This is a genomic window from Delftia sp. RIT313 (assembly GCF_000632165.1).
Lineage (GTDB): Bacteria > Pseudomonadota > Gammaproteobacteria > Burkholderiales > Burkholderiaceae_C > Comamonas > Comamonas acidovorans.
The window spans coordinates 1-225,873 of the sequence record NZ_JFYT01000057.1; the positions used below are offsets into that span (position 1 = coordinate 1).

Below are 225,873 nucleotides of genomic sequence, written 5' to 3' on the forward strand. Positions count from 1 at the left end.
AAGCAATCGAAAGCCGAGACACCGAACTGCCCACCCCCCCCACCTACTACGGCTGGGACGCCGACCGCCTCATCCACACCGAACGCCAGCAGCATGGCGACGACACCCGCCACATAGAACACACCATCTACGAACCGGGCAGCTTCACCCCCCTGGTGCGCCTGAGCACCACGGCCAGCGGCGACCCCCAAGACCAGCCCCACCTGCTGGTGCAAGCCATCACCGCAGGCCTGCCCGACCAGGACGACCCCAACCACACGCCGGCCCTGGCCCTCATGCAAACCATGCTCAGTGCCATGCCGCGCGACATGCAGCAAGACGCTGCCCGCCACCTGCGCCACACCCTGGACCACGGCCTGCCGCCAAGTGCCCAGGCCATGCTGGGCGAACAGGCCGAAAGCACCGCGCGCCTGCTCACCGGCATGCAGACCCAACTGCAGCAACAGGAAAAAGAGCGGCAACAGCGCATCGCGATTCACCACTACCACTGCGACCACCTGGGCACGCCCATGGCGCTGACGGACCAGACCGGCCAGGTGGCCTGGGCCGCCAAGCTGGACCCCTGGGGCAATGTGCTGCAGGAGTACAACCCGCAGGGCATCCACCAGGCGATCCGGCTGCCGGGGCAGCACCATGACAGGGAAACGGGGCTGTATTACAACCGGCATCGGTATTACGATCCGGTGCTGGGGAGTTATATCAATCAGGACCCGATTGGTTTGATGGGTGGATGGAACTTATCTGGATATTCAGAAGGTTCTCCCTTGAATTATTTCGATCCAGTCGGACTCGCCACAAAGGAGCAAGTTGATACAGCGGTTAACGTGCTGAAGGGGCAATTCCCCGAAATACTAAAAACACCGAAATCAGTTACTGGCGTTGTAGGTTTATCTGGAACGCTTGGGCAAGTTCTTGCCGGCAGAACAGATCTTAGTGGGAATATTCAATACAACGCAGATATTTATGGCGAAGACGGCGTTTCCATGTGTGATAGTAAATTAGATGATTTTCTTCAAACAATGGCGCATGAAATGCAGCATTTAAACGAGAGTGTTTTTGATAGAATTGGATTAAGTACGGGTCAGCTACTGAACAGGATTTCGCCAAAATTTTCTAGCATCGAAGATATTATTGACCATAATGCAGATATTATGTATCAATCCACCATAAATAAATACAAAAGCATTATAAATGGTGAAAAATAAATTGATTATTAGAGTAATAATATATATAGCTCTAGCATTGTGTATATTATTATTATTGATACTTGGAGATTTTAGCCGTGGAATATAAATAAACTTCGTGATCAATGATATTGCAGATGGAACAAAATAAATTACGTTTTCCTATAAAAATAGGGCATGCCTACTGGAAAAATTTGCATTTCCCCTAGGACATAGAAATGAATATACAAAAAAAAGGGGCAAGCAATTTTACTTCAGGCTTTGTTGGATGAAATAAGAGGCAGTGGCATTATTTACATCAACAGCAAAGACAAGTCAGTTAGAAGAAAAATTTCCGAGGATTTGAAAAATATCCAGATTCATCTGCTACTGAGTAAAAAGCCCTTTACTCCAGGAGCGAGCAGGGGAAAGATGTTCTTTTTTCGAACATGCCCACGCATGGCAGGATGACCATGCAAACTCCGGATGAATCGCAGTCATACAGTTGCTTTGAGAAAATTTATTATCAGAATAATGCTCAATAAATTTCCCAAATAATCTCATTGCAGCGTTATTATAAAGATTTTTTATGGATTTCAACATTTACTATTTAATGATGAACTTTTATTGAAAGGAGTTTTCTGGAAATAATCAAATATATTTGTCAATTTATTCTGGCAATTCTGAATAACACATTCCATTTCCAAGAGGGACACATGACCGCAAAAACCACCCAAACCCTGATCCGCATCCTGCTCGCCACCCTGTCTCTCTCCGCAGCCACTGCCACCTACGCCGCGCAGTGCCCGCTGATTCCCGATGGCAATGCCACTCTGGAAGAGTCCGAGAGAGCTGCACTGCTCAGCGAGTTCAAGTTCGAGGCGCTGGACAAGGAGCTGGCCCGCAAGCACAAGAAGAATCTTTCTTCCTCGGGCGGGGACTTGTTGACCATGCGGGAGCTGCTGGGACTGCAGCAACTGAGCCTGCAGGAAGAGAACGTGATGCGCATGTGGGCGGATCAGCAGCCCAAGTCGTTCTTTGCCCAGCTCAATGCGGGCCTCTATTACGGCAACAAGGCATTTGGCGCCCGCGGCAACGCGCCGGCTTCCAGTGTGACGGGCAGCCAGTGGAACAGTGTCAAGCAGCTCAGCGCGAAGGCCCAGCCGTATCTGCAAAAGGCCATGGCGCTGGATGCCCGCTCGGCCTTGCCGCAGACGATGCTGATTGGATTGGCCGCGATGGAAAACCAGGTGGGAGGGCGTACTGCGGCGCAGTGGCTGCAGGCGGCCGATCAGGCCGATCCCAAGAACCTGGCGGCCCGCGTCAATGCCCTCAATTACCTGAGCCCGCGCTGGGGCGGGTCCTTGGAGGGCCTGGACCAAATGGTGACACAGGCCGTGAAGTCGCTGCCATCGACCAGCGCCGGCTATCTCCAATACAACCTGGTGCTTGCCAAGGCCAGCCATTACGAAGTCGTCGAGAAGGACAAGAGCAAGGCCCAGGCCCTCTACAAACAGGCCAAGGACATGTGCGACAACTCGGAGGCCGCACGGGCGGGCATGGTCAGGACGTACCAGTAATCAGGAAAAAAGGCAGGCCCAAAGGCCTGCCTTTTTTTCTCGCCCACAGCCTGCGGGCACACACACCCTCAAAACGTCGCCGAAGGCAGATCCTGCCGACTGAACACCAGCGACACCTTGGCTTCTTCCGGAATGGGCGGCAGTGAAGCATCCCATTGCTGCCAGGCCTGGCGCAGTTCAGCCAGGCGCTGGAGCTCGCGGTCGCGCAGGTTGGCGCGTTCGCGCGGGTCCTGGGCCACGTTGAAGAGGTATTCCACGCCTTCGATCTGCAGGTATTTCCAGTCGCCGCGCACCAGGGCGCGCTGGGCGCGGTGCTTCATGCGCCAGCACAGGTCGCGCTCGGGGTTCCAGGCGCCATCGTCCATCAGGGGCAGCAGGCTGATGCCGTCCAGCGGGTAGTCGGCGTGGCCGTGCACGCCGGCGGCGGCCAGGAAGGTGGCCGACCAGTCCATGGTCAGGTTGGGGGTGTCGCTGACGGCGCCTGCCGGCATGCGGTCAGGCCAGCGCGCCACCAGGGGCACGCGGATGCCGCCTTCGAGCAGGTCCATCTTCTGGCCGATGAAGGGCCAGTTGTTGGAGAAGCGTTCGCCGCCGTTGTCGCTGGTGAAGACGATGAGCGTGTTCTCGGCCATGCCCTTTTTCTCGAGCGCGTCCAGCACCCAGCCAATGCCTTCGTCCATGTGGTGGATCATGCGCTGGTAGGTCTCGATGGTGCCGCCGTCGGTGTGCTTGCCGAAGCCGCCGATGCGCCGCGATTCCTCCAGGTCGTCGCGCGTGAGCCAGGGCCAGTGCGGGGCGCTGTAGTGCAGGGACAGGTAGAAGGGCTTGTCGGCCGTCTGGCGCTCGACGAAGTCCACGGCGCGGCGGCTCAGCAGGTCGGTGAGGTAGCCCTCTTCCTCGTGCGGCTCCTCGTTGATCCAGAAATCGGGGCGGCCGCGCGGGTCGCAGTGGGCGAAGTAGTCGGCGCCGCCTGCGTGAAAGCCGTAGAACTCCTCGTAGCCCGACATGCGCGGGCCGAAATGCGGCGGGTAGCCCAAGTGCCATTTGCCGACCAGGGCGGTGGCGTAGCCGGCGTCGCGCAGCAGCGAGGCCACGGTGGGGTGGTCGGGCGGCAGGCCCAGCACCTTGTCGCCGTGGACGCTGGCGATCGGCTCCTCGGCCGCACCGCGCAGGCGGTACTGCCAGCGGCCCGTGGCCAGCGCAAAGCGCGTGGGCGAGCACACGGCCGAGTTGGAATAGCCACGCGTGAAGCGCATGCCCTGCGCGGCCATGGCGTCCAGGCGGGGCGAGACATCGGTGGCGCGGCTGTGCGCATCGCGCGCGCCCGTGCAGCCGAGGTCGGCGTAGCCGAGGTCATCGGCCAGGATGAAGATCAGATTGGGGCGCTGGGTTGCCATGGGAGCCAGAAGACAGTGGATGCGTTGGGAAAGGGAGTATCGCCAAAACGGCGGTGCCTCAGGGCCACAGGCCCTAGTGGCGGCTTCAGTCGTTGGTCAGGTGGATGCGCTTGACCAGGGCGGCCCACTGCGCGGACTGTCCCTTGGCGCGCGCCTGGGCCTCGGCCACGGTGGAGCCGACCATCTCGATGTCCAGGGCCTTGGCGCGTTCCTTTTGCTCCGGCGCGCGGATGGCCTCGTTCATGGCATCGACAAAGCGCTTTTGCACAGCGGGCGGCACGCCCTTGGGTGCGGCCAGCAGGATCCAGAAGGTGCCGTCGAACTCGGGAAAGCCCGATTCGGCGATGGTCGGCAGCTCGGGCGCCAGCGCCGAGCGCGTCTTGCCCGAGGTGGCCAGGGCGATCAGCTTGCCGCCCTGGACCTGGGGGAATACCGTGGGGCCGGCCAGGAAGCCGCAGTCCACCTGGCCGCCCAGCAGGTCCTGCATGGCCGGCGCCGGTCCCTTGTAGGGTACGTGGACCATCTTGGCGCCCGAGGTGGCCAGCAGCGATTCCATGACCAGGTGGCCCGGCGAGCCCGCGCCGCCCGAGGCATAGGTCAGCTCGCGCGTCTTGCTGGCGGCCACCATGTCCTTGACGGACTTGAAGCCCGTGCCCGGGCCGCACACAAGGGTCTGCGAGAAGCGCGCGGCCACGACCAGGGTTTCCAGCGCATCGGCCTTGTAGCCCATGTTCTTGTAGACATGGGGGTTGACGGTGAGCACGGGGTCCATGGCCCACAGCCAGGTGTAGCCATCGGGCGCGGAGCGCGCGACCTCGGCCGCGCCGATGTTGCCATTGGCGCCGGGCTTGTTGTCCACCACCACGGCCTGGCCCAGCGCGGCCTGCATGGCGGCGGCCACGGGGCGCAGCGAGATGTCGGACGGGCCGGCCGGCGGATTGGGCACGACGATGCGTATGGGCCTGGCCTTGGGCCATTCCTGGGCCAGGGCGGGCGCCGCGCACAGCACGGCGGCGGTCAGGGCCACGGCGGCACGCGCCAGGGCTGCGAGGGGGCTGGGCATACTTGTCTCCTTGTCGTTGTCTTGCGGCCAATGTACGCAGGCCGCAGACAATGCATCTAATCCATCATCCCTAGCGTAAACCCGAAACCGGCCCGCGAGCCCATGACCGACCTCCACCGCTGGCGCCACCCCGCCGTGCTCGACGACATGTTCCTCTACCACCTGGCGCGGCTGCAGGCGGCGGCCGGGAGCCGTGTGGTGCGCCTGTGCGAGGGCCGCTACGGCATTACGCGGCGCGAGTGGCGCATGCTCTGCCTGCTGGCCGAGGCCGGGCAGCTGCAGCCCTCGCAGCTGGCCGAGCAGGCGCAGCTGGACCGCACGCGCACCTCGCGCGCGGTCACGGCGCTGCTGGCCAAGGGGCTGTTGTGGAAAGAGAGCCAGGTGGGCGATGCGCGCCGCGCGCTGCTGCGCCTGAGCGACACGGGCCGCGCCCTGCATGCCGAGCTGTTCCCGCAGGTGCAGGCCATCAACCGCGAGCTCATGGACGCCGTGCCCGAGCCCGAGCTGCAGGCCATGGCCAGTGCCTTTGCCCGCATCCGTACCCGGGCGCGGGAACTGGAGGCAAGCAGCCCGCCGCCCAAGGCGCCGCGCAACCGCAAGCGCACGGCTTCGACCTGACAGGGCCGACAGACAAGCATGCTCCAATGGCACGCAGATCAACTCTGCGGCCTTTCCCATGAAAGCTCTACTCCTCGGCCTGGCGGCCGCCATCTGCGCAAGTACCACCATGGCCGCAGCGGCCACGACCGTCCTTGGCGAAAAGCCGCTGCAGGCAACGGGGCCACTTGACCCACTGCGGGGAGTTCTGCTGACGCCGAGCCAAAGCGCGCCGCCGGTCGTACTGATCGTCCCCGGCTCAGGCCCCACCGACCGCAACGGCAACAGCCCGTTCGGCCTCAAAGCCTCGACCTACCAACTGCTCGCACAGGAACTGGCCACCCAGGGCATTGCCACCGTACGCATCGACAAACGTGGCATGTTCGAAAGCTACAAGGCCGTGGAGGACCCCAATGCCGTGACCATCCAGGCCTATGCCGAAGATGTGCACCACTGGGTGGACGCCATCCGCAGCGAGACCGGTGCCCAATGCGTCTGGGTGCTGGGACACAGTGAAGGTGGACTGGTCGCTCTGGAGGCTGGCCAGGGCCGCTCTGATATCTGCGGACTGATATTGGTAGCAGCTCCTGGTCGCCCAATGGGGCAGACGCTTCGGGAACAGCTCAAGGAAGACCCCGCCAATGCACCGATCCTGGACCAGGCGTTACCGGTCATCGATGCTCTGGAAGCAGGCAGGCGCGTGGATACCCGCCAGATGGACAGGCCGCTCAACACCATGTTCCATGCCAGCGTACAAGGCTTTCTCATCAACACCTTCGCGCTGGACCCCGCTCGCCTGATAGCGGGCTATTCCAAACCCGTGCTCATCATTCAAGGTGAGCGCGACCTGCAGATCAAGCCAAAGGATGCTCAGCGTCTGGCCAAGGCTGCACCGAACGCCAAGCTTGTGCTGTTGCCCGCCACCAACCATGTGCTCAAGAAGGTGGAGACCAACGATCGCGCTGCCAATCTTGCAACCTATGACAAGGAGGGGCTGCCGCTAGTGCCCGGGGTTTCCAGCACCATTGCCCGGTTCATAACGTCAGCCACCGTGAAGCGATAGGCGAACCGTTGGCTCAACCCTGCAGGTACACCACATGCGTGTGCGTGTACTCGTACAGGCCGTGCTTGCCATCAGCCCCGCCCACGCCGGACTTGCGCACGCCCGCATGGAAGCCCTGCATGGCCTCGAAGTTCTCGCGGTTGATGTAGGTCTCGCCGAAGTCGATCTCGCGCATGGCCTGCATGGCCTTGGACAGGTCACGCGTGTACAGCGACGAGGTCAGGCCGTACTCGCAATCATTGGCCAGGGCGATGGCCTCGTCCAGGTCCTCCACCACCTGGATGGGCAGCACGGGGCCGAAGATTTCCTTGCGCATGATCTCCATGCCGGCATGGCAGCCGGCCAGCACCGTGGGCTGGAAGTGAAAGCCCGCGCCCAGGTCTGCGGCCTGCCCGCCCGTGACCAGTTGCGCGCCGTCGGCGATGGCCTGGCGCACCTTGGCCTGCACGCTGTCCAGGCCCTTTTGGTTGATCAGCGGGCCCATTTCCACGTCGGGCCGCGCAATCGGGTCGCCATAGCGCGTGGCGGCCATGGCCTGGGCGATGCGGGCCGTGAACTCGTCGGCCACCTGGCGCTGCACATAGACGCGTTCGGCGCAGTTGCAGACCTGGCCGGTGTTGATGATGCGCGAGTCGCGGATGGCGCGCACGGCCAGGTCCAGGTCGGCATCGGCCAGCACGATGGCCGGGGCCTTGCCGCCCAGCTCCAGGTTGAGCTTGGTGATGTGGGGCGCGGCGGCAGCGGCGATGCGCTCGCCCGTGGCCACGCTGCCCGTGAAGCTGACCATGTCCACGCCCGCATGGCCGGCCAGCGCAGCGCCCGTGCCGCCCTGGCCATAGACCACGTTGAACACGCCCGCCGGCAGCTCACACTGGGCCAGCAGCTCGGTGAAGGCATGGCAGTTGATGGGCGTTTCCTCGCTGGGCTTGATGACGATGGTGTTGCCCGTGAGCAGGGCCGGCGCCATCTTGCGGGCGATCAGGAAGAAGGGAAAGTTCCAGGGCAGGATGCCCGCGACCACGCCCAGCGGCTTGCGCAGCAAAAAGATCTGCTCGTTGGCCCGGTCGCTGGTGATGACCTCGCCCTCGATGCGGCGTGCCCATTCGGCCATGTAGTCCAGATAGTCGGCGGTGAAGTTCACCTCGACCTCGGCCAGGCCCAGGACCTTGCCCTGCTCCTCGGTGATGGTGCGCGCAATGCGCGCGGCGTTGTCGCGGATGCGGGCCGCCACGCGGCGCAGGTACTGCGCGCGCTCCACGGCCGGGCGGCGCGCCCAGGCTTTGTGGGCGCCGCGCGCAGCGGCGATGGCGCGGTCCACATCGGCCTGGCAGGACAGGGGCGAGCGCGCCAGCACCGCGCCCGTGGCGGGGTTGGTCACCTCATGCAGTTCGGCGCTGTCGGTGAAGCTGCCGGCGATGAAATTGCGCAGCACGGTAGGGGATGCCATGGAGTTCTCCTTGGGTTCAGTAGGTGCGGGATGCAGGGGCCGCCTGATCCGTGGCTTGCGTGGCGCGATAGCGCCCCAGATTGGCCAGCGCGGCCTGGCGCAGCAGGCTGATGTCGATGCCCACGGCGATGAAGCGGCAGCCCCAGTCCGCATAGCGGCGTGCATCCTCCTCGCGCGGCGCGAGGATGCCGCAGGCCTTGCCGGCGGCCAGCGTGGCCTGGACGGTGCGGCGTATGGCGTCCTGCACCTCGCCCTGGCTGGCGTCGCCCGCATGGCCCATGCCCGTGGACAGGTCGGCGGGGCCGATGAAGACGGCGTCCACACCCTCGACGGCCGCAATCTCGGCGGCGTTGGCCACGCCCCGGGGCGATTCGATCTGCACGATCAGGCACAGCTGTTCATGCGCCGTGCGGATGTAGTCGGACACGGCATCCCAGCGCGTGGCCCGCGTCAGGCCGCCGCCCACGCCGCGCACGCCATGGGGCGGGTAGCGCATGGCGCGCACCAGTTCGCGCGCCTGTTCGGCCGTCTCCACCATGGGCACCATCAGCGTCTGCACGCCCACGTCCAGCAGTTGCTTGATGAGCACGGCGTCGCCCTGCACGGCACGCACCACCGGGTGCGTGGCGTAGGGCGCCACGGCCTGCAACTGGCCCAGCAGCGTGGGCACGGTGTTGGGGGCATGCTCGCCATCGACCAGCATCCAGTCGTAGCCCGTGGTGGCGATGATCTCGGCCGCATAGGGCGTGGCAAGGCCGGCCCAGATGCCGTACAGCGGCTCGGCGCGCCGCAGCGCGGCCTTGAAGGGGTTGGCAGGCAGTTGCATGGCAGGCTCCTTCAGTGCGTGTACGGGCGGTGCAAGGCGCACTCGGGATTGAGCTCCACGCCGAAGCCAGGCTTGTCCAGCGCTGACAGGCGCATGCGGCCATTGACGGGCACGGGCTCGCCCAGCAGTTGCGGATGGAACATGGGCACGACCTCGTCGGCCTTGGGGGCCATCATCAGGAACTCGGCAAACGGGCTGTTGTGGCGCGTGGCCACGAAGTGGTAGCTGTAGACGCTGGAGCCATGCGGAATGACCAGGGCCTGGTGGGCATCGGCCAGGGCCGAGATCTTGAGCAGTTCGGTGATGCCGCCGCACCAGCCCACGTCGGGCTGGATGATGTCGCAGCAGCCCATCTCCAGCAGCTGGCGAAAGCCCCAGCGCGTGGCCTCGTGCTCGCCCGTGGTCACCAGCATGCCGGTGGGCACGTTCTTGCGCAGGGCCGCGTAGCCCCAGTAGTCGTCGGGCGGCAGGGCCTCCTCGATCCACTTGAGGCCATGGGCCTGCGCACCCTGGGCCAGGCGCGTGGCGTAGTTCACGTCCAGGCTCATCCAGCAGTCCAGCATGAGCCAGAAGTCCGGGCCCACGCGCTCACGCATGGTGGCCAGTTCCTGCAGATTGCGGCGCAGGCCCTCCTCCCCTTCGGCCGGGCCGTGGTGCAGCGGCATCTTGCCGCCGATGAAGCCCATCTTCTGCGCCAAGTCGGGCCGCGCGCCCGTGGCGTAGAACTGCAGCTCGTCGCGCACGGCGCCGCCCAGCAGCTGGTGCACGGGCTCGCCGCGCACCTTGCCCAGCAGGTCCCACAGCGCCAGGTCCACGCCCGAGATGGTGTTGATGACGATGCCCTTGCGGCCGTAGTACAGCGTGGACAGGTACATCTGGTCCCAGATGCGTTCGATGTCGGTGACCCGGGCGCCTTCGAGGAAACGCGCCAGGTGCTTTTCGACGATGTAGGCCGCAGGCTCGCCGCCCGTGGTCACGGCAAAGCCCACGCGTCCGGCGCTGTCCTCGATCTCCACCACCAGCGTGCCCAGCACGTTGATGCCGAAGCTGCGGCGGCTTTGCCGGTACTCGGGGTACTTGGCCATGGGCGTGGCGATGTGGTCGTCGATCCAGTGGCCGTCGGACTGGTCGTGGTAGTCGGCGCCGCCGCCCTTGAGCGTGAAGGCGCGCACCTGCTTGATGGTGGGGATCTGTGTCATGGGATGGTTCTGCTCCGTGTGCAAGGGGTTCAGGCGGCCGCCGGTGCGGCCAGGGCCGGCGCCAGGCGTGCGCGCACGCCCAGCACCAGGGCCGCAGCCAGCAGCGTGGTGCCGGCCAGCAGGTACAGGCCGGCCGCCGGGGAGTGGAAAAAGCCCTCGGCCCAGTTCTTGACGATGGGGGCGATGAAGCCGCCCACGGCGCCGAGGGAGTTGATGAAGGCGATGCCGCCAGCGGCCGCAGCGCCGGCCAGCGTGTTGGCGGGAAAGGTCCAGAACACGGGCTGCACGGCGATGAAGCCGGCCGCCGCCAGGCACAGCGCGGCCACACCCAGCAGCGGGCTGGAGAAACTCACCGATGCAGCCATGCCCACGGCAGCCATCACCAGCGTCAGGCTGGCGATGCCGCGCGGCTGGCCTGTTCGCTCGGCATGGCCCGGAATCCACCAGGCGGCCAGCAGCGCGCACAGCCAGGGAATGGCCGAGACCACGCCCACCAGCAGGCCCACCTTGGTGCCCAGCAGGCCCGCCACCTGGCTGGGCAGGTAGAACACCACGCCATAGACGCTGGCCTGGATCAGCAGGTAGATCAGCGCCAGGTAGAGCACGCGCGGCTGGCACAGCGCGGCCAGCAGGCTGTGGCCGTGGCTGCCCTTGGCGCGCTCTTCGCTGTCGAGAATGTCCTGCAGCAGCGCCTTGTCCTCGCGGCTGAGCCAGGTGGCGTCGGCGGGGCGGTTGTCCAGGTGGAAATACGCCCAGATGCCCACGGCCACGGCCATCAGCCCCTCCACCGCGAACAGCCACTGCCAGCCGTGCCAGCCGCCCATGCCGTCCAGCTCCAGCAGCAGGCCCGACAGCGGGCTGCCGAAGATGAAGGCCAGCGGCGCGCCGAAGTAGAAAAATCCCATGGCCTGAGCGCGGTGCGCTGCCGGGAACCAGTAGGTCAGGTACAGGATGACGCCGGGGAAGAACCCCGCCTCGGCCACGCCCAGCAAAAAGCGCAGCACGTAGAACGTGGTCTGGTCGTGGGCGAACATCATGGCCGCCGACACCAGGCCCCAGGTGACCATGATCCGGCACATCCACATGCGGGCGCCCACGCGGTGCATGATCAGGTTGCTGGGCACTTCCAGCAGCGCATAGCCTGCGAAAAACACGCCCGCGCCAAAGGCGAAGGCGGCATCGCTGATGCCGGTATCGGCCTGGAAGGCCACCTTGGCAAAGCCCACGTTGGCCCGGTCCAGGAAGGCCATGATGTACATGAGCAGCAAAAAGGGCAGCAGGCGCCAGGAGATCCTGGCGAGCAGGGGAGCGGGGAGTTTTTTCATGACGGTCCTGAAGGCGATGGAGAGCCATCACGCCCACAAAAATGGGGGCGCTGAAGGCGTGCTTTTTCGGAAGGCGAGAGGCGGCTGCGGCTTGGTGCCGGTCGCATCAGCGCGTCATGAAACAGGCGATGGGCTGTGCATGTCTTGTCTCCTGGATTGGGTCTGTTTTTTCTTGTCGCAGGGCCAATGTACGGCGCATGATCGATGCTCAACAAATCGAATTTCGGTCACATCCGATACCTTGCGCTTATGCCTGCGAACACGCCCGAATCCGCCCCGCCCGTGCTGCACCGCAGCCTGCTCAACCGCCTGCGCTACAAGCACCTGCACATGCTGGTGGCGCTGGGATCGAGCCTGAACCTGCACCGCGCATCGCTGAGCCTGGCCATGTCCCAGCCTGCGGCCACGCGCATGCTGCGCGAGATCGAGGACATGTTCGGCTGCCAGCTGTTCGAGCGCCTGCCGCGCGGCATGCGGCCCACGGCGCTGGGCGCGCAGCTGGTGCGGTTTGCCGAGGCTTCGCTCAACAGCCTGGACCGCTGCGCCGAGGACCTGGCCGCGCGCCGCCAGGGCGGCTACGGCTACCTGTCCATCGGCACCATCATGGGCGCCGCACCCGACCTGGTGATGACGGCCGTGGCGCGCATGAAGGCGCAAAGCCCGCAGCTGCGGTTGCGCATCATGGGCGACACCAGCGACCAGGTGCTGCGCCTGCTGGACCAGCGGCGCATCGACATGGCCATTGCGCGGCGCAGCCCTGCGGCCCACAGCAGCAGCTACAGCTTCGAGGAACTGGGCAACGAGCGGCTGCTGGTCGTCGTGCGCAGCGGCCATCCGCTGACACGCCGGCGCAAGCTGGGCTGGCAAGAGCTTGTCGGCGACTGGCCCTGGATACTGCAGCCGACCACCAGCCCCGCACGCATCGCGATCGACCAGCTGCTGCAGCGCCTGGAGCTGCCCGCGCCCGCCGACATCATCGAATGCAGCTCGGTGTACTCCATGCAGCAACTGGTGCAGCTGACCGACGCCGTGATGCTGCTGTCCGAATCCGCGCTCAAGGACTATCTGCGCATGGGCCTGGTCAGGGCGCTGCCGGTCTGCATCGACGTGCCCATGGCGCCCTTCGGCATCCTCACCCGCACCGACGACGCGCCCACGCAGGAGCAGCAGCGCTTCATCGCGCTGCTGCGTGCGCAGGCCCGGGGGCTGGCTCAGGCGGGTTGAGCCAGCACCTGCCCCATCGCGGCCTGGAACCTCGGATCCAGCATGGCGCTGACGTTGCACCGCGACCAGCGCGAGACAGCCGAGGGATCGACATGGAAGACACGGCCCGGCGCCATGCTGAGCTTGCGCGGCACCAGCTGCTCGGCCAGGCGCAGCGAGTCCAGCACACCGGGGAAGGCCACCCACAGGTACAGGCTTTGCGGGCTGCGCGCAAAGACTTCGCAGCCGTGGGCATCCAGCCAGCCCAGCGCCTGGGCCGTGGCCTGGCCCAGCTTGTGGCGCAGGCGCACCAGGTGGCGCTCGTAGTGGCCTTCGCGCAGCATCACGTCCACCATGCGCTCGCAGTACTCGGAGCCGCTGACGTGGATCAGCGCCTTGAGGTCGGCCAGGTCGCTGGCCAGCGCATCGTTGCAGGCGATGAAACCCACGCGCAGCGCGGCCGAGAAGGACTTGGAGAAGCTGCCGATGTAGATGGTGCGCTCCAGCTGGTCCAGCGTGGACAGGCGCACGGCCGAGGTGGGCTTGAAGTCGGCCAGCGGATCGTCCTCGACGATGAGCAGGTTGTGACGCTCGGCCAGCTGCAGCACCTTGTAGGCCTTGGCGGCCGAGATGTCCGAGCCCGTGGGATTGTGGGCCAGCGACTGCGTGAAGAACAGGCGCGGCCGATGCTGGGCCAGCAGTGATTCGAGCGCGGCCACGTCGGGCCCGTCGGCCAGGCGCGGCACGCCGACCACATGGGCGCCAGCCAGCCTGAGCTTGCCGAACAGCGGGTAGTAGCCGGGCTCGTCCACGAGCACGGTGGCCCCCGGCGGCACGAAGTAGCGGATGACCAGGTCCATGGCCTCGTTGGCGCCGTGGGTCAGCACCAGCTGGCCCGGCGTGGCCTGCAGGCCGAAGTCACCCAGCTTGCGCACCAGGCTGTCGCGCAGCGGCGCATAGCCGTAGCGGCTGCCGTAGCGGAACAGCGATCCCAGCCCCGTGCGCACCACCTTCTGGTGGTAGCGGTCCAGCCGCATGTCGGCCAGCCATTCCACGGGCGGAAAGCCGTCGCCCACGCCCACGCAGTCGGGCTGGGTCTTGAGCTGCTCGCGCATCAGCCAGACGATGTCCATGGCCCGACCCAGCTGGCCCGCGTCCTCATCGGTGCGCTGGGCACCGCGCCCCGTGCCCAGCACGTAAAAGCCCGAGCCCCGGCGCGGCTCCACGATGCCGCGCGAGACCAGCAGGTCGAAGGCCGAGACCACGGTGTTCTTGGCATAGCGGTGCAGTTGCGCCAGCTCGCGCAGCGAGGGCAGCTTGTCGCCGGGGCGGTACACGCCGTCGGCGATCTGCTGGCCGATCAGGTCGGCCAGCTTCTCGGCAATGGGGGCCGAGCGCCCTCTGGTGTCTGCCATGCGCCCTCCGTTCATGTTGCAGTGCGATGGTACTGTTCCCCGAAACTGTACCTTTTGAAAGCGGTACAGTTTTCCTACAGTCCGGCGACCAGAGTTTTGATTCGAGGAGATGTCTTCCATGGTTGCCGATTCGCGCCTGCCCAATTTCCGTGCCCTCACACCGGCCCAGCGCCGGGATTTCCTGGCCGATGCCTGCAGCCTGTCCGATGCCGAGCGCGCCCTGCTCGCCGCCCCCGGCGCCCTGCCCCTGGCGCTGGCCGACGGCATGATCGAGAACGTGTTCGGCAGCTTCGAGCTGCCGCTGGGCGTGGCCGGCAATTTCCGCGTCAACGGCCGCGACGTGCTGGTGCCCATGGCGGTGGAGGAGCCCTCGGTGGTGGCCGCCGCCTCGTACATGGCCAAGCTGGCGCGCGAGGACGGGGGCTTTCAGACCTCGAGCACGCTGCCGCTGATGCGCGCCCAGGTCCAGGTGCTGGGCGTGACCGATCCGCACGGCGCACGCCTGGCCGTGCTGCAGGCGCGTGCGCAGATCATCGAGCGCGCCAACAGCCGCGACAAGGTGCTGATCGGCCTGGGCGGCGGCTGCAAGGACATCGAGGTCCACGTCTTCCCCGACACGCCGCGCGGCCCCATGCTGGTGGTCCACCTGATCGTGGACGTGCGCGACGCCATGGGCGCCAACACCGTCAACACCATGGCCGAATCGGTGGCACCCCTGGTCGAGCAGATCACGGGCGGCAGCGTGCGGCTGCGCATCCTGTCCAACCTGGCCGACCTGCGGCTGGCCCGCGCCCGCGTGCGGCTCACGCCGCAGACCCTGGCCACGCAGGAGCGCAGCGGCGAGGAGATCATCGAAGGCGTGCTGGACGCCTATACCTTCGCGGCCATCGACCCCTACCGCGCGGCCACGCACAACAAGGGAATCATGAACGGCATCGACCCCGTCATCGTGGCCACGGGCAACGACTGGCGCGCGGTCGAGGCCGGCGCCCATGCCTATGCCAGCCGCAGCGGCAGCTACACCTCGCTCACGCGCTGGGAAAAGGACAGCAGCGGCGCCCTGGTCGGCAGCATCGAGCTGCCCATGCCCGTGGGCCTTGTCGGCGGCGCCACCAAGACCCATCCGCTGGCACGCCTGGCGCTGAAGATCATGGACCTGCAGTCCGCCCAGCAGCTGGGCGAGATCGCCGCCGCCGTGGGCCTGGCGCAGAACCTGGGCGCCCTGCGCGCCCTGGCCACCGAAGGCATTCAGCGCGGCCACATGGCCCTGCATGCCCGCAACATCGCCCTGGTGGCCGGCGCCACGGGCGACGAGGTCGATGCCGTGGCGCGCCAGCTGGCCGCCGAGCACGACGTGCGCACCGACCGCGCGCTGGAAGTGCTGGCCGCGCTGCGCGCCAGGGCCTGACCAGCGCGCGGCCCCACAAACAAAAACCCAAGGAGACACACATGACAAGCAAGGATCCCGCCGACTGGCGGCTGGCCGAGGTCTGGGGCGACACCGTGGACCTGCGCCACCTGGCCTGGGCGATTGCCATCGGCACCGGCATCAGCGTGCTGGGCTTCTACCTGGCCAGCCGCTGGCTGGCCACGGTGGTCGAGTCGCGCCAGCTGGCCCACGCCTACGCCATGCTCGCGGGCCTGGCAGGCTGCGTGATCGCCGGCGTGATCTGCGCACGCGCCTTTCCGCCCAAGCGGGAAGTGACCGAGCTGGACACCTCGAACGACCCCGAATGGCGCCGCGAAGTGCTGGAGGAACTGGCGCGCCAGCCCGGAGGCCTGGGCACGGTGCAGGACCTGCCGCCCGCCGTGGTGCAGGAACTCAAGGAGCTCAAGCTCTACGAGCTGTTCGCCGACAAGGCCGGGAGGGCATGAGATGGAAACCCTGCTGACCAATGACATCGCCGTCGCGGCCGCGATGGGACTGATAGGCGCCGTGGTGTTCGCCGCCATCGGCCTGGTCTCCGGCACGGACGAGACCACCACGCTGGCCCCGCTCACCCTGCTGGTGGTGCTGCTGGGCGTGCCCCACATCGCGCTGCGCAAGATGGTCTCGGGCGGCATCGTCGCGGCCTTTGTCGCCGTGCCGCTGGCCGTGCTGTTCGCGGTGATGCTGGCGCCTTTCGGCAGCATGATCACCAAGACGGCGCCCTGGATCTTCCTGGCCGCCGCCCTCCTCATCGCCTACTTCTCGGCGGGGCGCTGGGCCTCGGTGATGCTGCTGATTCCGTTCGTGGTCGTCATCATTGCGCTGCAAAGCCTCACCGCCAAATACGAGGTCAAGCTCAGCATCAGCTACTTCCTGGGCATTGCCATCGGACCGCTGATTGCCGACCTGTTCACCGTGATCTCGCCGGCCGGCCGCCAGCGCATGCTGCGCGACAAGGTGCGCCAGTTCAACCTGGCGCCCGACGTGAAGGGCTGGTCGGGCTACTTCCCCAACCCGCTCAAGGTGCTGGACCGCGTGCAGACGCGCTGGACCCTGGCCACGGCCACCATCTCCAGCGCCACCTTCGTCTTCAGCCCCGTGGCCATGACCGTGGTGCTGGGCGAGCTGGTGGGCTCGCGCATCAAGCATGCCTACCACCGCCTGACCACGGTGCTGAGCGCGCGCAACGGCGTGACCGAGGCCACCTACATCGCCGAGGCGCTGATCCCGCTGATCGCCTTCGGCCTGCCGCTGAGCCCCGTGGCCGCCGGCCCCGCCGCGCCGCTGTTCAACGCGCCGCCGCGCTTCACCGTCGATGCCGCCACGGGCCAGGTGAACAACCTGCACAACCTGCTCAGCCACTGGGAGTTCCTGGGCTACGGCATGCTGGCCGTGCTGCTGGCGGCCCTCGTGTCCTACCCCTTCGCCATGAACTTCGCGCGCAGCGCGGCGCTGTTCGTCTCGCGCCGGGTCAGCCACGAGGCCATCATCGCCACCTTCGTGGGCCTGATCATCGTCATCAGCGTCTGGGAAGGCCAGTTGCTGGGCCTGCTCGTGATCCTGACCATGGGCCTGCTCGGCGGCCTGCTGTCGCGCGGCTTCGGCTTCAACACCGGCGTGCAGTTCATGGGCTACTACACGGCCGTGCTGAGCGTTCCGGCGCTGGTGAAGCTGTTCTGATTTTTGCGCCGCAAGGGTCAGAACATTCTGAGATTTGGGGGCAGCGCCGCACCCGCCGCCCACAAGGCCCAAGGCCGTTGCCATACTGGGTCACAGAGGCCGCCGCACCGCTGGCGGCCTCTTCCTTTGTGTCTGGCTTTGTGTCTGTCGTTCCTGCGAGGTGCCCATGGGTCTGGCCCTGGTTCAAAGTCGTGCGCTGCTGGGGCTGGCCGCCCCGCGTGTCACCGTGGAAGTGCATCTGGCCAACGGCCTGCCGTCGTTCACGCTGGTGGGTCTGGCCGATGTCGAGGTCAAGGAAGCGCGTGAACGCGTGCGCTCGGCGCTGCTGAACTCCGGGCTGGAGTTCCCGAGCAACAAACGCATCATCGTCAACCTGGCACCCGCCGACCTGCCCAAGGATTCGGGGCGCTTCGACCTGCCCATTGCGCTGGGCATTCTCGCGGCCAGCGGCCAGATCAATGGCGATGCGCTGGCCGACTACGAATTCGCGGGCGAGCTGTCGCTGTCGGGCGCCCTGCGGCCCGTGCGCGGCGCGCTGGCCACAGCCCTGGCCCTGCACCGCCAGCAGGACGGCGCCCGCCTGGTGCTGCCGCCGGGCAGCGCGCAGGAGGCGGCCTTCGTGCCATCGGCCCAGGTGTTCTGCGCGCACCACCTGCTGGACGTGGTGCGCCGCTTCATCACACGCTCGGCCAATGCCCTGGTGCAGATGGAGCAGGACACGGACAGTGCCTGCTGCAGCGACGAAAGCGAGGACACCGGCGAGACCGACGAAACCGACGAAACCGACGCCTTGCCGGCAGCAGGCGACACCCAGACATGCTCCGGCCCGGGCTGGCATGCGGTGCAACCGCAGCCCGCCGCCCCAGTGCGCAGCAGCCTGGACCTGGCCGAGGTGCGTGGCCAGGCGCAGGCGCGGCGCGCGCTGGAAATTGCGGCGGCCGGAGGCCACGGCCTGCTGCTGGTGGGGCCGCCGGGCTCGGGCAAATCCATGCTGGCCCAGCGCTTTGCCGACCTGCTTCCGCCCATGAGCGATGACGAGGCACTGGAGGCCGCCGCCATCGCCAGCCTGGCCGGCCGCTTCACGCCCGAGCGCTGGCGCCAGCGTCCCACGGCCAGTCCGCATCACACGGCCAGTGCCGTGGCCCTGGTCGGAGGAGGCTCGCCACCGCGTCCTGGCGAGATTTCACAGTCCCACCACGGCGTGCTCTTCCTCGATGAATTCCCCGAGTTCGCGCGCAGTGCGCTGGAGGCGCTGCGCGAGCCGCTGGAGACCGGCCAGATCACCATCGCCAGAGCCGCCCAGCGCTGCGAATTCCCCGCGCGCTTCCAGCTCGTCGCGGCCATGAATCCCTGCCCATGCGGCCATTGGGGGTCGACGGTGCAGCGCTGCCGCTGCACACCTGACAAGGTGGCGCGCTACCAGGCGCGCATCAGCGGCCCGCTGCTGGATCGCATCGACCTGCATGTGGAAGTCGGCGCCCTGCCCCCGCAGGAGCTGCTGGCCGCGCGCTCGGGCGAAACCAGCGAGGCCGTGCGCAAGCGCGTGGTCCAGGCCCGCGCGCTGGCCGTGCAGCGCCAGGGCAGCGCCAACCACCAGCTCCAGGGCCAGGCCCTGGACGACCACCTGGGCCTGTCGCCCGAGGCCCTGACCTTCGCCCACAAGGCCGCCGCACGCCTGGGCTGGTCGGCCCGCAGCACCCACCGCGCGCTCAAGGTGGCGCGCACCATTGCCGACTTGGCCGGCAGCGCGGCAGTGGAGACCGGGCATGTGGCGGAGGCCATGCAGTATCGGAGGGTGTTGCGGTTGCCGTCATGAGCCGGCAGGCACCAGGCCTTGCGCATCGACAGCCGCAACCTCCTGGTCGATCCCCAACACCTCCACGCACGCATGCAGCGCAGGCGACCAGCCCTGGCGCGCGGGCACGACGAACCAGGTTTCCACGCGGGCGACTTCCTGAGCGAGCGCGCCGGGCAGGGCCGTGATGTGCACGCCGAAGCGGTGCTGCTGGGCCTGGACCACGCTGCGCGGCAGCAGGCCGTAGCCCATGCCGGCAGCCACGCAGCCGAGGATGGCGTCCAGCGACCCCATTTCCATGATGCGTGCCGCCACGCCACGCGCGGCCAGCAGCAGTTCGATGCGCTGGCGGTAGCTGCAGCCCTGGCGGAAGGCCAGGAAGGGCACGGCGCTGAGCTGGGCGGCATCGGGAAAGCGCGGCAGCGCGAAGGCGGTGACCAGCACCAGTTCTTCCTCGAAGACGCGCCAGCCCTGCAGGCGGGACTGGGGCGGCATGCCCGAGACGAAGGCGCAGTCCAGCCGCCCGGCAAGCAGATCGGCCAGCAGCTCGGCCGTGGTGGCCGTGCGCAGCTCCAGGTCCAGGCCGGGCTGGGCCTGGTGCAGGCGCGCCAGCAGCGGCGGCAGGCGCAGCGCGGCCGTGGTTTCCATGGAGCCTATGCGCAGCGCGCCTGCGGCCCGGGCGCTGCCCTGCAGCAGCGCCAGCGCCTCGTCATGGTCGGCCAGCATGCGCCGCGCGTATTGCTCCAGCAGGCGGCCGGCAGGCGTGGCGTGCACGGGTGCGCTGCGTTCCAGCAGTTGCACGCCGGCCTCGTCCTCGAGCTTTTTCACATGGGCCGTCACGTTGGACTGCACGGTGTGCAGTTGCTGCGCGGCGGCGCCGAAGCTGCCGCTGTCGCAGACGGCCAGGAACATGCGCAGGGACTTCAGTTGCATCGCGGCTCCAGTGACATCCATCTTCAATCGAGATCGACGCCATCATTTTGAATCATTGGACATGATGGGCGGCAGCGCCTAATGTATGACCATCCTCCCCGCATGGCGCCCACTCCCGTGATCCAACGCAACGAAACTTCCCTGCTGCTGACCGGCTTCATGGCCACGCTCAGCGGCGTCGGCCTGGCGCGCTTTGCCTACACGGCGCTGATGCCGCAGATGGTGCATGCCGGCTGGTTCAGCGGCGAGCAGGTGGCCTACCTGGGCGCGGCCAACCTGCTGGGCTATCTGATCGGCGCGCTGGCCGCCGCGCCGCTGGCCGAACGCCTGGGCGCGCTGCGCGTGCTGCTGTGGTGCTGGGTGGCCCTGGCGCTGAGCTTTGCGGCCTGCGCCTGGCCGCTGCCCATGCCCTGGTTCTTTGCCTGGCGCTGCATCTCGGGCATTGGCGGCGCCATCCTGATGGTGCTGGGCCCCTCGGTGGCCCTGGCGGCCACGCCCCTGCTGCGGCGTGCGGCCCTGGGACCGCTGATGTTCTGCGGCATAGGTGCCGGCGCCCTGCTGTCGGCCACGCTGATACCGCTGCTGGCGCGCCAGAGCCTGGGAGCCGTCTGGTGGGCGCTGGCGGCGGTCTGCGCCTGGGCCGGCTGGCTGGGCTGGCGCCATGTGCGGCGGCTGCCGGTGCCTGCGCCCATTGCCATCACGCCCCATGCCCAGCCCGCGCGTGCCGCGCCCCTGTGGACGCTGCCCGTGGTGCTGGTGATGCTGGCCTATATGACGGACGCCTTCGGCTTTGTGCCGCACACGGTGTTCTGGGTGGACTACCTGGCGCGCGAGCTGCAATTGGGCGATGCCTATGCCTCCACGCAGTGGGCCGTGTTCGGCCTGGGCGCCATTGCCGGGCCGCTGGTGGCCTCGCTGTGCGCCACGCGCTTTGGCTGGTGGGGCACGACCACGGGCGCCTATGCGGTCAAGACCCTGGCCATTGCCATGCCGCTGTTCTGGGTGGGATTTGCGGGGCATGCGACCTCGTCCTTCCTGGTGGGCGCGCTGTCGCCGGGCATGGCGGCCATCACCTCAGGCTATCTGATGCAGCTGATCGGCCCCGTGCAGCACAAGCGCATGTGGGGCTATGCCACGGCGGCCTTTGCGCTGATGCAGGCCGTGTCGGGGTATTTCATGGCCTGGAGCTATGCGGGCCTGGGCTCGTACCAGCGCCTGTTCGTCATCGGCAGCGTGTCGCTGCTGCTGGGCACGCTCATGATCGCCGCCAGCCGCGCCAGCGCGCGCCGACAGGCCGCCGCATGAGTGCGCGGATTCGAGACAGGAAACAAGGAGTCGTATGAGCACCGCAAAGACCGCGTGGATGGCCCGACTGGGCATGCGCCATCCCATCATCCAGGCCCCCATGGCCGGCACGTCCACGCCCGCGCTGGCGGCCGCCGTCACCGATGCGGGCGGCCTGGGCTCGCTGGGCATTGGCGCCAGCGGCACGGAGCAGGCGCGCCAGCAGCTCGTGCAGACGCGCGCGCTGACATCGGGCGCCTTCAACGTCAACCTGTTCTGCCACCGGCCGGCCCGGGCCGATGCGCAGCGCGAGGCCGCCTGGCTGGCCCATCTGGCGCCCGAGTTCGCGCGCTTCGGCGCCAAGCCGCCGGCCGGCCTGAACGAGATCTACGCCACCGCCGTCGGCAACGCGGCGCTGCAGGCCATGCTGCTGCAGGAGCGGCCCGCCGTGGTGAGCTTTCATTTCGGGCTGCCTGAGCAAGGCTTCATCGACGCGCTGCGCGCGGCCGGCGTCGTGACCCTGGCCAGCGCCACGTCGCTGGACGAGGCGCGCCAGGTGGAGCAGGCCGGTGTCGATGCCATCGTCGCCCAGGGCGTGGAGGCCGGAGGGCACCGCGGCACGTTCGATCCCGCGCAGGACCGCATGATGGGCACCTTCGCCCTGGTGCGCGTGCTGGCCCGCAACACGGCCCTGCCGGTGATCGCGGCGGGCGGCATCATGGATGGCGAAGGCATTGCGGCCGCGCTGGGCCTGGGCGCCTGTGCGGCGCAGCTGGGCACGGCCTTCATCCTCTGCCCTGAATCGTCCGCCAGCCCGGCCTACCGTGCCGAGCTGCGCAGCGAACGCGCCCACCACACAGGCATCACCGCCGCCATCTCGGGCCGGCCGGCGCGCGGCATGGTCAACCGGCTGCATGCGCTGGGCGCCAGCCATGGCCAGTCCCTGCCCGACTACCCGCGCGTCTACGACGCGGGCAAGGCGCTGCACCAGGCGGCGTCCGCCCAAGGCAGCTCCGACTACGCAGCCCACTGGGCCGGCCAGGGTGCGCCGTTGGCGCGCGAGATGCCGGCCGCCGCGCTGGTGCAGACGCTGGTCGGCGAATTGGCGAGTGCTCAGGCAGGCCGCTAGCGCGTGTTATCCACTAAAGTGCCGCCAGCCCCTGCTCCAGGTCGGCGATGAGGTCGCGCGGCGACTCCAGGCCGATGTGCAGGCGCACCACGGGCCCGCGCGCACTCCAGTCGGTGACGCTGCGCGCCTGCGCCATGTGCGCGGCCGTCGCCAGGCTTTCGTAGCCGCCCCAGGAAGCGCCGATGCCGAAGAGGCGCAGGCCGTCGATGAAGCGGTCCACGGCGGCCTCGGCGGTGCCGGGCTGCAGCTCCAGCGACACCAGGCCGTTCGTGCCCTGGCAGTCGCGCAGCCACAGCGCATGGCCGGGATGCGTGGGCAGCGCGGGGCAGAACACAGTGGCCACGGCCGGGTGCTGCTGCAGCCAGTGAGCCACCTCCAGCGCATGCGCCTCATGCATCTGCAGCCGTGCGGCCAGCGAGCGCATGCCGCGCAGCACCAGCCAGGCATCGTCGGGGCTGACCGCCATGCCGAAGGCATCGCAGCGCGCGGCCAGCGGCTCCCAGGCGGCCTCGGTGGTGGCCACGGTGCCCATCATCACGTCGGAGTGGCCCGACAGGTACTTGGTGGCTGCCATCACCGAGACATCGGCCCCCAGCGCCAGCGGCCGGTACTGGCAGCCCGATCCCCAGGTGTTGTCGGCCACGACCAGGGCGCCGCGCGCATGGGCCATGGCCGCCAGCGCGGGCAGGTCGCACATCTCGTAGACCAGCGATCCCGGGCATTCGGCATAGACCATGCGGGTGTTGGGGCGCATGCGCGCCTGGGCGTCGCTGCCATCGGCCGCGAAGAAGTCGTACTCGATGCCGTAGGGCCGCAGCCATTGCCCGGCCAGGTGGCGCACGGGCTGGTAGGCGCTGTCGGTCAGCAGCACATGGTCGCCGGGGCGCAGGTAGCTGAGCAGGGCCATGGCGATGGCCGCCAGGCCGGTGGGCAGCAGCCGCGTGCGGTGGGCGCCTTCCAGCTCGCTGACGGCGTCTTCCAGCGCAAAGCCGGTGGGTGTTCCGCGCGCGCCGTAGCTGAAGATGCGCTCGCCGGCGCGGCGCTCGCGCATCTCGCGCTGCTGTGCCGTGCTCTCGAACAGCACGGTGCTGGCGCGCACCAGGGGCGGGTTGACGGCCGTGCCGCCCGCATAGGCCGGGCGCTTGCCCGCATGCAGCAGCCGGGTCTGCAGGTCCAGCGCGGGGGCGTCAGGGGCGGATGCGCCAGGCACGGGGGCGTGTTCGGCAGCCATCAGTCGATCTTCGCGCCCGAGAGCTTGACCACGCGCGACCAGCGCTCCATGTCCTGGCGCAGCTGGGCGGCAAAGGCCTCGGGCGTGCTGGCCACGACTTCGCTGCCGCCATCGACGACGAGCTTGGTCACTTCCGGCAGTTGCAGGGTGCGCACGATGGCGTCGTGCAGATAGGCCACGCGCTCGGGCGGCGTGCCGGCGGGAGCAAAGAAGCCGTACCAGTCCTCGAAGCGCGCATTGCGCAGGCCCAGCTCCTCCAGCGTGGGCACCTTGCCGAACACGCCGATGCGGCGCGGGCTGGTGACGGCCAGCGCGCGCACCTGGCCCGCCTGGATCATGCCGGCCACGGACGAGGTGGAGGTGATCAGCACGTCGACCTGCTGGCCCAGCAGATCGTTGATGGCCGGCCCCGCGCCCTTGTAGGGCACATGGGTCATGGGCACGCCGTTTTCCTTGGACAGCACCACGCCCACCAGGTGCGACAGCGTGCCGTTGCCGGGCGTGGCATAGGTGACGCGGCCCGGCTCGCCCTTGCTGCGCGCCACCAGGTCGGCAAAGCTCTTGAGGGGCGAGGCCGAAGCGACCACGATGGCCAGCGGCGCCGCGTTGATCTGCGTGATGGGCACGAAGTTCTTGAGCGGATCGAAGCCCGGCGCGCTGTAGAGCGCGGGGTTCACCGCCATCAGCGAGACCTGGCCTGTGAGCACGGTGTAGCCATCGGGCTTGGCCTCGGCCACGGCCTTGGCGCCGATGTTGCCGCCTGCACCGCCCCGGTTTTCCACCACGGAGGGCTGGCCCGTGGCCTCGGTCAGCCGCGTGGTGACCCAGCGTGTGCTGGCGTCGTTGCCGCCGCCCGGCGGGAAGGGCGAGATGAAGCGGATCGGCTGGGCCGGATAGCCGTTGCGCGCAGCCAGCGGCTCGGCCGTGGCCTGCGAGAGCATGGCCAGGGCCGCGAGGCTGGCGGCCAGCATCCTGGCCAGGTTGAGGATTGCGAACATGTCTTGTCTCCTGTCGTTATGTGATCTGATTTATGTCGCTCTACGGCAAGTCAGCGATATATGGCGCTGCCTTTGCAACTGACGTGACTTTGGCCAGGGGCACCAAGCAAGGGCCGCCCCCGCAGCGAGGGTGCCGTCCCCCTCCCGCGCAGCGAGAGAGGGGGAAGCGGCGAAGCCGCTCAGGGGGAGCTTCATGCACTCGGCAGGCGGAAGGCGGCCAGTTCCTGGGCATCGAGCTGCGGCACCAGGCCCGTCTCCCAGGCCAGGTAGCGGCGTGCCGCTTCCTTGTTGCCGTCGTGGCGGTCGTGCACGAAGAACAGGTAGTCGATGCACTCGGCGTCGGTGGGGCTGTCGGGGGTGGCCTCGACGGGCAGGCCGGCCTGCTGCCATGCGGCCAGGCCGCCTTCGAGCAGCAGCGGCGCGGCACCCTGCAGTTCCAGCGCGGCCCATTGCGCCATGCCGGGCTCGTCGGCCACCAGCACGATCTGGCGCGTCTCGCCGGCCAGATCGCTGGCAAGGCACGGGCGGATGGACCAGCGGGCCCCGGCGATGTGGCCTGCGCGGTACTTCATGCCCGCGCGCAGATCGACCACGGCCACCTCGCCCTGGCGCATGCGCTCGTGCAGGGCCTGCGCCGTGATGCCTGCCAGTGCGGGGACCTGGGGCGGCTGGGCCGGTGCCAGGTCCAGGCCGCTTTGCAGGCCGCCCCGCAGCACGCAGGCGTCATGGCCAAGCTGGCGCAGCCAGCTGGCCACCACGGGGGCGCGCACGCCATCGCTGTCGAACAGCACCAGGCGCGCACCGCGCACGCCCACGTACTGGTCGCCGGCCTGCATGAGCTGGCCGCCGGGCGTGTGCTGGGCACCGGGCAGCGAACCGGCCTTGAATTCCTCGGGCGTGCGCACATCGCACAGGAACAGCGTGCGCGCAGCATCCTGGCTCCAGGCGCGCACGGTGTCGGCATCGACCTCGGGCACGTCGAAGCGTTCGGCCAGGGCGCGGGCCTGGGCTTGCAGCGCGCTGCTGGCCGAGTCGTCGCCATAGCGCTGCGTTCCGCCGTGCTCCAGCGGCAGGTCGGCCAGGTACCAGCCCTGGGTGCCGTTTTCCAGCGCGTAGACGGGGTTGGGAATGCCCAGGTTGATCAAGGTCTGCGCGCCGATGATGGAGCGCGTGCGGCCCGCGCAATTGACCACGATGGGCGTGGCCGCATCGGGCACCAGGCGGCTCACGCGCAGCGCCAGCTCGCCATTGGGGCAGCAGATGGCGCCGGGGATGTTCATCTTGTGGAACTCGGAGACGGGCCGGCCATCCAGCACCACCAGGGGCAGGCCCGCCGCCTGGCGCGCCGCCAGCTGCTGTGCCGTGATGCGCGGCGTGCCGTAGGCGTGTTCGGCCAGTTCGCCAAAGGTCTTGGAGGGCAGGTTCACGCCGGCGAACAGCGTGTAGCCCGCAGCGCTCCAGGCCTTGGCACCGCCTTCGAGCACGGCGACCTGGGTATAGCCCAGTGCTTCGAGGCGGCGCGCGGCACGCTCGGCCACGCCCGCGCTGGCATCGCCCTCGCCACCGTCGTAGGCGACGACGCGCACCTGACGGCGCGGCACCAGGCGGGGCACATCCAGCTCCAGCCGGCTGTAGGGCAGGGGCGTGGCGTAGAACAGGTGCGACTCGCCGTACTGGCCGTGCTCGCGCACGTCGAGCAGCGCGATCTCCTGGCCGTCGTGCAGCCAGGATTTGAGGGTGTGGGCGTCAATGGATGCGGTCATTGCATGCAGTCCGGGAAAAAGATCGGCAAGGAATTTCGGGCAAAGCCCTGCCACGCGCGCCCCGTGGGGCGCGCTGCGGCATGGACAGTGAAAAGGCAGGAAGCGGGAGGTAGCGGCCGGAAGGCCGGGGCTCAGCGGCGCGTCTGCACGCCGATGGCCATGGTCTGGCAGGTGCCGGTGGCCAGGTCGTAGCTGGTGCGCTCGTTGAGCGTCTCCAGCGCGCGGCCGTACATGTGCAGGTGGCGGATGACCTGCTCGCCCTGGATCTCCACGGAGTGGATGTCCTCGGGCATGAGGGCGATGCCCTGGCCTGGTGCGACCACCACGAGTTCCGTCTCGCGCAGCGTGCCCTTGCCGGGGACGGAGCCATCGTCGGTGCGCTCGTAGACGCGGTTGTGCTCCGTGCCTTCCACGGCGGCAATGCAGGCCCAGGTCGTGTGGTTGTGCGGCACGATGCGCTTGCCCGGGCGCATGACGTTGAGGTACAGCGCATAGCTCTGGTCGGCGTCCTCGGCAATCAGGTAGCGCGCCTGGTGCTCGCCCTGCTCGGGTGCAGCGTAGTCGGCCTGCTGCCAGAAGTCGCGGCGCGCGGCCAGGCCCAGCAGTTGCTGGAGCACGGCGTCCAGGCTGGCGCGCGTGGCCGCGTCCTCGCCAATGGCCTGCTTCATGTGGTCGATGGCCGCTGTCACGGCGGCGCTGCGCTGTTCGGTGATGGTGTTGTTGTTGGTGGTGGTGGTGTTCAAAGGGGGCTCCTTGTCGTCGTTGAAGCCCACTGTAGTGAGGCGCCCCGCCCGCAACAATCCACGCATGCCCAATAAATACTTCAATAAAATTGAAGTATGGAGACGCTTGACCTGGACCTGCTGCGCACCCTGGCCGCCATTGCCAGCCACGACAGCTTTGCCGCCGCCGCCGTGCAGATGGGGCGCACGCAATCGGCTATCACCCAGCAGATGCAGCGGCTGGAGGAGAAGATCGGCCACGCGCTGTTCGAGAAGCAGGGCCGGCAAAAACGCCTCACCGACCACGGCCAGCGCCTGCTGGGCTATGCGCGCCACATGCTGGCCATCCACGACGAGGCGCTGCGCAACCTGCAGCACCGCCAGGTGCAGGGCCTGGTGCGCATTGGCGCGCCCCACGACGCGGCCGACAACATGCTGCCGCCCGTGCTGCAGGAGATCGCGCTGAACTTTCCGGGCATGCAGATCGACATCCATGTGGGGCGCAGCCCGTTCCTGATGGAGTCGCTCAAGCAGGGCGAGCTGGACCTGGCCATCTCCAACCGGGAGGATGAAGGCTTCGAGGGCTTTGCCCTGCGCTCCACACCCACCGTGTGGCTGTGCGGCGCGGGCTATGCCCATGACCCGGGCAAGCCCGTGCCCCTGGTCATGGCCGACGGGCCCAGCATCTTCCGGCGCCTGGGCTGCGATGCGCTGGATGCGGCCGGCATTGCCTGGACGCCGCGCCACACCTGCACCAGCCTGGTCGGCATACGCGCGGCGCTGCGCGCGGGCCTGGGCGTGACGGCGCGCGGCGTGGAGCAGCTCGACCCGGGCCTGCGCGTGCTGGGCGCGGGCGACGGCATGCCGCCGCTGCCGGACCTGGCCTACCGCCTGTACATCCGCAGCCATGTGATCAGCCCCGTGACACGCCAGATCTTCGAGAACCTGCAGGCCCGCATGCGCCAGCCGGCGGGCTGAGCGCCGGGGCGCTTGGCGCGCAGCAGTGCTGGATGTGGCGGCGCACTTGACTGCACCGCTTGTAATGGGACTTATTCTCAAATAACATCCGCGCCACCGCCGCCCCCTCCGGCCGGCGTTTTTCGAGCCTTTCCAGGCCCCGTGCCATGCCATCTCCCACTCTTGCCCGCACCCATGACTGGTTCCGTGACTGGTTCCGTGACTACGGGCCGCTGATCTCCCGCATCCTCGCCGCGCTGTTTGGCGGCTACGCCGTGGCGGCGCTGGCCAGCGTGGCCGTGCTGGCCCTGCCCGCAGACCGCACGCAGGCGGCGATCTCGGGCACCTTGCTGAGCTTTGCCGTCTACGCGGGAGCGGTGATCTGGGTGTTTGCCGTGCGCAGCGCCACGCGCGCCTGGGCCGGCCTGCTGGTCGCCGCCCTGGTGCTGGCGCCTGCCGCGTGGTGGACCTGGGGCAAGGGGCTGGGCGCATGAGCACGAACACCACGAACACGGCCGGCAAGCCCGCCAAGCCCGCGAAAGCCGCCAAGGCGCCCGGCATCCGCCAGACCATGTCCGACCTGCACACCTGGGTCGGCCTGCTGCTGGGCTGGTTCCTCTACGCCATGTTCCTCACGGGCACGGTGAGCTATTTCAGGAACGAGATCACGCAGTGGATGCAGCCCGAGCAGCCGCACCAGAGCCAGGCGAGCGAGCCCGCGCTGGTGGCCCAGCGTGTGGGAGACGCCATGGCGCGCCTGGCGCCGCAAAGCCCGCAATGGCTGATCAACCTGCCCGATGAACGCAGCACGGTGGCCACGGTGTTCTGGAGCCCGCCGCAGACCGAAAAGGGCGCCAGGCGCCGCTTCGAGAACGGCCGCTTCGACCCGGCCACCGGCACGCGCCTCGAAGGCCCGGTGCGCGAGACGCGCGGCGGCGAGTTCTTCTACCGCTTCCACTTCCAGTTCCACTACATGCCCGTGCTCTGGGGCCGCTATCTGGCGGGGCTGTGCGCCATGTTCATGCTGGTGGCCATCGTCAGCGGGGTGATCACGCACAAGAAGATCTTTGCCGACTTCTTCACCTTCCGCTGGGGCAAGGGGCAGCGCTCCTGGCTGGACGCGCACAACGCGCTGTCCGTGCTGGGCCTGCCCTTTCACCTGATGATCACGTACACCGGCCTGGTGACCCTGGCCCTGATGTACATGCCCTGGGCCAATCTGGCCACCACCATGACGCCCGAGCAGCGCGTGGTGGCCGGCCAGCAGCTCAGTGCCTTTGTTCCCGCAGGCAAGCCCTCGGGCCAGGCCGCGCCCCTGGCACCGCTGGCCGACATGGTCCGCCAGGCCGAGCAGCGCTGGGGCGCGGGCCAGGTGGAACGCCTGAACGTCAACCTGCCCGGCGATGCCAATGCGCGCGTGACCGCCATCCGCGGCGAGAACGGCCGCGTCTCCATCAGCCCGCAGTTCATGATGTTCGACGGCGTCAGCGGCCAGCTGCTGCAGGCACAGGACAGCGTGGGCGCCGCCGCCGAGACGCGCGGCGTGCTCTATGCGCTGCACATGGGCCGCTTCGGCGACCTGCCCACGCGCTGGCTGTACTTCATCGTCAGCCTTGCGGGCACGGCCATGGTGGGAACGGGACTGGTGCTGTGGAACGTGAAGCGGCGCAGCAAGCTGCCCGACCCGGAAAGGCCGCATTTCGGCTTCCGGCTCGTGGAACGGCTGAACATCGCCACCATCGCCGGCCTGTCCATCGGCATGGCCGGCATGCTCTGGGCCAATCGCCTGCTGCCGGTGGAGATGGCGCAGCGCGCCGAGTGGGAGGTGCACGCCATGTTCATCGCCTGGGGTGCCACCCTGTTCTGGGCGCTGGGTCGACCCGCCAAGCGGGCCTGGATCGAGTTGCTGTGGGCCGGCGCCGCCGCCCTGGCCCTGCTGCCCATGGTCAACGCGCTGACCACGGATCGCGGCCTCTTGGCCAGCCTGCGCGCGGGCGACTGGGTGTTTGCTGGCATGGACCTCATGCTGCTGGCCCTGGCCGCACTGCATGCCCATCTGGCCCTGCGCACCCAGCGCCACCAGCCCAAGGCCAAACCGGTGCGCGCCGCCCGGCCCGCGCCCAAGGCAGCCGCCACAGCAGCGGCCGCCGCAGCGGAGACCAGCGCATGAGCATGGCCCATCTGTTCTGTCAGCTGCTGGCCCTGGGCGCCTTCGCCTGCCTGGCCCTGGCCATGGACCGCCACCAGAGCGACCTGTTCGGCAAGGAACTGCCACCCGCCCGCACCCGGCGCCTGCGCGCGGCCGGCTGGGTGCTGCTGGCGCTGTCGCTGTGGGCGGCGCTGCAGGTGGAGCCCTGGTCGCTGGGGCTGGTGGCCTGGTTCGGCCACATCGCCGCAGCAGCCGCCATCGTGCTGCTGTCCATGGTGGCGCGCGAGCGCCTGCGCTGACGGCCCTCCCGGCGCCTTCAGAGAAACATGCCGCCCGAGGCCTCGATGCGCTGGCCCTGCACCCAGCCCATGCCGGGTTGCAGCAGGGCGGCCATCACGGGGCCGATGTCGTCGGGCTGGCCCACGCGGCCCAGCGCAGTCTGGCTGGCCAGGGCCGCGCCGACCTGTGCATCGTCGCGCACACGGCCACCGCCAAAATCCGTGGCAATCGCCCCCGGCGCCACCGTGTTGACGCGAATGCCGCGCGCCCCCAGCTCGCGCGCCAGGTAGCGCGTCAGCACCTCCACCCCGCCCTTCATGGATGCATAGGCCGCATAGCCCGGCTGGGTGAAGCGCGTGAGCCCGCTGGACAGGTGGATGATGCTGCCGCCATCGCGCAGCAGGGGCAGCAGGTGCTGGCTCAGGAAGAACGGCGCCTTCAAGTGGATGGCGACCAGCTCGTCGAACTGCGCCTCGGTGGTAGCCGCGAAGGGTGCATTGATGCCGATGCCGGCGTTGTGCACCAGCGCATCAAGGCGGTCGGCCTGCCAGGTATCGGCCAGCGCCTGGCGCACGCGGGCCGCAAAGTCCGCAAAGCCCGCGCTGCGCGCCACGTCCAGCTGCAGGGCGGCGGCCCGCCCGCCCAGCGCCTCGATGGCGGCCACGGCGGCCTGGGCCTCGTCGGCACGCTCACGGTAGGTCAGCACCACGTCCAAGCCCTGGCGCGCCAGGTGCTCGGCCGTATTGCGGCCCAGGCCGCGGCTGCCGCCCGTGACGAGGACGATGCGGCGGGCGGCAGGGGAAGAAGCGGTCGAAGGAGAAGCTGTCATGGCGGACCTCGTTAGGTGGTTTGCAATGACAGCGACTGTATTGAAGGTCGATTTTTGGATAAATTGGCTGTTTCTGATTTATTTGTTCGCCCCATGCAAACAATCAAGCTTCTGGAGCAGATGCAGATCTTCAGCCGCGTGGCCGAGATGGCCAGCTTCACGCGTGCGGCCGACAGCATGGGTTTGCCCAAGGCCAGCGTCTCCCAGGCCGTGCAGCAACTGGAGGCGCGGCTGGGCACGCGGCTGCTGCACCGGACCACGCGGCGCGTGCAGCTCACCCAGGACGGCCAGGCCTGCTACGAGCGCTGCCAGGACCTGCTGGCCGACGTGGACGAGTTCCAGGGCCAGTTCCAGCAGGCCGGCGACGCGCCGCTGCAGGGCAAGGTCCGGCTGGACATGACCACCGGCCTGGCGCGCCACGTCGTCATGCCCTTGCTGCCGCAACTGCTGCAAAGCCATCCGGCGCTGGAGCTGGAGCTGAGCTGCACCGAGCGCCGCGTGGACCTGGTGCGCGAAGGCTTTGATTGCGTGCTGCGCCTGGGCCCCGTGGACGAGCCCGGCCTGGTGGCACGCCCGCTGGGCCTGGTGGCGCTGGCCACCTGCGCCAGCCCCGGCTATGTCCAGGCCCACGGGCTGCCCGCCACGCTGCAGGATCTGGGCGGTCACCGGCTGGTGCACTACCAGCGCACGCTGGGCGCGCGGCCGCTGGGCTTCGAGTACGAGGAGGATGGCCAGCCCCGGTACCTGCCGATGGCGGGCGCGCTCACCGTGAACAATGCCGAGGCCTATCTCGCGGCCTGCCAGGCCGGCCTGGGGCTGATCCAGGTTCCGCGCCTGGCCGTGCAGCCGCTGCTGGACGCAGGGGAACTGGTCGAGGTGCTGCCCCGCCACCCGCCGCCGCCCATGCCGCTGTACCTGATCTACGCCCAGCGCCGCCAATTGCCGCGCCGCGTGCGCGTGCTCATGGATTGGCTGGCCGAAGCGGTCCTGCCCTGGACGCTTGGCGCTGGCCCGGCCGCAAAGCCCTAGCGAGCGCTGCAGCGATTCAGCCAGCGTCATTTTGCTTATCACTAATCCGTATCAAGACAAAGGTTCGCGCCTGCCCCTTGTGACGCCATTTACCGGACAATAGCGACCTTGCCCCGGTCACCGGCCGCCACGAAGCAGCGGCAACGCGCACACCGCGCCTGCCCCCTGTGCTTCCCGCCACCGCGTGCCTGAATGGCACTGACCTCTCATTGCAACGTCCCGGCGGGCACTGCCTGCCCCGAATTCACCGTATTGCCAACATGAGTGCTTTTCTTGAAGAACGCGTGCTGTCCGTCCACCACTGGACCGACCGCCTTTTCTCCTTCACCACCACCCGTGACACCGCGCTGCGCTTTTCCAACGGCCATTTCACGATGATCGGGCTGAAGGTCGACGGCAAGAACCTGCTGCGTGCCTACTCCATCGCCAGCCCCAACTACGAGGAGCACCTCGAGTTCCTGTCGATCAAGGTGCCCGACGGTCCGCTGACCTCGCGCCTGCAGAACATCCAGGTCGGCGACACCATCCTCGTCGGCAAGAAGCCCACGGGCACGCTGCTGATCGACTACCTGCTGCCCGGCAAGAACCTGTACCTGATCGGCACCGGCACGGGCCTGGCCCCCTGGCTGGCCGTGGCCCGCGACCCCGAGACCTACGAGCGCTACGAGAAGGTCGTCGTCGTGCACGGCGTGCGCCACGCCAGCGAGCTGGCCTACCAGGAGCTGTTCGAGAAGGAACTGCCCGAGCATGAATTCCTCGGCGAAATCGTCAAGGACAAGCTGGTCTACTACCCCACCGTGACGCGCGAGCCCTTCCGCAACCAGGGCCGCATCTCCAACCAGATCACGGCAGGCACCTTCCCGCAGAACATCGGCCTGCCCGAGCTCAACCCCGAGACCGACCGCGTCATGCTGTGCGGCAGCCCCGCCATGCTGAACGAACTCAAGGAGCTGCTGGAGCACCGCGGCTTCAAGGAAGGCAACACCACCACGCCCGGCGACTTCGTGGTCGAGCGCGCCTTCGTCGAGAAGTAAAGCCCACGACACCCCGTGGCGGGGCGGCTGCCGATAATCGGCGCATGCCGCCCTCCCGCACCCCGCCGCCCCAGCCCGGCGACGATGACCGCAACTTCATCGTCGCCCTGGCGCGCGGCCTTGATGTCCTGTCCTGCTTTCGCTCCGGCGAAAAGCTGCTGGGCAACCAGGACATCGCCAGGCGCTGCGGACTGCCCAGGTCCACGGTTTCGCGCCTCACGCACACGCTGACCACGCTGGGCTACCTCATCCATGTGCCCGAAGAGGGCAAATACCGCCTGGGCACAGCCACGCTGGCCCTGGGCAGCGCCATGCTCTCGCGCCTGGACGTGCGCCAGATCGCGCGCCCGCTGATGCAAAAGCTGGCCGCCACCACCGATGCCGAGGTGGCCCTGGCCGCACGCGACCGGCACAACATGGTCTACATCGAGCACTGCCCCAGCGCGCGCTTCACGCACCGCGACCTGGACATGGGCTCGCGCATCCCCCTGGCCACCACGGCCGTGGGCCGCGCCTGGCTGGCCGCCAGCCCCGCATCCGAGCGCCAGCGCGCGCTGGACTACCTGCAATCGCACGCCCCCGAGCAATGGGCCGCCGCCCAGGCCCAGCTGCCGCTGTGGCCCGGTGCCAGCACCCATCCGCAACCCTGGCTGTCGTGCTCGTTCGGCGACTGGCAGCCCGAGGTCAACGCCATCGCCCTGGCCTTCTCGCCGGGGCGTGGCCTGCCGCTGATGGCCGTCAGCCTGGGCGGGCCCTCGCGCTTTGTCACGGCCGATGCGCTGCGCCAGGACGGCGTGCCTGCGCTGCAGCGCATGGTGCGGCGGCTGCAGCAGGACATAGACCGCGCCTGACCGCAGACCGGGCCTGGCCGGCTGTCCCGCAGGCGCCCGCACAGTAGCCGCGCATTACCCGCACAGTAGCCAAGACGACAGCGCGCGCCGCCCTGGCGCCCTAGCATGGAGGGCGTTGCTCAACCATCAGGAAACCAAGGCAGGAGACACCCAGCATGAGCGTGAAAGCACTGTTCAACCTCACCGGCAAGACCGCCCTCATCACCGGAGGCTCGCGCGGCCTGGGCCTGCAGATGGCCGAGGCGCTGGGCGAGATGGGCGCCCGCCTCGCCATCACGGCGCGCAAGTCCGATGAACTGGCCGAGGCCAAGGCCCACCTGCAAGGCCTGGGCTACCAGGTCGAGACCTTCACCAACGATCTGCAGAAGTTCGACACCATCCCCGCCCTGGTCGATGACGTGCTGACGCGCTGCGGCGACATCGACATCCTCGTCAACAACGCCGGCGCCACCTGGGGCGCCAAGGCCGAGGAATACCCGGACGAGGCCTGGAACAAGGTCATGAACCTCAACGTCTCGGCGCCCTTCTTCCTCACCCGCGAAGTGGCCAGGCGCGTGATGATCCCCAAGGGCCAGGGCAACGTGATCATCACCGCCTCGGTCGCGGCCTTCAAGGGCACGCCGCCCGGCATGAACACCGTGGCCTACAACACCTCCAAGGCGGCAGCCGTGCACCTGGCGCGCACCCTGGCCTCGGAATGGGGCCACTACGGCATCCGCGTCAACTCCATCTGCCCGGGCTTCTTCCCCAGCAAGCTGGCCAACGGCCTCATCGACAAGCTCGGCGACCAGCTCATCGCCCGCGCCCCGCTGCGCCGCATCGGCGGCGAGGAGGACCTCAAGGGCGCCGTGGTCTACCTGGCGTCCGATGCGTCTCGGCACATGACGGGGCAGGCGTTGGTGCTGGATGGTGGAGCGAGCTTGTTGTAAGGCGCATCGCACTAATCACAGAGGAGCGCCGCGGCGCTCCTTTTTGTTTCAATAAAAGCCCTTGTCGGATGATTTTCTGTGGATACGATAAATTCATGTTCACCGTCATCGAAACCCCGACATTCCAGAAGCAGGCCGCCAGCCTGTGGACGGAGACAGAGCGCCTGGACTTCATTTCCTGGATCTCTGCCAACCCTGGCTCAGGTGACGTGATACCCGGCACAGACGGCGCCCGCAAGATCCGCTGGACAGTGAAAGGCCGGGGCAAACGAGCAGGCGTCAGAGTGATTTATTTCAACTTCAGCGCCGAAGAAATCGTGCTGTTGGCAACCATGTATGCCAAGGCCGAGCAAACAAACATCCTACCCAAGGACATCCGAAGGAGTTGACCATGGTGAAGTCCCTGAAGGCCCTGCAGGCCATGGACACGGAAAAGCTGGCCCAGGCCATCGAGGCCGACGCGGGCGAGGCGGTTCCCGGCCTGCGTCAGGCGCTGCAAGAGGCCAAGGCAGGCCAGTTTGCCGCCGTGCACACGCCCGAGCAGATTGCCGCGCGCAAACGGGGCCGCCCGCAAGGCTCGGTCAAGGCAGATGCCAAGATCGCCACCAACATTCGCTTCGACCCCGACGTACTGCAAGCGCTCAAGGCCACCGGCCAGGGCTGGCAAACACGCGTCAACGAACTGCTGCGCGCGGACATCGAATCCGGGCGCCTCAAGCGCAGCCTCTGAGGCGCGGCCGGACACGAAGGCACGGCCGCGCTCAATAGCTTTACCTGCTCCCCACCGTCATCACCGCCTCAATCTTGCCGTCGCGCACAGCGGCGCCGCGTTCCGTGGTCAACGTGCCGCCGCGCTCATCCACGCCCTTGACGCCGCCGGGGTTCACGTCGGGGCGCAGGGATTTGTAGGCCTCGTCCAGCTTGGCGTGGATGGCCTTGGTGTCCGAGGCCGAGCCGGCCAGCTGCATGGCCTTGACGGTGGCGTGCACGGCCGTGTAGTTCCACTGCGCCTCCGAGCCCGGGATGCGGCCCGGGTAGACCTTGCCGAAGCGTTCGACGAAGGCCTTGTTCTCGGGCTTGGTGTCCTCGGAGACGGGCATGACGCCGATGGCGCCTTCCAGCGGCGCATAGCCGCCGACCACGCGGGCCATTTCGTCGAGCTTGGCCTGGTCCATGACCACGAAGCCGCCCTTGAAGCCCAGCTCGCGCGCCTGTTTGACGACCAGGGCCGTGGGCTCGGAGGCGCCGCCCACGAAGAGCACGTCGGGCTTTTCGGCCAGGGCCTTGCTCACGCCGCTGTAGAAATCGGTGGCGCGGTTGTAGCTCATGGCGTTCTCGGCCACCACGGTGCCGCCCAGCTTTTCCCAGCCGGGCTTGAAGGCGGCGACCCAGGCCTTGGCGTAGTCGTGGTCGGCGCCCACCAGGGCCACCTTCTTGCCGAAGCGGCCCATCACGTACTTGGAGAACGGGTCGATGTACGAGGTGAACTCGGGCGGGATGCGCAGGGTCAGCTTGTTGCCCCGGTTGGTGATCTGCGGCACCGAGCTGTAGGCCAGCACGATGAAGTTGCTGCGCTCGTTGGTGGTCTGCAGCGCGAAGATGCCGCCCGAATGCGGCACCAGGATGGCCGCCGTCTTGTGCTGCTGCACCAGGCGCTGGGCGTTGATCGCGGTCTCGGACGGGTTGTACTTGTCGTCCAGCGGCACGATCTCGATCTTGACCTTTTTGCCACCGATCTCGGGCGCTGCGGCATTGATCTCGGAGACGGCCATCTGCATGCCGTCGAGCACGTTCTTGCCGTACTGGGCAGCGCCGCCCGACAGCGGGCCCGAGTAGCCGATCTTGACCACCTCCTGCGCCAATGCAGGGCCGGCGGCGGCCACGGCGGCGCAGGCCAGGGCCAGCGTGCCCACCCTGCGGCGGGTCAATGGTGCGAATGCTGTCATGTCTGTCTCCTTGGATCGTTGGTGGTGGTGGCTTGGGTAGAGGCAAGAGGCGGCGTCATGCGCCGATGTACGCCTTGCGGATGGAGTCGTCGGCCAGCAATTCGGCCGGCTTGCCCTCGCGCACGATGCGGCCGCTTTCCATCACATAGGCGCGGTGCGCGATCTTCAGCGCCGCATAGGCGTTCTGCTCGGCCAGCAGCACGGTGGTGCCAGCGGCGTTGATGCGCTGTATGGCCTCGAACATCTGCTTGATGACCAGGGGCGCCAGGCCCAGCGAGGGCTCGTCCAGCAGCAGGGCCTGGGGCCGGCCCATCATGGCGCGGCCGATGGCCACCATCTGCTGCTGGCCGCCCGACAGCGAGCCAGCCGGGTCGTGCTGCTTCTCGCGCAGGATGGGAAACAGCTCCATCACCTCCTGCAGCGTCTTCTGGCTGGGGCCGGGATCGCGGCGGTGCACGTAGGCGCCCAGCTGCAGGTTGCGCAGCACCGACATCTGGGGGAACAGCTTGCGTCCCTCGGGGCACTGCACCACGCCGGACTGCACGATGGCCGATGGCTTGCTGCCAGCCAGCTCCTTGCCATTCCACACGATGGAGCCGCCAGCGGCCTTGTGGATGCCGCTGGCCGTGAGGAACAGCGAACTCTTGCCCGCGCCGTTGGCGCCCAGCAGCACCACCAGCTCGCCCCGGTCGGCATGCAGGCTGACACCGTCCAGCGCCAGGAAGCTGCCGTAGCGCAGCGACACGTTCTCAAACTTCAGCATGCTCGCTCCCCAGGTAGGCATCGATGACGGCGGGGTTGCGGCGTATTTCCTCGGGCGTGCCCTCGGCGATCTTCTCGCCGTAGCTGAGCACCAGGATCTTGTCGGCCAGGCTCATGATCATGCCCATCTTGTGCTCGATCAGCGCCACCGTGATGCCGTGGCGCACCAGCTTGCGGATCAGCTCGGCCAGGCCCTCGGTCTCCTCGGGGTTGACGCCGCCGGCAGGCTCGTCGAGCAGCATCAGCTTGGGGTCGGTGGCCAGGGCCAGCGCGAAGGCCACGCGCTTGCGCTCTTCCTGCGTGATGTCGCCCGCGATGCGGCCGGCCACATGCGACAGGCCCACGAAGTCCAGCGCGTCGCGCGCCTTTTCTCGGCACACGCGCTCTTCCTCGCGCAGGCGGCTGGAGCCGCGCAGCACGTCCCACAGGCCTGAGCGCGTGCGCAGCCGGTGGCCTACGATGAGGTTGTCCAGCACCGTGGCGCGGTCGAACAGCGCCGTGGTCTGGAAGGTGCGCGCCACGCCCAGTTTCGCCACCTGGTCCGTGCGCAGCGAGGTCACGTCCTGGCCGTTGAAGGTGATGGTGCCCGAGGTGGGCTTGTGCACGCAGCTGATCAGGTTGAAGAACGTGGTCTTGCCCGCGCCGTTGGGGCCGATGATGGCGTTGATGCGGCCTTCCTCGATCACGGTGCTGACATCGCTCACGGCGGCCAGCCCGCCGAAGGTCTTGGTCAGGTGGTCAATCTTGAGCATGCGGCTTGCCCTCCTTGGCATTGCGGCGCGCGCGCCATGCGGTGAAGCTGCCCACCACGCCGTAGGGCATGAAGATCACCAGCATCACGAGAATCGGGCCGAAGACGATGAAGCGGTACTCCTGCAGGAACTGCAGGTACTGCGTGATCCAGGGCATGCCGATGGCGCCCAGCAGCGGCCCCAGCACCGTGCCCATGCCGCCGACCATGGCGAAGATCATCATGTCGAAGGTGTGGTGCACGCCGGCCATGTCGGGACCGATGAAGCGCACGAAGCCGGCGTACAGGCCGCCCGCCACGCCCGCGTAGACCACGCTCAACATGAAGGCCAGCACCTTGTTGCGCATGAGGTTGATGCCCAGCGCCTCGGCCAGCTCGTCGCTGTTGCGGATGGCCATGAAGGTGCGGCCCAGCAGCGACCGGACGATGCGCCGCATCACCCAGACCGAGGCCACGAGGAAGGCCAGCACCAGGTAGTACAGCGCCAGCGGCGACTCGAAGCTCAGCGCGCCCAGGGCCTCGGGCGCGGGGATGCCCATGATGCCTACCGTGCCGTGGGTCAGGCCCTCCCACTTCTCGATCACGAGGAACATGATGTAGCCCACGCACAGCGTGAAGATCGAGAAGTAGTGCCCCTTCAGGCGCAGCGAGACGATGCCGATCAGGTAGCCCAGCACCGCGCACACCACGCCCGACATCACCAGCCCGCCCCAGAACGGCCAGCCATGATCCACCGTGAGGATGCCCACGGTATAGGCGCCCGCGGCCATGAAGCCCGCATGCGCGAGGTTGAGCTGGCCCGTGTAGCCCGTGATCAGGTTCAGGCCCAGCGTGGCGATGGCGAAGATGTAGGCCGTGCTCATCACCGTGAGGTGGTAGTCGTTGCCCGCCAGCCAGGGAAAGGCGATGCCGGCGGCCAGCAGCAGGCCCCAGGCGACGCGGGAGTCGATGAATCCGTTCATTCAATGACTCCTCTTGGCGAACAGGCCCTGCGGGCGCAGCGACAGGATCACCACCAGCAGCACGAAGGCGATGATGTCCTTGTAGTCGGTGGAGATGTAGTAGGCGCCGAAGCTCTCGGCAAAGCCGATGATCAGCCCGCCCAGCACGGCGCCCGGGATGCTGCCCATGCCGCCCAGGATGATGATCACGAAGGCCTTGGTGATGACCAGGTGGCCCATGGCCGGATAGACCAGGTTGATGGGCGCATACAGCGTGGCCGCCACGGCCGCGAGCACGCCCGAGATGGCAAAGGTCAGCATGGACACGCGGTTGGCGTCGATGCCCACCATGGATGCGCCTTCGCGGTTCTGCGCCATGGCGATGATGGTCGCGCCCGTGATGGTGCGCGTCAGGAACAGGTGCAGGGCCACCATCAGCGCAAAGGCCGCGCCGATGATCAGCAGGCGCTGCGCGGGCGCCGTGATGCCGCCCATCTCCACGATGGAGGTGTAGGGCGTGGGCATGCGCTGGAAGTCCGCGCCCCACAGCGCCTGGGCACCCGCCTCCAGGAACAGCAGCAGCCCGATGGAGGCGATCTTGGGATGCAGGGGCGAGGCCTTGCGCAGCGGATGGAAGATCAGCCGCTCGCTGACGATGCCCAGCACCGCCACCGCGATGGCTGCGGTCAGCATGGCCGCCCAGTAGCCCCAGCTCCAGGCCACCATGGCCTGGAAGGCCACGAAGGCGCCGATCATGTAGAAGCCGCCGTGCGCGAAATTGGGCACGTGCAGGATGCCGTAGACCAGGGTCAGGCCCAGGGCCACCAGGCCGTAGATGCCGCCCAGGGTCAGGCCGTTGAGCACTTGCTGCAGAAAAACGTCCATTCAACGCCTCCTGCGGAAAGGCGCGGCTCGGCGCCCGGCCAGGGTCTGTGCTTGCATTGTCTTGTCTCCTTTGCATGGCCGGCCGGCGCGGCGCGACAACGCATGCGGCAGACAGGCAAGGCCAGCTTAGGAGGGGGGCGGCGCCACGATCAACCCGAAGATTCCGCACAGCGGAATTCACCTGGGAAACCCCGAGACCCTCAGGGCCCCGCCAGTAACCTAGATGACAGCCGCGCTCAGATGGACAGGGCCGGCAAGTTGGCGGGCAGGCCCTGCATGGAGCGCTGCGTGTGCTCGGCCACGAAGTCCAGGAAGCTGCGCACGCGCGCCGGCATGAACTTGCGCGTGGGCAAGGTGGCGTAGAGGGTGAAATGGCCCGTGGTCCATTCGGGCAGCACATGACGCAGGCGGCCCGAACGCAGGTGGCGCGCAATCAGGTCCAGCGGCTGGGTGCTGATGCCCGCGCCGTCCAGCGTGGCACGCAGCAGCGTGCCGGTGTGGTTGGCCACCAGCACGGGCTGCACGGCCACTTCGGCCTCGCCCGCGTTGCCATCGAGCCGGCGCAGGCGCAGCACGTCGGAGCGGCCCTGGGCGCGGCGGCGCAGCAGGCACTGGTGGCCCGCCAGATCCTCGGGCACGGCGGGCACGCCATGGGCATCCAGGTACTCGGGCGAGGCGCAGGCCAGGCCGCAGGTGGTGACGATGGGCCGCGCCACCACGTTGCCGTCATAGCCCTCCTCGGCGTTGAGGAAGGTGATGTCGTACTCGCCCACGGCGGCCTCGCTGGCCGACTCCACGAAGACCTCGATGCAGATGCGCGGATGCAGGCGGTGAAAGTCCGCCACCAGCGGCGCCAGCACATGCTCGGCAAACACGGGCGGCGTGAGCACGCGCACGGCGCCCGACAGCTCCAGCGTGTGCGCCTGCGCCAGGCTGAAGGCATCCTCCACATCGGCCAGGATGCCGCGCACGCGCTCCAGATAGGCCTCGCCGGCCTCGGTCAGCGACACGCTGCGCGTGGTGCGCTGCAGCAGCCGCGTGCCCAGGTGCTGCTCCAGGTCGGCCACCAGGCGCGTGACCGTGGGCACGGACATGTCCAGGCGACGCGCCGCCGCCGAAAACCCGGCCTCGTCGGCCACGGTCTGAAACACCCGCATGGTCTGCAATCGGTCCATGTTGTCCTTGGCCCCGGGCCTCGGTGCCCGGGGACTTTCGCTGCATTGTTCCACTCCCAAACGCCCTGCGCCGCGGCTTTGCGGGCCGCGGCGCAGGCGTTCATCTTCGTCGAAATGCAGCCGCTCAGCCCTTGCCGTCCGAAGTGTCCCTGGCCTGCGATGGACCGGCGGGCGGCGCCCAGCGGATGGGGTGGGTGAAGCGCACCTCGGCGTCGCTGAAGGCCTTGGCCGTGGCGGCCGACAGCAGCAGGATGGCCGACGAGAAATAGATCCACATCAACAGCACCACCAGCGAACCCGCCGCGCCATAGGCCGAGACCACGGCCGCCGTGGACAGATACCAGGCCAGGGCCTGCTTGCCCAGCGTGAACAGCAGGGCGCCGACGATGGCGCCAAAGATGAGATAGCGCAGCCGGGGCTTGGGGCCGCTGCCGATGCGCATCAGCCCCACGAAGAGCAGCACGGCAATGCCGAAGGACACGCATTCGTTGATCAGGCTGATCAGCGGCCCCAGCGGCTGCATCTGCAGCTTGGTGCCGGCCCAGTTGGTGATCAGCTGGATGGCCGTGGACAGGGCCATGGACACCAGCAGCAAGAAGCCCAGCGCCAGCACATAGGTCAGGCCGCGCAGCCGCAGCGCGGCCATGCGCCACCACACGGCCTTGGGCGGCGGTGGCTCGCCGTTCGAGGTCCAGAGCTTTTCCAGCGCGGACTGCAGCTCCACGAACACACCCGTGGCGCCCGACATCAGCAGGATGAAGCCGAACAGCGAGGCCAGCCGCCCCTCGTCGGGCCGCTGGGCGCTTTCCAGCGCGCCGCGCACCACCTGGGCACCGCGCTCGCCGATCACGTCCTGCACCTGGTCGATCAACTGGTGTTCCACATAGCTGCGGTCCACCCACCAGCCCAGCAGGCCGACCAGCAGCAGCAGCAGCGGCGCCAGGCTCAGGATGCCGTAGAAGGACATGGCCGCGCTCATGCGCAGGCCATCGGCGTCCAGCCACAGCTGAACGGCATTCCACATGGCGCGCAGCGGGTTCAGCTCCATCAGGCGCTGCAGGCGTGCGGACCAGGACGAGGCGGGGGGAGTTTCCGGGGTATCTGAGGGCATGGCCCCCATTGTGCTCAGCGGCGCACCAGCGCCCTGTCAGCCTGTGCCGACAGGGGCCTGTGCGCGCGGCTCAGGTCACGGGCGCTGGATTGAACAGCACCAGGGCGTTGTGCAGCTTCCACTGCTCCGCCCAGGTCTTCCTGCGGCCGCTGGCCACGTCCAGCATCAGGCGGAACATCTCCCAGCCCACGTCCTCGATGCTGGCCTGGCCTTCGGCGATGCGGCCCGCGTTCACGTCCATCAGGTCATGCCAGCGCCGCGCCAGGTCGCTGCGCGTGGCCACCTTGATCACGGGCACCTGGGCCAGGCCGTAGGGCGTGCCCCGGCCCGTGGTGAACACATGCAGGTTCATGCCGGCGGCCAGTTGCAGCGTGCCGCAGATGAAGTCGCTGGCCGGCGTGGCCGCATAGACCAGACCGCTTTGGATGCCCCGGTCGGCCAGCCGCTGGCCCGGCGACAGCACGCCGGTGATGGGCGCCGTGCCGCTCTTGATGATGGAGCCCATGGCCTTCTCGACGATGTTGGACAGGCCGCCCTTCTTGTTGCCCGGCGTGGTGTTGGCGCTGCGGTCCACGCGGCCCTTGTCCAGGTAGGCGTCGTACCAGGCCATCTCCTCGATCATGGCTTCGGCCACCTCGGGGCTGGAGGCGCGCGAGGTCAGCTGGTCGATGCCGTCGCGCACCTCGGTCACCTCGCTGAACATCACGGTGGCGCCTGCGCGCACCAGCAAATCGGTGCAAAAGCCCACGGCCGGATTGGCCGTGACGCCGCTGAACGCATCGCTGCCGCCGCACTGCACGCCCACCACCAGGGCGCTGGCCGGCACGGTCTCGCGCCGGCGCGCGTTCAGCCGCTCCAGATGCACCCTGGCGCTGCCCATGATGGAGTCCACCATGGACATGAAGCCCACATGCGCCTCGTCCTGCAGGCAGACCACGTCCAGCGCGGGCTCGCGCTCATCGACGATGGGGAAGGACCCCGGCGGCAGCAGCCGCTCGGGCTGCAGCTTCTCGCAGCCCAGGCTCACCACCATCACCTCGCCGCCGAAATTCGGGTTGTGGCTGATGTTGCGCAGCGTGCGCTGCGGAATCTCGGCGCCCACGGCATCGATGGCCACGCCGCAGCCATAGCTGTGCTCCAGGCCCACCACATCGTCCACATTCGGATAGCGCGGCAGCAGCTCGGCCTTGATACGGCCCACCGCGAAATCCAGCACCCCGGCCACGCACTGCACCGTGGTGGTGATGGCCAGGATATTGCGCGTGCCCACCGTGCCATCAGCATTGCGGTAGCCCTCGAAGGTGTAGCCCGTCAGCGGCGGCAGCTCGGGCGGCTGCACCGTGGCGATCGGCAACCCCTCAAGAGACAGCGCCCCCGGCATGCGCAGCAGCCGCTCATGCACCCAGCTGCCCGCGGCAATGGCCTGCAGCGCATAGCCGATCACCACGTTGTAGCGGCGCACCTCGCCGCCCTCGGCAATGTCCACCAGCGCCACCTTGTGCGCCTGCGGCACCTTGTCGACCAGCACCAGCCCCCCGGGCATCACCGTGCCCGCAGGCAACCCCCCGTCATTGGCCACGATGGCCACGTTGTCGGCCGGATGCATGCTGATGGAAAGAGGAAGTGGGGTACTCATGGCAATGTCTTTTCAGTTTCTTGTCGCTGTCCGCTGGGCACAGCCCGCCCAAGCAAGCGGCACAGCCCACGCAACCGGCGCGGCCCAAAGCGAGGGACACCAAGCAAGGGCCGCCCCGCAGCGAGGGTGTCGTCCCCCTCCCTTGCGAAGCAAGTAGAGAGGGGGAAGCGGCGCAAGCCGCTCAGGGGGTGCTTTATTTACTCTGCCTTTATTCCAGCAGCCTTGATCACCTTCCCCCACTTGACCACCTCGGCCTTCTGGTACTCGCCCAGCTCGGCCGGCGACATCTGCGAGGGCAGCATGCCGAAGTTCTTCAGGCGCGCCTGCACCTCGGGCGTGGCGACGATCTTCATGATCTCCGCATGCAGCCGGTCCACGATGGGCTTGGGCGTGCCAGCGGGCGCGAACACGGCCTGCCACGATCCCATGTCGAAGCCCTTCTCTCCGGCCTCGGCGATGGTGGGCACATCGGGCAGGGACTCCAGGCGCCGCGAGCTGGTCACGGCAATGGGGCGCAGCTTGCCGGCCTGCACATGGGGGCCGACGACCAGGGCGGTGTCGAACATCATGTCCACCTGGCCGCCGATCACGTCCTGCACGGCCGGGCCGCTGCCCTTGTAGGGCACGTGGGTGAACTTCACGCCCGTCTGGTAGCCCAGCAGCTCCAGCGCCATGTGGTTGGAGGTGCCGCTGCCCGGCGAGGCCGAGGTCAGTCCGCCCGCCGCCGCCTTGGCCTTGCTGGCGGCCAGCACGTCGGCCAGCGTCTTGTAGGGACTGGAGGCCGGCACCACCAGCACCAGCGGGCCCGAGCCCAGCATGGCCACCGGCGTGAAGGACTTGACCGGGTCGTAGTCCAGCTTGGCGTACAGGCTCACATTGATGGCGTGCGAGCTGATGGTGCCGCCCAGGATGGTGTAGCCATCGGCCGGTGCGCGCGCCGCAATGGCCGAGCCCACGCTGCCGCCCGCGCCGCCCTTGTTCTCGATCACCACGGGCGTGCCCAGGGCCTTGCTCAGCGGCTGGGCGATCACGCGCGCCAGCGTATCGGTATTGCCGCCAGGCGGGAACGGCACCAGGTAGGTGATGGGCTTGCCCGTGGGCCAGTTGCCCTGCGCGGCGGCGGGCATGGCGGCCAGGGCCGTGCCCAGCAGCAGGGCGCTGGCGAGGGAATGTTGGATGAGTGTGCGGCGTTGCATGGTGCTTGTCTCCGGGAAGGGCTTGTCGTTGGAATGGTGTGAAAGCGGGTTCAGAAGCGCGGCTGGTGGCCGGTGAACGCGGGGTCGTACTTGCGCATCTGCCCCAGGTCGTCGCGGTTGCGGATGCCGCAGTGCAGGTAGTTGTCGTGCAGGCGGGCCAGGGCCTCGCGGTCCAGCCGCACACCCAGGCCGGGCGCCGTGGGCACGCGCAGGCTGCCCTGCTCGAACTGCAGCCGGCCGCCCTCGACGACTTCCTCGTCCTGCCAGGGGTAGTGCGTGTCGCAGGCATAGGTCAGCAGGGGCACGCTGGCGCACAGGTGCGTCATGGCCACAAGGCTCACGCCCAGGTGCGAGTTGCTGTGCATGGACAGGCCCAGGTCGAAGGTGCGGCACAGCGTGGACAGGCGCTGCGTGGCGCGCAGCCCGCCCCAGTAATGGTGGTCGCTGAGCACGATCTTCACGGGGCAGCCCATCTCGGCATTGCGGCGGAACTCGGCAAAGTCCGTCACCACCATGTTGGTGGCCAGCGGCACATCGCACTCGCGTGCCACGGCGGCCATGCCGTCCAGGCCGGGCGCCGGGTCCTCGTAGTACTCGAGCACGCCCTGCAGCTGCTGCACGATCTTCAGGCTGGTCTCCACCGTCCAGTTGCCATTGGGATCGATGCGCAGCGGCGTGCCTGGAAAGGCCTCGGCCAGCGCCAGGATGCCGGCCGCCTCCTGCTCGGGCGGCAGCGCGCCGGCCTTGAGCTTGATGCTCTGGAAACCGTACTGCGCAATCATGCGCCGCGCCTGCTCCACCAGCTGCTGCGGCGCCAGGGCCTCGCCCCAGGCGTCGGGCGAAGAATCTGGTCCATAGGGCCTGTCGATGTGCTCGGCGTACTTGTAGAACAGGTAGGCCGAGAACGGCACGCTGTCGCGCGCGGCGCCGCCCAGCAGGTCCACGATGGGGGCGCCCGCCATCTGGCCCTGCAGGTCCAGCATGGCGACCTCGAAGGCGCTGACCACCTTGGCCACCGTCTTGGACACATGCGTGCCCGGCGCCAGCGACACCTGCTGGCCCAGGAATTCGGAAGCCGTCAGCGCTGGCGGCGCCACCAGGGCCGCGACGCGGACCTCCATCTCGTTGAGCGCCCAGGGCGACAGCCCCACCAGCGCGGGCGCGGCCTTGGCCAGCGCATCGAGCATGGGCTGGTCCCCGTAGCTTTCGTTGATGCCGACCAGGCCCGAGGCCGTCTCGATCTCGATGATGGAGCGCAGCGCCCAGGGCTCGTGGATGCCGGCCGCATTGAGCAGCGGCGGATCGCGGAAGGCAATGGGCGTGATGCGTATGTGGCGGATCGCGTGGATCGCGTGGGTGGTGCTCATCTGGAATGCGGGTTCAGGAGGATCAAAAAAACTCGATGGCGCGGACGTCTTGTGATACGTTGTCGTACAACTTGGAGCGATTATGATCAGCACCATGGAAAGTTCGGCAAAGGGATTTCCCGCATCACCCCCAACGATCGAGCTTCCCCTGCGAGGAAAGTCCGGTCGCAGCGGCCGCAATCTGGCCGCCCTGCTGTTCGACGAGTTCGCGAGCAAGATCCGCAACGGCCTGCTGGCCGAAGGCGAGAAGCTGCCCACGGAGTCGTCGCTGGTGCAGACCTACGAAGTCAGCCGCACCGTGGTGCGCGAGGCGCTGTCGCGCCTGCAGGCCTCGGGCCTGGTGGAGACGCGCCACGGCATAGGCACCTTCGTGCGCGCCGCCCAGCCCGCATCCACGCTGATGCTCAATGCCGACGAGCTGACGGCCGCCGTGGACGTGATGGCCGTGCTGGAGCTGCGCATCAGCCTGGAGACCGAAAGCGCCGGCCTGGCCGCGCTGCGCCGCAGCCCCGAGCAGCTGCAGGGCATACGCATGGCGCTGCAGGCCTTCGAGATCGCCTTTGCGCGCGGCGAGGACACGGTGGCCCATGACCTGGCCTTCCACACCCAGATCGCCGAGGCCACGGGCAACCGCTACTTCGGCGACATCCTGCGGCACTTCGGCGCCCAGCTGATTCCGCGCACGCGCATCGCCTCCATCCACCAGCCCCAGCGCGACCCCGATTACCTGCGCCGCGTCAACCGCGAGCATGAGGAAATCCTCGCCGCCATCGAGCGCCAGGACGCCGACTCGGCCCGCGCGGCCATGCGCATCCACCTGACCAACAGCCGCGAACGCCTGCGCCTGGCGCAAAAGACCAGCGCCGCCTGAGTGCCCCCATGGGCCTTTCGGGGCCAATGGCTTTGCCACGGGAATTCAGACAACCAAGGGAAAACCCTTTATCACTGCTTGCGGATCTCGGTTAAAAATCGGCATCAGTTGTACGACAACTGACAACATAAAACCCGGAGACAAGAGCATGACCCTGAGCCGAAAGCAGTTCCTGCGCGCCGCTGGCGCCACCGCCCTCGTAGCTACCGGCGCCGGTGCGCTGGCCCAGAGCAACTGGCCCACGCGGCCGCTGCGCCTGGTGGTGCCCTACCCGCCGGGCGGCAGCTCGGACATCATTGCGCGCGCCATCGGCCCGCTGCTGTCGGCAGAACTCAAGCAGCCCGTGGTCATCGAGAACAAGCCCGGCGCCAACGGCAACCTGGGTGCCGACATGGTGGCCAAGGCCCAGCCCGACGGCCACACGCTGATGCTGTGCGACCTGGGTGCGCTGGCCATCTCGCCCTCGCTCTACACCAAGCTGTCCTTCGACCTGTCCCGGGACCTGCGCGGCACGGCCATGCTGGCCTACTCGCCCCACCTGCTGGTGGTCCATCCCTCGGTGCCGGCCAACAACCTGCAGGAGCTGGTGGCCCTGTCCAAGAAGGAAGACCTGAGCTTCGCCGTCACCGCCACGGGCAGCGCCCCGCACCTGGCCGGCGTGGAACTGGCGCGCGCCACGGGCGCCCGCTGGGAATACGTGCCCTACAAGGGCGGCGTGCAGTCCATCCAGGACACGGTGGCAGGCCAGACCCAGGTGCTGATGAACGGCATGCTGGCCACCTACCCCCATGTGCAAAGCGGCAAGCTCAAGCTGCTGGGCCTGTCCAAGGGCACGCGCATGCCGCTGGCCGCCAACGTGCCCACCATCGCCGAGCAGGGCGTGCCCGGCTTCGAGACCGGCACCTGGCAAGGCGTGGTCGTTCCGGCCAAGACGCCCGAGGCCGTGGTCCAGCGCCTGCATGAGGCCCTGATCACCGCCATCCGCTCGCCCGAGGTGCGCGCCCGCCTCACGGGCCAGGGCGCCGAGGTCGTGACCATGAACCCCGCCGAGACCGCGCGCTTCCTGACCACCGAGCGCCAGCGCTGGCAAAAAGTGGTTCAGACAGCCGGTTTGAAGCTCGACTGATTCCACCCTTTTTTTCTTTCTTCCCCACCCTTATTCCCGAGAGCACCATGACCCCCCAAGACCTCAAAGACGTGATGAGTTCCGGCCTGCTGTCCTTCCCCGTGACGGACTTCGACAGCAACGGCAACTTCAATGCCAAGGGCTATGCGGCCCGCCTCGAATGGCTGGCTCCCTACGGCGCCAGCGCACTGTTCGCGGCAGGCGGCACGGGCGAGTACTTCTCGCTGTACGGCGAGGAATACGGCCAGATCATCAAGACCGCCGTGGACACCTGCCGCGGCAAGGTGCCCATCATCGCGGGCGCCGGTGGTCCCACGCGCACCGCGATCGCCCACGCCCAGGAAGCGGAGCGCCTGGGCGCCCACGGCGTCCTGCTGCTGCCCCACTACCTGACCGAAGCCGGCCAGGAAGGCCTGATCGCCCATGTGGAGCAGGTCTGCAAGAGCGTGAAATTCGGCGTCATCGTCTACAACCGCGACCGCACCCGCTTCACGCCCGAATCGCTGGCCATCCTGGCCGAGCGCTGCCCCAACCTGGTGGGCTTCAAGGACGGCATGGGCAACATCGAGACCATGTCCGCCATCTTCATGAAGATGGGCGACCGCTTCGCCTACCTGGGCGGCCTGCCCACGGCCGAGGTCTATGCGGCCGCCTACAAGGCCCTGGGCACGCCGGTGTACTCCTCGGCCGTCTTCAACTTCATCCCCAAGACGGCGATGGCGTTCTACGAAGCCGTGCGCACCGACGACATGGCCACGCAGCACAAGCTGCTCAAGGAATTCTTCATGCCCTACCTGAAGATCCGCAACCGCGTCGAAGGCTACGGCGTGAGCATCATCAAGGCCGGCGCCAAGCTGGTCGGCCACGACGCAGGCCCCGTGCGCGCCCCGCTGACGGACCTAAAGCCCTCCGAGCTGGAAGAGCTCAAGGCCCTGATCGACAAGCTCGGCCCGCAATAAGCCACAAGACCGGACGCAGGGGCCAGTCCGGCCCTTGCGCCCCCCAGGAGACAAGAACATGAAGAAGATTCTGATCACGCTGGGTGCCGCACTGGCCCTCACGGCGCAAGCGGCCGGCAGCTTTCCGGACAAGGCCGTCAACATCATCGTGCCCTTCCCGGCCGGCGGCTCCACCGACACCGTGGCGCGCGCCATGGCCCTGAGCATGGGCGAACAGCTGGGCAAGCCCTTCGTGGTGGAAAACCGCCCGGGCGCCACGGGCACCATCGGCGCGGGCGCCGTCAAGCGCGCACCGGCCGATGGCTACACGCTGCTGGTGGCCTCGCTGGGCCCCTTCGTGGTCACGCCGCACCTGGTCAAGAACGTGCCCTATGACGCAGGCAAGGACTTCGACTACATCACCATCCCCGTGCAGGCACCCAACGTGCTCGTGGCCAGCCCCGCGCAGAAGGCCCGCACCGTGGCCGAGGTCATCGCCGCGCTCAAGGCCAACCCCGGCAAGATCAGTTTCGCGAGTTCGGGCAACGGCTCCTCGGACCATCTGTCGGCCGAGCTGTTCTGGCAGCAAAGCGGCACCGAAGGCATGCACGTGCCCTACAAGGGCGGCGCCCCGGCCATCACCGACCTGATCGGCGGCCAGGTGGACTTCTCGTTCCAGAACGTCAACGCCGTGCTGCCCCATCTGCGCAGCGGCAAGCTGCATGCGATCGCCGTGACCGGCAGCCAGCGCTCGCCCGTGCTGCCCGATGTGCCCACCCTGGCCGAGGCGGGTGTCAAGGGCGCCGAGGTCTACTCCTGGCAAGGCCTGGCCGCGCCCAAGGGACTGCCCGCCGATGTGAAGGCCAAGCTTGCCAAGGCCGCCATCGCCTCCGTGCAGCAGCCCGACATCCGCAAGCGCTTCGTGGAGCAGGGCCTGGAGATCGTGGGCAACACGCCCGAGGAATTCACGCGCTACCAGGCCCAGGAGTCGGAGCGCTGGAAGCAACTGATCCAGACCCGAAAAATCACTGCTGATTGAGCTAGAAACAACGGGCCGGCCCCAGGGCCGTTCCCGCTGGCCTGCGCACCGCAGGCCCTTTTCACCGGGGCTTCCAGCCCCCGCAAGTTCCAAGGATTCCAAGGCATGGCGACCTCCCGTCCACGCGTTCTCCAGTTCGGCAAGATGCCGCTGCCCCAGCTCGATGCCGAGCTGGCCCAGGCCTATGAGGTGACGCTGCTGTCCGAGCAGCCCGACCGCGAGCGCTTCCTCGCCGAGCACGGCGCGCAGTTCGAATACCTGGTCACCTCGGCCGCCATGGGCGTGCCCGCGAGCGTGGTGCAGGCCCTGCCCAGGCTGCGCTTCGTGAGCAGCTTCGGCGTGGGCTTCGACGCGCTGGACCGCGAGTCCCTGCTGCGCCAGGGCGCCCGCGTGGGCTACACGCCCGGCGTGCTGGACGACTGCGTGGCCGACATGGCCTTCGCCCTGCTGCTGGATGCGGCGCGTGGCCTGAGCGAGTCCGACCGCTTCGTGCGCCGGGGCGACTGGAGCCGAGGCCGCTTCGGCATCCGCACGCGCGCCAGCGGCAAGCGCCTGGGCATCTTCGGCATGGGCCGCATCGGCTCCACCGTGGCGCGCCGCGCGGCCGGTTTCGACATGGAGGTGGCCTATCACAACCGCCGCCCGGTCGAAGGATCGCCCCACCTCTACCAGCCCTCGCTGCTCGAACTCGCACGCTGGAGCGACTTCCTCGTCATCACGGCCGCAGGCGGCGACGGCACGCAGCACCTGGTCAACGCCGAGGTGCTGGACGCGCTGGGCCCGCAGGGCTTTCTGATCAACGTGGCGCGCGGCAGCGTGGTCGCCGAGGCCGCCCTGGTCCAGGCCCTGCAGCAGGGCCGCATCGCGGGCGCGGGCCTGGATGTGTTCGAGGACGAGCCACGCCCCCATGCCGAGCTGCTGTCGCAGGACAACGTGGTGCTTGCGCCCCACATCGCCAGCGGCACGCATGAAACCCGCCGCGCCATGGCCGACCTCGTGCTGCGCAACCTGGCGCAGTTCATCGCCACGGGCCGGCCCGAGGCCGAGGTGCCGTGGTCCGCCGCGCAGCAGGCGGCCACCGCCGCCGCATAGCCGTTTTTTCCCAGAGACCGATCCAAACGATCCAAGAGCACGCCATGTCCTCCACCCCGACCATCACCGAGATCGAAGTCATTCCCGTCGCCGGCCGCGACGGCATGCTCATGAACCTCAGCGGCGCGCATGCGCCCTACTTCACGCGCAACATCGTGCTCGTGCACGACAGCGCGGGCCACACCGGTGTGGGCGAGGTGCCTGGCGGCGAAGGCATACGCCAGGCGCTGGAGGACAGCAAGGCGCTGCTCATCGGCCAGTCCGTGGGCAACCACCTCAAGCTGCTGCAGAACCTGCAGCAGGCCCTGGCCGGCCGCGACACGGGCGGGCGCGGCCTGCAGACCTTCGATCTGCGCATTGCCGTGCATGCCGTCACCGCCGTGGAATCGGCTCTGCTGGACCTGCTGGGCCAGCACCTGGGCGTGCCCGTGGCAGCCCTGCTGGGCGAAGGCCAGCAACGCGACCGCGTGGAGATGCTGGGCTACCTGTTCTTCACCGGCCCCACCGACAGGACCGACCTGCCCTACGTCCAGCCCGGCGAAGACCAAAGCGGCAGCGACGACTGGACGCAGGTGCGCCACATGACCGCCATGGACCCGGCCGCCATCGTGCGCCAGGCCGAGGCGGCGCACGCGCGCTACGGCTTCAACGACTTCAAGCTCAAGGGCGGCGTGCTGGCCGGCGAGCAGGAAGTGGAGGCCGTCACCGCGCTGGCCAGGCGCTTCCCGCAGGCGCGCGTCACGCTGGACCCCAACGGCGGCTGGCTGCTCAAGGACGCCATCCGCCTCATGCGCGACATGCACGGCGTGCTCGCCTATGCCGAAGACCCCTGCGGCGCCGAGAACGGCTTCTCGGGCCGCGAAGTCATGGCCGAATTCCGCCGCGCCACCGGCCTGCCCACGGCCACCAACATGATCGCCACCGACTGGCGCCAGATGGTGCATGCGCTGTCGCTGCAGTCCGTGGACATCCCCCTGGCCGACCCGCATTTCTGGACCATGGCCGGCTCCGTGCGCGTGGGCCAGACCTGCCGCGACTGGGGCCTGACCTGGGGATCGCACTCCAACAACCACTTCGACATCTCGCTGGCCATGTTCACCCACGTGGCCGCCGCCGTGCCCGGCAAGGTCACGGCCATCGACACGCACTGGATCTGGCAGGACGGCCAGTACCTCACCCAGAACCCGCTGCAGATCCGGGGCGGCTTCGTCGAGGTACCCAAGACCCCGGGCCTGGGCGTCACCGTGGACCGCGCCGCGCTGCAGCGCGCCAACGCCCTGTACCTGGAGCACGGCCTGGGCGCGCGCAATGACGCCATGGCCATGCAGTACCTGATTCCCGGCTGGACCTTCGACAACAAGCGCCCCTGCATGGTGCGCTGACCCCTTCCTTCCGTTACCCCTTTCCCGGAGCACCTCATGTCCCGCTACGACAACCTCATCAACGGCCAATGGAAGGCCGCCGACGGCTACAGCGCCAACACCAACCCCAGCGACCTGTCCGATGTGATCGGCGAGTACGCCCAGGGCAATGCCGCCGATGTGGAAGCCGCCATCGCCGCGGCGGCCGCGGCCTTTCCCGCCTGGAGCACCTCGGGCATCCAGGCCCGCCACGACGCCCTGGACAAGATCGGCAACGAAATCCTGGCCAGCAAGGAAGAGCTGGGCGACCTGCTGGCGCGCGAGGAAGGCAAGACCCGCCCCGAAGCCATTGGCGAAGTCGGCCGCGCAGGCCAGATCTTCAAGTTCTTCGCGGGTGAATGCCTGCGCCTGGCCGGCGAGATCCTGCCCTCCGTGCGCCCCGGCATCGGCGTGGAAATCACGCGCGAGCCCGTCGGCGTGGTGGGCCTGATCACGCCGTGGAACTTCCCCATCGCCATTCCCGCCTGGAAGATCGCCCCGGCCCTGGCCTTCGGCAACTGCGTGGTCCTGAAGCCTGCCGACCTCGTGCCCGGCAGCGCCTGGGCGCTGGCCGACATCATTCACCGCTCGGGCATTCCGGCCGGTGTCTTCAACCTCGTCATGGGCCCGGGCCGCGTCATCGGTGATGCCCTGGTGCGCCACAGCGACGTGGCCGCCATCAGCTTCACCGGCTCCGTCGGCGTGGGCCGCGGCATTGCCCGCGCCTGCGTGGAAAGCGGCAAGAAGGTGCAGCTGGAGATGGGCGGCAAGAACCCGCAGATCGTGCTGGACGACGCCGACCTCACCCAGGCCGTGGAGCTGTCCGCGCAAAGCGGCTTCTACTCCACGGGCCAGCGCTGCACGGCATCGAGCCGCCTCATCGTCACCGACAGGATCTACCCCGCCTTCATCGAGGCCCTGCAGGCCCGCATGGCCAGGATCAAGGTGGGCGACGCCCGCGCCGCAGGCACCGACATGGGCCCCGTGGTCAGCCAGGCCCAGCTGGAGCAGGACCTGAGCTACGTGGAAATCGCCAAGGCCGAAGGCGCCGTGCTGGCTGCGGGCGGCGCAGCCGCCGCCTGCCACACCGGCAGCGGCAACAAGGGCTACTACATGGCGCCCACCCTGTTCGTGGACACCGCCGCCGCCATGCGCATCAACCGCGAGGAAGTCTTCGGCCCCGTGGCCAGCGTCATCCGCGTGAAGGACTACGAGGAAGCCCTGGCCGTAGCCAACGACACCCCCTTCGGCCTGGCCGCAGGCATTGCCACCACCAGCCTCAAGCACGCCACCCACTTCAAGCGCCACAGCCAGGCCGGCATGGTCATGGTCAACCTGCCCACGGCCGGCGTGGACTACCACGTGCCCTTCGGCGGCCGCAAGAGCAGCAGCTACGGCCCGCGCGAACAGGGCCGCTATGCGCAGGAGTTCTATACGACGGTGAAGACCGCCTACACGCTGGCCTGAACAGCATCCGGCTGACGAGAAAAAAGCACCTTTCGAGGTGCTTTTTCATTGGGCGGATTCCGGGAGTCAGCAGCCCGGGGCGCCCTGGCAAGCGGACCAGCGAATCAGCGCTGGAACGCCACCGCAGCAGCCGCCATCCGCCGCAGATACGCCGGGTCTTCCTGCAGGCAATGCACGTGGTTGACCTCGTCCTCCACCAGTTCCTCCATCCGCTGCGCAGCCCCGCAAATGGCCTGCAGCGCATTGGCCACCACCTCTAGATTGCGGTAGCCCTCGGGCCGCTCCAGCCAGGCCAGCGCCAGCTGGCCCAGGGAATACACCTCGCTGCTGCCCTGCAGCGTCAGCCGGCCGATCTCGGTCACGGCATGGCTCAACTGCTGCGGCGTGGCCTGGGTGGGGATTGTGGATGCGGTACTCATGGCGTCACCCTTCCCACGGCAGATGCGCGAGAGTGAGGCGCTTGGGTGACAGAGGGGAATGCAAAAGAAGAAATGCTGTGCATGGTTTCGTACTCCTTCGTGAGAACAAAAACCACCGGCCCGTGTTCTTACGCACAGACAGGTGGACGGGATGTTAAGAACACGAACGAAGCCGTGCGGACGCCCTTGCGGGTAGCCCCATCCCGTCCGTAACCGCAGGAACGCAGGCTTGCGCCCACGCTCCGGAAATCAGACGTGACAAGGCCTCCTTGACGGCGAGGCCGCACCGCTTCGTTTTGGGTGTTCTTACGCACCGGCCCCGGAACAGGGGGTTGCCGCGATGATAGAGGCTTTCAAGAAGGCAAGCGCCCCGAAGCCCCAGGCCGAGCGCAGCGAAGGCCCGGGCCAACTCCCCGTATGTCAGCGCCTGCGCCGTGGTGGTTGCGGGGTTGCAGTCCTGCCGAAGGACAGGACTGCTTCGTCATCTGACTCGCCGTGATTGTTTGAACGTAGCGCGCAGCGCGAAGAGAGTTTCACGGCGAACCCCGCAACCGCCACGGCGCAGGTTGCCCCGCAGCGAAGCGAAGGGGTCGCGGACATCCGGGTCGCCTTCTTTGATCTGACCTTTCTTGGCGAATCAAGAAAGGGCAGTCGGCTGCCGGGCCGAGACCCGGCCTCGAAAAACAACCACCCGGCAGGGGCAAAAGATTGCACCTAAGCCAAAAGCAAACAAGGTGGGCGGGAGTCAAGACCATGTGCAAGGCATGCGGACGCCCTCACGGGTAGCCCCATCCCGCCCCAAACCCAAAGACAGCCGGGTCCCCAAAAACCCCAGCCATCAAACCCCGGTCACGGATAGTAGCTCCCGCATCACTTCAGAAAAACAGCACCCTCACCCAAGGCGCCACCACCACATTCAACGCCCCCGCAATCATCATCACCAACGAAGCAACCACCGCCTGCACATCCCCGAACTGCCGCGCCTTCGCCACCCCGCTGCCATGAGCGGCACCACCCAGAATGGCGCCCGCAGCCAGCTTGCTGCGCACGTGCGGCAGCAGCCGCAGGATGGTCTCGCCCATGAGCATGCCGCTGACGCCCGTGAGCAGCACGAACAGCGCGGCCAGGTCGGTGGGCCCGCCCAGCACGCGCTCGGCCTCGATGGCGAAGGGGGTGGTCACCGAGCGCACGGCCAGGCCCTTTTGCAGGTCCACGGGCAGTCCGAAGGCCTGTGCGAACCAGATGGTGGTGGCAATGGACACGCCACTGGCCACGAGCACGCCGGTGGCGATCGACATCCAGTGCTTGCGCAGCAGGTGGCGGTTTTCGTGCAGGGGCAGCGCAAAGGCCACCGTGGTGGGGCCCAGCAGCCAGACCAGCCAGTGCGTCTGGGCGATGTACTGCGGGTAGCGCACATGGGTCAGCAGCGCCAGCGCGATCAGCACCATGGGCGTGGCGACGATGGGCATGAGCAGCGGATGCGGATGGCGGCGGTACACGCGCTTGTTGGCCGCATAGCAGGCCAGCGTGGCCAGCAGCGACAGCAGGCCTATGGCCTGGTCGGACATGGCGTTCATTCCTGCTCCCTGTGCAGCCCGGCGCGCGTGGAGCGGCGCCGGGCCAGCCACAGCTCCAGCCGGTAGACGCGGTCCACGGCCAGCGCCGTGGCGGCCATCACGCAGGCCGTGCTGGCCACGATGACGCCCAGGATACGCAGGCCCTGGTGCTGAATCAGCTCGGTGTATTCGGTGACGACCAGCATGGCGGGCACGAAGAACAGCAGCATCTCGGCCAGCAGCCAGTTGGTGCCGCCCTGCAGCCAGCGCGCCTTGACCAGCCCGCTGAACAGGCCCGTGGCCAGCAGCGCGAAGCCGATCAGCCCGGCCGGCATGCCCCAGCCGAAATGGGCGCGCACGGCCTCCATGGCCACCCACAGCGCACTGAGCAGCCCCACCTGCAGCATGCCGCGCAGCAGCGGCCAGCAGTGATGCAGCAGACCCTGAAACACCTGCGGCCGCAGGACGGGCATGGCGGAAATCTTTGACATGGGGCAATCCTAGGGTTTGCACTCAGATTCGTAAAATGAATAATCTCCATTTTTCCCATGCACAAAAGGAATCCTCATGGACCTGCGCGCGCTGCGCTACTTTGTCGAGGTGGTGCGCTGCAACAGCTTCACGCGTGCGGCCGAGGCGCTGCATGTGACCCAGCCCACCATCAGCAAGATGGTGCGGGCGCTGGAGGAGGAGCTGGGCGGCCCGCTGCTGCTGCGCGAGGGGCGCGGTGTGCAACTGACCGACGCGGGCCAGGTGGTCCATGCGCGCGGCCTGCAGGTGCTGGAGCAGTCACGCCAGCTGCTGCAGGAGGTGGCCGAGGTGGACGGCATTGCGCGCGGCAGCCTGAGCGTGGGCATCATGCCCACGGCCGGGCACTACATGGCGCCCGTGATCGCGCGCTTTCAGCAACTGCATCCGGGTGTGGAACTGCATGTGCAGGAGCAGGGCGCACGCGCCCAGCGCCAGCTGCTGCTGGACGGCAAGCTGGACATGGCGCTGGGCCTGCACGGCGCGGGCGAGGCAGGTGGTGACCTGGCCGGAGAGGGCCTGGAGTACTGCACCATCGCCCACCAGAAGACACGCGTGGCCTTTGCCGCGCACGAGGTGCCCGATCCGGACGCACCCGTGCACTGGAGCGAGCTGGCCCGGCGGCCCTTTGTGTTCTACACCTCGGACTTCGCCCTGCACCAGGCCGTGCTGGAGCATTGCGCGACGGCAGGCTTCAGCCCACAGGTGCGGCTGCAGACGCGCTACTGGGACTTCATCGGCGACCTGGTGGCAGAAGGCGTGGGCGTGGCCGTGATGTTCGAGCACGTGATCGCGCGGTTCGACCCCCGGCGCGTGTCCAGCCGCCCGCTGGTGGGGCCTGAACTGCACTGGGACGTGGTGCAGCTGTGGCGCAGCGGCTATCTGTCGCGCGCGGCGAGGGCCTGGCTGGAGTGCGTGCGTGCGGTCTATCCCGACGACAATCGCTGAGTCCATGCAACCCAGAAAACGCCCACCCTTGCGCCCTTTTGCAGGCCCGGCCCTGCGCGCCCGGCCCGCCTTCGCCGACCGGCCCGACACCGGCCCCTCACGCCTGCTGTGCTTCAACAAGCCCTACGGCGTACTCAGCCAGTTCACCCCCGAGGGCCGCTGGCGTGGCCTCAAGGAATACATCGACGTGCCGGGCGTGCATGCGGCAGGCCGGCTTGACGCCGACAGCGAAGGATTGCTGCTGCTGACCAATGACGGGCCGCTGCAGGCGCGCATCGCCGATCCGCGCTTCAAGATGGAGAAGACCTACTGGGTACAGGTCGAGGGCCTGCCCGACGAGGCCGCGCTGCAGCCCCTGCGCCAGGGCGTGCAGCTCAACGACGGCATGACGCTGCCCGCGCAGGCGCGCCGGCTGGAGCCGCCGCCCGTGCTGTGGCAGCGCGACCCGCCCATCCGCGTGCGCCAGAACATTCCCGACTGCTGGATCGAGCTGGTCATCCGCGAAGGCCGCAACCGCCAGGTGCGCCGCATGACGGCGGCCATTGGCCACCCCACGCTGCGGCTGGTGCGCGCGGCCATCGGGCCCTACACGCTGGACGGCCTGGAGCCCGGCCAGTGGAAGGACGTGGAGCCCGCCTAGGGCTCCGGATTGTCGGGAAGTGCCACAGCCTGCCAGCGTTGCAGGCCGAGCCACGGACGAAAGCGCCGCGCCTCGCACACTTCCACCCGCTCCACACTGCCGGCCAGCAGCGGCCACAGGCGCTGCAATTGCGCCGAGCGCTGCTGCGTGCAGCGCCGCGCGCGGGCCAGCAGCTCGCTGCCCTGGCCCAGCAGGCGCGACAGCTCGCGCAGGCGCGGCGGCGGCAGGCATTGGGCGCTGGCCAGCATCAGCCAGGACGGTGCCTGGCCCGCCTGGGCGGGGCCGCTGGCGGCGAACTGCTCCAGCAAAGCGACATGGGCGCTGAGCAGGGGCGCGGGGGGTTTCTCAGCCAGCATGATCTCCAGCAGCCTGCCATCGATGCGCCAGCGGGCGGGCACCACGGCATGCTCTACCGAGTTGCCGAAGCGCGTGGACTGGCGATGGCTGACGGCGCGGCTGCCCTGCTCCAGCAAGGGCTGCAGCAGTTCGGCCAGGGCCTGCTCGCGCTGCGCCGTGGGCGCTTCGGCCAGCGTGATGCGCAGCGGCACGGCCTCGTAGCCGCGCAGCTGGTCGCGCCAGGCCATCCAGCCCGCCGTATCGGGGCCGCCCAGCAGCAGGGCGAGGAAGGCGCCCAGGCCGGCCAGGGCCGATCCGGTCCACCATGACACCGGCACAGGCTGCCGCCCGGCGATCAGCCAGCCCGTCAACCAGACCAGCGCCCCCGCGCAGGTGGCTGCCAGCAGGCCCATGCCGAAGGCGAGGAAGGGCGCGCCATCGAGCCGGTCGGGCAGCAGCACCAGCATGGCCACGCAGGCCGCGCCGGCGCACAGCGCAACGGCCCACCAGCCCGCCACGGGCAGGGTGCGCGCGGTGCGGCCCGTGAGACCCGTACGGCCGGCCAGTGCCAGCAGCATGAGGGCCACCACCGCGCCAGCGGTCAGCGCAATGAACAGGGGCGCAAACACCCACAGCGCCAGCAGCCCGAGGACCGCCGATACCGCAAGCGACAGCGCCAGCATGCTCAGGCCTTCTTGAGGAACTCCGACTTGAGCAGCATGGAGCCCAGTTCGGTCTTGCAGTCCACGTTGTGGCCATCGGCGCCATCGACCAGGCGGATGCCCTTGATCTTGCTGCCCTTCTTGAGCACGGTGGACGAGCCCTTGACCTTGAGGTCCTTCACCAGGATCACGGCATCGCCGTCGGCCAGCGCATTGCCGTTGGCGTCGCGCACGATGCCGTCGCCAGCGGCGGCTTCGCCGGACTCTTCTTCGGCCTGCATGGGCCATTCGAAGGCGCAGTCGGGGCAGATGTAGCTGGTGGCGTCGGGATAGGTGTTTTCAAGGCCGCACTGGGGGCAGGCGGGAGTGGTCTGGGGCATGGGATGGACAGATTCGGTGAAGACAAAGGGGCGCGGCGGGCGCGCCGTACCTGGCGATTGTCGCCCCTGCCCCCGCAGGCATGCCCCGGCAAACCCGAGCGGCCTGCTACGCTGCGCGCCACTCTTTGCTTTTTCCCCATGGATACGCTGACCCCCTTGCGCGCCTTCCGGCGCATCGTAGAACTGGGCTCCATCGCCAAGGCGGCCGACGCGCTGGACCTGTCCTCGGCCGCGCTGAGCAAGCAGCTGCGCGCGCTCGAAGCCCATCTGGGCGCCGTGCTGCTGCAGCGCACCACGCGCCGCATGAGCCTGACCGACACGGGCCAGGCCTACTACGCAGAGTGCTGCAGGCTGCTTGATGAATTCCATGCGCTGGAGCAGTCGGTGCGCGCGCAGTCGCAGCAGGTGGCCGGCCGGCTGCGCGTGAATGCGCCGCTGTCGTTTGCGCTGAGCACGCTGTCGCCGCTGCTGGCGCGCTTCATGCAGCGCCATCCGCAGCTGCAGATCGACCTGTCCATGGAAGACCGGCTGGTGGATGCGGTGGGCCAGGGCTTCGATGTGTCCATCCGCCTGAGCGCGGAGCTGGCTGACTCCTCGCTGATCGCGCGGCGCCTGGCCTCGCTGTCGCAGATGCTGTGCGCGGCCCCGTCCTATCTGCAGGCGCATGGCCGCCCGGCCAGTGCCGCCGCGCTGCGCGGCCATGCGCTGCTGAACTACAGCCTGGCGCATGCGCCCCGCGAAGCGGGCGAGAGCCCCCAGGCGCCGTCCGAGGCGCGCGCCAACGTCAACAACAGCCTGATGCTGCGCGACCTGCTGGTGGCGGGCCTGGGCATTGGCGCCCTGCCCTCGTTCCTGGCGCGGCCGGCGATTGCGGCAGGCCAGCTGGTCGCACTGGACCTTGCGGACCAGGCCGCGCAGGCCCGCCATGTCTACGCGGTCTATCCCACGCAGCGCCACCTGCTGCCCAAGGTGCGCGCCTTCGTGGATTTTCTGGCCGAGGAGCTGCCTGCCGCCATGGGCGAGGATTGTTGACGCCGCGTTAAGAGTTCCTCAAGCGCGCGCCCCTTTTTCGCGCCGGGCCTGCGGCCTACGCTTGCCGTCCATCACAGCCATGAAGGACACAAGCATGACGCAATGCAATGATTTTTCCTGCGCCCTGCCCGCGCAGGATGCGGCGGCCCCCTCGCCGCAGCAGGCCCTGCAGGCGGCGCCTGCTGCGGCGCCCGCCGTCGCCCCCGCCATCGACTTCTTCCATGACGTGGTCTGCGGCTGGTGCTACGTGATGTCGCCACGCCTGCGCCAGGTGGCGCGCGAGCTGGGCCTGCGCGTGCGCCACCGCAGCTTCGTGCTGCAGGCCTCGCGCGCCGAGATGGTGGCGGCCTTCGGCTCCATGGAGCGCGCCAAGCAGGTCATCCTGGAGCACTGGCAGGCCTGCGCGGAGCATGACGACGAGGACCGCATCGACATCGAGGGCATGCGCCGCGAGGCCTTCGAATACCCCAGCGGCATGGCCGGCGCACTGGCCTGCCAGGCGGCCCAGATCCTGGGCGGCGATGACGCGCACTGGGATCTGTTCGACGCCATCCAGCACGCCCACATGAGCGAGCACCGCAACATCGGCGACGCCGAAGTGCTGCTGGACATCGCCACGCGCACGGGCTTCGAGCGCAATGCCTTCGCGGGCTGCATGGAAGGCGCCCAGGCGCTGGAGCAGGTGCGCCAGGACCGCGCGCTGGCGCAGCGCATGGGCCTGCGCTCCATTCCCACGCTGATCGCGCCGCGCCTGCCGCCGCTGCAGACCCAGTCGCTGGCTGCGCTGCGCGAACGGCTGCACTTCCTGGCGGCCTGAGCGCCCCCGTCTTTGCTTTTTTCATCGGCGTTTTTCCGCCTTCCCTCGCGCGCGGCATGCGCGCCCTTTTTCAGCAGACCAAGGACTCTTGCATGACTCTCCAACGCTTCGCTCGCCGCATGGCGCTGCCCTCTCTCATGATCGCCCTGGCCACCGCCTTCGCGAGCACAGCCGCCCAGGCCCATGGCGGCCACGAGCCCCCGGCCGGCGCACGCCAGGACGTGGGCACCAGCCCCTGGGGGCCGGCCGACGAGATCGGCCGCCTGAACCTGATCACGCCGGCCTCGCGCGCGGCCATCCTGCAGCGCATCACGGGCGGGCAGGTCTATGACCTGGCCACCGAGTACTACGTGGGCATGCCCAGCTGGCAGGACGCGGGCGATCCGCACTACCAGTTCTGGATGACGCATACGCCGCGCGGCACCGTGGTGGACGATCCCATGAACGTGGGCAAGGACATGAACGCCACGCGCAGCTACACGGGCACGGCGTTTTCCATGTACAGCCATACGGGCACGCACATCGATGCGCTCAACCACTTCGGCATACGCGGCAGGATCTGGAACGGCTTCAGCGCAGACCAGCATCTGGGCGACCGGGGCTGGCAGCGCACGGGCATAGAGAAATTCCCGCCGCTGGTGGCGCGCGGCGTGCTGATCGACGTGGCGGCCGCCAAGGGCCTGGAGATGCTGCCCGACCAGTACCGCATCACGCGCCAGGACCTCAAGGACGCGCTGGCACGCCAGAAGGTGACGCTGCAGGAGGGCGACATCGTGCTGGTGCGCACGGGCCGCATGAAGCTGTACGGCCAGCCCCAGGCCTACATGGCCAAGCCGCCGGGCCTGGGCCTGGATGCCGCGCGCTTCCTGGTGGAGGAAGGCGGCGCCATGATCGTGGGCGCCGACAACCTGAGCCTGGAGACGTTCCCGTCCGAGGTGGACGACGACTACGTACCGCTGCACAGCTACCTGCTGGCGCAAAAGGGCGTGCCCATCATGGAGCTGGTGGCGCTGGACGACCTGTCGCGCGACAAGGTCTACGAGTTCGCCTTCATCGGCGGCCCGCTCAAGATCCGCGGCGGCGATGCCGCGCCGCTGCGGCCCATCGCCATCCCTGTGCGCTGAGCGGGGCAAGACGAGATTTCTTGAGCTTGACCTCGAAACTCCCGCGCCCCCAAGGCGAGGGACACCGAGCAAGGGCCGCCCCGCAGCAAGGGTGTCGTCCCCCTCCGAAGAGAGGGGGAAGGCGCGAAGCGACTCAGGGGGTGATCACAGACTCGTGCCCATTTTGCTGAGGAAGCGCTCGCAGGCGTCGAGCTGGGCCAGCTCGACGAACTCGTCGGGCTTGTGCGCCTGCTCGATGGAGCCGGGGCCGCAGACCACGGTGGGAATGCCGGCGTTGTGGAACAGGCCGGCCTCGGTGCCGTAGGCCACCTTGCGCTTATCCTGGTCGGCGGTCAGCGCGCGCACCAGCTGGGTGATGGCGGCTTCTTCCGAGGCTTCCAGCGCGGGCGCGCTGGCGCCGGTCTCGATCTCGATGCGCGCGTCGGCGAACTCGGCGCGCATGCGCGGCAGCAGTTCGTCGCGCACATAGGACTCGACCTGGGCCTGGATGCCATCCACCGACATGCCGGGCAGGTTGCGGAATTCATAGGCGAATTCGCACAGCTCGGGGATGGTGTTGACCGCGATGCCACCCTGGATCTGGTTGGTGGTCATGGTGGTGAAGGGCACGTCGAAGAATTCGTCGTAGGGGCCGTGCGCCTTGAAGTGGTCGGCGATGTCCCTGATGCGACAGATCAGCCGCGCCGCGTACTCGATGGCATTGCTGCCGCGCGGCGTGAGCGACGAATGCGCGGCCTTGCCGTGCACGCGGCAGCGGTAGAGGTTGATGCCCTTGTGCGCCACCACGACCTGCATGCTGGTGGGCTCGCCGACCACGCAGCCGTCGAAGCGCGCGCCCTCGGCCTTGAGCTGGTTGATCATCACGGGCGCGCCCGCGCAGCCGATTTCCTCGTCGTACGAGAAGGCCAGGTGCACGGGCCTGGCACGCTGCGTGGCCAGGAATTCGGGCACCAGCGCCAGCGAGGCGGCGATGAAGCCCTTCATGTCGCAGCTGCCGCGACCATACAGGCGCCCGCCCTTTTCGGTGAGCGCAAAGGGGTTGGTGCTCCACTGCTGGCCATCGACCGGGACCACGTCGGTATGGCCGGACAGCACGATGCCACCCTGCGTTTCGCCGTTGTGGGCCGGCAAAGTGGCGAAGAGATTGGCCTTGGCGCCGTCCGGAGAGTGGAACAATCGGGCACTCACGCCCAGCGTGGCCAACTCATCGCGTACACACTCGATCAGTGCCAGGTTGGAGTTGCGGCTGGTGGTGTCGAATGCGACCAGTGTTTCCAGCCAGTCGCGGGTGTTTTTCCAGGTAGTCATGTGGTTCCATCTGCGCCATGGCCTGCGCCGCCCTTCGTGGACGACGCAGGCCATGGCATAGGCATTGCATATGGCGAAGCAGTGTACGCCCGGGTTGCGGCCCGGGCAGGCACGCCGACCCATGCCCCGGGCGTGACTGCCGTCTTTTCAATCCCTTTTCGGAAATGGACCCTGCTTTGACCAAGCAAACCGTCTCGACCCGCAACATCGTGGCTGCCGTCATCGGCAACGCGCTGGAGTGGTATGACTTCCTGGTGTTCGCCTTCATGACACCCATCGTCGCCAAGCTGTTCTTCCCCAGCAATCCCGACAATCCGGACGACAACATCAACCGCATCCTGATGACCACGGCCGTGTTCGGCGTGGGCTTCTTCATGCGGCCCGTGGGCGGCATCCTGCTGGGCCTGTACGGGGACCGCAAGGGCCGCAAGGCGGCCATGGTGATGGTGACGGGCCTGATGGCCGTGGCGATCGCGCTGATCACGCTGGCGCCCACCTATGCGGCCGTGGGCATCCTGGCGCCGCTGTTCATCGTGCTGGCACGGCTGCTGCAGGGCTTTGCGGCCGGCGGCGAGTTCGGCACCTCCACGGCACTGCTGATCGAGCTGGCACCGCCCGGCAAGCGCGGCTTCTATGGTTCCTGGCAGATGGCCGGCCAGATGCTGGCCCTGCTGATCGGCGCGGCCACGGGCACGCTGATCACCGAGATCTTCACCGAGGAAGAGCTGATGGCCTGGGCCTGGCGCGTGCCCTTCGCCGTGGGCCTGCTGATCGTTCCCGTGGCGCTGTACATCCGCCGCCATGTGGAGGAGCCCGAGGTCTTCAAGGAAATGCAGGCCGCGCAGGCCAGCGGCAAGGCGCGCCAGATCGGCATCATGGAGATGCTGCGCACGCATGCGCGCGAGACGCTGGTGGGCATGGGCCTGGTGGTCACGGCCACGGTGTCCATCTACATCACCTTCACCTATCTGGTGACCTATGCCACGGTGACGCTGAAGCTGCCCATGCGCGATGCCTTCATGGTGCAGATGGCCGGCGCCGCGCTGATGGTGGTGATCATGCCGTTCTTCGGCGCCCTGTCGGACCGCGTGGGCCGCCGCATGCTGACCATCGGCTCGCTGATCGGCTACCTGGTGGTGCTCTACCCGCTGTATGCCTGGCTGACCGACGGCCCCACGGTGCAGAAGCTGCTGATCACCCAGCTGGTGGTCTGCGTGTTCGTGGCCGTGTTCTTCGGCGTGTTCAGCACGGTGATGGCCGAGCTGTTCCCGCCCCAGGTGCGTTCGGCCGGCATGTCCATGGCCTACAACGTGGCGGTGATGATCTTCGGCGGCTTCGCGCAGTTCATCGTGACCTGGCTGATCCGCTCCACGGGCTCGCCCATGGCGCCGGCCTTCTATGTGATGTTCGGCGTGACGCTGGGCCTGTTCGCGGCCTTCTTCATCAAGGACCGCGCGATGGAGCGCAACCTGCGCTGATCCCGGTGCGGTGCGCAAGGCACCGCGCCCGCGCATACCCCGCATGCCCCGCCACGGGGCCTGCGCCCCGCACGCGCGCCCGCCTGCGCACCATGCGCGGGCATGACGGCCACCCGCCCTGCACCACGGCGGGGAGGCCCGCCCGCATCGGCGGATTTCATGCAGAAAAAGTCAGGGCTGATGCTCTCTCGAGTGCCGCAAATCTGCAGGGAATACCCTCTGCTGGCACGCGTTTCGCTTGTCTACATTCTTGCATGCAAGTTGTAAATCCACTTGCATACAAGATTCCACAACTTGCGAAAGACGACTATGCGCCGCTTTGCCAGATCACTGTTCGGACAGGTGGTGATCGCACTCATCCTGGGTGTGCTCGCCGGAATATTGGCCCCTGAATGGGCCGTGAAGCTCAAGCCCCTGGGCGATGGCTTCATCAAGCTCATCAAGATGATCATTCCCGTGCTGGTGTTCTGCGTGGTGGTGCACGGCATCGCGGGCGCAGGCGACCTCAAGCGCGTGGGCCGGGTCGGCGTCAAGTCGCTGATCTACTTCGAGGTGCTGACCACCATCGCCCTGGTGCTGGGCCTGGTGCTGGCCTTCGTGTTCCAGCCCGGCGCGGGCATGAACGTGGACCCGAGCAAGCTCGACGCCTCGGCCATGAGCGCCTACGCCAGCAACGCCGACAAGCTGACCAGCGGCGGCACGGTGGACTTCCTGATGAAGCTCATCCCCACCACCGTGGTGCAGGCCTTTGCCACGGGCGACGTGCTGCAGGTGCTGCTGTTCGCCGTGCTGTTCGGCTGCGCGCTGACCATGCTGGGCGAGCGCGGCGCGCCCGTGCATGCGCTGATCGACACGCTGTCGAACGTGCTGTTCAAGATCATGGGCATCCTCATCAAGCTGGCCCCGCTGGGCGTGCTGGGTGCGATCTCGTTCACCGTGGGTCAGTACGGCATCGGCTCGCTCAAGCAGCTGGGCATGCTGGTGCTGCTGTTCTACGTGGCGGTGATCTTCTTCGTCTTCGTGGTGCTGGGCCTGGTGATGCGCTTTTCGGGCTTCAGCCTGATCAAGCTGCTGCGCTACCTGCGCGAGGAGCTGATGGTGGTCTTCGCCACCACCTCGTCGGACAGCGTGCTGCCCCAGATCATGGCCAAGCTGCGCAACATGGGCGTGCGCGACTCCACCGTGGGCCTGGTGATTCCCACGGGCTACTCGTTCAACCTGGATGCCTTCTCCATCTACATCACGCTGGCGGCCGTGTTCATCGCCCAGGCCACGAACACGCCCATCGGCATGGCCGACCTGCTGACCATCCTGGCGATTGCGCTGGTGACCTCCAAGGGCGCCCACGGCGTGCCGGGCTCGGCCATCGTGGTGCTGGCGGCCACGCTGCATGCGATTCCGGCCATCCCCGCCATCGGCCTGGTGCTGGTGCTGTCGGTGGACTGGTTCATGGGCATTGCCCGCGCGCTGGGCAACCTGATCGGCAACTGCGTGGCCACCGTGGCCATCGCGGCCTGGGAAGGTGACATCGACCGCGAGCGCGCCCATGCCGTGCTCAACGGCCTGGCCGACAATCAGGGGCCCGACGCCGAGCCCTCCGGCGCCGCCGCCGTCCCCGCAACCGTGACTCCTGCCCACCCTGCAACGCAATGACACCTGTAAGCCCCCAGCACATCGCCGAGCGCGTCGTCGAAGCCATCCTGGCCCAGAAACTGGCGCCCGGCGAACGGCTGGGGGAGCAGGAGCTGGCCGACAACTTCGCGGTCAGCCGAACCATGGTGCGCGAGGCGCTGATGCAGCTGCAGGCGCGCGGCTTCGTGCAGGTGCAGCCCCGGCGCGGCTGGTACGTGGTCCAGCCCTCGGCCGAGGAAGCGCAGGATGCCTTCGCGGCGCGCCGCATCATCGAGACCGGCATCCTGGGTGAGGCCGGCCGCCCGATGCAAAGCGTGATCGGCCAGCTGCGCCGCCACATCGCCCAGGAGCAGGAAGCCATTGCCGGCGCCGACGCGGCCACGCGCGCGTTCCTGCTGGCCGACTTCCACGTCTGCCTGGCCGAGCAGATGGGCCACCGCCTGCTGGCGCTCACCCTGCGCGACCTCACGGCGCGCACCACGCTGGCGGCCACCTTGTTCCAGTCCACGCACAGCGCCAGCCAGTCCTGCGCCGAGCACGAACGCATCGTCGAGGCGCTGGAGCGCGGCGACACCGAGGGCGCCAAGGCCCTGCTGCTGGAGCACATCGGCACGGTGGAACGCTCGCTGGAAATCCGCCCGCCAGAGGCGCCCGACGCCAGCGACCGCCTGCGCGCCACGCTGGCGCCCCTGTTCGGGGGATAACCCTGTGTCGGAGGGGCGGCAAATTTCCGTCGACCGTCGCTAAAACGCCAATCTGGGCCATACGGGACGCACTGTCATGGTGCCGACACGGCTGACTGCATACGCTGCTGAGTTGGCGCATTGCGCGCCGTTCATCAACCCACCACTGCTTCGGATATGACCCAACGTCCTATGTCCTTTTCCCGCACTCCCCTGCTCGCGTCCCTGTGCGCGGCTGCAGTCCTCACGGCCTGCGGCGGTGACGGCGGCTCGTTCTACCTCACGCTCGACGGAAAGCAGCCCCAGGTGATCGCCCACCGCGGCTTCTCGGGCAAGTTCCCGGAGCAGACGCGCATGGCCTATGAGGCCGCCGCCGATGCAGGCGCGGACATGCTCGAACTCGACATGCACATGACGAAGGACTGCCAGCTGGTCGCCCGCCACAACGCCTGGCTCAGCGACAGCACCAACGTGGCCGACGTGGCCAAGACCAATGCCGAAGTGGCACGCCGCCAGCGCACCACGGCCGGCGTGCTGGTCAACGTGAAGTACCCCGCCGTGCCTGCCAACGGCCCCTCGCAATACCTGAGCGACCAGCTCGATGCCAACGATCCCAAGTCCGTGCTCAAGGCCCTGGTGGTCGATGGCGAGGACCACCGCAACGACTGGTCCATCAGCGACTTCACGCTGCAGGAGCTGCGCAGCTGGCTGACCGGCACCATCCTGGACAACCGCAGCGAGCGCCCCACCGAGTGGAACGGCAAGCTGCCCCTGATCAGCGCCCAGGACGTGCTGGACATCGCCGCCGCCAAGGGCAAGGCCCTGGGCCGCACCATCCCCGTCTACGCCGAGACCAAGAACCCCTACTGGAACAACCAGCAGGCGATCGCCAACGGCTGCGGCGCGCCCGGCTCGCGCCCCTTCGAAGATGCGGTGATCAAGCTGCTGGACCAGAACAAGCTCAACGCCAAGGACTCGGCCATCTACATCCAGAGCTTCGACCCGGCCAGCCTCAAGTACCTGCGCCAGGCCGGCATGAAGGCCAAGGGCGTGCAACTGATCGACGGCAACGACTTCAGCCTGCGCGACGGCTCCATGGTCTACATCACCAACGATGAGTGGACCTTCATCAGCGGCCGCCCCTACAGCTGGACCCTGGCCGGCGACGCCCGCACCTTCGCCGCCATGCTCACGCCCGCAGGCCTGGCCGACATCAAGACCTATGCCGACGGCATCGGCCCCTGGAAGCCCCAGGTCCTGGCCCACTCCGTCGTGCCCTACAAGGACGGCGCCGGCCTCAAGGACGTGAACACCGTCAAGGACACGGGCCTGATCCGCGACGCCCACAAGGCCGGCCTGATCGTGCACAGCTTCACCTTCCGCAACGAGCCGGGCCGCCTGGCCGGCCTGTACAAGGGCGACCCCGTGCAGGAATACCTGACCTACTACCGCCTGGGCATCGACGGCGTGTTCACCGACTTCACGGACACGGCCGTGGCGGCGCGCAAGGCGTACAACAAGGAAATCGGGCTCTGAAACTCCCATCCCGCTGACCCATGACAAGGCGCCTCGTGCGCCTTGTTTTTTGGGCGCGGCATCGGACATCCAACCGAACGGAGGCACACTTGTACGGCATGAACAGATACGCAATATCGGCCGCTCTTTTGGCTGGGTCCGCCTTTGCTGCCCATGCCGACCAGATAACGTTTCAGAACGATCTTTCAGCCTGCGTGTCGATCACGGCGACGAAGACTTCCACAGAGTCCAACGTGGTGTGGGCGAACACCCGTGTTCAACTGCGCAAATCGATTGGCGAGTGCGGGTGCCTTTCGGCTCTGGCGACCTACACGAGCAGCGTGAACCGAGGGGGCGTCCGGCAGGTACTGCAGGAAGGCCTGATCGACCTGGGCAGCGGGGGGGAGAGAAAACTCGTCCTTGCGACCGATCCGGCCCTGGTCGCCAACAAGGAGGTGCGGGTTCGGCTGGCGTGCACCGGGCCCTTGTAGGGCATCCTGGCTCCGGCAGCATCGGCGCGCGCGTGAACGCTCCGCCGGATCACATCTTCTGGTCGACTGCCTGCGCCGCTGGCGCGCCCTGTCCGCTATTCCAGTCAAAGATGAATGCCTTTGTCCAAAATAGCGAAAAATCGCACGCCTGACCGGCGTAGCCAAGCCAGCGGTCAACCCAATATCAGGCGAGATTCGGCGCCAGCAACCGGCGCAGCTCCTCAATGTCCATGCCCCGGCGCGCGGCCATGTCGGCGAGCTGGTCCTCGCCGATCTCGCCGACGTTGAAGTAGACGGCGTCGGGGTGGCCGATGTAGAAGCCGCTGACGCTGGAGGCCGGGTTCATGGCAAGGCTTTCGGTCAGGCTCATGCCGATCTCGTCGGCCTTGAGCACGGCGAACAGGTCGGTCTTGGCGCTGTGGTCGGGGCAGGCCGGGTAGCCGGGCGCGGGGCGCACGCCCTTGTACTGTTCCTTGATCAGCGCTTCGTTGCTGAGGTCCTCATCGGGCGCATAGCCCCACAGGTCCTTGCGCACGCGCTGGTGCAGGCATTCGGCGAAGGCCTCGGCCAGGCGGTCGGCCAGGGCCTTGAACATGATGCCGGAGTAGTCGTCCAGCGCGTCCTGGAACTCCTTGTCCTTTTTCTCGGCGCCGATGCCGGCCGTGACGGCGAACAGGCCCGCGTAGTCCTGGATGCCCGATTCCTTGGTGGCCACGAAGTCGGACAGGCAGCGGCTGGGGCGCATCAAGGGCTGGCCATCCGGACCTTCCACCATCTGCTTTTCGGTCTGCTGGCGCATGCCGTACCAGGTCATCAGCACCTGGCTGCGGGACTCATCGGCGTAGAACTCGATGTCATCGCCCACGCGGTTGGCAGGGAACAGGCCGATGGCGCCGTTGGCCTGCAGCCAGCGGCCTTCGATGATCTTCTTGAGCATGGCCTGGCCGTCAGCCAGCACCTTGCGCGCCTCGACGCCGACGATCTCGTCGTCGAGGATGGCCGGATAGGGGCCGGCCAGGTCCCAGGTCTGGAAGAACGGGCCCCAGTCGATGTATTCGGCGATCTCGGCCAGGTCGAAGTTGCGGAACACGCGCCGGCCCAGGGCGCGCGGCGCCACGGGAGCCTGGGAAAAGTCCACGGGCGTGGCGTTGGCGCGGGCCTTTGCCAGAGGCCACAGCGGCGTCTTCTTCTTGTTGGCGTGCTGGGTGCGGACCTTGTCGTAGTCGGCCTGGATCTCGGCCAGGTAGTTGCCCTTGTTCTCGCCCAGCAGGCTCTGGGCCACGCTGACGCTGCGCGAGGCATCGGGCACGTAGACCACGGGGCCTTCGTACTTAGGGGCGATCTTGACGGCGGTGTGCACGCGCGAGCAGGTGGCGCCGCCGATCAGCAGCGGAATCTTCTTGATGCGGAAGTAGTCGTCCTTGTGCATCTCGCCGGCGACGTATTGCATCTCTTCGAGGCTGGGCGTGATCAGGCCCGACAGGCCGATGATGTCCGCGCCCTCGGCCTTGGCCCGGGCCAGGATCTCATGGCAGGGCACCATCACGCCCATGTTGATGACCTCGAAGTTGTTGCACTGCAGGACCACGGTGACGATGTTCTTGCCGATGTCGTGCACATCGCCCTTGACGGTGGCGATGACGATCTTGCCCTTGCTGGACACGTCCAGGCCCGCCGCCTCCTGCTGGCGCTTTTCCTCTTCGATGTAGGGCACGAGGTGGGCCACGGCCTGCTTCATCACGCGCGCCGACTTGACCACCTGGGGCAGGAACATCTTGCCGGCGCCGAACAGGTCGCCCACGATGTTCATGCCGTCCATCAGCGGGCCTTCGATCACGTGCAGCGGGCGGCCGCCGCCCTGCACCACGATCTGCTGGTAGGCCTCTTCGGTGTCGGCGACGATGAAGTCGGTGATGCCGTGCACCAGGGCGTGCGACAGGCGCTCGCCCACGGTCTTCGGGTTCTCGGGCGTGCCGCGCCATTCGAGCTTCTTGCTGTCGTCCTTGGCGGCGCCCTTGGCGGCGTCGGCAATCTCCAGCAGGCGTTCGGCAGCGTCAGGGCGGCGGTTGAGCACCACGTCTTCCACGCGCTCGCGCAGCTGGGGCTCCAGGTCGTCATAGACGCCGACCATGCCGGCGTTGACGATGCCCATGTCCATGCCCGCCGAGATGGCGTGGTACAGGAACACGGTGTGGATGGCCTCGCGCACGGGGTCGTTGCCGCGGAAGCTGAAGCTCACGTTGGAGACGCCGCCCGAGACCTTGGCGCCGGGCAGATTCTTCTTGATCCAGCGCACGGCCTCGATGAAGTCCACGGCGTAGTTGTCGTGCTCCTCGATGCCGGTGGCCACGGCGAAGATGTTGGGGTCGAAGACGATGTCCTCGGGCGGGAAGCCCACCTCGTCCACCAGGATGCGGTAGGCGCGCTCGCAGATCTCGATCTTGCGCTGGTAGGTGTCGGCCTGGCCCTTCTCGTCGAAGGCCATGACCACGGCGGCCGCGCCGTAGCGCCTGATCAGCCGGGCCTGGCGCTTGAATTCATCCAGGCCTTCCTTCATGGAGATGGAGTTGACGATGCCCTTGCCCTGCAGGCAGCGCAGGCCGGCCTCGATGACCTCCCACTTGGAGCTGTCCACCATGACCGGCACCTTGGCGATGTCGGGCTCGGAGGCGATGAGGTTCAGGAAGCGCACCATGGCGGCCTTGCTGTCCAGCATGGCCTCGTCCATGTTCACGTCGATCACCTGGGCGCCGTTTTCCACCTGCTGGCGTGCCACGGACAGCGCTTCCTCGTACTGCTCGTTGAGGATCATGCGCGCAAAGGCCTTGGAGCCCGTGACGTTGGTGCGCTCGCCCACGTTGACGAACAGCGTGCCCTCACCGATGGAGACAGGCTCCAGGCCCGACAGACGCATGGGAGGGGGAGTGAAAGAGGACGACATCAAGCTCACCTGCAAAAACGGCATGGCAACAGGTGAGCGTCGTTGGCACCGTGGGCGCGGTCCGGCCGGGAACCTGCACCTGGCCCAAGCCTGACGCGGCACGCGATCCGGTGTACGGATGGGCGGGTGCCGCGCTGCAACGCTCCTCGGGCCAAAGCCCGGGATTCTACGGCGGCTGGCGGCGGCCTGCAGTGCGGGTTTTACGCCCGCATTCGGGGCAGGCCTGCACAAAGCCATGCGGCACTGCACCAAAGCGCGGCAGCGCGGGCCGCCGGCGCCGCCTTCGGGGCGGATTGTCGATACCCCATCGCCCCGGATTCTTTGCAGCACCTGAGGACAACGCTCCTTTTTTTGAATCTGGCACGCAATTCGCTATCTGCTGGTTACGTGGTCTGACCAGTCAGGCCAAAACCCTCCACCCGCGCCAGCCCATGCAAAGCATTCCGATCTCGATGGCCCAGACGCTGCAGCAGCACATCTTGAGCGGCCACTATCCCGGCGGCAGCCAGCTGCCGCCGCAGCGCGAGCTGGCCCGGCAGCTGGGCATCAGCCGCGCTTCGCTGCGCGAGGCGCTGTCTATGCTGGAGGCCCTGGGCCTGGTCGAGATCCAGCCGGGCAAGGGCGTGCGCATCAACGGCCCGCACAGCGGCCGTGCACGCATGCACCGCGCCTATGCCACCCCGGCGCTGGGCACGCTGTCGCCGCGCCAGCTGATCGAGCTGCGCCTGGTGCTGGAGCCGGGCTGGGCCGCGCTGGCGGCCGTGCGCGCCGACGACAGCGGCCTGCGCCAGCTGCAATGGACCCAGTCCCAGCTGGCCCACGCCCTCGCCCGCAGCGACCTGCTGGCCGCCGCCGACGCCGATCTGCAGTTCCACCTGCTGCTGGCCCAGCTGTCGGGCAACCCGGGCCTGGTGGCCATGGCGCGCCAGCTGGAGCTGGCCATCAGCCACAGCCTGCGCCTGCCGTTTGCCTGGAGCGGCGCCGACGACCAGCCGGTGCGCGAGCACGACGCCATCGTGCAGGCCGTCTGCGCGGGCGATGCGCCGGGTGCCGCGGGCGCCATGCGCGCCCACCTGCTGTCGGCCGCAAGGCGCAGCGGCATCGATCTCGACACACCGGACGACGCGGCGGCGCCCGACGCGACGGCGCCCGATACATCTGCGCCCGACCCTGACCCGCTTTCCTTTCGCCTCATCCCCCCTCCCGAAGGAGCTTTCGCATGACTTCCTCCCTGACACCCCGCCGCGCATTCATCCGCACCGCCCTGGCGGCCGCCACCCTGGCCGCTGCCGGCCTGGGCGGCGCAGCCCATGCCGACATGCTGGCCAACATCCAGAAGGCCGGCGTGCTGCGCGTGGCGATTCCGCAGGACTTCCCGCCCTTCGGCTCGCTGGGCACCGACCTGAAGCTGCAGGGCTATGACATCGACATGGCGGCCCTGGTGGCCCAGGAGCTGGGCGTGAAGGTGGAGCTGGTGCCCGTGACCAGCACCAACCGCATCCCCTTCCTGACCACGGGCAAGGCCGACATCGTCATCTCCAGCCTGGGCAAGAACGCCGAGCGCGCCAAGGTGATCGACTTCACCCAGGCCTATGCGCCCTTCCCCAAGAGCGTCTACGGCCCCAAGGACGTGAGCATCAAGGCCCCTGCCGACCTGGCCGGCAAGACCGTGGGCGTGACGCGCGGCTCCACCGAGGACCTGGCCCTCACGCAGGTGGCGCCGGCCTCGGCCACCATCAAGCGCTACGAGGACAACAACGCCACCGCGCAAAGCTATCTGACGGGCCAGGTGCAGCTGGTGACGCTGGGCAACATCGTGGCCAACGCCGTCAACGAGCGCACCAGGCTGCGCCAGCTGGACGTGAAGTTCGCGGTCGAGGACACACCCTGCTACATCGGCGTGGCCAAGGGCGAGCCGGCGCTGCTGCAGAAGGTGGACGCCATCATCACCAAGCTCAAGGCCGACGGCCGCCTAACCGGCCTGTCCCAGCGCTGGATGAAGATGCCGCTGCCCGCCACCCTGTAACCGCTGCGCCCCTGCTCCCGGAAATCCTTCCATGGCCTATCAATTCGACTTCGGCGCCGTGTTCGACTACAGCGGCCTGCTGGCACAGGGCGCAGGCTTCACGCTGGCGCTGACGGCGGCGGGCGCCGTGCTGGGCGGCGCCATCGGCGTGGCCGGCGGCGTCAGCCGCGCCTGGCGCATTGCGCCGCTGCACTGGCTGTTCAAGGTGTACGTGGAGGGCATACGCAACACGCCCTTCCTGGTGCAGCTGATGTTCGTGTTCTTCGGCCTGCCTTCGCTGGGCGTGCAGATCAACGAATGGCAGGCCTGCCTGCTGACCACGGTGATCAACCTGGGCGCCTACATCACCGAGATCGTGCGCGCCGGCATCCAGGAGACGCCGCGCGGCCAGCTGGAAGCCGCTGGCGCGCTGGGCATGGGCCGCTGGGCGGTCTTCCGCCATGTGGTGCTGCGCCCTGCGCTGCAGCGGGTCTGGCCCTCGCTGAGCAGCCAGATCGTGATCGTGATGCTGGGCACCTCGGTGGTCTCGCAGATCGCCGCCCAGGACCTGACGTTTGCGGCCAACTTCATCCAGTCGCGCAACTTCCGCGCGTTCGAGACCTACCTGGTGGTGACGGCGGCGTACTTCGTGCTGGCCCTGGCACTGCGCCAGTTGCTGGCCTGGATAGGCCAGCGCTTCGTGGTGGGCCGCCGCACGCCGAGTGCAGCCCGGCCCGCTGCACCCGCTGCACCTGCAACCACTGCCGGAGACGCCGCATGATTGCCGACATTCCCCTGCTGCCCATCCTGGCCAAGCTGGCCGAGGGCCTGCTGGCCACGCTGGCGCTGTCGCTGCTGGCCTTCGTGCTGGGCGGCGCCACCGGATTGCTGGTGCTGTTCGCCCGCGTGGGCCGCAGCCAGAACCTGCGCCGCCTGGCCAAGGCCTATATCCAGGCCTTCCAGAACACGCCGCTGCTGATGCAGATGTTCATCGTGTTCTTCGGCTCGTCCATGGCCGGCCTGGACATCTCGCCCTGGACGGCGGCCGCCATCGGCCTGACGCTGTACACCAGCGCCTACCTGGCCGAGGTCTGGCGCGGCTGCGTGGAGTCCATCCCCAGCGGCCAGTGGGAAGCCTCGTCCAGCCTGGCCATGGGCTACCTGCAGCAGATGCGCCATGTGGTGCTGCCGCAGGCGCTGCGCCTGTCGATAGCGCCCACGGTCGGCTTCTCGGTACAGATCATCAAGGGCACGGCCGTGGCCTCGATCATCGGCTTCAGCGAGCTGACCAAGCTCGGCTCCATGCTGGCCAACGCCACCTTCCAGCCCTTCCTCATCTACGGCCTGGTCGCCGCAGGCTACTTCCTGCTGTGCTGGCCCCTGTCCCTCTACGCATCCCATCTGGAGAAGAAACTCTATGCCGCTCGTTGATGTGCGCGCCGTTCACAAGCATTACGGCAACAACCATGTGCTCAAGGGCGTGGACCTGAGCGTGGACAGCGGCCAGGTGGTCGCCATCATCGGCCGCAGCGGCTCGGGCAAGAGCACGCTGCTGCGCTCCATCAACGGGCTGGAGGCCATCCAGTCCGGCCAGATCGTGGTGGACGACGCCGTGCTCAAGGGCTCGGAGGGCAGCGCGCCCTCGCCCGCCCAGCTGCGCGCGCTGCGCCTGAACGTGGGCATGGTGTTCCAGCAGTTCAACCTGTTCCCCCACCTGACGGCGGGCGAGAACGTGGCCCTGTCGCCCACCGTGGTCAAGGGCGTGAAAAAGCCCGAGGCGGCGGCGCTGGCGCGCCAGATGCTGGCCAAGGTCGGCCTGGGCGACAAGTACGACAGCTACCCCGACCAGCTCAGCGGCGGCCAGCAGCAGCGCGTGGCCATTGCACGCGCGCTGGCCATGCAGCCCAAGGTGCTGCTGTGCGACGAGATCACCTCGGCCCTGGACCCGGAGCTGGTCAACGAGGTGCTGGCCGTGGTCAAGCAGCTCGCCGCCGAGGGCATGACGCTGATCATGGTCACGCACGAGATGCGCTTTGCCCGCGACGTGGGCGACCAGCTGGTGTTCATGCACCAGGGCCTGATCCACGAAAGCGGCCCGGCCAAGCAGCTGTTCGCCAGCCCGCAGACGCCGGAGCTGGCGGGCTTCATCGGCGCCGTGCACTGAGCGGTACGGCCAGGCAGGACAAAGGCCCGCGTCGCGGGCCTTTTTTTGCATCGGTGCGGCGCAGGGGCCGAGGTCAGTGGCTGATCATCCAGGGCCGCTTGGTCGGGAAGGTCTTGGCACCGTTGGGCGCCGTGACCGTGGAGCCGCGCTTGCTGGCGCCGCTGCAGCAGCCGCAGCCCGAAGGGTGGCGCATGCGCGCGTAGCTGCCCTCGGCCACATCGCGTGAGCGCCTGGGCTCGTGCCGGGCGCGCTCGTTGGTGTCATGGGCGCGGCGCTGTTCGGGGCTGGTGCAGGCCAGGCGCGGCGCGCTGACGAAGACGCGGGGCGAGGCTGCCTCGCAGCTGGGGCAGGGCGCGGGCTCGTTGCGCTGCGAGAGACTGCGCAGCGCGTCGAAGCCGCCGCATGCGGTGCAGTGGTAGTCATAGGTGGGCATGGGCGGCCTCTGGCGGATGGTGGATGGCGGGTGTCGTATGCCGGGCTTACTTGTCCTGGGCGATGGGCAGATCCACCCCGCCCGTGATGATCTTCTGTGGTCCCTCGGCCGTGGGATTGATGTCGAAGTCGAAGATCTCCGTGGGCAGCCACAGCGTGGCGCAGGCATTGGGCACATCCACCACGCCGCTGATGTGGCCCTGCACGGGCGCCGTGCCCAGCAGCGAGTAGGCCTGGGCGCCGCTGTAGCCGAATTTCTTCAGGTACTCGATGGCGTTCAGGCAGGCCTGGCGGTAGGCCACGGTCACGTCCAGGTAGTGCTGCTTGCCCTTTTCGTCCACCGAGATGCCTTCGAAGATCAGGTAGTCCTTGTAGTTGGGCGTCATGGGGCTGGGCTTGAAGATGGGGTTCTTGATGCCGTACTTGGCCATGCCGCCCTTGATGAGGCTGACCTTCATGTGCACCCAGCCGGCCATCTCGATGGCGCCGCAGAAGGTGATCTCGCCATCGCCCTGGCTGAAGTGCAGGTCGCCCACGCTCAGGCCCGCGCCGTCCACGTAGACGGGGAAGAACACGCGCGAGCCGCGCGAGAGATCCTTGATGTCGCAGTTGCCGCCGTGCTCGCGCGGCGGCACGGTGCGTGCGCCTTCGGCGGCGGCCTTGTCGCGCGCCTCGCCCTGCATCTGGCCCATGTGGGCGGTGGTGGCGTTGGGCGGGTTGGCCAGGCCGGGAATGCGGTCGGGGTCGGTGGCGATGAGGCCGGTCTCGCGCTCGTTCCAGCTGGCCAGCATCTTGGGGTCGGGCAGGCAGCCGATCAGGCCCGGGTGGATGAGGCCTGCGAAGTTGACGCCGGGGATGTGGCGGCTCTTGGTGAACATGCCGTGGAAGTCCCAGATGGACTTCTGGGCCAGCGGGAAATGCTCGTCCAGGAAGCCGCCGCCATTCTGCTTGGAGAAAAAGCCGTTGAAGCCCCAGAGGCTGTCGTCGCGCGCGCCGATGTCCAGCAGGTCCACCACCAGCAGGTCGCCGGGCTGCGCGCCCTTCACGCCCACGGGGCCGGACAGGAAGTGGACGGTGGACAGGTCCACGTCGCGCACGTCTTCGGCGCTGTCGTCGTTCTTGATGGCGCCGCCGGTCCAGTCATAGGTCTCCAGCTTGAACTCCGCGCCCGGCTCCACCCAGACCGCCATGGGGATGTCGGGATGCCAGCGGTTGTGCACCTGCGGGTTGTCGTAGGGGGACTGGTTGAGATCGACCTTGATCAGGGTTTCGGCCATGGTGTGCTCCTTGCGATGGCAGTGGGAAAAAACGGATCAGACGGAGAGGTAGGACTTGATGCGCTGTTCATCCGTATCAGCACGGGCCGTCTCATGGACCAGGCGGCCGCCCTCGATGACGAACAGCCGGTCGGCCACATCCATGGCGAAGGAAAGCACCTGTTCGCTGACCACGATGGTGATGCGGCGCAGCTTGCGGATCTCGTTGAGCGCCTTGGCGATGTCCTTGATGATGGAAGGCTGTATGCCCTCGGTGGGCTCGTCCAGCAGCAGCACCTTGGGGTCGGTGACCAGGGCACGCGCAATGGCCAGCTGCTGCTGCTGCCCGCCCGAGAGGTTGCCGCCCTTGCGCCGGCGCATGTCCCAGAGCACGGGGAACAGGGCGTAGATGTCGTCGGGCACCTGGCGCGTCTTCGCGTTCTCCAGGCCCGTCTGTATGTTCTCTTCCACGGTCAGCGTGGGGAAGATCATGCGGCCCTGGGGCACGTAGGCGATGCCCTTGGCCACGCGCCGGAAGCTCTCGTCCTTCGTGACGTCCTGGCCGGCCACGGTGATCTGGCCGCTCTTGGCGGGCATGACGCCCATCAGGCTTTTGAACAGCGTGGTCTTGCCCATGCCGTTGCGGCCCATGATGGCCACGGTTTCGTTCTCGCGGCCCTCGAAGCTGATGCCGTGCAGCGCCTCGCTCTGGCCATAGGCCACGTACAGATCCTTGACTTGCAGCATGTGAATTCCTTGTGCGTGCCTCAGTGGCCGAGGTAGACGTCGATGACTTTGGGGTCGGCCTGCACCTTGTCCATGGGACCCTCGGCGAGGATCTTTCCCTGGTGCATGACGGTGACCTTGTGCGCGATGCGCGCGACGAACTCCATGTCGTGCTCGATGACGATGACGGAGCGGTTCTTGCAGATGCGCTGCAGCAGCTCGGCCGTCAGTTCGCGCTCGCGGGCGCTCATGCCGGCGATGGGCTCGTCCAGCATCAGCAGCTCGGGCTCCTGCATGAGCAGCATGCCGATCTCCAGCCACTGCTTCTGGCCATGGCTGAGCAGGCCGGCCTCGGTGTCCAGGCGCTCGTCCAGGCCGATGTCGGCGGCCACGGCCTGCACGCGATCGCGCACCGCCTCCGTGCACTTGAAGGCCAGCGCGCCGAAGACCGAGCGGCCTTGCGGGTAGGAGACCTCCAGGTTCTGGAAGACCGAGAGGTTCTCGTAGATGGACGGTGTCTGGAACTTGCGCCCGATCCCCAGGCGCACGCGCTTGTGCTCGGCCATGCGCGTGAGTTCCTCGTTCTTGAACTTGATGCTGCCGGCCGTGGCGCGGGTCTTGCCGCAGATCAGGTCCAGCAGCGTGGTCTTGCCCGCGCCGTTGGGGCCGATGATGACGCGCAGCTCGTTCTTGTCGATGTACAGGTTCAGCGCGTCGATGGCCTTGAAGCCATCGAAGGAGACCGTCAGGTCTTCCACGGCCAGCGTGAAGTCGGTATTGCTCATGGTGTGCTCCCGCTGTGGTTCAGGCGCCCTGGCGGCCCATGCCTTCGGACAGGGCGGACGTGGGCTTGGTGGCGGCCGGGGCCGGGGCAGGTGCTGCCTGGGCTACCTGCGCTGCGGCAGGTGCCGTGCCCTTGCGGCGGCTGTTCCACCACGGAACGATGCGGCTTTCCCACAGGCCGGCCAGCCCCATCGGGAAGGCCATGGTCACGCCGATGAACAGGCCCGCCATGAGGAACAGCCACAGGTCCGGGAAGCTCTCCGAGAAATAGGTCTTGCCCGCGTTGACCAGCAGCGTGCCGTACACGGCGCCCACCAGGCTCATGCGCCCGCCCACGGCGGCGTAGATGACCATCTCGATGGAGGGCACGATGCCCACGAAGCTGGGTGACATGAAGCCCACCTGCAGCGTGAACAGCGCGCCGCCCACGCCCGACAGCGCAGCGGCCAGGCAGAACACGAAGACCTTGAAGTTGGCCACGTCGTAGCCGGAAAAGCGCACGCGGTCTTCCTTGTCGCGCATGGCCAGCAGCAGGGTGCCCACCTTGCCCGTCTGTATCCAGCGGCACAGCACGATGGCGCCGATCAGCAGGGCCACGCAGACGTAGTAGAGGATGTACTTGGCGCTGTCCGTGCGCGTGTCCCAGCCCCACAGCGTCTTGAGGTCGGTCATGCCGTTGACGCCGCCCGTGTAGCCCTGCTGGCCGATGATGAGCACGGTGACGATCAGCGCCACGGCCTGCGTGATGATGGCGAAGTACACCCCGCCCACGCGGCGCTTGAACATGGCGAAGCTGATGAGCCAGGCCAGCAGCGTGGGCACGGCGATGACGGCGGCCAGCGAGAACGGCAGGCTCTTGAAGGGCAGCCAGAACGAGGGCAGCTCGGTCAGCTGGTTCCAGTCCATGAAGTCGGGGATGCCGGGCGTGGACTGGATCTTGGTGCTGATGGGGTCGGACGCCTCCAGCTTCAGGAACATGGCCATGGCGTAGCCGCCCAGGCCGAAGAACACGCCCTGGCCCAGGCTGAGCACGCCGCCATAGCCCCAGACCATGACGAGGCCGATGGCGACGAAGGCATAGGTCAGGTACTTGCCGACCAGGTTGAGGCGGAAGATGTCCAGCGCCAGGGGCAGCACCACCGCCAGCAGGACGGTGAGCAGCACCAGGCTGGCGAGCTGGTAGCGCTGTATCCAGGCTTTGAGGGCTTGCATGGAATGACTCCGGTGAACTCAGAGGAAATCGGGGGAACGCGGGGAAATTCGTGGAAAGGGCCGGCGCCGGGATCAGCGCCGCACCTTGGAAGCGAACAGGCCCTGGGGACGCAGCATCAGGATGAAGACGATCAGCGACAGCGTGATCACCTTGGCCATGGAGCCCGCCAGGAAGAACTCGGTGATGGACTGCGTCTGCGCAATGCCGAAGGCCGAGACCACGGTGCCCAGCAGGCTGGCCGCGCCGCCGAAGGTGACCACCAGGAAGGCGTCCACGATGTACAGCGAGCCCGAGGTGGGGCCGGTGGAGCCGATGGTGGTGAAGGCCGCGCCCGCCACGCCTGCGATGCCGCAGCCGATGGCAAAGGTCAGGCGGTCGGTCTTCTTGGTGTCGATGCCGATGGCGTTGGCCATCACGCGGTTGCTGACCGTGGCACGCACGCGCAGGCCCCAGCGGCTCTTGTGCAGCGCGATCAGCACGCCGGCCGTGACCACCGCGGTCAGCGCCAGCACGAACAGGCCGTTGATGGGAATGTCCAGCCCCTCGGCCGGCGCCCACGAGCCCATCAGCCAGTCAGGCAGGGTGGGGCTGACTTCCTTGGGGCCGATGAAGGTGCGAAAGCACTGCTGCAGCGCCAGGCTCACGCCCCAGGTGGCCAGCAGCGTGTCCAGCGGGCGCTTGTAGAGGTGGCGGATCAGCCCCCACTCCACCAGCCAGCCGGCCGCGAAGGCGAACAGGAAGGCGGCCACGATGGCCAGCGGGAAGTAGTAGGGCATGAACTCGGGCGCGTGCTGCGCCGTGAGCGTGGAGCCCAGGTAGATGGTGTAGGCGCCAATGGTCATGAACTCGCCATGCGCCATGTTGATCACGCCCATCTGGCCAAAGATGATGGCCAGGCCCAGGCCCATCAGCAGCAGCACGGCGAACAGGCTCAGCCCCGCGAAGCCCTGCATCAGGCCGATGTTCATCATGTCGGAAAAACTCATGGTGCTGCTCCTGCGCGCAAGCCAATCGGGAGAGGGGGAAACGGTTCACGCGGCGGCCCGCCCACCAGGCCGCAGGCCGCCACGCATCACCTGCCTGAACGGATCAGGACTTACTGGTAACCCTTGGGGAAGGGATCGGGTTTGATGAGTTCAGGCGACTCCGAGACCACCTTGAACGTGCCGTCCGGCTGCCCCACGGCAATGCGCGACTTGCTCCACAGGTGGTGGTTGGCGTCCACCTTCACGTAGCCTTCGGGCGCGGTCTTGAGCTCCAGCCCCGGCGATGCGGCCACCACCTTGTCCACGTCGAAGCTCTTGGCCTTTTCCACGGCGGCCTTCCACAGCCAGGGGCCCAGGTAGCCGGCCTGGGTGACGTCGCCGATGACGGCATTGGGGCCGTACTTGGCCTTGAAGGCGGCCACGAACTTCTTGTTGTTCTCGTTGTCCAGCGTCTGGAAGTACTTCATCGAGGAGTAGAAACCCGTGAAGTTCTCGCCGCCCACGCCGGTCATCTCGTCCTCGGTCACCGACAGCGTGACCAGCAATTGCTTGTCACCCGTGATGCCTGCGGCCTTGAGCGCCTTGTAGAAGGCCACGTTGGAGCCGCCCACCACGGCCACGAAGATGCAGTCCGGCTTTTGCAGCTTGATCTTGTTGACCAGCGAGCCGAAGTTGGTGCTGCCCAGCGGGTAGTACTCCTCGCCGACGACCTTGCCCTTCTGGAAGTTCTCGATGTGCTTGCGCGCGATCTTCATCGAGGTGCGCGGCCAGATGTAGTCCGAGCCGATCAGGAAGAAGGTCTTGGCCTTCTTCTCGGCCTTGGCCCAGTCCAGGCTGTACAGGATCTGCTGCGTGGCTTCCTGGCCCGTGTAGATCACGTTCTTGGACTGCTCCAGGCCTTCGTAGAAGGTGGGGTAGTACAGCAGGCCGTTCTCCTTCTCGAACACGGGCAGCACGGCCTTGCGCGAGGCGCTGGTCCAGCAGCCGAAGACGGCGGCGCAGCGGTCGTTGATGAGCAGCTTCTTGGACTTCTCGGCGAAGGTGGGCCAGTCGGAGGCGCCGTCTTCCTTGATCACGCGGATCTTGCGGCCCAGGATGCCGCCCATGGCGTTGATCTGGTCGATGGCCAGTTGCTCGGCCTGGATGGAGCCGGTCTCGGAGATCGCCATGGTGCCCGTGGCCGAGTGCAGCTGGCCCACGACGACTTCGGTATCGGTCACGGCCAGCTTGGTGGTGTTGACCTGGGCCGTGGGCTGGGCGAAGGACCAGGCCGGCAGCCCGGCCACCGAGGCGGCGCCAAGCGCCTGCAGGACGCGGCGGCGGCCCATTTCCGTGCCGGGGGAACCAGGTGTGCGGGGGTCGGAGGGGTGGCTCATGGTGACTCTCCTGTAAGGATCGGTTGGGTGATCTGCAAGTGGCTGAAAACTGGCGTTGCGGTTACGGCTTGTTTCCGCGCTGGGTCCAAGATTAGGAAGAACCCTTGAAACCGCCCATACGTCAATTGACGTAGCCATCTGCGTACGCACCCCACGCACTCCTCTTGAAAGCCGCGCCAGCATTGGCCCCGCACGTTTCTTGCTAGACCTGGGAATGCACTCCGCACCCCCGCCCGACAGCCCCGCCAGCACCTCGCCCGCGCCGCAGACCATCTTTCGGTTCCGGCGCGAATACAACGCCTGGGTGGCCGACGAGACCATGGAGGACTACGCGCTGCGCTACACGCCGCGCAGCTTTCGGCGCTGGAGCGAGTTCCGCGTGGCCAACACGGCCTTCGGCTCGCTGTCCTTCCTGGCGCTGGAGGCGATCGGCGGCGCCATTGCGCTGAACTACGGCTTTGCCAACGCCATGTGGGCCATCGTCACCGTGGGCCTGGTGATCTTCCTGACGGGGCTGCCCATCGCCGTCTGCGCGGCGCGCTACGGGCTGGACATGGACCTGCTGACGCGGGGCGCGGGATTCGGCTACCTGGGCTCGACCATCACCTCGCTGATCTACGCCGTCTTCACCTTCATCTTCTTCGCGCTGGAGGCGGCCATCATGGCGCTGGCCCTGCAGCTGGTGGTGGACTGGCCGCTGCAGTGGTGCTATGCGCTGTCGGCCCTGGTGGTGCTGCCGCTGGCCATGCGCGGCATCACGCTGATCTCGCGCCTGCAGGCCTGGACGCAGCCGCTGTGGCTGTTCCTGCTGGTGCTGCCCTTCGTGTGGATGGCGCTGGCCCAGCCCCAGCTGTACCGCGACTTCGCCAGCCTCACCGGCCTGCGCTCGGGCAGCAGCCAGTTCGATCCGCTGATGTTCGGCGCGGCGGCGGCCGTGATCTTCGCGCTGGTGGTGCAGATCGGCGAGCAGGTGGACTTCCTGCGCTTTCTGCCGCCGCGCACCCGGGCCAACCGCCTGCGCTGGTGGGGCGCGGTGCTGGTGGCCGGGCCGGGCTGGGCCGTGATGGGCATGCTCAAGATGGCAGGCGGCGCGTTTCTCGCCTTCGCGGCCATGCAGCTGGAGGGGGTGGACGCCTCGCGCGCGGCCGAGCCCACGCAGATGTTCCTGGTGGGCTTCCAGCAGGTGCTGCAGGCCCTGGGCCTGCCGGGGCTGGCCGTGGCGGTGACCGTGGTCTTCGTGGTCATCTCGCAGGTCAAGATCAACGTGACCAATGCCTACGCGGGGTCGCTTGCCTGGTCCAACTTCTTCGCGCGCATCACGCGCAGCCATCCAGGGCGCGTGGTCTGGATGGTGTTCAACGTGGTCATCGCCACCTTGCTGATGACGCTGGGCGTGTTCGGCGCGCTGGAGAAGGTGCTGACCATCTACAGCAACGTGGCCATCGCCTGGGTGGGCGCGCTGGTGGCCGACCTGGTCATCAACAAGCCGCTGGGACTGAGCCCGCCGGGCATCGAGTTCCGCCGCGCCCATCTGTACGACTTCAATCCCGTGGGCCCGGGCGCCATGCTGCTGGCCGCCGCCGTGGCCTGCTGCGCCTATGCGGGCCTGCTGGGCGAGACGGCGGCCGCTTTCTCGCCCTTCATCGCGCTGGCGCTGTCCATGCTGCTGTCGCCGCTGCTGGCCTGGCTGACGGGCGGGCGCTACTACCTGGCGCGGCCCGCAGGCAACCTGTGGAAGCCCGGCGAGACCGTGCGCTGCGCCGTCTGCCAGAAGCATTTCGAATCCGAGGACATGGCGCACTGCCCCGCCTACGGCGCGCCCATCTGCTCGCTGTGCTGCTCGCTGGAGTCGCGCTGCCATGACCGCTGCAAGACCGGCTCGCGCGCGGGCGAGCAGTTGCATGCGCTGGCCTCGGCCCTGCTGCCGCCGCGCTGGGCGACCAAGGTGAACTTCCGCGCGGGCCAGTACCTGGTGGTGATGCTGTCGCTGTGCGCGGTGACGGCCTTCATGGTGGGCGTGGTCTACATGCAGGAAAGCCTGCAGGCAGGCAGCGTCGATGGCGGCGCGCTGCGCATCCCCTTCCTCAAGGTCTTCGCGCTGCTGGCCCTGCTGTGCGCCGTGGCCGCCTGGTGGGTGGTGCTGAGCACGGACAGCCGGCGCATGGCCCAGGACGAGTCCGAGCGCCAGAACCAGCTGCTGCTGCAGGAGATTGCCGCCCACAAGCGCACCGATGCCGAGCTGCAGGCCGCCAAGGACCATGCCGAGCAGGCCAGCCAGGCCAAGACGCGCTATGTGGCGGGCATGACGCACGAGCTGCGCTCGCCGCTCAACAGCCTGCTGGGCTATACGCAGATCCTGCTCAAGAGCCCGCAGGTCGATGGCTGGGTGCGCGAGACCCTGTCCACCATGCAGCACAGCGGCCAGCATCTGCGCGCGCTGATCGACGAATCGCTGGAGTTGGCCAGCATCGAGGCCGGCCGCCTGCGCCTGGACCTCGCCCCCCTGCCCCTGCCCGCGCTGATCGACGGCATCGAGGCCATGATGCGGCCCCAGGCACAGGCCAGGGGGCTGCAGTTCTCGGTCGAGACGCTGGGCACCATGCCGCGCTGGGTGCGGGCCGACGCCAAGCGGCTGCGCCAGATCCTGATCAACCTGCTGTCCAACGCCGTGCGCTTCACCCAACGCGGCGAGGTGCGGCTGCGCATGGACTTCAGGCCCCATGTCTCGCGCATCGAGGTCATCGATACCGGCATCGGGATCGAACCGCAGGACATGGAGCGCATCTTCGTGCCTTTCGAGCGCGGCAGCGCGGGGCGGCGCGTCAGCGAGGCGGGCACGGGCCTGGGGCTGACCATCACCCACCTGCTGACCGAGCTGATGGGCGGCCAGCTCACCCTGAGCAGCACGCCCGGCGAGGGCAGCTGCTTCACCGTGCGCCTGTACCTGCCCGAGATGGCGCCCGACGCGTCCTGGGTCCCTCCGGGTGCCGCCGCCACGCTGCACACCGTCATCGGCTATCTGCCGCCCCGGCGCACCCTGCTGGTGGTGGACGACCAGCCGCTGCAGCGCCAGCTGCTGGCCGGCCTGCTGCTGCCCCTGGGCTTCGAGATCCGCGAGGCCGCCAGCGGCCGCGAGTGCCTGGAGATCGTGGAGCAAAGCCCGCCCGACCTGGTGCTGCTGGACATCAGCATGGACGACCTGGACGGCTGGCAGACCGCCGCCCTGCTGCGCGCGCGCTGGGATGCGCAGCAACTGCCCGTGGTCTTCGTCTCGGCCAACCTGTTCGACAACGACCCGCCGCGCCTGGCCGATGCGCGCTGCCAGGGCTTTGTCGCCAAGCCCGTGACCGAGTCCGAGCTGCTGCAGGTGCTCGAGCGCGTGCTGCGGCTGGAATGGGTGCATGACAACCGCCCGCTGCTGCTGCCGGCGCCGCGTGCAGAGCAGGCAGAGGCCAAGGCAGAGGAGGCGCCGGCAGCCGCCCCCTTCCCGCCCGACCTGCGTGAAGACCTGGCCCGGCTGGCGCGCTCGGGCCAAGCCACCGCCCTGCGCGAGCGCCTGCGCCAGGCGCGCCAGCAGGCGCCCGCGCATGCCGCGCTGCTCGATGCGCTGCAGGCCTGCGCGAACCGCTTCGACTTCGATGCGCTGGCGCGCATGCTGCCGCGGCCCGAGCAAGAGGATGAAGAAGACGAAGAAAGAGAGGAGACCGATGAATGAGAACCCGCATAGGCCACAGATGACGACCGCCGACAGCAGCAGCCACCCCAGCCACCCCCCTCACAACGCCCACGTCATCCTCGTGGTGGACGACGCGCTGGACAGCCTGCGCATGCTGTGCGACGCGCTGGCCGCCGAAGGCTACGTGGTGCTCGCCGCCCGCGACGCCGACGAGGCCCTGCAGCGCTTCGCCCTCACCGTGCCCGACGGCGTGCTGCTGGACGCCGTCATGCCCGGCATGGACGGCTTCACGCTGTGCCGCACGCTCAAGGCCACGCCGGCCTGGGCCCATGTGCCCGTGGTGTTCATGACCGGCCTGTCGGACACGGACCAGATCATCCGCGGCTTTGCCAGCGGTGGCGTGGACTACGTGGTCAAGCCGCTGCGCATCCCCGAGGTGCTGGTGCGCCTGGCCACCCATGTGCGCAATGCCCGCGCCACGCGCCAGGCGCAGGAGGCCGTGGACGTGGCGGGGCTGGGCGTGGTGGTGCTCGACGGCCAGGGCCGCGTGGCCTGGCGCTCGCCCCAGGCATCGCGCTGGCTGGAGGAGGCCTTTGCGGACCAGCCCTTCCCGCTGGAGGCGGCCGGGGACTGGCTGGCCGGCGCACGCCAGCCGGATCAGCCCGGCCAGGCGGATCAGGAGGGCCAGCCCGCCCCCCAGGATCTGGCGCTGGCCCTGGCCGATGGCCGCCAGCTGCTGGCGCGCCACATGGGCGCCAGCGGCCTGGGGGAGTCGATGGTGCTGCTCAGCCACGAGGCGCCGCAGACGCCGGCCGCGCGCCGGCTGCAGCAGGTGGCGCTCACCCCGCGCGAGACCGAGGTGCTGTCATGGCTGAGCAAGGGGAAGACCAACCGCGACATCGCCGACATCCTGGGCATGAGCCCGCGCACGGTGAACAAGCACCTGGAGCACATCTTCGAGAAACTCGGCGTGGAGACCCGCACGGCCGCCGCCGCCGTGGCCGGTCAGTTGCTGCAGGCCGGCTCGCCCTGAGCACGCGGGGCCACCGCAGCGGACGCCGAGGCCGAGGCCGGCAGGCCGAACACATGGTCGAAGCACCAGTTGAAGACATAGGTGTAGACCAGGAAGAAGACCAGCAGGCCGGCCTCCATCACCGTGGCCTCCCACAGCGTGACGCCGAACCACCAGGCCATCAGCGGGATCAGCACCATGGCCAGCCCGCCCTCGAAGCCCAGGGCGTGCACCACGCGGCGCATCACCGAGCGGCCCTTGACGCTCTGGCGCGCCTCCCATTGCTCGAACAGGTGGTTGAAGGTCAGGTTCCAGACGATGGCCAGCGTGGAGGCGGCAATCGCCATGCCGCCCGAATGCCCGGCGCTCTGGCCGATGGCCATGAACAGCAGGCTGGAGGCCGCGATGGCGATCAGTTCATACAGGGTCACGAAGACCACTTTGCGCTTGGGCCCCTGGAGGCCCTTTTTGTGTGTCTGCAAGGTCATAGGGGGCGCAGTTTATTTGTCCGGAATTGAACGTTAAAGTCAGATTCTTTCAATAAAACTGACAGGTTCCCGCCATGTCCTTCCCCGCTGACCAGGTGCCGCTGTTCCTTGCCGTGCTGGACCACGGCTCCTTTTCTGCCGCCGCACGCCGGCTGGGGCGGGTGCCCTCGGCCGTGAGCATGGCCATCGCCCAGCTGGAGGCAGAGCTGGACCTGCAGCTGTTCGACCGCAGCGGCCGCGAGCCCCGGCCCACGGCGGCGGCGCGCGCACTGGAGCCCCAGGCCCGGCTGCTGGCCGCCCAGCTGCAGCAGCTCAACCACCAGGCGCTGGCCCTGCACCAGGGACTGGAGGAGCGGCTGACCCTGGTGATCGCGCCCGAGCTGCTGTCCACGGCCTGGGCCGCGCCGCTGCAGCCGCTGGTCGAGGAATTCCCGGGGCTGGAGGTGGAGGTGCTGGTGGCCGCCCAGGTCGATGCGCTCAAGGAACTGCATTCGGGCCGCGCGCATCTGGCCCTGGTCTTCGAGCGCCCGGCCATCGACGGCCGCGAGGATTTCCAGGAGATGGGCCAGGAAACCATGGTCGCCGTGATGGCGGCCAGGCACCCGCTGGCCCGGCAACTGGGCGTGGATGGGCAGCAGCATCTGGACGTGGGCCAGCTGGCCGGCGCGCGCCAGATCCTGCTGGCCAGCCGCGACCTGGCCCACACCGATCCGCGCTTCGTGTTCTCGCACCAGCTGTGGCGCACGGACAGCCATCTGGCAGCCCTGTCGCTGGTCTCGGCCGGCCTGGGCTGGGGGTGGCTGCCCTTCAGCGTCGCCGAGCCCCTGCTGCAAACGGGCGCGCTGCTGCGCATTCCGCTGTGCAACATCAGCAACGGCACCCAGCTGTTCGTCGACTGGGTGTGGTCCAAGGAGCGCCCGCTGGGGCTGGCGGCGCGGCGGTTCGTGGAGCAGTTGCAGGTGCCGGTGCGGCTGGAGCCCAGGTGAGGCCTGCGGCTTGCGACCTGCAGGCAAGCCCTGCGCCTACACGCGGGAAACCGGCCGGTGCTTGCCGCCTGCAGGCAGGCCTGGGATAGTTGCGCAAGCGTCCGGCCGCCTCCTTCTTCTTCTGGCTGGACATGGACCATCGAGAGGAACCCATGTTTCAAGATCACTTTGGGGGCAAGGCCCTTGTTGCACTGGTACTGGGTGCGGGACTGGCAGGCTGCGGCGGCGGGGGCGGCGGCTCCACGCCGGGCGACTCCATCACGACACAGCTGAGCCCCGCCTGCACGGGCACCTCGTGCGGCGCGACCGACGCCACCACCTATTCCGGCCAGGGCGTCGGCGTCTGGAGCTACACCAACGCCACCGCCGCAGAGCAGCCCGTTGCCGTGGGCCTGCGCAATCTGGGCACCCGGCCCGTGACGCTGATCTATACCAACACCGGCGATGCCGCCGTGGCCCTGCCGCCCATCACGCTCACGCCGCCAGCCGCAGCGGCGCAGGGCATTGCGGCGCAACAGTCGCTGAGCGCTGCGCAGCTGGTCAACCAGATCCCCCAGCGCGTACGTGACTTCAAGCCGAGCCTGCCCGCCCCGGTTGCAGGGCAGAGCGTGCAGCCCTCGCGCGCTGTGTCGGCGGCCGTGCTGCCCGTGGGCAGCCAGCGCAGCTGGTTCGTCAACACGGAAAGCCCCACGGTCGAGACGCGCAGCGCCACGCTGCGGCGCCAGACCACGGCGCCCACGCCCACGGGCACCCGCACCATCAACCTGTGGCTGGAAGACAGCGAGTACGGCGGCGCCAAGGTCAGCGACGCCCTGCTGGACACCGTGATACAGCGCTTTTCCAGCGGGCCGGATTCCGTGCACGCCCTGGTCACGGGGCTGGCAGGCCAGCCCTGGGGGCCCCAGGCCCACAGCGAGCTGATCGCGGCCGACCAGCCGATCGACATCGTGTTCGTGAACTTCACGCCCGACAGCCAGCCCTACGGCCTGCTGGGCTACTTCTGGGCCGTGAACAACTTCAAGCGCACGGCCGGCAACTCGCAGTTCCAGTACAGCAACGAATCGCTGTCGTTCTACATGGACACCGAAACGCTGTACCTGGGCGGCGCCAACGGGCTGACCACGCAGATCAGCACGCTGTCGCACGAGTTCATCCACATGATCAACTTCTACCAGCGCGGCGCGCTCAAGGGCTCGGACTACATGTTCGACACCTTCCTTGAAGAGATGTCGGCCCTGATGTCCGAGGACATCCTGGCCGAAAGACTCACACCCGGCACCAATCCCATGCGTGACGGCCGCATTACCGGCTGGATGTCCAAGCCCGGCTTCAACTGCGACCTGGCCAGCTGGGCCTCGGATGTCAACGCCACCTGCTTCGGCTACAACGTCACGGGCAGCCTGGGCGCCTATCTGCTGCGCCAGCACGGCGTGGGCTTCTACCAGCAGATGCTGAGGAACACCTCCTCGCCCGACTCGCTGCAGGTGCTCGGCAACGCCATTGCACAGGCCGGTGGCCCCTCGTTGCCCGTCACGCTGCAGCGATGGGGTGCCAACATCGCCCTGCTGCCTTCCAGCGGCCCGACCGGCTACGGCTGGCCCGCACGCACGGACCAGGGCTTCACCCTGGTGGGCATCGACGGCCAGCGTTATGCGGCGGCACGCCGCCTGCCCGCCACCGTGCCCGCCCAGCTCGCGGCGCGCGGCCACTTCCCCTTCGTACGCCAGCCGGACGCCCAGGGCCTGTACCAGGAGCAATTGCGCGTTCCCGCCGGCACCACCCTCACCGCCATCGTGCAATGACCGCCATGACCCAGACATCCCATACCGCAGTCGCCCGGGCCCTGCCCCTGCTGCTGGCCGGCAGCCTGTCGCTGCTGGCCACGGCCTGCGCCGCGCCACCTCCACCTCCTGCAACCGCACCGGCGCCCGCTTCGGCATCGGCCGCGCCCGCCGCGCCGGATGCCGGCCAGCCCCTGACCCTGCAAGGCCGTCTGGTGCTGCGTGGCAATGCGCCCCATGAGCAGCCCGTGCTGCAGACCGCCTCCGGCGAGACCTGGCAGCTCAAGGGCCTGAGCGCCGAGCAGGTCACGCAGTGGCAGCGGCAGAACGTGGAGGTCCGGGGCCAGCCCGGCCCCAGGCCCGCCGCTGGCGCCGCGCCTTCGATGGCGCAGCCGCAACTGCAGGTGCAATCCATTCGCGCCCAGCCCTGACCTTCTCCGCTCACCCACCGCTCAAGCCATGGACGCCTTCAACCCTTTCTCCAGCCGCGATGCGGCCGTGCAAAAGCTCTGGGAGCAGTGGCAGCCGCGCTCCGCCAAGTCCGACAAGGACAAGCCGATTGCCCTGGCCGACTTCGACCCGGGCGCCAAGCCCTTTTCCAACGGCAACGGCAAGACCGAGGACAAGGCCGCCGTCGAGGCCCTGGCCGAAGAGATCGACGCGCTGCAGAACCTGCTGTACGCCGACCGCCGCTACAAGCTGCTGGTCGTGCTGCAGGGCACGGACACGGCGGGCAAGGACGGCACCATCCGTGGCGTCTTCGGCCGCACCAGCGCCCTGGGCATGAACGCCGTGGGCTGGAAGGCGCCAACCGATGCGGAGCGCGCGCACGACTACCTGTGGCGCATCCACCAGCGCGTGCCGGGCGCAGGCGAGATCACGGTCTTCAACCGCAGCCACTATGAGGATGTGCTGGTGCCCGTGGTCAACGGCTGGATCACGCCCGAGCAGCAGCGCCAGCGCTTTGCCCACATCAACGACTTCGAGCGCATGCTCAGCGAGACGGGCACCGTGGTCGTCAAGTTCCTGCTGCACATCAGCGCCGACGAGCAGCGCGCGCGCCTGCAGGAGCGCCTGGACGACCCGGCCAAGCACTGGAAGTTCGACGAGAACGACATGAAGGTGCGCACGCAGTGGAAGGACTACCAGCAGGCCTACGGCCAGCTGCTGGGCGCCACGCACACGCCCTGGGCGCCCTGGACCATCGTGCCCGCGGATTCCAAGACGCATCGCAACCTCATGATCGCCACCTTGCTGCGCGAGGTGATGCGCAACCTGGACCTGCGCTTTCCGCCCGGCGATCCGGCCCTCAAGGACTACAAGATCACCTGATCACTCGATGGCCTGCCTGAAGCCTCACAGCTGCAGGCGGGCCTCGGCAATGCCGTCCAGCTCGGCCACCACCAGGTCACCGGCCTGGGCAAAGGCCAGGCCATTCCACGTGCCCGTAGTCACCACCGTGCCTGCGGGCACGCTGCCATAGCGGCGCACCAGTTCCTGCAGCCAGCCGGCCAGCAGCCACAGCGGATCGCCCAGCGAATGCGTTCCGGTGAACGCCTGCAGAGGCGCCGCGCCCACGCGCAGCCGGCAGACCTGGGCTGACCAGTCCCGCGGCGACTCGCGCGGCAGCAGCCGCGAAGCGTCCTGCCAAGGTCCCAGCACCAGGGCGCCATGGCACAGGCCGTCGGCGGCCAGCAGCAGCGGCGGCGCCTTCAGGTGCTGGCGCCAGCGCGTATCCACCACCTCGATGGCGGCGGTGATGCCGTCGATCAGCTCCAGGCCCTCGCCGGGCTGCAGGGCGGCGGCCATCGCGGCCGTGACATCGCGGCCCAGACGCAGAGCGATCTCGGCTTCGATGCCGCGCAGGTGCAGCGGCGCGCCGCCAGCGACCGAGGGGCTGGCCCAGACGCCTTCTTCGGGCAGCGGCGCATGGGTGAGCGGGGCATCGCGGCGCGGCGCGCCAGACTTCCAGTAGCCCGGAACGCGGCCCGGTCCCTGCGGGCTGCCGGCCACGCGCCAGCCCAGGGCGGGCGCCATGGCGGCCTGCACGGCCTGTGCATCTGCGGGCGTGCGCACCACGTCGGCCCAATCGTCGGCGTCCAGCAATTCGCCGCTGTGGCGTGCCTGGAGCAGCGCATGGGCCAAGGCTGTGGGAGTGCGGGGCGTATTCGTCATGGAGCGGCTTTCCTGGAGTGCATCGGTGGGTCTCAAGCGGCCCCGATTGTCCGCTGGACAAGGCGCTCCCAGGGTTATGCATTAAATGCATAAGGCTCTCGCTCATAAGGCGTTGGACAGCGCATAGCCCCGGGAATAAGCTCAAAACCCTCAGACAACTCTTGTGTGGAACCACCATGCAGCAACCCGCTTCGGCCGGCGTTACCAACCACGCCATCCCTTCCTACCTGCAGGCCGATCACCTCGGCCCCTGGGGCAACTACCTGCAGCAGGTCGATCGCGTCACGCCCTACCTGGGCCATCTCGCCCGCTGGGTCGAAACCCTCAAGCGCCCCAAGCGCATCCTGATCGTCGATGTGCCGATCGAGCTGGACAACGGCACCATCGCCCACTACGAAGGCTACCGCGTGCAGCACAACCTGAGCCGCGGTCCCGGCAAGGGCGGCGTGCGTTTCCACCAGGACGTGACCCTGTCCGAAGTCATGGCCCTGTCGGCCTGGATGTCGGTCAAGAACGCGGCCGTCAACGTGCCCTACGGTGGCGCCAAGGGCGGCATCCGTGTCGATCCCAAGACGCTGTCGCGCGGTGAGCTGGAGCGCCTGACGCGCCGCTACACCAGCGAGATCGGCCTGCTGATCGGCCCCTCCAAGGACATCCCCGCGCCTGACGTCAACACCAATGGCCAGATCATGGCCTGGATGATGGACACGTACTCCATGAACACCGGCGCCACCGCCACCGGCGTGGTCACGGGCAAGCCCGTGGACCTGGGCGGCTCGCTGGGCCGCGTCGAGGCCACCGGCCGCGGCGTGTTCACCGTGGGCGTGGAAGCGGCCAAGCTGACCGGCCTGTCGGTCCAGGGCGCGCGCATCGCCGTGCAGGGCTTCGGCAACGTGGGCGGCACGGCGGGCAAGCTGTTCGCCGACGTGGGCGCCAAGGTCGTGGCCGTGCAGGACCACACCGGCACCATCCACAACGCCAATGGCCTGGACGTGCCGGCCCTGCTGGCCCACGTGGCCGCCAAGGGCGGCGTGGGCGGATTTGACGGCGCCGAGGCCATGGACGCTGCCGACTTCTGGAGCGTGGACTGCGACATCCTGATCCCTGCCGCACTGGAAGGCCAGATCACCAAGGACAACGCCGGCAAGATCAAGGCCAAGATGGTGATCGAGGGCGCCAACGGCCCCACCACCACCGAGGCCGACGACATCCTGACCGAAAAGGGCGTGCTGGTGCTGCCCGACGTGCTGGCCAATGCCGGCGGCGTGACGGTGAGCTACTTCGAATGGGTGCAGGACTTCTCCAGCTTCTTCTGGAGCGAGGACGAGATCAACGCCCGCCTGGTGCGCATCATGCAGGACGCCTTCGCGGCCATCTGGCAGGTGGCCCAGCAGCACGGCGTGACGCTGCGCACTGCCACCTTCATCGTGGCCTGCCAGCGCATCCTGCATGCGCGCGAAATGCGGGGACTGTATCCCTGATCACCCCCTGAGGCGCTGACGCGCCTTCCCCCTCTCTGCTTGCTTCGCAAGGGAGGGGGACGACACCCTCGCGGCGGGGCGGCCCTTGCTCGGTGTCCCTGACTTGGGCCGCGCCAGTTTCATGCGCTGTGCATTCTGCGAAAAAGAAAAGGCGCTTCGGCGCCTTTTTTCTTGTGGTCGCCTTTTCGGCAACGGGTTAGCACGCGTTCCAGTGGGCCTAAGCGCGGGTTTCCGAATGGCGAAGCGGATCTCCAGTCAAACCCTGGTGCCCTGGGGCCCAGGGTTTTCTATCGTTGCGGGCAGTGAACTGGAGACTGCCCATGACCGTCCGACGCAGCCTGCTGGCCTTGCTGGCCGCTTTGCCTTTTTTCTCCCTGGCTCCTGCCGCCGCGCTGGCGGCGGCCTGGCCTGAACGCCCCATCACCATCGTGGTGCCGGCTGCCGCAGGCGGCACCACGGACATTGCCGCGCGCGTGCTGGCCGAGAAGATGGGAAAGGACCTGGGCACCTCGGTGGTGGTGGAGAACAAGGGCGGGGGCGGCGGCAGCATCGGCACGGCCCAGGTGGCGCGCGCCAGGCCCGATGGCTACACGCTGCTCATGGGCAACATCGGCCCGGTGGCCATCAATTTCAGCCTGTACAAGCAGCTCAGCTACAAGGAAAGCGATCTGCGCGGCATCACCAATGTGATCTCCGTGCCCAACATCCTCGTGGTCCATGCCGATTCGCCCGTGCGCAACGTGCGCGAGCTGGTGGAGCTGGCCAGGACCCGGCGCCTGAACGTGTCCACCTCGGGCGTGGGCCAGTCGCCGCACATGTCCTCTGAGATGTTCCGCCAGAAGGCCGGCATCGAGGTCACGCTCGTGCCCTTTCCCGGTGCCGCGCCTGCGGTCACGGCGCTGCTGGGCCAGCAGGTGGACTACATGATCGACAACCTGCCCAGCTCCATGCCGCACATCAGGAGCGGCAAGTTCCGCGCGCTGGCCATCACCAGCGCCACGCGCTCGGCCCAGTTGCCCGAGGTGCCCACCATGACCGAGGCCGGCGTGCCCATGCAGGTCACGGCCTGGTTCGGCCTGCTGGCCCCTGCCGGCACGCCCGATGCCGTGGTCGAGCGCATCCAGCAGTCGGCCCGGCGCGCCATGCAGACGGCCGAAGTGCGCCAGCGCTTTGCCGACCTGGGTGGCGTGCCCGGTGGCGAGACACCGGCCGAGTACGACGCCTTCATCGCCCAGGAACGCAAGAGCTGGGCCCAGATCGTCAAGGCCGCAGGCCTGTCGCTGGAATAGTGGTCCCCTCCCGCCCCTCCCATGCAAGAAGACATCGCCTCCCTGCTGCGCCAGCCCTTTGGCTCGCTGCCCGAACTCGTCGCGCTGCAGGCCAGCCAGCGCCCCAGCCACACCGCCCTGGCCATGGACGGCCGCAGCCTCGACTACGCCGCGCTGCGCCTGGGCATGGACCGCGTGGCCCTGCGCCTGCAACGCCATGGCCTGGGCCCCGGCGACGTGGTGGCCATTTGCGCGGGCAGCTCGCCCGAGTACGTGCTGGCCTTCCTGGGCGCGCTGCGCGCGGGCGTGGCCGTGGCGCCGCTGGCCCCGTCGGCCACGGCCGGCCACCTGAGCGCCATGCTGGACAACTGCGGCGCCCGGCTGGTGCTGCGCGACGCGGACACCGCAGCGCAATGGCCGCTGCAGGCCGGACAGGATCTGCAATGCGTGGCCCTGGACGGCGCTGTCGAAGCCGGCATGCCGTGGGCGCAATGGCTGGCTGCGGACGAAACGGACCATGGCACGGCACCCACGCCCATCCAGCCCCAGCCCGACTGGCCCTTCAACGTCATCTACTCCTCGGGCACCACGGGCGTGCCCAAGGGCATCGTCCAGTCCTGGGCCATGCGCTGGGCCCATGTGCAGCGTGCCATCCACAACGGCTACGGGCCCGATGCCGTCTCGCTGTGCGCCACGCCGCTGTACTCCAACACCACCCTGGTCGCGGCCCTGCCCACCCTGGGGCTGGGCGGCACCCTGGTGCTGATGCGCAAGTTCGACGCGGCGCACTACCTGGAGCTGGCCGAGCGCCACCGTGCCACCCACACCATGCTCGTGCCCGTGCAGTACCAGCGGCTGATGCAGTGCCCGGGGTTCGACGGCGCCGACCTGAGCCGCCTGCGGCACAAGTTCTGCACCAGCGCGCCGTTCCATCCCGCGCTCAAGGCCGAGGTGCTGAGCCGCTGGCCCGGACGGCTCATCGAGTACTACGGCATGACCGAAGGCGGCGTGCGCTGCGAGCTGCACTGCCATGACTTCCCCGACAAGCTGCACACCGTGGGCAGGCCAGGGCCGGGCGCCGACATCCGCTTCATCGATGAGCAGGGCCGCGAACTGCCGCCCGGCGAGCAGGGCGAGATCGTGGGCCGCTCGGCCGGAATGATGAGCGGCTACCACCGCCTGCCCGACAAGACGCAGGAGGCCGAATGGTTCGATGCCCAGGGCCTGCGCTTCATCCGCAGCGGCGACGTGGGCCGCCTGGACGAGGACGGCTTCATCGTGCTGGGCGACCGCAAGAAGGACATGATCATCACGGGCGGCTTCAACGTCTACCCGAGCGACATCGAGTCCGTGCTGCTGCAGCACCCGCAGGTGGCCGAATGCGCGGTGATCGGCGTGCCCTCCGATGCTTGGGGCGAGACCCCCGTGGCCTACGCCGTGGCGCGCCCCGATGCCACGCCCTCGGCCGCCGAGCTGCGCGAATGGCTCAACGCCCGCGTGGGCAAGACCCAGCGCGTGGCCGAGCTGCGGCTGGCCGCCAGCCTGCCGCGCAGCGAGATCGGCAAAGTGCTCAAGCGCGCGCTGCGCGAGCAGTACCAGGCCGGCGCCCTGTCCTCTTCATGAAACGGAGTCCCCCCATGCCCATGCCCATGCACCCACTCCCGCGCCGCCGCCTGCTGTCCTGCCTGGCCCTGGCGACCTTCGCCCTGCTGGCCCCGGCCGCCCCTCTCGCCCATGCTGCCGAGGCCTGGCCTGCCAAGCCCATCCAGCTGGTCATTCCTTATCCACCCGGCGGCAGTGCCGACCTGCTGGGCCGCCCTCTGGCCGTGCAACTGCAGCAGCAGCTGGGCCAGCCCGTGGTGCTGGAGTACAAGCCCGGCGCAGGCGGCACGCTGGCCTCGCAATACGTGGCGCGCGCCAGGCCCGATGGCTACACCGTGCTCATGGTGCTGGCTGCCCATGCCATCAACGACAGCCTCTATCCCAAGCTGCCCTACGACACCCGCCGCGACTTCGCGCCCGTGTCTTTGGTGGCCAACCTGCCCATGGTGGTTGCGGCCAGCAGCAAGCTGCCGGCAAAGAACATCCAGGAACTCATCCAGGCCGCCAAGGCCAACCCCGGCAAGCTCACCTTCGGCTCGGCAGGCAACGGCAACACGGGGCATCTTGCGGCCGAGTACTTCGGCTCCGTGGCAGGCGTGCGCATGACCCATGTGCCCTACAAGGGCAGCGCGGGCGTGGTCAACGCCATGCTGGCCGGCGACATCGACCTGACCTTCGACAGCATCTCCACCTCCATGCCCCACATCCGCAGCGGGCGCATGCACGCGCTGGCCGTCACCAGCCCGCAGCGCTCGGCGCTGGCGTCCGAGGTGGCCACCATCCAGGAGCAGGGCATCGCAGGCTTCGACGTGACCGGCTGGTACGCCGTCATCGCGCCGGCCGGCACGCCCGCCGAAGCCACCCAGCGCCTGAGCCGCGAGATCGCCACCGCCCTGCGCCAGCCCGCACTGCAGGCCCAGCTGGCCGCCGGCGGCTACGAGCCCGTGGGCTCCACGCCCGAGGCGCTGCAGGCGCATATCGACAAGGAAATCACGCGCTGGGCCACTGTCGTCAAATCGACAGGTGCACGGGTGGATTGAAAGTCACCCCCTGAGCGGCTGCGCCGCTTCCCCCTCTCTCGCTTCGCGGGAGGGGGACGGCACCCTCGGTGCGGGACGGCCCTTCCTCGGTGCCCCGGAGTCGGTACACGCCAGTCTCGAGCGCCGCGCCCAATGCGATGATCATGTCCATGAACACACCCATCAAAGACCACCCGGCCAACCCCTTCGAAGGCGAGGCGCCCGGCATCCTCTTCGGCCTGCCCATGCCCATGGCCCGCGCCATGAAGCTCAGCGGTGAACGCATCGGCGAGGACCGCGCCCAGATCCGCATGGGCTTTCAACCGGATCAGGCCAACAGCCGCGGCGACGTGCACGGCGGCGCCATCGCCTCGCTGCTGGACTGCGCCCTGGCCTCGGCCTGCCGCTCGCACGACCCCACGGCCTTCGGCGTGGCCACCATCGATCTCACGCTGCACTACGTCTCGGCCGGCAGCGGCGATCTCATCGCCACCGCCCACTGCGAGCGGCGCGGCCGCTCCATCAGCTTCGCGCGCGGCGAAGTGCGCTCCGAGGACGGCACCCTGGTGGCCCTGGCCACGGGGACGTTCAAGCTGATGGCGCGTGGCGGGGCTCAGGCCTGAGTGATCACCTCTTTCGCTGGCGCACGGCACGCCCCCAGGAAATACCGCCTCATCTGAAGCGGTATTTTTTTGAAGACACTTATTGTTACCTCCCTGACAAAGACGCGAAAGACTCCACCATTCCCCAAGAGCAATCTTGCCGTATGACTGCATTCCGGCAGGCTCGTACATGCCCAAATGACTGGCAATTCACTCAAACAGGAATGATGGCTATTGCCCAGACATGCCTGGCCAGTCAATAATTGCCCTTCGACCCGGAGCTTCCAGCCAGAATACAACTGCCAGTGCATGTTGATTGAGCCAAGAACTCTCGCACTCAAATCATCGATTCACCATGAAAGGCAGAGATGGCAATGTACGGATTCTTGAGGGTTCACACAGACAGCAGAAAATCACCAGCCTTTGGCAATACGGTGCCGTTCTGTTTTTGGAAGTATCTTTCCAGCCCTATTTTCATTATTTTTACTTTGATACTGGGTGTCTTTCCCCATGCCAACGCTGAGACCCGGCTTGCCCGACCAGTTCCAGACTCCCAGCGGCTGATCATCGAGAACAACAATTTATCGGCGGATACGTTCTTTACTGCATATATGAGCAAAAACCTCATGGAAAGAAGATATGCGGAGATGTATCTGCTCGGTGTTCTGGATGCCACGGAAGGTCGGGTCTGGTGCGATTACCAGCATTTCAAGACCATCACTCTGGCAGAAGTACTTCACAGCGGATTGAGCAAATTGGATCTCAAACAGCGTGAGTCACGGGCTGCCCATGTCATCAGCGACATTCTTGAAAAAGAGTTTCCTTGCAAAGGCGGGAAGAAATGAAACCGTCCTACGCAACGCTCAAATCTCATCACTATTCGGCCAACGAGCTGAACTCCAGCCATGTGTCTCGCACAGCACTCTATGAGGAGCTTGGATACAACGATGCAGCATTGATTCGGCAAAACGCCGGTTATCAGAACACCTGCGCAACCAGATTGAGCCTGGCCCTGATCAAGTCAGGCGTCATCATCAACGGGCGATTGAAGATAAAAACCGGGAAATACAAAGGCCGGACGTTCGAGCCCGGCGCAAAACTACTCGCTGATCAGCTTGCCAAGCCCCATATACTTGGCAAGCCTCAGATATTTAGCGCTGCCGATGCACATACCAAATTATCCGGCAAGAAAGGGGTAATCTTCTTCTGGAAGATTGCAGGCTACAACGGAGGCCATATTGATGTGATTGAATCCCAAAATAGCACTCAGGTGTGTAACTCCGCATGCTATTTCGATTCAAAAGAAATATGGTTCTGGCCTTTGGACTGATCCGGGGCACTCCATCACCCTTCTCGACGCCCGCAAACCGCTAGCCGCCATCTCGGCCTCGGGCGACTCCATGGCAGCCACAGGCCAGCAGCACTACTTTCGTCTGGCGCCTGAAGCCAGCCAGACCCCCGCGCAGCACTACTACCTGCCGCTGGGCATGGACGTGCAGCCCGACTGCTCCCCACCTGCCCAATAGCGCGCGCCGGGTCTTGCCCCCAGATCGCGGCGCGCACAAGGAAAGCGCATGCCGCGCTTTCCTTTTCACTCAAGCGGTCAGAGCCGCTTTTCCTTGGCCTCGATCAGCTTTTGCATCAGTTCGCAGACCTGCCTGGCCTGCTCCTGGGTGATGTCGATGTTCTCGATCACCGAGCGCTTGAACTGGATGCCGTTGACTGCGCCGCTGTTCTCGATGAAGCCCAGCGTCAGGGTGCGGTTCAGGAAGTAGATGACGGCGGCGATGCCCCAGCCGATCAGCATGACCACCAGGCCTGCAAAGAAGCTCTGGGCCATCATGGACCCGCCCATGAACAGCGACAGGGCACCGATGCCCAGCGCCGTCTTCCAGGGCTTGTGATAGCCGTAGTAGGTGGAGCAGATGCCCTGCAGGGGGATCAGGCGCGACTGGGTGCCCGACAGCGAGGCGCTGCTGAACTCCAGGCGCTCGCTGCCCACGCGGATGGTGGTGGTGGGATCGATGTTGACCTTGGACAGGATCCAGGCGACCAGGCCGCCTTCGCGGCCTGTGATGGCAATGTGGTTGCCCTTGTCGTCTATGGGTTGCTCGCTGGCCTTCCAGGCCTTGATGACCAATGCACTCACGGTAATACCCTCTCTTGAATGTTTGAGAAACCACGGGCTGTCCCGTCATGGCATTGCACCACCGGGGCCGCCTGAGGAGGGGCGATTACAGCACAGGGCATGAGTGCAGCCTTGGGCAACCAGGGCCGCTGTGCGCCATCAACCGGGTTGCACCCCCGCCGACTGCAGCAGCCGCCCCCAGACCGGAGCCTCTTGCGCCCAGGCCTTGCCGAAGCGCTGAGGGCTGTCGTCATCAACAGGGACGAAACCGGCCGCGATGATGCGGGCCGTGCCTTCGCGGCTGGCCACGGCGCGGTTGGAGATCTCGCCCCATTGCCGCGTGAGGTCGGCCGGCAGGCCCTTGGGGCCGGCGATGGCCAGCCAGCCGGACAGTTCCATGGCCTCGTGGCGGTAGCCGGCCTCGGCAAAGGTGGGCACCTCGGGCAGCAGGGGCACGCGGCGCGTGCCGGTGACGGCCAGGGCGCGCAGCTTGCCTGCATCGATGTGGGGCTTGAGCGTGAGCAGGCTGCCCATGCCGATGGGGATGCGCCCGCCCAGCATGTCCTGCACCATCAGCGCCTCGCCCCGGTAGGCGGCATGCGCCATGCCTGCACCGGCCATGTCGCTGAGCACGGCGCAGGCCAGGTGGCCGTGCGAGCCTATGCCGTAGGAGCCATACGAGAGCTTGCCCGCGTTGGCCTGGGCCCAGGCCATGAATTCGCGCAGGTTGGAGGCGGGCACGTCGGCCGTGACCACCAGGGCGATGGGCGCCATGCACACGCGCGACAGGGGCGTGAGGTCGGTCAGCGGGTCGTAGGCGGTCTTCTTGTAGAGGTATTTGTTGGTGAGCATGGTGGAGGTGGTGCCCAGCAGCAGGGTGAGCCCGTCCGGCGCGGAGCGGACCACCATTTCGCCGCCGATCAGTCCAGCCGCACCGGGCTTGTTGTCCACCACCACGGTCTGGCCCAGCTGCTGGGCCATGCGCTCGCCCAGGATGCGCGCAATCACGTCGGTGGCGCCGCCCGCCGCAAAGGGCACGACGATGCGCACGGGCCGTGTGGCAAAGCCGGCCTGCGCCAGCACGCTGGCTGGCACCGCCGCCACGGCGCCGGCCGCCAGGGCCAGCGCCTGGCGCCGATTCAATCGGTTGTTAAGTCGGTTGTTCAGTCGGTCATTCAATTGGCCGTTGAATCCGCTGTTCGATGCCGTCCCCGAGATCACTGCCATCACACGCTCCTTTGCCTGGGTGCCCCCATGGGTGGAGACACCGGATCAAGAAACCGCCGTCTCGAAATCAATCGAGTTGGCCAAGCGTATTCGAGGCAGATGGATTCACCATCAGGGAAATCATTGGACTTTCTACACCAGAATCAGAAAACTCTGAGTGCAAAACGGCCTTTCAGTCTCATTTTCATCAAGATCGTGCTGCAGATCTCTGTTGCGCCCAGGCATGGCGCAGCAGCACCTGTTCGGCCTGCTTGAGCACGGGCGCATCGACCATGCGGCCGTCCAGCACGCAGACGCCGCCTCCGGCCTCGGCCAGGGCCTGGCGCAGGCGCTGCGCGTGGGCCACGGCCGCTACATCGGGGTCGAAGACGGCGTGCAGGGGCTGGACCTGGGCCGGGTGGATGCACAGCTTGCCGCCAAAGCCCATGCGCCGCGCGCGTGCCGCGTCCTGGGCCAGCCGCTCGGGGTTGCGCGTGTCCACCGTCACGCCGTCCACGGCCGCGCCGATGCCGGCGCGGCGCGAGGCCAGGACCAGGGCCATGCGCATGGGCAGCAGCTCTTCCTCGCCCTGGTCGCAGGCCATGCCCGCATCGACCTGGAAGTCCAGGTGGCCGAAGGCCAGGCGCACCACCTGGGGCGCGGCAGCCAGGGCGTCGGCCGCGTCCAGGCCGGCCACGCTTTCGATGAGGGGCAGCACGGCCGCCCGTGCGCCCGCAGCCTGGGCCACCGCATGCAGGGTCTGGGCGCGCTCGGCCTTGGAGACCATGGCGCCGGCCACGCCCTGATCCACCAGCTGCGCCAGCGCGCGCAGGTCATCCGCATGCCAGGGCGTGCCTTCAGCGTTGATGCGCACCAGCAGGCGGGCACGGGCCGGGCCTTCCAGCGCACCCACGGCCTGGGCCAGCGCCTGGCGGGCGCCGTCCTTGTCGGCCGGGGCCACGGCATCCTCCCAGTCGGCGATGACCATGTCGGCGCCGCTGTCCAGGGCCTTGCCCAGGCGCTCGGGCCGCGTGGCGGGGACGAAGAGAAAGGAAGTGGCCTGTCGCGCCAGATCGTGCATGCGGATGTCCTTGGGAGAGCGGTTTATTCGGCCGAGACGCCTGCGGCCTTGATGACCTTGTCCCAGCGCGCCACCTCGGCCTGCAGGTGGGTGCGCAGGCCTTCGGGCGTGGCCTTGTCGGGCGTGACCAGGTCGGAGCTGAGTTCGGCGATGCGCTTTTTGACGTTCTCGTCCTTGATGGCCACGTTCAGCGCCTTGTTGATGGCCATGACCACCTCCTTGGGCGTGCCCTTGGGCGCGTACATGCCGTGCCAGACCTTGACGTCGAAGCCCTTGAGGCCCTGCTCGTCCAGCGTGGGGATGTCGGGCAGCGAGGACAGGCGCTTGGGCGTGGTCACGCCGAAGACCTTGGCGCGCTGGCCGTCCTTGATCACGGGCACGGTCTGCGTGGTCTGGTCGCACAGCAGGTCCACCTGGCCGCCCATGAGGTCGTTCATGGCCGGGCCTGCGCCCTTGTAGGGCACGGTGGTGAGCTTGACGCCCGCCTGGTGCATGAACAGCATGCCGCACAGCTGGGAGACGGCGCCGATGCCGGCATTGGCCAGCGAGACCTTCTCCTGGTTCTTCTTCACGTAGTCCAGCAGCTCGGCAAAGTTGTTGGCCGGGAAGTCCTTGCGCGACAGCAGGGTCATGGGCACGTCCAGCACCTGGCCGATGTACTCGAAGTCCTTGAGCGGGTCATAGGGCAGCTTCTTGTACAGCGCAGGCGCCGTGGCCATGCCCATGTGGTGGATGAGGATGGTGTAGCCGTCGGCCTTGGCCTTGGCCACGCGGTTGGGCGCAATGGTGCCGCCCGCACCCACGGTGTTCTCGACCAGCACGCTCTGGCCCAGCACCTGGCCCATGGGCACGGCCAGCAGGCGCGCCACCACATCGGTAGGGCCGCCAGCGCTGTAGGGCACGACGAGGACGACGGGCTTCTCAGGCCAGGCCGCGGCCAGGGCGCCGGTGGTCGTCCCGCCGGCGGCAAGGGCGCAGGCGGCGGCCGCTGCGTAAACGAGGCGGCGGCGGAAAGAAGTGGTGCGTTGCATGGTTTGTCTCCTGTGCACTTTGGTGGAAGCGGGAGGCGCTCTGTGGTGGCGCCTTTCCCATGGATTCGCCGGCCGGGGCCGGCGCGAAAACTCAGTCAAAAACTCAGTCAAGCAGGCGCTGCACGTGCGGCCAGTGCGCGATCTGCCACAGCCGCGCTACAGCGGCCTGGGCGGGGTCGTCCTGCAGGGCACCGCCATAGGCGATCAGTCGCAGCGCCTTGGCCGTGATCTCCTCGCGCGACAGCGTGTTGCCCGGATCGCCCTTGGGCTCTTCCACACGGCCGTGCAGCGTGCGGCCATCGGTGGTGAGCACGGTGACCTTGCCGATCCAGCGCTGCGGGTAGGCGGCATCGACCTCGGGGTCCAGCACCATGCCCACCTTCTCGCGCAGGGCCACCGTGGTGGCGGCCAGGTATTCGTTGTCGAACTCGTCCAGGCCCGCATGGCCGTGGCGCGCGGCCAGCGCCAGCACCGTGCCCATGGAGAACTTGCTCTGGTGCACCGTACCGGGATCGACCACTGGGCCCAGCACGTCGATGGCGCCCTGGTGCACGTGGCAGGTGACCTGCGCCAGGTCGGCGGGGGCCAGGCCGTGGTCCTGCATGACCTGCAGCAGCGCGTCGGCAGCCGGGTGCGTGTGGCGGCAGGAGGCATGCCATTTGAACGAGGTCTCGGCCGTGGCCCAGCGCGTGCCGATGCCGTCCGTGAGGCGCGTGGGATCGGCGTCCGTGGACATGCCTGCCGCCAGGCCCTGCGGCCCGGTGAAGATGTCCTGCGCACCGGTGAATCCGTCCCGGGCCAGGTAGGCCGACATCAGGCCCGCAGCGGCCGCATGCGCCGTGTGCAGTTGCTTGCTGTCGGCGCCCGTGCGCAGGAACTCCCACAGCCCTGCCGACTGCGTGCCGGCCGAGCCGAAGGCATGCTGCATCTGCGCGGGCGTGAGGCCCAGCAGCCGGCCCACGGCGGCCGCGGCGGCCAGGGTGCCGGCCGTGGCCGTGGTGTGGAAGATGCGGTAGTGGCTGCGGCCCAGGAACTCGCCCACGCGGATGCCGACCTCATAGCCGGCCACGCAGGCGGCCATGAGCTCGGCGCCGCTGGCACCGATGCTCTGGGCCACGGCCAGCGCGGGCGGGAAGACCACGGCGGCGGGGTGGAAGACCGAGCCGTTGTGCACATCGTCCTGCTCGGCCACATGCGAGGCCGCGGCATTGGCCAGGGCCGCCATCATGGGCGAGGTGGTGTCGGCACTGCCCAGGATCTCGCTAGGCCCCTGCGCCGGTCCCTGGGACAGCGCAAAGCGCGTGATGCTCTGCACGGGGCGCGCGCCCTGGCCTGCGAGCACGGAGCCGAACCAGTCCACCCAGAGGTCTTCGGCGCGCTGCTGAACGGCGGCGGGAACGTCGTCCCAGCGCAGCGAGGCAGCGAATTGGGCCAGCGGATGGATGCTCACTTGGGTGTCGTTTTTCATGGGTTGGGTCTCCGGCGCATTCTTGGGCATGCGCCCTGGTTTCAGGGGGCGGTTTTTCCCGGGGGCGGGCACAGGGCACTGATGCGCTCGGCGCTCCAGCCCAGCTCGGCCAGGATGGCGGCGCTGTGCTCGCCCACGGCGGGCACGGCCTCCATGCGGTAGTCGAAGGCGCTGTTGGCGCCGGGCGGCAGCAGGGCCTGCACCGGACCGGCCGGCGTGTCCACGCTGCACCAGCGCTGGCGTGCGGCCAGTTGGGGATGGGCCCACAGGCCGGCCATGTCGTTGACGCGCGCATTGGCGATGCCCGCCGCATCCAGCCGCTGCACCACCTGGGCGGCATCCAGCGCGTTGAACACGCCCAGGATCAGCGCACGCAGCTCCTCGCGGTTGGCGTTGCGGCGCGCGTTGCTGTCGAAGCGCGCATCCGTGGCCAGCGCGGGCTGCAGCAGCACCTGTTCGCAAAAGAGCTTCCACTCGCGTTCGTTTTGCAGGCCCAGCATCACCGTCCCCCCGTCACCGGCCTCGAAAGGCCCATAGGGATAGATGCTGGCGTGCGAGGCGCCGGTGCGCGGCGGCGGCGGCGCACCGTCGAAGGCGTAGTACATGGGATAACCCATCCACTCGCCCAGCGCCTCCAGCATGGACACGTCGATGTGGCTGCCCTCGCCCGTGCGCCCGCGCAGCAGCAAGGCCGACAGGATGTTGGTGTAGGCGTACATTCCGGCCGCGATGTCGGCCACCGAGATGCCGGCCTTGGACGGCACCTCGGGCGTGCCCGTGACCGAGAGAAAGCCCGCCTCGCTCTGGATCAGCAGGTCGTAGGCCTTCTTGTCGCGGTAGGGGCCGTCTGCGCCGTAGCCGCTGATGTCGCAGACGATGAGGCGCGGAAAGCGCTCGCGCAGCGCCGCATAGGACAGGCCCATGCGCGCGGCCGCGCCGGGCGCCAGGTTCTGCACCAGCACGTCGGCACCCTCCAGCAGCTGCAGCAGCGCCTGCATGGCCTCGTCCTGCTTGAGGTCCAGCGCCAGGCTCTGCTTGCTGCGGTTGATCCAGGTGAAGTGCGAGGACTGGCCCTGCACGCGCTGGTCATAGCCGCGCGCAAAGTCGCCGCTGCCGGGCCGCTCGACCTTGATCACGCGCGCGCCCAGGTCGGCCAGCTGGCGCGTGCAAAACGGTGCGGCCACCGCATGTTCCAGCGAGACGACGGTGGTGCCGTCCAGGGGCCTCAGGCGTTGCTGTGTCATGCGCAGTGCCTTCAGAAAGAACGCGGGAGACCGAGGATGTGCTCGGCCACGTAGGAGTAAATGAGATTGGTCGAGATCGGCGCCACCTGGTACAGGCGCGTCTCGCGGAACTTGCGCTCCACGTCGTATTCGCAGGCAAAGCCGAAGCCGCCGTGGAACTGGATGCAGGCATTGGCCGCCTCCCAGCTGGCCTTGGCCGCCAGGTACTTGGCCATGTTGGCCTGGGCGCCCATGGCCTGGTTGGCGTCGAACATCTCGCAGGCCTTCCAGCGCATGAGGTTGGCGGCCTCGACCTCGATGAAGGCATCGGCAATGGGGAACTGCACGCCCTGGTTCTGGCCGATGGGGCGGCCGAACACATTGCGGTCGCGCACGTAGTTGGTCACGCGGTCCAGGAACCAGTAGCCGTCGCCAATGCATTCGGCCGCAATCAGCGTGCGCTCGGCATTGAGGCCGTCGAGGATGTACTTGAAGCCCTTGCCTTCCTCGCCGATCAGGTTCTCCTCGGGGATTTCCAGGTTCTCGAAGAACAGCTCGTTGGTCTCGTGGTTGACCATGTTGGGGATGGGGCGCACGGTCAGGCCGCTCTTTTGCGCCTCGGCCAGGTCCACCATGAAGATGGACATGCCCTCGCTCTTTTTCTTCACCTCGGCCAGCGGCGTGGTGCGCGCCAGCAGGATCATCCAGTCGCTGTGCTGCACGCGGCTGATCCAGACCTTCTGGCCGTTGACCACGTAGCGGCCATCCTTCTTGACGGCGCTGGTCTTGATCTTGGTGGTGTCCGTGCCCGTGGTGGGCTCGGTCACGCCCATGGACTGCAGGCGCCATTCGCCCGAGGCGATGCGCGGCAGGTACTTCTCCTTTTGCGCCTGCGAGCCGTGGCGCAGCAGCGTGCCCATGTTGTACATCTGGCCATGGCAGGCGCCCGAGTTGCCGCCGCAGCGGTTGATCTCTTCCATGATCACGCTGGCCTCGGTCAGGCCCAGGCCCGAGCCGCCGTACTCCTGCGGGATCAGCGCGGCCAGCCAGCCGGCCTTGGTCAGCGCGTCCACGAAGGTCTCGGGATAGGCGCGCTGCTCGTCGATCTTGCGGAAATACTCGTCAGGGAACTCGGCGCACAGCGCACGGATGGCGTCGCGGATTTCGGGGAAATTGTTGGAAAGCGTGTGTTCGATCATGGTGGTCTCAAGGCTCGGTGTTCAGGGGTCTCAGGCCAGGGTGGCTTTTCCGGTCATGGTCAGCCAGCCTTCGTGGTCTTGCGCCCAGAGTTCAATGGTCTTGCCGTCCGCAGAAGGCTTGCCGTGCACGCTGAAGGCATGCAGGTCGAAGGTGGGGCGCACGGCCTTGAACTCGAAGGACAGCACCTGCGCCTGGGGCAGCTCGCGGCGCAGCAGGTCCAGCAGCAGGGTGGCGATCAGCGGGCCGTGCACGATCAGGCCCGGATAGCCTTCGACGCCCGTGACGTAGCGGCGGTCGTAGTGGATGCGGTGGCCGTTGAAGGTCAGGGCCGAGTAGCGGAACAGCAGCACGTCGTCGGGAACGATGGTGCGCGACCAGGCTTGCTGGCCGTCCAGCGGCGGCTTCTGGGGCGTGGGCGCGGGATCGCCGGGCTGGGCAGCGGCGCGGTAGACGATGTCGTGCTCCTCGGTCAGCGCCAGGCCCTGGTCGTTGCTGTAGGCATGCTCGACCAGCACGAACAGCAGCTCGCCCGAGCGGCCGCTCTTGTGGCTGACCGAGCCGATGGTGGAGCGGCGCTGCACCTTCTGGCCCACCTGCAGCGCGTTGCCTGCCTCCCAGCGCAGGCGCCCGCCGGCCCACATGCGGCGCGGCAGCGGCACGGGCGGCAGAAAGCCGCCACGGCGCGGATGGCCGTCGGGGCCGATCTCGCTTTGGCGTGCATGGGGCAGGAAGTACATCCAGTGCCACAGCGGCGGCAGCGCCGTGCCGTCGGCGGGCTCAGGGTCTTCCCGGTCCAGCGTGGCCGACAGCGCGGCCACGGGCGCGGCCGTGATGCTGTCTGCCAGGGTTTCGCTGCGGCCCTGCCAGGACTGAAGATGCGCCAGCGCGGCGGCGTCGAGGGTGTCGGTAGCTTGCTTGTCTGTCATGGCCGCCATGGTCGGTGCAAGCGCGGCGGCCCGCAATCCGCGTTTTCTTAAGCAAGCCTTTGGCCGCGCTGAAGGCTGGGCCGGCGCGGCCTGTCCGCCGCTGCTTTCATTCCCGCGAAGTCCGCCCTTGTGATTGGCGAATGGCGCGGTGCGGCGTTTGCCGGCATCCTTGGTCCCGACTTCTTTCCAACGAACACTGAACGGGGACGACAGGCCATGGCGCAGAAAATGATGCAGGACAAGGTAGTGGTGGTGACGGGTGCCGGCGGCGGCATCGGGCGCGACATGGCGCTGGCCATGGCGGCCGAGGGCGCCAAGGTGGTGGTCAACGACATCGGCACCTCCACCACGGGCGAGGGCACGGACGCCGGCCCGGCGCAGAAGGTGGTCGATGAGATCAAGGCCGCAGGCGGCCAGGCCGTGGCCAACACCGACAGCGTGGCCGAGGCCGCCAGCGCGGCCCGCATCGTGCAGTGCGCCGTGGACAGCTTCGGCCGCATCGACGGCGTGGTCAACAACGCCGGCATCCTGCGCGACCGGTTCTTCCACAAGATGAGCCTGGACGAGTGGGACGCCGTCATCAAGGTCCACCTGTACGGCAGCTACTACATGAGCCGCGCGGCCGCCAACCATTTCAAGGAGCAGGAAAGCGGCGCCTTCGTGCACATGACCTCGACCTCGGGCCTGATCGGCAACCTGGGCCAGGCCAACTACAGCGCCGCCAAGCTGGGGCTGACGGCCCTGTCCAAGTCCATTGCGCTGGACATGCAGAAGTTCAACGTGCGCTCCAACTGCATCGCGCCGTTCGCCTGGAGCCGCATGATCGGCTCCATCCCCACCGACACGCCCGAGCAGCAGGCGCGCGTGGCCAAGATCCAGCAGATGACGCCCAACAAGATCGCCCCGCTGGCCGTCTACCTGCTGTCCGACGCGGCCCGCGACGTGAACGCCCAGGTCTTTGCCGTGCGCAACAACGAGATCTTCGTCATGAGCCAGCCGCGCCCGCTGCGTTCGGTGCACCGCAGCGAGGGCTGGTCGCCCCAGTTCATTGCCGAGCACGGCATGCCTGCGCTCAAGGCATCGTTCGTGCCGCTGGACCGGTCCGCCGACGTTTTCAGCTGGGATCCTGTTTGAACGACACCCCCTGAGGCGCTACGCGCCTTCCCCCTCTCTACTCGCTTCGCGAGGGAGGGGGACGACACCCTCGGTGCGGGGCGGCCCTTCCTCGGTGTCCCTGAGTCGGGCCGCGCCAGTTGCGAGGGTTGAAGCGCGCCAGCGCAATCAAACACTGAGAGGAACCGTGATGGCCATCAGCTATCAGCACCTGAAACAGCGCCCCTTCGAGCCCGTGCGCCAGCACTATGGCGAACGCGACACCATGCTCTATGCGTTGAGCCTGGGCCTGGGCAGCGATCCGCTGTCGGATGCGGCCCTGCCCTTTTTCTACGAAGGGGCGCCCGGCGGGCTGCGCGCCCTGCCCTCGCAGGCCGTGGTGCTGGGCTACCCGGGCTTCTGGGCGCGCGAGGCCGATACGGGCATCGACTGGGTGAAGCTGCTGCATGGCGAGCAGCGCATGCGGCTGCACCGCCCGCTGCCGGCCAGCGCCGACGTGGTGGGCCACAACCGCATCACGCACCTGACGGACAAGGGCGAAGGCAAGGGCGCCATCATGGTCACCGAGCGGCGCCTGGAGACCGCCGGGGGCGAGCTGCTGGCCACCGTGCAGCAGGTCAGCATTCTGCGCGGCGATGGCGGCTACAGCCTGCTGGATGGCGGCCAGCCCAGCGACGCGCCCCTGGCGCCGCTGCGCCCCACGCCGGAGGACCGCGCTCCCGACTTCACCGACACCCAGGCCATACGCCCCGAGGCCGCGCTGCTGTACCGCCTGATGGGCGACTACAACCCGCTGCATGCCGACCCGGCCGTGGCGCGCAAGGCCGGCTTCGAGCGGCCCATCCTGCATGGCCTGGCCAGCTACGGCCTGGTGGCCCATGCCGTGCTGCGCCAATGCGGCGACCGCAATCCCGCGCGCCTGAAGGCGCTGGATGTGCGCTTCACCGCGCCCGTCTATCCCGGGGAGACCCTGGTCACCGAGATCTGGCGCACGCCCGACCAGCCCTGCCAGCTGCAACTGCGCGCCCGCGTGCTGGAACGCGACAAGATCGTGCTCAGCCACGGCTACGCCGAACTCGCCTGATGCACGGCGGCCTCGCAAGAGGCCGCTCCTTCCCCCTGCCCTGGAGTTCCCATGAACACCTCCCCCGTATTGACCTCCGTCCAGGACGGCATAGGCACGATCACGCTGAACCGGCCCGAGGCCCGCAACGCGCTCAACCAGGCCATGCGCCCGGCCCTGGCCGCCGCCGTGGCGCAGATGCGCGATGACGCGCAGGTGCACACCGTCATCCTCACGGGCGCGGGCGGCGCCTTCTGCTCGGGCGGCGATATCAGCCAGATGATGGATGCCAGCCAGGCCGGCCTGCCCTGGCGCCAGCGCATGCGCAGCCTGCACCAGTGGTTCCCCGAGCTGGTCAACCTCGAAAAGCCCGTGATCGCCGCCGTGGACGGCCCGGCCTTCGGCGCGGGCCTGAGCCTGGCGCTGGCCGCCGACTTCGTGCTGTGCACGCGGCGCGCGAAGTTCTGCGCCGTGTTCGGCCGCATCGGCCTGGTGCCCGACCTGGGCGCCATGCACATGCTGCCGCGCATCGTGGGCCTGCAAAAGGCCAAGGAGCTGGTCTTCACCGCGCGCACCGTGCAGGCCGAGGAAGCCAGGTCGCTGGGCATGGTCTACGAGATCGTGGAAGACGGCGAGGCCCTGCAGGCCGCCGCCGTGGCGCTGGCGCGGCGCTTCGGCGAGGCATCCACGGCCGCCATCGGCATGGCCAAGACGGCCATGAACCAGGCCTTCGAGCTGGACGCACGCGCCATGGCCGAGCTGGAAGCCTATGCCCAGACGATGTGCCGCGGCTCGGACTACCACCAGGAGGCGGTGCAGCGCTTCAAGGACAAGCAGCCCACGCGCTTCGACTGGGACCGCGCGCCATGAGCGTGCTGTCGCCGGACGCCCTGCAAGAAAGGCTGCAGGCCCTGATCCGCCCCGGCGACACCCTGTGGTGGGGCCAGGCCACGGCCGAGCCGCTGACGCTCACGCGCGCCGTGGTCGCGCACCGCCATGCACTGGCCCGGCACGGTGGCCGGGGCCGGCTGCGCGTCTTCGTGGGCATGGGCGCATCGGACACGCTGCAACCTGCGCATGCCGACGCCATCGACTTCTTCGGCTACGCGGCCGGCGGCCCCCACCGCGCGCTGGCCCAGGCCGGAGTGCTGGACATCCTGCCCAGCCACTACTCCCACCTGCCCGGCCTGATCGACGAGGGCCTGCTGCCTGCCGACGTGGTGCTGCTCCAGGTCTCGCCACCCGATGCACAAGGCCGCTACAGCCTGGGCCTGGTCCATGAATACCTGCCGGCCGCCATACGCAAGGCGCGCGTGCTGATCGGCGAGGTCAACCCCGCCATTCCGTGGACGCACGGCAGCCTGCACCTGCAGGCCGGCGACTTCACCCTGCTGGTCGATGCCGAACACCCTCCGCTGGACCAGGCGCGCAGCGCGCCCGGCCCTGCCGAGCAGGCCATTGCCGGCCATGTGGCCGCCCTCATCGAAGACGGCGCCACGCTGCAGGTGGGCGTGGGCAACCTGCCCGAGGCCGTGCTCGCCGCCTTGCACGGCCACCGCGACCTGGGCCTGCACAGCGGCGCCGTGGGCGACGGCATTGCAGCCCTGGCCGAAGCCGGCGTGCTGACCCACGCGCGCAAGAGCCAGGACCGCGGCGTGGGCATTGGCGGCATCCTCATGGGCGGCGAATCGCTCAGGCGCTGGGCCCACCGCAACCCCGCCCTGCAGCTGCGCGAGACGCGCTACACGCACGACCCCGAGGTGCTGGCCGACAGCCACAGGCTGGCCGCCATCAATTCGGCGGTGGAAGTGGACCTCACGGGCCAGATCAATTCCGAAGTGGCAGGCGGCGTCTACGTGGGCGCCGTGGGGGGCGCCGTGGACTTTCTGCGCGGCGCGGCACGCAGCCGCGGCGGCCTGCCCATCATCGCCCTGCCCGCCACGGCCAGGGGTGCCACGCGCATCGTTGCGCGGCTGTCCGGCCCCGTCAGCACGCCGCGCAGCGATGCCGGCCTCATCGTCACCGAACACGGCGTGGCCGACCTGCGCGGCCAGACGCTGTCGCGCCGCGTGAAACGGCTGATCGACATCGCGGCGCCGGAGCACCGCGCCGACCTGGAACAACAGGCACATACCCTGCTGCGCCAATGCGGCGCAGCCTTTTCCTGATCCACTGATCCACTGATTCCCAAGGAGACAACACCATGCGCAGAGCCGCCATCGTCACCCCCCTTCGCACGCCCGTGGGCACCTTCGGCGGCAGCCTGCGGCCGGTATCGGTCGAGGAGCTGGCCGCCACCACGGTGCGCGCCGTGGTCGAGAAAAGCGGCATCGACCCCGCACGCATCGACGACGTGGTCTTCGCCCAGTCCTACGCCAGCAGCGAGACGCCCTGCGTGGGCCGCTGGGCCGCGCTGCAGGCCGGCCTGCCGGTAACGGTGCCGGGCATGCAGCTGGACCGGCGCTGCGGCGGCGGCCTGCAGGCCGTGGCCACGGCGGCCATGATGGTGCAAAGCGGCGCCGCCGACGTGGTGATCGCAGGCGGCGTGGAGAGCATGAGCAACATCGAGTACTACAGCACCGACATGCGCTGGGGAGCGCGCTCGGGCAATGTGCGCTTCTACGACCGGCTGGACCGCGGCCGCGAGCGCTCCCAGCCCGTGGAGCGCTTCGGAAAGATCTCGGGAATGATCGAGACCGCCGAGAACCTGGCGCGTGACTACGGCATCAGCCGCGAGGCAGCCGACGCCTATGCCGTGCGCAGCCACCAGCGCGCCGCCGCCGCCTGGGAGGCGGGCCGCTTCGCCGACGAGATCGTCCCCGTCAAGGTGCCCCAGCGCAAGGGCGACCCCCTGCTGTTCACGCGCGACGAAGGCTTTCGCGCCGACGCCACCACCGACAGCATGGGCAAGCTGCGCGTGCTCATGCCCAATGGAACGGTCACGGCCGGCAATGCCAGCCAGCAGAACGACGCCAGCGCCGCCTGCCTGATCGTGGCCGAGGACAGGCTGGCCGAACTGGGCCTCACCCCCATGGCCACCCTGGTGGGCTGGGCCGCCGCAGGCTGCGAGCCCTCGCACATGGGCATAGGCCCCGTGCCCGCCGTCAAGAAGCTGCTGGCGCGCCTGAACCTCACGCTGGACCAGATGGACCTGGTTGAACTCAACGAAGCCTTTGCCTGCCAGGTGCTGTCCGTGCTCAAGGGCTGGGAGTGGAACGACCAGGACGCCATAGACCACAAGCTCAACGTCAACGGCTCCGGCATCTCCCTGGGCCACCCCATCGGCGCCACCGGCGTGCGCATCCTGGCCACCCTGCTGCACGAGCTGGAGCGCCGCAAGGGCCGCTATGGGCTGGAGACCATGTGCATAGGCGGTGGCCAGGGGATTGCGGCGGTGTTCGAGCGGGTGTGAGCTTCCCGCCTCAATCCGCCCGCGCCCCCGAAGCCTTCACGATCTCTTCCCACTTGCGGGCCTCTGCCTGGATGTAGCGCGCGAACTCGGCGGGCGTGGAGCCCACGGGCTCGGCGCCCAGGCGGCGGTATTGCGCGGCGATCTGGGGTTCGGCAAGCACGCGGCGGGACCCGGTCCACAGTTTCTGCACCACGTCCTGGGGCGTGTTCTTCGGCGCCCACAGTCCGTACCAGGTGCTGGTGCGAAAGCCGGGCATGCCGGCCTCTTCCATGGTGGGCACATCGGGCAGGGAGGGCGAGCGACTGGCCGAGGTGACGGCCAGCGCACGCAGCCGGCCCGAGGCGATGAAGGGCATGGCCGAGGGCATGGAGTCGAACATGAGCTGGATCTGCCCGCCCATCAGGTCGGTCAGGGCCGGCGAGCTGCCCTTGTAGGGCACATGCTGCATCTGCGCGCCGGTCTTCAGGCGGAACAGCTCGCCCGACAGGTGCTGTGACGACGCATTGCCGGCCGAGCCGAAGTTCACCTGCCCGGGATGGGCCTTGGCCCAGGCGATCAGCTCCTGCACATTGCGCACCGGAAGCTGGCTGCCCACGACCAGCACCAGCGGGACATCGACCAGCTGCGTGACCGGCTCGAAATCGCGGAAGGCGTCATAGGGCGCGCTGGCATAGACGTAGGGGTTGATGACGTGGATGGAGGCGTTGACCAGCAGCGTGTAGCCGTCGGCCGGCGCCTTGGCCACCAGGGCCGCGCCGACCATGCCGCTGGCGCCGGCCTTGTTGTCCACGACCAGGGGCTGGCCCAGCGCCTCGCCCAGCCGCGTGGTGACCACGCGCCCGACCACGTCGGTAGGCCCGCCCGGTGGATAGGGCACGACGACGCGGATGGGCGCCTTGGGATAGCCCTGGGCCCCGGCGGATGGCTGCGCGCCTGCCGTTCTCCATGCGGCCAGCGCCGCCGCGGCGCCCAGCAGGGTGCGGCGGGAAAGCGCGGGGCCTGTGCGTTGCGTTGTCATACCTTGTCTCCTTGAATGGCGAGTGCGAGCTTGCCGGTCACGTTGCGGCCGTGCAGCGCGTGCAGCGCAGCCGGCAGTTCATGCATGGCGAAGACCTGGCTGACCTGGGGATGGATGCATCCCCGGGCAGCCCAGTCGAGCAGCGTGGCAATGACGGGCTGCAGCTGCGCCGCGAAGGCCTGGCGCTCATCGGCCGGTGTCCAGCCGATGTAGCGGCCGTAGAAGAAGCCGTGCAGCGTGAGGTTCTTGACCAGGGCCAGGTTCATGGGCACGGCGGGAGTGGCGCCGCTGGCGAAGCCCACGCTCAGCAGCTGCGCGTTCTGCGCGGCCGCGCGCAGTGCCTGCAGCAAGAGATCGCCCCCCACGGGGTCGAAGACCAGGGAGGCGCCCCGGCCCTGCGTGGCCTGCTTGACATGGGAGGCCAGGTCCTGCGGGGTGACTGCCTGGTGCGCGCCACGGCGCAGCGCATCGGCGCGCTTGGCCTCGGTGCTGGCGCAGGCGATGACCTGCACGCCGGGCGTCTGCCGGGCCACCTCCACCGCCGCGGCGCCCACGCCCGAACCGGCGCCCAGCACCAGCACCACATCGCCTTCCTGCAGGCGCGCGCGCCAGTGCAGGGCCGTGTAGGCCGTGCCGTAGGACAGGGGAATGGGCAGGGCCTGCAGCCAGGGCATGCCCGCAGGCAGGCGGTAGACGGTGGCGGCATCCACCACCGTTTCCTGCGCAAAGGCACCCCAGTCGGCAATGAAGGCCACGGCATCGCCGGGCTGCAGGTGCTGCACCGCGCTGCCGCATTCCAGCACGCGCCCCACGCCTTCGGTGCCGGGCACGAAGGGCAGCGGCGGGCGCCGCTGGTAGCGGCCCTCGATCAGCAGGCCCGTGGCGTGGCTGACGTTGGCGTAGGCCACGGCAATCCGCGCCTGGTGCGCGCCCAGGGGCTGGCCGGGCCGGTCCATGGACTGCAGGCTGACCACCTCGTGCGGCGCGCCGAATTGATGGCAGACCAGGGCCTGCATGCGGGAGTGCGGGGATGCGGATGCCGGGGCGCTCATGCCATTTCCTCCGCCGCGCACTGGCGCACAACCTCACTGTCTATCAGTTGATCGATCTCCTGCGGCGTGCAGCCGGCCTCGGCCAGGATCTGGCGCGTGTGCTCGCCCGTGCGCGGCGCGGCGCCAAGGGATGCACCGCAGGCTGCTGCGTCTGCCGGCCAGGGTGAAGCCGCATACAGCAGCGGCCCGAAGCCGGGCTGCGCCAGCGTGGCGAACGATGCGCGGTGCACGGCCTGGGGATGCGCCACCACATCGGCCAGCGTGCGCACGCCCGCATGCAGGGCGCCCTGCGCCGCCAGGCGCTGCTCCCAGTGGGCGCGCGGCTGCTGCGCCAGCAAGGCCTGCAGCCCGGCATGCAGCACATGGCGGTGGGCCATGCGGCCCGCATTGGTCGCAAAGCGCGCGTCCTGCAGCCAGTGCGGCAGGTCCAGCGCGCGGCACAGCCGCTCGAACTGGTCGTTGTTCAGGGCCAGCACGGTGATGAAGCCATCGGCCGTGGCGAACACGCCGTTGGGAGCGCTCACCCCTTCGGCAGGCAGGCCGCCGCGCAGCGTGTCTTCGGCCAGCACCGTGGATTGCAGGGCGCAGCAGACCTCGAACAGATTGAGCTCCACATGGCGCCCGCGCCCGCTGCGCGCCTTGCCCAGCAGGGCCGCCGTGCACGCCTGTGCCGCGTAGACACCGGCTGCGATGTCGGCCAGCAGCAGGCCCACGCGCTGGGGCTGGCCCTGCGCGTCGCGGTTGCTGGTCATCAAGCCCGTGTCGGCCTGCATGACGGAGTCGGTGGCGGGCCGGTCCGCATACGGCCCCGTGGGTCCGTAGCCGCTGATGGAGACGTACACCGGGTCCAGGCCGGCCGCGCGCAGGCTGTCGTAGTCCACGCCCATGCGCTGCACGACCTGGGGGCGGAAGTTCTGCACCACGATGTCGGCCTCGCGCGCCAGCCGCAGCAGCAGCGCGCGCCCCTGGGCCTGGCGCGCATCGACGGCAATGCTGCGCTTGCCCGCGTTGTAGGTGGCCGACAGGCTGCTGTGCCCATCGCGCGAGATGCCCACGTGGCGCGCCCAGTCGCCTTCGGGCGGATCGACCTTGATCACCTCGGCGCCCTGGCGCGACAGCAGATGGGTGCAGTAGGGGCCGGCCACGCCCTGGCTCAGATCGAGCACACGGTAGTGCGCCAGGGGCGCCGGCGGCGCGGTTTGCAAAGCTTCTTGGTTCACGGTCTGCGGCCTTTCGCCATGGTTTCCTCCATGCTAGGGAGGCAGGGCTGGCGCCACAATCCTCGCCAGCAGGCCAGGCCTGGTGACTCCCGATCAACAATGGCCGGCCCCGGCCCTGCAAAGAATGCCGAGATGGACCTGAACCTGTGCCGCGTCTTCATCGACATCGCCGAGGCCAAGAGCCTCACGCGGGCGGCCGAGCGCGGCGGCATGACGCGCTCCAACGTCTCGCGCCGGCTGCGTGCGCTGGAGACCGAGATGGGTGCGCAGCTGCTGCGCCGCACCACGCGCAACGTGGAGCTCACCCAGGCCGGCCAGCTGCTGTACCGGCGCTGCCTGGCCATGATGGAGGAGCTGCAGCGCGCCCGCGATGCCATCCACCAGTTGCGCTCCACCGTGAGCGGCGAGGTGGGCGTGCGCGTGCCCACCGGCTTCGGGCATTTCTATCTCAAGCCGCTGATCCTGGGCTTTTGCCGCGAGCATCCCGACATCCGCCTGCGCCTGCTGATCAACGACCAGATGGCCGACCTCGTGGCCTCCAAGGTCGATCTGGCGGTGCAGATCACCTCCGCGCCGCTGGACGATCTGGTGGCCACGCGGCTGTGCGATGTGCGCTGGAACTTCGTGGCCACGCCCGCCTGCCTGCAGGCGCTGGAGCAGTCGCTGGGCCGGCCCCTGCGCGCGCCTGCCGACCTGCTGCAGGCCCGCCTCATCCTGCCGCTGGCCATGGGCGGCAGGCTGGCCTGGCTTGCCGGCAGCGGCGACGATGGCGTCGCCGCTGCCCTCGATGTGCTGCCCTCGCTGCAATCGGGCGACTACCGCCTGCTGTACGACGCCGTGCTGGACGGCCTGGGCCTGGCCCTGCTCCCGGACTACGTGACCTCGGCCGCGCTGGCCGGCGGCACGCTGGTGGCCGTGCTGGACCAGGTGGTGTTCTCCGGCCTGGGCAATGCCATGTACCTGGTGCGCATGCCCGACCGCCAGCCCACCATGGCGGCCCGCGCCTTCCAGCAGTTCCTGCGCGAGGCCATCGTCACCGCCGCACCCAGCTGGCAGGCGGGCGCCGAGGAGGCGGGCGCGGACCTGTCTTCCTAGGACGTCCTAACAGCCGGCAAACCCCGGCTTAGGCAAAAGCAGATTCCCAAGAAGCGCCGGCGTGCGCACCATTGCCTGCATGTCCGGCGCAGACCGGGCGCGCCGCCGTGCAGGCCACGGCAGCGCTTCATTCATTTTTTGCAGGAGACATGCACATGCCCGCCCAACACCGCCGCAAGGCCCTGGCCACCCTGGCCCATGCCCCGCTTCTGGCGTCCCTGGTGACCGCCCTGGCCACCCTGAGCGCCCTGACCGCCCTCCCCGCCGCCGCGCAGGACGCACAGCCCGTGCGCCTCATCGTGGGCTACTCGGCCGGTGGCCCCGTGGACCAGGGCGCCCGCCTGCTCAGCGTGGCGCTGACCAAGGAGCTGGGCGCCTCGGTGGTGGTGGAGAACAAGCCAGGCGCCAACGCCACCATGGCCGGCAGCGAGGTCGTGCGCGCCAGGCCCGATGGCCTCACGCTGTGGTTCGCGGCCAGCCCCACCATCACCATCAGCCCCAACGTGATGAGCAAGATGTCCTTCGACCCGGCCCGTGACCTCACGCCCGTGGCGCCCGTGCTCAGCTACTACAACGTGCTGGTGGTCAACAACAACGAGCCCTACAAGACCACGGCCGAGCTCGTGGCCTATGCCAAGGCCCATCCGCAAAAGCTCAACTACGGCTCGGCCGGCGTGGGCGGCTCCAACCACCTGGGCGCGCTGCTGTTCGCGCGGCGCAGCGGCATCGAGATGAACCACATCCCCTACAAGGGCAACGCACCGGCCATGACCGACGTGATCGGCGGCCAGCTGAGCATGATGCTGGACATCATCAGCACCGCCAGCACCTACATCCAGAGCGGCAAGGTGCGCGCCGTGGCCGTGACCTCGCCGCAGCGCAATGCCTCGCTGCCCGATGTGCCCACCTTTGCCGAGTCCGGCATCGAAGGCCTCAAGGGCTTCGACGTGGGCGGCTGGTATGGCGTCTATGGGCCCAAGGGCATGTCGCCTGAACTCGTGGCCCGCCTGAACAAGTCCATCAACGCCGCCCTGGCCCAGCCGGAGCTGCGCAAGCGCCTCAAGGAACTGGGCTACGAAGAGTGGACCGGCGCACCCCAGAAACTGGCCGAGCGCGGTGCCAAGGAGCGCGCGATGTGGGCCACCGTCACCCAAGGCATTGTGGTGGACTGAGGGATACGCGGAGCATGAATCAACGAATACACCATCTGCTGGACCGCTGGCTGGCCGAAGCGCCGCAGCGTCCCTTCATCCACCTGCCCGACGGCAGCAGCCTGAGCTTTGCCGACCTGGGCGCGCTGACGGACACGGCCGAGGCCGAGCTGCGCGCGCTGCAGGTGCGGCCCGGCGACCGCGTGCTGGTCGTGGCCGAGAACTGCCCCGAACATGCGGCGCTGATCCTGGCCTGCAGCCGCGTGGGCGCCTGGTCCTGCGGCGTGAACGCGCGCATGGCGCCTGGAGAGATCGATGCCTTTGCGGCCAAGGCCGATGCGCGCGTGGTGTATTTCACCTCGGCCGCATCGGACAGCGCCAGCGGCCACGCGCGGCGCTTTGGCGCAGGCGACTCGGCCCTGGCCGGCATGCAGCACAGCCCCGTGCGCGCGCAGGCCGTGGCCGAATCCGGTGCGCTGCAGGACGAGGTGGCGGCGCTGATCTTCACCTCGGGCACCACGGGCACGCCCAAGGGCGTGATGGTGGGGCATGACGCGCTGACGCTGTTCGCTCGCGTCTCGGCCGCATCGCGCGGGCTGGGCCCCGGGGACCGCAGCTACGCCTTCGTGCCCATGACCCACATCTTCGGTCTGGGCACGGTGCTGCTGGCCTCGCTGCATGCGGGCGCGCAGATGGTGATGCGCCCGCAGTTCGACCCCGCCGATCTTCTGGATGCGCTGGCCCGCCACGGCATCTCCCAGCTGCAGGGGCCGCCCGCGCTGTACGCGCGCCTGCTGGCCTATCTGCAGGAGCAGGGCATTGCCCATCCGCAGGCGCCTGCGCTGCGCTATGTCTATACCGGCGCAGGCCCGCTGGACCTGACGCTGAAAAAGCGCGTGGAGGCCGCCTTCGGCCAGGCGCTGCACCATGGCTACGGCCTGTCGGAATACGCAGGGTCGGTCCACCTCACACGGCAGGGCGAGCAGCGGCCCGACACCAGCGCGGGCTACGTGGTGGAAGGCGCGGAAGTGCGCGCCGTGGACCCGGCCACGGGCCGCAGCCTGCCGGTGGGCAAGCGCGGCGAGCTGTGGATACGCGGGCGCGGCCTGATGCACGGCTACTTCCGCGATGACCAGGCCACGGCCGCCGTGATGCGCGAGGGCGGCTGGTACGCCAGCGGCGACCTGGGCGAGCTGCATGCCGACGGCGCACTCTTCGTGGTGGGACGGCTCAAGGAAATGATCATCCGCTCGGGCTTCAACGTCTATCCGGCCGAGGTGGAACTGGCGCTCAACGAGCTGCCCGGCGTGCAGCGCAGCGCCGTGGTCGGGCGGCCCGAGGGCGATGGCAACGAGGAGGTCATCGCCTTCGTCGAGCTGCAGCCCGGCGCCACGCTGGACAGCGCCGCAGCGCGCTCCCACCTGCGCGAACGGCTGGCGCCCTACAAGCTGCCCGCCCGCATCGTGCCCCTGGCCGAGCTGCCCACCAGCCCCAACGGCAAGGTGCTCAAGCGCCTGCTGCAGGAACAGGCGCTGCGCGTTTCCTGAGCCCGGGCCGCCCAGCAGTTGCGCCGGCCACCGCTGCCGGTGCAACCTTTGTCTTGCCCTGCCCCTTCCCTGCCCCATGTCCGGATGTGCGCACGCGCCACTGCCTTCCGGAGCCGGCCTCTGCAGCATGGACGCAACACCCCTACATTGCGCATCCGCAGGCCTTGCACCCCATCCTTCATGATGTAAAACTATGGCACTCAATGTTTCAATAGTTTTAACAAATTCATTATTTTTTCGCCTGCCTTGGCCTTGGCTGCAGTTACCGGATCCATCGTGAGATGCATCCCGGCGTGTCGGCCCGGATCTGCACAGGGCATGCATCCTCACCCCCCGCAACCACATGAATCAAGCCCATGAAAAGAATCCTCAGCCTGTTTCTCGGAGGTATTTTCCTGGTCGCTGCCAGCCTGGTTCATGCGGCCTGGCCAGACCGGCAGATCACGCTGGTTGTACCTTTCCCGGCAGGCGGTGGCACTGATGTCGTGGGGCGCATCATCGCCAAGGAGCTTGCACAACGCCTGCGCGTCAACGTGGTGGTGGAAAACCGCCCTGGCGCCTCGGGCAACATCGGCGCGCGCCAGGTCTCCAAGGCCAGTCCCGATGGATATACGCTGCTGATCTGCACCACGGCCCAGACCATCTCGGGCGCGCTGTACACGCAGGCCGGGTATGACGTGGCCAACGACCTGGAAGCCATCTCCACCATCAACGACAGTCCCCTGGTGCTCATCACACGCCCGGGCCTGCAGCTGTCGTCGGCGCAGGAGCTGATCGAGCTGGCGCGGCGCAGCCCCGGCAAGCTGACCTATGCCACGCCGGGCTATGGCAGCGCGGGCCACATGGCGGCCGAGGCCCTGAGTCTGGCCGCCGACATACGCATGCTGCACATCCCCTACCAGGGCGCCGCGCCCATGATGGCCGACCTGGTCAGCGGCCAGGTCGATATCGCCTTCGACCTGCTGATCACGGCCAAGCAGTATGTGAACCAGGGCAAGGTCAATCGCGTGGGCGTGGCCACGCGCGAGCGCTCGCCCCTCATGCCCGACTGGCAGACGCTCAGCGAGCAAAGCCCGGCCCGGCTCGGCAATTTCCACGAGACCGCATGGAATGTGCTCATGGCGCCCAAGGGCACGCCGGCCGCGATAGTGAACGCCATCAATGCACAGATGAAAAATATCCTGGCCGATGAAAAGGTGCAGCGCAAATTCATGGAGCTTGGCAGCATTCCCCTTTGGAAATCCGTGGACAGCACCAAGGCATTCGTATCCGACGACGCCAGAAAATGGAGAAAGGTGGTCAGTGATGCCGGCATCGCGAAAATCTGAAATACCCCCTTCGCCGCAGAAACTGGCAGGGCCCGATGTCAATGCGCTGCACGAATTGCTCAATGCGCTGAAAAAGCACGGCATCGACATCCCCTTCGAGCGGCTGGGACCCATCCTGGCGGAGCACCAGTTGCTGATGGAGCACCGCGGCCTCGTCAACGAACTGGCGCATGAGGCGGGTCCCTCGCACATCCACACCACCATTTCCCGTCAGAGCAACCATGCGCGGCAGTCCTGAACTTTCCATACGGCAGATGGCCAGCGCGCTGCGCGCCGGCAAGACCACCTCGGAGATGCTGACCCGGGCGGCGCTGGGACGCATCCGCGCCATGGACATCGACATCCATGCCTTCACCAATCTCGATGCCAGCGGTGCCATGGAGGCTGCGCGCGGCGCAGACATGGCGCGCGCCGAAAGCGCCGACCTGCCGCTGCTCCACGGCATTCCCGTGGCCATCAAGGACGTCTACGACGTGGCCGGCCTGCCGACCACCTGCCAGTCCTGGCTGAGCCTGGACTATGTGCCCGAGGAAGACTGCACGCCGGTGCTGCGCCTGCGCGATGCGGGCGCCATCATCCTGGGCAAGCTGGCCACGCACGAGTTCGCCATCGGCGCGCCCAGCCCCGACCTGCCGTTTCCCGCGGCCCGCAATCCCTGGGACCTGGCCCATATCCCGGGCGGATCGTCGTCGGGCTCGGGCGCCGCCATTGCGGCAGGCTTCACACGGCTGGCCCTGGGCACCTGCACGGGCGGCTCCATCCTCATACCGGCCGCCTGGTGCGGTGCCGTGGGGCTGAAACCCACCTACGGCCGCGTCTCCAAGCACGGCGTGTTTCCGCTGGCCTGGACGCTGGACCACTGCGGCCCGCTGTCGCGCAGCGTGGAGGATGCGGCCATCGCGCTGCAGGTGCTGGCCGGGCACGACCCGCTGGACCCGGCCAGCTCCACCGAACCCGTGGACGACTACTGCACGGGGCTTGAGCAGGGCGTGAAGGGCCTGACCATCGGCGTGCCGCAGGACCACTTCCAGTCGTCGCCCCAGGCGTCGCCCACGTTCCTTTCGGCCTTCGACCGCACGGCCGCGCTGCTGGCCGAGGCCGGCGCCCGTCCCATCCACGTGAGCCTGCCCCACAGCCAGCAGTTCCTGGCGGCCGGCCGCGTCATCCTCAGTGCCGAGATGTTCACCATCCATGCGCAGGACCTGCGCTCGCGCCCGCTGGACTATGGCGAGCTCACGGCGGCGCGGCTGCTGCTGGGCGCCACCGTGTCCTCGGAGGACTACCTGAACGCCCTGCGCGTGCGCCGCATGCTCGCGGCCCGCGTGGACGCGGCCCTGGACCGCTGCGACGTGCTGCTGACAGCCATCACCCTGGATACGGCGCCGCGCTTCGATCCCATGCCGCATTTCCGCCACTGGCCGGTGCAGACCCATGCCTTCAACGTGACAGGGCACCCGGCCATCAGCGTGCCGGTGGGCCTGTCGCCGCAAGGCCTGCCGCTGGCCGTGCAGGTGGTGGGACGCTACTTCGACGAGGCCCGCCTCCTGCAGGTGGCCCGGGCCATCGAGCGGCTGACCGGCTGGGAAAACCAGCTGCTGCCCGACGGCACCTGACCGCCGTGCTTGGCTTGGACACAGCCGCAGCAGCAGCCCCGGTCCTCGCTATCAGCCTGACCTCAGGCCTCCATGCGGATGATCTGGCGTATGGCCTCGCCACGCGCCAGGCGGTCGAAGCCCTCGTTGATCTGGTCCAGCGTCAGGTGGCCGGTGACCAGGCGGTCCACCGGCAGCCTGCCGGCCGCATGCAGGGCCAGGTAGCAGTCGATGTCGCGGCGCGGCACGCAGCTGCCCATGTAGCAGCCCTTGAGCGTGCGCTCCTCGGCCACCAGGTGCCAGACCGGCAGGCTGATGGTCTGGGCGCTGGAGGGCAGGCCCGCCGTCACGGTCTGGCCGCCGCGCCGCGTGATGCGGTAGGCCATCTCCAGTGCCTTGGCCGACCCCACCATCTCGAAGGCATGGTCCACGCCGCCGCCCGTCAGCGCCCGCACCTGCTTGACGGCATCCTCGTCGCCGGCATTGACGGTGTCGGTGGCGCCGAAATCGCGCGCCATGGCCAGCTTGTCGGCATTGAGGTCCACGGCCACCACGCGGGCCGCGCCCGCCGCCGCCGCGCCCATCACCGAGGACAGGCCCACGCCGCCCAGCCCCACCACGGCCACGCTCTGGCCGGGGCTCACCCTGGCGGTATTGGCCACCGCGCCCACGCCGGTCATCACGGCGCAGCCGAACAGCGCGGCCAGCTCCAGCGGCACCGACTTGTCGATGCGGTGCACGCCGCGGCGCGAGAGCACGGCATGCTCGGCAAAGGCCGAGACGCCGACGAAGTGCGAGATGGGCTGGCCATTGCGCGATAGCCGCCTGGCGCCCGACAGCAGGGTGCCCGCCACGCCGGCCTGGCCTGCGGGCTCGCAGAGCACGGGCCGGCCCTCGGCGCAGGGCTGGCAGTTGCCGCAGCCGGGCACGAAGAGCATGACCACGTGGTCGCCCACCTCCAGGTCGGTCACGCCCTCGCCCAGCGCCTGGATCACGCCTGCGGCCTCATGGCCGAGCACGATGGGCGTGTCGCGCGGACGGTCGCCGTTGATGATGGACAGGTCGGAGTGGCACACGCCTGCGGCGGCCACCTTGACCAGCACCTCGCCGGGGCCGGGCGGCGCCAGGTCCACCTCCCAGATCTCCAGCGGGCGGCTGTCGGCATAGGGCGCGGCTGCGCCCGTTCTCGTGAGTACGGCGGCGCGTGTCTTCATGATGTCTTCACCAGCTTGCAGCTGCTCTTGGACAGCGGGCGGAAGGCCTCGTCACCGGGAATGGTGGAGAGCACCTTGTAGTAGTCCCAGGGGTATCTGGATTCCTCGGGCTTCTTGATCTGCACCAGGTACATGTCGTGCACCATGCGGCCGTCCTCGCGCACCTTGCCGTTCTGGGCGAAGAAGTCCTCGATGGGCATCTGCTTGAGCTGGCGCGCCACCGCGTTGCCGTCGTCGCCCCTGGTGGCCTGCACGGCCTTGAGGTAGTTGGTGACGGCCGAGTAGGCGCCCGCATGGATCATGGAGGGCATCTTCTTCATCTTCTCGAAGAAGCGCCGCGACCAGGCGCGCGTGGCCTCGGTGCGGTCCCAGTAAAAGCCCGTGGTCAGCACCATGCCCTGGCCGTAGCGCAGGCCCAGCGCATGCACGTCGTTGATGAACAGCAGGCTGGGCACCAGGGTCTGCCTGGGCGCGATGCCGAACTCGTGCGCAGCCTTGATGGCGTTGACCGTGTCGCTGGTGGCATTGGCCAGGTTGATCACCGAGGCCTTGGACGCCTGGGCCTGCAGCAGGAAGGACGAGAAATCACTGGCGTTGAGCGGATGGAAGGTGGTGCCCACCAGCTTGCCGCCGCCGTCTTTCAGGAAGTCGGTCACATTGGCCGTCATGGCCTTGCCGAAGGCATAGTCCACGCCCAGGATGAACCAGTCCTTCTTGCCCTGGGCCAGGATGCCGCGCACCGCGCCATTGGCCAGCGCATAGCTGTCGTAGGTGTAGTGGATGGCCGTGGGCGCGCAGTGCTCGTTGGTGAGGATGTCCGAGGCGCCGCCGGTGTTGATCACCATCTTGCCGCGCTCGCGCGCCAGGTTGTTGACGGCGATGGCGACGGCCGTGTTGTTGATGTCCACGATCAGGTCCACGCCGTCGCGGTCGAACCAGGTGCGCGCATGGGTGGCGCCCACGTCGGCCTTGTTCTGGTGGTCGGCCCAGACCACCTCGATCTTCCTGCCCAGCACCTGGCCGCCGAAGTCGGCCACGGCCATCTTCGCGGCCTCGACGGAGCCGCGCCCCGCCGTGTCCGCATACAGGCCCGACATGTCGCTGAGCACGCCGATGCGCACCACATCGTCCGATATCTGCTGCGCCTGCGCCGCCGCCGTCCACAGCAGGCCGGCGCCCAGCGCGCAGCCGGCAGCGCGCGCCTTGGTCAAGCCGCCTCGCATCAAGCCTTTCCGCATATCCGTCTCCTTGTCTCGGGGTTGTTTTTCTGGATACCGAAGGCAAGCCTAAGCAGGCCATAGCGGCCCGCCTATGCGCGATTGCGAAAGGCGGGGTTGCAGCGCTGCGAAGCCGGGTTTGCCCCGACTCCGGCCCGCCGCCGCGCTCAGTCCGCCTGGATGCCGGCCACCTTGACCACCTGGGCCCATTTGCGCAGCTCGCTGCTCAGGCGCTCGCGCATCTGCTGCTGGGTGCCGGGGTCGGCCTCGGCGCCCGCCGTCAGCAGGCGCTGGCGCACGGCGGCATCGCGCAGCGCGGTGTTGAAGTCGGCGTTGATGCGCGCCAGCACGGCGGGCGGCGTGCGGGCCGGCGCAAACAGCGCGGCCCAGGAATAGGCCTCGTACTCGGGCAGGCCCGACTCGGCAATGGTGGGCACCTCGGGCAGCATGGCCGAACGCTGGCGGCTGGCCACGCCCAGCACCTTGATGCGGCCGGACTTGATGTGCTGCAGCGCGCTGGGCGCATCGGCAAACATCAGCTGCACCTGGCCGCCCAGCAGGTCGTTCATGGCCGGCGCGCTGCCCTTGTAGGGAATGTGCTGCAGCTTGATGCCTGCATGCATGTTGAACAGCTCGCCGGCCAGGTGCGTGCCGCCGCCATTGCCCGAGGAGCCGAAGCTCAGGCCGTTGCCGGACTTGGCCAGCGCGATCAGCTCGCGCACATTGCTGGCGGGCACCGAGGGATGGGCCACCAGGAAGACCGGGAACATGGCCGCAAAGCTCACGGGCGCGAAGTCGCGCTCTATGTCGTAGGTCATCTTCGGCTGCAGCGCCGGGTTCACCGCATGGTGGATGGAGCCCACGAACAGCGTATAGCCGTCGGCAGGCTCCTTGGCTGCGAGGGCCGCGCCCACCATGCCGCCGGCGCCCGCGCGGTTGTCCACCAGGTTGGGCTGCTGCCAGATCTCGCCCAGCTTCTGGGTGAAGGCGCGCGCCGTGGTGTCCACGGGACCGCCGGGCGGAAAGGGCACGATGAAGCGCACGGGCCGCGTGGGCCAGGCATCGGCCGCATGGGCCACCCGGGCTGCGGGAAACAGGCTGCTGGCAGCCAGCGCGCCGCCGGCGGACAGCAGGCGGCGGCGCTGCGACGAAAAGGAAGACGGGCGAGAGGATGGGAGGGAAGACGGGGGCATGGCGAAACTCCGGGCAACGGGCGGCGGCTTGCCGCGCGGCCCATTCTGGGCAAGCCGGCCTGCGCCGTGTTTCGCGAATGTGGAAGGCGCGCTTCCAGGGCTCCCAAGCGGTGGAAACCCTGGGAAGCGGTCCACTCCGATGCAGCCTAGTGGCTGATCATCCAGGGCCGCCGCGAGGGCGCGGACTTTGCGCCGTTGGGTGCCGTCACCGTGGCGCTGCGCCGCCCCGATCCGCAGCAGCCGCAGCCTGCCGGGTGCTTGAAGCGCGCATAGCCATGGTCATAGTCGCGCGAGCTGGCGGGCTCGTGGCGCGCTCGCTCGTTGGTGTCCATGGCGCGGCGCGTGCCGTCGGCCATCAGCGCCAGCCGGGGCGCGGCGGCCAGCACGCGCGCAGCAGCCGTGCCGCAGCCGGGGCAGGCCGCAGGCTCGTCGCGCAGGCGCAGCGGCCGCAGGGCCTCGAAGCCGCCGCATTGCACGCAGTCATAGTCGTAGGTGGGCATGGGCGGACTCCTTGGCGTCAGCGCAGGTCGGGGGACAGGGGCATGTCGATGCTGCCGTCGAACTGGACGACCGGCCCCGCCGCGTTGGGGTTGATGTCGAAGTCGAAGATGCCCGTGGGCAGCCACAGCGTGGCGCAGGAGTTGGGCACGTCCACCACGCCGCTGATATGGCCCTGCACGGGCGCCGTGCCCAGGATGGAATACGCCTGGGCGCCGCTGTAGCCGAATTTCTTCAGGTATTCGATGGCGTTCAGGCAGGCCTGGCGGTAGGCCACGTTGACATCCAGGTAGTGCTGCCTGCCGCTCTCGTCCACCGAGATGCCCTCGAAGATCAGGTAGTCGTCATAGCGCGGCGTGATGGGGCTGGGCTTGAAGATGGGGTTCTTGATGCCGTACTTGGCCATGCCGCCCTTGATGAGGCTGACCTTCATGTGCACCCAGCCGGCCATCTCGATGGCGCCGCAGAAGGTGATCTCGCCATCGCCCTGGCTGAAGTGCAGGTCGCCCACGCTCAGGCCCGCGCCGTCCACATAGACCGGAAAGAACACCTTGGCGCCGCGCGACAGATCCTTGATGTCGCAGTTGCCGCCATGCTCGCGCGGCGGCACGGTGCGCGCGCCTTCGGCGGCGGCCTTGTCGCGGGCCTCGCCGCGCATCTGGCCCATGTGGGCCGTGCCGGCCGACGGCGGGTTGGCCAGTCCGGGCACGCGCTCGGGGTCGGTGGCGATCAGGGCGCGCTCGCGCTCGTTCCACATCTCCAGCATGGGCCGGTCGGGCAGGCAGCCGATGAGGCCGGGATGGATGAGGCCGGGGAAGTTCACGCCCGGGATATGGCGCGAGCTGGTGAACATGCCCTTGAAGTCCCAGATCGATTTCTGGGCCGAGGGGAAATGGTCGGTCAGGAAGCCGCCGCCATTGTTTTTGGAGAAAAAGCCGTTGAAGCCCCAGAGGCTGTCGGGCTTGGCGCCGATGTCCAGCAGGTCCACCACCAGCAGGTCGCCGGGCTGGGCGCCCTTCACGCCCACGGGGCCGGACAGGTAGTGCACCGTGGTCAGGTCGATGTCGCGCACATCGTCGGCGCTGTCGTTGTTCTTGATGAAGCCGCCGGTCCAGTCGTAGGTCTCCAGGATGAAGTCGTCGCCGGGCTGGACCCAGCAGGCCATGGGAATGTCCGGGTGCCAGCGGTTGTGGACTCTTTCGTTGTCGGTGGGCGGGCGGTTCAGGTCCACCTTGATCAGCGTATCCGTCATGTGCAAAAACCTCCTGGGTGGGTGGGGATCGACAGCGGAGAACGGGCCGGGGTGCGGCGCGCCATTGCCGGCCTTCCTGTGGCGCCACGCTAATGCCAAAGCAGCGGCGCGCCCTCGGTGCGCCGGCAGGCGGCGCAGGGCGGGTATGAAGAAAAGGCCGGGAATGCATAAACACCATAGCAGCCGTGCCCGCCGGCCCGCCTAGGCAGCAACCCTGGGTTGACAGCCGGGCGCCGGCACTGGTGAAGCCACCCTTCCAGATTGGCGAATTGAAGCGGCCCCGCGATGCGGGCATGCTGGCGGACAGCCGCTGCGCCCGCGTGCCGGGTGCAGCGCCAAGAACACCGAGAACGGAGACACCGCCCATGCACCTGAGCGCACAGACCCACTACCAGGCCGAACTCGATGCCGGCCGCTTCTGCATACAGCAGTGCCCGCAATGCACGCGCCATGTCTTCACCCCGCGCGAGCTGTGCCCGCACTGCGGCGCCAGCCCGCTGCGCTGGGTGCGCGCCAGCGGCCAGGGCACGGTCTACTCCACCAGCACCGTCGCGCGCAAGAGCGATGCCGGTGGCGACTACAACGTGGCCCTGATCGACCTGGACGAAGGCGTGCGCATGATGGGCCGCGTCGAAGGCATTGCGCCGGCCGACGTGCGCATAGGCCAGCGCGTGAGCGCCCATGTGGCGAGCAAGGACGGACGCGGCCTGGTGCTGTTCCAGCCCGCGCTCGGACAGGCGGCACAGGGATCGCAGGGAGGTGCAGCATGAGTACCCGCATCCCCCAATCCACCCTGGACGCCGCCGCCGTGAACCGCCCGCTGCGCGGGTGCGTGGCCATTGCCGGCGCCGCCACCTATGGCTGTGGCGAGGCGCCCGGCATGGACGACATGACCCTGCTGGTGCGCGCCGCCCATGCGGCCGTGGCCGATGCGGGCCTGACCATGCAGGACATCGACGGCCTGGCCACCTGCAGCGTCAACGCCAGCATGTGGACCATGCCCGTGATCGAGCACCTGGGCATCAACCCCACCTACGTGGACGGCACGATGATCGGCGGCAGCAGCTTCATCGCCCATCTGCTGCCCGCCATCCGAGCGCTGGAGGCCGGCCAGTGCAAGGCCGTGCTGGTGTGCTACGGCAGCGCCCAGCGCTCGGCCACCTTCGGCCGCAAGGAAGGCCAGGCGGCGCGGCGATTCCTGGACCCGCAGCCCTACGAGTTCCCCTACGAGCCCGTGCTGCCCGTGACCGCCTATGCGCTGGCGGCCGCGCGCCACATGCACGAGTTCGGCACCACGCGCGAGCAACTGGCCGAGGTGGCCGTGGCCGCGCGTGCCTGGGCCCAGCTCAACCCCGAAGCCTTCATGCGCGACCCGCTGACCATCGAGGACGTGCTCTCGGCCCGCCCCATCGCCAGCCCCTTGAGCGTGCGCGACTGCTGCCTGGTGACGGACGGCGCGGGCGCCATCGTGCTGGTACGCGGCGAGCGTGCCCGCGACCTGCCGCGCCCCCCCGTCTACGTGCTGGGCAATGCCACGGCCATCTGGAACCGCCAGATCTCCTGCATGCCCGACCTGACCACCACGGCCGCCGCGCAGTCGGGCGCCCAGGCCTTTGCCATGGCGGGGCTCACCGCTGCCGACATGGACATGGCCCAGGTCTACGACGCCTTCACCATCAACACCCTGCTGTTCCTGGAGGACCTGGGCTTTTGCGCCAAGGGCGAGGGCGGCGCCTTCGTGTCCAAGGGCGGTATCGCGCCCGGCGGGCGGCTGGCCGTCAACACCAACGGCGGCGGCCTGTCCTGCGTGCACCCGGGCATGTACGGCATCTTTGCGCTGATTGAGGCCGTGCGCCAGCTGCGCGGCGAGGCCGGCCAGCGCCAGCTGGGACGCCACCGCACGGCCGTGGTCCATGGCAATGGCGGCACCCTTTCCAGCCAGTCCACGGCTGTGCTGGGTACGGCCGAGGCGCTTTGATTCCGTAGAGAGAAGAAAGAACACCGCAATGATCCGCGACCAAGAAACCCTCGAAGCCCTGCTGGACAGCGTGCGCCGCTTTGTGCGCGAGCGCCTGGTGCCCGCCGAGAACGAAGTGGCCGAGACCGACGAGATTCCCGAGTCCATCGTGCAGGAGATGCGCAACCTGGGCCTGTTCGGCATGACCATCCCCGAGCAGTTCGGCGGGCTGGAGCTGACCATGGAGGAAGAGGTGCGCGTGCTCTTCGAGCTGTGCCAGACCGCGCCGGCCTTCCGCTCGGTGATCGGCACGACCGTGGGCATAGGCTCGCAGGGCATCCTCATCGACGGCACGCCCGAGCAGCAGGCGGCCTGGCTGCCCAAGCTGGCCACGGGCGAGATCATGGCCTCGTTCGCGCTGACCGAGCCCGAGGCGGGATCGGACGCGGCCTCGCTGCGCACCACCGCCATCAGGGATGGGGACCACTACGTGGTCAACGGCAACAAGCGCTTCATCACCAATGCGCCGCATGCGGGCATGTTCACGCTGATGGCGCGCACCGACCCGGCCAACAAGGGCGCGGGCGGCGTCTCGGCCTTCATCGTGGATGCGAAGTCGCCGGGCATCAGCTTCGGCAAGAACGACGTGAAGATGGGCCAGAAGGGCGCGCACACCTGCGACGTGTTCTTCGACAACGTGCGCGTGCCGGCGGCCAACCTCATCGGCCTGAAGGAAGGCCAGGGCTTCAAGACCGCCATGAAGGTGCTGGACAAGGGCCGCATCCACATCGCGGCCGTGAGCGTGGGCGTGGCGCAGCGCATCCTGCGCGACGCGCTGAACTATGCGCTGGAGCGCAAGCAGTTCGGCCAGCCCATCTGCGAGTTCCAGCTGGTGCAGGCCATGCTGGCCGACAGCCAGGCCGAGCTGTACGCGGCCGAGTGCATGGTGATCGACGCAGCGCGCCGCCGCGACGAGGGCCGCAACGTCTCCACCGAGGCCTCGTGCTGCAAGATGTTCGCCACCGAGATGGTGGGCCGCGTGGCTGACCGCGCCGTGCAGATCCTGGGCGGCTCGGGCTACCTGGCCGAGTTCGGCATCGAGCGCTTCTACCGCGACGTGCGGCTGTTCCGCCTGTACGAAGGCACGACCCAGATCCAGCAGGTCATCATCGCGCGCAACATGGTGCGCGAGGCGCGCGCCGCATGAGCCGCATGAGCGCACCGGCCCCCGACCGCAATGCCTTCATGCGGCTGATCGGCGCCTCGCAGGTGCCCGCGCCGCCCGGCAAGGTCCATGTGCGCCTGCCCCACATGCGCGAGGAACTGCTCAACCAGCTGCCCGCCGCGCACGGCGGCGTGCTCATGACGCTGCTGGACTCCGTGATGTCGCGCGCCGCCGGCGAGCTGCCCGGTGCGCCATCGCAGACCGCCGTGACGGTGGAGATGAGCAGCCGCTTCCACCGCCCGGGCAAGGGCGCGCTGCTGGCCGAAGGCTGGGTGGTGCACGCCAGCCGCAGCCTGTGCAGCTGCGCGGCGCAGTTGCTCGATGAAGACGGAAAGCTGGTGGCCACGGCCACCGGCACCTTCAAATACTGGCTGGCACCGACCACGCTGGACCGGGACACGACCCAGGCCGACTGAACGGGCGGCGGTCGGCGGGTTGCCGTTGGCCGGCGGCTATTCCAGCGTGAGCCGGCCCTGTGCGTCGGCCACCAGCAGCTCCACCAGCTCCTGGGCGAAGGACGGCAGGGCCTCCAGGCTGCGCACGCAGATCTGCATCTCGCGCACCGACCAGGCATCGGACAGCGGCACGATGGCGATGTCCATGGAATGCGCATGGCGGCTGGCGGCCGATTCGGGCAGCACGCCCACGCCCACGCCGGACTCGATCATGCGGCAGGCCGTCTCGAAGTTGCCCACCTGGATGCGCTGCTTGATGGGCCGGTGCAGCTGGTCGCTGGCCTGGCGCAGGAAGGCGTGGATGGCGCTGGATTCGTGCAGGCCCACATGGTCCAGGTCCAGCGTGTCGGCAAAGGCCATCTGCATCTCGCCATCGAGCGCATGGCCGCGCGGCACGACCAGCACCAGGCGGTCGCGGCGGTAGGGCAGGGTCTCCAGGTTCTCGGTGCGCACCAGGCCGGCGACGATGCCGATGTCGGTCTGCCCCTCGGTCACCGCACGCACGATGTCGTGCGACAGGCGCTCGCGCAGGTCGATGTTCACGTCGGGATTGCGGCGCAGGTAGTGGCGCAGCACGGGCGGCAGGAACTCGCCCAGCGAGGTGGTGTTGGCAAACACCCGCACATGGCCCTTGATGCCGCGCACGTACTCCTGCATGTCGCCGCGCAGGTGCTCGATCTGGCCCAGCACCATGCGCGCATGGGTGACGAAGGCCTGGCCCGGCGGCGTCAGCGTCACGCCCTGGCTGGTGCGGTACAGCAGCTTGGTGCCGATGCTCTCCTCCAGGTTCTTGATGCGGGTGCTGGCCGCCGGCAGGGAGATGAAGGAAAGTTCCGCGCCACGCGTCATGCTGTTGGCGTCGGCGATGTGCACCATAAGGCGCAGATCCACAAGATCGAAATGCATGGCCATCCGGCATTGTAGAAAGCCGCAGGCTCCGGCACTGAGCCGCGCGCGTCAGTACAAACCGCAGTGCCAGCCCGTGCGCGAACGCGCGCTTTCACAAATGCGAAGCCGCAGCAGGCCCGCGCGCCGTAGCATGGGCCCATCTGCCCGGGATAGCCGCCTCAGCCCATGAACCACACAGAAACCCCCTCCCCCAGCCCCATCCACAACACGGCCACCCAGACCGCAGGAGCGCTGGGCCATCTGCGCGTGCTCGACCTCTCGCGCGTGCTGGCCGGCCCCTGGTGCACCCAGAACCTGGCCGACATGGGGGCCGACGTGATCAAGATCGAAAAGCCCGGCGAGGGCGACGACACGCGCCACTGGGGCCCGCCCTTCTTTCCCGATGCGCAAGGCAACCCCTCGGACAACGCCGTGTACTTCGCGGCCTGCAACCGCAACAAGCGATCGGTCACCGTGGACATGGCCACGGCCGAGGGCCAGCAGCTGATCCGCGAGCTGGCCATGCAAAGCGATGTGGTGGTGGAGAACTTCAAGACCGGAGGCCTCAAGCGCTACGGCCTGGACTACGCCTCGCTGAGCGCGCTGAACCCGCGCCTGATCTATTGCTCGGTCACGGGCTTCGGCCAGACCGGGCCCTATGCGCCGCGCGCCGGCTACGACCTGCTGGTGCAGGCCATGAGCGGCCTCATGAGCATCACGGGCCGCGCCGACAGCGAGCCCGGCGGCGGCCCGCTGCGCGTGGGCGTGGCCGTGATCGACCTGTTCACCGGCATGTATGCGACCACGGCCATCCTGGGCGCCGTGGAGGCACGCCACCACACGGGGCGGGGCCAGCACATCGACATGGCCTTGCTGGACGTGGCCATGGCCGTGCTGGCCAACCAGGGCGCGGGCTTCCTGAACACCGGCCATGTGCCGGGCCGCCAGGGCAACACCCACCCCAGCGTCGTGCCCTACCAGGACTTCCCCACGGCCGACGGCCGCATGCTGCTGGCCATCGGCAACGACGGCCAGTTCGCGCGCTTTTGCGGGGCCGCCGGCGTGGACTGGGCGCGTGACGAGCGCTTTGCCACCAATGCCGGCCGCGTCATCCACCGCGATGCGCTGATCCCGCTGATGGCCGAACTCACGCGCGGCCGGCCCACGGCCGAGTGGATCGCGCTGCTGGAGGACAAGGCCGTGCCCTGCGGCCCCATCAACCACATCGGCCAGGCCTTCGACGATGCCCAGGTGCAGGCGCGCGGCCTGCGCGTGGAGCAGGAGCGCTATCCGGGCGCCACGCCGCCTGCGGGCGAGACCATCAACCGCGTGGTGACCACGGCCAGCCCGCTGCGCCTGTCGGACACGCCCACCACGCTGCGCCATGCGCCGCCGGCCCTGGGCCAGCACACGGACGAGGTGCTGCGCGAACGCCTGGGCCTGGATGCGCAGCAGCTGCAGGCCCTGCGCGGCAAGGGCGTGGTCTGAGCGACTGGCGACTGGCGACTGGCGACTGGCGACAGACGCCGGTCGCCTTGATGCGCTGAAGTTTCCGAGGCCTTGAAGCCGGCCATCCGCGGACGCGGATGGCTTGGCTGCGGGCCTGCAAACGGCTTTTAGGACACGTCCTATCCAAAATCAGATGGCGGGCATCCTCATCCTCAGACGGTGCGGAAATAATTCCCACCACAGATGCAGATAGCCACTTTTTCCCTGTCCGAAGTCCCTAGGACAACTACCCGCAATGCCCGCCCCCAGCGCGCGGCAGCCGCCGCCGAACGCCTGGCCGCAGCGGGTACCCGCTTGCCAAACGGTGCAGGCGGATGGTTCGCAATCCTCTGCATCTTCCCCGCTGCTGCGCCATGCCCGCGAAGCGCCCGCCGCAGCGCAGGCGCACGGACAGGGCCTGCGCCATGAGGCCCCGCATCAAGGGCCGCATCTGCAGGACCTCGGGCTGGTTCCCACCCTGAGCGGGCACTGCGGCCCTCGTTTTCTCTTTCGCTGATACCCGTTCCACCTTGCTCTGCGCGGCAGGCAAGGTGCGCCCTGCTGCACGCCTTTTTTCCCCTTGCCGTTCAAGGGACACGCCTACAGGACTTCGCCATGCAAGCCTTTCGCAATCTCAAGATCTCCTCCAAGCTGCTGCTGGCCTTCGTGGCCGTCCTGGCGCTGACCACCTTCGTGGGCCTCTATGCCGTGCTGCAGCTCAGCCGGATCAACCAGGCGTCCATCGATATCGCCACGCGCTGGATGCCTTCATCACGCATGTTGCTCGACATCCGCGCCACCACGGCCCGCTACCGCGTCAACGAGCTGCAGTACCTGATATCCACCAGCGAGCAGGACATCGGTGCCTTCGACAGGATCATGGGCGAGCTGTGGAAGAAGACCCAGACCAGCTACGACAACTACGCCAGCTTCATCAGCTCCGCGCCGGAGAAGGCCGCCTACGACGAACTGGGCCGGCTGCGCAACGAGTACGCCAAGGAGCACGCCATGGTCATGGCCCTGGCGCGCAATGGCCGCAAGGACGAAGCCCTGGTGCTGGCCCAGGGCGAATCGCTGGAGCTGAGCCGGCGCCTGTATGACCAGATCGACCGCATGGTGCAGATCGATCATGAAGGCGGACAGCAGGCCAACGACCACGCCAATGCCCTCTACCGCAGCGCACGCATCTGGGTGGTCGGCCTGCTGGGAGCCAGCATTTTGCTGGGGCTGGCCCTGGCGCTCACGCTGGCGCGCATCGTGGCGCGTCCGCTGAACGAGGCCCTGGGCGTGGCCCAGGCCGTGGCCGAAGGCGACCTGACGCGCCGCATCCAGGCCACCACCACCGACGAAACAGGCCAGCTGCTGCACGCACTGCACCGCATGGACCAGAGCCTCATCCACATCGTCCGGCAGGTGCGCAGTGGCACGGACTCGATCGCCACGGCCTCCAGCCAGATCGCCTCGGGCAACAACGATCTTTCGGTGCGCACCGAGCACCAGGCCAGCTCGCTGGAAGAAACCGCTGCCTCCATGGAGCAGCTCACCGTCACGGTGCGTCAGAACACCGACAACGCGCGCCAGGCCAACCAGCTGGCGGCTTCGGCCTCGGCCGTCGCCCAGCAAGGCGGCGAGGTGGTCTCCCAGGTGGTGGACACCATGGGCGCCATCCATGCCTCCTCGCGCAAGATCGCCGACATCATCGGCGTGATCGACGCCATCGCCTTTCAGACCAACATCCTCGCGCTCAACGCGGCCGTGGAAGCGGCCCGCGCGGGCGAGCAGGGCCGTGGGTTTGCCGTGGTTGCGGCCGAAGTGCGCGCCCTGGCGCGGCGCTGCGCCGATGCGGCCAAGGAGATCAAGCTGCTCATCGAGGACTCCAACGGCAAGGTCAGCACCGGATCGGCCCTGGTGGCGCAGGCCGGGCAGACCATGCAGAACATCGTCAGCAGCGTGCGCAACGTGACCGACATCATGGGAGAGATCACGGCCGCCAGCGTCGAGCAGACGGCGGGTCTGGAGCAGATCAACCAGGCCATCTCGCAGATGGACCAGGTCACCCAGCAGAACGCCGCCCTGGTCGAGGAAGCCGCCGCCGCCGCCCAGTCCCTGCAGGAGCAGGCCTATGGCCTGCAGCAGGCCGTGAGCGTCTTCAAGCTGGAGCAAGGCCTGGAACTCACCGCCCTGCCCGCCACCCCTCAGCCCATTCCGGCTCCAGGCCTGGCCAGGATCACCAGCGCTGCCCAGTCAGGCCGCTGGGAAGCGCATTGATCAGAAGGAATGGGCCATGCCCACGCCGAAGGCCGTGCGCGAGCTCTGGTTCTCGTAGCGCTGGTGTCCCAGGCTGGTGTAGAGCATGGTGCGCTTGGACAGCGCGTACTCGGCGCCCAGCGACAGCATGTTGTTGGTATCGCGGTCCAGGCGCTGGCGTGCATAGCTGGCCTTGAGCGTGGTCGCCCCGATGCCGTAGGTGGCGCCCAGCGAGACCATGCGCGACTTGTCGGGACCCGTGCCGGGCGTGCCCGACTTGCTGCGGTCATAGGCCAGCATCACCGCTGCCGTGCCGATGCGGTACTTGCCGCCCATGTACAGGTCGGTGTCGCCGCTGCCGTTGCGCTCGTGCGCCAGCATGGCCGCCACCGCGCCCTGGTCGTAGTTGACCGACACCGAGCGCGCACGGCCCTGGCGGCCCGGCGCCTCGGTGCGCTCGGGCGAGGCGCTCAGGTGCAGCGAAAATCCGCCGAACTTGGGCGAGTCGTAGAACACGCCGTTGGACATGCGGCCGTACTCGGGCGAGCCGTTGTTGCTGGCGCGGTCGGTCGGCGTCAGGTAGTGGGCCATGTGCCAGGCCGGCGAGGCGATGCGGTTGAAGTTGCCCCAGGGATCGAACTGCCACTCCTGGCTCCACATGGCGCTGAGCGCGCGGCCCAGGCGCAGATGGCCCCAGCTGCCCTGCAGGCCCACGGTGGACTCGTCATGCCAGAAGGGCTTCTTCGGATAGTCCTCGGTCAGGCCCGTGTCCAGGTCGAAACGCGTGCTCAGCCGGAAGGTGGCCTTCAGGCCTCCGCCCAGGTCCTCGAAACCGGCAATCGCCAGGTTGCTGCGCTGAATCGTGCCCAGCTTGCTGGTCTTGTCGAAATCCCGGAACACGCCAGCGTCGAGATAACCGCTGATGGTGACGTTGGAGCCTGTGGCAGATGACTGGGCAGCCACCGGCAGGGCAGCCGCAACGGCGAGAGAAGCAAGGGTCAAGCGGGAGGTACAACGCATCCTGAACGGGTTCCTGGAAATGAAAGATGGCACAACACCGGCGCGGCCCGGGGGCATGCGCAAACGGCGACGGGGGTTGCCACGACAGAGGTGGCTGGAAGGTGCGCGGCGGGCTGGTGGCTTGCAGCGACTTGGAGGCAGCCAGGATGCAGATCGCAGCATGATCGCTGCACATTCATTGCACATCCCGGCCAAAGACGTCATCCGCGCAGATGGCGAACGACAGCCGGCATTATGAAAGCTGGGGCCGGCGATGACCACGCCACCGTCAGGCCCGGTCAGTTTCGTAGCGTGGCGGCCCCGGGCCGGGGCCAGGTCGTCAGCGGCTGCGCTCGGTGCGCGACACGTCCCAGAGACGGTTCATCTCGCTGCAAAAAGGCTGGGCGCAGGGTGCGCGGCCCTCGTACTGGCAGCCTTCGGTGGTGCAGAAATGCGACTGGTGCTCGAAGGCGCGGCGCTCGCGCGGCAAGGCGCCCGAGGCCTGGGCCGCCGCCATGTGCAGCCAGGGATCGTTGCGCTGCTGCAGCATCTGCTGCACCTCCTGCGCAAGCGCAGGCGACAGCGAAGCCACCGAGGCCAGGCCGGCCGGCGACGCCATGGCGCCGCCCGGCTGGCGCAGCGGCTGCAGCTCCAGCAGCAGCAGGGCGCTGGTGCGCAGCGCATCGGCGCCACGCGGCTGCACCACCACGGCCACCGGCCCCGAGGCCAGCGATTGCAGCGAGGCATCCAGCGGCAGGCGCAGGCCCGGCTCCGTGGCCTGCGCGCCCGCCAAGGGCAGCGCAGCGCCCGCAGGCAGTGCCGCCGCCGTGAAAGGGGCCGCACCCGGCGCGGAAGCCGATGCGGCCGCCAGCGCCATGGCCGCGCCCTGCGCCTGGGCCCAGGCCTGGGGCACCTGCAGGCTCAGCGTGAAGCCGCGCTCGCCCTGGGGCGTCAGCAGCGTGCCCTGCTGCACCCACCAGCTTTGCAGCGCGGGCAGGGTCTGGGTGGCGCCGCCTGCAACACCTCCAGGCGCGCTGGCACCGGCCTGCGGTGCCAGTCCCGATCCGGCCAGCAGCGCATCCACCACCTTGGCCTTGGCGGCTGCCACGGCCAGCGTCACTGCGGCAGCAGAGGGCTGCAGGGAGGCTGCGGCCTGCAGTGCAGGCGAGGAAGACGCCGCCTGCGGCGCAGCGCCGGCCTGGGCAGAGGCTGATGTCCCCGTCTGCGGACTCTGCGATGGCTGCGCTTGCCCTCCGGCCGGCGCTGTACCTGCCGCTGTACCAGCTGTCGTGCCGGCGGCCAGCGCCTGCAGCAACGCGGCCGATCCGGGCTGGGCCGCGAGCAACTGCAGGGCCTGGCCCTGCTGGGTACCTACCTGGGCCAGCAAGGCCTCCAGCAGCCGGCCCAGCGCCTCGGACACGCCGCTGGCCGGCCACTGCGGCGCGGGCGCGCCGGGGCTGGACTGGACCTGGCGCGCCAGCTGGGCCACCAGTTGCTCAAAGGCCTGCAGGCGCAGGCTTTGCAGCATCTCGGGCGACCAGCGCACGGCCGTGGCCGCTGGCGGCGTGACGGGAATGGAGGGTGAGGCGGGTGACGCGGGGGAAGCCGGCGCCACCGCAGCGGACGGCGCCTGTGGCGCCACCGGCGCACCAGTGGCCGGGCCGGAGACAGGCGCCGCCACTGGCAGCGGCAGCCCTGCGGCTGGGGACGGGACGGGCGGCAGCGGCGAACTCATGTCAGAGGCTCCGCCCGGGCCATCAGGCCGATTCCGGGTAGAACAGGCGGCGCGTGGGCGTGCTGCCCACGGCCTTGGCGATGGCACCGATGTGGTCCGGCGTGGTGCCGCAGCAGCCGCCCACGATGTTGACCAGGCCTTCGGACGCGAATTCGTGCACCAGGCGGCTGGTGACCTCGGGCGTCTCGTCGAAGCCCGTGTCGCTCATGGGATTGGGCAGGCCGGCGTTGGGGTAGCAGCTGATGAAGGTCTCGGGCGCGGCCTTGTTCAGTTCCTGGACGTAGGGGCGCATCAGCGCCGCGCCCAGCGCGCAGTTCAGGCCGATGGACAGCGGGTTGGCATGGCGCACGCTGTGCCAGAAGGCCGTCACCGTCTGCCCGGACAGGATGCGGCCCGAGGCATCGGTCACCGTGCCGCTGATCATGATGGGCAGGCATTCGCCGCTTTGCTCGAAGGCCTCGTCCACCGCGAACAGCGCGGCCTTGGCGTTGAGCGTGTCGAAGATGGTCTCGACCAGGATGACGTCGGAGCCGCCCTCGATCAGCGCCAGCGTCTGCTCCAGGTAGGCCTGGCGCAGCTGCTCGAAATTCACGTTGCGCGCGCCCGGATCGTTCACGTCGGGACTGATGCTGGCCGTCTTGGGCGTGGGGCCCAGGGCGCCGGCCACGTAGCGCGGATGGCCGGGCGTGCTGTACTTGTCGCAGGCCGCGCGGGCCAGCTGGGCGCTCTTGAGATTCATCTCGCGCGCCAGATCGGCCATGTGGTAGTCGTCCTGCGCAATCGTGGTCGCGCCGAAGGTGTTGGTCTCGATCAGGTCGGCGCCGGCGGCCAGGTACTTGTCGTGGATATCGCGGATCACGTCGGGGCGGGTGAGCGACAGCAGCTCGTTGTTGCCCTTGACGTCATGCGGGAAGTCCTTGAAGCGGTCGCCCACGCTGCCGGGGCCCGTGTAGCCCTGGCCCCGGTACTGGGCCTCTCCCAGCTTGAAGCGCTGGATCATGGTGCCCATGGCGCCGTCAAGAATGACGAGGCGCTTGGCAAGGATGGCGGGAAGCTCTTTGGCGCGGGTGTACTGGGGCAGGCTCATGGGCAGCGATTGTAGGAACTCCGGGGCGGCCGTGCCGGGCACGAGGATTCCCCCAGAAAAACGGCCTCCGCCCCAAACAAGAGGCGCGACCTATGAAACTAGCGCACCCCCACGCCAGAGACACCGAGGAAGGGCCTATGCCGGCCGCGCCGCCCCGCACCGAGGGTGTCGTCCCCCTCCCGCGTAGCGAGAGAGGGGGAAGCGGCGCAGCCGCTCAGGGGGTGCTAACCATTTCAGGTGCAGACAGAGACGACTTGAGCCGGCTGGCGGCTCAGGCTCACATACACATGGCCCACGCCGCTGTCGAAATATGCGGCCTCGTGGCGGCCCAGTTCCACCGATTCGCCGTTCTCGAACAGGATGCGCACCCGGCCGGAGAGCACCATCACGAACTCCTGGCCCGCATGGCGGATGGTCTCCGAGAATTCGCCGGCCTCGCGCGCATTGATCACGGCCACCAGGGGCTGCATCTTCTTGCCCGGGAAGGCGCCGCACAGCACGCTGTAGAGGTACTGGTCGGTCTCGTAGCGCTGCACGTCCTCGAAGCAGTCCTTGACCACGGTGGGCGTATCGCCGGCCGCCTGCTGGGCGTCCCCGACCATGAACAGCCGTGTCATGTCGATGTCCAGCGCGTTGCCCAGCATGAGCACCTTCTCGTAACTCAGCGCGATCTGGCCGCGCTCGGCCTTGGAGATGGTGGACACGGCCAGCCCGCTGCTTTCGGCCACCTGCTGCAGCGTCAGGCCGCGCTCCTTGCGCGCCTTGCGCAGCTTGGCGCCCACTTCGTGCTTGCCCGCAGGCATGGCGGCGGCCGTGCGGGCGCCCGGCAGCACGGCGGCGAGGACCTGGTCTGGCGTGGGGAGAGTGCTGGACCTGGGGCTGGACCTGGGGCTGGATCTGGTGCGGGGGCTGGGCATGAAGCGGGCGATCGGGGCTGGCGACCGCCCGATTCTAGGGTCAGGCCCGGCCGTCAGGCGCCGCGCAGGCCGGCCCCGGGCGCCTGCCTGCGGCCCATGCGCAGCCAGCCCACCAGCGCGCAGGCCATGAGGGCGAAGCCGATGTAGCCATAGACCGGGTAGACCATGCCCACCAGCGTGATGAAGCCCGCGAAGCTGCCGCCCAGGGCCAGCACGCCCGCCACGCCCGTGCCCCAGCGAAAACGCGGCGTGCCGGCCGGCAGGATGCGGGCCACGAAGGCATAGAGCATGCCCACGGCCGTGTTGAGGATCATGCCGAAGATGACCAGCGACATCAGGTGCCCCAGCCAGGGCGAGATCTGCGTGGCCAGCGACAGCATGGGCATGGACAGGCCGCCCAGCGTGTCCATGCGCCAGTACATCGCGGCCGCGATCATCAGCATCAGCAGGCCCAGCAGCAGCCCGCCCGCCACGCCGCCCCACAGCGCCACGCGGCGCGAGCTGGCCTGCCCGCCCATGATCACCAGGAAGGGCATGCCCGCCACCACGTTGTAGGAGACATAGAGCAGCGCCGCCACCAGCCAGTGGCCCGCGCCCCGGGGCTGGGTGGCGGCGGCGGCCTCCAGCGCGGCCATGTCGCCGTGGGGAGTCACCAGCACGTAGCCGGCGACCACCACGGTCATGAACACCAGCAGCGGCGTGACGGCGCCGATGAAGGCGATCACCCGGCCCACGTCCAGGCAGACGATGAGCACCGTGGCAACGGTGGCCAGCACGCTGCCCCAGACCTCGGGCAGGCCCAGCCACTGGTGCAGCAGCGAGCCCGCGCCCGCCAGCATGACCACGGTGATGGCAAACAGGAAGAAGGTGATCAGCACATCGAACACCATGCCCACATGCCGGCCCAGCAGGGCCTGCACCACCTCCTTGTGCGAGCCGGCCTGCAGGCGCTGGCCCATGGTGGAGAACGCCATGGACAGGAAGACGAAGGCCAGGGCCGCCACCAGGCAGCCTGCCAGGCCGATGGCGCCAAAGCCCGCGAAGAACTGCAATATCTCCTGCCCCGAGGCGAAGCCCGCCCCGACGATGACGCCGACGAAGGCGCCGGCAATCCTGCTCACTTCCTTGAATGCACCCATGCCTGTCTCCTTGGATTGTTGTGTGTTGCGGGGGCCGAAAAGGTGGAAAAGCGATGACGGGTCAGGCCGCGAAGCGCGCCGGACTCAGCCGCAGGGCATCGACGCCTTGGGCCAGCAGCTCGGCGGGCAGCGGCTCGCGCATCAGCAGCGCGGCCGCGGCGGCCGAGGCGCCGGCCGCCGTCTGTATGCCATAGCCGCCCTGCCCGGCCAGCCAGAAAAAGCCCTCGCGCTGCGCATCCCAGCCGATCACGAAGTCGTCGTCGGGCGCAAAGCTGCGCAGCCCGGCCCAGACATGGCGCGGCCGGCGTATGCGCAGGCGGGTCAGTGTCTCGATACGGTCTATGCCCATGGCCACGTCCAGCTCCTCGGCCACCACATCATGCGGCGGCACGGGATCGGCATTGGCGGGCGAGCCCAGCAGCTGGCCCGCATCGGGCTTGAAGTAGAAGCTCTCGTCCACGCCGATCACGGCAGGCCAGCCGTGGATGTCCTCGCCCTCGGGGGCGGCAAAGGTGAAGGCCGAGCGGCGCCGGGGCTCGATGCCCAGCGGCCGCGCGCCGCACAGCCGGGCCACGGCATCGGCCCAGGCGCCTGCGGCATTGACCACGGCGCGGGCGCGGACCTGCGACCCGTCCTGCAGCACCAGGGTCCACAGGCCCTGGCCATCACCATCCACCTCACGCTCGGCGCCCGACAGTTCGGCGCCGCAGCGCAGCCGCGCACCGGCACGCGCCATGCCGCGCAGAAAGCCCTGGTGCAGTTCGGCCACGTCGATGTCCATGGCGTCCAGGTCATGCACGGCGCCCACGAGCAGGCTCTCCTGCAGGCAGGGCACCAGGGCGCAGGCCTGGCGCGCGTCGATGCGCTCGGCGCGCAGGCCGTCGCGGCGGTACATGGCCAGGGCCTCGTCCAGCTGGGGTTCCTGGCCGGCCGTTCCTATGTAGAGCACGCTGCGCGGCTGCAGCAGCGCGTGCTCGCAAAAACCTTCGGGCGGCGCGCTGTAGAAGCCACGGCTGGCGCGTGTCAGCGCGCGTATCTGCGCGGTGCCGTAGCTCTCCATGAACATGGCGGCCGAGCGGCCCGTGGCGTGGTATCCGGGCTGCGGCTCGCGTTCCAGCACCACTACCGAGGCGCCGCCCCCGGCCAGCCGCCAGGCCACCGAGGCACCGGCCATGCCGCCACCGATCACGGCGAAATCCAGAACCTGGCTTTCCATCATCCATCGCTCCATTTTTTTCCAATGAGAAAATTATCCGATAAGAAAAAAATGAGGCAAGCCCCTGGTCCTCGTGGTTTTCACCGGGTGCGCCGGACAAGAAAAAAGGGACGGCGCCTGGCCGTCCCTTGTGGCAATGCGCGCCGCACGCTCAGGCCGGCGGCAGCTTTCCGTCCCAGCCACCGGCCAGAGCCTGGTACAGCGCCACGGCGGCGCGCAGGCCGCGCGCACGGCTGTCGGCGGCCGCGTCCTGGGCGGCATACAGGTCGCGCTGCGCATCCAGCACTTCGTACAGGCCCACGCTGCCCAGCTGGTAGCGGCGCTGCGCCAGTTGCTCGGCACGCTGGCGCTGCTCGGCGGCCTGCGCCAGGTGGGCGTCTTCGCTGCGCGTGCGCTGCAGGCGCACCAGGGCGTTCTCCGTGTCCTCCAGCGCCAGCAGCACGGTCTGCTGGTACTGGGCCAGCGCAGCCTGGGCGCCGGCCTCGCTGGCCGCGATGCGCGCCCGCACGCGCCCCACGTCAAGAAAGGACCAGTCCACGCCCAGGAATACGCTGCTGCGGGCGCTGGCACCCTCGAACAGCGCGCCGCCATGCAACGCCGTGCTGCCCAGCAGCCCGCCCAGCGACAGGCGCGGGAACAGGTCGGCCGTGGCCACGCCGATGCGTGCCGTGGCCGCATGCAGCCGTGCCTCGGCCACGGCCACGTCCGGGCGCCGGCGCAGCAGGCCGGCCGGCGTGCCGGGGTCGATGGCCGGCGGCAGCTGCGGCAGGGCGGCAGGCACATCCAGCGCGGCGATCAGCGCCTCGGGCACCTGGCCCGTGAGCACGGCCAGCCGGTGCTGCGCCATGGCGATCTGCGCCTGCAGCGCGGGAATGCGCGAGCGCGTGGCCTCCAGCTGGGCCTGGGCGCGCGCCAGGTCGAACTCGGTGCCGCTGCCGTGCGCCAGGCGCAGCTGCACCAGGCGCAGCGTGTCCTGCTGGTTGGCCGCATTGGCCTGCGCCAAGGCCAGGCGCTGCTGCCAGCCGCGCAGGTCGGCGTAGCTGCCCGCCACCTGGGCCGCAATGGCCACCTGCAGGGCCGCCAGGTCGGCCGCATCGGCGCGCAGGTCGGCATGCCGCGCCTCGATGCTGCGCCGCACGCGGCCGAACACGTCGATCTCCCAGCTGGCGGCCAATCCGGCGGTGTAGCTGCGCTGGCTGCGCGGGCCATAGAAGGCCTCGCTCTCGCTGAGCTTTTGCTGCGTGGCCCGGCCCGACATCGTGACCGTGGGCAGCTGGTCGAAGCGGCTTTCGCGCAGCAGCGCCTGGGCACCGTCCAGCCGCGCCAGCGCCACCTGCAGGTCCTGGTTGTCGCCCAGCGCGCGCTCCACCAGCTGCGTCAGCTGCGGGTCCTGGAACTGGCGCCAGAAGGCGGCGTCAGGCTCGGCCTGGGGGGTGGCCGGTGCAGGCTCGGCCCGCGCGAACTGCGCTGCGGCCCGCGGCGCCGCAGGCGCCTTGAAGTCGGGGCCGACCGCGCAGCCGCCCACCAGGGCGGCGGATGCCAGCGCCAGCGCGTGGCGGCTCAGGGACTTGCGTATCTCAGGCATGTGGGGACTCCAGGGAGGCGGGCTGGGCAGGCCCGGTGGAATGCGCAGGCGCATGCCCCGTCAGCGCGCGGCCCGAAAGCCGGCGCAGCGTGACGTAGAACACCGGCGTGAGGAACAGGCCGAACAGGGTCACGCCCAGCATTCCCGAGAACACCGTCACGCCCGTGGCCGCGCGCACCTCGCTGCCCGCGCCGCCACCGATGAGCAGGGGCACGGCCCCGGCGATGAAGGCGATCGAGGTCATGACGATGGGGCGCAGCCGCAGGCGGCAGGCCTGCAGCGCGGCATCGACGATGCCCACGCCGCGCAGCTCCAGCTCGCGTGCGAATTCCACGATCAGGATGGCGTTCTTGCAGGCCAGCCCCATCAGCACCACCAGCCCCACCTGCACGAAGACGTTGTTGTCGCCGCCGGCCAGCCAGACGCCGAACAGCGCCGCGCAGATGCACACGGGCACGATGAGGATCACGGCCAGCGGCAGCGTCCAGCTCTCGTAGAGCGCGGCCAGCACCAGGAAGACCAGCATCACGGCAATGGCGAAGACCACGGCCGCGGCGTTGCTCTGCTCCACCTGCTGGTAGCTCAGGTCGGTCCAGGCCAGCTCGATGCCGCGCGGCAGCGTGCGCTGCGCGATCTCCTGGAGCTTGGCCAGCACCTCGCCCGAGGACAGCACGCGCGGGTCGGAGTCGCCGATCAGATCGGCCGCTGGAAAGCCGTTGTAGCGCAGCACCGGGTCGGGGCCGAAGCTGGGCACCACGGTGACCATGGAGCCTATGGGCACCATCTCGCCGCGTGCATTGCGCGTGCGCAGACTGGCGATATCCTCCACGGTCTGGCGGTGGTCCGCGTCGGCCTGCAGCATCACGCGCCAGACGCGGCCGAAGGCGTTGAAGTCGTTGACGTAGACCGACCCCAGGTAGGCCTGCAGCGTCTGGAACAGGTCGGTCAGCGCCACGCCCTGGGCCTTGGCCTTGGTGCGGTCCACTTTGACTTCCAGCTGCGGGATGTTGGACTGGTAGCTGCTGACCGGGTAGGTCATGCCCGGCGTTTTGGCGATCTCGGCCTGGAAGGCCTGCAGCGCCTGCTGCAGCGCCGCGTAGCCCAGGCCCGCGCGGTCCTGCAGGAACAGCGAGTAGCCCGAGCCGTTGCCCAGGCCCTGGATGGGCGGGGGCATCAGCGCATAGGCGAAGCCGCCCTCGATCTGCGAGAACTTGGCGCCCAGCTCGGCATTGATGGCCTCGGCGCTGCGCGTGCGCTCGCCGAAGGGCTTGAGCATGATGTAGGCGCTGGTCAGGTTGGGCGTGGTCGTGGACTGCAGCGCGTTGAAGCCCGCGAAGGCGGCGACCATGTCCACGCCTTCCACGCTTTTGGCGGCATCGACCATCTGGCGCGTGACCGCATCCGTGCGGTTCAGCGAAGCCCCTTCGGGCAGCTTGGCGCCGCCGAACAGGTACAGCTTGTCCTGCAGCGGGATGAAGCCGCCCGGCACGGCCTGGAACAGCACGGCCGTGCCCGCCAGCAGCGCCGCATAGACCGCGAACACCAGGCCCCGGCGGCGCAGCGAATGCCCCACCGAGTTCTGGTAGCCGTGGGCGCTGCGGTCGAAGAAGCGGTTGAAGGGCCGGAAGAGCCAGCCCAGGCTGCGGTCCAGCCCGCGCGCCAGCGGATCGCGCGGCGCGCCGCGCGGCTGCAGCAGCTTGGCCGCCAGCGCGGGCGACAGCGTCAGCGAGTTGATGGCCGAGATCACCGTGGAGATGGCAATCGTCACGGCGAACTGCTTGTAGAACTGACCCGTCACGCCGCTGAGAAAGGCCATGGGCACGAAGACCGCGCACAGCACCAGGGCGATGGCGATGATGGGGCCCGAGACCTCCTTCATCGCCAGGTGGGCCGCCTCCAGGGGCGTGTGCCCTTCCTCGATGTAGCGCTCCACGTTCTCCACCACGACGATGGCGTCGTCCACCACGATGCCGATGGCCAGCACCAGGCCGAACAGGGTCAGCGTGTTGATGGAGTAGCCCAGCAGGTACAGCCCCGCGAAGGTGCCGACGATGGACACGGGCACGGCCAGCAGCGGAATGATGGAGGCGCGCCAGGTCTGCAGGAAGACGATGACCACCAGCACCACGAGGATGACGGCCTCGATCAGCGTGCTCTGCACCGCCTTGATGGAGTCGCGCACGAAGACCGTGGGGTCCCAGACCGTCTCGAAGGCCACGCCCTCGGGCAGGTCCTGCGAGAGCTTGTCCATGGCCGCGTAGACCTGCTCGGCCACGCCCAGCGCATTGGCGCCGGGCGACAGGAAGATGCCCACGGCCGCCATGTTCTTCTTGTCGCTCCACGAGCGCAGCGTGTAGTCGCTGGCGCCCAGCTCGATGCGCGCCACGTCGGCCAGGCGCACGACCTGGCCGTCCGCGCCGCCCTTGAGCACGATGCTGCCGAATTCCTCGGGCGTCTTCAGCCGCCCGCGCACGTTGATGGACAGCAGCTTGTCCGCGCTCTGCGGACTGGGCTGCGCGCCCAACTGCCCGGCCGAGACCTGGATGTTCTGCTCGCGGATGGCGGCAATCACCTCGGGCGCCGTGAGCTGGCGCGCGGCCACCTTGTCCGGGTCCAGCCACACGCGCATGGCGTAGTCGCCCGCGCCGTAGATGCCCACGTCGCCAATGCCCGGAATGCGCGCCAGCACGTCCTTGATCTTGAGCGTGACGTAGTTGCGCAGGTACAGCGCGTCATGCTGGCCGTTCTGGGAGACCAGGCCCACGTACATCAGCGGCGTGGACGACTGCTTTTGCGTGGTCACGCCGAACTGGCGCACCTCCTCGGGCAGACGGCTCTGGGCCTGGCTGACGCGGTTTTGCACGCGCACGGCGGCCGTGTCGGGATCGACGTCGGGGCGGAAGGTGGAGACCACCTGCAGGCTGCCGTCGGACGCCGCGACCGACTTCATGTACATCAGGCCTTCGACGCCGTTGATGGCCTCCTCCAGCGGCACGGCCACCGACTCGGCGACCTCCTTGGGATTGGCGCCCGGATAGGTGGCGCGCACCACCACGCTGGGCGGCACGACCTCGGGATACTCGCCCACGGGCAGCTGCGGAATCGCGACCAGCCCCACGGCGAACAGGATGATGGAGAGCACGACCGCGAAGATCGGCCGGTCTATGAAGAATTTGGAGAAGTCCATGGTGCTTCCCGGTTCACTGCGCGGCCACGGCCGGCGCCTTGGCCACCGCCGCCTGCCCATCGCCGGGCGCAGGCTTGGGGCTGATCGGCATGCCGGGGTAGTAGATGCGCTGCAGGCCGCCGACCACCAGGCGGTCGCCCGCCGCCAGCCCCTTGTCCACCACGCGCCGGCCATCGACCATGCGGCCCAGTTCCAGGTCACGGCGCTCGGCCTTGTTGCCCTCGCCCACCACATACACGTACTTGCGGTCCTGGTCGGTGAGCACGGCCTTGTCGTCGATCAGCAGCGTCTGCCGCTCGCCGCCCACGCCCTGCGCGTCTTGCAGTTGCACGCGCGCGAACAGGCCCGGCGTCAGCAGGCGGTCGGGATTGGGCAGGCGGGCGCGCATGCGCACCGTGCCCGTGCCCGCGTTGAGCTGGTTGTCGGTGAAGTCCAGGCTGCCCGCATGCGGAAAGCCTTCGTCGCCGGCCAGCCCCACACGCACGGGCCGCTGCACGCCGGGCCGCCCCTTGGTGTTCTTGGCGGCCTGCTGCTGCCGCAGGAAGCTGTGCTCGTCCGCATCGAAGTAGACATACACCGGGTCCTGCGAAACCACGGTGGTCAGCACGCTCTGGTCGGCCTGGGCCAGGTTGCCCACGGTGAGCAGGGCGCGGCCCGCGCGGCCGGAGACCGGCGCGCGCACCTCGGTGAAATCCAGGTTGAGCCGGGCTGCCGCCAGCGCGGCCTCGGCGGCACGCACCTGGGCGGCGCTCTGGGCCAGGGCGCCGGCGCGCGTATCGGCCTCCTCGCGCGAGACGGCATGCTCGGCCACCAGCTGGCGGGCGCGCTGGTCCTGGGTGCGGGCCAGCGCGGCGCCTGCGCGCGTACGCTCCAGCTCGGCCTCGGCGCTGGCCAGGGCGGCGCGGTAGGGCCGCTGGTCGATCACGAACAGCAGCTGGCCCTTCTTCACCTCCTGCCCCTCGCTGAAGGCAATGCGCTCGATATAGCCCGACACGCGCGGGCGCAGTTGGACCGACTCCACGGCATCGATGCGGCCGTTGAACTCGTCCCAGACACGCACGCTGGCCGGCACGACTTCGCTCACCAGCACCTCGGGCGCAGGCGGCGGGCCGTCGCTGGCGTGGGCATCGCCCACGGCCTGCGGGCGGCAGCCGGCAAGCAGGGCCAGCGCCGCCAGGGCGCCTCCGAACAGGGCACGCCGCAACGGCGGCGGGGGAAGAACGGGCATGGATCGACTCTCCTTGAGGGGGATGGGCAAGGCCCTGCTGCCGGGGCTGCGGCGGGGCCGGAAAAAGGGGCGGGACCGCAGGCTCTGGAGGCCTTCCAGGCGGTTGCTCACAATGGGTTGCATTCTTCAAGTTCAAGTGAACTTGAAGTCAAGATCCGCGCGCAAAGACACCACGAAAATTGAGGACGGTTTGCCGGGGACATTGCTGGCCGGATCGGACAAGCGCAGCGGCAATTGACCAGGAACGACCTGAGAAGACCTGGACAGGCGCGCACAGACGGACACACGCGCGTTGCCGCACCTGCAGGACGCCACCACTACACTGCAAGGCCATCTGACCCAGGGTGGCGGCCAGGCATTGCCAGGAACCGCCAGGTACCGCCAAAAAACGCCGACGAACGCCGACACCCTCCATGGAAAAGCACTGGATGCCTGCCGCATGAATCTGCTTGCTCACGCCACACTGTCCCGGCCGCAGGGACGCAACAAACGCATCAGCACCGTGAGGGTGCTGGCCCTGGAGATGCCGGGCGGCGACACCACGGCCACCGCAGCGCGCCATGTCGTGACCTTGCAGGTCACGCAATTGAAGGCCGGCGTCGTCGCGCAGGTCGATGACAGCACGCTCACCCCCTTGCCCCAGGCGCTGGAGCCTGCACGCCAGCGCGCGCTGGCCTACCTGCGCCAGCGCCTGGGCGCGGGCGATGTGCTGCAGTCCCATGAGGGCTTTGCGGAGCTGGATGCTGAAGCAGGCCCGGCGCCCTCCCCCGGCCAGGCCCGGGAACAGGCCACGGTGCCGCCAGGCCTGCCGGAGTCGGCCCTGCAGGCCGGCGCCATTTCCGCCCTGTGCAAACGCCTGGACGGCAGCGCCTGGCGGCTGATGCCCTCGGGCCAGCAGGCCCGGCTGGTGTGGCGGCTGGCCGAGTATGCGGACCCCGCGCGCGGCGGCGCCGCCCAGCGCCTGCTGCATGCCCAGGTTCCACGCCTGGTGGCGCTGCTGGGCACGGGGGACGATCTGCTCGACTACTGCCTGGCCTACCTCATCGGGCGCCTGGGCGATGGCGGCGCGGCGGTGGCCCTGCAGGCGCTCTCGCAACGCGGCACCAGCGAGGCCACGCGCGATCTGGCGCACCAGGCCTGGCTGGCCCTGCTGGAGCCGCAGGAACGCAAGGCGGCGCTGCAGGAGTACCAGGCGCAGTGGGCCGGGATCCCCCCGCAGGAAAACGGCCTGAAAGAGGACGGACCGCAGGCCGAACAGGCCTTCTTCCAGGCACTTGGGCCACAGGCGCTGCTGGCGGCCGATGCGCTGGGCGCGCACGACGGCGCCGTACACCAGCAGCTGCTGGCCTGGATGGAGCGCATCCCCTTCACGCGCGCATGGTGGCCGGCCCTGCGGCGCATCCACAAGCGTGCCGAGTGGCGGCGCGACCACGCCCTGCTGGCCGTGCTGCATGCGCGCTTCGATGGCCCGCGCGACGAGAGTGCCGTCTTCAGCCGCGACACCTCGCTGTACCTGCGCCTGCGCGGCTGGCGCCAGCTGCGGCGCATGGCCTCGGCCGACCACAGCGAAAGCGCCGCCCATGCCGCAGCCCTGCTCGAGGCCATGGACCGCTGCTGCGCGGGCCTGCCTGCCTCGCGCTCCGGCCGCCTGCCCGAATCGCGCTGGCTGCTCGCCGCCCGGCTGCTGTTGCCACGCTGGCCGCAACTGCATGCCTCGGCCCGCGCCCACACCTGGCACACCGACGAGCCGCTGGACCTGCAGCAGCTGCCCGCGCAGCGCGTGGAAGGGCTTTCGGCCATGTGGGACGCCCACCCCGGGCAACTGCTGCAACTGGTGGGCCGTTCGCAGTCCACGCTGCTGCTGTGGTCGCTCACGCGCGCCCTGCAGGACCAGAAGGCCTTTCTGGACGGCCTCGATGCAGCGGCCACCGCGCCGCTGCTGCACAAAACCTATGCACCGGCGGCTGCGCTGGGCCTTCAGATCGCCCAGCAGCGCATGGTCTCGCTGACCGACGATGCGGCACGCCGGCCCTGGCTGCTGGCGCTTGCGCAATGCGGCGACGGGCCTGCCGCCAGCTACCTGGGCGCCTGGCTGTCGCGTGACCGCGCAGGCGCCGCGCGCGATGCCGAACTGGTGGCAGCCCTGCTGCTGTCACCGGCCGCCAGCTCGCGCACCCAGGGCCTGGCCCTGCTGTTTTATGCCGATGGTGCAGCCGTGGCCCTGGCCTTGCTGGCGGCGCTGCCCACGCTGGACACCGAAAGCCCCGCGCTGGCCGATATCCGCGATGCGGTGCAGGCACTGTTCGATGGCAATGGCCCGCTGGCTGCGCAGGCCGCCAGCGTCCCGGCCCCGCCGCTGCACCACCTGCTGGCGCACTCGGTGACGGCGCTGGTGGAGATGGCCACCGCCTGGCTGCTGGCGCATCCGCAGGGCCTGCGGACCCTGCCCCCGGCGGCGTTGCGCGGGCTGCTGGAATCCGAGGAACCTGCGCGCATGGCCTGCGGCATCCGTCTCATGGGCAGCCTGGCCGATGACCTGCTGTGCGAGCAGGCCGCCATGCTGGCCGAATTCGCCGTATCACCGCATGCCGCCTTGCGTGCAGCGGCAGCGCCCCTGGTCGAGCGCCTGGCCGGCATCCCCCTCTACAACACGCGCTGCAATGCCCAGATCGCCGAACGCCTGCACGAGGTGCTGTTCCGCGCGGAAAAGGCCGAAGGCGTTCACGACGCGGCGCTGCGGCTGCTCACCGGCCCGCTGGCCGCCGTGGCCCCGGCCCGCGATGCCTCGGGCATCTGGCGCGCCCTGCAGGCGCAGGCCAAGGGCGCACAGCGCTACGGCGCCTGGGGCCTGAAGGCGCTGGACCTGCAGGCCTACACGCTGCGCCAGTGGTCCACGCTGGCCCGGCATGCCGATGCCGACGTTCGCGCCTTGAGCCGCCAGAGCATCGATGCGCAGCTCACGCCCATGGACCGGACCCTGCCCGAGCAGGCCGAACAGCTGCTGCCGCTGGCCGACGCCCTGTTTGCCGACACGCAGCAGTACGCACGCGAGATGTTCGGCCAGCGGCTGCCGGACGGCGCCCTGTCGCCGCAGCTGCTGCTCGGCTGGGTCGATCACGCCCAGCCCTGGGTGCAGGCCCTGGGCCGCCAGCGGCTCGCGCAGCACATGAGCGCGCCCGAGGCCAGCCTCTTCCTCACGCGCCTGGCCCAGCACCCCGCCACCAGCGTGCAGCTGTTCGTCACGCAATGGCTGCTCGCCCTGCCCGACGAGCCCGCGCCGCAGCGCGCGGCGCGCCTGCAGGAGCTGCAGCCCTACTTCCTGGCCGTGCTCAGCCAGGTGCACCGCGCGCGCGCCAGCAAGACGCGCGTGCTGCATTTCCTGCGCAGCCAGGTGCAGGCGCCCGAGACCGCCGCCGTGGTGGCGGCCATCTTTGCGCGGCAGGTGGTCAGCGCCAGCCATGCCGACCAGCCCGACTATGTGGCTGGGCTGCGCGACATCGTGCAGCGCCATCCCCAGCTGGCGCAAAGCTTCATGCAGCCCCTGGCGGCGGAGCGGCGCGGCCAGGCCCCGTCTTCAACCTGAGCGCCGCAACAAGGCACGGAGTCGATCGGACATGGAATTTCGCTATCAGTACTACGGCAGCACGCAGGTCAACGACACGGCGGCCGAGCAGGCCTTCTCCTTCGCGCCCGACCTGCTGCGCCCACCCACGCGCTTCGACGGCCTGCTCCGGCGCGACGGCCCGGCCTACCTGCAGGTGCGCGAAGGGCTGTCCGCGCTGCACAGCGTGGTGGTCAGCGACCTGCGCACGCGCGGCCGCGACAAGACGGCCTACCGCGAATGGCTGCAGGAGCACGAAGCGCAAATGCTCGCCACCTTCATGGCCGACACCGGCGGCGCCCAGGCGCGCGCCAAGGAAATCAGCGCCGAACTCAAGGACCTGCGCGAGACCCGCAACCAGGTGCTCTCCCCCTTCTACAAGGCCCAGCGCAAGTACTTCGACTGGCTGTTCGTGGCCAACCGCGATGCCTGGTATGTGCTGGACCCCGTGATCACCGTGCACCCGGACCGGCTGCTGTTCGAGGCCTTCAGCCAGGACGAATCGAGCTACTGCGCGGTCAGCATCCGGCACGAGGCCTTCGAGCATGCGGGCGAGCGCATCTGCGGCACCACCAACATCGATTACTCGGCCAGCCTCTACGAAGAATTCCAGAAGATCCGCAGCTACCGGGACACGCGGCTGACGCTGGACCCGGCGGGCTTTGCCGTGCAGGTGGGCGGCGACCCCGCGCTGCGCGAGGAAAAGATCGACCTGCCCGACAGCTGGCTGCGCGGCTTCGTGCAGGTCTCCAGCGCCATGGCCCTGCCCGCCACCGTGCTGGAGCTGCACCCCATGGACCTGTTCAACATCTGCGCGCGTCTGCGTGCCCGGCGCGAGCGCCATGGCCCGCGCGCGCTGCGCTTCGAGCTGGCGCCGGGACAGCCGCCCACCGTGGTCTTCGAGCCTTGGGAGGAACGCCTGGCCACCCGGCGCTCGCACGTCGTCAGCGATGCCATGGGCACGGGCGGCGGCACCATCCGCCTGTGGGGGCGCCGCCGCCTGCTCACGCTGGAGCGGCTGATCTCCCAGGCCACGCGCGTGCGCGTGCACCTGCTGGGCAGCGGCATGCCCAGCTTCTGGGTGATCGAGCTGGGCCTGGTCACGGTCACGCTGGGCCTGTCGGGCTGGAGCGCCAACGACTGGGCCGCCAGCGCACGCTTTCACCTGATGGCGCCGCAGGCCGAGGTCACGCCCGCCCAGGTCGAGGCCGTGGGCCGGCAACTGCAGTCGTGCTGGCAGGCCGGCGCGCAGGAACTGGCCCAGGCCACGGGTCTGGCCCCGGCCCAGGTGCACACGGCCATGACACGCTGGATGCAGGCCGGGCGCGCGGTCTACGACCTGGACGCCGGGCGCTACGCCTGGCGCGAGCTGCTGCGCGAGCCGCTGACGGCGCAGCAATTGCAGCCCGCCAACCCCGAGCAAGACAAGGCGCTGGCCCTGGTGCGCGGCAAGGCCATTGCCCCGCCGCGCATCGACCGCAAGGACGGGTTCAGCCGCATCACCGGCCAGATCCCGCGCGCCGACGGCAAGCGCCTGTTCGACACCCAGCTCGAACTCGATGCCGACGAGCGCCTGACCGATGCGCGCTGCAGCTGCAACCACTACCAGCAGTACCGGCTGCGCCAGGGGCCCTGCGAGCACATGATTGCGCTGCGCCTGGTGGCGCAGCCCCAGCTCGATGCCGCCCGCCAGCCGACCGGCCCGCAGATGAAGGCCGCAGGACAAGGAGAAATCGCGTGAACCGCTTCAATTGCTCTACACTGCCACGCGGAGCGACGCGCAGGCTCTTGCAATCCGGGTGGTGTTTCGCCACCCTTGTGAACTGCCGTTTCATGCACCACGGGCGCCGTTTTCACTGTGCCACCCCAGCGACGGTATGCGTTTTCCTGAGTGGCTTGCCACAAGCGAAACACGCATACCGTCGCGGGGTGGCGTCGAGCGAACAGCTCCCGTCCCGTGAGCCCTGCGGGCTCTTCGACGAGAAGCGCGTCGCTCCATTTCTTTGCCCGCCGCACAGCGGCCGGGCCCGCCTTGCCGGGGTGGCCGCATGAGCCAGCCGCAACCCACACGCGCCGAGATCTACGAGCGCATCAAGGCATCGAGCAAACAGGAAGTCATCCTCGACGAGATGCAGCGCCTGGGCTTCTGGCCCAAGGGCGAGGGACAGCCGCAGCTGGCCGCCGCCCACATCCAGCGCGAGGGCGAGCTGCAGCGCGAGCTGGCCGAGCTGCGCCAGCAGATCGCCGTGCGCCAGAACCCCGAGCGCGCATTGCGCCAGATGCGCAAGGAGCGCATGCAAAAGGCGCTGGCCCAGCGCGAGGAAACCAAACGCCGCCAGGCCCAGGAGCGCCACGACAAGGCGCTGGCCTGGCATGCGAAGCGGGCCACGCACGCGGGCTATCTGGGCCCCGGCGTCTCCGCTGCCCTGCAGGGGCCGCAGGCCGGTGAGGCACCGCCTGCTGCCGGGGAACGCCGGCAGGCCGACCCGCAAAGGCTGGCACGGCATGGCCTGCCGGAACTTGCCGATGCGGCGCAGCTGGCCGATGCCATGGGCATCACCGTGGCCGAGCTGCGTTTCCTGGGCTTTCACCGCGAGGTGGCCCGCACCCACCACTACCACTCGTTCACCCTGCCCAAGAAGACCGGCGGCGAGCGGCTGATCTCCGCGCCCATGCCGCGCCTCAAGCGCGCGCAGTACTGGGTGCTGGACAACATCCTCGCCAAGGTGCCCGCGCACGATGCCGCGCACGGCTTCCTGGCCGGCCGCTCCATCGTGAGCAATGCCGCGCCGCATGCGGGCCACGACGTGGTCATCAACCTGGATGTGAAGGACTTCTTTCCCAGCATTGCCTTCGGCCGCATCAAGGGCGTGTTCCGGCATCTGGGCTATGGCGAGGCCATGGCCACCCTCCTGGCCCTGCTGTGCAGCGAAAACCGCGCCCAGGCCTGGCAGGTGGATGGCGAGAAGCTCTTCGTCGGCGGCAAGGCGCGCGAGCGCGTGCTGCCCCAGGGCGCGCCCACCAGCCCCATGCTCACCAACCTGCTGTGCCGCCGCCTGGACCGCCGCCTGCTGGGCCTGGCCAGGCAGCTGGGCTTTGTGTACACGCGCTATGCGGACGACCTGACCTTCTCGGCCTCGGGCGAGGCCGCGCGCGACAACGTGGGCCGGCTGCTGGGCCGCGTGCGCTGGATACTGCGCGACGAAGGCTTCACGCCCCACCCCGACAAGGAGCGCGTGATTCGCAAGGGCCGCCGCCAGGAGGTCACGGGGCTGGTGGTGAACGCGGACAAGCCCGGCGTATCGCGCGAGACGCGCAGGCGCCTGCGCGCCGCCCTGCACCGCGCCACGCAGGCCAGCGCCGGCAAGCCGGCGCACTGGCAGGGGCAGGCAGCCCAGCCCTCGCAATTGCTGGGACTGGCGCAGTTCGTGTACCAGGTCGACCCCGTGCAGGGCGGTCCGCTGCTGGGCCAGGCCCGCCAGCTCACGCGCAGCCCCATCGACCGCGCCAACGATGCCCTGCTGCAGGCCAGCCGGCAGGACCGCGCGGCAGCGCGTGCGCAGCCGCACGCAAGCGCACAGTTCCGGCGTCTGGCCGCCAGCGGGCAGGCGCCTGCGCTGGCCAGCGGCAAGACGTGGTGGCAGCCGGCCGAGCCGGCGGCACCCGTGATCGAGAAAACCGACCAGCAGCGGCGCGAACAGCGGCTGCAGGAGCGCGAGGCCGCACGCGCCCAGGCCGCGGCGGCCGCACGGCCGGCCGTGGACACGCCGCAGCAGCAGCCTGCACAGGCGCCGAGCCCCGACGCCCAGGCACCCGGCCCATCGCCGATGCCCGGCCTGCTGACCTACTGGACGCAGATCGTGATCTGCTTCTTGCTGGGCACGGTGTTCCAGGCACGCCTGATCACGCTGATCGGCATCGTGCTGGTCCTGCTCCTGCGCTACCGGCGCATACGGCGCTGGGATGTCTTTGCCGCTGCGATGGTGGTGGCCGTGCTGCTGGGCCTGGGGTTGCGGCTGTCGTGATGTTCGCGGGGCCGCAGGCCTCAGAGGCCTGCGCCGCCGCCCGCCACGGGTGCGCTGCGAAGCGCCAGAAAGCGGCGCGGCGAGGTGCCCACCGCCTTGCGGAACATGGTCACGAAGGCCGGTGCGCTCTCGTAGCCCAGGGCATCTGCCACGGTCTGTATGCGCAGCCCCTCGGACAGCTTTTGCAGTGCGGTCAGCACATGCAGCTGGCGGCGCCACTGGTTGACCGTAAGCCCGGTCTCGGCCAGGAACAGCCGCGTCATGCTGCGCTCGCTCATGCCGATGCGCTGGGCCCAGTCGGCCAGCCGTGCCTGCAGCTGCGGCTGCTCGCACAGGGCGTTGGTCATGCGGCGCAGGCGCCGGTCGTGCGGCAGGGGCAGGTGCAGTCCTTCGGGCTGCGCCGCCTGGATCTCGTCGAGCAGCACCTGCATGAGCCGGCCATCGCCGCTGTCGGGCTCGTAGTCCTGCGGCAGGCCCTGCACGCGGTCCAGCAGCGCACTGAGAAAGGGCGAGACGGCCAGCGCATGGCAAGGTCCGGGCACGGGGCGCACGGCCCCTGCCTCGACAAAGACCACGTAGCCGCTGGCCGCACCGCTGCAGCTGACGCGGTGCAGCGTGCCGCCCGGAATCCAGGCGGCGCTGCGCGGCGGCACCACGCAGACGCCCGCATCGGTCTCCAGCGTGATCAGCCCCGCATGGGTGACCATGAGCTGGCTCTTGCGGTGGGCATGGAAGTTCATCCCCCAGTCGCCGGGGCCCGACCGCATGGGCAGGACGATCACGGGACGGTCCACATGATCGGGGTCCCATCTCTCGGGCAGGACTTTGAGCAGGGCGGAATCCACGGCATTCATGGTGTTTCTCTCAGTTCATGTCAATCGGTCATCAATCGGACCCGAGCAGCTCCCGTGCACGCTGCTGCGCCTCCTCGGGGGAGGCCACCAGCAGCATGGGATAGCCCCAGGCCTTGCCGAACATCTGTGCGAAGGCCTCGGCCTCGGCGCGCTTGTGCGCATCGGGCTCGGCGTGGACCAGGGCGCGCACCAGGCTTTTGAGCTCGGGGCGGCGGGCCTTCATCCACAGCACGACCTGCTTGCGCTCCTCGGGCGAGCGCTCCTCCTGGGACATGTCGCCGTCGCTGAAGAAGACAAAGGCCTGGCCGCGGGCCAGCAGGGCCGAGAAGTCCTCCAGCAAGCGGTCCACGGGCACGGCCTTGTCGCGCTCGTAGCCCATGCGGACCAGGGGAAAGCTGCTGCTGTCGATGTACATGGAAACCTCCGGCCGATGCCATTCAATACAAATGAGACCCATTACTGTATGAATGAACGGCAGCTGCGTCATTGCAGCACTCAGCCAAAGAATTTCGCAGTCCGGCCAGGACGCTCGCATGGGCGGTACAGACCCGGTTGCCCTGTTCCTGTGCTTTCGCTCAGAATGGCCGCATTCTTCGAGTTCAAGTGAACTTGAAGTCAAGCCACGAAGGAAAGCCACCATGAAAACCGAGGATGATCCGCTGCTCAGCATCGGCGACGTGGCGCAGCGCAGCGGGGTCAAGGCCTCGGCGCTGCGCTTTTACGAGTCGCTGAACCTGATCGAGTCCGTGCGCAGCGCCAGCGGCCATCGGCGCTACCACCGCTCGTCGCTGCGGCGCATCGCCTTCGTGGTGTTCGCCCAGCGCATCGGCTTCACGCTGGAGGAGATCGCCGAGCAGCTGGCCAAGCTGCCCAGCCGCCATGTCCCCACGGGCGGGGACTGGCAGAAGATGTCGCGGGTCTGGAAGCAGCGGCTGGACGACCGCATAGGCGAGCTGCAGCGGCTCAGCGAGAGCCTGGACCAGTGCATTGGCTGCGGTTGCCTGTCACTGCGCCACTGCGTGCTGCACAACCCCGGCGACCTGTGCGCACAGAATGGCCCCGGGCCGCGCCGCTGGCTGGGCGACCCGCCGCCCGTGGCCATGGGCGGGCCCTGCCCGGGCCACTGCCACGACGAAGGCTGATCAGGACACGCGCCGTGTCGTGACGAAGTCCAGCACCGCCTGCAGCATGCGCTGCAGCGTGGGCTGGATCTGTTCGGCGCGCTCGGGCAGGTAGTCGAAGGGCAGGGCTTCCTGCATATAGCTGCACTGCGTCATCTCCAGCTGCACGGCGTGGATGCCGGCCTCGGGCTGGCCGTAGTGGCGCGTGATGTAGCCGCCCGTGAAGCGGCCGTTGAGTATGGCGGTGTGGCCCGGCGCGGTCTGCGCAATGGCCAGCAGATGCTCGGCCAGCTCCAGCGCGCAGCTCGTGCCCTTGCCGGTGCCCAGGTTCAGGTCGGGCAGCTTGCCTTCGAAGAAACGCGGCAGCACCGAGCGGATGGAGTGCGCATCCCACAGCGCCACGGTGCCGTGCACGGCCTTGAGGCGGTCCAGCTCGGCGCGCAGCTGTGCGTGGTACGGGCCCCAGATGGCTTCGCGGCGCGCGGCGATCTCGGCGTCTGCGGGCACATCGGCCGGGTCGGCGTACAGCGGCGTGTCGTCGAAGGTGTCCACGGGGCACAGGCCGGTGACGCTCTGGCCCGGGTAGAGGCTGGCGCCATCGGGCGGACGGTTCAGGTCCACCACATAGCGCGAATGCGTGGCCACGAGGATGGAGGCGCCCATGGCCTTGGCGAACTCGTACAGGCGCGGCAGGTGCCAGTCGGTGTCGGGCACGTGGCGGGCTTCCTCGGTCAGGCGCGCGGCGATGTCGGGCGGCACATGGGTGCCCGCATGGGGCATGGAGATCAGCAGCGGCGCCGTGCCCTGGTGGAAGACGAAGGGAGGGGGAGCGGTATCGGTCATGGTGTGATTCTGGAACGTTTCTGGCGGATTTTGCGGGCCCATGGCATGCGGGTGCCTCAGGATTGCAGGGTGGCCGCGCGGGCCGCGACAAAGCCGCGGGCTGCCGCTTCGTGCAGCGCATGGCGGCCCGCCTGCACGCGGCGCTCGCCCCCCACCCAGAGGCTGTGCAGGGCGCTGCTGCGGTGGCTGCCGAAGACATGGGCCGAGACCATGGCCTGCACCGGCAGGCCGGCCAGTGCCACATGGTCTGCGTCCAGCGCCAGGAAGTCGGCCTGCTGGCCCACGGCCAGCCCGGCCACGGGGCGGCCTGCGGCCTGGGCACCGCCCTGCACGGCAGCGGTCCACAGCGCGGTGCCCACCTGCGGGTCGGGGCCGGCCAGCACATTGCGCTGGCGCAGCGACAGGCGCTGGCTGTATTCGAGCATCAGCAGTTCCTCGGCCGCATTGACGCAGGCATGGCTGTCCGAGCCCACGCCCCAGGCACCGCCGTGGCCCAGCCATTGCGGCATGTCGAAGATGCCATCGCCCAGGTTGGCCTCGGTGGTGGGGCAGATGCCCGCCACGGCGCCGCTGCGCGCGGCGCCCGCGTATTCACCGGGCGTCATGTGGGTGGCATGGACCAGGCACCAGCGCGCGTCCACGGGGGCGTGCTCCAGCAGCCATTGCACGGGACGCTGGCCGCTCCAGGCCAGGCAGTCGTCCACCTCCTGGGTCTGCTCGGCAATGTGGATGTGGACGGGCGCGCGCGCGTCCAGCGCCGTCAGGCCCTCCACGGCCACGCGCAGGCTGTCGGGCGGCACGGCGCGCAGCGAGTGCGGCGCCAGGCCCAGGGCCGCGCCCTGGGCACGGGCCTCGGGCAGCAGGCGCTGCAGCAGGGCCAGCATGTTGTCGGTGCTGCGGATGAAGCGCGCCTGGTCGGCGCGCGGTGGCTTGCCGCCGAAGCCGCTGGTCTGGTAGAGCACGGGCAGCAGGGTGATGCCCATGCCGGCCTTGCGCGCGGCGCGCAGCAGGGCCAGGGACAGCGTGGCGTCGTCGGCATAGGGCCGGCCATCCCGGTCGTGGTGCACGTAGTGGAATTCGCAGACCGAGGTGTAGCCGGCCTCCAGCATCTCCACGTACAGCCAGGTGGCGATGGCCTCCAGCGACTCGGGCGTGATGCGCGCGGCAAAGCGGTACATGAGGTCGCGCCAGCTCCAGAAGCTGTCCTGGGCCTCGGCGCGGTATTCGGTCAGGCCCGCAAAGGCGCGCTGGAAGGCATGCGAGTGCAGGTTGGGCATGCCGGGCAGCACGGGGCCGGGCGCGCGCGGCGCGCTGCCGGGCGGGGCGTCGGCCTGTACGGCCAGCAGGCGCCCTGCGCCATCCCAGCGCAGCAGCACATTGCGCGCCCAGCCCGTGGGCAGCAGCGCATGCTCGGCGAACAGCGTGCGGCTGTCGGGTGTCGGGTCGATGCCGCTCATTGCCCGGCCTCCAGGATCTCGGCCAGCGCGCGCACGAAGCGAGCGTTGTCGGCCTCGGTGCCCACGGAGACGCGGATGAAGTGCTCGAAGCCCGGCTCCTTCCAGGGCTTGGTGATGATGCCCCGGGCCAGCAGCGCCTCGTTCACCGGGCCGTTGGGACGGCCGATGTCGATGAACAGGAAGTTGGCGGCCGAAGGCGCCATCCGAAGTGCTGGCAGGGCAGGCAGGGCGGCCAGCCGCTGCGCCAGCACATCGCGCAGGCGCACGGTCTCGGCCACGCCGCGCTGCATGAAGCCCTCATCGCCCCAGGCCGCCAGCGCCGCCGCCTGAGCGGCCTGGTTGACGTTGAAGGGCGTGCGCACGCGGTCCAGCAGTTGCACCAGGGCCGCGTCGCTGGCCAGGCCGTAGCCCACGCGCAGGCCTGCGAGGCCCCAGGCCTTGGAGAAGGTGCGCAGCACGATCCAGGGCATGGCGCGGCCGCGCAGCAGGGCCAGCACGTCGGGATAGCCGTCGGCGTGCAGGGCGTACTCGTAGTAGGCCTCGTCCACCACCATCAGGGTCTGCGGCGGCGTGGCGTCCAGCAGGCGCGCGAAATCGCCGGCGCTGAACATGCAGCCCACGGGATTGGAGGGATTGGCCAGCATGGCGATCTTGGGGCCGCGCGCCAGCGCCTGGCACCAGGCATCGACATCGAAGCCCAGCGCGGGCGTCAGCTCCAGCAGCTCGACGCGGGCGCCCATCATGCGCGGGTAGATCTCGTGCAGGCCGAAGGCCGGGCGCTGGGTGAGCACGCGGTCGCCGGGCGAGAGAAAGGCCTGGCAGAGCATCTGCAGGATGTCCTCGGAACCGTTGCCCACGGCAATGGCCTCGGCCGGCACGCCGGTGCGCGCCGCGATGGCCGCGCGCAGCGCCGTGCATTGCGCATCGGGATAGGTGCCCACATGCAGGGCCAGGTCGGCCAGGGCGCGGGCCACGGCAGGGCTGGCGCCAAAGGGGTTCTCGTTGCTCGCCAGCCGCGCGATCTCGGTGACGCCGTAGCGCGCCCGCACGGCCTCGGAGGACAGGCCTGCGTTGTACGGCGGCAGCGGCGGCACTTCGGGGCGTGCCAGGGTGTGGATCGCGTGGATGGCGGGAGCGTTCATAGGTCGAATACCTTGCCGGGGTTGAACAGATGCAGGGGGTCCAGCGCCTGCTTGATGGCGCGCATCACGGCCAGTTCGGCCGGCGTGCGGCTGGCGCCGAGATAGGGCTTCTTGTGCAGGCCGATGCCGTGCTCGGCCGAGACGCTGCCGCCGAACTCGCCGACCAGGTGGTACAGCGCGGCCTCGACGCCATCGCAGTCGCCGTTGGCGGTGGCACCGTCCACCGAGACATGCAGGTTGCCGTCGCCCACATGGCCGAAGAACAGCGAGTGGTGGCCGGGCCAGCGCGCGTCGAACGCGGCGCGGCAGGCATCGGCGAAGCGGCCGATGTCGGCCTGGGGCAGGCTGACGTCGAAGTTGACGGGCGGATGCATGTTCGTGTTGAGCTCGGCCGGCGCCTCGCGCAGCTTCCACAGCTGGCGCGCCTGTGCCACGGACTGGGCGATAACGGCATCGGCCACCTCGCCGGCCTCCATGGCCTCGCCCAGGGCCTCTTCCACGTCGGCGCGCAGCGTGGCCTCGTCCTTGCCGTCCACATCGATCAGGGCCAGCAGCGCATGCGCCTGGCCAAAGGGCGGCTGCAGCTTCTGCCAGCGGATGGAGGCCTGGATGAAGCTGTCCCACATCAGCTCGAACGCCGCCACGCCGTTGCCAAAGCGCGATTGCATGCGCGCGAGCACGGACAGCGCCGCATCGAAGTCCGGCACGGCCACCAGGACCGTGGCGCGGGCCTGGGGCGCGGGACGCAGGCGCAGCAGCACGCGCGTGACGATGCCCAGCGTGCCCTCCGAGCCGATGAAGAATTGCTTGAGGTCGTAGCCCGTGTTGTTCTTGAGCATGGGGCGCAGCATGGGCAGCACCGTGCCGTCGGCCAGCACCACCTCCAGGCCCAGCACCTGCTCGCGCATCATGCCGTGCTGCAGCACGCCGTTGCCGCCCGCATTGGTGGCCACGTTGCCGCCGATCTGGCAGCTGCCGCGCGCGCCCAGGTCCACGCCGAAGACCATGCCTGCGGCCACGGCCGCCTCCTGCACGGCCTGCAGCGTGGCGCCGGCCTGCACGGTCATCAGCGCGGTGCGCGCGTTCACGTCCTCGATAGCGTTCATGCGCTCCATGGAGACGGCCACGGCACCCGCCACGGGCACGGCCGCGCCGGCCAGGCCCGTGAGCCCGCCCTGGGGCACGACAGGCACGCGGTGGGCCGTGCACAGGCGCATGAGCGCGCTGACCTCGTCGGTGCTGCGCGGGCGCACCAGGGCCAGCGGGCGCTGGGGCGGCGTGCCGCTCCAGTCGGTGTGGTAGCGCGCGGGCACATCGTCGCCGCGCTGCGCCACTTCGGCGCCCAGGGTGGAAATCAATTCATCGAGAAACAGTGCATGGGACATGAGCAGGCTTTCAGTGGCTCCCCTGCCTGCGGGTCCGCACGATGCGGCCCTGGCGCACGATGGTGCAGTCCGGCCGGTTGCCGAACCAATAGGCCAGCTCGGCCGCATGGCGCACGGGCCAAAGCACGAAGTGGGCGGGACGGCCGGCCGCGATCAGGCCATGCTCGTCCTGCAGGCCCAGGGCGCGCGCGGCATGGCGGGTGATGCCCGCCAGGGCCTCGGGCACGGTGAGCCGGAACAGGGTGCAGGCCATGTTGGCCATGAGCAAAAGGCTCAGGCAGGGGGAGGTGCCCGGATTGTGATCGGTAGAGACGGCCATGGGAACGCCCGCGGCGCGCAGGCCCGCGATGGGCGGCATGTGGGTGTCACGCAGCGTGTAGTAGGCGCCGGGCAGCAGCACGGCCACGGAACCCGCGCCGCGCATGGCGGCAATGCCGGATTCGGACAGGTGCTCGATGTGGTCGCAGGACAGCGCGCCATAGCGGGCCGCGAGGGCCGCCCCCTCCATGTTCGACAGCTGCTCGGCATGCAGCTTGACGGGCAGGCCCAGGCGGCGTGCGGCCTGGAAGACCTGCTCGGTCTCGGCCAGCGAGAAGGCGATGCGCTCGCAGAACACATCGACCGCATCGACCAGGCCCTCGGCCGCCAGCGCGGGCAGCATGGTGCCGGCGACGAGGTCGATGTAGTCCTGGCTGCGCCCTGCGTACTCGGGTGGCAGCGCATGCGCGCCCAGGAAGGTGGTGCGCACGGTCACGCCCAGGGCCTGGCCCAGGCGCCGGGCCACGCGCAGCTGCTTGCGCTCGTGCTCCAGCGCCAGGCCGTAGCCCGACTTGATCTCGATGGCGCAGACGCCCTCGTCCAGCAGCTGCTGCAGGCGCGGCAGGGCCTGGGCGAACAGCTCGTCCTCGCTGGCCTCGCGCGTGGCACGCACGCTGGAGACGATGCCGCCGCCGGCGCGTGCCACTTCCTCGTAGCTGGCGCCGTCCAGGCGCATGGCGAATTCGTTGGCGCGCTCGCCGCCATAGACCAGGTGGGTGTGGCAATCGACCAGGCCCGGCGTGGCCAGCATGCCCTGGCCGTCATGGCGCGGCAGGGACGCATATGCGGGCGGCAGGGCCTGCTGCGGCCCCACCCAGGCCACGCGGCCCTGCTGCACCACGATGCAAGCATCCTCGCCATCACCCACGGCCTGGCCGGCCTCGAACATGTCAGGCGCCAGGCGCAGGTTCTGCCAGCAGCCGTCGGCCGAAGAGGATGGAGCGAGTGCGGAAGCGGATGCAGAAGCGGGTGCGTGGGGCTCGGTCATGGGGGGGATTCCTTGGATGTCGTGGGTCGTCAGCAGGCTTGCAGCAGCACCTGCACCAGCCGCGCGTCGTCGGTCTGCGGCACCAGATGCTGCGGGTCGGGCTGCTGCGCGCTCCACCACAGGCCCTGGCCGGGGATGAGCGCAGCGCCATCCGCCTGCCAGTCGCCCTGCAGCACCATGCACAGGCCGGCGTCGGCGCGGCCGGCGTCGGCAGCGCTGTCCAGCACCTGAACCTGCGCCCGCCACCGGCCGCGCCGCGCCATCACGTTGAAGTCGGAGGAAGTGCCGCCCAGCAGCGAGCAGCCCAGCGCCACATCGCCGGAGAAGGCAAACGGCTGCCAGCGCGCGTCCAGCACATGGTCGATGCCTTCGCCGCGCAGGTGCACGCCGTCGCCATCGAGCAGCATGATCTGCCGGTCCACGCCCGCAAAGGCCGAGAACGGGCCGGGCTGGTCAATGGTGGCCACGCTGATGCGCCAGCCGAAAGCCTCCATGCCCGCCCCGGGCGGCCAGCAGGCGATCTCGCGCGTGCTGCCGCCCCCGTTCTTCCAGGGGCTGGCGGCGATCTGGTTCAGGTCGAAACGCTGCATGGCCGTGGTGTCCTGCAGGCGGCTCACTTGACCATGGGCAGGTTCAGCTGATGGCGCTTGGCGGCCGCCACGGCAATGTCGTAGCCCGCGTCGGCATGGCGCATGACGCCAGTGGCCGGATCGTTCCAGAGCACGCGGCCCAGGCGGGCGGCGGCCTCGTCCGTGCCGTCGGCCACGATGACCACGCCCGCATGCTGGGAGTAGCCCATGCCCACGCCGCCGCCGTGGTGCAGGCTGACCCAGGTGGCGCCGCCTGCGGTGTTGAGCAGGGCGTTGAGCAGCGGCCAGTCGCTGACGGCGTCCGTGCCGTCCTTCATGGATTCGGTCTCGCGGTTGGGACTGGCCACCGAGCCGCAGTCCAGGTGGTCGCGGCCGATCACGATGGGGGCCTTGAGTTCGCCGTTCTTCACCATCTCGTTGAAGGCCAGGGCCGCCTTGTGGCGCTCGCCCAGTCCCAGCCAGCAGATGCGCGCGGGCAGGCCCTGGAAGCTGATGCGCTCGCGCGCCATGTCCAGCCAGCGGTGGGTGTGCTTGTTGTCGGGGAACAGTTCCTTGATCTTGGCGTCGGTCTTGTAGATGTCCTCGGGGTCGCCGGACAGGGCCACCCAGCGGAACGGGCCCTTGCCCTCGCAGAACAGCGGCCGGATGTAGGCGGGCACGAAGCCGGGGAAGTCGAAGGCGTTCTTCACGCCCTGGTCCAGGGCCACCTGGCGGATGTTGTTGCCGTAGTCCACCGTGGGAATGCCCATGGCCTGGAAGTCCAGCATGGCCTGCACGTGCTGGGCGCAGCCCTGGGCGGCGGCGGCCTTGAGCTGGGCATGGCGCGACGGGTCGGCCGCGGCGGCACGCCACTCGTCCACGGTCCAGCCCACGGGCAGGTAGCCGTTGATCAGGTCATGGGCCGAGGTCTGGTCGGTCACGATGTCGGGGCGGGCGCCGCCGGCCTGGGCGCGGCGCACCAGCTCGGGCAGGATTTCGGCGGCATTGCCCAGCAGGCCGATGGAGATGGCCTCGCCCGCAGCCGTGTGCTGGGCGATGAGCTCCAGCGCGTGGTCGATGTCGCGCGCCTGCTTGTCCAGGTAGCGCGTGCGCAGGCGGAAGTCGATGCTGCTTTGCTGGCATTCGATGGCCAGCACGCAGGCACCGGCCAGCACGCCGGCCAGGGGCTGGGCACCGCCCATGCCGCCCAGGCCCGCCGTGAGGATCCACTTGCCCGTGAGGTCGTTGTTGTAGTGCTGGCGGCCGGCCTCGACGAAGGTCTCGAACGTGCCCTGCACGATGCCCTGGGCGCCGATGTAGATCCAGCTGCCGGCCGTCATCTGGCCGTACATGAACAGGCCCTTCTGGTCGAGCTCGTTGAAGTGCTCCCAATTCGCCCACTGGGGCACGAGGTTGGAGTTGGCCAGCAGCACGCGCGGTGCGTTCTCGTGCGTCTTGAACACGCCCACGGGCTTGCCCGACTGGATCAGCAGCGACTCGTCGGCCTCCAGCTTTTTCAGCGACTCCAGGATCTGGTCATAGCACTCCCAGTTGCGCGCCGCGCGGCCGATGCCGCCGTAGACCACCAGGGCCTTGGGGTTCTCGGCCACGTCGGGGTCCAGGTTGTTCTGCAGCATGCGGTAGGCGGCCTCGGCCAGCCAGTTCTTGCAGTGCAGTTCGCTGCCGCGCGGGGCGCGGATGACGCGGCTGGCGTCATAGCGGGGATTGGTGGCAGCCGTGGCAGCGTTGGCGTTGAGGATGGCGTCGTTGGCGTTCATGGCGATCTCCTGGATGCGGGGGGTGAGCGGTTGCGGGGTTCAGGCAGCCTGGTGGCTGGGCAGGTGGCGGACGATGGCCTGGGGCCAGTCCGTGGCAAGCGCCCACTGGCGCATGGTTTCGATGTCGGGTGCCAGGTAGCGGTCACGGTCCAGGTGCGGAACCTGGCTGCGGATCAGCGCGTACTGCGCTTCGATCAACTCGGAGCTGTTCAGGCTGCGGTCGAAGTCCATGCCCTGGGCGGCGGCCATGGCCTCCACGCCCACGATGACGGCGGTGTTGCGCGCCATCTCGCCCAGGCGCCGCGCGCCGTAGGTGGCCATGGAGACATGGTCTTCCTGGTTGGCCGAGGTGGGCAGGCTGGTGACGCTGCTGGGGTGGGCCAGGCACTGGTTCTCGGCAGCCAGGGCGGCGGCCGTGACCTGGGCGATCATGAAGCCCGAGTTCACGCCGCTGTCGGCAATCAGGAAGGCCGGCAGGCCCGACAGGCCGGTGTCCAGCAGCAGGGCCATGCGGCGCTCGGAGATGGCGCCGATCTCGGCCAGGGCCAGGGCGATGATGTCGGCCGCGAAGGCCACGGGCTCGGCGTGGAAGTTGCCGCCCGAGATCACGTCGCCGTTGTCGAAGACCAGCGGGTTGTCCGAGGCGGCGTTGGCCTCGATCACCAGCACGCGGGCCGCATGGCTGAGGTTGTCCAGGCAGGCGCCCATGACCTGGGGCACGCAGCGGATGGAGTACGGGTCCTGCACGCGGCCGCAATGGGGGTGGGAGGTGTCGATGGCGCTGCCGTCCAGCAGCTCGCGCACGGCGGCGGCCACGGCGATCTGGCCAAGCTGGCCGCGCGCCTCGTGGATGCGGGCGTCAAACGGTTTGACCGAGCCTTTGATGGCCTCCAGCGTCAGGCAGCCCGCCACCAGGCCGGCCGCGAACACGCTCTCGCCCTGGAAGAGGCCCACCAGGGCCAGCGCCGTGGATACCTGGGTGCCGTTGAGCAGGGCCAGTCCTTCCTTGGGGCCGAGCACGAAGGGCTCCAGGCCCACGTGGCGCATGGCCTCGGTGCCGGACACCACCTGTCCATCGATCTTGGCCTGGCCTTCGCCGATCAGCACGCAGGCCAGGTGCGACAGCGGTGCCAGGTCGCCGGAGGCGCCCACCGAGCCCTTGGCGGGGATCACGGGCAGCACGTCGGCGTTGGCCAGGGCCAGCAGCGCATCGACCAGCTCGGGGCGCACGCCCGAGTGGCCGCGCGCCAGGCTCACGGCCTTGGTGGCCAGCACCAGGCGCACCACGGCGTCGGGCAGCGGATCGCCCGTGCCCACGCTGTGCGACAGCACCAGGTTGCGCTGCAGCTCTGCCAGGCGGTCATGGGCGATCTTGGTGGAGGCCAGCTTGCCGAAGCCGGTGTTGATGCCATAGACGACCTGGTCCTCATCCACGATGTGCTGCACATGGGCCTGGGCGGCGCGCATGCGCTCGTAGGCGGACGCCGCCATGGACAGGCGCACGCCGCCCTGCTGGATGGCCCGCAGCTGGGCCAGGCTGACCTGGCCGGGCTGCAGCGTCAGCGCGGTGCCGGGACGGGAGGTGAGGCCGGGAGTCGTGATGGTGTTCATGGTGATGCCCTGTCGGTGTCTGGGAGGGTGTGCCGGGATGGATGTCTATGCCTGTCTATACAATATCAATCGAAGCGGAACAGCGCAAGAGCGGGAACCCCGCCTTTCAGGCCTCAGCCGTCGTGCGATCCGCCGTCGGTGCGAAAGCGGCTGCCCAGCCGGTAGCGCATGCCCGGATGCACGCAGTGCACCCAGGTCACGGGCGTGCCCAGGTACCAGGTGCGGCGCGTCAGCGTCAGGCAGGGCTGGTCGGCGTCCATCTGCAGCCAGCGCGCCTGCTCGGGCGTCGGCAGCATGGCGTCCACCACATGCTCGATCTGGTCGAAGGGCACGTTGCGCACCAGATACACCGAAGGCTGGATCAGCGAGAAGTCCTGCTCCATGAAGTCCGGCGCCATGCGCGGGTTCACATGGCGGTCTTCCAGCTGCACGGGCACGTCGTTTTCGAAATGCACGCCCTGCAGGTGGAACACCGAGCTGCCCGCAGACAGCTGCAGCGAAGCTGCCGCCTCGGGCGAGGCCGACTCGCGGCGCACGCTGATCAGCTCGAAGCGGTGGTCATGCCCGCGCTGGCGGATTTCCTCGGCGATGTTGGCGATGCGCAGCAGCGTGGACTGCGGCTTTTCCTCGGCCACGAAGGAGCCCACGCCGGCCACGCGCACGATCACGCCCTGCTCGGCCAGCTCGCGCAGCGCGCGGTTGGCCGTCATGCGGGCCACGCCGAACTCCTGCACCAGCTCCTGCTCGGACGGCACGCGCTCGCCGGCCGACAGCGAGCCATCGGCGATCTTGCGCAGCACATGGTCCTTGACCTGCTGGTACAGGGCCATGGGCACCTCCGCCGTCGTTGCGGAAAGTCGGGAAGCCGTGGAACGCGAAGACATGGTGTGGGCAGTGGTCATGGAAAAGCGTCAGTGTGCAGCAGCGGCCAGCGACTCTGCGCGAATCTCTTCGGTCAGCCGGGCTTTCAGCTCCATGAACTCGGGCGATGTCTTGACCGTGTAGTGGCGCGGATGCGGCAGGTTCACGGGAATATCGGCCTTGATGCGGCCCGGGCGCGCGCTGAACACGGCCACGCGGTTGGCCATGAAGATGGCCTCGTCGATGTCGTGGGTGACGAACATCACGGTCTTGCGCTCGGCCTCCCAGATGCCCAGCAGCAGCTCCTGCATGAGCACGCGGGTCTGGTTGTCGAGTGCGCCGAAGGGCTCGTCCATGAGCAGGATCTTGGGATCGTTGGCCAGCGCGCGCGCAATGGCCGTGCGCTGCTGCATGCCGCCCGACAGCTGCTTGGGAAAGTGGTTCTCGAAGCCGCGCAGCCCCACCTTGGCGATGAAGTAGTCGCTGCGCTCCTTTTGCAGCGCCTCGCTCACGCCCTTCTCGCGCAGGCCGAAGCGGATGTTCTGCGCCACCGTCAGCCAGGGGAACAGCGTGTAGCTCTGGAACACCATGCCGCGGTCGGCGCCCGGTCCGTCCACGGCGCGGCCGTCCAGCAGCACCTGGCCCGTGGTCGGGAAATCCAGCCCCGCCGCAATGCGCAGCATGGTGGACTTGCCGCAGCCCGAGGGGCCGAGGATGGTGACGAAGTCGTTCTCGCGGACCTCGAAATCCACAGGCAGCAAGGCCTGCGTGCTCGTGCCCTTGTGGCTGGTGAAGGTGCGCGAAACACCTTGAATAGACAAAAGATTCATCACGATTCTCCAGGGCGCTTGTCAATATTCACGGCGGCTGCAACCGGCGCGACTCACCTCAGAGACACCGAGGAAGGGCCGCCCCGCACCGAGGGTGTCGTCCCCCTTCAAGGGGGAAGCGGCGCAGCCGCTCAGGGGGTAGATCCTTTTCACAGGGTGCTCCACTCGAACATGCGACGGTTGACGGTCTTGAAGATGAAATCGGACACCAGGCCGATGAGGCCGATCACGATGATGCCGAAGATGATCTGGCCCGTGTTCAGCAGCGCCTGGCTGTCGGTGATCATGTGGCCGATGCCCGAGGACGAGCCGATCAGCTCGGCCACGATCACATAGGTCCAGGCCCAGCCCAGCACCAGGCGCAGCGTCTCGGCAATGCCGGGCGCGGCGCCCGGGATCAGCACGCGGCGCACCACGCCGGTGTTGGAGGCGCCCAGCGTGTAGGCGGCCTCCACCAGGTCCTTGCGCGCGCCGCCCACGGTGACGGCCACCATCAGCGTGATCTGGAACACCGAGCCGATGAAGATGACCAGCAGCTTCTGCGTCTCGCCCACGCCGGCCCACAGGATCAGCAGCGGGATGAAGGCCGAGGCCGGCAGGTAGCGGCAGAACGACACGAAGGGCTCGAAGAAGGCCTCGACCGGCTTCCAGGCGCCCATGGCGATGCCCAGGGGCACGGCCACGACCGAGGCCAGGATGAAGCCGCCCATCACGCGCCAGACCGTCATGCCGATGTCGTGCAGGAAGCCGTACTCGGTGAACAGCAGCACGCCCTCGCGCGCCATGGTCATGGGGCTGGCCAGGAAGGTCGGGGAGACGAAGCCGCCCAGCGTCACAGCCGCCCAGACGAGAAAGAACAGCACGAAGAAGGCCACACCCAGCACCCACTTGGCCGTGGGGCTGACGGGCTCCAGCGGCGCCATGCGGCGGCGGCGGACGGGGGCTGGCGCCGCGGCGGGCGCGGGAGCGTGCGGTGTGGCGTGGGTCATGGGCTTGTTAGCCGGCTGGACTGCGGAAGTGGATGCGGCTTGCATGGTCATCCCCTGGCGGGCTTACTGGATGAAGCTGGCGTCGTACATCACGCCATAGTTCTCGGGGATGGAGCGGATGATGCCGGCCTCCTTGAGGATCACGGCCGACTCCTTCATGAAGGGCACCAGCTCGTTGGCGAAGAATTTCTGGTTGGCTTCCTTGTCGGACCACTTCAGGTAGGAGGCCGACTTGCCGAACTGCTCGCCACCCTGCTTGACGGCCGCGCCCATGATCTCGAAGGACTTGGTCTTGTCGGCCTCGATCATGGCCACCGCATCGAAGTACGACTGGGCCAGCGCCTTGGCGGCGGCCGTGTTCGCCTTGAGCCACTTGGGATCGCAGCCCACCGTGTCCATGACCATGGGGTAGTCGATGGTGGTGGCCAGGATCTTGCCCGCGGCCGGATTGGCGCGGATGGTGGACAGGTAGGGCTCGTAGCTCATGGCCGCATCGTTCTGGCCGGCCACGAAGGCCTGGGCCGCAGGCTGGGGCTCCAGCGAGACGGTCTTCACATCCTTCATGGTCATGCCGTTCTTGTGCAGCATCCAGGCCAGGCCGAAGTACGGCGCCGTGCCCGGCGCGCTCACGGCCACGGTCTTGCCCTTGAGGTCGGCAAAGCCCTTGACGTCATTGCGCACGGCGATGCCGTCGGCGCCATAGGACTTGTCCATCTGGAAGATCTGCACGATGGGCACGCCGTTGGTGTTCCAGGCCACATGCGTCTCGATGGTGGTGGCCGCGCACTGGATGGCGCCCGAGGCCAGGGCCAGGTGGCGGTCCTTTTGCGGGATCATCTTCAGGTCCACCGCCAGGCCGTTCTTCTTGAAGATGCCGGCCTTGTCGGCCAGGGTCAGCGGCGCGAAGCCGGTCCAGCCCGACATGCCCAGGGTGATCTTGGTCTCCTGCGCGGCAGCGGGCTGCAGTGCGGCGGCAAGGCAGAGGGCGGCGGCCAGCGGCCCCAGGGGCAGGCGGCGGAACGTGGGGATCGAACTCATGTGGCACTCCTCGGTCGGGAAAGCAAGTTGGCGATGGCAGTTTCGGGGTCCGCAGGCAGACCAGTGCGGGAGCCCGAAGTGTGTTTTTGCCGACCGGACATGTATATACAGGATTACCCGGCAAACCGGTGATGGAGCGAGCATCCTGCATCTACCTGCGATCAACACGGAGAGCAACAGCAAATGCCGTGCCAACCAAGCTTGTCCATACAACCTGGGGAAAATCCCGGGTAACAGCTCACCACCGTGGTGCATGCCACGGGGCTGCGCGCCGCTACGGTGCAATCACGGCACGCGCCACCTTCAAGAACGGTGCAATCAGCGGCGAGGCATTGCCCGCCGGCACGGCCAGCACCACGCCCTGGGGGGCCACGCGGCCCCGGATGCGGCGGCAGGCCAGGCGCTGGCCATCGTGGGCGCGGTCCACCACCGGCCGCGTGGTCAGCACGCTCAGGCCGTGGCCGTTGGCCACCATGGAGCGCAGCATTTCGATGGAGGCGAACTCATGGGCCACCAGCGGCGTCACGCCGGCCTCGCGGAACAGCGACAGGAAATACTCGCGGCTGTGCGGCAGGTTGATCAGCACCAGCGGGTAGCGGGCCACCTCGGCCAGCCCCACGCTGGTCCTGGCCGCCAGCGCATGGCGCTGCGGCAGCAGCACATAGGGCGGCAACGCCGCCACGGGCAGCAGCTCCATGCGGGGACGCGCCAGGCCTGTGTCGTACTGCAGGGCCGCATCGAGCTCGCCGCGCTCCACCTGCTGCGTGAGCGAGGCGATGTCGCCCTCCACCAGCTCCAGCGCAATGCCGGGGTGCAGGCGCTGCATCTGCGCCAGCAGGGCCGGCACCCAGCGCGCGCCCAGCGTGCTCAGAAAGCCCAGGCGCAGCACGCCCGCCATCGCCGCCGTGCGCGGCCCCTGCAGGCTGCGTGCGCCGTCCAGCAGCGCCTGGGCCTCGCGGCTGCGCACCGCGCCCGCCGCCGTGAGATCCAGCCCCCTGGCATGGCGGCGCACGAACAGCGCCTCGCCCCACAGCGCCTCCAGGTCGGCAATCGCCTTGGAGATGGACGGCTGGGACACGCCGATGGCCTCGGCCGCGCGCGCCGTGCTGCCATGGCGTGCGGCGGCCACGAAATACTCCAGCTGGCGCAGGCTGATCTGGATCATCTTTTTGAATGCAGTGAATCAGGAATGAATATTTTCCATTGATTCAATCACGCGCCAGCATGCAGCCATAGACCACCCGTCCAAGGCTGCACCCATGACCGAGTCCACCCCCCTCACCGCCCGCCCGCTGGACGGCGTGCGCATTCTCGACTTCACGCGCGTGCTGGCGGGGCCGCTGTCCACGGCCCTGCTGGCCGACCTGGGCGCCGAGGTCGTCAAGATCGAGCCGCCGCAGGGCGACGACTACCGCGCCATCGGCCCCATGAACAACGGCGAGAGCGCGCTGTTCACGGTGATGAACCGCAACAAGCAAAGCCTGGTGCTGGACCTCAAGCACCCCGAGGCCGTGGCCCTGGTCCACGAGATGGCGGCCCAGGCCGACGTGGTGGTGGAGAACTTCCGGCCCGGCGTGGCCGAGCGCCTGGGCATCGGCGCAAGCCAGTTGCGGGCGCTCAATCCGCGCCTGGTCTATGTCAGCGTCTCGGGTTTCGGCCAGACCGGGCCGCTGGCCCACCGGCCGGCCTACGACATCATCGTGCAGGCCATGAGCGGCCTCATGGAGGCCACGGGCGAGCCCGATGGCGCGCCCACCGTGGTGGGCGAGGCCGTCAGCGACGTGGTGGCCGGCCTGTTCGCCTCCTGGGCCACGCTGGCCGCGCTGCTGCAGGCGCGTGCCACGGGACAGGGCCAGCAGGTGGACGTGGCCATGTTCGACACCACGCTGAGTTTTCTGGCCACCTCGGTGGCGCGCTACCTGTTCACGGGCCGGCCCGCGCGCCGCGTGGGCAACCGCCATCCACTGTCGGCCCCCTTCGGCGTGTACCGCGCAGGCGACGGCCACTTCGCGCTGGCCGTGCTCAACAACAAGCTGTTCGCCGCCGCCCTGCAGGCCATGGAACTGGGCAGCCTGGCCGGCGACCCGCGCTTTGCCAGCGATGAATCACGCTCGGCCCACGAACCCGCGCTGCGCGAGGCCATCGAGGCCTGGGCCGGCCGGCATGAAGTGGCGCAGGTGGTGGCCGCGCTGGATGCAGCCGGCGTGCCCGCCGCACCCATCTGGAACATTGCCCAGGCGCTGGAATCGCCCCAGAGCCAGGCACGCGGCCTGCTCGGCGCGGTGCAGGACCCGCGCCTGCCCGGCCTGCGCCTGCCCACCCAGCCCGTGCATTTCAGCGGCGCCGCACCCAACCGCGCCGAGCGCGCGCCGGCCCTGGGCGAGCACACCGACGCCCTGCTCTCGCAGTGGCTGGGCCGGGGAGCCGAAGCCATTGCCGCGCTGCGCGCATCCGGTGCCCTGGGCACCGCAGGCGCCGCCCCCTCTTCCCCATCACATTGAGCGAACTTCCATGAACTTCCAACGACTGGGCACCACCGCCGACGACCACGCCATTGCCGATGCCGTGGCCCGCTTTGCCGACGACGCACTCGCCCCGCTGGCGCAGCGCATGGACGAAGAGGCACTGTCCGCCACCTGCCATGTGCCGGGCCTGTCGGCCCTGGGCGTGATGGGCATGAACCTGCCCGAGGCCCTGGGCGGCCCCGGCGTCACGCCCACGGCCATGCTGCTGTCCCTGGTGGCCATCTCGCGCGCCTGCGCGGCCACCTCGTCCATGATCGGCGCCCACTACCTGGGCACGGACGCCGTGCTCATCGGCGGCGACGACGCCCAGCGCCAGCAGTGGCTGCCGCGCTGCGCCAGCGGCCAATGGCTGGCCGCCTTTGCGCTGACCGAGCCGCGCGGCGGCTCCCACCCGGCCGACATGCGCACGCGCGCCGTGCGCGATGGGGACGACTATCTGATCACGGGCGTCAAGCACTTCATCTCCAACGCCGCCGAGGCGCGCTTCATGGTGGTCTTCGCCAAGACCGACATGGAGGCCGGCGCGCGCGGCGTCAGCGCCTTCATCGTGCCGCGCGATCTGCCCGGCATCCAGGTCTCGGCCCCCGAAAAGCTCATGGGCATCCGCGGCGGCCATGCCTTCGAGGTATCGCTGGACGGCGTGCGCGTGCCTGCCAGCCACCGGCTGGGCGCCGAGGGCACGGGCTTCAAGACGGCCATGAAGGTGCTGGACAACAGCCGCCTGGACGTGGCGGCCACCGCCCTGGGCGTGGCCGAGACCGCCCTGGTCGCCGCCGCGCAATGGGCCAATCAGCGCCTGGTCGGCGGCGAGCCACTGGCCACCAAACAGGGCATCCAGTGGAAGCTGGCCGACATGAAGCTGCGCCTGGAGGCATCGTGGGCACTGACGATGCAGGCCCTGGCCTTGCGCCAGGCCGGCCAGCCCTTCACCCAGCACTCGGCCATGGCCAAGCTCCATGCGTCCGAAATGGTGGGCTTCGTCACCGACGAAGCCCTGCAGATCCACGGCGGCTACGGCTACACGCGCGAGATGCCGCTGGAGCGCCTGGTGCGCGATGCACGCATCCTGCGCATCTACGAAGGCTCGTCCGAAGTGCAGCGCAGCATCATTGCGCGTGGGGTGCTGGGCGGCAGCTGAATGCAGCAGCGGGTGGCTAGGAGAAATCTGAAAATGGCACCCTCGCGCCCGGAAAAGGCCATTGATGCAGAGCGGCTCAAACCCCAGGTCTTCCCTGGACCTTGCGAGGGGGCGCAAAATGGCGGCTGTTGCGGCCTTCGGGCCGCAGCGCATTTTTTGCGGGAAGCGCCCGCATCCCGCTCCCTCCCGCGCCAGCCGCCTCTGCCGAAAGAAGTCCCCGTTGTCCGCCGCGCATTCCGTCCTGCAAGCCGTGTTCGGCTACGAACAATTCCGCGGTCCGCAGGAAGCCATCGTCTCGCACGTGGTCGCCGGCGGCGATGCGCTGGTGCTCATGCCCACGGGTGGCGGCAAGAGCCTGTGCTACCAGGTGCCGGCCATCGTGCGCCAGCAGCAGGGCCACGGCGTGGCGGTGGTGGTGTCGCCGCTGATCGCGCTCATGCACGACCAGGTGGGCGCGCTGCACGAGGCCGGTGTCAGCGCCGCCTACCTGAACTCCACGCTGTCCTATGACGAGACGCAGGAAGTCGAATGGCGTCTGCAAAGCGGCGACATCACCCTGCTGTATGCCGCGCCCGAGCGCCTGAACACGCCGCGCTTCCTGGGCCTGCTCGACGACCTGCATGCCCAGGGCAAGCTGTCGCTGTTCGCCATCGACGAGGCGCACTGCGTGAGCCAGTGGGGCCATGACTTCCGGCCCGAGTACCGCGCGCTGAGCGTGCTGCACGAACGCTATGCGGGCGTGCCGCGCATTGCGCTCACGGCCACGGCCGACGCGCTGACGCGCGCCGACATCGTCGAGCGGCTGCAGCTCGAGAGCGCACGGCACTTCGTCAGCAGCTTCGACCGCCCCAATATCCGCTACCGCATCGCCGAGAAGAAGGACGTCAGCAACCAGCTGCTGCGCTTCATCGAGCGCGAGCACGAGGGCGAGGCCGGCGTGGTCTATTGCCAGTCGCGCAAGCGCGTGGAGGAGCTGGCCCAGACGCTGAGCCAGGCCGGCGTGCCCGCCCTGCCCTACCACGCGGGCCTGCCCTTCGAGACGCGCCAGCTGCACCAGGACCGCTTTCTGCGCGAGGACGGCATCGTCATCGTCGCCACCATCGCCTTCGGCATGGGCATCAACAAGCCCGATGTGCGCTTCGTGGCCCACGTGGACATGCCCAAGAACATCGAGGGCTACTACCAGGAAACCGGCCGCGCAGGCCGCGACGGGCTGCCCGCCGATGCCTGGATGGCCTACGGCCTGTCCGACGTGGTCAACCAGCGCCGCATGATCGACGAAAGCCCGGCCGAGGACACCTTCAAGCAGGTCATGCGCGGCAAGCTCGATGCCCTGCTGGGCCTGGCCGAGGCCACGGACTGCCGCCGCGTGCGGCTGCTGGCCTACTTCGGCGAGCAGTACGGCCTGGGCGCACCGGGAGAAGACGCAGAGACGGACCTTGAAGGCAGGCCGCTGCAGCGCGTGGCAAAGACCGCCTGCGGCAACTGCGACAACTGCATGGAGCCCCCGGCCCTGTGGGACGGCACGGAGGCCGCGCGCAAGCTGCTGTCCACCATCTACCGCGTGCACGAGGCCAGCCAGCTGACCTTTGGCGCGGGCCACATCATGGACGTGCTGCGCGGCAAGGACACCGAGAAGGTGCGCCAGTACGGACACGAGAAGATCTCCACCTTCGGCCTGGGCAAGGACTACAGCGAGCCCCAGCTGCGCGGCGTGATGCGCCAGCTGCTGGCCACGGGCGCCCTGGGCCTGCACAAGATCACCAGCGAGAACAGCGGCCACAGCTTCGACACCCTGTGCCTGGCCGATGGCTCGCGCGCCGTGCTGCGCGGCGAAGTCTCCGTGCAGCTGCGCGAGGCCGTGGCAGCGCCGCGCACGCGCACCTCCAAGCGCGCCACCCAGCCCAACGTGGCCGCTGCCAGCCTGGGGCCCGATGCCCAGGTGCGCTTCATCAATCTCAAGGCCTGGCGCGCCGAGGTCGCGCGCGAGCACAACCTGCCGGCCTATGTGATCTTCCACGACGCCACGCTGGCAGCCATCGCCGAGCGCAACCCCGCATCGCTGGACGACCTGCAAGGCATCAGCGGCATGGGCGCCAAGAAGCTCGACGCCTATGGCGCCGAGGTGCTGCGGGTGGTGGCCACGGGTTGAGTGAGGTTCAGGGCGCCACCGTGATGCCGGCCGCGTGCGCACGGCGCGCAGGCCGCACGACGATCTCGACCTGCTGGTCCAGCGACACCAGCGCCTGCATCAGGCGCTCCAGAGAGATGTTCTGCAGCTTGTAGCGCCGGACCTGGGAAATCTTGGGCTGCGTCATGCCCGTGATGCCTGCAGCCTCGGTCTGACTGAGCCCGCGCTTGTCCATCAGCTCGTTGAGCTTCATGGCCAGCACGGTTTTGGCCGACAGTTCCTGTGCGTCCTCGAAGCCCAGATCGACCAGCACATTGGCTGTTCCCTGCGAAGAATCCTGGCGATGCATCATGTTCTCCCGCCCGCTCCATAGCGGGCAGTACGGACTTCAATACTCCCTAAGCAAAAAGAAGAGCCCGCATCAGCGGGCTCTCTTCATCACTGCGCCAGCACCCTGAAGGTCAGCGTGTAGTTGTTGCCGTACTGCGGCGCGGCGGCGCCGGCGGGGGCGTCGGCGCGGTAGCGCACCAGGGCCAGGTAGATGCCGGACTTGGGCAGGGCGTAGGAGATGCGGCCCTCGCCATCGGTGGTCAGCGCGTCCACGCTGTGCTGGCTGGCCAGGTCCATGGCCGAGCGGAAGATTTCCACCTTCTGCGCGGCCAGCGGCTTGCCGTCGTATTGCACGGTGAAGTCGAACTTCTCGCCCGCGAACAGGTCGGCAGGATGCGTGACGGGCACGATCTCCAGGCCCTTGCCTGAGGGCGCGAGCGCGGCCCGGCTGGGCTTGCCCACCGTGATGTAGGTCTCGGAGACCGACAGCGACTGGTAGTGGCTCAGCAGCCTGGCATCGGCCGGCGTGGGCGTGGCGGGATCACGCGCGGTCTCCACCTTGCCGTTGCGCTCCCACGAACGGAAGACGGCGCCCAGGCGCGGGCCGGTGCTCACGCGGTAGGTGCCCTTCTCGTCGGGCAGTTGGTGCTCGGCCACGGTGCGGGTCTTGAACTGGCACACATCGGCCATGGGCGTGACCGAGCCGTCGGGCGCCGTCACGGTGAAGCGCGTTTCGCCAAAAGCCACTTCGGGGATGAAGAACTTGTCGGCAAAGCTGGCGTCCACGCTGATGACGGCCCGGGGCGAAGCCTCGAAGCTGGTGGGCAGCAGGTAGGGCGTGTGGGCCTGGGCGGAGATGCACACGGCCGACAGCAGCGGCAGCCACCAGGCCAATCGCTTGGATGGGGTTTTGGCCATGTCCGCTCAGGGCTTCTTGACGTCGTTCTTGTCCACGACGCCATCGGCATTGACGTCGGCTTCCTTGAAGCTGCGTTCGGCGATGGCCATGTCTTCTTCCACGGTGTATTTGCCGTCGCGGTTCCTGTCCACGATGCCGAAGCGCACATGGGCCTGCTTCATGGACTGGGCATAGCGCTCGTCGGGCTGGCGGCCCGCGTATTGCTGCTTGAGGCGGGCCTCGAACTCGTCCACGTACTCCTTCTCGCTGAGCCAGCCGTCGCCATTGGTGTCGCCTGCCAGGAAGCGCTGCTTGCGCACGGTGTCGTACTCCTGGCGCGTGACCACGCCATCACGGTTGGCGTCGTAGCTGCCCATGAAGGCAGACTGGCCATGCCCGCCCGCAGGCTGGGCCGGGCCGCTGGCGGACGGTGCCGTGGGCGATGCGCAGGCGGTGAGCAGGGCCGCCAGGCCGGCAGCGGCCAGCATGCGGTGGGACAGAGAGAACTCAATCATGAAACGACTCCTGAAGTAGGCAGATACAGCGGCGGCTGCGATGGTGGTGGAGGCTTTCCGGCCGACACCGCCGCTGTAGGGAAGGCCGGCCGGCCCCTGGAGAAACTCCTCGGATCCGCGCCACGCGGCAAGTGAAGGTGGCGTGGGTGCAATGGCATGGTGCGCAGGGTGCTCAGAACGCAACGTTCATGGACACGGCGAAGGTGCGGCCCGGGTTGCTCAGCAGCTCGATGTCGCGGCGGTCGCGCGCCACGCCGGGCTGCAGGCTGCGGGTGCTGGAATAGTCCCAGTAGCGCTTGTCGCCCAGGTTGTAGATGCCGGCGTTCAGGCGCACGTTCTTTGCGACCTGCCAGTAGCCGGCCAGGTCGAAGATGACATAGCCGGGCACGCGGAACAGCTCGGTGGTCGAGTCGGTCAGGCCGGTGCCCGCGTTCTGGTAGCTGTCGCGGTTGGTGGCCACGGCCTGCTTGCCCGCGACGAAAGTGCCGGTCAGGTTCAGGCCCCATTGCCGGGCCGGTGCGTCATAGCCCACGCCGACGATGGCCTTGCGCGGCAGCACGCTGTCCAGCGGCACATCCTTGTCGCCTGCATAGTAGGACTTGGAGGTGCCGCGGCTGATGCCCAGCGCCCAGGTGGAGTACAGGCCCCTGGCGGCGGGCATCCACTGGCCGTGGTCCAGGCGCGCGCTGGCCTCGAAGCCGTAGATCTTTGCGCTGTCGCGGTTCTCGGCCTGGTAGATGGTGCCGATGTGGGCGGGCACGTTGACGAACAGGTCGGGACGGCCCGCGCGCAGGTAGCGCGTGTAGGCGATGAAGTCGGAGTACCTGGTATAGAAGACCGAGCTGTTGAAGGTCACGCCCGGCGTGGGCGACCCCTTGAGGCCGAAGTCGAAGGCATTGCTGCTTTCCTCCTTCAGGTTGGGGTTGCCCACCAGGGCGTACTGGCCTGCCGCGTTGTAGTTGCTGGCCATGTTCCACGAGCCGAAGATCTCGCCGGCCGAGGGCGCTCGCCCGCTGCGCTTGAACTGGGCATAAGCGCTGAACGTGGGCGTGAGGTCATAGACCAGGGCCAGGCTGGGGCTGAGGATGGTGTTGCCGCGCGTGCCGCCGTAAATCTTTTCCACATCGGCGGCCGTGAGCACGCCCGAGACGAAGTTGTCCAGGTCGCGCGTCTTGATCTCCACGCGGTCCACGCGCAGCGCGGGAATCAGCGCCAGGCGGCGGCCGCCGGCCTGGAAGCTGATCTCGTCCTGCAGGAAGGCGCCGTAGCGGCGGGTGGTGGTGTCGGGCTGGGGCTTCATAACGGGCGTGCCGGTAGCGAAAACTTTCCACGGACGCTCCGTGTCCTGTGTCGATGCATTGACGCCAAAGCTCAGGCGGTGGCGGTCGATGCGCTTGTCGCCCGTGCTCGAGAAACCCCAGGTGCGCGTCTCGTTGCCGGAGACGTTGTGCACCTTGGCGCCCGTGGCCAGCGTGGTGGTGTCGGTGACGTCGTTGGTGTCCGTGTTCTGGAAGTACAGCCGCGTGTCCAGCTGGTCCACCCAGGCGCCGGCCGGTGTCCACAGGTGCTGCAGCTGCAGCGTGTTGCGACTGGTGTCGCTGTTCTGGCGCGAGCTTTCGGTGATGCTGGTGTTGGTGGTGTCCCAGCCGTGGAAGGAGGTGTCGTTCTTGCGGCGATACAGGTCGGCCGACAGCACCAGGCGGTGGGCCGGGTTGATGCGCAGGCCGCCCTTGAGCAGCAGCGCGTTGGAGTTCCAGTCGTCGGGATAGCTGTTGACGATGGCGCTGTGGTTGCGCGTCTCGTGGCCGTCGCGGCGCGAATAGGCGATCAGGCCGTCGAGGTCGCCCGAGCGGCCAGCGGCCGTGAAGCTCTCGTTCCAGGAGCGGTCGGCCGTGTCGTGGCCGATCTTGCCGCCCAGGTAGGAGGTCTTGCCGCCCACCAGGTAGTCCTCGGCGGACTTGGTGCGAAAGCCCACCGAGCCGCCGATGCCACCGGCCGCGCGCCGCGCCGTGGTGGTGCCGGAGAGGATGTCCACGGCCGAGAACATCTCGGGGTCGATGAAGTCGCGGCCCACGCCAAAGGTGTTGGCGCCGACACGGCTCACATAGGGGCGCGTGGTGGCGTCGGGCATCTCGACGCCGTCCACATCCATGCCGATGCGGTTGCCCTCGATGCCGCGGATGTTGTAGCCCGTGGTGCCCGAGCGGTCGAAGCTGCTGCGGTTGCGGCTGGTGCCCGAGGCCGTGCCGGGCGCTGAGACCAGCGGCTGGTAGCGCACCACGTCGGCCATGCTGCCGGCCTGCTCCAGCGCCGGGCCGCTGACGGTGGTGGAGGCGCCCGGCGTGCGCTGCACGGGCTCGGCTGCATCGACCACATCGACCTGGGCCAGCGCCTTGGTGGGAGCCTGCGCCATCAGCCGGGCCTCATCGTCCGCAGTCTGCGCATGCGTCTGCGTCTGTGCCCAGGCGCCGGGCGAGGCCAGACCGATCACGGCGGCCTGCACGGCCACGGCCAGCAGGCTGTGCCGCAATACCGGCGTGCGCGAGGGATTGCGGGAGAGGGAGAGGAAAGACGAACGCGAAGACACAGCCATGGCGGGAATCGGGGAAAGAGGGTTGCTGGCTAGCTGCCGACCTGTCCGCGGAGTGCTCTTGCGAGACCATTGCTCCCCCCGTGTGTGATTGTTCCTGCTGGCTTTCCGCGATTCTCCCATCAATTGATAATGATTATCATTTGTTTTGTCTCATTTACGTCACAGGGGCCGATCCAGGCTCCGCGCGGGCCTCCTCCACAAACCCCACACAAAGACTCGACAGCGCAGCAAGATTGCCCGCTCACACTGCGGCGGCTGAATATCTGGAGCCCTTTGCTGTGATCAATAACGCCCAACTTCTGGCCGACGAAGCCAAGTACTGCTCGTTCGGGGATACCGTCCACTACGTCAACCCGCCCAAGATCTTCTCGGGCTGCGAAGGCAGCTACATGTACGACGAGGCCGGCACGCCCTACCTTGATCTGCAGATGTGGTATTCGGCCGTGAACTTCGGCTACAAGAACAAGCGCCTCGAGCAGAAGATGATCGAGCAGCTGCAGACCCTGCCCCAGGTCGCCAGCCAGTACCTGCACCCCACCAAGATCGAGCTGGCCAAGTTCATCGCCCAGGATGCGGAGCGCAAGTGGGGCCATGCCGGCCGCGTGCACTTCAACGTGGGCGGCGCCCAGGCCATCGAGGACTCGCTCAAGGTCGTGCGCAATGCCAGCGGCGGCAAGAGCCTGATGTTCGCCTTCGAGGGCGGCTACCACGGCCGCACGCTGGGCGCCTCCAGCATCACCTCCAGCTACCGCTACCGCCGCCGCTACGGCCACTTCGGCGACCGCGCGCAGTTCATCCCCTTCCCCTACCCGTTCCGCCGCCCCAAGGGCATGACGTCCGAGGAATACGCGGACTCCATCGTCCGGGAATTCGCGCGCAAGTTCGAGAACGAATACCACGCCATCTGGGACCCCAAGACCAACCAGTGCGAGTACGCGGCCTTCTACGTCGAACCCATCCAGGGCACGGGCGGCTACGTCGTGCCGCCGCCCAACTTCTTCAAGGGCCTCAAGAAGGTGCTGGACGACCACGGCGTGCTGATGGTGGTCGATGAAATCCAGATGGGCTTCTGGCGCACCGGCACGCTGTGGTCGGTGGAGAACTTCGGCGTCAAGCCCGACGTGCTGGTCTTCGCCAAGGCGCTGACCAACGGCCTCAACGCCCTGTCGGGCCTGTGGGCGCGCGAGGAGCTGATCAACCCCACCATCTTCCCGCCGGGATCGACGCACTCCACCTTCGCCTCCAACCCGCTGGGCACGGCCCTGGGCCTGGAAGTCATGAAGATGACCCACGAGATGGACTTCGGCCGCCAGGTGCGCGAATCGGGCGCCTACTTCCTCGAAGGCCTCAAGGAACTGCAAAAGCGCCACAAGGAAATCGGCGACGTGGACGGCCTGGGCCTGGCGCTGCGCGCCGAGATCTGCACCGAAGACGGCTTCACGCCCAACAAGGCGCTGCTGGACAAGATGGTGGACATCGGCCTCGAAGGCGGCCTGGAATACCAGGGCCAGAAACGCGGCCTGGTGCTGGACGTGGGCGGCTACTACAAGAACGTGATCACCTTCGCGCCCTCGCTGATGATCTCGCGCCCCGAGATCGACGAAGCCATGGTCCTGCTGGACCAGTTGCTCACGAAAGCCAAGGCGGCCTGAAGGCGCGATGCCCGCAGAGCGCCTGCACAACCAGCTCGAACCCCCAGGCCTGCTCGCGCAGTTCGCGGCCCATCCTCCCGAGGGCTTCGCACTGCTGCAGGACTGGCCGGCGCCGGCCTTCACGGCGCCCTTCGATCTTCTGACCACGGCGGACGACGCGCTCAAGGCGCGTCTTTTGTCGTTGCCCGGTGGCGGCTGGCTGTCGCGCCGGCTGCGCCTGTCCACCGACTTCGTGGGCACCACGGTCAGCGAGTACGCCGTGCTGCCCATGGGCACCCCTGCCGCCCAGCAGGCTGCCGCGCTGCGCGCGCGCGCAGGCCGGCGCATGCTGACCATCGTCAAGGACCTGCCCCAGGATTCACCGCTGCTGCCGGACGCCGACAACGCCCATGCACGGGCGCTGGCGCAGGCGCTGGCCGATGCGGGCTTCATCCTGGTCGAAGGCCAGGCCCTGGCCCATGTGCCCATCGACTTCTCCAGCCTGGACGAATACCTTGCACGCCTGTCCAGGAGCCGCCGCCAGAACCTGCGCCGCAAGCTCAGGAGCCGCGCGCAGCTGCAGGTGCAGCGCATTCCCACGGGCGCGGCCTTTGCCGATGACGCCTGCGTCGATGCCTACTACGCGCTGTTCGATGCGGTGTATGCGCAAAGCGAGATCCACTTCGACAGGCTCACGCGCGATTTCTTCGCGGCCCTGCTGCGCGATGCAGGCAACGGAGGCACCGTGTTCGAGTACCGCGCGCTGCAGGACGACGGCACGCCCGGCGCGCTGCTGGGCTGGAACCTGTGCTTCGAGCACGGCGGCAAGCTGATCGACAAGTACATCGGCCTGTCCTACCCGGCCGCGCGCGAGGCCAATCTCTACTTCGTGAGCTGGATGGTCAACCTTGAATACGCCATCGAACGCGGCCTGAGCCACTACGTGGCCGGCTGGACCGACCCCGAGGTCAAGGCCCAGCTGGGCGCCAGCTTCACCTTCACGCAGCATGCGGTCTTCATCCGCAATCCGCTGCTGCGCGCACTGGGCCGGCGCTTTGCCGGCCACTTCGAAAGCGATCGCCAATGGAGCGAACAGAACTGAATGCCCAGCCGGTCGTGCTGGATGTGGATGGCTCGGTGGGGACCTTGCCCGGCGAGCTGCGCCTGCCGCTGCAGGACTGGCAGGAGCAGGTGCGCTTTGGCTGCGGCCTGCGCCGCTTTGCGCAGTTCCGCGCGGCGCTCGACGCGCAACTGCCGGCCGCGCATGGCACGGCCCTCATGGGCAGTGGCGACTTCCACCACCTGAGCTGGCCGCTGATCGAGCGCTGCATCACCGCCCAGGCCCTGTCCGCGGGCCGGCCGCTGCGCGTGGTCGTGCTGGACAACCACCCCGACAACATGCGCTTTCCCTGGGGCGTGCACTGCGGCTCCTGGGTGCGGCGCGTGGCCCTGCATCCGGCCGTCTCGCATGTGCATGTGGCCGGCATCACCTCCGGCGACATCGGCCGCGCGCACGCCTGGGAGAACTACCTCACGCCGCTGCGCGCCGGCCGCCTGAGCTACTGGAGCGCGGGCGTGGACACGGGCTGGGCGCGCCGCCTGGGCGTGGATGCCGCCTTTCGCGGCTTTGCCAGCGTGGCCGACCTGTCGCGCACGCTGGCGCGCATGCTGCGCGAGCAGGCCCAGCCCACCTACCTGAGCATCGACAAGGACGTGTTTGCGCCCGAGGTGGTGCGCACCAACTGGGACCAGGGCCGCATGCAGGAAGGCGAGGCCCTGGACATCATCGGCGCACTGGCCGGCCAGATCGTGGGCAGCGACATCACGGGCGATGTGTCCTCCTGGCGCTACACGACCTGGTGGAAGCGCTGGATGAGCGCCGGAGACGGCCAGGACACGCAGATCGACGCGCAGACGCTGGCCACCTGGCAGCTGGGCCAGCATGCCTTCAACGAACGGCTGGTCGAATACATCCAGACCTGCACCAGCCCCTAGGATCCGTTCACACCCCGCACACCCCGCATCCCCCACGTCCGCGCACCGCGGCCGACCGCAAGACAGGAGGCAACCCCATGATCGACCGGCTGACCGAAAGACTGCTGCAGCGCAGTTTCACACCCCTGGTGCGCAAGGGACTGCTCGAAATCTGCCTGCCCTGGGGGCGCATGCTGGCCTTCGGCGATGGCGGCCAGCCGCAGGCACGCATCCGCTTCACGGACAGGCGTGCGCTGTGGGCCCTGATGCGCGACCCGGACCTGAACCTTGGCGAGATGTTCATGCAACAGCGCCTGGTGGTGGAGCGGGGCAGCATCTACGACGTGCTGGAGCTCGTGCTGCGCAACGCGCGCAACCTGCCCGTGCCGGCCAGCGTGCGGCTGCTCGATGCCTGGCGCATGCGGCTGCGGCCGCTGCTGCAGCACAACCGCCGCAGCAAGGCGCGCGCCAACGTGGCGCACCACTATGACCTCGACGACCGGCTGTATCGGCTCTTTCTGGATGGCGAGCGCCAGTACTCCTGCGCCTACTTCGAGCATGGCGACGAAAGCCTGGAGCAGGCCCAGCAGGCCAAGATGCGCCACATCGCCGCCAAGCTGCTCGTGGAGCCCGGCCACCGCGTGCTGGACATAGGCTGCGGCTGGGGCGGACTGTCGCGCTACCTGGCCGAGGTGGCTGGCGCGGGCCATGTGACGGGCGTGACGCTGTCCGGCGAGCAGCTGGCGGGCGCCCGCCAGCGTGCCGGCCAGTCCCCGTGCGCGTACCGACTCAGCTACCGGCTGGAAGACTACCGCGACACGCGCGGCACCTTCGACCGCATCGTCTCGGTGGGCATGTTCGAGCATGTGGGCACGCGTTTTCACGACGCCTTCTTCCGCCAGTGCCGGGAGCTGCTGTCCGACGATGGCGTGATGCTGCTGCACTTCATCGGCAACAGCGATGTGCCCGACTTCAACAATCCATGGATAGAGCGCTACATCTTCCCGGGCGGCCACATCCCGTCCCTGTCGGAGTTCACGCCGGCCATCGAACGCAGCGGCCTGGTGGTCACCGATATCGAGGTGCTGCGCCTGCACTATGCGCGCACGCTGCGACTGTGGCGCGAGCGCTTCATGGCGCGCCGCGACGAGGCTGCCGCGCTCTACGACGAGCGCTTTTGCCGCATGTGGGAGTTCTATCTGTCCATGTCGGAAGCCGCCTTCCGCTACCAGGACATCGCCATTTTCCAGGTGCAACTGGCACGCCGCCAGGAAGCGGTCCCGCTCACGCGCGAATATGTCGCCGAACGCAGCCAGGCCCTGCGCGGGCGCGAGCCACCGGCCGGAGCCACGCAGGCCGCAGCCGTCAGCCAGGCGCGGCGTGCGGCCTCTCCAGCAGACTGAGCAAGGCCTCGAAGCGCGCGTCGTCGAACCACAGGCTGTTGCCCACGGCCACTAGGCGCCGTGCCCAGTCGCGCCCCTGGTCCACCACGTCCTGGCGCGCCAGGCCCAGCACATGGTCGTAGCGGCCATAGTCGGGCAGCACATGGACGAAGGGCAGCGACAGACCCCAGCCCCGCCCCCATTGCGCGCGCAGCAGCGCATCGCGCGTGGCTGCATCGCGCAGGCGCAGCAGCAGCACGGGCCAGACGCCTTGCGCACCCGGCACGGTGTCACCCACCACCTCGATCCCATCGATGGCCGACAGCCAGGCGCCGCGCTCACAGGCCTGGCGCTGCAGTTGCTGCTGGAAATCCGCCAGCCGCGCCAGCGCGCGCCGGCCCACGCGGCGGCGCCAGGCGCCCAGTTCATGGCAGGGAATGGCGTCGTCGAAATCATCGCCGGCGGCCTGCACCCAGTCGCTGCGCGACAGCGCATCGCGCAGGGGACGGCCATAGGCCAGGTCCAGCCCGGCGGGGCGGTACAGCGCCGCATAGCCCAGCAGCTCCAGGCTGCGGCGCAACTCCCAGCCCCGGTCCTGGCGCACGCTGGCCGCATGTGTCTCGCGCAGTGCCTCGCGCAGCGCGGGGTCGCGTGCCAGCAGCACGCCGCCCTCGAAGGTGGTCAGGCCCTTGCCCACGGCCAGGCTGTAGAAGCCCACATCGCCCTGCCAGCCCACGGGCTCGCCGCGCAGGCGTGCGCCCAAGGCCTGGGCCGCGTCCTCCACCACCCAGGCGCCCACGGCGCGCGCGCAGTCCACGGCTGTGGCCACGTCGGCCACGCGGCCGCACAGATGCGTGGGCAGCACGGCCAGGGTGCGTTCGCTGCACAGGGCGCGCAGGCGCGTGGGGTCCATGTCCAGCGTGTCGGCATGCAGATCGCACAGGCGCAGTTGCAGGCCGCAGTGCGCCACGGCCAGGGCCACCAGCGGGCAGGTATAGGCGGGTGCGATGACTTCGCTGCGGCCCGGCGCCAGGCGGCGCAGGGTCTGCAGCGCCACCATCAGCGCCGAGGTGCCCGAGCATTCAAGCTGCACGGCGGGCACGCCCAGCCATTGCGCCAGCGCCGTCGCCAGGTCCGCATCGCCCCAGGGCAGCAGGTCGGCCGCGCGCAGCGGCAGGCCCGCCGTGGGCGGCAGCACGCGTTCAGCCACGGTGCGTGCCGTGCTCGGCCGAGGCCGCCAGATGCGCGGCGCCCGCGCTGGCCGAGCCCGCGCCCGGGTTGCCGCCCGCATGGCCCGGCGTGTCATCGTCTGCGCCGGGCCCCCCGGCCTCCTGCGTCTCGCTGACGGCCAGGCAGGCGATGCCGGCCACGATGAACAGGCAGCCGATGATCTGGGGCATGCCTATGCGCTCGTCGAACAGCCAGTACGACAGCGCCAGCACGGAAAGAATCTCCAGGTGCGATGCCGCAAAGGCCGGGCCGATGGGCGCGCGCTTGAGCAAGGTCATCCACGAGAAAAAGGCGCCGATGTAGCCCACGAAGGCGCCATAGATCCAGGGCTGGCCGAACACGCGCGCCAGCCAGGCCGTGGAGAACTCCAGCGGCAGCGCCGCATTGCCGGCCTGCTTGAAGCTCAGCTGGGCCAGCGTGTCGAAGGCCATGAGCACCAGAAAGCCGATGAAATAGAAACGCTTCATTTCAATGCAGGCCCACGATGGCGACGCCTATGGACACGAGGACAATTCCGGCGACCCGCATGGGTGCCAGCTTCTCGGCAAACAGCAGCCGGCCCGCGATCATGATGGCCACGATGTTGATGGAGCCCAGCAGCACGCCCTCGGACAGCGGCACCAGCGAGAGAAAGGCCAGCCACAGCACGAACTCGGCCACGTAGCAGCCCACGCCCAGCCACAGCCAGGGCCTGGAGGCCATGAAGCGCCAGCGTGCCAGGCCGTCGAGGTCACCGGGCTGGCTGGCGGCGGCCTTGAAGGCCAGCTGGCCCCCGCTGTCCACCAGCACGTTCAGCACCCACAGCGTGATGACCAGCGGCGAGAGATCACTGCCCATGCCGTGCGGCCTCCGCAGCCCGCACCTCGCGGGGGGCGGCACCGCTGGCGATGCGCGCCACGAATTCGGTGGTGCGCGCGATCACGGTGCGGCGGTCGCGGTCGATGGTGACCATGTGGTAGCTGTTGTCCAGCAGCACCAGCTCGACATGGGCCTGGCTGGCGCCATGCACGATGTCATGGGCGTTGGCCACCGAGGAGATGTCGTCGTTGCGCGCATGGATGACCAGGCAGGGCGAGCGCAGCTGGGGCAGGCGCGCCAGCACATGGGCCGAGAGGCGGCGCAGCTCGATGATGGACCACCAGGGATTGCCCGGCAGGCCGGCCGCCGCGCTGTCGCCCGAATGCATTTGCTCGACCACGCGCGCGCGCAGGGCCTCGTCCTTGATGCCGTAGGGCGGCTGCTCCATGAACACGCTGTGGCGGCCAATGCCCAGCGCGCGGAACAGCGGCAGCAGGAAGGCCAGGCGCGTGTAGAAGGGAATGCTCCAGCCGTCGTAGCGGAAGGTGGTGGACAGGGCGCAGACGCCGTCCACCTTGTCGGGGTGGCGCTGGGCCACGGCCAGGGAGAGCACGGCGCCCATGGACAGGCCGCCGACCACCACATGGTCCATGTGCTGCGACAGCCGCTGCAGCCCGGCCTCCACGCTGGCCAGCCAGTCGGTCCAGCGCGTGTCCACGAGATCTTCCATGCTGCCGCAATGGCCGGCCAGCTGGACCGCATAGACGGTGAAGCCCTGCTTGTTCAGCCCCTTGGCCAGCAAGCGCATCTCGGCCGGCGTGCCCGTGAGCCCGTGCACCAGCAGCACGCCGGTGCGCGCGGCAGCGCCCGTGCCGGGCATGACGAATTCATGCTCGGTCACGCAAACGTTGTCCAGCCCCGTGGCAGGCTCGCTGCGCTGAACCAAGGAGAGCCCATCACTCAAATTCATGTCAATTTTCCATGACGCTGCGCGTCGCCCTCTGACCATGAAAATGGCGTGCCCTGAAGCCAGAGACACCAAGGAAGGGCCTTGGCCGGCCGCGCCGCCCCGCACCGAAGGTGTCGTCCCCCTTGGGGGGCGCCGTGCAACGGGAAGGCGCGAAGCGACTCAGGGGGTGGTATGTCATGCCAGCGCCTCCAGGCCCAGGACCACCTTGTCGAGCAAGGCCGTGGCCTGCTCGAAATGCTCGAAGGGCGCATGGGCGATGCCCCGGCTTTCGCAGTGGGCGATGAGCTTGTACTTGGCCAGCACGAAGTCGGCCCGGCCCGAGACGCAGAAGTCCGAGGTGCTGTCGCCCACGTAGAGCACGCGGCCGTGCAGGGCCTGCTGCTCGGCCAGGCGCTCGCACTTGCAGTTGCCGCTGGCGCGCGCGCACTGCGCGCTGGCCCAGGGGGAGTCCAGGCGCCAGCTGCGCTCGCCGGTCTGCACCAGGCGGTTGGCGATGACCTGCAGATGGCCCAGGCCATGGCGCTCCAGCACATGGCGTATGGCGTAGTCGATGCCGTCGCTGACCACCTGCACCACCATGCCGTGGGCCTGGGCGGCCGCCACGAAGCCGGCAAAGCCGGGGTCGATCTCGATGGTGTCCAGGTGGGCGCGCAGTTCGGCCTCGTCCATGTCCAGCAGCGCGACCTGGCCCTTCATGCATTCGCGCGAGCCGATCTCGCCGCGCTCCCAGGCGTCTTCCAGTTCCTGCCAGCCGGGCTTGCCGAAGCGGTTGAGCAGGGTGTCGGTCACGTCCAGCAGGCTGATCGTGCCGTCGAAGTCGCTTTGCACCATCCAGCCGGGGGCGGCGGTGTCCAGATACAGGGGAATGCGCTTATTCATGAAACTGCACCCTTACGTTTTGACCCACGCGCACGGCGGCGGCGGGAGCTTGCTCGAAGACCAGCACGCACTCGATGACACGCACCGGCCCGCGCTGCTGGTCGTCCTGCAGCCGCGCCGTGCCATAGACGGGGCTGATGCGCAGCACGCGTGCCGAAGGCAGCTGCTGCTGTGCGGCGCCATCGGCGTCCAGCGTCACCGTGGCCCGCATGCCTTCGCGCACGGCGGCGGCGAAGCTTTCATTGATTTCGGCGCGCACCTGCAGCGGGCGCTGCGGCAGCAGCACCACGGCCGGCGTGCCGGGCACGGCCTGGCTGCCCGCGTGGGTGGCCAGGCGCACCACGGTGCCGGCCTCGGGCGCGCGCAGTTCCTGGCGCTTGTGCTGGGCGCGCAATTGTTCGAGCTTGCGCTGTGCCACCTGGGCCTCGGCCGCGGCCACGTCGATCTCGGCCTGGGCATCGCGCAGCGCCTGCGCGGCCTCGTCCACGTTCTGCGCATCTGCGGCGCCCTCGCGCGCTGCGGCCTGCCAGCGCGACAGGGTCTGCTTGAGCTGGGGCAGGCGCGCGGCGCGTGCCTTCTGGCGGGCCTTGGCCAGCTGGGCCTCGGACTCGGCCACGGCCAGGTCGGCCTGGCCCGTATCGTCGGCCAGCCTCAGCAGCAACTGGCCGCGCTGCACGGACTGGCCTTCCTTGACGGACAGCTGCTGCACCACGCCGGCCACGGCGGGCGACAGGTCCAGCAGGCCGCCTTCCACCTCGATCTTGCCGCGCGCCACGGCCACGGCCGCCGGGCCGTTTTGCTGCGCCTTGGCGCTGGCCTGGCCGGCATTGGCAGGCGCATCGTGCGAAGGACCGCAGCCCGCCAGCAGCGCGGCGGCGGCCAGCGCCGCAGCCAGACCGGCAGTGGACGCGGCAAGGCCGCTCAGGGGGTACTTCATTCTTTTTCCTTCAACGGGGAGGTCTGGCGCCAGTCGCTGCGGATGGCGCCGTCCTCCATGCCGAGCACGCGGTCGGCATGGCGCACCAGGCGCGGGTCATGGCTCACGCACAGCACGGTCGTGCCATGGTTGCGCGCCGCGCGGTGCAGGATGTCGATGACGCGCTGGCCGCTTTCGGCATCCAGCGCACTCGTGGGTTCGTCGGCAAACAGCAGCTGCGGCGCCTTGGCCATGGCGCGCGCGATGGCCACGCGCTGCTTTTCGCCGCCCGACAGTTCGGCCGGGCGCATGTGGGCGCGGTGGGACAGGCCGACCTCGTCCAGCGCCTGCTGGGCGCGGCGCAGGGCCTCGTCGCTGCGCAGGCCCATGTAGCCCAGGGGCAGCTGTACCTGCTCGATGGCCGTCAGCGCCGGGAACAGGTTGAAGCCCTGGAAGACGAAGCCCGTGTGGCGCAGGCGGAATTTCTCCAGCGCCCGCGTGCCCAGCTTGCCCAGGTCCTCGCCCAGCGCCATGGCGTGGCCGCTGTCGGGCGCCTGCAGGCCCGACATCAGCGACAGCAGCGTGCTCTTGCCGCAGCCCGAGGGCCCGGAGATCAGGCTCAGCTCGCTCGGGTACAGCGACACGGACAGGCCTTGCAGCACCTGCACGCTGACCATGCCCGACAGAAAGGACTTGCACAGGCGCACGGCCTCCAGGCTGGGTGCCGTGCGGGGCGCCGCCGTGGGCGCGGGGGAGTGGGCATTCATCACGTTCATGGGGTCTGGCCGTCTTCAGCGCAGCAGCGTGGCCGGGTCGGCACGCAGCAGGCTGCGCATGGCGCCCAGGCCCGACAGCAGGGACAGCACGGCCACCAGCACGGCGCAGGCCAGCACGGCCGATGCGTTCAGCGCCACGGGCACGCGGTAGGCCATGGCCAGGGCCAGCAATACGGCGCTGGCCAGCGCGGCCATCACAAAGCCCAGGCCGCCGATCCAGCAGGCCTGCTCGACCACCACGCGGCCCAGTGCCGCGCGGCTCACGCCCAGCGCGTTGAGCACGGCGTACTCGCGCGAGGAAGCGGCCACCACGGCCTTGAGCGACTGGCTGGTGACCACCGAGCCCACCAGGCAGACGATGACGGCCATGAACAGCACGCCCGCGCCGGCGCCCGTGTCGAACATCCAGTAGCGCTGCGAGCGCCGCGCGAATTCCCTGGCCGTCCAGGCCTCGTAGGGGCCGAAGCTGGGTGTGGGCTGGTTCAGGCGCTGCTTCACGGCCTTGGCCGAGGCGCCCGGGCGCACGCGCGCCACGAAATAGGTGCTGCCCTGGCCGGGGTCGCCCGCAATCTCGCGGGCCGTGGCCAGCGAGGCCAATACGTTCACGCCGCCCAGGCCACGCAGGCCGTCCACGGCCGCCACCACCTGCACGCGGTGGTTGTTGACCCAGGCCACGCCGCCTTCGCTGGTGCCCAGGGTCTGCAGGTCGGCCCGGTCCACGATCACGGCGCCGGTCTCGCGCAGGCGCTGGCGCTGCCAGGGCTGGAGCACGTGGGAAAACAGCATGGAGGCGTCATCGGTGGCAATGCCCGACAGGTAGACCGACACGCCGCCACCGTGCTCGCTCGCCGCGCCGCCGGCCGCCGAGTCCGAGCGCCAGTCGCCGTCCACCCAGACATAGGGCTCGACCGCCGCGACATCGGGGTCCATGCGCAGGCGCATGTCCACGTCGCGGCCGATGGTGCGGCCGAAGTTCACGCTCTGCGTGCCCGGATAGCCGATCCACAGGTCGGCCGAGGAAGCCGTCACATACAGCGCGGCCGATCCGAAGATGCCCAGCACCAGCGCGGCCTGCATGGCCAGCAGCACGCCGGAGAAGCCCACGGCGAAGACGGAGGGAATGAAGCGGCGCCACTCGTGCACCAGCGTCTTGCGTGCCAGGGCGATCATGAGGGCGCTCCTTGTGCGAGCGGAGCCAGTGGAGCCATGCCGCTGTCGGCAGCGTCCTGGTCCTCGGCCGGCAGCGGCGCGCCGCCCAGGGCCTTGTACAGCGCCACGTAGGCCAGCGCATGGGCAGCCAGGGCCGTGGTCTGCTCGCTGCGCGCCTGCAGCGCGGCGCGACGGGGCGCCAGACCGCCGAATTCGCTGTCCAGGCCCAGCTTCAGGCGCTGGTCCTGCACGCGCTCGCGCTCGGCCAGCACCTGCTGGGTGGACTGCAGCGAGGCGATGCGCTCGCGCTGGGCGTCCAGCGCGGCCAGTGCGGACTCGACCTCGGCCACGCCGTCGAGCACGCTCTGGCGGTAGGCCTGGATGGCAGCCTGCAGCGCCAGCTCGCTGGCGTCGGCCTGGGAGCGGCGGCGGCCCCAGTCGAACAGGGGAATGTCGATCTGCGGCCCGAAGGTGGGTGCGTTGTCCTGCGTGGTACGCAGGTTCTGGGTGATGTTGAACGAGTACAGCAGCGAGCCGCCGATCACGAAGCGCGGATACAGCGCCGCATGCGCAATGCCCTGCTCGGCCGCCGCGCGCTCCACTGCGGCCTGCGCCACCTGGATGTCGGGGCGCGTGCGCAGCAGGTCGGCCGGCAGGGCGGCCACGCCCAGCGCCTGGGGGCCGGGCAGCGGGGCCTTGGCATCGGCCTGCAGCCACTGGGCATCGGGCCGCGTGCGGCCCAGCAAGGCGGCCAGCATGTGGGCGCTGCGGGCCTGGGTTTCGCGCAGGCTGGCACGCAAGGCGGCGCTCTGGCCGGCCTGCAGTTGCAGCTGGTGCACGGCCTCGGCCGTGCCCAGGCGCTGCTGCTGGCGCACCTGGGCCAGTTGCAGGGCACGCGCATCCAGCAGTGCCTGTTCGTCGATCAGGGCGCGCTGGCGCTGGGCCATGCGGATGTCCAGATAGCGGTGGACCACATCGGCCACCAGGGCCACGCGGGCTGCCTGCAGGCGGCCCCGTGCGTCAAGTACGGAGGCGGCGGCATTGCGCTCGCCGGCCTCGCGGGCGCCGAACAGGCCCAGGTCCCAGCTCACGTCGATGCTGGCGTGGAAATACGAGTCGATGGCCGCAATGTCCTGCAGCGTGCGCGCACCGGCCGTGAACACGGGCCGGAAGGCCGAGCCGGCCGTGCCGGCCAGCAGCCGTTGCTGGCGCAGGCGCGACTGGGCCTGGGACAGGTCGAGGTTGGCGGCCAGCGCCTCCTCGACCAGGGTGTTGAGGGATTCGTCGCCCCAGGCCTTCCACCAGCCCTGCAGGTCGGGCGCTGCGGCCGAGCCAGGTGCACCCGGCGCGGCGGCTGGCAGGGGCTGCGTCCACTGCGTGGGCACCGAGCCGTCAAGCTGAGCCGGAGGCGGCGAGGAGCAACCGGCCAGCGCCAGGGCGGCGCCCAGGCACAGGCTGGAGAGGCGATGCGTCGCGGCGGCGTGGTTCACGGGATGGACAGGCGGGAGGGGGTGATCGAGGGGAGGGCCGGGAAAACGAGGCCAGGGAACCATGTCCCCGGATAGCCATTGGACGCGGCCAAGCTTGCGCGAGGTTGCAGGCTTTATGGAGGAAACATGGAGAGCGCAGCGCCTTGCGGGGACCTCTCTGCCCCAACCCGGGCAAGAGCCAGTTGCGGACCGCCCGATCACCGCGGACTCGGATGATTCCGAGTTTATTTTCAGAACGCTCCAATTCCAATGCCGCATGCAGGTCAGTACATTGGCCGGATATCGCGCCCTATGCCACCCGTCCCAAGGCATTGATCCATATTTTCCAGGCTGGAGTTCACAGCATGTCTTTCACAGCCATCTTGCGCCATGCATTGGCCACGCCTCTCCTCTTGATTTTTTGTATGGCCCCTATTTCATCCTGGGCCCGTTGTTCCTCCCAGGGCTGGAATGCCCAGTTTCCGGGTTCAGCCAACACCCCCACCATCGTCAATGAAAATTATCCGATTGGCAGCGTTGTCTATTCCAGGACAATGAATTTACAAAATACCGGGGCCGGCAGCTACCACATTTCTTGCGACAATGATTTCTATTATCTGGAAGGCATTGGAACGGAAAGCGGTGGAATATATTCCACCGCCATCCCCAACCTGGGCATGAAAATCACATGGGAAAGAGCCGCGCCTTATTCAGGGTCCATGCTGAAACAGGGCATATTCCATTCACTGCCAAGCAACAACATGACCCTCGAGCTCGTGAAAACCGGAGAACTCACATCTGGCGGTTCCCTGAATGGCAGCTTCGCACGAATCTACTCAGGGACCAGCAATGCCCGTGACTTGCTGGCCACGATATTCTTTTCAAGTGGCATCACCGTCAACGTCAGCAGCCGCCCCAGGCCACCGACCTGCCGGGTGTCCACGGGCAAGATCGACGTGACCATGGCCCCCGCCCCGTTCGCCGATTTCAAGGGAATCGGGTCCGTCACGGCAGCCAAGGACTTCAGCATCGAGTTGACTTGCGCGGGAGGCGAAGCCAATACACGCCTGACCGCCTTCATCACGCTGACGGATGCCACCCAGGCCACCAACCGATCGAGCACGCTGACGCTGGCCCAAAATTCCAAGGCCCGGGGTGTCGGCATACAGGTACTGAGAAACAACGTGCCCGTGAGCTTCGGCCCCGACTCCGGCAGCCTGGGCAATGCCAACCAATGGAATGCGGGCCAGGTCGCACAGGGGCAGAACAGCCTGAAGATTCCGCTGAGCGCGCGCCTGGTGCAGACAGCCGGCAGCGTGACACCTGGCATGGCCTATGGCAGGGCGACCTTCACGATGAGCTACCAATAGCCGCTGATGGGCCCGCAGGAAATGAACAGCGCCAGCCTTGCGCGCGATTGCAGACTTCGTGGAGCCAATATGGAGGGACTGCGGCACGCAGGGCATCGCACCATAATGTGCGCCTGGCCCTGCCAGCTTTCCCATGAACTCCACAGCACAGCCAACGGCAACCACCCCCCTCGTGCTCGTCGTCGAAGACGAGCCCGCCATCGCAAGCATCCTGACGGCCTATCTCGAGCGGGACGGGCTGCGTTCGCGCATGGCCTCGGACGGCCAGGAGGCACTGCAGCTGTTCCGCCTGCTGCGGCCCGACCTGGTGCTGCTGGACATCCACCTTCCCGGCATGGACGGCATCGACGTGCTGCGCGCGATCCGCGATGACAGCCAGACGCCCGTGATCATGGTCACGGCGCTGGCCGATGATGTGGACAAGCTGCTGGCTCTGCGCCTGGGCGCCGACGACTACGTGGTCAAGCCCTTCAACCCGCCCGAGGTCGTGGCCCGAGTGCGCGCCGTGCTGCGCCGCACCCAGGCACGCAAGAACCCGGCGCCCGCGCCCATCCGCGTGGGCCCCATCGAGATCGACGCCGAGGCGCACAGCGCCGTGGTCTACGACAACGAGGGCCGCGCCCTGCCGCTGCCCCTGACGCTGACCGAATTCCGCCTGCTGGCCTGCCTGGCGGCCCAGCCCCGGCGCTGCTTCTCGCGCTCCCACCTGATCGAGCACTGCCTGCCCGAGAGCGATGCGCTGGAGCGCGTCATCGACTCCCATCTGTCCAAGCTGCGCCGCAAGCTGCAGCTGGCCGGCCAGGAAGGCCTGATCGAGACCGTGCGCGGCATTGGCTACCGGCTATGGCCCTGGGACTGAGGCCCAACCGCATCTGGGTGCGCTTCGGCCTGTGGATCACGGCCACCGTGCTCAGCACCATTGCCCTGCTGGCCATCGGCGTGCTGGTGTTCTCCGAGATCCAGTACCGCGACTTCTACAGCAGCCTGCCGCCGGCCGTGCAGATCGAGCTGGACGAACTCAACGCCCAGTCGCTGGAAGACAGCCCGCGCGCCATGCAGATCTACGGCCAGTACTGGACGGGCGATCTGCTGTTCGGCGAGAAATGGTCCCTGGTCATCGGCCTGCTGGTGTGCCTGCCCTTCGGGCTGGCCGTGGGCTTCTGGGTCTCGCGCCTGGTGACGCGGCCCCTGGCGTCCATGGTCGAGGTGGCCAAGCGCGTGGAGCTGGGCGACTTCAGCGCGCGCGCCCTGCCCGGCAAGGCCCATGGCGAGATGGCCGAGATGGTGGTGGCCTTCAACCGCATGATCGATTCGCTGGAGACGCTGGAGGCCGAGCGCCGCGCCACGGCGGCCTCGATCTCGCACGAGCTGCGCACGCCGCTGACCGTGCTGCAGGCGCGCCTGCATGCCATCTGCGACGGCGTCATCGCCGCAGACGACACCGAGCTGAACACGCTGCTGTTCCAGGTCGAGCACCTGGGCCGGCTGGTCGGCGACCTGCACACGCTGTCCATGGCCGATGCCGGCCAGCTGTCGCTGCAAAAGCAGCGCCTGGACCTGGCCGAACTCGTGGCCGAGACGCTGGACCACCTGCACCCCCAGCTCCTGCAGCATGGCATGCAGCTGGAGATGCACCTGCCCGCGCCCAGTGACATCGGCATGGCCGACATCCGTGCCGACGCCGACCGCATGCGCCAGATCCTCTCCAACCTCGTCAGCAATGCCATCCGCCATGCGGCCAGCGGCGCATGGCTGGGCGTGGCGCTGACGGTGGAATCCGATATCGAAGGCCGTGCCTGGGCCGTGCTGCGCATCAGCGATGCCGGTCCCGGCCTGCCCAGCGAGCTGCGCTCCCACCCCTTCCAGCGCTTTGCCCAGGTGCCCGGCAAGCGCCGCCGCGAGGGCTCGGGCCTGGGCCTGTCCATCGTCAAGGCACTGACCGTCTCCCAGGGCGGCAGCGTGGAGGCCGACGACTCCGAGCAGGGCGGTGCCCGCTTCACGCTGCGCTTTCCGCGCGTCTGATTCCGCGCCGCTGGAGGCCGCCGGGGTCCGCTACGCGGACGGAGCCTGCGCCTCGCGCAGCAGCGCATGGATGGCCCAGCCCAGCGGCGCGCGCAGCTGCTGCAGCGTCTGCTGCGGCCCCAGCGCCAGCAGCGACTGCGACACCCAGCCATAGGTCAGCGTGTGCAGCAGCCGTGCCAGGGGCTGGGCCGGCGCGGGCAGCGGCGGATCGCAGTCCTGCAATGCCGTGCCCCACAGCTGTACATAGGCCTGGTAGTGGCGGCGGAAGGGCTCGGGCGCGGACACCTTGCGCTCCAGCATGAACAGCGCGGCCCACATCGGCGCCTCGCGCGCAATGCCGTCGACCAGGGTGTCCAGCAGGCGGTCCACGCGCGTGGCCAGCGGCATGCCGGCACTGTCCTGCAGCGTTTGCAGCCCCTGGGCGTGCAGGGCCTGCACCTGGCGGTGGATGCACATGGCCGCCAGCGTGTCCATGTTGCCGAAGTATTCATAGAAGGTGCCCAGGCCCACGCCGGCCACGGCGGCCACCTCGCGCACCGTGGTGCGCTCGTAGCCCTGCTCGATCACAAGCCGAACAAAGGCGTCCTGCAGCGCCTGCGACGTGGCCTGCGCGCGCGATTGCAGGGGGCGGCGCCGCACTTTGGGCGGCTGCGGCTGCTGCCGTGAAACCCGAACACCTTTGCTGGGCATTTTTCCTAGACTTTTGCGTTGAGACCAACGATCACGGAGACACGCATGAGCACCGGCCAGACATTGCAGACAGGGCACACCTGGAACACGCACGACGTCCTGAACCAGGTCGACGAACTCACCGACTTCAACCTGCTGGAGGCCGACCCTGCCCTGGCCGAGGCCCTTCAGCGCAACGGCGCTGCGCGCCACATTCCTTCGCTGTCGCGCTATGCGCAGCAGCTGGGCGAGCGCGCCACCTGGGAGCTGGCCGAGCAGGCCAACCGCCACACGCCCGAGCTGCACCGCTTCGACGCGCGCGGCCGCATCATCGACGCCGTGGAGTTCCACCCGAGCTGGCACACGCTGCTGGGACTATACCGGCAGCAGGGGCTGATCTCCCTGCCCTTCGAGGACAGCAGCGCGGGCCGCTGGAGCGCCTGGGCCGCAGGTTTTTACCTGCACGGCCAGGTCGAACAGGGCACGCTGTGCCCGGCCACCATGACCACGGCCGCCATCCCGCTGCTGCAAAAGGAACCGGCGCTGTGGCAGCAGCTGCAGGGCAAGCTGTTCAGCCACGAATACGATCCGCGCGACCTGCCCGTGGCCGACAAGGCATCGATGTGGCTGGGCATGGGCATGACCGAGAAGCAGGGCGGCTCCGACGTGCGCGCCAACACGACGGTGGCCATGCCGGTGCACGCCGGCGGGCGTGGCGGCGAGTACCTGCTGCGCGGCCACAAGTGGTTCTTCTCGGCACCCATGTGCGATGCCCACCTGGTGGTGGCACGCATGGGGGAAGGCGGGGGGCAGGCCTGCTTCTACGTACCGCGCTGGCGCCCGGACGGCAGCAGGAATGCCGTGCGCGTGCAGCGCCTGAAGGACAAGGTGGGCAACCGCAGCAACTCCAGCAGCGAGGTGGAGTTCGAGGACGCCTGGGGCATCCTGATGGGCGAGGAAGGCCGGGGCATTCCCACCATCATCGAGATGGCCACCTACACCCGCCTGAACTGCGTGCTGGGCAGCGCCGCCATCCTGCGCTCGGCCACGGTGCAGGCCCTGGCCTATGCGCGCCGGCGCAGCGTCTTCGGCAAGCAGCTGGCCGAGCAGCCGCTGATGCGCACCGTGCTGGCCGACCTGGCGCTGGAAAGCGAGGCCGCGCTGCAGATCGCCATGCGCCTGGCCCAGGCCTATGAGCGTGGAGGCGACGAGGGTGATCCGCTGGAGCGCGCCTGGAAGCGCATCATGACGCCAGCGGCCAAGTTCTGGGTCTGCAAGCGCGGCGTGGAGCTGACGGGCGAGGCCATGGAGGTGCTGGGCGGCAACGGCTATGTGGACACGGGCGTGATGGCGCGCCTGTTCCGCGAGGCGCCCGTGAACTCGATCTGGGAAGGCTCGGGCAACGTCATGTGCCTGGACGTGCTGCGTGCCATCTCGCGCGAGCCCGACGGCGCGCAGCTGCTGCTGCAGGACCTGATCGACACGGCAGCGGGCGAGCCCGCGCTGCTGCAGCAGGCGCAATCGCTGGCCCGGCGCCTGTCCGGCCCGCCTGACCAGCTCGAGGCCCAGGCACGCCGCCTGGTGCAGGACCTGGTGCTGCTGGCCCAGGCCTGCCTGCTGCGCCGCCATGCGCCGCCCGCCATGGCCGACGGCTTCATCGCCACGCGCCTGGGGGCGCAGCAGGGCGCCATGGTGGCGGGCGCCTTCGACCCGGCAGGCCTGGACATCGCCGCCATCCTTCAGCGCGCGCTGCCCGCCTGAAGCGGCCGCCGGCCCACCACACAACAAAGCACAAGGAGACAAGACATGAACCTGCTCGACGCCTTCGACAGCGCCGTGCGCAAGACGCCCGCCAAGGCCTTTCTGCGCGACCGCGGCGCCTCCATCAGCTATGCCGACATGCAGCGGCGCTCGCAGCGCGCGGCGGCCGTGCTCCAGGCCCAGGGCGTGGGCCGGGGCGATACCGTGGCCCTGATGTGCCTGAACACGCCGGGCTTTGTCGAAGCCCTGTTCGGCGCCTGGCGCCTGGGCGCCGCGCTGGTGCCCGTCAACCACAAGCTGCAGGCGCCCGAGCTGCAGTACATCCTCGACCACGCGCAGTGCAAGGCCCTGGTGTTTGACGCCGCACTCGCGCCCGTGGTCGCCGCCGCGCCACACCCCTGCGCCCGCCTTGTGACCGAGGCGCAAGAGGCCGTCCCGGGTGTCCAGGACTGGGACACGCTGGTGGCGGCCGCCAGGCCCATGGAAGGCACGCGGCCCGCCGCCGATGGCGACATCGCCCAGGTGCTCTACACCTCGGGCACCACGGGCCGGCCCAAGGGCTGCCTGCTGAGCCATCGCGCCGTCACGCTGGCGGCGATCACGGCCGCACTGGGCCTGTCCATCACGCGCGAGGAACGCACGCTGATGGCCATGCCCATCTGGCACTCCTCGCCGCTCAACAACTGGTTTGGCGGCACGCTGTACATGGGCGGCACCGTGGTGCTGCTGCGCGAGTACCACCCCCAGCATTTCCTGCAGGCCGTGCAGGACGAGGGCGTGACGCTGTACTTCGGCGCCCCCGTCTCCTACTTTGCGCCGCTGCAGATGCTGCCCGACTTTGCCCGCTACGACCTGAGCAGCGTGCGCGCCTGGGTCTACGGCGGCGGCCCCATCGGCGCCGAGATGGCACGCAAGCTGGCCACGGCCTACCGCAGCGACCGCTTCTACCAGGTCTACGGCATGACCGAGACCGGCCCCACGGGCACCACGCTCTACCCCGAGGAGCAGGTGGAGCGGGCCGGCTCCATCGGCCGCGTGGCCCTGCCCGGCGTGGACATGCGCGTGGTGCGCGACGACGGCGAGGATGCCGGCCCCGGCGACACCGGCGAGATCTGGCTGCGCACCGGCAGCGTGATGGACGGCTACCTGCACGACGTCCAGGCCACGGCTGCCGCCTTCGCACCGGGCGGCTGGTACCGCACGGGCGATCTTGCGCGCCTGGACGACGCGGGCTATCTCTTCATCGTGGACCGGACCAAGGACATGGTCATCACGGGTGGCGAGAACGTGTATTCCAAGGAGGTGGAGGACGCGCTGTCGGCCCATCCCCAGGTCGCCGATGTCGCCGTCGTGGGCCGGCCCCACGCCGAATGGGGCGAGACCGTCGTCGCCCACGTGGTGACGCGCGGCGAGGCCGCGCCGCAGGCCGAGGCACTGCAGCAGTTCCTGGCCGACAGGCTGGCGCGCTACAAGATCCCGCGTGAATTCGTCTTTGCTGCCAGCCTGCCGCGCACGCCCACAGGCAAGCTGCAGAAATTCCTGCTGCGTCAGGAGCCCAACGCCACCTGAGGCGCCGGCCCCCTGCGTGGCCTACTTGGCGGCCTACTTAGCGGCCTACTTCGCTGCCTTGAAATCCGACTCGCTCATGCCGCGCCGCCAATAGGCCACGACCAGCTGCTCGTGCTTTTCCAGCCCGCGCTCCTCGCGCGCCCACTGGCGCACGGCCTGGGCGGTGTCGAACTCGCCAGCGGCCCAGACGAAGCGGCTGGCGGGATGACCGGCCAACGCATCCGGCCAGCGCACGGCGCGCAGCGCGTCGATCAGCAGCGTGGTGGTGCCGGCCTCGGCAGCGCCCCGGTGCAGCCAGTGCCATTGCAGGCCTTCGGGCGCCTGCACGGGCTGCTCGTCCTGCGGACCCTGGACCTCGGCAAACACATGGCCGCGCGTGTGCGCCGGCAGGGCGGCCGCAATGCGCAGCATGGCCGGCAGGCCGGTGTCGTCGCCGGCCAGCAGCATCCAGTCGGCCGGGGTGGCCGTGCGCCCGCCGGGGCCGGTCATGCCGATGCGCTGGCCCGGCTGGGCGCGCGCGGCCCAGGCGGACCCGGGGCCGGCGTCCTCGTGCAGCACGAAGTCCACGTCGATCCATCCGTTGGCGCCGTCTTGGGCCACACCCATCGCACGCATGGTGTACGTGCGCATGTCCAGGCGCCCGTCACCCTCGGGCAGGCGCAGCAGGCCGCTGGCCGACAGCGTGGGCCATTGGGGCTCGGCCACGCCGGGCTGCGGAAACAGCAGCTTGACGTGGATGTTGGTGTCCTGCGCATAGCGCGCCATGTCGTCACAGGCAAAGCGCACGCGGCGCATGTGCGGCGTGAGATCGCGCACGGCCAGCACCCGCAGTTCACGGAAGGCCGGCGGGCGCTGCAGCGCGGCGCCGTCACCCTCCCAGGCCAGGGAGCCGTCGGCGGCGCCCGTGGCCTCCAGCAGCAGGTGGGCCAGCATGAGCTTCATGTCCTGCAGCAGCTCCACGCCGGGTGCCGCCACCTCGGCATGGACCTGCTGGTCCTCCAGCCACAGCTGGCCCCGGCCGCCTTCGTAGTCGGCCACCCAGCGCGTGCCTTCGCGGCGCACGGTGATGTCGTGCTCCTGCATGTGCCCGACGATGGCGGCGATGGCCTCCTCGGCCCTGTCCATGCGCACCGAAGTGCGTGCCTGCAGCTGTGTCATTGACGAATGTCCTTTCGTTCGGTGATTGCAGCATCGCCCGGCGCCCGCGGGGTTTGCGCCAGCCCCGCCGACGTTTGCGCAGCGCGCCCATAAGCCCATAAGCCCATAAGCCCATAAGCCCATCAGGCCCTCAGAGCCTGGCGCGCACCAGCTTGGGAGAGATGCCGAAGCGGCGCTTGAAGGCCGTGGAGAAATTGGCGGCGCTGGAATAGCCGGCCGCATGCGCGACCTCGGAGACGCTGCAGCCCGTCTGCTCCAGCGCGGCCCAGGCGCGTTCCAGCCGCTGCTCGCGCCGGTACCCGTCGATGCTCGATCCGTAGGCCAGGCGGAACTGGCGCTGCAGGGCGCTGGCGCTCAGGCCGACCTCGCGCGCGATCTCGGCCAGCGGGCGGCAGCCGTCGCCGCCGCTGTCCAGCAAGGCCTTGAGGCGCGCCATGCGCCGGTGTTCGCGAACGCCCAGCACGCCCGGCACGCCCGGCACGGTCTGCGCCGGATCGGGCTCGGGCGCGTCCAGCGCCTGCACGGCCTCGTGCACCAGCTCCAGCGCGCGGCTGGCCAGCAGCAGGGGGGCAGAGCCTTCGCGCGCCAGCTGGATGATCTGCTCGGCCACCGCCACGGCGCGCGGCGATGGCTGCCAGGGCTGTATGGCCAGCAACTGCTGCTCCATCCAGTGCCGCAGCAGCGGTGGCGCGACCATGGGCAGGGCCTGGGCGGCAAACCATTGCGGCTGCACGGTGATGCTGAGCTTGCGCTCGAACTTGCCGCGCCGCCAGTGCCGCATGAACATGTCGCCGGGCCGCGAATGGATGACGGCGCCGCAGGCCTGCACATGGGCACCGGCCGGGCTGGCGGGCGCCACCTGCATCTGCAGGCCCTGGCTGCCGAAGGCCACGTCCACGCAGCCCTCCAGCAGCACGACCAGGTGCAGCCCCGGCACGGCCGGCGAACGCGTGCTCATGGTGCGCAGGTCGCGCGCCTCCACGCCATGCAGCCACAGGCCGGGCTGGACCTGCCAGGACTGCAGGTGCCCGGCCAGCAGCGCGTCCTCGGCCGTGACCTCGGCGTCGAGGATGCGGTAGTCGGGACCGCTGAAGTCGCAGGCACGCAGCGTGCCCCGCCCCAGCCAGCGCGGAGGGCGTGCAGGTGTTTGGACAGAGGAAAGAGCCATGGCCAGCCGGAGCGGTGTGCGCCCCAAAGACAAGAATGATTCTCATTTTATGGATCGCGCCGGTGCGGCGCTTTCTGCGGGGAATCCATGGCGTGCCCTGCCGCGCGCCCGGGCCGACGTGCGCCACAATGCGTGATGCTCAGCCTCCAAGACATCCAGAACGCCGCCGACCGCCTGCGCGGCGCCGTGCTCGAAACGCCCTGCGTGGAATCGCGCACGCTGTCCCAGATCACGGGAGCGCAGGTCTACCTCAAGTTCGAGAACCTGCAGTTCACGGCCTCGTTCAAGGAACGCGGCGCCCTCAACAAGCTGGCCCAGCTCTCGCCCGAGGAGCGCGCACGCGGCGTGGTCGCCATGAGCGCCGGCAACCATGCCCAGGGCGTGGCCTACCACGCGCAGCGCCTGGGCGTGCGTGCCGTCATCGTCATGCCGCGCTTCACGCCGGGCGTGAAGGTGGAGCGCACGCGCGGCTTCGGCGCCGAGATCGTGCTGCACGGCGACTCCCTGGCCGAGGCGCGCCAGCATGCCTACACGCTGGCCGAGCAGCAGGGCCTGTGCTTCGTCCACCCCTATGACGACGAGCAGATCGCGGCGGGCCAGGGCACGCTGGCGCTGGAGATGCTGGCCGAGCAGCCCGACCTGGACCAGCTCATCGTGGCCATCGGCGGCGGCGGCCTGATCGCGGGCGTGGCCACGGCTGCCAAGGGGCTGAACCCGGACATCGAGATCATCGGCGTGCAGACCCAGCGCTTTCCGTCCATGTTCAATGCCGTGCGCCAGGCCGGGCTGCCCATGGGCACCTCGACCATCGCCGAGGGCATTGCCGTCACCCAGCCCGGCGCGATCACGCAGGAAGTCGTATCGCGCCTGGTGGACGACATGCTGCTGGTCGATGAAGGCGACATCGAGCAGGCCGTGCTCATGCTGCTGGAGATCGAGAAGACCCTGGTCGAGGGTGCGGGCGCCGCGGGCCTGGCCGCGCTGCTGCGCCATCCGCAGCACTTCGCGGGCAAGAAGGTGGGGCTGATCCTGTCGGGCGGCAACATCGACCCGCTGCTGCTGGCGGCCATCATCGGGCGCGGCATGGTGCGCTCCGGGCGGCTGGCGCGCATCAAGGTCAGCGCACGCGACGTGCCCGGCGTGCTGGCGCGCATCACGGCCACGGTGGCGGCGGCGGGGGCCAATATCGAGGAAGTCCACCACCAGCGCGCCTTCACCATGCTGGCCGCGCAGAGCGTGGAAATCGAGCTGGTGCTGCAGACCCGCAACAAGGCCCATATCGAAGAGGTCATCGCTGCCCTGCAGGCCGAAGGCATGCAGGTCAACGCCGTCTAGAGCCCTAGCAGGCCCCTGGCCCCTGGCCCCTTGTGTCATGGCTTTCCCCGAAGGCGCTGGCGGGCAGGCCTGCCTAGAATGGGGCATCCCCATTGGCAGCCAGGAGCTTTTGCATGTCGCATGATCCCGCAGCGAACCACGGCGAGCAGTCGCCCCCCGAAGACGCCACCGAGGCCATCGTCCCCTACATGCCCGTCATCCTGCCCCTGGCGGGCGCCGTGATGATGTTTCTGCTGGCCTTCATCGCCGTCAACATGGCCTGATACGGCCCCTTCGTCCCCTGCACCAAGCCCCGCTTTGCGGGGCTTTTTGTTTGCCTATTGCATAGGCAAACAGACAGATCATCTTGCATATTTCAATGCACAGAATGCATAGTTTTTGCCATTCGTTTGCTGACAAATTCGTGACCGCTCCCTAGAATCGAATCCCCAGCCGGTGCGCCGCCAGCTTCCGCCAGCGCCGCCTCGCCGCCCCGAGAAGAGCTTCCTTCGCGCGCCGACTGAACAAGAGCCCGTTTCTCAAAGTTGGTGCGGCAACAGGCGCGTCCCCTTTGAAAAACTGGTTTTTTCAATTGAAGGAAGCTCCGCGATGAACGCACCCGTCATGCAAGGCCTGAACATCCAGGCCCCTGCCTACGTCAAGAACAGCCGACTGATCGCCTGGGTGGCCGAGATGGCCGCACTGTGCAAGCCCGCCCGGATCCACTGGTGCGACGGCTCCCAGGAAGAGTACGAGCAGCTGTGCCAGCAGCTCGTCGATGCCGGCACCTTCAAGAAGCTCGATCCCGTCAAGCGCCCCGGCAGCTACCTGGCCTGGTCCGACCCGTCCGACGTGGCGCGCGTCGAGGACCGCACCTACATCTGCTCGGCCAACAAGGAAGACGCGGGCCCGACCAACAACTGGATGGCCCCGAACGAGATGCGCGCCACGCTGCAGCCGCTGTTCGACGGCTGCATGGCCGGCCGCACCATGTATGTGGTGCCCTTCTCCATGGGCCCGCTGGGCTCGCCCATCGCCCACGTGGGCGTGGAGCTGTCCGACAGCGCCTATGTGGCCGTCAACATGAAGATCATGACCCGCATGGGCCGTGCCGTGTATGACGTGATCGGCGTCGAAGGCGAGTTCGTTCCCTGCGTGCACACCGTGGGCGCGCCCCTGGCCGAAGGCGAGAAGGACCAGACCAGCTGGCCCTGCAACAAGACCAAGTACATCGTCCACTACCCCGAGACGCGCGAAATCTGGAGCTATGGCTCGGGCTACGGCGGCAACGCCCTGCTGGGCAAGAAGTGCTTTGCGCTGCGCATCGCCTCCACCATGGGCCGCGACCAGGGCTGGCTGGCCGAGCACATGCTCATCCTGGGCGTGACCAACCCCCAGGGCAAGAAGTACCACGTGGCTGCGGCCTTCCCCAGCGCCTGCGGCAAGACCAATTTCTCGATGCTGGTGCCGCCCAAGGTCTTCGAAGGCTGGAAGGTCACCACCATCGGCGACGACATCGCCTGGATCAAGCCCCAGGCCGACGGCTCGCTGCGCGCCATCAACCCCGAAGCCGGCTACTTCGGCGTGGCCCCGGGCACGAACTACCACACCAACCCCAACTGCATGGCCAGCCTCGACAAGAACGTGATCTTCACGAACGTCGCGCTGACCGATGACAACGACGTGTGGTGGGAAGGCATGGACAAGGACACCGGCAAGCAGCCCGATCACCTGATCGACTGGCAAGGCAAGGACTGGACGCCCCAGATTGCCCGCGAAACCGGCGCCAAGGCCGCCCACCCCAACGCCCGCTTCACCGTGGCCGCGACCAACAACCCCGCGCTGGACGAAGCCTGGGACGATCCCAAGGGCGTGAAGATCGACGCCATCATCTTCGGCGGCCGCCGCTCCACCACCGTGCCGCTGGTGACCGAGGCCCGCAACTGGACCGAAGGCGTCTACATGGCCGCCACCATGGGTTCGGAAACCACGGCCGCCGCCTTCGGCGCCCAGGGCGTGGTGCGCCGCGACCCCTTCGCCATGCTGCCGTTTGCCGGCTACAACATGAGCGACTACTTCCAGCACTGGCTCACGCTGGGCGCCAAGATCGAAGGCCAGGGCGCCGCCCTGCCCAAGATCTTCACCACCAACTGGTTCCGCAAGAACGCCGACGGCAAGTTCGTCTGGCCCGGCTACGGCGAGAACATGCGCGTGCTGAAGTGGATGATCGACCGCCTCGAAGGCCAGGCCCAGGGCGAGCAGACCGCCTTCGGCATTGCGCCCCAGTACGCCGAGATCAACTGGACCGGCCTGGACTTCTCCGCCGACCAGTTCGCCAGCGTGACCAGCATCGACAAGGCCGCCTGGGCCGAGGAAATGCAGCTGCACACCGAGCACTTCGACAAGCTGGCCCACAAGCTGCCCCAAGAGCTGCTGGTGACCAAGGCCGAACTGGAAAAGCGCCTGGGGACATAAAGCTCCCCCTGAGCGGCTACGCCGCTTCCCCCTCTCGCTTCGCGGGGGGGACGGCACCCTCGGTGCGGGGCGGCCCTTCCTCGGTGCCCCTTGCTTTGGGCAGCGCCAGTTTCATGGACTGTGGAAGATGCACAGAACAATGAATCCCTGAGTAGCTCTCGACCCATGGAAAAAGCCTCGCATTGCGAGGCTTTTTTTGTGGCGTTTCAACGACGCCCCCAGACAACAAAAAAGCCGCGCCTTGTGGGCAGCGGCTTTTTTGGAGGAGCGCCGCAAGGCGCCCCAGGCAGAGATCAGTTGCCTTGACGATCCATGGCGCGGGCCAGGTCGGCCATCAGGCGAGCGTCCTGCAGGGCGGCATTCCAGATGCGCTCGTCGGCGGCAGCCTGCTGGCGGCTCTCGGTCCAGGCGCGGTAGCCGGCGCGGGCCGTCATGGCAGCGCGGCGGGCGGGAGCGGAGAACAGGGCCAGGCCCATGAAGGCGGCAACCCACAGCACCACCCAGGCGCCCAGCATGTGGCCGTCGGTCCAGTTGTGGGCGACCTCGTTGACCACCACCATCAGCGCGGCCACCAGGGCAGCGAGCAGCAGGGCGCTGGCGCCACGCTTGCCGGAGAAACGCTTGGCAGCGCTCTTGCGGTCATCGGCGGCTTGATAGACATGCACCACACCAGGGTGCTCGACACAGTAGGAGTTGTAAATGAAGTTGCTCATGGCAGATAAACCCAGTTAAATAGCCGCTTTTGACGGCGTGGCGGGCGACTAGGTGTAACTATAGGGTTTACCCTAGAGCTCTTCAAATTTATATCTTGAATCTGTAGCATTCACGTCAGTGATGACTCAGCGCCCGCCGCCATGTCTGCCCTGAACTTCCGCACACTGGATCTGAACCTGCTGCGCGTCTTCGACGAGGTGATGGCAGAGCGCAGCCTGACGCGGGCGGCCCACAAGCTGGCCATCACCCAGCCGGCCGTGAGCAACGCCCTGCGACGCCTGCGCGAGGCCCTGGGCGACGAGCTCCTGGTGCGCCAGGGCCAGGGCGTGGAGCCCACGCCGCGCGCACTGGCGCTGTGGCCCGTGATCCGGGAGGCGCTGCAGCAGCTGCAGGACACGCTGACGCCGGGCGAATTCCACCCTTCCACCGCAACCGCCACCTTTGTGCTGGCCATGGCCGACGCCACGGCGGCCACGCTGATCCCGCCCATGTTCAGCCTGCTGGAGCGCGAGGCGCCCGGCGTGGGCATCCGCGTGCTGCCGCTGACCACGCGCGACCCGCGCGGCCTGCTGGAGGCCGGCGAGGCCGACATGGCCGTGGGCTACTTCCCCGCCGCGCTGGCCGACCTGACGGCGCGCGCGCAGTCGGGCGCCCTGGTGGCCTTCGACAGCCGGCGCCTTTATGAAGGCGAGTACCTGTGCGTGATGCGCCAGGGCCATCCGCTGGCCGATGTGCCGCTGACGCTGGACAACTACTGCGCGGCGCGCCACATGCTGGTGAGCTTCTCGGGCCGCTCCTTCGGCTTCATCGACGAGGCCCTGGCCTCGCTGGGCCGCACGCGCCAGGTGGTGCTCACCGTCAACCAGTTCTTCACGGCCGGGCGCGTGGTCATGAACTCCAACCTGCTGACCATCCTGCCGCGCCACTTCGTGCCCGTGACCGGCATGGCCGACAAGCTGGTGCTGCGCGAGCTGCCCTTCGACGTGCAGCCCGTGCATGTGGACGCGCTGTGGCGCCGGCGCGGCCAGCATCCGCAGGCCTATGAATGGCTGCTGCGCACGCTCACGCGCTCGGCCGAGGCCACCTTCCCGCACACCTGAGAGCGTGTTGCGGGGGCGCGCGCCAGCGCAGGTTCTACACTTGGCCGCATGAAGATCCAGCTGCTGTCCGACCTGCACCTCGAGGCCCATCCGCATTTCATCGCCGAGCCCGCACCCGATGCCGACGTGCTGGTGCTGGCCGGCGACATAGGCTCCTACCAGAGCGGCAGCCTGCTGCAAGGCGAGCACTTCGGGCTGGAGCGCTTCTCTCCCCTGCCCCAGTACGCGGGCTGGCCCTGCCCCGTGATCTTCGTGCCGGGCAACCATGAGTACGACATGCAGGACTTCGACGCCGCCCATGCCCGCCTGCGTGCCGCCTGCGAGCGCATGGGCATGGTCTGGCTGGAGCGCGAGACCGCCGTGCTGGGCGGCGTGCGCTTCGTGGGCACCACGCTGTGGAGCGACTACGACGCCATGTCCATGCACGAAGGCGTGACCGACCTGACCCGGCTGCTCAAGCTGCGCGAGAAGGCCTTCCGCGCCGCCAATTTCTACCTGCAAAAGACCGGCGGCACGCGCGGCGGCGAGCCCTTTCTGGCCGAGCCCATGCGCGAGCAGTCGCTGGTCTGCCAGCAATGGCTGCGCCAGGCGCTGGCCCGGCCTTTCGACGGCCCCACGGTGGCCGTCACGCACTTCGCGCCCAGCCTGCGCAGCGCCGATCCGCGCTATGGCCTGGTGCCCGGCACGGCCGGCTTTTGCAATGTGCTCGACGACCTGCTGCCCTTTGCCGACCTGTGGCTGCACGGCCACCTGCATTCGCCCAGCGACTATGTGGCCGAGGGCCTGCGCGACGATGGCAGCGCCTGGCGCTGCCGCGTGGTGGCCAACCCGCTGGGCTATGCACGCAAGGGCGAGCAGGAGGGCTTTTTCCCGCGCTCTACCATCGAGTTGCCGGCGCACATGACCGCAGGGGCGGCAGAGATGGCAGATGCGCCGGTCCGCGCTTGACCTGGATCAAGCACTCCATCCCGGCTTGGGCTTAGTCTTGGGCCATACCAAAGGAGGACTTTCATGAACATCCTGCTCGCAGTCGATGGCAGCCCCTACACCCAGAAGATGCTCGCCTACCTGACCTCGCACCCCGAGATCCTGGGCTCCGCCCACAGCTACAGCGCCATCACCGTCCAGCCCCAGCTGCCGGCCCGCGCGCGCGCCGCACTGGGCAAGGAGGTGGTGGACGAGTACTACGCCGAGGAATCGACCAAGGTGCTGGACCCCGTGTGCAGCTACCTGGCCGAACACGGCGTGCAGGCCACGCGCCTGAGCAAGGTGGGCCCGGTCGCCGACTCCATCATCAAGGCCGCCGAGGAAGGCAAGTTCGACCTGCTGGTCATGGGCACGCATGGCCATGGCGCGCTGGGCCGCCTGGTCATGGGCTCGGTCAGCACCCAGGTGCTGGCCGGCAGCCAGGTGCCGGTGCTGCTGATCCGCTGATCCGCTGCACCGTGGACATGCGGCGCCCATAACCAGAAAAAGCAAAGCGCAGGCTTCACGGCGCAATGAACCAAAGACGGCTCCCCCGCGGGAGCCGTCTTTTTTTGCATGGCAGCTTGCCACCATCGTGCATGGCCTGCCGTCACCGGGCTGTCACAGCCGCCTTTTACAGTCGCGCGATTTGTCACACAGGGGATGGTGAGCATGCGCATGGATACTTTGGATTGGCGGCACAAGGCAATTGCAACGGCCTGCCTGGCCCTGTGTGGCGCTGCATGGTCCGCGCCGTTCACCCCGGGCAACCTGGTGGCCTACCGCGTGGGCACCGGCACGGGCGCCCTGCCCGTGTACCTGGACGAGTACCGCGTGGACGGCACGCTGGTGCAATCGCTGCCGCTGTCAGGCGGTGCAACGCCGCTGACGGCCAGCAGCACGGGCTCGGAAGGCCTGCTCAACCGCTCGGCCAACGGCCTGTGCCTGACGGTCCCCGGCTATGCGGTGGCACCGGGCGGCGCCGATCCCAAGACGGCGGCGGCACGCGGCGTGGCCTTTGTCGATGCCGACGGTGTGGTGGGCAATGGCACGCGGCTGGGCGGTACGGCCCTGGTCGGCGATGCCTTTCGCAGCGTGGTCAGCGACGACTGCAGCCGCGCCTGGGCCAGCGGCAGCGGCAGCCCCAGCGCCAACCGCGGCATCTGGTTCGTCCAGAAAGATGCCACCAGCGCCACCCAGCTGAGCAACAAGAACACCCAGGGCATCACCATGGCCGATGGCCAGCTATACGCGGCCTTTGCCAGCGGCGACACGCTCAACAGGATCGGAACCGGGCTGCCCACGACAGGCACGCCCGCAGTCAGCGCGCTGCCGGGCCTGGCGGGCAACAACCTGCGCGGACTGGCCTTCCTCGATCTCGATGGCACGCCGGGCGCAGACACGCTCTACGTGGCCGCCAACAACGATGGCACCGGCACGGTGCGCAAGTACACGCTGGAAGCGGGCATCTGGGTGGCCCGGGGCTCGGCGCCGCTGGCAGGCGCCCATGGCCTGGCAGCCGTGCATCTGGGCCAGGGCGCGGTCATGCTGCTGGCCACCGGCTCCGACGGGCAGTTGTATCGCCTGTTCGATGCCTCGGGCCGCACCGGCACGCTGGCTGGCACGCCGCAGCCGCTGGCGTCGGGCATCGACGGCGTGCTGTACGGCCTGGCCTGGGCACCCGAAGTGTCCCCGCCGGCTACCGTGCCCGCAGCCCCTGCGAGCGTGAATGCCAGCGCCTCGGGCAACAGCGTGCAGGCGCAGTGGGCCAGCGTGAGCGGCGCGTCCTACTACCTGGTCGAACTGTCCAGCGACGGCTTCGCCACCGTGTCGCACAGCCTGGCGGTGTTCGGCACCAGCCAGACCGTGGACGGACTGGCGGCCGGCAGCCACCTGGTGCGCGTGCGCGCGGTGAACAGCCTGGGCGGCGGGGCGGCCGGCATTTCCGCGCCCGTCACCACCAGCCCGCCCCCGACGACTTCCCTGCCCGCGCTGACCGCCTATTCGGGCGTGGTCGGCGATGCCAGCGATGTCCTCGCGGGCACGGGCCTGTCCTTCACCGTCAGCGATCCGGCCGCCACGGTCAGCGCCACGTCCAGCAATCTCGCCGTGGTCGCCGCCAACGGCCTGGTGGCGACGCAAAGCGGTGGCAACGCCGTGCTCAGGATCACGCCCACCGGCGTGGGCTATGCCGACATCACCGTCACGCTGACCAACGCGGGCGGCGCCTCCGTCAGCCGCACCATCAAGTACGCGGCCTCGGCCAACACTGCAGCCAACACCAGCCCACGCTGGCTGGCCGGGCGCTCGGACGCATCGACGGCCATCGTCATCGATGCCGCCACCATGCTGGTGGGCGACGACGAGGCGCCTGCCCAGGATGCCTCGGGCAATGCGCTGCCGGCCGGCAACTCCTTCTCGGCCTATGGCCCGGCCGGCGGGCTGCCCATCAAGCCGCTGATGCTGGACAGGACCGCCCTGGGCCTGGCCGATGCCGCCGCCTGCACCGGCGCCGGCCTCACGGGCCTGGACAGCTGCAAGAGCGACGAGGAAATGGACATCGAGGCCAGCTTTGCCCTGGGCAGCCGCGTGTACGTGGCGGGCTCGCACTCCAACAACAAGAGCGGCAAGTCGCGCACCGACCGCTGGCGCCTGGCGGCGATGGATGTGACCGGCTCCGGCGCCTCCACGGCGCTGACCGCACGAGGCTACTACCGCTGGCTGCGCGAGGACCTGCGCAGCTGGGACGCGGCCGCGCATGACGGCCTTGCCGCCAATTACCTGGGCCTGGTGGCCAGCTCGGACGGCGGCGCCACCAAGGCGCCCGAGGCCGAGACGATGAGCGGCTTTTCCATCGAAGGCATGTCCACCAGCCCCAACGACGGCGCCGCCTGGCTGGGCTTTCGCGCGCCGCTGGTGCCGGCGCCGGGCGCGCCCGCCGTCACGGCGGACGACGCCACGGGCCGCACGCATGCGCTGATCGTGCCCGTGACCAACTTCGCGGCCCTGCCTGCGGCCGATGGCGGCAGCAAGGGCAGCGCGACCATGGGCCAGCCCATCCGCCTGGACCTGGGCGGCCGCGGCATCCGCGAAATCCGCAAGAACGCGGCTGGCGAGTACCTGATCATTGCCGGCCCCTCGGCCAGCGCCACGGGTACCGCGCCGCGCAACTTCCAGCTCTATTCCTGGGATGGCCGCGTGAACGGCGCTGGCCTGGCCCTGAACCTGCGCCCGCGCGCTGCCGACCTGGCCGCCATTACCGTGCCCAATACCGCCTGCTCGGCCGAAGGCATAGGCGCCATGCCGGCCAGCCTGGACGCAGGCGGCAGCGTGGACATCATCAGCGACTGCGGCGATGCCGATTTCTACGGCGATGGCACCGTGGCCAAGGACCTGCCCTATGCCGCCTGGAAAAAGGCGCGCCTGGACAGCCTGGCGGTGCCGGCGCTGTCCACCGTGGCCCTGTCCGCCCAGGCCGTGGACCAGACATCGGCCGTGGTCCAGGCCACGCCCAGCATGGGCGGCAGCCTGCGCGCCGTGGCCCTGCCCGCCAATGCGCCCGTCCCCAGCTGGGAACAGGTCATGGCCGGCCTGGATGCCGCCGGCTTGCCGGCCCCTGCCAGCAACACGGTCAGCACCGCAGCCGGCACGGCCGCCACGCTGTCCTTCACCGGCCTGGACGCTGCCGTGAGCTATCGCGTGCATGCGGTCAACCTGCCGGCTTCGGGCACGGCCAGCGCGCCGGCTGTGCTGGCCCTGAGCAAGCCCGTGCCCATCGGCACGCAGATCGGCACAGGCAGCAACACGGCGGGCGTGAGCAACGGCACGGGCAACGTGGGTGCGGACCAATGGCAGTTCGCCTCGAACTCGGCAGGCTTTCAGCCTGCGCCCTCGCAAAGCCCGCTGCCGGGCAACCTGCGCATGCCCTACGGCAGCCTGAGCTTCGTGCTCATGGGCGGCACGCCGGGCTCCATGGCCACCATCCGCATGGACCTGCCTGAAGCCGCACCCGCCCAGGCCACGCTCTGGAAGTACGGCCCCACGACCGCTGCGCCTGCGGCGCACTGGTATGAGCTGGCCGCGTCGGCCTACCGCTTCGCACCCGACCGCCGCTCGGTGAGCTTCGACATCACCGACGGGCAGACGGGAGACAGCGACCTGACCGCCAACGGCGTCATCGTGGACCCCGTGGCGGTGGCCGCGCCTGCGGCCCTGCCGCCCGGCGCCACGGCCACCCCCGTGCCCGGCCTGTCCACACTGTCCCAGGCGCTGCTGGCGCTGGCCCTGGGCGGCCTGGCCGCACTGCGCCGCCGCCGCGGCTGACGCCAGCACCAGCAGCGCCCGGTACCCCCTTCAAGCCCCTGCACGGTTCGCCGCGCAGGGGCTTTTTGCTGCGGCCTGGGAAAACCCTGAATCCACCGTGTTGACGGGGCTTGTTGCAAAAACAATAATTACCACGTTAACTAAATCCACACCATGCAGATTCAGCCCTTTCTCCTGGATGACGGCCTTGCGCTGGGCACGGTCTACGGCACGCTGCTCAACCAGCAGGCCACCGTGCAGCGCCTTTCGCCGCAGTTCGACAGCGCGCCCTACAAGGCCGCTCCGCGCGCCCCCGTGCTCTACCTGAAGCCGCGCAACACCTGGGCGCGCGATGGCGCTGCGGTGGCCGTGCCGGCCGATCCGGGCGAGGTCCGCGTCGATGCCAGCATCGGCCTGGTGATCGGCCGCAGCGCCACGCGCGTCAGCGAAGCAACGGCCATGGACCATGTGGCCGGCTGGCTGATCGCCAGCGACCTCACGCTGCCGCACGAGAACTACTACCGCCCCGCCATCCGCCAGCGCTGCCGCGACGGTTTCTGCCCGCTGGGCACGCTGGTGCGCGGCGCAGGCTCCGATGCGCAAGCGGCAGAACTCACGGTGTCCATCAATGGTGAACAGGTCTGGCAGCGCGGCTTTGCCGACCTGGTGCGCTCGCCCGCAAGGCTGCTGGCCGACGTGACCGAATTCATGACGCTGTCGCCCGGCGACGTGCTGCTGCTGGGCCCGGGCGAAGGCGCGCCGCTGGCGCGGCCCGGGGACCGCGTGGTCATCGAGGTGCCCGGCCTGGGCCGGCTCACGCATTCGGTGGTGGCAGAACAGGGAGCAGCAGCATGAAGCACGGACGCGTCATCTTCGAAGGACAGAGCCTGCAGGTCACCGAAGGCCCGCACGGACAGGTGCAGTTGCCCGATGGCCGCCTGGTGGCGGAGACCGCCGTGCAGTGGCTGCCGCCGCTGCAGTTCGGCACGGTCTTCGCGCTGGGCCTGAACTATGCGGACCATGCCAAGGAAATCGCCTTCAACAAGGCGCCTGAGGAGCCGCTGGTCTTCCTCAAGGGCCCGAACACGCTGAACGGCCACCACGGCCGCACGTACCGCCCAGCCGACGTGGCCTACATGCACTTCGAGTGCGAGCTGGGCGTGGTCATCGGCAAGACCTGCCGCAACGTGCGCCGCGAAGACGCCTACAGCGTGGTCGCCGGCTACTGCACGGCCAACGACTACGCCATACGCGACTACCTGGAGAACTTCTACCGGCCCAACCTGCGCGTGAAGAACCGCGACGGCGCCACGCCCGTGGGCCCGTGGTTCGTCGATGCGGCCGATGTGCCCGACCCCATGAACCTGCGCCTGCGCAGCTGGGTCAACGGCGAGCTCAAGCAGGACGGCAGCACGCGCGACATGGTGCATGACATCCCCTCGCTGATCGCCCACCTATCGGGCTTCATGACGCTGAACCCCGGCGATCTCATCCTCACCGGCACGCCCGACGGCGTGGCCGATTCCCGCGTGGGCGACGAGATCGTCACCGAGATCGAAGGCCTGGGCCGCCTGGTCAACACCATCGTCGGCGACGCGCCGGCCGCCTCCTGAACCCATCGCACACGCCAAGGAATCCCCATGCGCATTGACCACCTGATCGACGGCAAGGCCGTCGCCGGCAAGGACTATTTCGAGACCGTCAACCCCGCCACCCAGGAGGTGCTGGCCGAGGTTGCCGCTGGCGGCGAGGCCGAGGTGCAGGCCGCCGTCGCCGCCGCGAAGAACGCCTTCCCGAAATGGGCCAACACGCCCGCCACCGAACGCGCCAAGCTCGTGCGCAAGCTGGGCGACCTGATCGCCCGCCATGTGCCCGAGATCGCGCAGACCGAGACCAACGACTGCGGCCAGGTCATCGCCCAGACCGGCAAGCAGCTGGTGCCGCGCGCGGCCGACAACTTCTACTACTTTGCCGAGATGTGCACGCGCGTGGACGGCCATACCTATCCCACGCCCACGCACCTGAACTACACCCTGTTCCACCCCGTGGGCGTGTGCGCGCTGATCTCGCCGTGGAACGTGCCCTTCATGACCGCCACCTGGAAGGTGGCGCCCTGCCTGGCCTTCGGCAACACGGCCGTGCTCAAGATGAGCGAGCTGTCGCCCATGACGGCCGCGCGCCTGGGCGAGCTGGCGCTGGAGGCCGGCATTCCGCCCGGCGTGCTCAACCTGGTGCACGGCTACGGCAAGGACGCGGGCGAGCCCCTGGTGCGCCACCGCGATGTGCGCGCCGTCTCGTTCACGGGCTCGACCCAGACCGGCAACCGCATCGTGCAGGCCGCCGGCCTCAAGAAGTTCAGCATGGAGCTGGGCGGCAAGAGCCCCTTCGTGATCTTTGACGACGCCGACTTCGAGCGCGCGCTGGATGCGGCCGTGTTCATGATCTTCTCCAACAACGGCGAGCGCTGCACGGCCGGCAGCCGCATCCTGGTGCAAAAGGGCATCTACGCGAAGTTCGTGGACCGCTTCGTGGAGCGCGCCAGGAAGATCACCGTGGGCGACCCGCTGGACGAATCCACCATCGTCGGCCCCATGATCAGCGCCAGCCACCTGGCCAAGGTGCGCCACTACATCGAACTGGGCCAGAAGGAAGGCGCCAGCATGCTGTGCGGCGGCCTGGATGCGCCCGTGCTGCCCGAGCGCGTGCGCAAGGGCAACTACGTGCTGCCCACGGTGTTTGCCGACGTGGACAACCGCATGCAGATCGCCCAGGACGAGATCTTCGGCCCCGTGGCCTGCATCATCCCCTTCAGCGACGAGGCCGAGGCCGTGCGCCTGGCCAACGACATCCAGTACGGCCTGTCCAGCTACGTCTGGACCGAGAGCGTGGGCCGCGCCCACCGCGTGGCCGCCGCCATCGAGGCCGGCATGTGCTTCGTCAACAGCCAGAACGTGCGCGACCTGCGCCAGCCCTTTGGCGGCACCAAGGCCTCGGGCACGGGCCGCGAGGGCGGCAGCTGGAGCTACGAGGTCTTCTGCGAGCCCAAGAACGTGGCCGTCTCGCTGGGCTCGCACCATATCCCGCACTGGGGCGTCTGAACGCGCGACCAGCGACAACGACAAAGAGAACCGAGGAGACAAGACATGCAACGCCGCCATTTCCTGCAATCCACCGCAGCCACCACGGCCGCAGCGCTGATGCTCCCGGGCCTTTCCCAGGCCCAGCCCGGTAGCCCGGCCGGCACCTGGCCCGCAAAGCCGCTGCGCATCATCGTGCCCTTCACGCCGGGCGGCACCACCGACCTGGTGGCGCGCCTGGTGGGCACCGAGCTGGGCAAGTCCCTGGGCCAGCCTGTGATCGTGGAGAACAAGCCCGGCGCGGGCACGGTGATCGGCGTGGACTATGTGTCCAAGCAGCCGGCCGACGGCTACACCCTGGTGTGCGTGGCCAACAGCTTCACGGCCAACAAGACGCTGGTGAAGAACCTGCCCTACGACACCACGCGCGACCTCAAGCCCGTGGCGCTGATGGGCCTGTCCGAGCATGTGCTGGCCACCCACCCGGGCAGCGGACTGAAGACGCTGGCCGATCTGCGCAACCGCGCCAAGGCCAGGCCCGGCGAGCTCAGCTATGCCTCGTTCGGCAACGGCACCTCGGCCCATCTGTCGGGCGCGCTGCTGTGCCAGGAGATGGGCATCGACATGGTCCACATCCCCTACAAGGGCCAGGGCCCGGCGCTGGCCGACCTGCTGGGCGGCCAGGTGGACGTGATGTTCGGCAACTGGCCCGAGTTCCGTGGCCATGTGCAAAGCGGCAAGCTGGTGGCCCTGGGCATGGCCACGCGCCAGCGCTCGCAGTTCGCTCCCCAGGTGCCCACGCTGGCCGAGCAGGGCGTGGCGCTGGAATCCAACTCCTGGCAGGGTTTGCTGGCACCCGGCGCCACGCCCGATGTGCTGGTGCAGCGCATCAACGCCGCCGTGGTCAAGGCCCTGGCCGAGCCCGCCGTGGTGGACGCCTTCGCGCGCGGCGGCATCGTCTCGCAGGCCGGCACGGCGCAGCAGTTCGCAGCCTTCGTCACCAGCGAAATCGCCAAGTACGAAGCCATCATCCGCCGCGCCAACATCACGCTGGGCTGAGGCTGGACCACCGGGAGACGCCATGAGCCTGTACACCATGCAGAAATTCCTGTTCCAGCTCAACCGCGAGCCCGAGGTGCAGCGGCGCTTTGCCGAGGACCGCGCCGCGCTGCTGGCCGAGTACGCGCTGGAGCCCGAGGAATACGAAGCCATGTTCCAGGGCGACATCGGCAAGCTCTACGTGCTGGGCTGCAACGGCCAGCTGCTGATGCACTTCGCGCCGCTGCTGGGCATGCCCTGGGCCGACTACCTGCAGGCCATGCGCGACGGCGTGCAAAAGCACGGACCGGTGCGCGCGGGCGTCTACGCGATGACGACAGCCACCAACGAAAAGATCGCAGGAGTTTGAGATGAGTCTGGTATTTGCAGGCGTTTGCAGCCACGCGCCCGGCATCACGGGCCGCGCACACCTGGCCGATCCGGCCACCAGGGATGCCTTCCATGCCGCCTTCCGCGACATGGGCGCACGGCTGGAGGCGGCGCGCCCCGACGCCGTGATCGTCATCGCGGCCGAGCACTTCGCCAACTTCTTCATGAACAACATGCCGGCCTATGCCATCGGCATGGCAGACCACTACGAAGGGCCCATCGAGGACCCGGCCTGGCTGGGCATAGAGCGCCACCGCATCCCCGGCAATGCCGAGCTGTCGCGGCGCCTGATCACCGAGGTCATGCAGACCGTGGACGTGGCCTTTGCCGAGGAGTGGAAGTTCGACCACGGCATCATGGTCCCGCTGCACTTTCTGACGCCGGCCTATGACAAGGACATCATCCCCGTCAACATCAACTGCCAGGGCCCGCCGCTGACGCCGCTGCACCGCGCATGGGCCTTTGGCGAGGCCCTGCGCCGCGCCTGCGACAAGGCGCCCGAACGCATCGCCATCGTGGGCACGGGCGGCATCTCGCACTGGCCGGCCACGCCCGACTCGGGCAAGGTCAACTGGGAATGGGACCAGCAGTTCATGGACCGCTGGTGCCGCAACGACCGGGACGCGCTGCTGTCGTACACCGACGCCGAGACCTACCGCGACGGCGGCCAGGGCGGCTTCGAGATCCGCAGCTTCATCGCCGTGGCCGCCGCCGCGCGCGGCGCGGGCCAGGTGCTGTACTGCCAGCCCATTCCCATCTTCGCCGTGAGCTGCACGGCCGCCACCATGGAGGTGGCCTGAATGCCGCACGTGGTCATCCTCTACACGGCCAGCCTGGACGCGCACACCGACATGACGCAGCTGTGCCGCGCCCTGGCCGACGCCATGCTCACCGTGCGTGCCGAAGACGGCGCCCAGGTCTTTCCCACGGGCGGCACGCGCGTGCTGGCCTACCCCGCGCCG

The 225,873-nt window shown here is 68.6% G+C and carries 200 protein-coding genes, 1 pseudogene and 1 riboswitch (1 of these 202 only partly in view); of the genes and pseudogenes, 104 read left to right on the plus strand and 97 right to left on the minus strand.

Translation table 11 applies throughout. The annotated features are described in order from the left end of the window. Window positions 1-1,205 (plus strand): RHS repeat-associated core domain-containing protein (locus tag BW39_RS16730; protein ID WP_043823167.1); only part of this gene is annotated, 1,205 nt, incomplete at its 5' end. A 674-nt stretch (window positions 1,206-1,879) separates the two neighbouring features. Beyond that, on the plus strand, window positions 1,880-2,743 hold the full coding sequence (locus tag BW39_RS16735) for a DUF4034 domain-containing protein (RefSeq protein WP_043823169.1): 864 nt from the start codon (window positions 1,880-1,882) through the stop codon (window positions 2,741-2,743). 68 nt (window positions 2,744-2,811) lie between these two features. On the opposite strand, the gene BW39_RS16740 is transcribed toward BW39_RS16735, so the two are convergent. Together BW39_RS16740 and BW39_RS16745 are read right to left on the minus strand one after the other, a co-directional pair. After that, a complete protein-coding gene (locus tag BW39_RS16740; RefSeq protein ID WP_043823171.1) occupies window positions 2,812-4,140 on the minus strand; it encodes a sulfatase family protein in 1,329 nt (442 codons plus the stop codon). Between the two features lie 85 nt (window positions 4,141-4,225). Next, the gene (locus BW39_RS16745; RefSeq protein ID WP_043823172.1) at window positions 4,226-5,203 is read right to left on the minus strand and encodes a tripartite tricarboxylate transporter substrate binding protein; all 978 of its coding nucleotides are present in this window, start codon (window positions 5,201-5,203) and stop codon (window positions 4,226-4,228) included. Window positions 5,204-5,305: 102 nt separating this feature from the next. On the opposite strand from BW39_RS16745, the gene BW39_RS16750 reads away from it, so the two are divergent. Further along, entirely contained in the window at window positions 5,306-5,821 is a 516-nt protein-coding gene (locus BW39_RS16750) for a MarR family winged helix-turn-helix transcriptional regulator (protein WP_034397793.1), read from the plus strand. 58 nt (window positions 5,822-5,879) lie between these two features. Beyond that, a complete protein-coding gene (locus tag BW39_RS16755) occupies window positions 5,880-6,863 on the plus strand; it encodes an alpha/beta hydrolase (RefSeq protein WP_043823175.1) in 984 nt (327 codons plus the stop codon). Window positions 6,864-6,876: 13 nt separating this feature from the next. On the opposite strand, the gene aldA is transcribed toward BW39_RS16755, so the two are convergent. The 4 genes from aldA to BW39_RS16775 are packed head-to-tail and all read right to left on the minus strand — an operon-like array spanning window position 6,877 to window position 11,660. Then, window positions 6,877-8,310, minus strand: coding sequence for an aldehyde dehydrogenase (gene aldA, locus BW39_RS16760; protein ID WP_043823177.1), 1,434 nt, complete (start codon window positions 8,308-8,310; stop codon window positions 6,877-6,879). Between the two features lie 16 nt (window positions 8,311-8,326). Continuing rightward, entirely contained in the window at window positions 8,327-9,136 is an 810-nt protein-coding gene (locus BW39_RS16765) for an HpcH/HpaI aldolase family protein (protein WP_043823178.1), read from the minus strand. Window positions 9,137-9,147: 11 nt separating this feature from the next. Continuing rightward, window positions 9,148-10,335: an L-rhamnonate dehydratase gene (rhmD, locus tag BW39_RS16770; protein WP_043823180.1), complete on the minus strand. Its 1,188-nt coding sequence runs from the start codon at window positions 10,333-10,335 to the stop codon at window positions 9,148-9,150. Window positions 10,336-10,364: 29 nt separating this feature from the next. Next, on the minus strand, window positions 10,365-11,660 hold the full coding sequence (locus BW39_RS16775; RefSeq protein ID WP_043823182.1) for an MFS transporter: 1,296 nt from the start codon (window positions 11,658-11,660) through the stop codon (window positions 10,365-10,367). A gap of 249 nt (window positions 11,661-11,909) precedes the next feature. Here BW39_RS16775 and BW39_RS16780 point away from each other — a divergent pair, with 249 nt between their 5' ends. Further along, entirely contained in the window at window positions 11,910-12,884 is a 975-nt protein-coding gene (locus BW39_RS16780; RefSeq protein WP_235264227.1) for a LysR family transcriptional regulator, read from the plus strand. Here BW39_RS16780 and BW39_RS16785 read toward each other — a convergent pair. Beyond that, window positions 12,872-14,278, minus strand: a complete 1,407-nt coding sequence (locus tag BW39_RS16785; protein WP_043823186.1) for an aminotransferase-like domain-containing protein — start codon at window positions 14,276-14,278, stop codon at window positions 12,872-12,874. The genes BW39_RS16780 and BW39_RS16785 overlap by 13 nt on opposite strands. Window positions 14,279-14,396: 118 nt before the next feature. Here BW39_RS16785 and BW39_RS16790 point away from each other — a divergent pair, with 118 nt between their 5' ends. From BW39_RS16790 to BW39_RS16805, 4 genes are all read left to right on the plus strand, one after another. Continuing rightward, window positions 14,397-15,686: a hydroxymethylglutaryl-CoA reductase, degradative gene (locus BW39_RS16790; RefSeq protein WP_043823435.1), complete on the plus strand. Its 1,290-nt coding sequence runs from the start codon at window positions 14,397-14,399 to the stop codon at window positions 15,684-15,686. A 41-nt stretch (window positions 15,687-15,727) separates the two neighbouring features. After that, window positions 15,728-16,153: a hypothetical protein gene (locus BW39_RS16795; RefSeq protein ID WP_016448616.1), complete on the plus strand. Its 426-nt coding sequence runs from the start codon at window positions 15,728-15,730 to the stop codon at window positions 16,151-16,153. Window position 16,154: 1 nt separating this feature from the next. After that, window positions 16,155-17,387 carry a tripartite tricarboxylate transporter permease gene (locus BW39_RS16800; protein ID WP_043823188.1) on the plus strand — a complete coding sequence of 411 codons (1,233 nt, stop codon included), beginning with the start codon at window positions 16,155-16,157 and terminating at the stop codon, window positions 17,385-17,387. Window positions 17,388-17,553: 166 nt separating this feature from the next. Continuing rightward, window positions 17,554-19,203: a YifB family Mg chelatase-like AAA ATPase gene (locus tag BW39_RS16805; protein ID WP_043823190.1), complete on the plus strand. Its 1,650-nt coding sequence runs from the start codon at window positions 17,554-17,556 to the stop codon at window positions 19,201-19,203. Here the strand turns inward: BW39_RS16805 and BW39_RS16810 are convergent. Beyond that, window positions 19,198-20,115, minus strand: a complete 918-nt coding sequence (locus BW39_RS16810; RefSeq protein ID WP_043823192.1) for a LysR family transcriptional regulator — start codon at window positions 20,113-20,115, stop codon at window positions 19,198-19,200. The two genes, BW39_RS16805 and BW39_RS16810, sit on opposite strands and share 6 nt — an antisense overlap. A gap of 102 nt (window positions 20,116-20,217) precedes the next feature. Here BW39_RS16810 and BW39_RS16815 point away from each other — a divergent pair, with 102 nt between their 5' ends. Together BW39_RS16815 and BW39_RS16820 are read left to right on the plus strand one after the other, a co-directional pair. Continuing rightward, a complete protein-coding gene (locus BW39_RS16815) occupies window positions 20,218-21,420 on the plus strand; it encodes a YbfB/YjiJ family MFS transporter (RefSeq protein WP_043823436.1) in 1,203 nt (400 codons plus the stop codon). 34 nt (window positions 21,421-21,454) lie between these two features. Next, window positions 21,455-22,528: an NAD(P)H-dependent flavin oxidoreductase gene (locus BW39_RS16820; protein WP_043823193.1), complete on the plus strand. Its 1,074-nt coding sequence runs from the start codon at window positions 21,455-21,457 to the stop codon at window positions 22,526-22,528. 13 nt (window positions 22,529-22,541) lie between these two features. Here the strand turns inward: BW39_RS16820 and metC are convergent, their stop codons facing one another. The 4 genes from metC to BW39_RS16840 form a co-directional block, all read right to left on the minus strand. Next, on the minus strand, window positions 22,542-23,759 hold the full coding sequence (metC, locus tag BW39_RS16825) for a cystathionine beta-lyase (RefSeq protein ID WP_043823196.1): 1,218 nt from the start codon (window positions 23,757-23,759) through the stop codon (window positions 22,542-22,544). Continuing rightward, the gene (locus tag BW39_RS16830; protein WP_043823198.1) at window positions 23,759-24,757 is read right to left on the minus strand and encodes a Bug family tripartite tricarboxylate transporter substrate binding protein; all 999 of its coding nucleotides are present in this window, start codon (window positions 24,755-24,757) and stop codon (window positions 23,759-23,761) included. The genes metC and BW39_RS16830 overlap by 1 nt, the downstream gene beginning before the upstream one ends. A gap of 191 nt (window positions 24,758-24,948) precedes the next feature. Further along, window positions 24,949-26,520 (minus strand): rhodanese-like domain-containing protein, encoded by a 1,572-nt coding sequence (locus BW39_RS16835; protein WP_043823200.1) that lies wholly within the window; start codon window positions 26,518-26,520, stop codon window positions 24,949-24,951. A gap of 131 nt (window positions 26,521-26,651) precedes the next feature. Next, entirely contained in the window at window positions 26,652-27,188 is a 537-nt protein-coding gene (locus tag BW39_RS16840) for a cysteine dioxygenase family protein (protein WP_052155368.1), read from the minus strand. 171 nt (window positions 27,189-27,359) lie between these two features. Between BW39_RS16840 and BW39_RS16845 the strand changes: the two genes are divergently transcribed. The 4 genes from BW39_RS16845 to BW39_RS16860 all read left to right on the plus strand — a co-directional run bounded on the left by BW39_RS16845 (window position 27,360) and on the right by BW39_RS16860 (window position 30,647). After that, window positions 27,360-28,220, plus strand: a complete 861-nt coding sequence (locus tag BW39_RS16845) for a LysR substrate-binding domain-containing protein (protein WP_013800147.1) — start codon at window positions 27,360-27,362, stop codon at window positions 28,218-28,220. Between the two features lie 146 nt (window positions 28,221-28,366). Beyond that, window positions 28,367-28,693: a DUF3649 domain-containing protein gene (locus BW39_RS16850; RefSeq protein ID WP_013800146.1), complete on the plus strand. Its 327-nt coding sequence runs from the start codon at window positions 28,367-28,369 to the stop codon at window positions 28,691-28,693. Then, a complete protein-coding gene (locus tag BW39_RS16855) occupies window positions 28,690-30,369 on the plus strand; it encodes a PepSY-associated TM helix domain-containing protein (RefSeq protein ID WP_043823202.1) in 1,680 nt (559 codons plus the stop codon). The genes BW39_RS16850 and BW39_RS16855 overlap by 4 nt, the downstream gene beginning before the upstream one ends. After that, on the plus strand, window positions 30,366-30,647 hold the full coding sequence (locus BW39_RS16860; RefSeq protein WP_012202210.1) for a DUF3325 domain-containing protein: 282 nt from the start codon (window positions 30,366-30,368) through the stop codon (window positions 30,645-30,647). Before BW39_RS16855 ends, BW39_RS16860 begins: the two co-directional genes overlap by 4 nt. A 17-nt stretch (window positions 30,648-30,664) precedes the next feature. Here the strand turns inward: BW39_RS16860 and BW39_RS16865 are convergent, their stop codons facing one another. Beyond that, complete coding sequence (locus BW39_RS16865) at window positions 30,665-31,456, minus strand: SDR family NAD(P)-dependent oxidoreductase (protein ID WP_043823203.1); 792 nt, start codon at window positions 31,454-31,456, stop codon at window positions 30,665-30,667. Window positions 31,457-31,549: 93 nt separating this feature from the next. On the opposite strand from BW39_RS16865, the gene BW39_RS16870 reads away from it, so the two are divergent. The 6 genes from BW39_RS16870 to BW39_RS16895 all read left to right on the plus strand — a co-directional run bounded on the left by BW39_RS16870 (window position 31,550) and on the right by BW39_RS16895 (window position 36,029). Beyond that, complete coding sequence (locus tag BW39_RS16870; RefSeq protein ID WP_043823206.1) at window positions 31,550-32,485, plus strand: LysR family transcriptional regulator; 936 nt, start codon at window positions 31,550-31,552, stop codon at window positions 32,483-32,485. Window positions 32,486-32,745: 260 nt separating this feature from the next. Then, window positions 32,746-33,519, plus strand: coding sequence for a ferredoxin--NADP reductase (locus BW39_RS16875; protein WP_012202207.1), 774 nt, complete (start codon window positions 32,746-32,748; stop codon window positions 33,517-33,519). Between the two features lie 44 nt (window positions 33,520-33,563). Continuing rightward, on the plus strand, window positions 33,564-34,370 hold the full coding sequence (locus BW39_RS16880) for an IclR family transcriptional regulator (protein WP_012202206.1): 807 nt from the start codon (window positions 33,564-33,566) through the stop codon (window positions 34,368-34,370). Between the two features lie 155 nt (window positions 34,371-34,525). Then, entirely contained in the window at window positions 34,526-35,299 is a 774-nt protein-coding gene (locus tag BW39_RS16885; RefSeq protein WP_012202205.1) for an SDR family oxidoreductase, read from the plus strand. A 95-nt stretch (window positions 35,300-35,394) separates the two neighbouring features. Next, window positions 35,395-35,688 (plus strand): hypothetical protein, encoded by a 294-nt coding sequence (locus BW39_RS16890; protein ID WP_043823439.1) that lies wholly within the window; start codon window positions 35,395-35,397, stop codon window positions 35,686-35,688. A 2-nt stretch (window positions 35,689-35,690) separates the two neighbouring features. Further along, complete coding sequence (locus BW39_RS16895) at window positions 35,691-36,029, plus strand: BrnA antitoxin family protein (protein ID WP_052155364.1); 339 nt, start codon at window positions 35,691-35,693, stop codon at window positions 36,027-36,029. Window positions 36,030-36,069: 40 nt separating this feature from the next. Here the strand turns inward: BW39_RS16895 and BW39_RS16900 are convergent, their stop codons facing one another. The 10 genes from BW39_RS16900 to BW39_RS16945 all read right to left on the minus strand — a co-directional run bounded on the left by BW39_RS16900 (window position 36,070) and on the right by BW39_RS16945 (window position 47,069). Further along, window positions 36,070-37,245, minus strand: a complete 1,176-nt coding sequence (locus BW39_RS16900; protein ID WP_012202203.1) for an ABC transporter substrate-binding protein — start codon at window positions 37,243-37,245, stop codon at window positions 36,070-36,072. A gap of 55 nt (window positions 37,246-37,300) precedes the next feature. Beyond that, window positions 37,301-38,008: an ABC transporter ATP-binding protein gene (locus BW39_RS16905; protein WP_043823207.1), complete on the minus strand. Its 708-nt coding sequence runs from the start codon at window positions 38,006-38,008 to the stop codon at window positions 37,301-37,303. Further along, window positions 37,995-38,759, minus strand: coding sequence for an ABC transporter ATP-binding protein (locus BW39_RS16910; protein WP_012202201.1), 765 nt, complete (start codon window positions 38,757-38,759; stop codon window positions 37,995-37,997). Before BW39_RS16910 ends, BW39_RS16905 begins: the two co-directional genes overlap by 14 nt. Next, a complete protein-coding gene (locus BW39_RS16915) occupies window positions 38,746-39,720 on the minus strand; it encodes a branched-chain amino acid ABC transporter permease (RefSeq protein ID WP_012202200.1) in 975 nt (324 codons plus the stop codon). Before BW39_RS16915 ends, BW39_RS16910 begins: the two co-directional genes overlap by 14 nt. Beyond that, entirely contained in the window at window positions 39,721-40,584 is an 864-nt protein-coding gene (locus tag BW39_RS16920) for a branched-chain amino acid ABC transporter permease (protein ID WP_043823209.1), read from the minus strand. Between the two features lie 236 nt (window positions 40,585-40,820). Further along, window positions 40,821-41,759 (minus strand): LysR family transcriptional regulator, encoded by a 939-nt coding sequence (locus tag BW39_RS16925; RefSeq protein ID WP_043780296.1) that lies wholly within the window; start codon window positions 41,757-41,759, stop codon window positions 40,821-40,823. A 124-nt stretch (window positions 41,760-41,883) separates the two neighbouring features. Continuing rightward, complete coding sequence (locus tag BW39_RS16930) at window positions 41,884-42,870, minus strand: YihY/virulence factor BrkB family protein (RefSeq protein ID WP_043823211.1); 987 nt, start codon at window positions 42,868-42,870, stop codon at window positions 41,884-41,886. A 70-nt stretch (window positions 42,871-42,940) separates the two neighbouring features. After that, window positions 42,941-44,506, minus strand: a complete 1,566-nt coding sequence (garD, locus tag BW39_RS16935) for a galactarate dehydratase (RefSeq protein WP_043823213.1) — start codon at window positions 44,504-44,506, stop codon at window positions 42,941-42,943. A gap of 197 nt (window positions 44,507-44,703) precedes the next feature. After that, window positions 44,704-45,702, minus strand: coding sequence for a Bug family tripartite tricarboxylate transporter substrate binding protein (locus tag BW39_RS16940; protein ID WP_013800132.1), 999 nt, complete (start codon window positions 45,700-45,702; stop codon window positions 44,704-44,706). A 50-nt stretch (window positions 45,703-45,752) separates the two neighbouring features. Further along, on the minus strand, window positions 45,753-47,069 hold the full coding sequence (locus BW39_RS16945) for a glucarate dehydratase family protein (RefSeq protein ID WP_043823216.1): 1,317 nt from the start codon (window positions 47,067-47,069) through the stop codon (window positions 45,753-45,755). A gap of 82 nt (window positions 47,070-47,151) precedes the next feature. Between BW39_RS16945 and BW39_RS16950 the strand changes: the two genes are divergently transcribed. The 7 genes from BW39_RS16950 to BW39_RS16980 all read left to right on the plus strand — a co-directional run bounded on the left by BW39_RS16950 (window position 47,152) and on the right by BW39_RS16980 (window position 55,002). Further along, window positions 47,152-47,940 carry a FadR/GntR family transcriptional regulator gene (locus BW39_RS16950; protein WP_012202192.1) on the plus strand — a complete coding sequence of 263 codons (789 nt, stop codon included), beginning with the start codon at window positions 47,152-47,154 and terminating at the stop codon, window positions 47,938-47,940. 148 nt (window positions 47,941-48,088) lie between these two features. Continuing rightward, window positions 48,089-49,066 (plus strand): Bug family tripartite tricarboxylate transporter substrate binding protein, encoded by a 978-nt coding sequence (locus BW39_RS16955; protein WP_013800130.1) that lies wholly within the window; start codon window positions 48,089-48,091, stop codon window positions 49,064-49,066. 47 nt (window positions 49,067-49,113) lie between these two features. Further along, complete coding sequence (gene kdgD / locus BW39_RS16960; RefSeq protein WP_012202190.1) at window positions 49,114-50,025, plus strand: 5-dehydro-4-deoxyglucarate dehydratase; 912 nt, start codon at window positions 49,114-49,116, stop codon at window positions 50,023-50,025. Between the two features lie 58 nt (window positions 50,026-50,083). After that, complete coding sequence (locus BW39_RS16965; RefSeq protein WP_012202189.1) at window positions 50,084-51,043, plus strand: Bug family tripartite tricarboxylate transporter substrate binding protein; 960 nt, start codon at window positions 50,084-50,086, stop codon at window positions 51,041-51,043. A gap of 105 nt (window positions 51,044-51,148) precedes the next feature. Next, window positions 51,149-52,135, plus strand: a complete 987-nt coding sequence (locus BW39_RS16970) for a 2-hydroxyacid dehydrogenase (protein ID WP_043823218.1) — start codon at window positions 51,149-51,151, stop codon at window positions 52,133-52,135. Between the two features lie 44 nt (window positions 52,136-52,179). Continuing rightward, the gene (locus BW39_RS16975) at window positions 52,180-53,517 is read left to right on the plus strand and encodes an enolase C-terminal domain-like protein (protein WP_043823221.1); all 1,338 of its coding nucleotides are present in this window, start codon (window positions 52,180-52,182) and stop codon (window positions 53,515-53,517) included. Between the two features lie 36 nt (window positions 53,518-53,553). Beyond that, window positions 53,554-55,002: an aldehyde dehydrogenase family protein gene (locus BW39_RS16980; RefSeq protein WP_043823223.1), complete on the plus strand. Its 1,449-nt coding sequence runs from the start codon at window positions 53,554-53,556 to the stop codon at window positions 55,000-55,002. A gap of 104 nt (window positions 55,003-55,106) precedes the next feature. Here BW39_RS16980 and BW39_RS16985 read toward each other — a convergent pair whose 3' ends face one another. From BW39_RS16985 to BW39_RS16995, 3 genes are all read right to left on the minus strand, one after another. Continuing rightward, entirely contained in the window at window positions 55,107-55,421 is a 315-nt protein-coding gene (locus BW39_RS16985; protein WP_043823225.1) for a hypothetical protein, read from the minus strand. A gap of 875 nt (window positions 55,422-56,296) precedes the next feature. Next, window positions 56,297-56,989 (minus strand): LrgB family protein, encoded by a 693-nt coding sequence (locus BW39_RS16990; protein ID WP_013800125.1) that lies wholly within the window; start codon window positions 56,987-56,989, stop codon window positions 56,297-56,299. 5 nt (window positions 56,990-56,994) lie between these two features. Next, a complete protein-coding gene (locus BW39_RS16995; protein WP_013800124.1) occupies window positions 56,995-57,468 on the minus strand; it encodes a CidA/LrgA family protein in 474 nt (157 codons plus the stop codon). 76 nt (window positions 57,469-57,544) lie between these two features. On the opposite strand from BW39_RS16995, the gene BW39_RS17000 reads away from it, so the two are divergent. Together BW39_RS17000 and BW39_RS17005 are read left to right on the plus strand one after the other, a co-directional pair. Further along, the gene (locus BW39_RS17000; RefSeq protein ID WP_043823227.1) at window positions 57,545-58,453 is read left to right on the plus strand and encodes a LysR family transcriptional regulator; all 909 of its coding nucleotides are present in this window, start codon (window positions 57,545-57,547) and stop codon (window positions 58,451-58,453) included. Between the two features lie 4 nt (window positions 58,454-58,457). Next, entirely contained in the window at window positions 58,458-59,093 is a 636-nt protein-coding gene (locus BW39_RS17005) for a pseudouridine synthase (RefSeq protein ID WP_043823229.1), read from the plus strand. On the opposite strand, the gene BW39_RS17010 is transcribed toward BW39_RS17005, so the two are convergent. Continuing rightward, on the minus strand, window positions 59,090-60,112 hold the full coding sequence (locus tag BW39_RS17010; RefSeq protein ID WP_043823232.1) for a hypothetical protein: 1,023 nt from the start codon (window positions 60,110-60,112) through the stop codon (window positions 59,090-59,092). The genes BW39_RS17005 and BW39_RS17010 overlap by 4 nt on opposite strands. A 2-nt stretch (window positions 60,113-60,114) precedes the next feature. Further along, complete coding sequence (locus BW39_RS17015; protein ID WP_013800120.1) at window positions 60,115-60,471, minus strand: zinc ribbon domain-containing protein YjdM; 357 nt, start codon at window positions 60,469-60,471, stop codon at window positions 60,115-60,117. 138 nt (window positions 60,472-60,609) lie between these two features. Here BW39_RS17015 and BW39_RS17020 point away from each other — a divergent pair, with 138 nt between their 5' ends. From BW39_RS17020 to BW39_RS17030, 3 genes are all read left to right on the plus strand, one after another. Next, window positions 60,610-61,503 carry a LysR family transcriptional regulator gene (locus BW39_RS17020; RefSeq protein WP_043823234.1) on the plus strand — a complete coding sequence of 298 codons (894 nt, stop codon included), beginning with the start codon at window positions 60,610-60,612 and terminating at the stop codon, window positions 61,501-61,503. A 94-nt stretch (window positions 61,504-61,597) separates the two neighbouring features. Beyond that, window positions 61,598-62,320, plus strand: coding sequence for a DsbA family oxidoreductase (locus BW39_RS17025; RefSeq protein ID WP_013800118.1), 723 nt, complete (start codon window positions 61,598-61,600; stop codon window positions 62,318-62,320). 92 nt (window positions 62,321-62,412) lie between these two features. Beyond that, window positions 62,413-63,444: a cyclase family protein gene (locus tag BW39_RS17030; RefSeq protein ID WP_043823444.1), complete on the plus strand. Its 1,032-nt coding sequence runs from the start codon at window positions 62,413-62,415 to the stop codon at window positions 63,442-63,444. Window positions 63,445-63,588: 144 nt separating this feature from the next. On the opposite strand, the gene argE is transcribed toward BW39_RS17030, so the two are convergent. After that, entirely contained in the window at window positions 63,589-64,752 is a 1,164-nt protein-coding gene (argE, locus tag BW39_RS17035) for an acetylornithine deacetylase (RefSeq protein WP_043823237.1), read from the minus strand. Between the two features lie 164 nt (window positions 64,753-64,916). Here argE and BW39_RS17040 point away from each other — a divergent pair, with 164 nt between their 5' ends. The 5 genes from BW39_RS17040 to BW39_RS17060 all read left to right on the plus strand — a co-directional run bounded on the left by BW39_RS17040 (window position 64,917) and on the right by BW39_RS17060 (window position 70,551). After that, window positions 64,917-66,230, plus strand: a complete 1,314-nt coding sequence (locus tag BW39_RS17040; protein ID WP_012202177.1) for an MFS transporter — start codon at window positions 64,917-64,919, stop codon at window positions 66,228-66,230. A gap of 309 nt (window positions 66,231-66,539) precedes the next feature. After that, window positions 66,540-67,883 (plus strand): C4-dicarboxylate transporter DctA, encoded by a 1,344-nt coding sequence (locus tag BW39_RS17045; protein ID WP_043823239.1) that lies wholly within the window; start codon window positions 66,540-66,542, stop codon window positions 67,881-67,883. After that, on the plus strand, window positions 67,880-68,566 hold the full coding sequence (locus BW39_RS17050; protein ID WP_043823241.1) for a GntR family transcriptional regulator: 687 nt from the start codon (window positions 67,880-67,882) through the stop codon (window positions 68,564-68,566). The genes BW39_RS17045 and BW39_RS17050 overlap by 4 nt, the downstream gene beginning before the upstream one ends. 171 nt (window positions 68,567-68,737) lie before the next feature. Continuing rightward, window positions 68,738-70,081, plus strand: coding sequence for a glycerophosphodiester phosphodiesterase family protein (locus BW39_RS17055; protein ID WP_034397710.1), 1,344 nt, complete (start codon window positions 68,738-68,740; stop codon window positions 70,079-70,081). Window positions 70,082-70,179: 98 nt separating this feature from the next. Next, window positions 70,180-70,551, plus strand: coding sequence for a DUF2195 family protein (locus tag BW39_RS17060; RefSeq protein WP_052155365.1), 372 nt, complete (start codon window positions 70,180-70,182; stop codon window positions 70,549-70,551). A 184-nt stretch (window positions 70,552-70,735) separates the two neighbouring features. Here the strand turns inward: BW39_RS17060 and metH are convergent, their stop codons facing one another. Further along, the gene (gene metH / locus BW39_RS17065) at window positions 70,736-73,465 is read right to left on the minus strand and encodes a methionine synthase (protein ID WP_081816233.1); all 2,730 of its coding nucleotides are present in this window, start codon (window positions 73,463-73,465) and stop codon (window positions 70,736-70,738) included. Window positions 73,466-73,519: 54 nt separating this feature from the next. Further along, window positions 73,520-73,646: riboswitch (S-adenosyl-L-homocysteine riboswitch) on the minus strand. Between the two features lie 277 nt (window positions 73,647-73,923). On the opposite strand from metH, the gene BW39_RS17070 reads away from it, so the two are divergent. From BW39_RS17070 to BW39_RS17090, 5 genes are read left to right on the plus strand one after another with little or no spacing between them, the layout of a single operon-like run. Further along, window positions 73,924-74,715, plus strand: a complete 792-nt coding sequence (locus BW39_RS17070; RefSeq protein ID WP_043823243.1) for a FadR/GntR family transcriptional regulator — start codon at window positions 73,924-73,926, stop codon at window positions 74,713-74,715. Then, entirely contained in the window at window positions 74,712-75,518 is an 807-nt protein-coding gene (locus tag BW39_RS17075) for a transporter substrate-binding domain-containing protein (RefSeq protein WP_043823244.1), read from the plus strand. The genes BW39_RS17070 and BW39_RS17075 overlap by 4 nt, the downstream gene beginning before the upstream one ends. Window positions 75,519-75,549: 31 nt before the next feature. After that, window positions 75,550-76,278: an amino acid ABC transporter permease gene (locus BW39_RS17080; RefSeq protein ID WP_043823245.1), complete on the plus strand. Its 729-nt coding sequence runs from the start codon at window positions 75,550-75,552 to the stop codon at window positions 76,276-76,278. Next, complete coding sequence (locus BW39_RS17085; protein ID WP_012202167.1) at window positions 76,275-76,928, plus strand: amino acid ABC transporter permease; 654 nt, start codon at window positions 76,275-76,277, stop codon at window positions 76,926-76,928. Before BW39_RS17080 ends, BW39_RS17085 begins: the two co-directional genes overlap by 4 nt. Beyond that, a complete protein-coding gene (locus BW39_RS17090; protein WP_016448706.1) occupies window positions 76,915-77,661 on the plus strand; it encodes an amino acid ABC transporter ATP-binding protein in 747 nt (248 codons plus the stop codon). Before BW39_RS17085 ends, BW39_RS17090 begins: the two co-directional genes overlap by 14 nt. Before the next feature lie 73 nt (window positions 77,662-77,734). On the opposite strand, the gene BW39_RS17095 is transcribed toward BW39_RS17090, so the two are convergent. The 7 genes from BW39_RS17095 to urtA all read right to left on the minus strand — a co-directional run bounded on the left by BW39_RS17095 (window position 77,735) and on the right by urtA (window position 84,433). Beyond that, complete coding sequence (locus BW39_RS17095; RefSeq protein ID WP_012202165.1) at window positions 77,735-78,094, minus strand: FmdB family zinc ribbon protein; 360 nt, start codon at window positions 78,092-78,094, stop codon at window positions 77,735-77,737. A gap of 46 nt (window positions 78,095-78,140) precedes the next feature. Next, on the minus strand, window positions 78,141-79,370 hold the full coding sequence (fmdA, locus tag BW39_RS17100) for a formamidase (protein WP_013800108.1): 1,230 nt from the start codon (window positions 79,368-79,370) through the stop codon (window positions 78,141-78,143). A 36-nt stretch (window positions 79,371-79,406) separates the two neighbouring features. Then, on the minus strand, window positions 79,407-80,096 hold the full coding sequence (urtE, locus tag BW39_RS17105; RefSeq protein ID WP_012202163.1) for an urea ABC transporter ATP-binding subunit UrtE: 690 nt from the start codon (window positions 80,094-80,096) through the stop codon (window positions 79,407-79,409). Window positions 80,097-80,116: 20 nt separating this feature from the next. After that, window positions 80,117-80,860: an urea ABC transporter ATP-binding protein UrtD gene (gene urtD, locus BW39_RS17110; protein ID WP_012202162.1), complete on the minus strand. Its 744-nt coding sequence runs from the start codon at window positions 80,858-80,860 to the stop codon at window positions 80,117-80,119. A gap of 19 nt (window positions 80,861-80,879) precedes the next feature. Beyond that, window positions 80,880-82,070 carry an urea ABC transporter permease subunit UrtC gene (gene urtC, locus BW39_RS17115; RefSeq protein WP_043823248.1) on the minus strand — a complete coding sequence of 397 codons (1,191 nt, stop codon included), beginning with the start codon at window positions 82,068-82,070 and terminating at the stop codon, window positions 80,880-80,882. Between the two features lie 72 nt (window positions 82,071-82,142). Then, a complete protein-coding gene (gene urtB / locus BW39_RS17120; RefSeq protein ID WP_013800106.1) occupies window positions 82,143-83,057 on the minus strand; it encodes an urea ABC transporter permease subunit UrtB in 915 nt (304 codons plus the stop codon). Between the two features lie 110 nt (window positions 83,058-83,167). Further along, entirely contained in the window at window positions 83,168-84,433 is a 1,266-nt protein-coding gene (gene urtA / locus BW39_RS17125) for an urea ABC transporter substrate-binding protein (protein WP_012202159.1), read from the minus strand. A gap of 214 nt (window positions 84,434-84,647) precedes the next feature. Here urtA and BW39_RS17130 point away from each other — a divergent pair, with 214 nt between their 5' ends. Together BW39_RS17130 and BW39_RS17135 are read left to right on the plus strand one after the other, a co-directional pair. Continuing rightward, complete coding sequence (locus BW39_RS17130) at window positions 84,648-88,148, plus strand: hybrid sensor histidine kinase/response regulator (RefSeq protein ID WP_043823250.1); 3,501 nt, start codon at window positions 84,648-84,650, stop codon at window positions 88,146-88,148. 19 nt (window positions 88,149-88,167) lie between these two features. After that, complete coding sequence (locus tag BW39_RS17135) at window positions 88,168-89,142, plus strand: response regulator transcription factor (RefSeq protein WP_034397700.1); 975 nt, start codon at window positions 88,168-88,170, stop codon at window positions 89,140-89,142. Here BW39_RS17135 and BW39_RS17140 read toward each other — a convergent pair. After that, window positions 89,115-89,609, minus strand: a complete 495-nt coding sequence (locus BW39_RS17140; protein WP_012202156.1) for a PACE efflux transporter — start codon at window positions 89,607-89,609, stop codon at window positions 89,115-89,117. The two genes, BW39_RS17135 and BW39_RS17140, sit on opposite strands and share 28 nt — an antisense overlap. Before the next feature lie 74 nt (window positions 89,610-89,683). Between BW39_RS17140 and BW39_RS17145 the strand changes: the two genes are divergently transcribed. The 4 genes from BW39_RS17145 (at window position 89,684) to BW39_RS17160 (ending at window position 93,708) form a co-directional block, all read left to right on the plus strand. Further along, window positions 89,684-90,595: a LysR family transcriptional regulator gene (locus BW39_RS17145; protein WP_043823252.1), complete on the plus strand. Its 912-nt coding sequence runs from the start codon at window positions 89,684-89,686 to the stop codon at window positions 90,593-90,595. A gap of 152 nt (window positions 90,596-90,747) precedes the next feature. Further along, entirely contained in the window at window positions 90,748-92,397 is a 1,650-nt protein-coding gene (locus BW39_RS17150) for a M30 family zinc metallopeptidase (RefSeq protein WP_043823452.1), read from the plus strand. A 5-nt stretch (window positions 92,398-92,402) separates the two neighbouring features. Next, window positions 92,403-92,807, plus strand: coding sequence for a hypothetical protein (locus BW39_RS17155; RefSeq protein ID WP_043823453.1), 405 nt, complete (start codon window positions 92,403-92,405; stop codon window positions 92,805-92,807). 28 nt (window positions 92,808-92,835) lie between these two features. Beyond that, a complete protein-coding gene (locus BW39_RS17160; RefSeq protein ID WP_043823254.1) occupies window positions 92,836-93,708 on the plus strand; it encodes a PPK2 family polyphosphate kinase in 873 nt (290 codons plus the stop codon). Between the two features lie 24 nt (window positions 93,709-93,732). Here the strand turns inward: BW39_RS17160 and BW39_RS17165 are convergent, their stop codons facing one another. Then, complete coding sequence (locus tag BW39_RS17165) at window positions 93,733-94,551, minus strand: fumarylacetoacetate hydrolase family protein (protein ID WP_043823257.1); 819 nt, start codon at window positions 94,549-94,551, stop codon at window positions 93,733-93,735. Window positions 94,552-94,727: 176 nt separating this feature from the next. On the opposite strand from BW39_RS17165, the gene BW39_RS17170 reads away from it, so the two are divergent. The 8 genes from BW39_RS17170 (at window position 94,728) to BW39_RS32170 (ending at window position 102,049) form a co-directional block, all read left to right on the plus strand. After that, window positions 94,728-96,032 carry a Glu/Leu/Phe/Val family dehydrogenase gene (locus tag BW39_RS17170; protein ID WP_013800098.1) on the plus strand — a complete coding sequence of 435 codons (1,305 nt, stop codon included), beginning with the start codon at window positions 94,728-94,730 and terminating at the stop codon, window positions 96,030-96,032. 320 nt (window positions 96,033-96,352) lie between these two features. Next, complete coding sequence (locus BW39_RS17175) at window positions 96,353-97,321, plus strand: Bug family tripartite tricarboxylate transporter substrate binding protein (RefSeq protein ID WP_043823258.1); 969 nt, start codon at window positions 96,353-96,355, stop codon at window positions 97,319-97,321. A gap of 21 nt (window positions 97,322-97,342) precedes the next feature. Next, on the plus strand, window positions 97,343-98,923 hold the full coding sequence (locus BW39_RS17180) for a class I adenylate-forming enzyme family protein (RefSeq protein ID WP_043823260.1): 1,581 nt from the start codon (window positions 97,343-97,345) through the stop codon (window positions 98,921-98,923). A 20-nt stretch (window positions 98,924-98,943) separates the two neighbouring features. Continuing rightward, window positions 98,944-99,942 carry a tripartite tricarboxylate transporter substrate binding protein gene (locus tag BW39_RS17185; protein WP_152547263.1) on the plus strand — a complete coding sequence of 333 codons (999 nt, stop codon included), beginning with the start codon at window positions 98,944-98,946 and terminating at the stop codon, window positions 99,940-99,942. A 149-nt stretch (window positions 99,943-100,091) separates the two neighbouring features. Further along, a complete protein-coding gene (locus BW39_RS17190) occupies window positions 100,092-100,544 on the plus strand; it encodes a PaaI family thioesterase (protein ID WP_043783107.1) in 453 nt (150 codons plus the stop codon). 347 nt (window positions 100,545-100,891) lie between these two features. Next, window positions 100,892-101,368, plus strand: coding sequence for a Rap1a/Tai family immunity protein (locus BW39_RS31140; protein WP_161786997.1), 477 nt, complete (start codon window positions 100,892-100,894; stop codon window positions 101,366-101,368). Beyond that, a complete protein-coding gene (locus BW39_RS30445; RefSeq protein WP_081816235.1) occupies window positions 101,365-101,853 on the plus strand; it encodes a T6SS effector amidase Tae4 family protein in 489 nt (162 codons plus the stop codon). The genes BW39_RS31140 and BW39_RS30445 overlap by 4 nt, the downstream gene beginning before the upstream one ends. A gap of 70 nt (window positions 101,854-101,923) precedes the next feature. After that, a complete protein-coding gene (locus BW39_RS32170) occupies window positions 101,924-102,049 on the plus strand; it encodes a hypothetical protein (protein WP_268749026.1) in 126 nt (41 codons plus the stop codon). A 77-nt stretch (window positions 102,050-102,126) separates the two neighbouring features. On the opposite strand, the gene BW39_RS17195 is transcribed toward BW39_RS32170, so the two are convergent. The 8 genes from BW39_RS17195 to BW39_RS17230 all read right to left on the minus strand — a co-directional run bounded on the left by BW39_RS17195 (window position 102,127) and on the right by BW39_RS17230 (window position 110,795). Then, window positions 102,127-102,672, minus strand: a complete 546-nt coding sequence (locus tag BW39_RS17195; protein ID WP_012202143.1) for a hypothetical protein — start codon at window positions 102,670-102,672, stop codon at window positions 102,127-102,129. A 138-nt stretch (window positions 102,673-102,810) separates the two neighbouring features. Beyond that, complete coding sequence (locus tag BW39_RS17200) at window positions 102,811-103,878, minus strand: Bug family tripartite tricarboxylate transporter substrate binding protein (RefSeq protein WP_043823263.1); 1,068 nt, start codon at window positions 103,876-103,878, stop codon at window positions 102,811-102,813. 187 nt (window positions 103,879-104,065) lie between these two features. Then, window positions 104,066-104,938, minus strand: a complete 873-nt coding sequence (locus BW39_RS17205) for an HpcH/HpaI aldolase/citrate lyase family protein (protein WP_043823264.1) — start codon at window positions 104,936-104,938, stop codon at window positions 104,066-104,068. Window positions 104,939-104,961: 23 nt separating this feature from the next. Further along, entirely contained in the window at window positions 104,962-105,969 is a 1,008-nt protein-coding gene (locus tag BW39_RS17210; RefSeq protein ID WP_013800091.1) for a tripartite tricarboxylate transporter substrate binding protein BugD, read from the minus strand. A 103-nt stretch (window positions 105,970-106,072) separates the two neighbouring features. Continuing rightward, window positions 106,073-107,437 (minus strand): MmgE/PrpD family protein, encoded by a 1,365-nt coding sequence (locus BW39_RS17215; RefSeq protein ID WP_043823265.1) that lies wholly within the window; start codon window positions 107,435-107,437, stop codon window positions 106,073-106,075. Between the two features lie 41 nt (window positions 107,438-107,478). Next, window positions 107,479-108,681 (minus strand): CaiB/BaiF CoA transferase family protein, encoded by a 1,203-nt coding sequence (locus BW39_RS17220; RefSeq protein WP_013800090.1) that lies wholly within the window; start codon window positions 108,679-108,681, stop codon window positions 107,479-107,481. Between the two features lie 11 nt (window positions 108,682-108,692). Beyond that, complete coding sequence (locus BW39_RS17225; RefSeq protein WP_012202137.1) at window positions 108,693-109,859, minus strand: acyl-CoA dehydrogenase family protein; 1,167 nt, start codon at window positions 109,857-109,859, stop codon at window positions 108,693-108,695. 30 nt (window positions 109,860-109,889) lie between these two features. Continuing rightward, a complete protein-coding gene (locus tag BW39_RS17230) occupies window positions 109,890-110,795 on the minus strand; it encodes an FAS1-like dehydratase domain-containing protein (RefSeq protein WP_043823266.1) in 906 nt (301 codons plus the stop codon). A gap of 207 nt (window positions 110,796-111,002) precedes the next feature. On the opposite strand from BW39_RS17230, the gene BW39_RS17235 reads away from it, so the two are divergent. The 5 genes from BW39_RS17235 (at window position 111,003) to BW39_RS17255 (ending at window position 116,374) form a co-directional block, all read left to right on the plus strand. Then, on the plus strand, window positions 111,003-111,920 hold the full coding sequence (locus BW39_RS17235) for an SDR family NAD(P)-dependent oxidoreductase (RefSeq protein ID WP_017406887.1): 918 nt from the start codon (window positions 111,003-111,005) through the stop codon (window positions 111,918-111,920). A 169-nt stretch (window positions 111,921-112,089) separates the two neighbouring features. Next, a complete protein-coding gene (locus BW39_RS17240; RefSeq protein WP_043823267.1) occupies window positions 112,090-112,983 on the plus strand; it encodes a MaoC family dehydratase in 894 nt (297 codons plus the stop codon). Window positions 112,984-113,034: 51 nt separating this feature from the next. Beyond that, a complete protein-coding gene (locus BW39_RS17245) occupies window positions 113,035-113,832 on the plus strand; it encodes an enoyl-CoA hydratase/isomerase family protein (protein ID WP_012202133.1) in 798 nt (265 codons plus the stop codon). Continuing rightward, the gene (locus tag BW39_RS17250) at window positions 113,829-115,130 is read left to right on the plus strand and encodes an acetyl-CoA hydrolase/transferase family protein (protein ID WP_043823268.1); all 1,302 of its coding nucleotides are present in this window, start codon (window positions 113,829-113,831) and stop codon (window positions 115,128-115,130) included. Before BW39_RS17245 ends, BW39_RS17250 begins: the two co-directional genes overlap by 4 nt. Window positions 115,131-115,165: 35 nt before the next feature. Continuing rightward, complete coding sequence (locus BW39_RS17255; RefSeq protein ID WP_043823269.1) at window positions 115,166-116,374, plus strand: acetyl-CoA C-acetyltransferase; 1,209 nt, start codon at window positions 115,166-115,168, stop codon at window positions 116,372-116,374. A 10-nt stretch (window positions 116,375-116,384) separates the two neighbouring features. Here BW39_RS17255 and BW39_RS17260 read toward each other — a convergent pair whose 3' ends face one another. The 3 genes from BW39_RS17260 to BW39_RS17270 are packed head-to-tail and all read right to left on the minus strand — an operon-like array spanning window position 116,385 to window position 119,664. Next, entirely contained in the window at window positions 116,385-117,392 is a 1,008-nt protein-coding gene (locus BW39_RS17260) for a Bug family tripartite tricarboxylate transporter substrate binding protein (protein WP_043823270.1), read from the minus strand. Further along, window positions 117,389-118,408: an NADPH:quinone oxidoreductase family protein gene (locus tag BW39_RS17265; RefSeq protein ID WP_043823271.1), complete on the minus strand. Its 1,020-nt coding sequence runs from the start codon at window positions 118,406-118,408 to the stop codon at window positions 117,389-117,391. Before BW39_RS17265 ends, BW39_RS17260 begins: the two co-directional genes overlap by 4 nt. Before the next feature lie 32 nt (window positions 118,409-118,440). Beyond that, complete coding sequence (locus BW39_RS17270) at window positions 118,441-119,664, minus strand: CaiB/BaiF CoA transferase family protein (protein WP_200871524.1); 1,224 nt, start codon at window positions 119,662-119,664, stop codon at window positions 118,441-118,443. 99 nt (window positions 119,665-119,763) lie between these two features. Between BW39_RS17270 and BW39_RS17275 the strand changes: the two genes are divergently transcribed. The 6 genes from BW39_RS17275 to BW39_RS17300 all read left to right on the plus strand — a co-directional run bounded on the left by BW39_RS17275 (window position 119,764) and on the right by BW39_RS17300 (window position 126,398). After that, the gene (locus BW39_RS17275) at window positions 119,764-120,759 is read left to right on the plus strand and encodes a LysR family transcriptional regulator (RefSeq protein ID WP_013800081.1); all 996 of its coding nucleotides are present in this window, start codon (window positions 119,764-119,766) and stop codon (window positions 120,757-120,759) included. 155 nt (window positions 120,760-120,914) lie between these two features. After that, on the plus strand, window positions 120,915-121,931 hold the full coding sequence (locus BW39_RS17280) for a Bug family tripartite tricarboxylate transporter substrate binding protein (protein WP_043823455.1): 1,017 nt from the start codon (window positions 120,915-120,917) through the stop codon (window positions 121,929-121,931). A gap of 14 nt (window positions 121,932-121,945) precedes the next feature. Further along, entirely contained in the window at window positions 121,946-123,457 is a 1,512-nt protein-coding gene (locus BW39_RS17285) for a class I adenylate-forming enzyme family protein (RefSeq protein ID WP_043823275.1), read from the plus strand. 356 nt (window positions 123,458-123,813) lie between these two features. Next, entirely contained in the window at window positions 123,814-124,785 is a 972-nt protein-coding gene (locus BW39_RS17290; RefSeq protein ID WP_043823277.1) for a tripartite tricarboxylate transporter substrate binding protein, read from the plus strand. Further along, window positions 124,763-125,023 (plus strand): hypothetical protein, encoded by a 261-nt coding sequence (locus tag BW39_RS17295; RefSeq protein WP_013800077.1) that lies wholly within the window; start codon window positions 124,763-124,765, stop codon window positions 125,021-125,023. Before BW39_RS17290 ends, BW39_RS17295 begins: the two co-directional genes overlap by 23 nt. After that, on the plus strand, window positions 125,007-126,398 hold the full coding sequence (locus BW39_RS17300) for an amidase (protein ID WP_043823278.1): 1,392 nt from the start codon (window positions 125,007-125,009) through the stop codon (window positions 126,396-126,398). Before BW39_RS17295 ends, BW39_RS17300 begins: the two co-directional genes overlap by 17 nt. A gap of 62 nt (window positions 126,399-126,460) precedes the next feature. Here the strand turns inward: BW39_RS17300 and BW39_RS17305 are convergent, their stop codons facing one another. The 5 genes from BW39_RS17305 to fmdA (BW39_RS17325) all read right to left on the minus strand — a co-directional run bounded on the left by BW39_RS17305 (window position 126,461) and on the right by fmdA (BW39_RS17325) (window position 131,751). After that, window positions 126,461-127,591 carry a zinc-dependent alcohol dehydrogenase family protein gene (locus BW39_RS17305; protein WP_043823281.1) on the minus strand — a complete coding sequence of 377 codons (1,131 nt, stop codon included), beginning with the start codon at window positions 127,589-127,591 and terminating at the stop codon, window positions 126,461-126,463. Next, window positions 127,588-128,829 (minus strand): ABC transporter substrate-binding protein, encoded by a 1,242-nt coding sequence (locus BW39_RS17310; protein WP_034397661.1) that lies wholly within the window; start codon window positions 128,827-128,829, stop codon window positions 127,588-127,590. The genes BW39_RS17305 and BW39_RS17310 overlap by 4 nt, the downstream gene beginning before the upstream one ends. Window positions 128,830-128,975: 146 nt before the next feature. Further along, entirely contained in the window at window positions 128,976-130,001 is a 1,026-nt protein-coding gene (locus BW39_RS17315) for a tripartite tricarboxylate transporter substrate binding protein (RefSeq protein ID WP_043823283.1), read from the minus strand. 146 nt (window positions 130,002-130,147) lie between these two features. Continuing rightward, window positions 130,148-130,501, minus strand: coding sequence for a zinc ribbon domain-containing protein (locus tag BW39_RS17320; protein WP_013800072.1), 354 nt, complete (start codon window positions 130,499-130,501; stop codon window positions 130,148-130,150). A gap of 17 nt (window positions 130,502-130,518) precedes the next feature. Then, window positions 130,519-131,751: a formamidase gene (fmdA, locus tag BW39_RS17325; protein WP_013800071.1), complete on the minus strand. Its 1,233-nt coding sequence runs from the start codon at window positions 131,749-131,751 to the stop codon at window positions 130,519-130,521. Window positions 131,752-132,116: 365 nt separating this feature from the next. Here fmdA (BW39_RS17325) and BW39_RS17330 point away from each other — a divergent pair, with 365 nt between their 5' ends. The 4 genes from BW39_RS17330 to BW39_RS17345 are packed head-to-tail and all read left to right on the plus strand — an operon-like array spanning window position 132,117 to window position 135,349. Next, window positions 132,117-132,521: a Zn-ribbon domain-containing OB-fold protein gene (locus tag BW39_RS17330; RefSeq protein ID WP_016452202.1), complete on the plus strand. Its 405-nt coding sequence runs from the start codon at window positions 132,117-132,119 to the stop codon at window positions 132,519-132,521. Further along, window positions 132,518-133,729: a thiolase gene (locus BW39_RS17335; RefSeq protein WP_043823284.1), complete on the plus strand. Its 1,212-nt coding sequence runs from the start codon at window positions 132,518-132,520 to the stop codon at window positions 133,727-133,729. The genes BW39_RS17330 and BW39_RS17335 overlap by 4 nt, the downstream gene beginning before the upstream one ends. Window positions 133,730-133,757: 28 nt before the next feature. Next, a complete protein-coding gene (locus BW39_RS17340; RefSeq protein ID WP_013800068.1) occupies window positions 133,758-134,915 on the plus strand; it encodes an acyl-CoA dehydrogenase family protein in 1,158 nt (385 codons plus the stop codon). A gap of 5 nt (window positions 134,916-134,920) precedes the next feature. Next, window positions 134,921-135,349, plus strand: a complete 429-nt coding sequence (locus BW39_RS17345) for a PaaI family thioesterase (protein ID WP_043823458.1) — start codon at window positions 134,921-134,923, stop codon at window positions 135,347-135,349. 36 nt (window positions 135,350-135,385) lie between these two features. On the opposite strand, the gene BW39_RS17350 is transcribed toward BW39_RS17345, so the two are convergent. Further along, the gene (locus tag BW39_RS17350) at window positions 135,386-136,300 is read right to left on the minus strand and encodes a LysR family transcriptional regulator (protein WP_012202113.1); all 915 of its coding nucleotides are present in this window, start codon (window positions 136,298-136,300) and stop codon (window positions 135,386-135,388) included. Window positions 136,301-136,462: 162 nt separating this feature from the next. Between BW39_RS17350 and BW39_RS17355 the strand changes: the two genes are divergently transcribed. Continuing rightward, on the plus strand, window positions 136,463-137,764 hold the full coding sequence (locus tag BW39_RS17355) for a CaiB/BaiF CoA transferase family protein (protein ID WP_043823287.1): 1,302 nt from the start codon (window positions 136,463-136,465) through the stop codon (window positions 137,762-137,764). A gap of 615 nt (window positions 137,765-138,379) precedes the next feature. Continuing rightward, a complete protein-coding gene (locus BW39_RS17360) occupies window positions 138,380-140,032 on the plus strand; it encodes a methyl-accepting chemotaxis protein (RefSeq protein ID WP_043823290.1) in 1,653 nt (550 codons plus the stop codon). Here the strand turns inward: BW39_RS17360 and BW39_RS17365 are convergent, their stop codons facing one another. The 9 genes from BW39_RS17365 to BW39_RS17405 form a co-directional block, all read right to left on the minus strand. Further along, window positions 140,033-141,031 carry a porin gene (locus tag BW39_RS17365; protein ID WP_012202110.1) on the minus strand — a complete coding sequence of 333 codons (999 nt, stop codon included), beginning with the start codon at window positions 141,029-141,031 and terminating at the stop codon, window positions 140,033-140,035. Between the two features lie 319 nt (window positions 141,032-141,350). After that, window positions 141,351-142,745, minus strand: coding sequence for a hypothetical protein (locus BW39_RS17370; RefSeq protein ID WP_043823292.1), 1,395 nt, complete (start codon window positions 142,743-142,745; stop codon window positions 141,351-141,353). A 22-nt stretch (window positions 142,746-142,767) separates the two neighbouring features. Continuing rightward, window positions 142,768-143,832 (minus strand): homocysteine S-methyltransferase family protein, encoded by a 1,065-nt coding sequence (locus BW39_RS17375; protein WP_043823294.1) that lies wholly within the window; start codon window positions 143,830-143,832, stop codon window positions 142,768-142,770. 233 nt (window positions 143,833-144,065) lie between these two features. Beyond that, complete coding sequence (locus BW39_RS17380; RefSeq protein ID WP_012202107.1) at window positions 144,066-144,749, minus strand: helix-turn-helix domain-containing protein; 684 nt, start codon at window positions 144,747-144,749, stop codon at window positions 144,066-144,068. 53 nt (window positions 144,750-144,802) lie between these two features. After that, entirely contained in the window at window positions 144,803-145,888 is a 1,086-nt protein-coding gene (locus BW39_RS17385; protein ID WP_034397643.1) for a YkvI family membrane protein, read from the minus strand. Between the two features lie 61 nt (window positions 145,889-145,949). Next, complete coding sequence (locus tag BW39_RS17390; RefSeq protein WP_013800060.1) at window positions 145,950-147,104, minus strand: NAD(P)/FAD-dependent oxidoreductase; 1,155 nt, start codon at window positions 147,102-147,104, stop codon at window positions 145,950-145,952. Between the two features lie 151 nt (window positions 147,105-147,255). After that, window positions 147,256-148,689, minus strand: a complete 1,434-nt coding sequence (locus tag BW39_RS17395) for an efflux transporter outer membrane subunit (RefSeq protein WP_043823460.1) — start codon at window positions 148,687-148,689, stop codon at window positions 147,256-147,258. Next, entirely contained in the window at window positions 148,682-151,876 is a 3,195-nt protein-coding gene (locus BW39_RS17400; protein WP_043823296.1) for an efflux RND transporter permease subunit, read from the minus strand. Before BW39_RS17400 ends, BW39_RS17395 begins: the two co-directional genes overlap by 8 nt. Before the next feature lie 13 nt (window positions 151,877-151,889). Further along, window positions 151,890-153,104: an efflux RND transporter periplasmic adaptor subunit gene (locus BW39_RS17405; protein WP_043823298.1), complete on the minus strand. Its 1,215-nt coding sequence runs from the start codon at window positions 153,102-153,104 to the stop codon at window positions 151,890-151,892. A 439-nt stretch (window positions 153,105-153,543) separates the two neighbouring features. Here BW39_RS17405 and BW39_RS17410 point away from each other — a divergent pair, with 439 nt between their 5' ends. The 3 genes from BW39_RS17410 (at window position 153,544) to BW39_RS17420 (ending at window position 160,730) form a co-directional block, all read left to right on the plus strand. Next, a complete protein-coding gene (locus BW39_RS17410) occupies window positions 153,544-156,687 on the plus strand; it encodes a hypothetical protein (protein WP_043823301.1) in 3,144 nt (1,047 codons plus the stop codon). 31 nt (window positions 156,688-156,718) lie between these two features. Beyond that, window positions 156,719-158,446 (plus strand): SWIM zinc finger family protein, encoded by a 1,728-nt coding sequence (locus tag BW39_RS17415; RefSeq protein ID WP_043823302.1) that lies wholly within the window; start codon window positions 156,719-156,721, stop codon window positions 158,444-158,446. Window positions 158,447-158,753: 307 nt separating this feature from the next. Beyond that, complete coding sequence (locus BW39_RS17420) at window positions 158,754-160,730, plus strand: reverse transcriptase family protein (RefSeq protein WP_043823303.1); 1,977 nt, start codon at window positions 158,754-158,756, stop codon at window positions 160,728-160,730. Between the two features lie 20 nt (window positions 160,731-160,750). On the opposite strand, the gene BW39_RS17425 is transcribed toward BW39_RS17420, so the two are convergent. Continuing rightward, window positions 160,751-161,584, minus strand: a complete 834-nt coding sequence (locus BW39_RS17425; protein ID WP_012202098.1) for a helix-turn-helix domain-containing protein — start codon at window positions 161,582-161,584, stop codon at window positions 160,751-160,753. A 31-nt stretch (window positions 161,585-161,615) separates the two neighbouring features. Further along, window positions 161,616-161,999 (minus strand): hypothetical protein, encoded by a 384-nt coding sequence (locus tag BW39_RS17430; protein WP_016447388.1) that lies wholly within the window; start codon window positions 161,997-161,999, stop codon window positions 161,616-161,618. Window positions 162,000-162,222: 223 nt separating this feature from the next. Here BW39_RS17430 and soxR point away from each other — a divergent pair, with 223 nt between their 5' ends. Continuing rightward, window positions 162,223-162,726, plus strand: coding sequence for a redox-sensitive transcriptional activator SoxR (soxR, locus tag BW39_RS17435; RefSeq protein ID WP_012202096.1), 504 nt, complete (start codon window positions 162,223-162,225; stop codon window positions 162,724-162,726). On the opposite strand, the gene hutG is transcribed toward soxR, so the two are convergent. The 13 genes from hutG to BW39_RS17500 form a co-directional block, all read right to left on the minus strand. After that, window positions 162,727-163,590 (minus strand): N-formylglutamate deformylase, encoded by an 864-nt coding sequence (hutG, locus tag BW39_RS17440; protein WP_051941033.1) that lies wholly within the window; start codon window positions 163,588-163,590, stop codon window positions 162,727-162,729. It lies immediately after the preceding gene. Window positions 163,591-163,604: 14 nt separating this feature from the next. Then, window positions 163,605-165,005 (minus strand): formimidoylglutamate deiminase, encoded by a 1,401-nt coding sequence (locus BW39_RS17445; RefSeq protein ID WP_043823305.1) that lies wholly within the window; start codon window positions 165,003-165,005, stop codon window positions 163,605-163,607. Further along, window positions 165,002-166,147, minus strand: a complete 1,146-nt coding sequence (locus tag BW39_RS17450; RefSeq protein ID WP_043823306.1) for a histidinol-phosphate transaminase — start codon at window positions 166,145-166,147, stop codon at window positions 165,002-165,004. Before BW39_RS17450 ends, BW39_RS17445 begins: the two co-directional genes overlap by 4 nt. Further along, on the minus strand, window positions 166,144-167,532 hold the full coding sequence (locus tag BW39_RS17455) for an FAD-binding oxidoreductase (protein ID WP_043823307.1): 1,389 nt from the start codon (window positions 167,530-167,532) through the stop codon (window positions 166,144-166,146). Before BW39_RS17455 ends, BW39_RS17450 begins: the two co-directional genes overlap by 4 nt. Before the next feature lie 10 nt (window positions 167,533-167,542). Then, window positions 167,543-168,838 (minus strand): imidazolonepropionase, encoded by a 1,296-nt coding sequence (gene hutI / locus BW39_RS17460; protein WP_043823309.1) that lies wholly within the window; start codon window positions 168,836-168,838, stop codon window positions 167,543-167,545. A gap of 29 nt (window positions 168,839-168,867) precedes the next feature. Next, window positions 168,868-169,428 carry a HutD/Ves family protein gene (locus tag BW39_RS17465; RefSeq protein WP_043823461.1) on the minus strand — a complete coding sequence of 187 codons (561 nt, stop codon included), beginning with the start codon at window positions 169,426-169,428 and terminating at the stop codon, window positions 168,868-168,870. 23 nt (window positions 169,429-169,451) lie between these two features. Continuing rightward, window positions 169,452-171,185 carry a urocanate hydratase gene (gene hutU / locus BW39_RS17470; RefSeq protein WP_012202089.1) on the minus strand — a complete coding sequence of 578 codons (1,734 nt, stop codon included), beginning with the start codon at window positions 171,183-171,185 and terminating at the stop codon, window positions 169,452-169,454. A 39-nt stretch (window positions 171,186-171,224) separates the two neighbouring features. Continuing rightward, window positions 171,225-172,796 (minus strand): histidine ammonia-lyase, encoded by a 1,572-nt coding sequence (gene hutH, locus BW39_RS17475; RefSeq protein ID WP_013800045.1) that lies wholly within the window; start codon window positions 172,794-172,796, stop codon window positions 171,225-171,227. Between the two features lie 113 nt (window positions 172,797-172,909). Next, the gene (gene hutC, locus BW39_RS17480; protein WP_049801468.1) at window positions 172,910-173,680 is read right to left on the minus strand and encodes a histidine utilization repressor; all 771 of its coding nucleotides are present in this window, start codon (window positions 173,678-173,680) and stop codon (window positions 172,910-172,912) included. A 27-nt stretch (window positions 173,681-173,707) separates the two neighbouring features. Further along, window positions 173,708-174,487, minus strand: a complete 780-nt coding sequence (locus tag BW39_RS17485) for an ABC transporter ATP-binding protein (protein WP_012202086.1) — start codon at window positions 174,485-174,487, stop codon at window positions 173,708-173,710. 149 nt (window positions 174,488-174,636) lie between these two features. Beyond that, window positions 174,637-175,521, minus strand: coding sequence for an ABC transporter permease (locus tag BW39_RS17490; RefSeq protein ID WP_013800044.1), 885 nt, complete (start codon window positions 175,519-175,521; stop codon window positions 174,637-174,639). Window positions 175,522-175,539: 18 nt separating this feature from the next. Further along, the gene (locus BW39_RS17495) at window positions 175,540-176,514 is read right to left on the minus strand and encodes an ABC transporter substrate-binding protein (RefSeq protein WP_043823311.1); all 975 of its coding nucleotides are present in this window, start codon (window positions 176,512-176,514) and stop codon (window positions 175,540-175,542) included. A 274-nt stretch (window positions 176,515-176,788) separates the two neighbouring features. Beyond that, window positions 176,789-177,679 (minus strand): LysR substrate-binding domain-containing protein, encoded by an 891-nt coding sequence (locus BW39_RS17500; RefSeq protein WP_034397621.1) that lies wholly within the window; start codon window positions 177,677-177,679, stop codon window positions 176,789-176,791. A gap of 94 nt (window positions 177,680-177,773) precedes the next feature. Between BW39_RS17500 and BW39_RS17505 the strand changes: the two genes are divergently transcribed. The 3 genes from BW39_RS17505 (at window position 177,774) to BW39_RS17515 (ending at window position 182,329) form a co-directional block, all read left to right on the plus strand. Beyond that, window positions 177,774-179,015 carry a CaiB/BaiF CoA transferase family protein gene (locus tag BW39_RS17505; RefSeq protein WP_043823313.1) on the plus strand — a complete coding sequence of 414 codons (1,242 nt, stop codon included), beginning with the start codon at window positions 177,774-177,776 and terminating at the stop codon, window positions 179,013-179,015. 10 nt (window positions 179,016-179,025) lie between these two features. Further along, window positions 179,026-180,177: an acyl-CoA dehydrogenase family protein gene (locus tag BW39_RS17510; RefSeq protein ID WP_043823316.1), complete on the plus strand. Its 1,152-nt coding sequence runs from the start codon at window positions 179,026-179,028 to the stop codon at window positions 180,175-180,177. A 220-nt stretch (window positions 180,178-180,397) separates the two neighbouring features. Beyond that, entirely contained in the window at window positions 180,398-182,329 is a 1,932-nt protein-coding gene (locus BW39_RS17515; protein WP_043823318.1) for a RecQ family ATP-dependent DNA helicase, read from the plus strand. Between the two features lie 7 nt (window positions 182,330-182,336). Here the strand turns inward: BW39_RS17515 and BW39_RS17520 are convergent, their stop codons facing one another. From BW39_RS17520 to BW39_RS17535, 4 genes are all read right to left on the minus strand, one after another. After that, a complete protein-coding gene (locus tag BW39_RS17520; protein WP_016452227.1) occupies window positions 182,337-182,657 on the minus strand; it encodes a helix-turn-helix domain-containing protein in 321 nt (106 codons plus the stop codon). A gap of 89 nt (window positions 182,658-182,746) precedes the next feature. Then, the gene (locus tag BW39_RS17525; protein ID WP_043823320.1) at window positions 182,747-183,556 is read right to left on the minus strand and encodes a DUF4198 domain-containing protein; all 810 of its coding nucleotides are present in this window, start codon (window positions 183,554-183,556) and stop codon (window positions 182,747-182,749) included. A 6-nt stretch (window positions 183,557-183,562) separates the two neighbouring features. Then, a complete protein-coding gene (locus tag BW39_RS17530) occupies window positions 183,563-184,051 on the minus strand; it encodes a hypothetical protein (protein WP_012202078.1) in 489 nt (162 codons plus the stop codon). 172 nt (window positions 184,052-184,223) lie between these two features. Next, window positions 184,224-186,644, minus strand: coding sequence for a TonB-dependent hemoglobin/transferrin/lactoferrin family receptor (locus tag BW39_RS17535; protein WP_043823322.1), 2,421 nt, complete (start codon window positions 186,642-186,644; stop codon window positions 184,224-184,226). 278 nt (window positions 186,645-186,922) lie between these two features. Between BW39_RS17535 and BW39_RS17540 the strand changes: the two genes are divergently transcribed. From BW39_RS17540 to BW39_RS17555, 4 genes are all read left to right on the plus strand, one after another. Beyond that, a complete protein-coding gene (locus BW39_RS17540) occupies window positions 186,923-188,296 on the plus strand; it encodes an aspartate aminotransferase family protein (RefSeq protein ID WP_034397609.1) in 1,374 nt (457 codons plus the stop codon). A 7-nt stretch (window positions 188,297-188,303) separates the two neighbouring features. After that, the gene (locus BW39_RS17545) at window positions 188,304-189,377 is read left to right on the plus strand and encodes a GNAT family N-acetyltransferase (RefSeq protein WP_043823323.1); all 1,074 of its coding nucleotides are present in this window, start codon (window positions 188,304-188,306) and stop codon (window positions 189,375-189,377) included. Next, window positions 189,359-190,270 (plus strand): hypothetical protein, encoded by a 912-nt coding sequence (locus BW39_RS17550; RefSeq protein ID WP_013800035.1) that lies wholly within the window; start codon window positions 189,359-189,361, stop codon window positions 190,268-190,270. Before BW39_RS17545 ends, BW39_RS17550 begins: the two co-directional genes overlap by 19 nt. Before the next feature lie 77 nt (window positions 190,271-190,347). Next, entirely contained in the window at window positions 190,348-191,652 is a 1,305-nt protein-coding gene (locus BW39_RS17555; protein WP_043823325.1) for an SAM-dependent methyltransferase, read from the plus strand. Here the strand turns inward: BW39_RS17555 and BW39_RS17560 are convergent. From BW39_RS17560 to BW39_RS17600, 9 genes are all read right to left on the minus strand, one after another. Beyond that, complete coding sequence (locus BW39_RS17560; protein WP_043823326.1) at window positions 191,615-192,841, minus strand: DegT/DnrJ/EryC1/StrS family aminotransferase; 1,227 nt, start codon at window positions 192,839-192,841, stop codon at window positions 191,615-191,617. The genes BW39_RS17555 and BW39_RS17560 overlap by 38 nt on opposite strands. Next, window positions 192,834-193,328, minus strand: coding sequence for a DMT family transporter (locus tag BW39_RS17565; protein ID WP_043823328.1), 495 nt, complete (start codon window positions 193,326-193,328; stop codon window positions 192,834-192,836). The genes BW39_RS17560 and BW39_RS17565 overlap by 8 nt, the downstream gene beginning before the upstream one ends. Window position 193,329: 1 nt before the next feature. After that, window positions 193,330-193,698, minus strand: coding sequence for an EamA family transporter (locus BW39_RS17570; RefSeq protein WP_012202070.1), 369 nt, complete (start codon window positions 193,696-193,698; stop codon window positions 193,330-193,332). Next, the gene (locus BW39_RS17575) at window positions 193,688-194,629 is read right to left on the minus strand and encodes an alpha/beta hydrolase (RefSeq protein WP_043823331.1); all 942 of its coding nucleotides are present in this window, start codon (window positions 194,627-194,629) and stop codon (window positions 193,688-193,690) included. Before BW39_RS17575 ends, BW39_RS17570 begins: the two co-directional genes overlap by 11 nt. 174 nt (window positions 194,630-194,803) lie before the next feature. Then, window positions 194,804-195,508 (minus strand): MtnX-like HAD-IB family phosphatase, encoded by a 705-nt coding sequence (locus BW39_RS17580; protein ID WP_013800030.1) that lies wholly within the window; start codon window positions 195,506-195,508, stop codon window positions 194,804-194,806. Further along, the gene (locus tag BW39_RS17585) at window positions 195,501-196,445 is read right to left on the minus strand and encodes an HlyD family secretion protein (protein WP_034397595.1); all 945 of its coding nucleotides are present in this window, start codon (window positions 196,443-196,445) and stop codon (window positions 195,501-195,503) included. Before BW39_RS17585 ends, BW39_RS17580 begins: the two co-directional genes overlap by 8 nt. Next, window positions 196,442-197,200, minus strand: a complete 759-nt coding sequence (locus BW39_RS17590) for an ABC transporter ATP-binding protein (RefSeq protein WP_013800028.1) — start codon at window positions 197,198-197,200, stop codon at window positions 196,442-196,444. The genes BW39_RS17585 and BW39_RS17590 overlap by 4 nt, the downstream gene beginning before the upstream one ends. A gap of 15 nt (window positions 197,201-197,215) precedes the next feature. Next, window positions 197,216-198,370, minus strand: coding sequence for an ABC transporter permease (locus BW39_RS17595; protein ID WP_012202065.1), 1,155 nt, complete (start codon window positions 198,368-198,370; stop codon window positions 197,216-197,218). Further along, on the minus strand, window positions 198,367-199,839 hold the full coding sequence (locus BW39_RS17600; protein WP_043823333.1) for an efflux transporter outer membrane subunit: 1,473 nt from the start codon (window positions 199,837-199,839) through the stop codon (window positions 198,367-198,369). Before BW39_RS17600 ends, BW39_RS17595 begins: the two co-directional genes overlap by 4 nt. Before the next feature lie 344 nt (window positions 199,840-200,183). Here BW39_RS17600 and BW39_RS17605 point away from each other — a divergent pair, with 344 nt between their 5' ends. The 3 genes from BW39_RS17605 (at window position 200,184) to BW39_RS17615 (ending at window position 203,210) form a co-directional block, all read left to right on the plus strand. Then, on the plus strand, window positions 200,184-201,188 hold the full coding sequence (locus tag BW39_RS17605) for a fimbrial protein (protein ID WP_043823335.1): 1,005 nt from the start codon (window positions 200,184-200,186) through the stop codon (window positions 201,186-201,188). Between the two features lie 133 nt (window positions 201,189-201,321). Continuing rightward, window positions 201,322-202,047 carry a response regulator gene (locus BW39_RS17610; protein ID WP_012202062.1) on the plus strand — a complete coding sequence of 242 codons (726 nt, stop codon included), beginning with the start codon at window positions 201,322-201,324 and terminating at the stop codon, window positions 202,045-202,047. Further along, window positions 202,032-203,210 (plus strand): sensor histidine kinase, encoded by a 1,179-nt coding sequence (locus BW39_RS17615; protein ID WP_043823338.1) that lies wholly within the window; start codon window positions 202,032-202,034, stop codon window positions 203,208-203,210. Before BW39_RS17610 ends, BW39_RS17615 begins: the two co-directional genes overlap by 16 nt. A 30-nt stretch (window positions 203,211-203,240) precedes the next feature. Here the strand turns inward: BW39_RS17615 and BW39_RS17620 are convergent, their stop codons facing one another. Then, window positions 203,241-203,900: a TetR/AcrR family transcriptional regulator gene (locus BW39_RS17620; protein WP_043780208.1), complete on the minus strand. Its 660-nt coding sequence runs from the start codon at window positions 203,898-203,900 to the stop codon at window positions 203,241-203,243. Window positions 203,901-203,945: 45 nt separating this feature from the next. Between BW39_RS17620 and BW39_RS17625 the strand changes: the two genes are divergently transcribed. Together BW39_RS17625 and BW39_RS17630 are read left to right on the plus strand one after the other, a co-directional pair. Further along, window positions 203,946-205,640: an acyl-CoA dehydrogenase family protein gene (locus BW39_RS17625; RefSeq protein WP_043823339.1), complete on the plus strand. Its 1,695-nt coding sequence runs from the start codon at window positions 203,946-203,948 to the stop codon at window positions 205,638-205,640. Between the two features lie 45 nt (window positions 205,641-205,685). Further along, window positions 205,686-207,209: a class I adenylate-forming enzyme family protein gene (locus BW39_RS17630; RefSeq protein WP_043823342.1), complete on the plus strand. Its 1,524-nt coding sequence runs from the start codon at window positions 205,686-205,688 to the stop codon at window positions 207,207-207,209. Between the two features lie 45 nt (window positions 207,210-207,254). Here BW39_RS17630 and BW39_RS17635 read toward each other — a convergent pair whose 3' ends face one another. Together BW39_RS17635 and BW39_RS17640 are read right to left on the minus strand one after the other, a co-directional pair. Further along, window positions 207,255-208,367: a siderophore-interacting protein gene (locus BW39_RS17635; RefSeq protein WP_043823344.1), complete on the minus strand. Its 1,113-nt coding sequence runs from the start codon at window positions 208,365-208,367 to the stop codon at window positions 207,255-207,257. Window positions 208,368-208,497: 130 nt separating this feature from the next. Next, window positions 208,498-209,535 carry a helix-turn-helix transcriptional regulator gene (locus BW39_RS17640; protein ID WP_043823345.1) on the minus strand — a complete coding sequence of 346 codons (1,038 nt, stop codon included), beginning with the start codon at window positions 209,533-209,535 and terminating at the stop codon, window positions 208,498-208,500. 135 nt (window positions 209,536-209,670) lie between these two features. Between BW39_RS17640 and BW39_RS17645 the strand changes: the two genes are divergently transcribed. From BW39_RS17645 to BW39_RS17650, 3 genes are all read left to right on the plus strand, one after another. Beyond that, window positions 209,671-210,870, plus strand: coding sequence for a threonine ammonia-lyase (locus BW39_RS17645; RefSeq protein WP_034397582.1), 1,200 nt, complete (start codon window positions 209,671-209,673; stop codon window positions 210,868-210,870). A gap of 113 nt (window positions 210,871-210,983) precedes the next feature. After that, window positions 210,984-211,133 carry a hypothetical protein gene (locus BW39_RS31715; RefSeq protein WP_013800017.1) on the plus strand — a complete coding sequence of 50 codons (150 nt, stop codon included), beginning with the start codon at window positions 210,984-210,986 and terminating at the stop codon, window positions 211,131-211,133. A gap of 325 nt (window positions 211,134-211,458) precedes the next feature. Beyond that, entirely contained in the window at window positions 211,459-213,324 is a 1,866-nt protein-coding gene (locus tag BW39_RS17650) for a phosphoenolpyruvate carboxykinase (GTP) (protein WP_043823347.1), read from the plus strand. A gap of 293 nt (window positions 213,325-213,617) precedes the next feature. Here BW39_RS17650 and BW39_RS17655 read toward each other — a convergent pair whose 3' ends face one another. Then, complete coding sequence (locus BW39_RS17655) at window positions 213,618-214,037, minus strand: hypothetical protein (protein WP_012202052.1); 420 nt, start codon at window positions 214,035-214,037, stop codon at window positions 213,618-213,620. A gap of 141 nt (window positions 214,038-214,178) precedes the next feature. Here BW39_RS17655 and BW39_RS17660 point away from each other — a divergent pair, with 141 nt between their 5' ends. The 11 genes and pseudogenes from BW39_RS17660 to BW39_RS17710 form a co-directional block, all read left to right on the plus strand. Further along, window positions 214,179-215,138 carry a LysR family transcriptional regulator gene (locus BW39_RS17660; RefSeq protein WP_013800015.1) on the plus strand — a complete coding sequence of 320 codons (960 nt, stop codon included), beginning with the start codon at window positions 214,179-214,181 and terminating at the stop codon, window positions 215,136-215,138. 48 nt (window positions 215,139-215,186) lie between these two features. Then, entirely contained in the window at window positions 215,187-216,086 is a 900-nt protein-coding gene (locus tag BW39_RS17665; RefSeq protein WP_043823349.1) for a metallophosphoesterase, read from the plus strand. 63 nt (window positions 216,087-216,149) lie between these two features. Beyond that, window positions 216,150-216,572 carry a universal stress protein gene (locus BW39_RS17670; RefSeq protein WP_012202049.1) on the plus strand — a complete coding sequence of 141 codons (423 nt, stop codon included), beginning with the start codon at window positions 216,150-216,152 and terminating at the stop codon, window positions 216,570-216,572. A 210-nt stretch (window positions 216,573-216,782) separates the two neighbouring features. Next, a complete protein-coding gene (locus BW39_RS17675; protein ID WP_235264229.1) occupies window positions 216,783-220,427 on the plus strand; it encodes a choice-of-anchor U domain-containing protein in 3,645 nt (1,214 codons plus the stop codon). A 153-nt stretch (window positions 220,428-220,580) separates the two neighbouring features. Beyond that, entirely contained in the window at window positions 220,581-221,261 is a 681-nt protein-coding gene (locus BW39_RS17680) for a fumarylacetoacetate hydrolase family protein (RefSeq protein ID WP_043823350.1), read from the plus strand. Continuing rightward, window positions 221,258-222,019, plus strand: coding sequence for a fumarylacetoacetate hydrolase family protein (locus tag BW39_RS17685; protein ID WP_043823352.1), 762 nt, complete (start codon window positions 221,258-221,260; stop codon window positions 222,017-222,019). Before BW39_RS17680 ends, BW39_RS17685 begins: the two co-directional genes overlap by 4 nt. A 27-nt stretch (window positions 222,020-222,046) precedes the next feature. Beyond that, window positions 222,047-223,504 carry a 5-carboxymethyl-2-hydroxymuconate semialdehyde dehydrogenase gene (hpaE, locus tag BW39_RS17690; RefSeq protein ID WP_017405675.1) on the plus strand — a complete coding sequence of 486 codons (1,458 nt, stop codon included), beginning with the start codon at window positions 222,047-222,049 and terminating at the stop codon, window positions 223,502-223,504. A 42-nt stretch (window positions 223,505-223,546) separates the two neighbouring features. After that, a pseudogene (locus BW39_RS17695) lies at window positions 223,547-224,542 on the plus strand (tripartite tricarboxylate transporter substrate binding protein); the annotation flags it as partial. Window positions 224,543-224,564: 22 nt separating this feature from the next. Further along, complete coding sequence (locus BW39_RS17700) at window positions 224,565-224,891, plus strand: aromatic ring-opening dioxygenase LigA (RefSeq protein WP_043823357.1); 327 nt, start codon at window positions 224,565-224,567, stop codon at window positions 224,889-224,891. 1 nt (window position 224,892) lies between these two features. After that, the gene (locus tag BW39_RS17705) at window positions 224,893-225,711 is read left to right on the plus strand and encodes an extradiol ring-cleavage dioxygenase (protein WP_012202042.1); all 819 of its coding nucleotides are present in this window, start codon (window positions 224,893-224,895) and stop codon (window positions 225,709-225,711) included. Continuing rightward, window positions 225,712-225,873: the 5' end (the start) of a 5-carboxymethyl-2-hydroxymuconate Delta-isomerase gene (locus BW39_RS17710; RefSeq protein ID WP_043823359.1), read on the plus strand. Its footprint extends 273 nt past the window's final position; 162 of the gene's 435 nt are visible here — the first part of the coding sequence; its start codon is at window positions 225,712-225,714; its stop codon lies beyond the right edge, outside the window.

Bases quoted from the DNA above. Each gene is read 5' to 3' on its own strand.
- BW39_RS16735 (WP_043823169.1), top strand. From the start codon at position 1,880: ATGACCGCAAAAACCACCCAAACCCTGATCCGCATCCTGCTCGCCACC.
- BW39_RS16740 (WP_043823171.1), bottom strand. From the start codon at position 4,140: ATGGCAACCCAGCGCCCCAATCTGATCTTCATCCTGGCCGATGACCTC.
- BW39_RS16745 (WP_043823172.1), bottom strand. From the start codon at position 5,203: ATGCCCAGCCCCCTCGCAGCCCTGGCGCGTGCCGCCGTGGCCCTGACC.
- BW39_RS16750 (WP_034397793.1), top strand. From the start codon at position 5,306: ATGACCGACCTCCACCGCTGGCGCCACCCCGCCGTGCTCGACGACATG.
- BW39_RS16755 (WP_043823175.1), top strand. From the start codon at position 5,880: ATGAAAGCTCTACTCCTCGGCCTGGCGGCCGCCATCTGCGCAAGTACC.
- aldA (WP_043823177.1), bottom strand. From the start codon at position 8,310: ATGGCATCCCCTACCGTGCTGCGCAATTTCATCGCCGGCAGCTTCACC.
- BW39_RS16765 (WP_043823178.1), bottom strand. From the start codon at position 9,136: ATGCAACTGCCTGCCAACCCCTTCAAGGCCGCGCTGCGGCGCGCCGAG.
- rhmD (WP_043823180.1), bottom strand. From the start codon at position 10,335: ATGACACAGATCCCCACCATCAAGCAGGTGCGCGCCTTCACGCTCAAG.
- BW39_RS16775 (WP_043823182.1), bottom strand. From the start codon at position 11,660: ATGAAAAAACTCCCCGCTCCCCTGCTCGCCAGGATCTCCTGGCGCCTG.
- BW39_RS16780 (WP_235264227.1), top strand. From the start codon at position 11,910: ATGCCTGCGAACACGCCCGAATCCGCCCCGCCCGTGCTGCACCGCAGC.
- BW39_RS16785 (WP_043823186.1), bottom strand. From the start codon at position 14,278: ATGGCAGACACCAGAGGGCGCTCGGCCCCCATTGCCGAGAAGCTGGCC.
- BW39_RS16790 (WP_043823435.1), top strand. From the start codon at position 14,397: ATGGTTGCCGATTCGCGCCTGCCCAATTTCCGTGCCCTCACACCGGCC.
- BW39_RS16795 (WP_016448616.1), top strand. From the start codon at position 15,728: ATGACAAGCAAGGATCCCGCCGACTGGCGGCTGGCCGAGGTCTGGGGC.
- BW39_RS16800 (WP_043823188.1), top strand. From the start codon at position 16,155: ATGGAAACCCTGCTGACCAATGACATCGCCGTCGCGGCCGCGATGGGA.
- BW39_RS16805 (WP_043823190.1), top strand. From the start codon at position 17,554: ATGGGTCTGGCCCTGGTTCAAAGTCGTGCGCTGCTGGGGCTGGCCGCC.
- BW39_RS16810 (WP_043823192.1), bottom strand. From the start codon at position 20,115: ATGCAACTGAAGTCCCTGCGCATGTTCCTGGCCGTCTGCGACAGCGGC.
- BW39_RS16815 (WP_043823436.1), top strand. From the start codon at position 20,218: ATGGCGCCCACTCCCGTGATCCAACGCAACGAAACTTCCCTGCTGCTG.
- BW39_RS16820 (WP_043823193.1), top strand. From the start codon at position 21,455: ATGAGCACCGCAAAGACCGCGTGGATGGCCCGACTGGGCATGCGCCAT.
- metC (WP_043823196.1), bottom strand. From the start codon at position 23,759: ATGGCTGCCGAACACGCCCCCGTGCCTGGCGCATCCGCCCCTGACGCC.
- BW39_RS16830 (WP_043823198.1), bottom strand. From the start codon at position 24,757: ATGTTCGCAATCCTCAACCTGGCCAGGATGCTGGCCGCCAGCCTCGCG.
- BW39_RS16835 (WP_043823200.1), bottom strand. From the start codon at position 26,520: ATGACCGCATCCATTGACGCCCACACCCTCAAATCCTGGCTGCACGAC.
- BW39_RS16840 (WP_052155368.1), bottom strand. From the start codon at position 27,188: ATGAAGCAGGCCATTGGCGAGGACGCGGCCACGCGCGCCAGCCTGGAC.
- BW39_RS16845 (WP_013800147.1), top strand. From the start codon at position 27,360: ATGGAGACGCTTGACCTGGACCTGCTGCGCACCCTGGCCGCCATTGCC.
- BW39_RS16850 (WP_013800146.1), top strand. From the start codon at position 28,367: ATGCCATCTCCCACTCTTGCCCGCACCCATGACTGGTTCCGTGACTGG.
- BW39_RS16855 (WP_043823202.1), top strand. From the start codon at position 28,690: ATGAGCACGAACACCACGAACACGGCCGGCAAGCCCGCCAAGCCCGCG.
- BW39_RS16860 (WP_012202210.1), top strand. From the start codon at position 30,366: ATGAGCATGGCCCATCTGTTCTGTCAGCTGCTGGCCCTGGGCGCCTTC.
- BW39_RS16865 (WP_043823203.1), bottom strand. From the start codon at position 31,456: ATGACAGCTTCTCCTTCGACCGCTTCTTCCCCTGCCGCCCGCCGCATC.
- BW39_RS16870 (WP_043823206.1), top strand. From the start codon at position 31,550: ATGCAAACAATCAAGCTTCTGGAGCAGATGCAGATCTTCAGCCGCGTG.
- BW39_RS16875 (WP_012202207.1), top strand. From the start codon at position 32,746: ATGAGTGCTTTTCTTGAAGAACGCGTGCTGTCCGTCCACCACTGGACC.
- BW39_RS16880 (WP_012202206.1), top strand. From the start codon at position 33,564: ATGCCGCCCTCCCGCACCCCGCCGCCCCAGCCCGGCGACGATGACCGC.
- BW39_RS16885 (WP_012202205.1), top strand. From the start codon at position 34,526: ATGAGCGTGAAAGCACTGTTCAACCTCACCGGCAAGACCGCCCTCATC.
- BW39_RS16890 (WP_043823439.1), top strand. From the start codon at position 35,395: ATGTTCACCGTCATCGAAACCCCGACATTCCAGAAGCAGGCCGCCAGC.
- BW39_RS16895 (WP_052155364.1), top strand. From the start codon at position 35,691: ATGGTGAAGTCCCTGAAGGCCCTGCAGGCCATGGACACGGAAAAGCTG.
- BW39_RS16900 (WP_012202203.1), bottom strand. From the start codon at position 37,245: ATGACAGCATTCGCACCATTGACCCGCCGCAGGGTGGGCACGCTGGCC.
- BW39_RS16905 (WP_043823207.1), bottom strand. From the start codon at position 38,008: ATGCTGAAGTTTGAGAACGTGTCGCTGCGCTACGGCAGCTTCCTGGCG.
- BW39_RS16910 (WP_012202201.1), bottom strand. From the start codon at position 38,759: ATGCTCAAGATTGACCACCTGACCAAGACCTTCGGCGGGCTGGCCGCC.
- BW39_RS16915 (WP_012202200.1), bottom strand. From the start codon at position 39,720: ATGAACGGATTCATCGACTCCCGCGTCGCCTGGGGCCTGCTGCTGGCC.
- BW39_RS16920 (WP_043823209.1), bottom strand. From the start codon at position 40,584: ATGGACGTTTTTCTGCAGCAAGTGCTCAACGGCCTGACCCTGGGCGGC.
- BW39_RS16925 (WP_043780296.1), bottom strand. From the start codon at position 41,759: ATGGACCGATTGCAGACCATGCGGGTGTTTCAGACCGTGGCCGACGAG.
- BW39_RS16930 (WP_043823211.1), bottom strand. From the start codon at position 42,870: ATGCCCTCAGATACCCCGGAAACTCCCCCCGCCTCGTCCTGGTCCGCA.
- garD (WP_043823213.1), bottom strand. From the start codon at position 44,506: ATGAGTACCCCACTTCCTCTTTCCATCAGCATGCATCCGGCCGACAAC.
- BW39_RS16940 (WP_013800132.1), bottom strand. From the start codon at position 45,702: ATGCAACGCCGCACACTCATCCAACATTCCCTCGCCAGCGCCCTGCTG.
- BW39_RS16945 (WP_043823216.1), bottom strand. From the start codon at position 47,069: ATGAGCACCACCCACGCGATCCACGCGATCCGCCACATACGCATCACG.
- BW39_RS16950 (WP_012202192.1), top strand. From the start codon at position 47,152: ATGATCAGCACCATGGAAAGTTCGGCAAAGGGATTTCCCGCATCACCC.
- BW39_RS16955 (WP_013800130.1), top strand. From the start codon at position 48,089: ATGACCCTGAGCCGAAAGCAGTTCCTGCGCGCCGCTGGCGCCACCGCC.
- kdgD (WP_012202190.1), top strand. From the start codon at position 49,114: ATGACCCCCCAAGACCTCAAAGACGTGATGAGTTCCGGCCTGCTGTCC.
- BW39_RS16965 (WP_012202189.1), top strand. From the start codon at position 50,084: ATGAAGAAGATTCTGATCACGCTGGGTGCCGCACTGGCCCTCACGGCG.
- BW39_RS16970 (WP_043823218.1), top strand. From the start codon at position 51,149: ATGGCGACCTCCCGTCCACGCGTTCTCCAGTTCGGCAAGATGCCGCTG.
- BW39_RS16975 (WP_043823221.1), top strand. From the start codon at position 52,180: ATGTCCTCCACCCCGACCATCACCGAGATCGAAGTCATTCCCGTCGCC.
- BW39_RS16980 (WP_043823223.1), top strand. From the start codon at position 53,554: ATGTCCCGCTACGACAACCTCATCAACGGCCAATGGAAGGCCGCCGAC.
- BW39_RS16985 (WP_043823225.1), bottom strand. From the start codon at position 55,421: ATGAGTACCGCATCCACAATCCCCACCCAGGCCACGCCGCAGCAGTTG.
- BW39_RS16990 (WP_013800125.1), bottom strand. From the start codon at position 56,989: ATGTCCGACCAGGCCATAGGCCTGCTGTCGCTGCTGGCCACGCTGGCC.
- BW39_RS16995 (WP_013800124.1), bottom strand. From the start codon at position 57,468: ATGTCAAAGATTTCCGCCATGCCCGTCCTGCGGCCGCAGGTGTTTCAG.
- BW39_RS17000 (WP_043823227.1), top strand. From the start codon at position 57,545: ATGGACCTGCGCGCGCTGCGCTACTTTGTCGAGGTGGTGCGCTGCAAC.
- BW39_RS17005 (WP_043823229.1), top strand. From the start codon at position 58,458: ATGCAACCCAGAAAACGCCCACCCTTGCGCCCTTTTGCAGGCCCGGCC.
- BW39_RS17010 (WP_043823232.1), bottom strand. From the start codon at position 60,112: ATGCTGGCGCTGTCGCTTGCGGTATCGGCGGTCCTCGGGCTGCTGGCG.
- BW39_RS17015 (WP_013800120.1), bottom strand. From the start codon at position 60,471: ATGCCCCAGACCACTCCCGCCTGCCCCCAGTGCGGCCTTGAAAACACC.
- BW39_RS17020 (WP_043823234.1), top strand. From the start codon at position 60,610: ATGGATACGCTGACCCCCTTGCGCGCCTTCCGGCGCATCGTAGAACTG.
- BW39_RS17025 (WP_013800118.1), top strand. From the start codon at position 61,598: ATGACGCAATGCAATGATTTTTCCTGCGCCCTGCCCGCGCAGGATGCG.
- BW39_RS17030 (WP_043823444.1), top strand. From the start codon at position 62,413: ATGACTCTCCAACGCTTCGCTCGCCGCATGGCGCTGCCCTCTCTCATG.
- argE (WP_043823237.1), bottom strand. From the start codon at position 64,752: ATGACTACCTGGAAAAACACCCGCGACTGGCTGGAAACACTGGTCGCA.
- BW39_RS17040 (WP_012202177.1), top strand. From the start codon at position 64,917: ATGGACCCTGCTTTGACCAAGCAAACCGTCTCGACCCGCAACATCGTG.
- BW39_RS17045 (WP_043823239.1), top strand. From the start codon at position 66,540: ATGCGCCGCTTTGCCAGATCACTGTTCGGACAGGTGGTGATCGCACTC.
- BW39_RS17050 (WP_043823241.1), top strand. From the start codon at position 67,880: ATGACACCTGTAAGCCCCCAGCACATCGCCGAGCGCGTCGTCGAAGCC.
- BW39_RS17055 (WP_034397710.1), top strand. From the start codon at position 68,738: ATGTCCTTTTCCCGCACTCCCCTGCTCGCGTCCCTGTGCGCGGCTGCA.
- BW39_RS17060 (WP_052155365.1), top strand. From the start codon at position 70,180: ATGAACAGATACGCAATATCGGCCGCTCTTTTGGCTGGGTCCGCCTTT.
- metH (WP_081816233.1), bottom strand. From the start codon at position 73,465: ATGCGTCTGTCGGGCCTGGAGCCTGTCTCCATCGGTGAGGGCACGCTG.
- BW39_RS17070 (WP_043823243.1), top strand. From the start codon at position 73,924: ATGCAAAGCATTCCGATCTCGATGGCCCAGACGCTGCAGCAGCACATC.
- BW39_RS17075 (WP_043823244.1), top strand. From the start codon at position 74,712: ATGACTTCCTCCCTGACACCCCGCCGCGCATTCATCCGCACCGCCCTG.
- BW39_RS17080 (WP_043823245.1), top strand. From the start codon at position 75,550: ATGGCCTATCAATTCGACTTCGGCGCCGTGTTCGACTACAGCGGCCTG.
- BW39_RS17085 (WP_012202167.1), top strand. From the start codon at position 76,275: ATGATTGCCGACATTCCCCTGCTGCCCATCCTGGCCAAGCTGGCCGAG.
- BW39_RS17090 (WP_016448706.1), top strand. From the start codon at position 76,915: ATGCCGCTCGTTGATGTGCGCGCCGTTCACAAGCATTACGGCAACAAC.
- BW39_RS17095 (WP_012202165.1), bottom strand. From the start codon at position 78,094: ATGCCCACCTATGACTACCACTGCACCGCATGCGGCGGCTTCGACGCG.
- fmdA (WP_013800108.1), bottom strand. From the start codon at position 79,370: ATGGCCGAAACCCTGATCAAGGTCGATCTCAACCAGTCCCCCTACGAC.
- urtE (WP_012202163.1), bottom strand. From the start codon at position 80,096: ATGCTGCAAGTCAAGGATCTGTACGTGGCCTATGGCCAGAGCGAGGCG.
- urtD (WP_012202162.1), bottom strand. From the start codon at position 80,860: ATGAGCAATACCGACTTCACGCTGGCCGTGGAAGACCTGACGGTCTCC.
- urtC (WP_043823248.1), bottom strand. From the start codon at position 82,070: ATGCAAGCCCTCAAAGCCTGGATACAGCGCTACCAGCTCGCCAGCCTG.
- urtB (WP_013800106.1), bottom strand. From the start codon at position 83,057: ATGAGTTTTTCCGACATGATGAACATCGGCCTGATGCAGGGCTTCGCG.
- urtA (WP_012202159.1), bottom strand. From the start codon at position 84,433: ATGAGCCACCCCTCCGACCCCCGCACACCTGGTTCCCCCGGCACGGAA.
- BW39_RS17130 (WP_043823250.1), top strand. From the start codon at position 84,648: ATGCACTCCGCACCCCCGCCCGACAGCCCCGCCAGCACCTCGCCCGCG.
- BW39_RS17135 (WP_034397700.1), top strand. From the start codon at position 88,168: ATGACGACCGCCGACAGCAGCAGCCACCCCAGCCACCCCCCTCACAAC.
- BW39_RS17140 (WP_012202156.1), bottom strand. From the start codon at position 89,609: ATGACCTTGCAGACACACAAAAAGGGCCTCCAGGGGCCCAAGCGCAAA.
- BW39_RS17145 (WP_043823252.1), top strand. From the start codon at position 89,684: ATGTCCTTCCCCGCTGACCAGGTGCCGCTGTTCCTTGCCGTGCTGGAC.
- BW39_RS17150 (WP_043823452.1), top strand. From the start codon at position 90,748: ATGTTTCAAGATCACTTTGGGGGCAAGGCCCTTGTTGCACTGGTACTG.
- BW39_RS17155 (WP_043823453.1), top strand. From the start codon at position 92,403: ATGACCCAGACATCCCATACCGCAGTCGCCCGGGCCCTGCCCCTGCTG.
- BW39_RS17160 (WP_043823254.1), top strand. From the start codon at position 92,836: ATGGACGCCTTCAACCCTTTCTCCAGCCGCGATGCGGCCGTGCAAAAG.
- BW39_RS17165 (WP_043823257.1), bottom strand. From the start codon at position 94,551: ATGACGAATACGCCCCGCACTCCCACAGCCTTGGCCCATGCGCTGCTC.
- BW39_RS17170 (WP_013800098.1), top strand. From the start codon at position 94,728: ATGCAGCAACCCGCTTCGGCCGGCGTTACCAACCACGCCATCCCTTCC.
- BW39_RS17175 (WP_043823258.1), top strand. From the start codon at position 96,353: ATGACCGTCCGACGCAGCCTGCTGGCCTTGCTGGCCGCTTTGCCTTTT.
- BW39_RS17180 (WP_043823260.1), top strand. From the start codon at position 97,343: ATGCAAGAAGACATCGCCTCCCTGCTGCGCCAGCCCTTTGGCTCGCTG.
- BW39_RS17185 (WP_152547263.1), top strand. From the start codon at position 98,944: ATGCCCATGCACCCACTCCCGCGCCGCCGCCTGCTGTCCTGCCTGGCC.
- BW39_RS17190 (WP_043783107.1), top strand. From the start codon at position 100,092: ATGAACACACCCATCAAAGACCACCCGGCCAACCCCTTCGAAGGCGAG.
- BW39_RS31140 (WP_161786997.1), top strand. From the start codon at position 100,892: ATGGCAATGTACGGATTCTTGAGGGTTCACACAGACAGCAGAAAATCA.
- BW39_RS30445 (WP_081816235.1), top strand. From the start codon at position 101,365: ATGAAACCGTCCTACGCAACGCTCAAATCTCATCACTATTCGGCCAAC.
- BW39_RS32170 (WP_268749026.1), top strand. From the start codon at position 101,924: ATGGCAGCCACAGGCCAGCAGCACTACTTTCGTCTGGCGCCTGAAGCC.
- BW39_RS17200 (WP_043823263.1), bottom strand. From the start codon at position 103,878: ATGGCAGTGATCTCGGGGACGGCATCGAACAGCGGATTCAACGGCCAA.
- BW39_RS17205 (WP_043823264.1), bottom strand. From the start codon at position 104,938: ATGCACGATCTGGCGCGACAGGCCACTTCCTTTCTCTTCGTCCCCGCC.
- BW39_RS17210 (WP_013800091.1), bottom strand. From the start codon at position 105,969: ATGCAACGCACCACTTCTTTCCGCCGCCGCCTCGTTTACGCAGCGGCC.
- BW39_RS17215 (WP_043823265.1), bottom strand. From the start codon at position 107,437: ATGAAAAACGACACCCAAGTGAGCATCCATCCGCTGGCCCAATTCGCT.
- BW39_RS17220 (WP_013800090.1), bottom strand. From the start codon at position 108,681: ATGACACAGCAACGCCTGAGGCCCCTGGACGGCACCACCGTCGTCTCG.
- BW39_RS17225 (WP_012202137.1), bottom strand. From the start codon at position 109,859: ATGATCGAACACACGCTTTCCAACAATTTCCCCGAAATCCGCGACGCC.
- BW39_RS17230 (WP_043823266.1), bottom strand. From the start codon at position 110,795: ATGGCGGCCATGACAGACAAGCAAGCTACCGACACCCTCGACGCCGCC.
- BW39_RS17235 (WP_017406887.1), top strand. From the start codon at position 111,003: ATGGCGCAGAAAATGATGCAGGACAAGGTAGTGGTGGTGACGGGTGCC.
- BW39_RS17240 (WP_043823267.1), top strand. From the start codon at position 112,090: ATGGCCATCAGCTATCAGCACCTGAAACAGCGCCCCTTCGAGCCCGTG.
- BW39_RS17245 (WP_012202133.1), top strand. From the start codon at position 113,035: ATGAACACCTCCCCCGTATTGACCTCCGTCCAGGACGGCATAGGCACG.
- BW39_RS17250 (WP_043823268.1), top strand. From the start codon at position 113,829: ATGAGCGTGCTGTCGCCGGACGCCCTGCAAGAAAGGCTGCAGGCCCTG.
- BW39_RS17255 (WP_043823269.1), top strand. From the start codon at position 115,166: ATGCGCAGAGCCGCCATCGTCACCCCCCTTCGCACGCCCGTGGGCACC.
- BW39_RS17260 (WP_043823270.1), bottom strand. From the start codon at position 117,392: ATGACAACGCAACGCACAGGCCCCGCGCTTTCCCGCCGCACCCTGCTG.
- BW39_RS17265 (WP_043823271.1), bottom strand. From the start codon at position 118,408: ATGCAGGCCCTGGTCTGCCATCAATTCGGCGCGCCGCACGAGGTGGTC.
- BW39_RS17275 (WP_013800081.1), top strand. From the start codon at position 119,764: ATGGCCGGCCCCGGCCCTGCAAAGAATGCCGAGATGGACCTGAACCTG.
- BW39_RS17280 (WP_043823455.1), top strand. From the start codon at position 120,915: ATGCCCGCCCAACACCGCCGCAAGGCCCTGGCCACCCTGGCCCATGCC.
- BW39_RS17285 (WP_043823275.1), top strand. From the start codon at position 121,946: ATGAATCAACGAATACACCATCTGCTGGACCGCTGGCTGGCCGAAGCG.
- BW39_RS17290 (WP_043823277.1), top strand. From the start codon at position 123,814: ATGAAAAGAATCCTCAGCCTGTTTCTCGGAGGTATTTTCCTGGTCGCT.
- BW39_RS17295 (WP_013800077.1), top strand. From the start codon at position 124,763: ATGCCGGCATCGCGAAAATCTGAAATACCCCCTTCGCCGCAGAAACTG.
- BW39_RS17300 (WP_043823278.1), top strand. From the start codon at position 125,007: ATGCGCGGCAGTCCTGAACTTTCCATACGGCAGATGGCCAGCGCGCTG.
- BW39_RS17305 (WP_043823281.1), bottom strand. From the start codon at position 127,591: ATGAAGACACGCGCCGCCGTACTCACGAGAACGGGCGCAGCCGCGCCC.
- BW39_RS17310 (WP_034397661.1), bottom strand. From the start codon at position 128,829: ATGCGGAAAGGCTTGATGCGAGGCGGCTTGACCAAGGCGCGCGCTGCC.
- BW39_RS17315 (WP_043823283.1), bottom strand. From the start codon at position 130,001: ATGCCCCCGTCTTCCCTCCCATCCTCTCGCCCGTCTTCCTTTTCGTCG.
- BW39_RS17320 (WP_013800072.1), bottom strand. From the start codon at position 130,501: ATGCCCACCTACGACTATGACTGCGTGCAATGCGGCGGCTTCGAGGCC.
- fmdA (WP_013800071.1), bottom strand. From the start codon at position 131,751: ATGACGGATACGCTGATCAAGGTGGACCTGAACCGCCCGCCCACCGAC.
- BW39_RS17330 (WP_016452202.1), top strand. From the start codon at position 132,117: ATGCACCTGAGCGCACAGACCCACTACCAGGCCGAACTCGATGCCGGC.
- BW39_RS17335 (WP_043823284.1), top strand. From the start codon at position 132,518: ATGAGTACCCGCATCCCCCAATCCACCCTGGACGCCGCCGCCGTGAAC.
- BW39_RS17340 (WP_013800068.1), top strand. From the start codon at position 133,758: ATGATCCGCGACCAAGAAACCCTCGAAGCCCTGCTGGACAGCGTGCGC.
- BW39_RS17345 (WP_043823458.1), top strand. From the start codon at position 134,921: ATGAGCGCACCGGCCCCCGACCGCAATGCCTTCATGCGGCTGATCGGC.
- BW39_RS17350 (WP_012202113.1), bottom strand. From the start codon at position 136,300: ATGGCCATGCATTTCGATCTTGTGGATCTGCGCCTTATGGTGCACATC.
- BW39_RS17355 (WP_043823287.1), top strand. From the start codon at position 136,463: ATGAACCACACAGAAACCCCCTCCCCCAGCCCCATCCACAACACGGCC.
- BW39_RS17360 (WP_043823290.1), top strand. From the start codon at position 138,380: ATGCAAGCCTTTCGCAATCTCAAGATCTCCTCCAAGCTGCTGCTGGCC.
- BW39_RS17365 (WP_012202110.1), bottom strand. From the start codon at position 141,031: ATGCGTTGTACCTCCCGCTTGACCCTTGCTTCTCTCGCCGTTGCGGCT.
- BW39_RS17370 (WP_043823292.1), bottom strand. From the start codon at position 142,745: ATGAGTTCGCCGCTGCCGCCCGTCCCGTCCCCAGCCGCAGGGCTGCCG.
- BW39_RS17375 (WP_043823294.1), bottom strand. From the start codon at position 143,832: ATGAGCCTGCCCCAGTACACCCGCGCCAAAGAGCTTCCCGCCATCCTT.
- BW39_RS17380 (WP_012202107.1), bottom strand. From the start codon at position 144,749: ATGCCCAGCCCCCGCACCAGATCCAGCCCCAGGTCCAGCCCCAGGTCC.
- BW39_RS17385 (WP_034397643.1), bottom strand. From the start codon at position 145,888: ATGGGTGCATTCAAGGAAGTGAGCAGGATTGCCGGCGCCTTCGTCGGC.
- BW39_RS17390 (WP_013800060.1), bottom strand. From the start codon at position 147,104: ATGGAAAGCCAGGTTCTGGATTTCGCCGTGATCGGTGGCGGCATGGCC.
- BW39_RS17395 (WP_043823460.1), bottom strand. From the start codon at position 148,689: ATGCCTGAGATACGCAAGTCCCTGAGCCGCCACGCGCTGGCGCTGGCA.
- BW39_RS17400 (WP_043823296.1), bottom strand. From the start codon at position 151,876: ATGGACTTCTCCAAATTCTTCATAGACCGGCCGATCTTCGCGGTCGTG.
- BW39_RS17405 (WP_043823298.1), bottom strand. From the start codon at position 153,104: ATGCCCGTTCTTCCCCCGCCGCCGTTGCGGCGTGCCCTGTTCGGAGGC.
- BW39_RS17410 (WP_043823301.1), top strand. From the start codon at position 153,544: ATGAATCTGCTTGCTCACGCCACACTGTCCCGGCCGCAGGGACGCAAC.
- BW39_RS17415 (WP_043823302.1), top strand. From the start codon at position 156,719: ATGGAATTTCGCTATCAGTACTACGGCAGCACGCAGGTCAACGACACG.
- BW39_RS17420 (WP_043823303.1), top strand. From the start codon at position 158,754: ATGAGCCAGCCGCAACCCACACGCGCCGAGATCTACGAGCGCATCAAG.
- BW39_RS17425 (WP_012202098.1), bottom strand. From the start codon at position 161,584: ATGAATGCCGTGGATTCCGCCCTGCTCAAAGTCCTGCCCGAGAGATGG.
- BW39_RS17430 (WP_016447388.1), bottom strand. From the start codon at position 161,999: ATGTACATCGACAGCAGCAGCTTTCCCCTGGTCCGCATGGGCTACGAG.
- soxR (WP_012202096.1), top strand. From the start codon at position 162,223: ATGAAAACCGAGGATGATCCGCTGCTCAGCATCGGCGACGTGGCGCAG.
- hutG (WP_051941033.1), bottom strand. From the start codon at position 163,590: ATGGGCCCGCAAAATCCGCCAGAAACGTTCCAGAATCACACCATGACC.
- BW39_RS17445 (WP_043823305.1), bottom strand. From the start codon at position 165,005: ATGAGCGGCATCGACCCGACACCCGACAGCCGCACGCTGTTCGCCGAG.
- BW39_RS17450 (WP_043823306.1), bottom strand. From the start codon at position 166,147: ATGAACGCTCCCGCCATCCACGCGATCCACACCCTGGCACGCCCCGAA.
- BW39_RS17455 (WP_043823307.1), bottom strand. From the start codon at position 167,532: ATGTCCCATGCACTGTTTCTCGATGAATTGATTTCCACCCTGGGCGCC.
- hutI (WP_043823309.1), bottom strand. From the start codon at position 168,838: ATGACCGAGCCCCACGCACCCGCTTCTGCATCCGCTTCCGCACTCGCT.
- BW39_RS17465 (WP_043823461.1), bottom strand. From the start codon at position 169,428: ATGCAGCGTTTCGACCTGAACCAGATCGCCGCCAGCCCCTGGAAGAAC.
- hutU (WP_012202089.1), bottom strand. From the start codon at position 171,185: ATGAACGCCAACGACGCCATCCTCAACGCCAACGCTGCCACGGCTGCC.
- hutH (WP_013800045.1), bottom strand. From the start codon at position 172,796: ATGAACACCATCACGACTCCCGGCCTCACCTCCCGTCCCGGCACCGCG.
- hutC (WP_049801468.1), bottom strand. From the start codon at position 173,680: ATGTCTTCGCGTTCCACGGCTTCCCGACTTTCCGCAACGACGGCGGAG.
- BW39_RS17485 (WP_012202086.1), bottom strand. From the start codon at position 174,487: ATGAATCTTTTGTCTATTCAAGGTGTTTCGCGCACCTTCACCAGCCAC.
- BW39_RS17490 (WP_013800044.1), bottom strand. From the start codon at position 175,521: ATGCAAGCCGCATCCACTTCCGCAGTCCAGCCGGCTAACAAGCCCATG.
- BW39_RS17495 (WP_043823311.1), bottom strand. From the start codon at position 176,514: ATGAGTTCGATCCCCACGTTCCGCCGCCTGCCCCTGGGGCCGCTGGCC.
- BW39_RS17500 (WP_034397621.1), bottom strand. From the start codon at position 177,679: ATGATCCAGATCAGCCTGCGCCAGCTGGAGTATTTCGTGGCCGCCGCA.
- BW39_RS17505 (WP_043823313.1), top strand. From the start codon at position 177,774: ATGACCGAGTCCACCCCCCTCACCGCCCGCCCGCTGGACGGCGTGCGC.
- BW39_RS17510 (WP_043823316.1), top strand. From the start codon at position 179,026: ATGAACTTCCAACGACTGGGCACCACCGCCGACGACCACGCCATTGCC.
- BW39_RS17520 (WP_016452227.1), bottom strand. From the start codon at position 182,657: ATGCATCGCCAGGATTCTTCGCAGGGAACAGCCAATGTGCTGGTCGAT.
- BW39_RS17525 (WP_043823320.1), bottom strand. From the start codon at position 183,556: ATGGCCAAAACCCCATCCAAGCGATTGGCCTGGTGGCTGCCGCTGCTG.
- BW39_RS17530 (WP_012202078.1), bottom strand. From the start codon at position 184,051: ATGATTGAGTTCTCTCTGTCCCACCGCATGCTGGCCGCTGCCGGCCTG.
- BW39_RS17535 (WP_043823322.1), bottom strand. From the start codon at position 186,644: ATGGCTGTGTCTTCGCGTTCGTCTTTCCTCTCCCTCTCCCGCAATCCC.
- BW39_RS17545 (WP_043823323.1), top strand. From the start codon at position 188,304: ATGCCCGCAGAGCGCCTGCACAACCAGCTCGAACCCCCAGGCCTGCTC.
- BW39_RS17550 (WP_013800035.1), top strand. From the start codon at position 189,359: ATGGAGCGAACAGAACTGAATGCCCAGCCGGTCGTGCTGGATGTGGAT.
- BW39_RS17555 (WP_043823325.1), top strand. From the start codon at position 190,348: ATGATCGACCGGCTGACCGAAAGACTGCTGCAGCGCAGTTTCACACCC.
- BW39_RS17565 (WP_043823328.1), bottom strand. From the start codon at position 193,328: ATGAAGCGTTTCTATTTCATCGGCTTTCTGGTGCTCATGGCCTTCGAC.
- BW39_RS17570 (WP_012202070.1), bottom strand. From the start codon at position 193,698: ATGGGCAGTGATCTCTCGCCGCTGGTCATCACGCTGTGGGTGCTGAAC.
- BW39_RS17575 (WP_043823331.1), bottom strand. From the start codon at position 194,629: ATGAATTTGAGTGATGGGCTCTCCTTGGTTCAGCGCAGCGAGCCTGCC.
- BW39_RS17580 (WP_013800030.1), bottom strand. From the start codon at position 195,508: ATGAATAAGCGCATTCCCCTGTATCTGGACACCGCCGCCCCCGGCTGG.
- BW39_RS17585 (WP_034397595.1), bottom strand. From the start codon at position 196,445: ATGAAGTACCCCCTGAGCGGCCTTGCCGCGTCCACTGCCGGTCTGGCT.
- BW39_RS17590 (WP_013800028.1), bottom strand. From the start codon at position 197,200: ATGAACGTGATGAATGCCCACTCCCCCGCGCCCACGGCGGCGCCCCGC.
- BW39_RS17595 (WP_012202065.1), bottom strand. From the start codon at position 198,370: ATGATCGCCCTGGCACGCAAGACGCTGGTGCACGAGTGGCGCCGCTTC.
- BW39_RS17605 (WP_043823335.1), top strand. From the start codon at position 200,184: ATGTCTTTCACAGCCATCTTGCGCCATGCATTGGCCACGCCTCTCCTC.
- BW39_RS17610 (WP_012202062.1), top strand. From the start codon at position 201,322: ATGAACTCCACAGCACAGCCAACGGCAACCACCCCCCTCGTGCTCGTC.
- BW39_RS17615 (WP_043823338.1), top strand. From the start codon at position 202,032: ATGGCCCTGGGACTGAGGCCCAACCGCATCTGGGTGCGCTTCGGCCTG.
- BW39_RS17620 (WP_043780208.1), bottom strand. From the start codon at position 203,900: ATGCCCAGCAAAGGTGTTCGGGTTTCACGGCAGCAGCCGCAGCCGCCC.
- BW39_RS17625 (WP_043823339.1), top strand. From the start codon at position 203,946: ATGAGCACCGGCCAGACATTGCAGACAGGGCACACCTGGAACACGCAC.
- BW39_RS17630 (WP_043823342.1), top strand. From the start codon at position 205,686: ATGAACCTGCTCGACGCCTTCGACAGCGCCGTGCGCAAGACGCCCGCC.
- BW39_RS17635 (WP_043823344.1), bottom strand. From the start codon at position 208,367: ATGACACAGCTGCAGGCACGCACTTCGGTGCGCATGGACAGGGCCGAG.
- BW39_RS17640 (WP_043823345.1), bottom strand. From the start codon at position 209,535: ATGGCTCTTTCCTCTGTCCAAACACCTGCACGCCCTCCGCGCTGGCTG.
- BW39_RS17645 (WP_034397582.1), top strand. From the start codon at position 209,671: ATGCTCAGCCTCCAAGACATCCAGAACGCCGCCGACCGCCTGCGCGGC.
- BW39_RS31715 (WP_013800017.1), top strand. From the start codon at position 210,984: ATGTCGCATGATCCCGCAGCGAACCACGGCGAGCAGTCGCCCCCCGAA.
- BW39_RS17650 (WP_043823347.1), top strand. From the start codon at position 211,459: ATGAACGCACCCGTCATGCAAGGCCTGAACATCCAGGCCCCTGCCTAC.
- BW39_RS17655 (WP_012202052.1), bottom strand. From the start codon at position 214,037: ATGAGCAACTTCATTTACAACTCCTACTGTGTCGAGCACCCTGGTGTG.
- BW39_RS17660 (WP_013800015.1), top strand. From the start codon at position 214,179: ATGTCTGCCCTGAACTTCCGCACACTGGATCTGAACCTGCTGCGCGTC.
- BW39_RS17665 (WP_043823349.1), top strand. From the start codon at position 215,187: ATGAAGATCCAGCTGCTGTCCGACCTGCACCTCGAGGCCCATCCGCAT.
- BW39_RS17670 (WP_012202049.1), top strand. From the start codon at position 216,150: ATGAACATCCTGCTCGCAGTCGATGGCAGCCCCTACACCCAGAAGATG.
- BW39_RS17675 (WP_235264229.1), top strand. From the start codon at position 216,783: ATGGATACTTTGGATTGGCGGCACAAGGCAATTGCAACGGCCTGCCTG.
- BW39_RS17680 (WP_043823350.1), top strand. From the start codon at position 220,581: ATGCAGATTCAGCCCTTTCTCCTGGATGACGGCCTTGCGCTGGGCACG.
- BW39_RS17685 (WP_043823352.1), top strand. From the start codon at position 221,258: ATGAAGCACGGACGCGTCATCTTCGAAGGACAGAGCCTGCAGGTCACC.
- hpaE (WP_017405675.1), top strand. From the start codon at position 222,047: ATGCGCATTGACCACCTGATCGACGGCAAGGCCGTCGCCGGCAAGGAC.
- BW39_RS17700 (WP_043823357.1), top strand. From the start codon at position 224,565: ATGAGCCTGTACACCATGCAGAAATTCCTGTTCCAGCTCAACCGCGAG.
- BW39_RS17705 (WP_012202042.1), top strand. From the start codon at position 224,893: ATGAGTCTGGTATTTGCAGGCGTTTGCAGCCACGCGCCCGGCATCACG.